At 60.1% G+C, this 226070-nt stretch carries 221 protein-coding genes and 6 pseudogenes (2 of these 227 running past the window's edge); 137 read left to right on the top strand and 90 right to left on the bottom strand.

The genetic code is table 11. From position 1 onward, the window contains the following. The 14 genes from rplL to tuf all read left to right on the top strand — a co-directional run. On the top strand, nt 1-275 hold the 3' portion of the coding sequence (gene rplL / locus I6I12_RS11065; protein WP_150851002.1) for a 50S ribosomal protein L7/L12. The gene continues 115 nt to the left of window position 1, outside the view; only the last 275 of its 390 coding nucleotides appear in the window; its start codon lies beyond the left edge, outside the window; its stop codon occupies nt 273-275. Between the two features lie 143 nt (nt 276-418). After that, nucleotides 419-700, top strand: a complete 282-nt coding sequence (locus I6I12_RS11060; RefSeq protein ID WP_200288284.1) for a type II toxin-antitoxin system RelE/ParE family toxin — start codon at nt 419-421, stop codon at nt 698-700. Next, entirely contained in the window at nt 675-1007 is a 333-nt protein-coding gene (locus I6I12_RS11055) for a HigA family addiction module antitoxin (RefSeq protein WP_200288283.1), read from the top strand. Before I6I12_RS11060 ends, I6I12_RS11055 begins: the two co-directional genes overlap by 26 nt. 72 nt (nt 1008-1079) lie before the next feature. Continuing rightward, complete coding sequence (gene pgfA, locus I6I12_RS11050; protein WP_200288282.1) at nt 1080-2096, top strand: cell envelope lipid trafficking protein PgfA; 1017 nt, start codon at nt 1080-1082, stop codon at nt 2094-2096. 384 nt (nt 2097-2480) lie between these two features. After that, nucleotides 2481-5975: a DNA-directed RNA polymerase subunit beta gene (gene rpoB / locus I6I12_RS11045; protein ID WP_200288281.1), complete on the top strand. Its 3495-nt coding sequence runs from the start codon at nt 2481-2483 to the stop codon at nt 5973-5975. A 107-nt stretch (nt 5976-6082) separates the two neighbouring features. Beyond that, complete coding sequence (locus I6I12_RS11040) at nt 6083-10078, top strand: DNA-directed RNA polymerase subunit beta' (protein ID WP_200288280.1); 3996 nt, start codon at nt 6083-6085, stop codon at nt 10076-10078. Between the two features lie 291 nt (nt 10079-10369). Continuing rightward, nucleotides 10370-10981, top strand: coding sequence for an ECF transporter S component (locus I6I12_RS11035; RefSeq protein WP_200288279.1), 612 nt, complete (start codon nt 10370-10372; stop codon nt 10979-10981). 14 nt (nt 10982-10995) lie between these two features. After that, a complete protein-coding gene (locus I6I12_RS11030) occupies nt 10996-12423 on the top strand; it encodes an ABC transporter ATP-binding protein (protein WP_234288130.1) in 1428 nt (475 codons plus the stop codon). Then, complete coding sequence (locus tag I6I12_RS11025) at nt 12416-13186, top strand: energy-coupling factor transporter transmembrane component T family protein (RefSeq protein ID WP_200288277.1); 771 nt, start codon at nt 12416-12418, stop codon at nt 13184-13186. Before I6I12_RS11030 ends, I6I12_RS11025 begins: the two co-directional genes overlap by 8 nt. Before the next feature lie 26 nt (nt 13187-13212). After that, nucleotides 13213-13764 carry a nucleoside/nucleotide kinase family protein gene (locus I6I12_RS11020; RefSeq protein WP_023027806.1) on the top strand — a complete coding sequence of 184 codons (552 nt, stop codon included), beginning with the start codon at nt 13213-13215 and terminating at the stop codon, nt 13762-13764. 232 nt (nt 13765-13996) lie between these two features. After that, the gene (rpsL, locus tag I6I12_RS11015) at nt 13997-14368 is read left to right on the top strand and encodes a 30S ribosomal protein S12 (protein WP_005322866.1); all 372 of its coding nucleotides are present in this window, start codon (nt 13997-13999) and stop codon (nt 14366-14368) included. A 6-nt stretch (nt 14369-14374) separates the two neighbouring features. After that, nucleotides 14375-14842 carry a 30S ribosomal protein S7 gene (gene rpsG, locus I6I12_RS11010; protein ID WP_005322865.1) on the top strand — a complete coding sequence of 156 codons (468 nt, stop codon included), beginning with the start codon at nt 14375-14377 and terminating at the stop codon, nt 14840-14842. Nucleotides 14843-15165: 323 nt separating this feature from the next. After that, entirely contained in the window at nt 15166-17295 is a 2130-nt protein-coding gene (fusA, locus tag I6I12_RS11005) for an elongation factor G (protein ID WP_023020537.1), read from the top strand. A 392-nt stretch (nt 17296-17687) separates the two neighbouring features. Then, complete coding sequence (gene tuf, locus I6I12_RS11000) at nt 17688-18878, top strand: elongation factor Tu (protein ID WP_023020538.1); 1191 nt, start codon at nt 17688-17690, stop codon at nt 18876-18878. Nucleotides 18879-19108: 230 nt separating this feature from the next. Here the strand turns inward: tuf and I6I12_RS10995 are convergent, their stop codons facing one another. The 4 genes from I6I12_RS10995 to I6I12_RS10980 all read right to left on the bottom strand — a co-directional run bounded on the left by I6I12_RS10995 (nt 19109) and on the right by I6I12_RS10980 (nt 24790). Continuing rightward, the gene (locus I6I12_RS10995; protein WP_200288276.1) at nt 19109-20803 is read right to left on the bottom strand and encodes an ABC transporter family substrate-binding protein; all 1695 of its coding nucleotides are present in this window, start codon (nt 20801-20803) and stop codon (nt 19109-19111) included. A gap of 109 nt (nt 20804-20912) precedes the next feature. Beyond that, the gene (locus tag I6I12_RS10990; RefSeq protein WP_200288275.1) at nt 20913-22817 is read right to left on the bottom strand and encodes a dipeptide ABC transporter ATP-binding protein; all 1905 of its coding nucleotides are present in this window, start codon (nt 22815-22817) and stop codon (nt 20913-20915) included. Further along, nucleotides 22814-23806, bottom strand: a complete 993-nt coding sequence (locus I6I12_RS10985; RefSeq protein WP_200288274.1) for an ABC transporter permease — start codon at nt 23804-23806, stop codon at nt 22814-22816. The genes I6I12_RS10990 and I6I12_RS10985 overlap by 4 nt, the downstream gene beginning before the upstream one ends. Beyond that, nucleotides 23807-24790, bottom strand: a complete 984-nt coding sequence (locus tag I6I12_RS10980) for an ABC transporter permease (protein ID WP_200288273.1) — start codon at nt 24788-24790, stop codon at nt 23807-23809. It abuts the gene before it with no gap. Nucleotides 24791-25122: 332 nt separating this feature from the next. On the opposite strand from I6I12_RS10980, the gene I6I12_RS10975 reads away from it, so the two are divergent. Beyond that, a complete protein-coding gene (locus tag I6I12_RS10975; RefSeq protein ID WP_023020542.1) occupies nt 25123-25821 on the top strand; it encodes a hypothetical protein in 699 nt (232 codons plus the stop codon). On the opposite strand, the gene amaP is transcribed toward I6I12_RS10975, so the two are convergent. The 6 genes from amaP to I6I12_RS10945 are packed head-to-tail and all read right to left on the bottom strand — an operon-like array spanning nt 25810 to nt 28931. After that, on the bottom strand, nt 25810-26385 hold the full coding sequence (gene amaP, locus I6I12_RS10970; RefSeq protein WP_023020543.1) for an alkaline shock response membrane anchor protein AmaP: 576 nt from the start codon (nt 26383-26385) through the stop codon (nt 25810-25812). The genes I6I12_RS10975 and amaP overlap by 12 nt on opposite strands. Then, a complete protein-coding gene (locus I6I12_RS10965; RefSeq protein ID WP_023020544.1) occupies nt 26378-26944 on the bottom strand; it encodes a DUF6286 domain-containing protein in 567 nt (188 codons plus the stop codon). The genes amaP and I6I12_RS10965 overlap by 8 nt, the downstream gene beginning before the upstream one ends. Beyond that, a complete protein-coding gene (locus I6I12_RS10960) occupies nt 26937-27902 on the bottom strand; it encodes an Asp23/Gls24 family envelope stress response protein (protein ID WP_023020545.1) in 966 nt (321 codons plus the stop codon). Before I6I12_RS10960 ends, I6I12_RS10965 begins: the two co-directional genes overlap by 8 nt. Next, a complete protein-coding gene (locus I6I12_RS10955; protein WP_023020546.1) occupies nt 27902-28096 on the bottom strand; it encodes a DUF2273 domain-containing protein in 195 nt (64 codons plus the stop codon). The genes I6I12_RS10960 and I6I12_RS10955 overlap by 1 nt, the downstream gene beginning before the upstream one ends. 2 nt (nt 28097-28098) lie before the next feature. Further along, nucleotides 28099-28446, bottom strand: a complete 348-nt coding sequence (locus I6I12_RS10950; RefSeq protein ID WP_023020547.1) for a hypothetical protein — start codon at nt 28444-28446, stop codon at nt 28099-28101. Between the two features lie 5 nt (nt 28447-28451). Next, entirely contained in the window at nt 28452-28931 is a 480-nt protein-coding gene (locus tag I6I12_RS10945; protein WP_023020548.1) for an Asp23/Gls24 family envelope stress response protein, read from the bottom strand. Nucleotides 28932-29650: 719 nt separating this feature from the next. Here I6I12_RS10945 and rpsJ point away from each other — a divergent pair. The 11 genes from rpsJ to rpsQ are packed head-to-tail and all read left to right on the top strand — an operon-like array spanning nt 29651 to nt 34822. Beyond that, nucleotides 29651-29956, top strand: a complete 306-nt coding sequence (gene rpsJ / locus I6I12_RS10940) for a 30S ribosomal protein S10 (protein ID WP_003848085.1) — start codon at nt 29651-29653, stop codon at nt 29954-29956. Between the two features lie 23 nt (nt 29957-29979). After that, complete coding sequence (rplC, locus tag I6I12_RS10935; protein ID WP_023020549.1) at nt 29980-30636, top strand: 50S ribosomal protein L3; 657 nt, start codon at nt 29980-29982, stop codon at nt 30634-30636. After that, entirely contained in the window at nt 30633-31286 is a 654-nt protein-coding gene (rplD, locus tag I6I12_RS10930) for a 50S ribosomal protein L4 (RefSeq protein WP_005322847.1), read from the top strand. The genes rplC and rplD overlap by 4 nt, the downstream gene beginning before the upstream one ends. Continuing rightward, a complete protein-coding gene (gene rplW, locus I6I12_RS10925) occupies nt 31286-31588 on the top strand; it encodes a 50S ribosomal protein L23 (protein WP_023020550.1) in 303 nt (100 codons plus the stop codon). Before rplD ends, rplW begins: the two co-directional genes overlap by 1 nt. A gap of 35 nt (nt 31589-31623) precedes the next feature. After that, on the top strand, nt 31624-32460 hold the full coding sequence (gene rplB, locus I6I12_RS10920) for a 50S ribosomal protein L2 (protein ID WP_023020551.1): 837 nt from the start codon (nt 31624-31626) through the stop codon (nt 32458-32460). A gap of 13 nt (nt 32461-32473) precedes the next feature. After that, nucleotides 32474-32752 (top strand): 30S ribosomal protein S19, encoded by a 279-nt coding sequence (gene rpsS, locus I6I12_RS10915; RefSeq protein ID WP_005276936.1) that lies wholly within the window; start codon nt 32474-32476, stop codon nt 32750-32752. 3 nt (nt 32753-32755) lie between these two features. Next, nucleotides 32756-33118, top strand: coding sequence for a 50S ribosomal protein L22 (rplV, locus tag I6I12_RS10910; RefSeq protein ID WP_005276938.1), 363 nt, complete (start codon nt 32756-32758; stop codon nt 33116-33118). Continuing rightward, a complete protein-coding gene (gene rpsC / locus I6I12_RS10905) occupies nt 33118-33861 on the top strand; it encodes a 30S ribosomal protein S3 (RefSeq protein WP_023027807.1) in 744 nt (247 codons plus the stop codon). Before rplV ends, rpsC begins: the two co-directional genes overlap by 1 nt. Before the next feature lie 3 nt (nt 33862-33864). Continuing rightward, nucleotides 33865-34281, top strand: a complete 417-nt coding sequence (rplP, locus tag I6I12_RS10900; RefSeq protein WP_023020553.1) for a 50S ribosomal protein L16 — start codon at nt 33865-33867, stop codon at nt 34279-34281. Further along, on the top strand, nt 34281-34511 hold the full coding sequence (gene rpmC / locus I6I12_RS10895) for a 50S ribosomal protein L29 (protein WP_005322842.1): 231 nt from the start codon (nt 34281-34283) through the stop codon (nt 34509-34511). The genes rplP and rpmC overlap by 1 nt, the downstream gene beginning before the upstream one ends. A gap of 2 nt (nt 34512-34513) precedes the next feature. Further along, nucleotides 34514-34822 (top strand): 30S ribosomal protein S17, encoded by a 309-nt coding sequence (rpsQ, locus tag I6I12_RS10890; RefSeq protein ID WP_023020554.1) that lies wholly within the window; start codon nt 34514-34516, stop codon nt 34820-34822. Nucleotides 34823-34894: 72 nt separating this feature from the next. Here the strand turns inward: rpsQ and I6I12_RS10885 are convergent, their stop codons facing one another. After that, on the bottom strand, nt 34895-35716 hold the full coding sequence (locus I6I12_RS10885; RefSeq protein ID WP_023020555.1) for a siderophore-interacting protein: 822 nt from the start codon (nt 35714-35716) through the stop codon (nt 34895-34897). 100 nt (nt 35717-35816) lie between these two features. Here I6I12_RS10885 and I6I12_RS10880 point away from each other — a divergent pair, with 100 nt between their 5' ends. The 4 genes from I6I12_RS10880 to I6I12_RS10865 all read left to right on the top strand — a co-directional run bounded on the left by I6I12_RS10880 (nt 35817) and on the right by I6I12_RS10865 (nt 39806). After that, complete coding sequence (locus I6I12_RS10880; protein WP_023020556.1) at nt 35817-36764, top strand: ABC transporter substrate-binding protein; 948 nt, start codon at nt 35817-35819, stop codon at nt 36762-36764. Beyond that, nucleotides 36765-37847: a FecCD family ABC transporter permease gene (locus I6I12_RS10875; protein WP_023020557.1), complete on the top strand. Its 1083-nt coding sequence runs from the start codon at nt 36765-36767 to the stop codon at nt 37845-37847. Between the two features lie 5 nt (nt 37848-37852). Continuing rightward, a complete protein-coding gene (locus I6I12_RS10870; RefSeq protein WP_023020558.1) occupies nt 37853-38887 on the top strand; it encodes a FecCD family ABC transporter permease in 1035 nt (344 codons plus the stop codon). 85 nt (nt 38888-38972) lie between these two features. Further along, the gene (locus I6I12_RS10865) at nt 38973-39806 is read left to right on the top strand and encodes an ABC transporter ATP-binding protein (protein ID WP_023020559.1); all 834 of its coding nucleotides are present in this window, start codon (nt 38973-38975) and stop codon (nt 39804-39806) included. A gap of 36 nt (nt 39807-39842) precedes the next feature. Here I6I12_RS10865 and I6I12_RS10860 read toward each other — a convergent pair whose 3' ends face one another. Beyond that, nucleotides 39843-40235, bottom strand: coding sequence for a hypothetical protein (locus I6I12_RS10860; protein ID WP_023020560.1), 393 nt, complete (start codon nt 40233-40235; stop codon nt 39843-39845). Then, nucleotides 40232-41116 carry a carbohydrate kinase family protein gene (locus I6I12_RS10855; protein ID WP_023020561.1) on the bottom strand — a complete coding sequence of 295 codons (885 nt, stop codon included), beginning with the start codon at nt 41114-41116 and terminating at the stop codon, nt 40232-40234. Before I6I12_RS10855 ends, I6I12_RS10860 begins: the two co-directional genes overlap by 4 nt. 20 nt (nt 41117-41136) lie before the next feature. Between I6I12_RS10855 and I6I12_RS10850 the strand changes: the two genes are divergently transcribed. Beyond that, a complete protein-coding gene (locus tag I6I12_RS10850; protein WP_023020562.1) occupies nt 41137-42345 on the top strand; it encodes a glycoside hydrolase family 32 protein in 1209 nt (402 codons plus the stop codon). A 133-nt stretch (nt 42346-42478) separates the two neighbouring features. Beyond that, on the top strand, nt 42479-44527 hold the full coding sequence (locus tag I6I12_RS10845) for a sucrose-specific PTS transporter subunit IIBC (RefSeq protein WP_023020563.1): 2049 nt from the start codon (nt 42479-42481) through the stop codon (nt 44525-44527). A 218-nt stretch (nt 44528-44745) separates the two neighbouring features. On the opposite strand, the gene I6I12_RS10840 is transcribed toward I6I12_RS10845, so the two are convergent. Next, nucleotides 44746-45663, bottom strand: a complete 918-nt coding sequence (locus tag I6I12_RS10840; protein ID WP_023020564.1) for a hypothetical protein — start codon at nt 45661-45663, stop codon at nt 44746-44748. Between the two features lie 529 nt (nt 45664-46192). Here I6I12_RS10840 and rplN point away from each other — a divergent pair. From rplN to rplE, 3 genes are read left to right on the top strand one after another with little or no spacing between them, the layout of a single operon-like run. Beyond that, nucleotides 46193-46561 (top strand): 50S ribosomal protein L14, encoded by a 369-nt coding sequence (gene rplN, locus I6I12_RS10835; RefSeq protein WP_005322812.1) that lies wholly within the window; start codon nt 46193-46195, stop codon nt 46559-46561. A 4-nt stretch (nt 46562-46565) separates the two neighbouring features. After that, nucleotides 46566-46880, top strand: a complete 315-nt coding sequence (gene rplX / locus I6I12_RS10830; RefSeq protein ID WP_023027809.1) for a 50S ribosomal protein L24 — start codon at nt 46566-46568, stop codon at nt 46878-46880. A gap of 2 nt (nt 46881-46882) precedes the next feature. Next, the gene (gene rplE / locus I6I12_RS10825) at nt 46883-47434 is read left to right on the top strand and encodes a 50S ribosomal protein L5 (protein ID WP_023020566.1); all 552 of its coding nucleotides are present in this window, start codon (nt 46883-46885) and stop codon (nt 47432-47434) included. Nucleotides 47435-47492: 58 nt separating this feature from the next. Here rplE and I6I12_RS10820 read toward each other — a convergent pair whose 3' ends face one another. The 4 genes and pseudogenes from I6I12_RS10820 to I6I12_RS12175 all read right to left on the bottom strand — a co-directional run. After that, the gene (locus tag I6I12_RS10820; protein ID WP_023020567.1) at nt 47493-48071 is read right to left on the bottom strand and encodes a hypothetical protein; all 579 of its coding nucleotides are present in this window, start codon (nt 48069-48071) and stop codon (nt 47493-47495) included. Between the two features lie 108 nt (nt 48072-48179). After that, nucleotides 48180-49322, bottom strand: a complete 1143-nt coding sequence (locus tag I6I12_RS10815) for a hypothetical protein (protein WP_200288272.1) — start codon at nt 49320-49322, stop codon at nt 48180-48182. Further along, on the bottom strand, nt 49319-49657 hold the full coding sequence (locus I6I12_RS12180) for an AAA family ATPase (RefSeq protein ID WP_034655739.1): 339 nt from the start codon (nt 49655-49657) through the stop codon (nt 49319-49321). The genes I6I12_RS10815 and I6I12_RS12180 overlap by 4 nt, the downstream gene beginning before the upstream one ends. Nucleotides 49658-49731: 74 nt before the next feature. Then, nucleotides 49732-50064 (bottom strand): annotated as a pseudogene (locus I6I12_RS12175) (ATP-binding cassette domain-containing protein); the annotation flags it as partial. Between the two features lie 126 nt (nt 50065-50190). Here I6I12_RS12175 and I6I12_RS10805 point away from each other — a divergent pair. Beyond that, nucleotides 50191-50976 (top strand): formate/nitrite transporter family protein, encoded by a 786-nt coding sequence (locus I6I12_RS10805; protein WP_023020572.1) that lies wholly within the window; start codon nt 50191-50193, stop codon nt 50974-50976. A 55-nt stretch (nt 50977-51031) separates the two neighbouring features. Here I6I12_RS10805 and I6I12_RS10800 read toward each other — a convergent pair whose 3' ends face one another. From I6I12_RS10800 to I6I12_RS10795, 3 genes are all read right to left on the bottom strand, one after another. Continuing rightward, nucleotides 51032-53374, bottom strand: coding sequence for a GNAT family N-acetyltransferase (locus I6I12_RS10800; protein WP_234288200.1), 2343 nt, complete (start codon nt 53372-53374; stop codon nt 51032-51034). A gap of 125 nt (nt 53375-53499) precedes the next feature. After that, entirely contained in the window at nt 53500-54849 is a 1350-nt protein-coding gene (locus I6I12_RS12040; protein WP_234288129.1) for a lysine N(6)-hydroxylase/L-ornithine N(5)-oxygenase family protein, read from the bottom strand. A gap of 36 nt (nt 54850-54885) precedes the next feature. After that, entirely contained in the window at nt 54886-56379 is a 1494-nt protein-coding gene (locus I6I12_RS10795) for a pyridoxal phosphate-dependent decarboxylase family protein (RefSeq protein WP_200288269.1), read from the bottom strand. 405 nt (nt 56380-56784) lie between these two features. Here I6I12_RS10795 and I6I12_RS12105 point away from each other — a divergent pair. Beyond that, nucleotides 56785-57197: pseudogene (locus I6I12_RS12105) on the top strand (3-hydroxyacyl-CoA dehydrogenase NAD-binding domain-containing protein); the annotation flags it as partial. A 57-nt stretch (nt 57198-57254) separates the two neighbouring features. Then, nucleotides 57255-57767, top strand: a complete 513-nt coding sequence (locus tag I6I12_RS12025; protein ID WP_366918728.1) for a 3-hydroxyacyl-CoA dehydrogenase family protein — start codon at nt 57255-57257, stop codon at nt 57765-57767. Here I6I12_RS12025 and I6I12_RS10785 read toward each other — a convergent pair. The 4 genes and pseudogenes from I6I12_RS10785 to I6I12_RS10770 form a co-directional block, all read right to left on the bottom strand. Beyond that, nucleotides 57664-58206, bottom strand: coding sequence for a hypothetical protein (locus tag I6I12_RS10785; RefSeq protein WP_023020577.1), 543 nt, complete (start codon nt 58204-58206; stop codon nt 57664-57666). The two genes, I6I12_RS12025 and I6I12_RS10785, sit on opposite strands and share 104 nt — an antisense overlap. Next, nucleotides 58203-59033 (bottom strand): formate dehydrogenase accessory sulfurtransferase FdhD, encoded by an 831-nt coding sequence (gene fdhD / locus I6I12_RS10780; RefSeq protein WP_023020578.1) that lies wholly within the window; start codon nt 59031-59033, stop codon nt 58203-58205. Before fdhD ends, I6I12_RS10785 begins: the two co-directional genes overlap by 4 nt. Then, nucleotides 59033-59278, bottom strand: coding sequence for a DUF6457 domain-containing protein (locus I6I12_RS10775; RefSeq protein WP_200288268.1), 246 nt, complete (start codon nt 59276-59278; stop codon nt 59033-59035). The genes fdhD and I6I12_RS10775 overlap by 1 nt, the downstream gene beginning before the upstream one ends. Nucleotides 59279-59355: 77 nt before the next feature. Further along, nucleotides 59356-61647, bottom strand: a pseudogene (locus I6I12_RS10770) (FdhF/YdeP family oxidoreductase). A gap of 306 nt (nt 61648-61953) precedes the next feature. Here I6I12_RS10770 and rpsH point away from each other — a divergent pair. From rpsH to I6I12_RS10735, 7 genes are all read left to right on the top strand, one after another. After that, nucleotides 61954-62337, top strand: coding sequence for a 30S ribosomal protein S8 (rpsH, locus tag I6I12_RS10765; RefSeq protein ID WP_005322799.1), 384 nt, complete (start codon nt 61954-61956; stop codon nt 62335-62337). Between the two features lie 15 nt (nt 62338-62352). Further along, entirely contained in the window at nt 62353-62889 is a 537-nt protein-coding gene (gene rplF / locus I6I12_RS10760) for a 50S ribosomal protein L6 (RefSeq protein ID WP_023020585.1), read from the top strand. Between the two features lie 3 nt (nt 62890-62892). Further along, nucleotides 62893-63294 (top strand): 50S ribosomal protein L18, encoded by a 402-nt coding sequence (gene rplR, locus I6I12_RS10755; RefSeq protein ID WP_005322788.1) that lies wholly within the window; start codon nt 62893-62895, stop codon nt 63292-63294. Between the two features lie 40 nt (nt 63295-63334). Next, nucleotides 63335-63958, top strand: a complete 624-nt coding sequence (rpsE, locus tag I6I12_RS10750; protein WP_023020586.1) for a 30S ribosomal protein S5 — start codon at nt 63335-63337, stop codon at nt 63956-63958. Nucleotides 63959-63961: 3 nt separating this feature from the next. Next, a complete protein-coding gene (gene rpmD / locus I6I12_RS10745) occupies nt 63962-64147 on the top strand; it encodes a 50S ribosomal protein L30 (protein ID WP_023020587.1) in 186 nt (61 codons plus the stop codon). A gap of 3 nt (nt 64148-64150) precedes the next feature. After that, on the top strand, nt 64151-64597 hold the full coding sequence (gene rplO / locus I6I12_RS10740; RefSeq protein ID WP_005322777.1) for a 50S ribosomal protein L15: 447 nt from the start codon (nt 64151-64153) through the stop codon (nt 64595-64597). A 239-nt stretch (nt 64598-64836) separates the two neighbouring features. After that, entirely contained in the window at nt 64837-65325 is a 489-nt protein-coding gene (locus I6I12_RS10735) for a hypothetical protein (RefSeq protein ID WP_023020588.1), read from the top strand. Between the two features lie 109 nt (nt 65326-65434). Here I6I12_RS10735 and I6I12_RS10730 read toward each other — a convergent pair whose 3' ends face one another. Together I6I12_RS10730 and I6I12_RS10725 are read right to left on the bottom strand one after the other, a co-directional pair. Next, nucleotides 65435-66937 (bottom strand): FAD-binding oxidoreductase, encoded by a 1503-nt coding sequence (locus tag I6I12_RS10730; protein ID WP_200288267.1) that lies wholly within the window; start codon nt 66935-66937, stop codon nt 65435-65437. Between the two features lie 11 nt (nt 66938-66948). Then, entirely contained in the window at nt 66949-68256 is a 1308-nt protein-coding gene (locus I6I12_RS10725; protein ID WP_200288266.1) for a class I SAM-dependent methyltransferase, read from the bottom strand. A gap of 376 nt (nt 68257-68632) precedes the next feature. Between I6I12_RS10725 and secY the strand changes: the two genes are divergently transcribed. The 12 genes from secY to eccB all read left to right on the top strand — a co-directional run bounded on the left by secY (nt 68633) and on the right by eccB (nt 78409). Beyond that, nucleotides 68633-69958, top strand: a complete 1326-nt coding sequence (gene secY, locus I6I12_RS10720) for a preprotein translocase subunit SecY (protein ID WP_023020591.1) — start codon at nt 68633-68635, stop codon at nt 69956-69958. Then, nucleotides 69958-70503: an adenylate kinase gene (locus I6I12_RS10715; RefSeq protein WP_023020592.1), complete on the top strand. Its 546-nt coding sequence runs from the start codon at nt 69958-69960 to the stop codon at nt 70501-70503. The genes secY and I6I12_RS10715 overlap by 1 nt, the downstream gene beginning before the upstream one ends. A gap of 2 nt (nt 70504-70505) precedes the next feature. Next, nucleotides 70506-71300, top strand: a complete 795-nt coding sequence (gene map / locus I6I12_RS10710; RefSeq protein ID WP_200288265.1) for a type I methionyl aminopeptidase — start codon at nt 70506-70508, stop codon at nt 71298-71300. Between the two features lie 65 nt (nt 71301-71365). After that, nucleotides 71366-72217: a L,D-transpeptidase gene (locus tag I6I12_RS10705; RefSeq protein ID WP_200288264.1), complete on the top strand. Its 852-nt coding sequence runs from the start codon at nt 71366-71368 to the stop codon at nt 72215-72217. A 300-nt stretch (nt 72218-72517) separates the two neighbouring features. Beyond that, nucleotides 72518-72736 carry a translation initiation factor IF-1 gene (gene infA / locus I6I12_RS10700; protein WP_004566852.1) on the top strand — a complete coding sequence of 73 codons (219 nt, stop codon included), beginning with the start codon at nt 72518-72520 and terminating at the stop codon, nt 72734-72736. A 183-nt stretch (nt 72737-72919) separates the two neighbouring features. After that, nucleotides 72920-73288, top strand: a complete 369-nt coding sequence (rpsM, locus tag I6I12_RS10695) for a 30S ribosomal protein S13 (protein WP_005322765.1) — start codon at nt 72920-72922, stop codon at nt 73286-73288. Nucleotides 73289-73291: 3 nt separating this feature from the next. Beyond that, a complete protein-coding gene (rpsK, locus tag I6I12_RS10690) occupies nt 73292-73696 on the top strand; it encodes a 30S ribosomal protein S11 (protein ID WP_005322764.1) in 405 nt (134 codons plus the stop codon). Between the two features lie 21 nt (nt 73697-73717). Beyond that, the gene (gene rpsD, locus I6I12_RS10685) at nt 73718-74323 is read left to right on the top strand and encodes a 30S ribosomal protein S4 (RefSeq protein ID WP_005322762.1); all 606 of its coding nucleotides are present in this window, start codon (nt 73718-73720) and stop codon (nt 74321-74323) included. Nucleotides 74324-74437: 114 nt separating this feature from the next. Next, nucleotides 74438-75448: a DNA-directed RNA polymerase subunit alpha gene (locus I6I12_RS10680; RefSeq protein ID WP_005322760.1), complete on the top strand. Its 1011-nt coding sequence runs from the start codon at nt 74438-74440 to the stop codon at nt 75446-75448. Between the two features lie 72 nt (nt 75449-75520). After that, nucleotides 75521-76018, top strand: coding sequence for a 50S ribosomal protein L17 (gene rplQ, locus I6I12_RS10675; protein ID WP_023020595.1), 498 nt, complete (start codon nt 75521-75523; stop codon nt 76016-76018). Nucleotides 76019-76153: 135 nt separating this feature from the next. Beyond that, nucleotides 76154-77047 (top strand): tRNA pseudouridine(38-40) synthase TruA, encoded by an 894-nt coding sequence (truA, locus tag I6I12_RS10670; protein WP_200289069.1) that lies wholly within the window; start codon nt 76154-76156, stop codon nt 77045-77047. Nucleotides 77048-77122: 75 nt separating this feature from the next. Further along, nucleotides 77123-78409, top strand: coding sequence for a type VII secretion protein EccB (gene eccB, locus I6I12_RS10665; protein WP_200288263.1), 1287 nt, complete (start codon nt 77123-77125; stop codon nt 78407-78409). Here the strand turns inward: eccB and I6I12_RS10660 are convergent. Next, nucleotides 78399-79538, bottom strand: a complete 1140-nt coding sequence (locus I6I12_RS10660) for a S8 family serine peptidase (RefSeq protein ID WP_234288126.1) — start codon at nt 79536-79538, stop codon at nt 78399-78401. The two genes, eccB and I6I12_RS10660, sit on opposite strands and share 11 nt — an antisense overlap. Before the next feature lie 56 nt (nt 79539-79594). Then, the gene (eccD, locus tag I6I12_RS10655; protein WP_200288262.1) at nt 79595-81022 is read right to left on the bottom strand and encodes a type VII secretion integral membrane protein EccD; all 1428 of its coding nucleotides are present in this window, start codon (nt 81020-81022) and stop codon (nt 79595-79597) included. 151 nt (nt 81023-81173) lie between these two features. Between eccD and eccCa the strand changes: the two genes are divergently transcribed. The 10 genes from eccCa to I6I12_RS10605 all read left to right on the top strand — a co-directional run bounded on the left by eccCa (nt 81174) and on the right by I6I12_RS10605 (nt 92192). Further along, nucleotides 81174-84893, top strand: a complete 3720-nt coding sequence (gene eccCa, locus I6I12_RS10650; RefSeq protein ID WP_200288261.1) for a type VII secretion protein EccCa — start codon at nt 81174-81176, stop codon at nt 84891-84893. Continuing rightward, entirely contained in the window at nt 84894-86018 is a 1125-nt protein-coding gene (locus I6I12_RS10645) for a type VII secretion-associated protein (RefSeq protein ID WP_200288260.1), read from the top strand. It begins immediately after the preceding gene. A 128-nt stretch (nt 86019-86146) separates the two neighbouring features. Further along, nucleotides 86147-86461: a WXG100 family type VII secretion target gene (locus tag I6I12_RS10640; protein ID WP_023020602.1), complete on the top strand. Its 315-nt coding sequence runs from the start codon at nt 86147-86149 to the stop codon at nt 86459-86461. A gap of 69 nt (nt 86462-86530) precedes the next feature. Continuing rightward, on the top strand, nt 86531-86818 hold the full coding sequence (locus tag I6I12_RS10635; protein ID WP_005322746.1) for a WXG100 family type VII secretion target: 288 nt from the start codon (nt 86531-86533) through the stop codon (nt 86816-86818). A gap of 402 nt (nt 86819-87220) precedes the next feature. Then, nucleotides 87221-87664 (top strand): 50S ribosomal protein L13, encoded by a 444-nt coding sequence (gene rplM / locus I6I12_RS10630; RefSeq protein ID WP_023020603.1) that lies wholly within the window; start codon nt 87221-87223, stop codon nt 87662-87664. Beyond that, nucleotides 87664-88197, top strand: a complete 534-nt coding sequence (gene rpsI, locus I6I12_RS10625) for a 30S ribosomal protein S9 (protein ID WP_023020604.1) — start codon at nt 87664-87666, stop codon at nt 88195-88197. Before rplM ends, rpsI begins: the two co-directional genes overlap by 1 nt. A gap of 189 nt (nt 88198-88386) precedes the next feature. Then, nucleotides 88387-89730, top strand: coding sequence for a phosphoglucosamine mutase (gene glmM, locus I6I12_RS10620; protein ID WP_023020606.1), 1344 nt, complete (start codon nt 88387-88389; stop codon nt 89728-89730). Nucleotides 89731-89842: 112 nt separating this feature from the next. After that, nucleotides 89843-90157: a hypothetical protein gene (locus tag I6I12_RS10615; protein ID WP_023020607.1), complete on the top strand. Its 315-nt coding sequence runs from the start codon at nt 89843-89845 to the stop codon at nt 90155-90157. After that, the gene (locus I6I12_RS10610) at nt 90154-91935 is read left to right on the top strand and encodes a hypothetical protein (protein ID WP_200288259.1); all 1782 of its coding nucleotides are present in this window, start codon (nt 90154-90156) and stop codon (nt 91933-91935) included. The genes I6I12_RS10615 and I6I12_RS10610 overlap by 4 nt, the downstream gene beginning before the upstream one ends. Beyond that, nucleotides 91935-92192 (top strand): hypothetical protein, encoded by a 258-nt coding sequence (locus I6I12_RS10605; protein WP_034655755.1) that lies wholly within the window; start codon nt 91935-91937, stop codon nt 92190-92192. Before I6I12_RS10610 ends, I6I12_RS10605 begins: the two co-directional genes overlap by 1 nt. A gap of 4 nt (nt 92193-92196) precedes the next feature. Here I6I12_RS10605 and I6I12_RS10600 read toward each other — a convergent pair whose 3' ends face one another. After that, the gene (locus I6I12_RS10600) at nt 92197-93030 is read right to left on the bottom strand and encodes a dienelactone hydrolase family protein (protein WP_200288258.1); all 834 of its coding nucleotides are present in this window, start codon (nt 93028-93030) and stop codon (nt 92197-92199) included. Between the two features lie 201 nt (nt 93031-93231). Here I6I12_RS10600 and I6I12_RS10595 point away from each other — a divergent pair, with 201 nt between their 5' ends. The 12 genes from I6I12_RS10595 to I6I12_RS10540 all read left to right on the top strand — a co-directional run bounded on the left by I6I12_RS10595 (nt 93232) and on the right by I6I12_RS10540 (nt 108073). Next, complete coding sequence (locus I6I12_RS10595; protein WP_200289067.1) at nt 93232-96036, top strand: FAD-binding and (Fe-S)-binding domain-containing protein; 2805 nt, start codon at nt 93232-93234, stop codon at nt 96034-96036. Between the two features lie 95 nt (nt 96037-96131). Then, complete coding sequence (gene glmS / locus I6I12_RS10590; protein WP_023020611.1) at nt 96132-98003, top strand: glutamine--fructose-6-phosphate transaminase (isomerizing); 1872 nt, start codon at nt 96132-96134, stop codon at nt 98001-98003. Between the two features lie 192 nt (nt 98004-98195). After that, the gene (locus I6I12_RS10585; RefSeq protein ID WP_200288257.1) at nt 98196-99719 is read left to right on the top strand and encodes an ABC-F family ATP-binding cassette domain-containing protein; all 1524 of its coding nucleotides are present in this window, start codon (nt 98196-98198) and stop codon (nt 99717-99719) included. An 82-nt stretch (nt 99720-99801) separates the two neighbouring features. Continuing rightward, nucleotides 99802-100905, top strand: coding sequence for an alanine racemase (gene alr, locus I6I12_RS10580; protein WP_200289066.1), 1104 nt, complete (start codon nt 99802-99804; stop codon nt 100903-100905). Next, the gene (tsaE, locus tag I6I12_RS10575; RefSeq protein WP_200288256.1) at nt 100895-101395 is read left to right on the top strand and encodes a tRNA (adenosine(37)-N6)-threonylcarbamoyltransferase complex ATPase subunit type 1 TsaE; all 501 of its coding nucleotides are present in this window, start codon (nt 100895-100897) and stop codon (nt 101393-101395) included. Before alr ends, tsaE begins: the two co-directional genes overlap by 11 nt. An 89-nt stretch (nt 101396-101484) precedes the next feature. Next, entirely contained in the window at nt 101485-103074 is a 1590-nt protein-coding gene (locus I6I12_RS10570) for an aspartate:alanine exchanger family transporter (protein ID WP_200289065.1), read from the top strand. 162 nt (nt 103075-103236) lie between these two features. After that, nucleotides 103237-103746 (top strand): hypothetical protein, encoded by a 510-nt coding sequence (locus I6I12_RS10565; RefSeq protein WP_200288255.1) that lies wholly within the window; start codon nt 103237-103239, stop codon nt 103744-103746. Next, nucleotides 103746-104453 (top strand): tRNA (adenosine(37)-N6)-threonylcarbamoyltransferase complex dimerization subunit type 1 TsaB, encoded by a 708-nt coding sequence (tsaB, locus tag I6I12_RS10560; protein WP_200288254.1) that lies wholly within the window; start codon nt 103746-103748, stop codon nt 104451-104453. The genes I6I12_RS10565 and tsaB overlap by 1 nt, the downstream gene beginning before the upstream one ends. After that, nucleotides 104450-104941 (top strand): GNAT family N-acetyltransferase, encoded by a 492-nt coding sequence (locus tag I6I12_RS10555; RefSeq protein ID WP_200288253.1) that lies wholly within the window; start codon nt 104450-104452, stop codon nt 104939-104941. The genes tsaB and I6I12_RS10555 overlap by 4 nt, the downstream gene beginning before the upstream one ends. A 9-nt stretch (nt 104942-104950) precedes the next feature. Beyond that, nucleotides 104951-105994, top strand: a complete 1044-nt coding sequence (tsaD, locus tag I6I12_RS10550) for a tRNA (adenosine(37)-N6)-threonylcarbamoyltransferase complex transferase subunit TsaD (protein WP_200288252.1) — start codon at nt 104951-104953, stop codon at nt 105992-105994. 91 nt (nt 105995-106085) lie between these two features. Then, complete coding sequence (locus tag I6I12_RS10545) at nt 106086-106514, top strand: hypothetical protein (RefSeq protein WP_200288251.1); 429 nt, start codon at nt 106086-106088, stop codon at nt 106512-106514. Nucleotides 106515-106636: 122 nt separating this feature from the next. After that, complete coding sequence (locus tag I6I12_RS10540; RefSeq protein WP_200288250.1) at nt 106637-108073, top strand: purple acid phosphatase family protein; 1437 nt, start codon at nt 106637-106639, stop codon at nt 108071-108073. 18 nt (nt 108074-108091) lie between these two features. Here the strand turns inward: I6I12_RS10540 and I6I12_RS10535 are convergent, their stop codons facing one another. Together I6I12_RS10535 and I6I12_RS10530 are read right to left on the bottom strand one after the other, a co-directional pair. Then, nucleotides 108092-108727, bottom strand: coding sequence for a response regulator transcription factor (locus I6I12_RS10535; protein ID WP_200288249.1), 636 nt, complete (start codon nt 108725-108727; stop codon nt 108092-108094). After that, complete coding sequence (locus I6I12_RS10530) at nt 108724-109875, bottom strand: sensor histidine kinase (RefSeq protein WP_200288248.1); 1152 nt, start codon at nt 109873-109875, stop codon at nt 108724-108726. The genes I6I12_RS10535 and I6I12_RS10530 overlap by 4 nt, the downstream gene beginning before the upstream one ends. A gap of 112 nt (nt 109876-109987) precedes the next feature. On the opposite strand from I6I12_RS10530, the gene I6I12_RS10525 reads away from it, so the two are divergent. The 5 genes and pseudogenes from I6I12_RS10525 to I6I12_RS12170 form a co-directional block, all read left to right on the top strand. Continuing rightward, a complete protein-coding gene (locus I6I12_RS10525; RefSeq protein ID WP_023020623.1) occupies nt 109988-110593 on the top strand; it encodes an ABC transporter ATP-binding protein in 606 nt (201 codons plus the stop codon). After that, a complete protein-coding gene (locus I6I12_RS10520) occupies nt 110577-111818 on the top strand; it encodes an FtsX-like permease family protein (RefSeq protein ID WP_200288247.1) in 1242 nt (413 codons plus the stop codon). The genes I6I12_RS10525 and I6I12_RS10520 overlap by 17 nt, the downstream gene beginning before the upstream one ends. A 186-nt stretch (nt 111819-112004) precedes the next feature. After that, a complete protein-coding gene (gene groES / locus I6I12_RS10515) occupies nt 112005-112298 on the top strand; it encodes a co-chaperone GroES (RefSeq protein WP_005322702.1) in 294 nt (97 codons plus the stop codon). A gap of 8 nt (nt 112299-112306) precedes the next feature. Continuing rightward, nucleotides 112307-113923, top strand: coding sequence for a chaperonin GroEL (gene groL / locus I6I12_RS10510; protein ID WP_200288246.1), 1617 nt, complete (start codon nt 112307-112309; stop codon nt 113921-113923). A gap of 85 nt (nt 113924-114008) precedes the next feature. Continuing rightward, a pseudogene (locus tag I6I12_RS12170) lies at nt 114009-114362 on the top strand (hypothetical protein); the annotation flags it as partial. Here I6I12_RS12170 and I6I12_RS10500 read toward each other — a convergent pair. Then, entirely contained in the window at nt 114359-114661 is a 303-nt protein-coding gene (locus I6I12_RS10500; RefSeq protein ID WP_023020627.1) for a WhiB family transcriptional regulator, read from the bottom strand. The pseudogene I6I12_RS12170 and the gene I6I12_RS10500 sit on opposite strands and share 4 nt — an antisense overlap. A 306-nt stretch (nt 114662-114967) precedes the next feature. Between I6I12_RS10500 and I6I12_RS10495 the strand changes: the two genes are divergently transcribed. Beyond that, nucleotides 114968-115540, top strand: a complete 573-nt coding sequence (locus I6I12_RS10495; protein WP_049359746.1) for a sigma-70 family RNA polymerase sigma factor — start codon at nt 114968-114970, stop codon at nt 115538-115540. 65 nt (nt 115541-115605) lie between these two features. After that, the gene (locus I6I12_RS10490) at nt 115606-116361 is read left to right on the top strand and encodes a hypothetical protein (protein ID WP_200288245.1); all 756 of its coding nucleotides are present in this window, start codon (nt 115606-115608) and stop codon (nt 116359-116361) included. Nucleotides 116362-116364: 3 nt separating this feature from the next. On the opposite strand, the gene I6I12_RS10485 is transcribed toward I6I12_RS10490, so the two are convergent. Next, nucleotides 116365-116736, bottom strand: coding sequence for a DUF5319 domain-containing protein (locus I6I12_RS10485; protein WP_005326826.1), 372 nt, complete (start codon nt 116734-116736; stop codon nt 116365-116367). A gap of 118 nt (nt 116737-116854) precedes the next feature. Between I6I12_RS10485 and guaB the strand changes: the two genes are divergently transcribed. Further along, complete coding sequence (gene guaB / locus I6I12_RS10480) at nt 116855-118375, top strand: IMP dehydrogenase (protein WP_200288244.1); 1521 nt, start codon at nt 116855-116857, stop codon at nt 118373-118375. A gap of 7 nt (nt 118376-118382) precedes the next feature. Further along, the gene (locus I6I12_RS10475) at nt 118383-119546 is read left to right on the top strand and encodes a GuaB3 family IMP dehydrogenase-related protein (protein ID WP_200288243.1); all 1164 of its coding nucleotides are present in this window, start codon (nt 118383-118385) and stop codon (nt 119544-119546) included. A gap of 102 nt (nt 119547-119648) precedes the next feature. Here the strand turns inward: I6I12_RS10475 and I6I12_RS10470 are convergent, their stop codons facing one another. Next, nucleotides 119649-120020, bottom strand: a complete 372-nt coding sequence (locus tag I6I12_RS10470) for a hypothetical protein (RefSeq protein ID WP_200288242.1) — start codon at nt 120018-120020, stop codon at nt 119649-119651. Nucleotides 120021-120053: 33 nt separating this feature from the next. On the opposite strand from I6I12_RS10470, the gene guaA reads away from it, so the two are divergent. Further along, entirely contained in the window at nt 120054-121628 is a 1575-nt protein-coding gene (gene guaA / locus I6I12_RS10465; protein ID WP_200288241.1) for a glutamine-hydrolyzing GMP synthase, read from the top strand. A 65-nt stretch (nt 121629-121693) separates the two neighbouring features. On the opposite strand, the gene I6I12_RS10460 is transcribed toward guaA, so the two are convergent. Together I6I12_RS10460 and I6I12_RS10455 are read right to left on the bottom strand one after the other, a co-directional pair. Next, complete coding sequence (locus I6I12_RS10460) at nt 121694-122731, bottom strand: HNH endonuclease signature motif containing protein (protein WP_200288240.1); 1038 nt, start codon at nt 122729-122731, stop codon at nt 121694-121696. A 137-nt stretch (nt 122732-122868) separates the two neighbouring features. After that, complete coding sequence (locus I6I12_RS10455; RefSeq protein WP_200288239.1) at nt 122869-123288, bottom strand: hypothetical protein; 420 nt, start codon at nt 123286-123288, stop codon at nt 122869-122871. A gap of 130 nt (nt 123289-123418) precedes the next feature. Here I6I12_RS10455 and I6I12_RS10450 point away from each other — a divergent pair, with 130 nt between their 5' ends. Next, the gene (locus I6I12_RS10450) at nt 123419-124015 is read left to right on the top strand and encodes a hypothetical protein (protein ID WP_200289064.1); all 597 of its coding nucleotides are present in this window, start codon (nt 123419-123421) and stop codon (nt 124013-124015) included. Beyond that, on the top strand, nt 124012-125535 hold the full coding sequence (locus I6I12_RS10445; RefSeq protein ID WP_200288238.1) for a Y-family DNA polymerase: 1524 nt from the start codon (nt 124012-124014) through the stop codon (nt 125533-125535). Before I6I12_RS10450 ends, I6I12_RS10445 begins: the two co-directional genes overlap by 4 nt. On the opposite strand, the gene I6I12_RS10440 is transcribed toward I6I12_RS10445, so the two are convergent. Further along, nucleotides 125532-126089, bottom strand: a complete 558-nt coding sequence (locus I6I12_RS10440; RefSeq protein WP_200288237.1) for an AMIN-like domain-containing (lipo)protein — start codon at nt 126087-126089, stop codon at nt 125532-125534. The genes I6I12_RS10445 and I6I12_RS10440 overlap by 4 nt on opposite strands. Nucleotides 126090-126199: 110 nt before the next feature. Here I6I12_RS10440 and I6I12_RS10435 point away from each other — a divergent pair, with 110 nt between their 5' ends. Further along, the gene (locus I6I12_RS10435) at nt 126200-127060 is read left to right on the top strand and encodes a ferredoxin family protein (RefSeq protein WP_200288236.1); all 861 of its coding nucleotides are present in this window, start codon (nt 126200-126202) and stop codon (nt 127058-127060) included. A 21-nt stretch (nt 127061-127081) separates the two neighbouring features. Here I6I12_RS10435 and I6I12_RS10430 read toward each other — a convergent pair whose 3' ends face one another. The 3 genes from I6I12_RS10430 to I6I12_RS10420 all read right to left on the bottom strand — a co-directional run bounded on the left by I6I12_RS10430 (nt 127082) and on the right by I6I12_RS10420 (nt 129725). After that, complete coding sequence (locus I6I12_RS10430; protein ID WP_023020640.1) at nt 127082-127762, bottom strand: methionine ABC transporter permease; 681 nt, start codon at nt 127760-127762, stop codon at nt 127082-127084. Beyond that, the gene (locus tag I6I12_RS10425) at nt 127759-128796 is read right to left on the bottom strand and encodes a methionine ABC transporter ATP-binding protein (RefSeq protein WP_023020641.1); all 1038 of its coding nucleotides are present in this window, start codon (nt 128794-128796) and stop codon (nt 127759-127761) included. The genes I6I12_RS10430 and I6I12_RS10425 overlap by 4 nt, the downstream gene beginning before the upstream one ends. A 71-nt stretch (nt 128797-128867) precedes the next feature. Further along, entirely contained in the window at nt 128868-129725 is an 858-nt protein-coding gene (locus tag I6I12_RS10420; RefSeq protein ID WP_200288235.1) for a MetQ/NlpA family ABC transporter substrate-binding protein, read from the bottom strand. A gap of 137 nt (nt 129726-129862) precedes the next feature. On the opposite strand from I6I12_RS10420, the gene I6I12_RS10415 reads away from it, so the two are divergent. Then, complete coding sequence (locus tag I6I12_RS10415; protein ID WP_200288234.1) at nt 129863-132982, top strand: error-prone DNA polymerase; 3120 nt, start codon at nt 129863-129865, stop codon at nt 132980-132982. On the opposite strand, the gene I6I12_RS10410 is transcribed toward I6I12_RS10415, so the two are convergent. Genes I6I12_RS10410 through I6I12_RS10400 form a run of 3 tightly spaced genes read right to left on the bottom strand, consistent with a single transcriptional unit; the run spans nt 132979 to nt 133931 of the window. Next, nucleotides 132979-133476: a hypothetical protein gene (locus I6I12_RS10410; RefSeq protein WP_200288233.1), complete on the bottom strand. Its 498-nt coding sequence runs from the start codon at nt 133474-133476 to the stop codon at nt 132979-132981. The genes I6I12_RS10415 and I6I12_RS10410 overlap by 4 nt on opposite strands. Continuing rightward, nucleotides 133476-133739 carry a helix-turn-helix transcriptional regulator gene (locus tag I6I12_RS10405; RefSeq protein ID WP_023020645.1) on the bottom strand — a complete coding sequence of 88 codons (264 nt, stop codon included), beginning with the start codon at nt 133737-133739 and terminating at the stop codon, nt 133476-133478. Before I6I12_RS10405 ends, I6I12_RS10410 begins: the two co-directional genes overlap by 1 nt. Nucleotides 133740-133781: 42 nt before the next feature. Beyond that, nucleotides 133782-133931, bottom strand: a complete 150-nt coding sequence (locus I6I12_RS10400) for a helix-turn-helix domain-containing protein (protein WP_080972300.1) — start codon at nt 133929-133931, stop codon at nt 133782-133784. Nucleotides 133932-134018: 87 nt separating this feature from the next. Between I6I12_RS10400 and I6I12_RS10395 the strand changes: the two genes are divergently transcribed. Then, nucleotides 134019-134480: a PH domain-containing protein gene (locus I6I12_RS10395; RefSeq protein WP_084278972.1), complete on the top strand. Its 462-nt coding sequence runs from the start codon at nt 134019-134021 to the stop codon at nt 134478-134480. Next, complete coding sequence (locus I6I12_RS10390) at nt 134477-135778, top strand: PH domain-containing protein (protein WP_200288232.1); 1302 nt, start codon at nt 134477-134479, stop codon at nt 135776-135778. Before I6I12_RS10395 ends, I6I12_RS10390 begins: the two co-directional genes overlap by 4 nt. Here the strand turns inward: I6I12_RS10390 and I6I12_RS10385 are convergent. Beyond that, the gene (locus I6I12_RS10385; protein ID WP_005322648.1) at nt 135762-136232 is read right to left on the bottom strand and encodes a tRNA (cytidine(34)-2'-O)-methyltransferase; all 471 of its coding nucleotides are present in this window, start codon (nt 136230-136232) and stop codon (nt 135762-135764) included. The two genes, I6I12_RS10390 and I6I12_RS10385, sit on opposite strands and share 17 nt — an antisense overlap. Before the next feature lie 23 nt (nt 136233-136255). On the opposite strand from I6I12_RS10385, the gene I6I12_RS10380 reads away from it, so the two are divergent. The 3 genes from I6I12_RS10380 to I6I12_RS10370 all read left to right on the top strand — a co-directional run bounded on the left by I6I12_RS10380 (nt 136256) and on the right by I6I12_RS10370 (nt 138522). Then, the gene (locus I6I12_RS10380) at nt 136256-137104 is read left to right on the top strand and encodes a bifunctional methylenetetrahydrofolate dehydrogenase/methenyltetrahydrofolate cyclohydrolase (RefSeq protein ID WP_200288231.1); all 849 of its coding nucleotides are present in this window, start codon (nt 136256-136258) and stop codon (nt 137102-137104) included. Continuing rightward, on the top strand, nt 137101-137415 hold the full coding sequence (locus I6I12_RS10375; protein WP_200288230.1) for a DUF3017 domain-containing protein: 315 nt from the start codon (nt 137101-137103) through the stop codon (nt 137413-137415). The genes I6I12_RS10380 and I6I12_RS10375 overlap by 4 nt, the downstream gene beginning before the upstream one ends. 126 nt (nt 137416-137541) lie before the next feature. Beyond that, the gene (locus I6I12_RS10370) at nt 137542-138522 is read left to right on the top strand and encodes an HNH endonuclease signature motif containing protein (protein WP_200288228.1); all 981 of its coding nucleotides are present in this window, start codon (nt 137542-137544) and stop codon (nt 138520-138522) included. Nucleotides 138523-138603: 81 nt separating this feature from the next. On the opposite strand, the gene metX is transcribed toward I6I12_RS10370, so the two are convergent. The 4 genes from metX to pdxR form a co-directional block, all read right to left on the bottom strand. Further along, nucleotides 138604-139722: a homoserine O-acetyltransferase MetX gene (gene metX / locus I6I12_RS10365; protein ID WP_200288226.1), complete on the bottom strand. Its 1119-nt coding sequence runs from the start codon at nt 139720-139722 to the stop codon at nt 138604-138606. After that, nucleotides 139719-141035, bottom strand: coding sequence for an O-acetylhomoserine/O-acetylserine sulfhydrylase (locus tag I6I12_RS10360; RefSeq protein WP_200288224.1), 1317 nt, complete (start codon nt 141033-141035; stop codon nt 139719-139721). Before I6I12_RS10360 ends, metX begins: the two co-directional genes overlap by 4 nt. A 123-nt stretch (nt 141036-141158) precedes the next feature. Further along, the gene (locus I6I12_RS10355; protein ID WP_200288222.1) at nt 141159-141320 is read right to left on the bottom strand and encodes a hypothetical protein; all 162 of its coding nucleotides are present in this window, start codon (nt 141318-141320) and stop codon (nt 141159-141161) included. 37 nt (nt 141321-141357) lie between these two features. After that, a complete protein-coding gene (gene pdxR / locus I6I12_RS10350; RefSeq protein WP_200288220.1) occupies nt 141358-142662 on the bottom strand; it encodes a MocR-like pyridoxine biosynthesis transcription factor PdxR in 1305 nt (434 codons plus the stop codon). A gap of 81 nt (nt 142663-142743) precedes the next feature. On the opposite strand from pdxR, the gene pdxS reads away from it, so the two are divergent. Further along, nucleotides 142744-143646, top strand: a complete 903-nt coding sequence (pdxS, locus tag I6I12_RS10345; protein WP_023020656.1) for a pyridoxal 5'-phosphate synthase lyase subunit PdxS — start codon at nt 142744-142746, stop codon at nt 143644-143646. Next, nucleotides 143640-144233: a pyridoxal 5'-phosphate synthase glutaminase subunit PdxT gene (gene pdxT / locus I6I12_RS10340; RefSeq protein WP_023020657.1), complete on the top strand. Its 594-nt coding sequence runs from the start codon at nt 143640-143642 to the stop codon at nt 144231-144233. Before pdxS ends, pdxT begins: the two co-directional genes overlap by 7 nt. A 72-nt stretch (nt 144234-144305) precedes the next feature. Here pdxT and I6I12_RS10335 read toward each other — a convergent pair whose 3' ends face one another. Next, complete coding sequence (locus tag I6I12_RS10335) at nt 144306-146519, bottom strand: NADP-dependent isocitrate dehydrogenase (RefSeq protein WP_200288218.1); 2214 nt, start codon at nt 146517-146519, stop codon at nt 144306-144308. Nucleotides 146520-146734: 215 nt separating this feature from the next. Here I6I12_RS10335 and I6I12_RS10330 point away from each other — a divergent pair, with 215 nt between their 5' ends. The 7 genes from I6I12_RS10330 (at nt 146735) to I6I12_RS10300 (ending at nt 153466) form a co-directional block, all read left to right on the top strand. Continuing rightward, nucleotides 146735-147988: an MFS transporter gene (locus I6I12_RS10330; RefSeq protein ID WP_200288216.1), complete on the top strand. Its 1254-nt coding sequence runs from the start codon at nt 146735-146737 to the stop codon at nt 147986-147988. A gap of 21 nt (nt 147989-148009) precedes the next feature. Continuing rightward, nucleotides 148010-148927, top strand: a complete 918-nt coding sequence (locus tag I6I12_RS10325) for an exodeoxyribonuclease III (RefSeq protein WP_200288214.1) — start codon at nt 148010-148012, stop codon at nt 148925-148927. Continuing rightward, entirely contained in the window at nt 148927-149898 is a 972-nt protein-coding gene (locus I6I12_RS10320) for a trimeric intracellular cation channel family protein (protein WP_049378072.1), read from the top strand. Before I6I12_RS10325 ends, I6I12_RS10320 begins: the two co-directional genes overlap by 1 nt. Before the next feature lie 50 nt (nt 149899-149948). After that, the gene (locus I6I12_RS10315; protein ID WP_049383615.1) at nt 149949-150140 is read left to right on the top strand and encodes a hypothetical protein; all 192 of its coding nucleotides are present in this window, start codon (nt 149949-149951) and stop codon (nt 150138-150140) included. A gap of 118 nt (nt 150141-150258) precedes the next feature. Further along, nucleotides 150259-151284: a tryptophan--tRNA ligase gene (trpS, locus tag I6I12_RS10310; RefSeq protein ID WP_200288212.1), complete on the top strand. Its 1026-nt coding sequence runs from the start codon at nt 150259-150261 to the stop codon at nt 151282-151284. Between the two features lie 102 nt (nt 151285-151386). Next, the gene (locus tag I6I12_RS10305) at nt 151387-152466 is read left to right on the top strand and encodes a YhjD/YihY/BrkB family envelope integrity protein (RefSeq protein WP_200288210.1); all 1080 of its coding nucleotides are present in this window, start codon (nt 151387-151389) and stop codon (nt 152464-152466) included. 55 nt (nt 152467-152521) lie between these two features. After that, nucleotides 152522-153466 (top strand): RDD family protein, encoded by a 945-nt coding sequence (locus I6I12_RS10300; protein ID WP_200288208.1) that lies wholly within the window; start codon nt 152522-152524, stop codon nt 153464-153466. Here the strand turns inward: I6I12_RS10300 and I6I12_RS10295 are convergent. After that, nucleotides 153429-154622: a D-alanyl-D-alanine carboxypeptidase family protein gene (locus I6I12_RS10295; protein ID WP_200288206.1), complete on the bottom strand. Its 1194-nt coding sequence runs from the start codon at nt 154620-154622 to the stop codon at nt 153429-153431. The genes I6I12_RS10300 and I6I12_RS10295 overlap by 38 nt on opposite strands. A 30-nt stretch (nt 154623-154652) precedes the next feature. On the opposite strand from I6I12_RS10295, the gene I6I12_RS10290 reads away from it, so the two are divergent. From I6I12_RS10290 to I6I12_RS10280, 3 genes are read left to right on the top strand one after another with little or no spacing between them, the layout of a single operon-like run. Continuing rightward, on the top strand, nt 154653-155552 hold the full coding sequence (locus I6I12_RS10290) for an amidohydrolase family protein (protein ID WP_200288204.1): 900 nt from the start codon (nt 154653-154655) through the stop codon (nt 155550-155552). A 21-nt stretch (nt 155553-155573) separates the two neighbouring features. After that, nucleotides 155574-156251 carry a type 1 glutamine amidotransferase domain-containing protein gene (locus tag I6I12_RS10285; RefSeq protein WP_049383641.1) on the top strand — a complete coding sequence of 226 codons (678 nt, stop codon included), beginning with the start codon at nt 155574-155576 and terminating at the stop codon, nt 156249-156251. After that, nucleotides 156252-157283 (top strand): alpha/beta hydrolase, encoded by a 1032-nt coding sequence (locus I6I12_RS10280; protein ID WP_200288202.1) that lies wholly within the window; start codon nt 156252-156254, stop codon nt 157281-157283. Between the two features lie 190 nt (nt 157284-157473). Here I6I12_RS10280 and I6I12_RS10275 read toward each other — a convergent pair whose 3' ends face one another. The 3 genes from I6I12_RS10275 to I6I12_RS10265 are packed head-to-tail and all read right to left on the bottom strand — an operon-like array spanning nt 157474 to nt 159981. Next, on the bottom strand, nt 157474-158712 hold the full coding sequence (locus I6I12_RS10275) for a hypothetical protein (RefSeq protein WP_200288200.1): 1239 nt from the start codon (nt 158710-158712) through the stop codon (nt 157474-157476). Nucleotides 158713-158763: 51 nt separating this feature from the next. Continuing rightward, on the bottom strand, nt 158764-159702 hold the full coding sequence (locus I6I12_RS10270; protein ID WP_200288198.1) for a C40 family peptidase: 939 nt from the start codon (nt 159700-159702) through the stop codon (nt 158764-158766). Beyond that, nucleotides 159703-159981, bottom strand: coding sequence for a hypothetical protein (locus tag I6I12_RS10265; RefSeq protein WP_049383645.1), 279 nt, complete (start codon nt 159979-159981; stop codon nt 159703-159705). 57 nt (nt 159982-160038) lie between these two features. On the opposite strand from I6I12_RS10265, the gene upp reads away from it, so the two are divergent. The 4 genes from upp to I6I12_RS10245 all read left to right on the top strand — a co-directional run bounded on the left by upp (nt 160039) and on the right by I6I12_RS10245 (nt 163878). Beyond that, entirely contained in the window at nt 160039-160674 is a 636-nt protein-coding gene (upp, locus tag I6I12_RS10260) for a uracil phosphoribosyltransferase (RefSeq protein WP_034656252.1), read from the top strand. Nucleotides 160675-160721: 47 nt separating this feature from the next. Continuing rightward, entirely contained in the window at nt 160722-161096 is a 375-nt protein-coding gene (locus I6I12_RS10255; protein ID WP_200288196.1) for a helix-turn-helix domain-containing protein, read from the top strand. 93 nt (nt 161097-161189) lie between these two features. Continuing rightward, nucleotides 161190-162380: a M20 family metallopeptidase gene (locus I6I12_RS10250; protein WP_200288194.1), complete on the top strand. Its 1191-nt coding sequence runs from the start codon at nt 161190-161192 to the stop codon at nt 162378-162380. 70 nt (nt 162381-162450) lie between these two features. Beyond that, nucleotides 162451-163878: an NAD(P)H-quinone dehydrogenase gene (locus I6I12_RS10245; RefSeq protein ID WP_023020677.1), complete on the top strand. Its 1428-nt coding sequence runs from the start codon at nt 162451-162453 to the stop codon at nt 163876-163878. A 72-nt stretch (nt 163879-163950) separates the two neighbouring features. On the opposite strand, the gene I6I12_RS10240 is transcribed toward I6I12_RS10245, so the two are convergent. Continuing rightward, nucleotides 163951-165264 carry a short-chain fatty acyl-CoA regulator family protein gene (locus tag I6I12_RS10240; protein ID WP_200288192.1) on the bottom strand — a complete coding sequence of 438 codons (1314 nt, stop codon included), beginning with the start codon at nt 165262-165264 and terminating at the stop codon, nt 163951-163953. Nucleotides 165265-165431: 167 nt separating this feature from the next. Here I6I12_RS10240 and prpD point away from each other — a divergent pair, with 167 nt between their 5' ends. The 3 genes from prpD to I6I12_RS10225 are packed head-to-tail and all read left to right on the top strand — an operon-like array spanning nt 165432 to nt 169047. Further along, nucleotides 165432-166943, top strand: a complete 1512-nt coding sequence (gene prpD, locus I6I12_RS10235; protein ID WP_200288190.1) for a 2-methylcitrate dehydratase PrpD — start codon at nt 165432-165434, stop codon at nt 166941-166943. Continuing rightward, nucleotides 166943-167875 carry a methylisocitrate lyase gene (gene prpB / locus I6I12_RS10230; protein ID WP_200288188.1) on the top strand — a complete coding sequence of 311 codons (933 nt, stop codon included), beginning with the start codon at nt 166943-166945 and terminating at the stop codon, nt 167873-167875. Before prpD ends, prpB begins: the two co-directional genes overlap by 1 nt. Before the next feature lie 14 nt (nt 167876-167889). Then, nucleotides 167890-169047 (top strand): bifunctional 2-methylcitrate synthase/citrate synthase, encoded by a 1158-nt coding sequence (locus tag I6I12_RS10225; RefSeq protein ID WP_200288186.1) that lies wholly within the window; start codon nt 167890-167892, stop codon nt 169045-169047. Nucleotides 169048-169135: 88 nt separating this feature from the next. Here the strand turns inward: I6I12_RS10225 and I6I12_RS10220 are convergent, their stop codons facing one another. The 3 genes from I6I12_RS10220 to I6I12_RS10210 are packed head-to-tail and all read right to left on the bottom strand — an operon-like array spanning nt 169136 to nt 171031. Further along, complete coding sequence (locus I6I12_RS10220; RefSeq protein WP_200288184.1) at nt 169136-169819, bottom strand: transglycosylase; 684 nt, start codon at nt 169817-169819, stop codon at nt 169136-169138. Between the two features lie 2 nt (nt 169820-169821). After that, entirely contained in the window at nt 169822-170676 is an 855-nt protein-coding gene (locus tag I6I12_RS10215; protein ID WP_200288182.1) for an ATP-binding cassette domain-containing protein, read from the bottom strand. Beyond that, nucleotides 170663-171031, bottom strand: coding sequence for a GntR family transcriptional regulator (locus tag I6I12_RS10210; RefSeq protein ID WP_200288180.1), 369 nt, complete (start codon nt 171029-171031; stop codon nt 170663-170665). Before I6I12_RS10210 ends, I6I12_RS10215 begins: the two co-directional genes overlap by 14 nt. Nucleotides 171032-171408: 377 nt before the next feature. Here I6I12_RS10210 and I6I12_RS10205 point away from each other — a divergent pair, with 377 nt between their 5' ends. Continuing rightward, nucleotides 171409-174840 (top strand): pyruvate carboxylase, encoded by a 3432-nt coding sequence (locus tag I6I12_RS10205; RefSeq protein WP_200288178.1) that lies wholly within the window; start codon nt 171409-171411, stop codon nt 174838-174840. A 277-nt stretch (nt 174841-175117) separates the two neighbouring features. Here I6I12_RS10205 and I6I12_RS12165 read toward each other — a convergent pair. The 7 genes and pseudogenes from I6I12_RS12165 to I6I12_RS10170 all read right to left on the bottom strand — a co-directional run. After that, a pseudogene (locus I6I12_RS12165) lies at nt 175118-175714 on the bottom strand (DUF1648 domain-containing protein); the annotation flags it as partial. Nucleotides 175715-176136: 422 nt separating this feature from the next. Beyond that, nucleotides 176137-176514: a GntR family transcriptional regulator gene (locus I6I12_RS10195; protein ID WP_200288174.1), complete on the bottom strand. Its 378-nt coding sequence runs from the start codon at nt 176512-176514 to the stop codon at nt 176137-176139. A gap of 142 nt (nt 176515-176656) precedes the next feature. Beyond that, the gene (locus I6I12_RS10190; protein WP_200288172.1) at nt 176657-177679 is read right to left on the bottom strand and encodes an ABC transporter permease; all 1023 of its coding nucleotides are present in this window, start codon (nt 177677-177679) and stop codon (nt 176657-176659) included. Continuing rightward, nucleotides 177676-178257, bottom strand: coding sequence for an ABC transporter ATP-binding protein (locus I6I12_RS10185; RefSeq protein WP_200288170.1), 582 nt, complete (start codon nt 178255-178257; stop codon nt 177676-177678). Before I6I12_RS10185 ends, I6I12_RS10190 begins: the two co-directional genes overlap by 4 nt. A gap of 40 nt (nt 178258-178297) precedes the next feature. Next, on the bottom strand, nt 178298-178741 hold the full coding sequence (locus tag I6I12_RS10180; protein WP_023020690.1) for a hypothetical protein: 444 nt from the start codon (nt 178739-178741) through the stop codon (nt 178298-178300). A 23-nt stretch (nt 178742-178764) separates the two neighbouring features. Next, on the bottom strand, nt 178765-180528 hold the full coding sequence (locus I6I12_RS10175) for an acetyl/propionyl/methylcrotonyl-CoA carboxylase subunit alpha (protein ID WP_049383646.1): 1764 nt from the start codon (nt 180526-180528) through the stop codon (nt 178765-178767). A gap of 154 nt (nt 180529-180682) precedes the next feature. Next, nucleotides 180683-181546: a sulfurtransferase gene (locus tag I6I12_RS10170; RefSeq protein WP_023020692.1), complete on the bottom strand. Its 864-nt coding sequence runs from the start codon at nt 181544-181546 to the stop codon at nt 180683-180685. 247 nt (nt 181547-181793) lie between these two features. Here I6I12_RS10170 and I6I12_RS10165 point away from each other — a divergent pair, with 247 nt between their 5' ends. Both I6I12_RS10165 and I6I12_RS10160 read left to right on the top strand, forming a co-directional pair. After that, complete coding sequence (locus tag I6I12_RS10165; RefSeq protein WP_200288168.1) at nt 181794-182855, top strand: Cj0069 family protein; 1062 nt, start codon at nt 181794-181796, stop codon at nt 182853-182855. An 84-nt stretch (nt 182856-182939) separates the two neighbouring features. Then, the gene (locus tag I6I12_RS10160) at nt 182940-183863 is read left to right on the top strand and encodes a DUF4282 domain-containing protein (protein WP_200288166.1); all 924 of its coding nucleotides are present in this window, start codon (nt 182940-182942) and stop codon (nt 183861-183863) included. Nucleotides 183864-183986: 123 nt separating this feature from the next. On the opposite strand, the gene I6I12_RS10155 is transcribed toward I6I12_RS10160, so the two are convergent. From I6I12_RS10155 to I6I12_RS10135, 5 genes are read right to left on the bottom strand one after another with little or no spacing between them, the layout of a single operon-like run. Next, nucleotides 183987-184727, bottom strand: coding sequence for a hypothetical protein (locus tag I6I12_RS10155; protein WP_200288164.1), 741 nt, complete (start codon nt 184725-184727; stop codon nt 183987-183989). Nucleotides 184728-184742: 15 nt separating this feature from the next. Further along, nucleotides 184743-185159: a DUF3151 domain-containing protein gene (locus I6I12_RS10150; protein ID WP_034655777.1), complete on the bottom strand. Its 417-nt coding sequence runs from the start codon at nt 185157-185159 to the stop codon at nt 184743-184745. Nucleotides 185160-185190: 31 nt separating this feature from the next. Beyond that, a complete protein-coding gene (locus I6I12_RS10145; protein WP_023020697.1) occupies nt 185191-185778 on the bottom strand; it encodes a Maf family protein in 588 nt (195 codons plus the stop codon). Next, a complete protein-coding gene (locus I6I12_RS10140; RefSeq protein ID WP_200288162.1) occupies nt 185778-185987 on the bottom strand; it encodes an acyl-CoA carboxylase subunit epsilon in 210 nt (69 codons plus the stop codon). The genes I6I12_RS10145 and I6I12_RS10140 overlap by 1 nt, the downstream gene beginning before the upstream one ends. Before the next feature lie 8 nt (nt 185988-185995). Further along, nucleotides 185996-187456, bottom strand: coding sequence for an acyl-CoA carboxylase subunit beta (locus I6I12_RS10135; protein ID WP_023020699.1), 1461 nt, complete (start codon nt 187454-187456; stop codon nt 185996-185998). 350 nt (nt 187457-187806) lie between these two features. Here I6I12_RS10135 and I6I12_RS10130 point away from each other — a divergent pair, with 350 nt between their 5' ends. From I6I12_RS10130 to I6I12_RS10120, 3 genes are read left to right on the top strand one after another with little or no spacing between them, the layout of a single operon-like run. Next, nucleotides 187807-189075, top strand: a complete 1269-nt coding sequence (locus I6I12_RS10130; protein ID WP_023020700.1) for a hypothetical protein — start codon at nt 187807-187809, stop codon at nt 189073-189075. A gap of 32 nt (nt 189076-189107) precedes the next feature. Then, complete coding sequence (locus I6I12_RS10125) at nt 189108-189680, top strand: hypothetical protein (RefSeq protein ID WP_049383651.1); 573 nt, start codon at nt 189108-189110, stop codon at nt 189678-189680. Nucleotides 189681-189682: 2 nt separating this feature from the next. After that, on the top strand, nt 189683-190261 hold the full coding sequence (locus I6I12_RS10120) for a hypothetical protein (protein ID WP_023020702.1): 579 nt from the start codon (nt 189683-189685) through the stop codon (nt 190259-190261). A gap of 100 nt (nt 190262-190361) precedes the next feature. Here I6I12_RS10120 and I6I12_RS10115 read toward each other — a convergent pair whose 3' ends face one another. From I6I12_RS10115 to I6I12_RS10095, 5 genes are all read right to left on the bottom strand, one after another. Next, on the bottom strand, nt 190362-191852 hold the full coding sequence (locus tag I6I12_RS10115) for an alpha-amylase family protein (RefSeq protein ID WP_200288160.1): 1491 nt from the start codon (nt 191850-191852) through the stop codon (nt 190362-190364). Nucleotides 191853-192033: 181 nt separating this feature from the next. Beyond that, entirely contained in the window at nt 192034-192855 is an 822-nt protein-coding gene (locus tag I6I12_RS10110) for a carbohydrate ABC transporter permease (protein ID WP_023020705.1), read from the bottom strand. Further along, entirely contained in the window at nt 192855-193859 is a 1005-nt protein-coding gene (locus I6I12_RS10105; RefSeq protein ID WP_375545479.1) for a carbohydrate ABC transporter permease, read from the bottom strand. Before I6I12_RS10105 ends, I6I12_RS10110 begins: the two co-directional genes overlap by 1 nt. Before the next feature lie 122 nt (nt 193860-193981). Then, entirely contained in the window at nt 193982-195232 is a 1251-nt protein-coding gene (locus I6I12_RS10100; RefSeq protein ID WP_200288158.1) for an ABC transporter substrate-binding protein, read from the bottom strand. A gap of 161 nt (nt 195233-195393) precedes the next feature. Then, nucleotides 195394-196386: an ABC transporter ATP-binding protein gene (locus I6I12_RS10095; RefSeq protein WP_200288156.1), complete on the bottom strand. Its 993-nt coding sequence runs from the start codon at nt 196384-196386 to the stop codon at nt 195394-195396. 44 nt (nt 196387-196430) lie between these two features. Here I6I12_RS10095 and I6I12_RS10090 point away from each other — a divergent pair, with 44 nt between their 5' ends. Then, the gene (locus I6I12_RS10090; protein ID WP_023020709.1) at nt 196431-197315 is read left to right on the top strand and encodes a biotin--[acetyl-CoA-carboxylase] ligase; all 885 of its coding nucleotides are present in this window, start codon (nt 196431-196433) and stop codon (nt 197313-197315) included. 36 nt (nt 197316-197351) lie between these two features. Then, nucleotides 197352-197792: a hypothetical protein gene (locus I6I12_RS10085; RefSeq protein WP_023020710.1), complete on the top strand. Its 441-nt coding sequence runs from the start codon at nt 197352-197354 to the stop codon at nt 197790-197792. Here the strand turns inward: I6I12_RS10085 and budA are convergent. Beyond that, nucleotides 197770-198501, bottom strand: coding sequence for an acetolactate decarboxylase (budA, locus tag I6I12_RS10080; protein WP_023020711.1), 732 nt, complete (start codon nt 198499-198501; stop codon nt 197770-197772). The genes I6I12_RS10085 and budA overlap by 23 nt on opposite strands. Nucleotides 198502-198580: 79 nt before the next feature. Between budA and I6I12_RS10075 the strand changes: the two genes are divergently transcribed. Further along, the gene (locus I6I12_RS10075; protein ID WP_234288198.1) at nt 198581-199696 is read left to right on the top strand and encodes a 5-(carboxyamino)imidazole ribonucleotide synthase; all 1116 of its coding nucleotides are present in this window, start codon (nt 198581-198583) and stop codon (nt 199694-199696) included. A 24-nt stretch (nt 199697-199720) separates the two neighbouring features. Next, entirely contained in the window at nt 199721-200221 is a 501-nt protein-coding gene (purE, locus tag I6I12_RS10070; RefSeq protein ID WP_200288152.1) for a 5-(carboxyamino)imidazole ribonucleotide mutase, read from the top strand. 99 nt (nt 200222-200320) lie between these two features. On the opposite strand, the gene rbsD is transcribed toward purE, so the two are convergent. The 6 genes and pseudogenes from rbsD to I6I12_RS10040 form a co-directional block, all read right to left on the bottom strand. Continuing rightward, entirely contained in the window at nt 200321-200695 is a 375-nt protein-coding gene (gene rbsD, locus I6I12_RS10065) for a D-ribose pyranase (protein WP_086587921.1), read from the bottom strand. Then, complete coding sequence (locus I6I12_RS10060; protein WP_200288150.1) at nt 200688-201596, bottom strand: ribokinase; 909 nt, start codon at nt 201594-201596, stop codon at nt 200688-200690. The genes rbsD and I6I12_RS10060 overlap by 8 nt, the downstream gene beginning before the upstream one ends. Beyond that, entirely contained in the window at nt 201593-202507 is a 915-nt protein-coding gene (locus tag I6I12_RS10055; protein ID WP_200288148.1) for a substrate-binding domain-containing protein, read from the bottom strand. The genes I6I12_RS10060 and I6I12_RS10055 overlap by 4 nt, the downstream gene beginning before the upstream one ends. A gap of 12 nt (nt 202508-202519) precedes the next feature. Next, a complete protein-coding gene (locus I6I12_RS10050) occupies nt 202520-203461 on the bottom strand; it encodes an ABC transporter permease (RefSeq protein ID WP_049359515.1) in 942 nt (313 codons plus the stop codon). Beyond that, nucleotides 203458-204980, bottom strand: a pseudogene (locus I6I12_RS10045) (sugar ABC transporter ATP-binding protein). Before I6I12_RS10045 ends, I6I12_RS10050 begins: the two are co-directional and overlap by 4 nt. Further along, nucleotides 204977-205966, bottom strand: coding sequence for a LacI family DNA-binding transcriptional regulator (locus I6I12_RS10040; RefSeq protein WP_200288146.1), 990 nt, complete (start codon nt 205964-205966; stop codon nt 204977-204979). The pseudogene I6I12_RS10045 and the gene I6I12_RS10040 overlap by 4 nt, the downstream one beginning before the upstream one ends. Nucleotides 205967-206099: 133 nt before the next feature. Between I6I12_RS10040 and I6I12_RS10035 the strand changes: the two genes are divergently transcribed. The 6 genes from I6I12_RS10035 (at nt 206100) to galK (ending at nt 211845) form a co-directional block, all read left to right on the top strand. Next, complete coding sequence (locus I6I12_RS10035; protein ID WP_198010445.1) at nt 206100-206543, top strand: YdcF family protein; 444 nt, start codon at nt 206100-206102, stop codon at nt 206541-206543. A 202-nt stretch (nt 206544-206745) separates the two neighbouring features. Further along, nucleotides 206746-207645 carry an aldose 1-epimerase family protein gene (locus I6I12_RS10030; protein ID WP_200288144.1) on the top strand — a complete coding sequence of 300 codons (900 nt, stop codon included), beginning with the start codon at nt 206746-206748 and terminating at the stop codon, nt 207643-207645. Between the two features lie 11 nt (nt 207646-207656). Further along, a complete protein-coding gene (locus I6I12_RS10025) occupies nt 207657-209306 on the top strand; it encodes a sodium:solute symporter family protein (RefSeq protein WP_200288142.1) in 1650 nt (549 codons plus the stop codon). A 10-nt stretch (nt 209307-209316) separates the two neighbouring features. Then, on the top strand, nt 209317-209559 hold the full coding sequence (locus tag I6I12_RS10020; RefSeq protein WP_023020723.1) for a hypothetical protein: 243 nt from the start codon (nt 209317-209319) through the stop codon (nt 209557-209559). After that, the gene (galT, locus tag I6I12_RS10015; RefSeq protein ID WP_200288140.1) at nt 209559-210653 is read left to right on the top strand and encodes a galactose-1-phosphate uridylyltransferase; all 1095 of its coding nucleotides are present in this window, start codon (nt 209559-209561) and stop codon (nt 210651-210653) included. The genes I6I12_RS10020 and galT overlap by 1 nt, the downstream gene beginning before the upstream one ends. Next, nucleotides 210646-211845, top strand: coding sequence for a galactokinase (galK, locus tag I6I12_RS10010; RefSeq protein ID WP_023020725.1), 1200 nt, complete (start codon nt 210646-210648; stop codon nt 211843-211845). The genes galT and galK overlap by 8 nt, the downstream gene beginning before the upstream one ends. Before the next feature lie 160 nt (nt 211846-212005). Here galK and I6I12_RS10005 read toward each other — a convergent pair whose 3' ends face one another. Further along, nucleotides 212006-213049: an RNase H family protein gene (locus I6I12_RS10005; protein WP_200288139.1), complete on the bottom strand. Its 1044-nt coding sequence runs from the start codon at nt 213047-213049 to the stop codon at nt 212006-212008. Nucleotides 213050-213301: 252 nt separating this feature from the next. Here I6I12_RS10005 and I6I12_RS10000 point away from each other — a divergent pair, with 252 nt between their 5' ends. The 3 genes from I6I12_RS10000 to I6I12_RS09990 all read left to right on the top strand — a co-directional run bounded on the left by I6I12_RS10000 (nt 213302) and on the right by I6I12_RS09990 (nt 216326). Continuing rightward, nucleotides 213302-214204: an endonuclease domain-containing protein gene (locus I6I12_RS10000; RefSeq protein ID WP_200288137.1), complete on the top strand. Its 903-nt coding sequence runs from the start codon at nt 213302-213304 to the stop codon at nt 214202-214204. A 188-nt stretch (nt 214205-214392) separates the two neighbouring features. Next, nucleotides 214393-215556 carry an NRAMP family divalent metal transporter gene (locus I6I12_RS09995; protein ID WP_034656254.1) on the top strand — a complete coding sequence of 388 codons (1164 nt, stop codon included), beginning with the start codon at nt 214393-214395 and terminating at the stop codon, nt 215554-215556. A 44-nt stretch (nt 215557-215600) separates the two neighbouring features. Further along, nucleotides 215601-216326: a putative hydro-lyase gene (locus tag I6I12_RS09990; protein WP_432417962.1), complete on the top strand. Its 726-nt coding sequence runs from the start codon at nt 215601-215603 to the stop codon at nt 216324-216326. Here the strand turns inward: I6I12_RS09990 and I6I12_RS09985 are convergent. The 6 genes from I6I12_RS09985 to I6I12_RS09960 form a co-directional block, all read right to left on the bottom strand. After that, the gene (locus I6I12_RS09985; protein WP_200288135.1) at nt 216323-216943 is read right to left on the bottom strand and encodes a GntR family transcriptional regulator; all 621 of its coding nucleotides are present in this window, start codon (nt 216941-216943) and stop codon (nt 216323-216325) included. The genes I6I12_RS09990 and I6I12_RS09985 overlap by 4 nt on opposite strands. Nucleotides 216944-217011: 68 nt before the next feature. Then, entirely contained in the window at nt 217012-218793 is a 1782-nt protein-coding gene (locus tag I6I12_RS09980) for an acetyl/propionyl/methylcrotonyl-CoA carboxylase subunit alpha (RefSeq protein ID WP_023020731.1), read from the bottom strand. Continuing rightward, nucleotides 218783-220357 carry a 5-oxoprolinase subunit B/C family protein gene (locus I6I12_RS09975; RefSeq protein ID WP_200288133.1) on the bottom strand — a complete coding sequence of 525 codons (1575 nt, stop codon included), beginning with the start codon at nt 220355-220357 and terminating at the stop codon, nt 218783-218785. Before I6I12_RS09975 ends, I6I12_RS09980 begins: the two co-directional genes overlap by 11 nt. Beyond that, entirely contained in the window at nt 220357-221118 is a 762-nt protein-coding gene (locus tag I6I12_RS09970) for a LamB/YcsF family protein (RefSeq protein ID WP_200288132.1), read from the bottom strand. The genes I6I12_RS09975 and I6I12_RS09970 overlap by 1 nt, the downstream gene beginning before the upstream one ends. Before the next feature lie 211 nt (nt 221119-221329). Further along, on the bottom strand, nt 221330-221893 hold the full coding sequence (locus I6I12_RS09965) for a CAP domain-containing protein (RefSeq protein WP_200288131.1): 564 nt from the start codon (nt 221891-221893) through the stop codon (nt 221330-221332). 558 nt (nt 221894-222451) lie between these two features. Continuing rightward, nucleotides 222452-224350 carry a fructose-specific PTS transporter subunit EIIC gene (locus tag I6I12_RS09960; RefSeq protein WP_200288130.1) on the bottom strand — a complete coding sequence of 633 codons (1899 nt, stop codon included), beginning with the start codon at nt 224348-224350 and terminating at the stop codon, nt 222452-222454. A 103-nt stretch (nt 224351-224453) separates the two neighbouring features. Between I6I12_RS09960 and I6I12_RS09955 the strand changes: the two genes are divergently transcribed. Further along, nucleotides 224454-224963, top strand: coding sequence for a 2'-5' RNA ligase family protein (locus tag I6I12_RS09955; RefSeq protein WP_200288129.1), 510 nt, complete (start codon nt 224454-224456; stop codon nt 224961-224963). Here the strand turns inward: I6I12_RS09955 and I6I12_RS09950 are convergent. Continuing rightward, nucleotides 224960-226070, bottom strand: partial view of an amidase gene (locus tag I6I12_RS09950; protein WP_200288128.1) — the 3' portion only. The gene runs 83 nt beyond the window's last position; the window shows 1111 of its 1194 coding nt (coding positions 84-1194); its start codon lies off the right edge, out of view — the gene reads right to left on this strand; its stop codon occupies nt 224960-224962. The two genes, I6I12_RS09955 and I6I12_RS09950, sit on opposite strands and share 4 nt — an antisense overlap.

Here is a 226070-nt window from a genome sequence, read left to right as displayed (position 1 = left end):
CGGTTGCTGCTGTTGCAGCTGGCGCTCCGGCTGAGGGCGGCGCTGGTGCCGCTGAGGAGAAGACCGAGTTCGACGTCGTTCTGACCGACGCTGGCGCTAAGAAGATTGGCGTTATTAAGGCTGTCCGCGAGATCGTCTCCGGCCTGGGCCTGAAGGAAGCTAAGGAAATGGTCGAGGGTGCTCCTAAGGCTATCCTCGAGGGCGCTTCCAAGGACGACGCTGAGGCTGCTAAGGCTAAGCTGGAAGAGGCTGGCGCTTCCGTCGAGCTCAAGTAATTTCACTGAGCTTTCCGCTTTTAAATCCCCACTTCTACCGCTGCACGCGGTGGGAGCTGGGGATTTCCTCGTTTTGTGTTTGCGAGCGTAGTGCGTGGAGTGCAGCAATGGCCAATAGTGTCAAAGTATGACACCATGGCGTTGTGGAGTTTAGGAGGGATAGCTTAGAGCGCTTTCACACAGATGGTAAGGCGCCAAAGTATGTACCTCCTGAACTGCGGAAGATCCTGCGCCGCAAACTCATCATGATTGACCGGTCCGTTTCCCTAGCTGATTTAAGGATTCCACCAGCAAATCGTTTGGAGAGGCTGAAAGGGCAGTGGGACGGATTTTATTCCATCCGCGTTAACGCGCAGTGGAGAGTAGTTTTTCGATGGACAGGGAAAGGAGCTGTGGACGTTGACTTCATCGATTATCACAAATGAGGGAGAGGAAGCTTCGGATATCATATCCGTTCCACACCCTGGGGAGGTTCTGCGCGAGGAGTTTCTGGAGCCGCTCGGACTTACTCAATACCGCTTAGCCAGGGATATTTTTAGCTCCAAATCCCAAATTTCAAAGCTGGTCCGTGGACGCATTGGGATTAGTGCGGAAATGGCGCTTCGTCTCTCTGCCTATTTTGGCAATTCGGCGGAGTTTTGGCTGGGACTGCAGGAAGAGTTTGATCTTTGGCGCGCGCGCCAAACCACGGATACTAGCAGTATCGTTGCTTGGAATAAGCACACTGCTTAGAAATCAATCCGGCACGGCGGGGTGGCCTGTAGAAACCAGGAATTTCCGCCAAGGGCTGTAGAATTAGCCCCCATGCTGCCCAAGTCCCGCATTTTTTCCGTCCTGCTCCTAGGCTTCGGTGTCGCGTTGATCGCCGCTAGTGTTGTGGCGCCGGCATTTTTGGATTTTTCCCCGCGGCTGCCGCTGAACCTGAAAAACAGCACCTGGACATTGCACGATGATTCCGCGGATTCCCAGCAATTGTCCAAGGATGGTTCCACGCCGTATTCAGGCCCCATGACTTACCAGATCAACATGGATATCCAAGAGCCCTCGGACGAAGAGAAGGCTACCGTGCGCATCGGTGAGACGCGTATGCGCGGCGAGGGCGAAGGCTTAAACGACTTGAGCCAGGCCCAGGTGTGGACCTACCCGGTGGACCGCCTGAGTGGTGAAGCTATGGGGGAGGCCTCGTTGAGCCATACGCTCGCGACTCCATCAGACACGGTGACCATAGACGGCTACTGGCTCAAGTTCCCCGCGGATACCGAAAAGACCAATTATCCAGTCTTTGACCCGACGCTGCGCAAGGCCGTCGATGCAGTCTTTGAAGAAGAAACCACGATGGATGGCCGTACGGTCTACCGTTATCACCAAGAAATTGAGCCGACGAACGTAGCGCAGCTTTATGCAGCCGATGGGAATACCACCAGCCTGCCCAAGGAGGGCGGCGGCGAGGAACAGGGGTATTTGACCCACTCCGGGAACCGTGACTTCTATGTAGACCAACAAACCGGACTCGTGGTGGGTATGGATGTAGACATCGATGACTACTACGCAGACCGCGAAGGTGTGGGCCGCGTGCGTGCCTTCGTCTTTGATGGTTCTACCTCCGAAGAGGACCAAAAAGAGCTGCTGAAGGAAGCCGCAGAATTCCCGCGCGATCGCGTGGCGGAGATTGTCCGCTGGATAGTCATTGGAGTAGGCGCGCTGCTTGCATTACTAGGAATCATCGGTGCGCTGGGATTATTTGGCGGAAAGAATAAGCATGCCCGCCGGCGTGGCCACCACGCGCACAATGGTGGAAGCGCGGTGCCGGTGAGCCGCTAAAAGAGCAGCTAGGAGCCTCAATCGCCGGCAGGGTTGCGGTATAGAGAGATTTTAGTGGTAGGGTGCTCACTGGTTGTCGCGCACATAGTCGTGGCATGGACGCGTTAGCGCCGCGGCGAGCACGAGCTTGCCCCCTAGCGTGGTAGCGACACGCCCCAATTGTGGTGTGTCTTTACATGACAGGTCTTTTCCTATAAGCTATTTCGTTGCGCTGGAATCTGGATCTTCGGTGCACATTTAGCCTTTCAGGCCGGTGATGGCAAAACCGACTTGACAAGGTGATTTTGTGCATTCTGAACCCAGACACTCCACAGCAGACCGAATGCTAGAATTACCAGCGGTTTTGCGGCTCGTCGGCCAGGGCGAGCAGGCAATCCGCGTGAGGTGCTGGAAGGACCCATCTTGGCAGTCTCCCGCCAGACCAAGTCAGTGGCCAATATCCCCGGAGCCCCGAAGCGATACTCGTTTGCAAAAATTAGCGAGCCCATCGCCCTGCCGGGTCTCCTTGACGTACAACTTGATTCTTTTGCTTGGCTCGTCGGCTCGCCGGAATGGCGCGAGCGCGAGCAGGCTGCGCGTGGCGATGATGCCCGCGTAACGAGCGGCCTCGAGGACATCCTCGAAGAGCTCTCGCCGATTGAGGACTACTCGGGCAATATGTCCCTGTCCTTGTCGGAGCCGCGCTTTGAACCGGTGAAAAACACCGTGGATGAGTGCAAGGAAAAGGACATCAACTACTCCGCGCCGCTGTACGTGACCGCAGAGTTTATCAATAACGACACCCAAGAGATTAAGTCGCAGACCGTTTTTATCGGCGATTTCCCGATGATGACGGATATGGGCACGTTCATCGTGAACGGTACCGAGCGCGTCGTCGTCTCTCAGCTGGTGCGCTCCCCGGGCGTGTACTTCGATCGCTCGATCGATAAGTCCACCGAGCGTCCGCTGCACTCCGTGAAGGTTATTCCTTCCCGCGGTGCATGGTTGGAGTTCGACGTCGACAAGCGCGATACCGTCGGCGTGCGCATTGACCGCAAGCGCCGCCAGCCGGTTACCGTGCTGCTTAAGGCACTGGGCTGGAGCGAGGAACAGATCAAGGATCGCTTCGGCTTTTCCGAGCTTATGATGTCCACCCTGGAATCTGATGGTGTGGCAAATACCGATGAGGCATTGCTGGAGATTTACCGTAAGCAGCGCCCAGGCGAGCAGCCAACCCGTGAATTGGCACAGTCCTTGCTGGATAACTCCTTCTTCCGTGCGAAGCGTTACGACCTGGCAAAGGTCGGCCGCTACAAGGTCAACCGCAAGCTGGGTCTGGGCGGCGACCACGATGGTCTGATGACCCTGACCGAGGAAGACATTGCCGTCACCCTCGAGTACCTGGTCCGCCTGCACGTAGGCGAGCGCGAGATGAAGGCGCCAAACGGCGAGATGATCTCCTTGCACACGGATGACATCGACCACTTTGGTAACCGCCGCCTGCGCACCGTAGGCGAGCTCATCCAGAATCAGGTCCGCGTGGGCCTGTCCCGTATGGAGCGCGTTGTGCGCGAGCGCATGACCACCCAGGACGCGGAGTCCATCACTCCGACCTCCCTGATTAACGTGCGCCCGGTCTCTGCTGCTATCCGCGAGTTCTTCGGCACCTCGCAGCTGTCCCAGTTCATGGACCACAACAACTCGCTGTCCGGCCTGACTCACAAGCGCCGTTTGTCCGCGCTGGGCCCGGGCGGTCTGTCCCGTGAGCGCGCCGGCATTGAGGTGCGAGACGTTCACGCTTCTCACTACGGCCGCATGTGCCCGATTGAGACTCCTGAGGGGCCGAACATTGGCCTGATTGGCGCGCTGGCTTCCTATGCCCGCGTGAATGCCTTTGGCTTCATCGAGACCCCGTACCGCAAGGTTGTGGACGGCAAGATTACCGATCAGGTGGAGTACCTCACCGCTGATGAAGAGGATCGCTTCGCTATTGCTCAGGCTGAGGTCGAGCAGGATGCAGAGGGCAACCTCACCGGCGAGCGTATTGAGGTCCGCCTAAAGGACGGCGATATTGGACTTACCGATGCCTCTGGTGTGGACTACGTTGACGTCTCCCCACGCCAGATGGTGTCCGTGGGTACCGCCATGATTCCGTTCTTGGAGCACGACGATGCTAACCGTGCCCTGATGGGTGCGAACATGCAGAAGCAGGCCGTGCCGCTGGTTCGCTCCGAGGCTCCGCTGGTAGGTACCGGCATGGAGCAGCGCGCTGCTTATGACGCTGGCGACGTTGTTATCACTCCGAAGGCCGGTGTGGTAGAAAACGTCACCGCTGATGTCATCACCATCATGGATGATGAGGGCCAGCGCGACACCTACATCCTGCGTAAGTTCGAGCGCACCAACCAGGGCACCAACTACAACCAGACCCCGCTGGTTTCTATGGGCGAGCGCGTAGAGGCCGGCCAGGTTCTGGCCGATGGCCCTGGTACCCACAATGGTGAGATGTCCCTCGGCCGCAACCTGCTGGTTGCCTTCATGCCGTGGGAAGGCCACAACTACGAGGACGCCATCATCCTCAACCAGCGCATCGTGGAAGAGGACATCTTGACCTCCGTCCACATCGAGGAGCACGAGATCGATGCTCGCGATACCAAGCTGGGCGCTGAGGAAATCACCCGCGAGATCCCGAACGTCTCTGAAGACGTCTTGAGCGATCTGGACGAGCGCGGCATCATCCGCATCGGTGCCGACGTCCGCGCCGGTGACATCCTGGTGGGCAAGGTCACCCCGAAGGGCGAGACCGAGCTGACTCCGGAGGAGCGCCTGCTGCGCGCCATCTTCGGTGAGAAGGCCCGCGAGGTTCGCGATACCTCCATGAAGGTCCCGCACGGTGAGGTAGGCAAGGTCATTGGCGTTGCCCGCTTCTCCCGCGATGATGATGACGATCTGGCCCCTGGCGTCAACGAGATGATTCGCGTCTACGTGGCCCAGAAGCGCAAGATCCAGGACGGCGATAAGATGGCCGGCCGCCACGGCAACAAGGGTGTTGTGGGCAAGATTCTGCCGCCAGAGGATATGCCGTTCATGGAAGACGGCACCCCGGTAGACATCCTGCTGAACACCCACGGTGTGCCACGTCGTATGAACATCGGCCAGGTCCTCGAGGTTCACCTGGGCTGGTTGGCACACGCCGGTTGGAAGGTTGACACCGAGGATCCGAAGAACGCCGAGCTGCTCAAGACCCTGCCGGAAGAGCTCTATGACGTTCCTGCGGATTCCTTGACCGCGACCCCGGTCTTCGACGGTGCTACCAACCATGAGATCGAGCGCCTGCTGGCTTCCTCCCGTCCTAACCGCGACGGCGATGTGCTGGTGGATGAGCACGGCAAGGCCACGCTTTTCGACGGCCGCTCGGGCGAACCGTACAAGTACCCAATTTCGGTTGGCTACATGTACATGCTCAAGCTGCACCACTTGGTCGATGAGAAGATTCACGCCCGTTCCACCGGTCCTTACTCCATGATTACCCAGCAGCCGCTGGGTGGTAAGGCCCAGTTCGGTGGCCAGCGCTTCGGCGAAATGGAGGTGTGGGCAATGCAGGCATACGGCGCTGCCTACACCCTGCAGGAGCTGCTGACCATCAAGTCCGATGACGTCGTCGGCCGCGTGAAGGTCTACGAAGCCATTGTTAAGGGCGACAATATTCCAGATCCGGGCATCCCTGAGTCCTTCAAGGTGTTGCTCAAGGAGCTGCAGTCCCTGTGCTTGAACGTGGAAGTTCTTTCCACCGACGGCACGCCGATGGAGCTGTCTGGCTCTGATGACGATGACATGGATAGCCCATCGCTTGGCATTAACCTGTCCCGCGATGAGGGTTCTTCCGCTGACATCGCCTAATTAGTTTCTTGGTCCACCACGGGGTAAGTCCCCGTGGTAGGGCGTAAACGTTTCATTCATACAAAGCCATCAATTCCTCGACAACGAGGATGAAAGGGAGACATTACGTGTTTGACGTAAATCTCTTCGACGAGCTCCGCATCGGTCTGGCCACCGCAGACGATATTCGTCGCTGGTCCAAGGGCGAGGTCAAAAAGCCTGAGACCATTAACTACCGCACTCTGAAGCCGGAGAAGGACGGCCTCTTCTGTGAGCGCATCTTCGGCCCCACCCGTGACTGGGAGTGCGCTTGTGGTAAGTACAAGCGCGTCCGCTACAAGGGCATCATCTGTGAGCGCTGTGGCGTTGAGGTCACCAAGTCCAAGGTTCGCCGTGAGCGCATGGGCCACATTGAGCTGGCCGCTCCGGTAACCCACATCTGGTACTTCAAGGGCGTTCCGTCCCGCTTGGGCTACCTGCTGGACCTGGCTCCGAAGGATCTCGAGCGCATCATTTACTTCGCCGCCAATATCATCACCTCCGTGGATGAAGAGGCTCGCCACAACGACCAGTCCACCCTGGAAGCAGAAATGCTCCTGGAGAAGAAGGACGTTGAGGACGATACCGAGTCCGAGATCGCAGAGCGCGCCTCCAAGCTGGAGTCTGACCTGGCTGAGCTGGAAGCAGCCGGTGCCAAGGCCGATGCCCGTAAGAAGGTAAAGAACGCTGCCGATAAGGAAATGCAGCACATCCGCGAGCGTGGCGAGCGCGAAATCGCCCGCCTGGATGAAATCTGGAATACCTTCATCAAGCTGGCTCCAAAGCAGATGATCATCGATGAGACCATCTACGAAGAGCTGGTTGACCGCTACGAGGATTACTTCACCGGCGGCATGGGCGCAGAAGCCATCCAGACCCTGGTCCGCAACTTCGACCTCGAGGCTGAGGCCGAGGAGCTGCGCGAGATCATCAACAACGGCAAGGGCCAGAAGAAGATGCGTGCTCTCAAGCGCCTGAAGGTCGTTGCTGCCTTCCTGCGCTCCGGCAACGATCCGGCCGGTATGGTGTTGGATGCCATCCCGGTTATCCCGCCAGAGCTGCGCCCAATGGTGCAGCTGGACGGTGGCCGCTTTGCTACCTCCGACCTGAACGACCTCTACCGCCGCGTAATCAACCGCAATAACCGTTTGAAGCGCATGATCGACCTGGGTGCACCAGAGATCATCGTGAACAACGAGAAGCGCATGCTGCAGGAGTCTGTGGACGCGCTCTTCGATAACGGCCGCCGCGGCCGTCCGGTTACCGGCCCGGGCAACCGTCCGCTGAAGTCCCTGTCTGACTTGCTCAAGGGCAAGCAGGGCCGCTTCCGCCAGAACCTGCTGGGTAAGCGCGTGGACTACTCCGGCCGTTCCGTTATTATCGTTGGACCGCAGCTGAAGCTGCACGAGTGTGGTCTGCCGAAGCTCATGGCGCTCGAGCTATTCAAGCCGTTCGTCATGAAGCGCTTGGTAGAAAACGACTATGCCCAGAACATCAAGTCCGCCAAGCGCATGGTTGAGCGCCAGCGCCCAGAGGTGTGGGACGTTCTGGAGCAGGCCATTTCTGAGCACCCTGTGATGCTCAACCGTGCACCTACGCTGCACCGCCTGGGCATTCAGGCCTTCGAGCCGAAGCTGGTTGAGGGTAAGGCTATTCAGCTGCACCCGCTGGCTTGTGAGGCGTTCAACGCCGACTTCGACGGTGACCAGATGGCAGTCCACCTGCCGCTGTCCGCTGAGGCACAGGCTGAGGCCCGCGTCTTGATGCTGGCGTCCAATAACATTCTGTCCCCGGCATCCGGTAAGCCACTGGCTATGCCGCGTCTGGATATGGTTACCGGCCTGTACTACCTGACGATGGACAAGTCCGAGGACGAGATCGGTGGCAACGGCCGCTTCCGCGAGGCAGAAGAGGACAAGCCAGCAACCGGCGTTTACTCCTCCTACGCCGAGGCCCTCATGGCCTATGACCGCGGCACCGTTGGCCTGCAGGCCCCGATCAAGGTCCGCATCGATCACCTTCGCCCGCCGAAGGAGATCGAGGAGGAGCAGTTCCCAGATGGCTGGACCAAGGGCCAGGCATGGATGGGCTACACCACCATTGGCCGCGTCATGTTCAACGAGTTGTTGCCATGGAACTACCCGTACCTCGAGGGCATCATGGTCCGTAAGGGCGGCGGCTCTGGCAACAAGGTCCTCATCGGTGACGTGGTCAATGACTTGGCCAATAAGTACCCGATGATCACCGTGGCTCAGGTGCTGGACAACATGAAGGATGCCGGCTTCTACTGGGCAACCCGTTCTGGCGTGACCATCACTATGTCTGACGTTCTGGTTCTGCCGAATAAGACCGAGATCCTCGAGTCTTATGAGAAGGAAGCAGAGCGCATCGAGCGTAAGTACTGGGAGCAGGGTGCTCTGACCGAGCGCGAGCGCTACGATCGCCTGGTTGAGCTGTGGAAGGACGCTACCGATACCGTCGGTGAGGCCGTCGAGAACATGTACCCTGACCACAACCCGATTCCGATGATTGTGAAGTCTGGTGCGGCCGGTAACATGCGTCAGATCTGGACGCTGGCCGGTATGAAGGGCATGGTTGTGAACTCGCACGGTGATTACATCACCCGTCCGATTAAGACCTCCTTCCGTGAAGGCCTGTCCGTGCTGGAGTACTTCAACAACTCCCACGGTTCCCGTAAGGGTCTGGCCGATACCGCGCTGCGTACCGCTGACTCCGGCTACCTCACCCGTCGTCTGGTGGACGTGGCCCAGGACGTCATCGTCCGCGAAGAGGACTGTGGCACCCGCCAGGGCGTTCGCGTCCCCATCGGCGAGGTTTCCGGCGACAAGGTGGTTCTCTCCGAGCTGTGGGAGACCTCCGCATCCGGCCGCGTTCTCGCGACCGATGTCAAGGACGCCAACGGGGAGGTCGTGGCCGAGGCCGGCTCCGACCTCACCGAGGAACTCACCCAGAAGCTGTTGGACTCCAAGGTTACTGAGGTCAAGGTTCGCTCCGTGCTGACCTGCCAGACCCCGGCTGGCGTGTGTGCCAAGTGCTACGGCAAGTCCATGGCTTCCGGCCAGCTGGTCGATATCGGCGAGGCCGTCGGCATCGTGGCGGCACAGTCCATTGGTGAGCCGGGTACCCAGCTGACCATGCGTACGTTCCACCAGGGTGGTGTCGGTGGCGATATTACCGGCGGTCTGCCGCGTGTTCAGGAGCTCTTCGAGGCCCGTAACCCGAAGAACCGCGCTCCTATCGCTTCCGTTGACGGCACCGTATCCCTGTCCGATGAGGGCAACTTCTGGACCCTGACCATCACCCCGGATGACGGTTCGGATGATGTGGTCTATGAGAAGCTCTCCAAGCGTCAGGGCCTGGCTCAGGTCCGTCGCCCGATGGAGTCCAACCCGGATGCGATGATCGAGCGTTCCCTCAAGGACGGCGACCACGTCGAGACCGGTGACCGCCTGATGCGCGGTGCGGCTGACCCGCACGACGTGCTCGAGGTCCTCGGCCGCCGTGGCGTGGAGCAGCACCTCATCAACGAGGTGCAGGCTGTGTACCGTACCCAGGGTGTGGCTATCCACGATAAGCACATCGAGATCATCATCCGCCAGATGCTGCGCCGCGGTACCGTCATTGATGCGGGTACTACGGACTTGTTGCCGGGTAACCTCATCGACCTTTCTGAAGCTAAGCAGCTCAATGCTGCTCAGGTTGCAGAAGGTGGCGAGCCGGCTCAGCTGCGCTCGGAGATCATGGGTATTACCAAGGCTTCCTTGGCTACCGAGTCCTGGCTGTCCGCTGCATCCTTCCAGGAGACCACTCGCGTGCTTACGGACGCCGCTATTAACAAGCGCTCCGATAAGCTCATCGGTCTCAAGGAGAACGTGATTATCGGTAAGCTCATCCCGGCCGGTACCGGTATTTCCCGCTACCGCAATATTTCCGTCAAGCCGACCGAGGCTGCGCGCAACGCTGCATACTCGATTCCGACTTACGGCGATTCCATCTATGGCGATGACGGCTTCGGTGAGTTCACCGGTGCCTCCGTGCCGCTGGATGAGGACTTCACTTTCTAGGGTGCAGCTGAATCTGCGTTAACGCGGGATATTGATGGCCCCGCCTTCCTGAATGACAGGAAGGCGGGGCTGTTTCCATGTTTAGGGTGTACCGCTAAACTGCTCTGCTAGTATGAATGCAGCTTTTGGCAAGGCGCCTTTAGGGGAGCGCTGCCTAAGTAGTTGAAAAATGCACACATCACGGGTGCTTGTCAGCTGCCATTGTGTAGCCGAGACTGGCTGAGATGCCGCCACATGCGCGGTGAACCGTAGAACCTGATCCGGATAATGCCGGCGAGAGGGAGGAAAATTATGTCTACTACACGTGCGTCCGCTGCCCCGAAGCGCAGTTTGAATTGGCGCGTGGTCGATATCGTGGTTGCATCTGTTCTGGGTGTAGCTTGCGGCTTCGTATTCTTGGGTTGGAACGCAGTGGGCTATGCCTGGTTCCAAGCTATGGATGCTATTACCCCGGGCTTGGGCGGTATAGCCACCGGTATTTGGCTCATTGGTGGCGTGCTGGGTGGCCTTATCATCCGCAAGCCAGGTGCAGCTGTATACGTTGAGGTCCTAGCGGCCACTGTGTCCGCAGTGCTGGGTTCCCAGTGGGGCATTGAAACCCTGTATTCCGGCTTGGCACAAGGGCTAGGCGTGGAAATCATCCTGGCTATCTTCCTGTACCGCAGGTTTGGCTTTGGAGTTTCGGTATTAGCCGGCATGGCGGCTGGCTGGGGTGCTTTTATTCTCGAGCTATTCCTTTCCGGTAACTTGGCTCGCTCCTTCGAGTTCCAAATGATTTATTTGGTTACGCTGACTATCTCCGGTGCTATCCTCGCCGGTGCTTTGGGCTTTTTCGTGGTGAAGGCGCTAGCGAAGACAGGTGCTTTGGATCGTTTCGCCGCAGGCCGTGAACAGCGCGCTTAGGGCGTATGGGCACTGTGACTGACTTTTTCACTCTGGCGGGAAGGCCCACAAAAATTACCGCCCGCGGTTTTGGCTGGACGCATGCCGGGCGCACCCAGCCAGCGTTAGCTGATATTGACTTGGTTATTGAGCCAGGCGAGCGGGTATTGCTTTGCGGCGACTCTGGATCCGGCAAGTCCACATTCTTGGCTGCTATAGCCGGGGTGCTGGGCTCCGATGAAGAGGGAACCCGCGCCGGAGAGATCCTTTTGGAAGATTCCACCGGCGCGGTGGAGGAACCGGGACATTCCATTCCCGTAGGGCTGGTGTTGCAAGACCCAGATTCGCAGGTTATCTCAGCTCGGGTGGGAGACGATATTGCCTTCGGCTGCGAGAACCTAGCGTATCCGAGGGAAGAGATTTGGCGCCGCGTAGCCGCGGCCAAGGATCTGGTCGGCCCGTTCGTGGATATGGATTTTCCCACCGAGCGCCTGTCTGGTGGGCAAAAGCAACGCCTTGCTTTAGCGGGGGTAATCGCTATGGGTGCCGGTGTGGTGCTGCTCGATGAACCCACTGCCAATCTTGACCCTGCCGGCGCACGCGATGTGGTTCGCGCCGTTTCTGCACTGGTAGAAGAGACTGGGGCTACCCTCGTGGTGATAGAGCACCAACATACGGCCTGGGAAGGAGTGCTGGACCGTGCCGTGGAGCTTGCGCATGGGCGCATCGTGGCCGATGGTCCCTTTGAGCAGATAGCACGACGCCGCCGTGTCGAAGAGCTCCCGCAGGCGCGCGAGTTGGGTGATGGCGCAGCTAGGGAAGGAGACGCTGCGCTCTGGACTAAGGATTTGGTTACTCGCTTCGGCCCACCGCGCACGATTTCTCTGCCGGCGGGCGCTTCGACTGTGATTACAGGTCCTAATGGTGCAGGAAAATCGACATGGTTGATGACCATGGCGGGCTTGCTGCCGGCCATCTCCGGCGAGATCGGAGTGGCAGACTATGTGCGCCGTGGCGTGAAGGGGCCACCGATTCGGTGGAAGTCTCGAGAGCTGGCAGACCGCATTGGATTCGTATTCCAAAACCCGGAGCACCAGTTCGTTTCGCGCACCGTAGCGGAAGAGCTGCGCGTCGCGCCAAAGGTCATGCGAGTAAAACCGCCAGAAGAGCGCATAGCCCAATTGGTGGATTCCCTGCGCCTGGAGCACCTTTTGGAGGCTAATCCCTTCACGCTTTCTGGAGGCGAGAAGCGCCGCCTTTCGGTAGCTACTGCGTTGGTAACGTCACCTGAGGTAGTACTTCTTGACGAGCCTACTTTTGGACAGGACCCGCAGACCTTTGTGGAGCTGGTGCGTTTGCTACGCGAGCTAGCCGATGGTGGCACCACCGTTGCCTCCATCACCCACGATCCTTTGTTTATCCAGGCTTTAGGGGATCATCATGTGGAGGTGGATAGTGCCTAACCTTTTGCGCGAAGCCAATCCGCTGACACGAGTGTTTATGATGTTTATCTGGGTCACTCCCATTTTGGCATCTATTGACTGGGTTTCGGCAGCGGTATCATTGGCGCTCACCCTGATTTTCGCCCCGTTATGTGGGGTATCGTGGGCGAGGGTCTTTAAAGCCGGGTGGTTCCTTTTCTTGGTTGCCCCGATTTCCGGCGTTTCCATGCTGCTTTATGGTGAGCCCAGCGGCACCGAATACTTCCACTGGTGGCTTATTCATGTCACCGAAAATTCCCTCACCCTGGCAATCGCTATTACGCTGCGCGTCTTCGCCGTGGCTTTGCCCATGGTGGTGCTCGCCCGTGATATCGACCCTACGGAGCTGGGTGATGCCCTCTCGCAGATCCTGAAGCTACCATCGCGCTTTGTCATTGGTGCAGTGGCCGGTGTGCGCATGATGACGCTCTTTCAATCCGATTGGCAGTCGCTGGGGATGGCGCGCAGGGCGAGGGGGCTGACCGACGTCGGCAAGCTGAAGCACCTGCTTACGATGTCCTTCGGGCTATTGGTCATCGCGCTGCGCCGCGGTGGCAAGCTGGCGACGGCCATGGAGGCGCGCGGATTTGGGCGCACCCCACCCGGAGGAGGGGCACGCACATGGGCGCGTTCCTCCCGGCTGCACGCCCGCGATGGGTGGATTATGGCCATAGGTACTGTCCTCGCTTTTGTACCGGTGGTAGTTTCGGTACTCACTGGGGCCTGGAGATTCTTCGGCCTATAAACCGCGAAAGCAGTGATTGAGCGACCATGGACTTTGATAGCCAACAAGAGCGCCTTTTAGAGGACGTCGTCAAGCTGGCGGCAGCCAGAAAGCGTGCCTTCAAGCCAGTGACCGTGCTTATCGACGGCCCTTCGGGTGCCGGAAAAACCTGGACTTCCGCCGCGCTGGCCGAGCGCACCAACTGGCGCGTGGTACACCTCGATGAGTTCTACCCCGGCTGGCACGGCCTGGACAAGGGCTCTGACATGGTGGCAGAACAGGTATTGCGCACCATGAATCCCGGCTATTGGCGCTGGGATTGGGAGGCGGACAGCCCTGGAGACTGGGCTAGCCTCGACGTGCGCGATGATCTCATCGTGGAAGGGGTGGGCTCCGTAACCCCGGCCAATATCGCAGCCGCAAAGGAGAGGGGAACGGTAGTTAGCGTGCTTATCGACGGCCCCCGGGACCAACGCCGCGAACGCGCCATCGCCCGCGAGCCCGACTACGAGCAGTGGTTTGAAACCTGGGAAGCACAGGAAAAGGACTACTTTGCCACCAAGGCTGCTGAGGCTGATTTAGTTTGGGAATGGTCCTAGCAGGAAGAAGGTGCCGATCGCGTTTTGTATAAAGCGTGATCGGTTTGCTAGTCTAAACGGCAGTTCACTATGCGTGCCTTGCTGGCGCGCGGTGAAGAGTCTGATCCTTAACAAGGCACCGACCTTGGGAAGAGTTCTGGACATGCGGCAGCGCCCCGGGAAAGAGCGCCCATTTTTGCATGTTTGGTTCTTTTCCTTCGGTATTGGTGCAATTCGACAGAAAGACTGTTAAATGCCAACTATTCAGCAGCTGGTCCGCAAGGGCCGCCACGATAAGCGTAAAGAGGTTTCCACCGCTGCGCTGAAGGGTTCCCCGCAGCGTCGCGGTGTATGCACCCGCGTGTACACCACCACTCCTAAGAAGCCGAACTCCGCACTGCGTAAGGTTGCTCGTGTTCGCCTGACCACCGGTATTGAGGTTTCCGCCTACATTCCGGGCGAGGGCCACAACCTGCAGGAGCACTCCATGGTCCTCGTTCGCGGCGGCCGTGTGAAGGACCTTCCTGGTGTTCGTTACAAGATCATCCGCGGCGCTCTGGATACCCAGGGTGTCAAGGACCGTAAGCAGGCACGTTCCCGTTACGGCGCAAAGAAGGGACAGTAATAAACAATGCGTAAGAATGCTGCTCCGAAGCGTCCTGTAGTCAAGGACCCGGTATACAACTCCGAGCAGGTAACCATGCTCGTCAACAAGATCCTCCAGGACGGCAAGAAGTCCACCGCAGAGCGTATCGTCTATGGCGCTCTCGAGGCTTGCCGCGAGAAGACCGGTACCGATCCGGTTGGCACCCTGGAGAAGGCACTGGGCAATATCCGCCCAGACCTTGAGGTTCGCTCCCGCCGTGTCGGTGGCGCTACCTACCAGGTGCCGGTTGAGGTTCGCCCTGACCGTGCAAACACCCTGGCACTGCGCTGGATGGTGACCTTCACCCGCCAGCGTCGCGAGAACTCCATGATTGAGCGTCTCGCAAACGAGATTCTGGATGCCTCCAACGGCCTCGGCGCTTCCGTTAAGCGTCGTGAGGATACTCACAAGATGGCTGAGGCTAACCGAGCCTTCGCTCACTACCGCTGGTAATTTCAGCACTCATTTCAATGGCCCAAGCAACGAGAAGAAAGTTTCGCGCTGGCTGCCGGCAGGTTTTCTCCGGCGGCGACACAAAACTACATATCTCTTGCTTGGGTCATTTTTTGCCCTAATGGGTGTGATTTCTGGGCGGTATGCCCGCCCGGTCCAGCGGCATCGTGGAGTGTCCAGTACACTGAAGCGATGGAAGTCTAGGGGCAGGATGCCCCGAGGACGGCCAAATAGTGGCAAAAATATACATGACCTTATCCATGCAGGCGTCATAGCCAGAAACCTGGTCACGGCGTCGACGACTATTAAGTTGGGGTATAAACGTGGCACAAGAAGTGCTTAAGGATCTGAACAAGGTCCGCAACATCGGCATCATGGCCCACATCGATGCTGGTAAGACGACCACCACCGAGCGTATTCTCTTCTACACCGGTATCAACCGTAAGGTGGGCGAGACCCACGACGGTGCGTCCACTACTGACTGGATGGAGCAGGAGAAGGAACGCGGCATCACCATTACCTCCGCTGCCGTGACCTGCTTCTGGAATAACAACCAGATCAACATCATCGACACCCCGGGTCACGTTGACTTCACCGTTGAGGTTGAGCGTTCCCTGCGTGTTCTTGACGGCGCCGTCGCAGTCTTCGACGGTAAGGAAGGCGTTGAGCCGCAGTCCGAGCAGGTGTGGCGTCAGGCTGCTAAGTACGATGTTCCGCGTATCTGCTTCGTTAACAAGATGGACAAGCTGGGCGCTGACTTCTACTTCACCGTTCAGACCATCATTGACCGCTTGGGCGCTAAGCCGCTGGTTATGCAGCTGCCTATCGGCGCTGAGGATGACTTCGACGGCGTTGTCGACCTGCTGAATATGCAGGCAATCACCTGGCGTGGCAAGGTCGAGACCGGCGCTGAGCCTACCTACGAGGAAATCCCAGAGGACCTCAAGGACAAGGCGGAAGAATACCGCGAGAAGCTGGTTGAGACCGTTGCTGAGTCCGACGAAGAGCTCATGGAGAAGTACTTCGGCGGCGAGGAGCTGACCATTGACGAGCTCAAGGCCGGCATCCGTAAGCTCACCATCAACTCCGAGGTCTACCCGGTTTATTGCGGTACCGCCTACCGCAACAAGGGCGTGCAGCCACTGCTCGACGCTGTGGTTGACTTCCTGCCAAGCCCGCTGGACGTCGGCGAGGTTATCGGCCACGAGGTAGGAAACGAGGACAAGGAGCTTACCCGTAAGCCTTCCGTTGAGTCCCCGTTCTCCGCACTGGCATTCAAGATTGCTGCTCACCCATTCTTTGGCCAGCTCACCTTCACCCGCGTCTACTCCGGCCAGGTCACCCCGGGTACCGAGGTTATGAACTCCACCAAGGGCAAGAAGGAGCGCATCGGTAAGCTCTTCCAGATGCACGCCAACAAGGAAAACCCTGTTGAGCAGGCAGACGCCGGTAACATTTATGCTGTTATCGGTCTGAAAGAGACCACCACCGGTGACACCCTGTGTGACAAGGATAACCAGATCATCCTCGAGTCCATGGACTTCCCGGATCCGGTTATCAAAGTTTCCATCGAGCCGAAGACCAAGGCTGACCAGGAGAAGCTGGGTACCGCTATCCAGAAGCTCGCAGCTGAGGACCCAACCTTCACCGTCGAGCTGGATGAGGAGACCGGCCAGACCGTTATCGGCGGCATGGGCGAGCTCCACCTCGACGTTCTTGTTGACCGCATGAAGCGCGAGTTCAAGGTTGAGGCGAACATCGGTAACCCGCAGGTTGCTTACCGTGAGACCATCCGTAAGAAGGTTGAGTCCATGGAGTATACCCACAAGAAGCAGACCGGTGGTTCCGGTCAGTTCGCAAAGGTTATCTGCACCATCGAGCCGTACAACCCGGACCCAGAGACCTTGGAAGAGGGCGAGTCCGCAACTTACGCATTCGAGAATGCCGTCACCGGTGGCCGCGTTCCGAAGGAATACATTCCTTCCGTTGACGCTGGTATCCAGGACGCAATGCAGTACGGCTACCTGGCAGGCTTCCCGATGGTTAACATCAAGGCCACCCTGGAAGACGGCGCTTACCACGACGTCGACTCCTCCGAGATGGCCTTCAAGCTGGCCGGCTCCCAGGTCTTCAAGGAAGCAATGGCCAAGGCAAAGCCAGTTCTGCTGGAGCCGATGATGGCCGTTGAGGTTGTCACCCCTGAGGAGTACATGGGCACCGTTAACGGTGACATCTCCTCCCGTCGTGGCCAGGTCTTCGCTATGGAGGACCGTTCCGGCGCGAAGGTCGTTAAGGCTAAGGTGCCGCTGTCCGAGATGTTCGGTTACATCGGTGACCTGCGTTCTTCCACCGCTGGCCGCGCAAACTTCACCATGGTCTTCGATTCCTATGCAGAGGTTCCATCCTCCGTTGCACAGGAGATCATCGAGGAGCGCACCGGCAGCGCTAACTAAGCAGTAGCCCCGCTCCACCCGCGGTTTGTCCGGGCTGGTAATCTTCGCCAGTAGATGCCAGACCCGCCGCGGAGCGGGACAACTGGGCCAGGGTAGCGGCGGGCTGAGTTTGCAGCTTAACCATCTAGGTTGTGAATTGAGCCGGCCGTTACCCTCCCAGGATCCTTTTTAGAAGATTCTTGTCGAGGGAAATGGCCGCGATATTTCGCGGGGTTACCTCCTATAACGGCGGTTTGAAAAAACCGTGGCATAAATCTAGGATCGTGTAACTGGCACGTAAAGAAAGCGTCATTAGCGCTTTGCCCCACATACTGTGGGTCGGGTGCCAATGACAACTGTCAACCACGTGGCTGCGAAGGTCGTAGCCACCATATAGTCCAGGAGGACATACAGTGGCAAAGGAGAAGTTCGAGCGTACGAAGCCGCATGTGAACATCGGCACCATCGGACACGTCGACCACGGCAAGACCACCACCACCGCAGCGATCACCAAGGTTCTGGCTGACCAGTACCCTGAGGAGAACCAGGCATTCGCGTTCGACATGATCGACAAGGCTCCTGAGGAGAAGGAGCGCGGTATTACCATCAACATCTCCCACGTTGAGTACTCCACCCCGAAGCGCCACTACGCACACGTTGACGCTCCGGGCCACGCCGACTACATCAAGAACATGATTACCGGCGCTGCTCAGATGGACGGCGCTATCCTGGTTGTTGCTGCAACCGATGGCCCGATGCCGCAGACCCGCGAGCACGTTCTGCTTGCTCGCCAGGTTGGCGTTCCTTACATCCTCGTTGCACTGAACAAGTGCGACATGGTTGATGATGAGGAAATCATCGAGCTCGTTGAGATGGAGATCCGTGAGCTGCTCGCAGAGCAGGACTACGATGAGGAAGCTCCTATCGTTCACATCTCCGCTCTGAAGGCTCTCGAGGGCGATGACAAGTGGGTACAGTCCGTCGTTGAACTGATGGAAGCCTGCGACAACGCTATCCCGGATCCGGAGCGCGCTACCGACCAGCCGTTCCTGATGCCTATCGAGGACATCTTCACCATTACCGGCCGCGGCACCGTTGTTACCGGCCGTGTTGAGCGTGGCCGTCTGAACGTCAACGAGGACGTTGAGATCATCGGTATCCAGGAGAAGTCCCAGACCACCACCGTTACCGGTATCGAGATGTTCCGCAAGATGATGGACTACACCGAGGCTGGCGACAACTGTGGTCTGCTTCTGCGTGGTACCAAGCGTGAGGACGTTGAGCGTGGCCAGGTTGTTATCAAGCCGGGCGCTTACACCCCGCACACCAAGTTCGAGGGTTCCGTCTACGTCCTGAAGAAGGAAGAGGGCGGCCGCCACACCCCGTTCATGAACAACTACCGTCCGCAGTTCTACTTCCGTACCACGGACGTTACCGGTGTTGTTCACCTGCCAGAGGGCACCGAGATGGTTATGCCTGGCGACAACGTTGAGATGTCCGTTGAGCTCATTCAGCCGGTCGCTATGGACGAGGGCCTGCGCTTCGCTATCCGCGAGGGCTCCCGCACCGTCGGCGCTGGCCGCGTTACCAAGGTTATCGACTAGTCGATACCCAGTAACCGCTCAGTAGAGCTATAAAAAATCCGCTTCACTTTCGGTGGGGCGGATTTTTTGATCCTTAACCCACTTTCTCCGCGATGCACGAGCGTCGGCAATAGCCGTTGCTGCCTTGGCCGGGCGGTGCTGGCCTATAAAAGAGGCCTCCCGCTGCATCCTGTTTGATTGATGCTGCGGGAGGCTTCAGCGCATTGCGCTTTTAGGTGTGCAGGGAGTTGCTACTTTTCCCAGCCGATGTCTTCCTTGGGGAGGATGGCGAAGCCGTTGGCACCGTAGTTGGCCAGACCCTTCTTTACGCCGACCATTTGCGGACCGTTGGCGAAGGGGAGGATACCGTAGTGGCCGAAGGCCTCCGATTCGAGCTCATTGACGCGGTCGATTTGTTCGTCCTGGGAAGGAAGCTTCTGCAGCTCTTCAATCTTCTTATCAAATTCCTTGGTGCCAGTGCTGGACATATTTAGTGTGGAATCGCTGGCGTAGTACTGGCCAAAGTAGGCGACTCCAAATGGATCGGAGGAAGCAATGGCGGACAGGAAGAGGTCGAAGTCTCGCTCAGAGGTTACCTTCGAGAACTCAGCAGAAGGGCGCTCTTCAATCTTGAGGTCAACGCCGACGTCCTTGAGCATCTTTTGAAGTGCGGCGGCAAGGGACTTGGATACCTCATCGTCGCCGATGAGGATATAGCGCAGGGATAGTTTTTCGCCGTCTTTAGCAAAGATTCCGTCATCACCTTGTTGATATCCGGCATCCTCGAGCAGCTTCTTGGATTGCTCGGGGTCGAACTTGATGACGTCCTTGATATTGTCCTTGTAGCCCTCCTGGGTGGAGTAGAGGGTAAGCGAGCCCGGCATCTCTTCTTCATAGCCCAGGCCGTTATAGCGGATCTCGGCCAGCTGATCGCGGTCGATGGCGGAGAAGACGGCGTGGCGCACATCCTCATCCTTGAGCTGTGGCGCCTTGGAATTGAGGGTGAGGATGACATTGGCAGGGCGCAATGCTGCGCGGATATCGATGTCCTCGCCCATTTCACCGGCAATGGTGAGGCTGTTCTTATCGGCCACGCCAGCCGCGTCGATTTCCCCGGCCTGGAAGGCGTTGATGGTGGCCTGGGATTCCATGACGCGGAAGCTTACCTTCTTCATCTTTGGCTTATCGCCCCACCACTTTTCGTTCGGCACGAGGCTAAGGGTGCCACCCTTAAAGTCCACATTGTCCACCTTGAATGGGCCAGCGCCGTACTGCGGGTTCAGTTTGCCCAGGTAGGCCTTGTCAAACTTCTCTGGGCTATCAATAGCGGGGTGGAGCAGTTGATTGAAAAGACCCTGCCACCACGGGTAGGGGCCATCGAAGGTGATGACCACGTCCTTGTCGGTAGCTCCCTTTTCCACGGAGGTGATGCGCTCGTAGCCGTCGGTGGAGTTTACCTGGACGTCCTCGTCCTTGCCGTTGTTAAAACGCCAGGTATTCTCAAAGGCCTTCCAATCGATGGGCGTGCCGTCGTTGAAGGTGGCGTCTTTGTTGATCTTGTAGGTGACGACGGTGTTCTTGCCCTTCTTGTCTTCCTTGGCCTCGTCGATGTAGTCGGGGTTTGGGGTGTAGTTTCCCTCGCCGTCGTAAAGTGCCAGCTGTGGGTTGTACCAACCCCATACCGTGCGGGTATCGGTGACCATATTGGCATGGAAGGTGTTTTGCTGCTCGGTCAGTTCGCCGATGGGGAGGGTGAGTTCACCGTCGTCCTTGAGCTCGTCGCGGGATTTTTCGTTATAGTCGCCGGCTGGATTGACCTCGATGTCGAGGCCGCCTACGGCCTTATTAGAGCCTCCGCCCGAGTTGGCGGCACAGCCGGTGAGCGCGAGGGCTGCGGCGGAAAGGGTGGCTACGGTAGCGATCCGGAAGCGAGTGAACTTGTGCATAATCGGGTTCTCCTTGAGTGAGAGGAAAGTGAAAGATGTGGAAGCGGGGCAGCCGCCACATCCTTCTAGGTGTGAGGTCAACTATATAGAACGGTTGCTGTGCGGCGGGTCACTTTCGTGAAATTGGGGATGTATCGGCCGGATCGGGGTTGCGTCGCCTGCGGGCGGCCTCCGGATCTGGAATCGGAATAGCTTCCAGTAGCTTCTTGGTGTAATCCGCTTGGGGGTTTTCGAAGACCTCGTCGGTCGGCCCGGATTCCACAAATTGGCCCTTATACATGACGGCCAACCTATCGGAGAGGTGGCGCACCACCGAAAGATCATGGGCCACGAAGAGGTAGGACAGCCCCAGCCTTCTCTTCAGATCTTCAAGCAAGTTGATGACACCAGCCTGGATGGAGACATCGAGCGCGGAGACGGGTTCGTCCAACACCAAAACCGAGGGGTTGGTAGCCAGCGCGCGGGCAAGGCCGATGCGCTGGCGCTGCCCGCCGGAGAAGTGGCTAGGAAAGCGGTCAAGCTGGGAGGAATCAAGGCCGACCAGGCCCATGAGCTCATTGATGCGGGCGTCCACGTCGCCATCAAAGCCGAGGGAATTGAGAGGTTCGGCAATGACCTCGCGAACCGTAAGACGCGGGTTAAGCGAGCTCATCGGGTCCTGGAAGACAATTTGGATGTCCTTGCGGGCCGCGCGGCGCTCGGAGTTGCTCATCCCGGCCGCGTCTTTCCCGTTGAGCACTACAGCGCCATGTTCGGGTTTGAGATCCATGATTTCCAGCAGGGTGGTGGTCTTGCCGCAGCCGGATTCGCCCACGATGGCCATGCATTCACCCTTGCGGATATCAAAGGTGAGACCGTCTACTGCCTTGACCGTTCCGACGCGGCGCTTGACCAGTGCGCCCTTGGTGAGCGGGAATTCTTTGCGCAGATCCGTGACTTCTAGGGTGGTGGGGCGCTCATCGCGGGGTATACCAGCCATGACATCATCGGCCAGCTGTGGCGGTTTGAACATGAGATCGCCGCCGATTTTGCGGTCGCGGATTTCGGGTGCGCGCAGGCAGGCGCTCTCGTGGCCCGGGGCATCGTCCAGCAGGCTCAGCGGTGGCTCGCCTTCGGAGCAGGCGGGTTGCGCCACGGGGCAGCGCGGGGCAAATTGGCAGCGCTGCTTGAGATCGACCAGCACTGGTGGGCTGCCCACGATGGGAGTGAGCGGTTCTTCGGCCGATACGTCAGGGCGCGGCGTGGAGCCGAGCAGGCCCACGGTATAGGGCATGCGGGGCTGGGAGAAGATGGTATCCACATCGCCGCGCTCCACGGGGCGGCCGGCGTACATGACCATGACATCATCGGCCGTTTCTGCCACCACGCCCATGTCGTGGGTGATCATGATGGTTGCGGCGCCGGTTTCGCGCTGCGCGAGCTTGATGACGTCCAGGATCTGCGCCTGAATGGTCACATCCAATGCGGTCGTGGGCTCATCCGCGATGAGCACGCGCGGATTATTCGCAATCGCAATGGCAATAACCACGCGCTGGCGCATGCCGCCCGAGAACTCGTGTGGGAAGGACTTCAACCGCAGGTGCGGATCGGGGATGCCCACGAGATCGAGCAACTCCGTAGCCTCTTTGAGCGCCTGCTTTTTGCCGACGTCCCTATGGGCCTGGATTGCTTCCACTAACTGCGATCCAATATCGAAAACCGGGGTGAGCGCGGAGAGCGGGTCTTGGAAGATCATTCCAATGCCGTTGCCGCGGATCTCAGACATCTGCTTATCGCTCAGGCCGAGCAGCTCGCGGCCTTCGAATTTCACGGATCCGGTGATCTTTGCATAGTCCGGCAGCAGGCCCATGATGGACATGGAGGTTACTGATTTACCGGATCCGGATTCACCCACGATGCCGAGTGTGCGGCCAGGGTAGAGATCAAAATCTACGCCGCGGACCGCGGAGACGGATCCGGCCTCGGACGGGAAGTTAACGTGCAGGTCTTTAACGGACAAGACAGGCGAGGTCATGCTTTGCCTCCGGAATTCGAGTTGGGGTCGAGCGCATCGCGCAGGCCATCACCGATGAAGGCCATAGACACGGTGAGCAAGGTCAGGGTTGCGGCAGGGAAGTAGAACAGCCACGGGGAGGACTGCACAGCGGCGGTGCCGCCCTGCAGGAGGGTGCCAAGGGAGACGTCGGGAAGCTTGACGCCCAAGCCCAGGAAGGACAGGGCCGTCTCGGAGCCCACGGTGCCCACCACGCCGAAGACGAATTGGATGATAAGAAGCGAGCCAATATTTGGGATGACGTGGCGCACGATGGTCCGCAACTTGGAAACACCCATGTAGTTAGCTGCGCGGACATAGTCTTGCTCGCGCACCGTAAGTGCCAAAGACCAAATCACGCGGGCCTGGTACATCCAGCCAAAGACAATGAGGACTACGATGAGTAGCTTCCAGTCGCCACCAGAATCCGCTACCACCAGCGCAATGAGCAAGAAGGTAGGGATGGACAGCAAAAAGTGGATGACCGCCAGCACCGCCTTTTCGGCTACTCCGCCCCACAGGGCCGCGGCCGATCCGACAAAAGCGGAGATGACCAAGGTGGCCAGTGATACCACGATGGCGATGGTTAGCGACCTCCCTAAGCCGTGAATGGTCTGGGCGTAGAGGTCATTGCCGGTATCATTCGTGCCGAACCAGTGCTCGGGGCTCGGCGGCTCCGACAGGGCGAGGAAGTCCGGTTCGGTGTAGTCCCACTTGGCAAAGAAGCCGCCGAAGAGGGCTGCCAGCATCAAAAAGACCAGGATGATAAGGCCTAGGGTAGCGAGCTTATTGCGGAAGAAGCGGCGCAGGTAGAGCTTGTAACGCGAAGTGCCACGCGGCATCTGCTCTAAGGTGGCTACTTGCTCGGCCTCGGCCGGGGAGAAGGGGTCCCCCGTTGCGACCTCGCTGTGCGCGGTGATTTCCCCGCGCGGTTCCTGCTTGAAATAGTTGCGGTCTTTAGATGGGGTCATTTAACTCACCCTCACTCGTGGATCAAGCGCAACGACGACCACGTCCGCCAATACCGCGGAAATGGCTGTCATGGCGGCGCCAAAGGCGGCGACGGCTGCTGCACCGTTGACGTCGTTCTTGCTAATGGTTTCGATGAAGTACTGGCCCATGCCGTTCCAGCCAAAGATGCGTTCAGTCATCACCGCACCGGTGAAAATACCCGGAATGGAAAAGGCTACCGAGGTAGCTACTGGAATGATGGAGGTGCGCAGCGCGTGCTTGCGAATGGCTTGCTGGCGGGTCAATCCCTTTGCGCGAGCGGTGCGTACATAGTCTGCATCCAAGTTATCCAGCAGCAAGGTGCGCTGGGTCATGTGATAGCTGGCGTAGCTAATGAAAACCAGCGAAATAGTGGGAAGAACCAAGTGCTGCGCGGAGTCCATTAGCTGGGGGAAGAAGCCTTCCACATCCAGCGAGTGGGAGCCGACGACATAGAAAATTTTCTTTCCGGTGAGCTCGTTGATTTTGAGCGCGCCCCACACCACAGCGATAGAAGCGACCACCACGTGGGTATTCATTGCGATGATGGAAATGCCCTGCCAGATGCGGTCGCCGGTCTTGTACTGGCGCGAAGCAGTATAAACACCCACGGCCACGCCGATGAGGATGGACAAAATAGTAGAAAGCAAGAGGAGCTGCGCGGAGACCCAGATGCGGTAGCTAATTTCTGAGTTCACCACCTCGCCCACTGGAGATTGGCCCCAGTCCCATTTGGTGAGGATATTGGTCAGCCACGTCCACCAGCGTTGCACTAGCGGGGTATCGGGGCTGAGGTTATAGGGCTCAAGAAGGTTATTGATTTCCTCCGCCGAAAGCGGCGGGCGGCGGCCGATGTAATTGGACCGTGGGTCCAGGAAGTTGGCCGCCAAGAGATAGGCGAGGTTGGTAGCCAAAAAGATCATGAGTAACCAGCCCAAGGTCTTTTTGATCAGATATTTAGTCATAGAGATTCTCCGTGCGTGGTTAAGCAGGAAACGGGATGTAAATGTGGTTCCAACGAGCGAATCGTTGTATGTGACCAATTTAATAAGCTGTTGCGCGGGGCACAATCGAATTAGCCCCGTGATATAAATCCCCTTTAACGTGATAGGTATTGGCGGAGGTGGCGAGGTGGGAAAATAGTGCAATAAAGCGCCGATGAACAGGGGATATGGCGTTCTCGATTGTTGAACACTTATAGTATTTATTTAATTGAATGAAATTAACTCGGGGGTGAATATCTTCGCCCGCGCCCCGACCGCTTGCCTGTCGCCGGCGCTGGGTAGTCTTGGCGGATATGGATGACCCCACCCGCATCGATCCCACTCTTGAGTCCCTCCGTCGCGCCTGGGAAGGCCAACCCGACCTCAGCCTCGCCACCTTCTTTGCCATGCTGGCTAATCGGGGCATCGGTTGGGGTGCGAGCGATGCGGAGCTGGTAGCGGAGTTGCAGCGACAAGCGGCCGTGCATCCACCGCTTCTGCCCTTGGATAACGGACGCATTGCGGAAGGGGAGTGGCTGGTGCTTGCCGACGCCCCCACTAACCGCATTACCGCCACCCCCACCCACGTCATCGTGCGCCGTCCACAAGCTCAACCCGTGGTATGGGCATATGATTCCATTCGCCCAACCGGGCCCGGCCGGCCTTTTACCATTCGTGATACAGAAGGCTTCGAGCACCGCTTTGGCGTGGTTACCAGCCTCATGCGGTTGAGCACTACGTGCCCAGACCTCAAGGGCCTGAAGCGACAGGAGTTAGGCGATTTCGTCTTTGTTCTTCGCTTCTCCGGGGCCATTGGCGTTCTTGACCATGGGTTACACCTATTTGCCAAGGAAAATCGCCGCGTTACTCGCCAGGATTATTCTTGGCAGCGAATAGAAAAATGCCGCCCCGGAGAGGAACTGGAAGTGATCCTCGGGGGCGGCGAATCGGCCCGTTTGGGGGCCATTGAAGAGGTCCTAGTGGCAGAGACCCCGAACCCGCTATTCGGATAGGTCCTTCAGAGGCCCAACCTTGCTGAATTGCAGTTTATAAATGGTGTCCAAATCCGCGTCCGGGAAAGCCGCGCGGAAATCGCGTTCATTGGTCTCCACGGCGCCAGTAAGGCGCTCCACCGGGGTATCCGGATTGGCCGTGACCGTGTACTGCAGGGTAGGGCGGGCACGGTCATAAGCCACGAGCCGCTCCACGTGCTCGACGCCCTTAATTCCATCCAGATCCTGGGCCACAGCACCGGCAATAGCGTTCATCGACGTCGTGATAGATCCCTTGTCATTAGACGATGCAGACTCCACGTTATTAAAGCGACGGTGGCGCAGGTTAGCTACCACGAGCCACAGGCCTACGATAAGCAGTAGTGCGGAACCACCGGCCAGCGCCCAGACCCACCAGTCATTGTCCGCCAACGTCTTCCACGCATCGTGGTCCACCCACAGGGCTAAGTACTTGGCAAACTCCACATTGAAGTGGATAAGGATGGGCCACACGCCCAAAGCGATGAGGATTATTCCCAGCAGGCCGAGCAGGATACGGTCAAAAGTAGCAAGTTTTCTAGACATTGTTATCCAACTCCGGAATCTTTTCTACAGCTACGGTGACCTGTGGCGGATTCTTTAAGTGCGCCAGGCACTGCGTAACCGCGGTCTCTACTCGGCCCTGCAGCTCGGCATCGTCGGTATCACCATTGACGGTGACCTTAGCGGTCTTTTTATCCGCTGAGGTCTGTGCGGAGGCAACGCCCGGCACGCGGCGAGCAGTCGCCGAAGATAGGCGAGCGATATCTACCGGCCGCATCCACATGGACGCGGTATCGGAAGCCAGCTGCAGGTGCGTTGTGCGGCGCGTCTTTAGCGTTGCAAATAGGAAGATAAGGCCGACGATGATGGATGCGACACCGGCCCAAATCATCCAGGTCTGCAGCTGTTCAGTGGCGATGAGGTTAAGTACTGGCTGTACCCACGATTGGGCATCGGAACCAGAACCTACAAGCCACGTCTCGCGCACGCCGACGATGCCCGCGGCGATCAGAAGCAGCCCTAGAATCACAGCCCACGATCGCGCCGCTGGAGACGCCTTCGGCTGCTGCCCAAAGTGTTCAGGCATGTGCTGTTCAGCCATGGTTGCCTCCTTGTGGGCGGTAGGGGTTTATGGAAATGGCGCGCAACGGCTCCGGCCGTGGCACATCCACGTGCAGTGGGCGAGGGTTGGCCGGGGTGACCTCAATACGTTTGAGTGCTTGTGGTCGAGGGGCTTGTACCTTTCGCGCAGGAACGGACTTAGGGGTCTGCACGCGGCGCGGTGTCCACTCGTGGCGGATCTCGATATCACGCAGCGGCTGCGGCCGAGGAGCTGATACCTGTACTTTTCGCGACAGCGGGCGAACCTGTCCGCTGGGGACCAGCTTGGCTGGGCGCGGTGCCGCCACGCTGTGAACGTGTACCGGCTTAGGCTCTTTGAGAGGCCGCAGCGCATGTTCACCTGGGGAAGAGATTTCGCGCAGGTGGTGGTCAGGGAGATCAGCAGAGACACTGCGTACCTCAGCCTCGCGCGGAGTGTTTACGGACCGCACCGCGATGTCGGAGTCCGGGGCAGTGACGCTGCGCACCGGTGTTTTCTGCGGTGTGGCAATGCTGCGTACGTTGACCGACTCGGCAGTGACCGGCTGCCAGACCGGCGAGGGCGTGATGTGCGGCGCGACGGCAGCAGCAACCTGGCGCTGCTCCACTTCTGCCGCTGTTACCCGATTGCCCGGAACGGAACCGCCAACGGTGACATTAACGCGTGTAGTGGAATAACCGGTATGTGCCGCGATGGCTTCTGAAATGGCGGCGCGGGTATGCTCCGCCACCGTAGTAACCGGCGAGGGCCACACTACGCCGATAGTGGCGTTGACGGCCGCTACCTCGCGCTCCGAGTCCATTTGGACCGAGACCCGTGGAAAACCGCGGCCGCCGATGCCCGCTAGCTTGGCCTCTATGGCCTTGGTGCCGGGGACGCTAGCGATCGCGGCGGTAACGATGCGTTCCATGGTCCGCAGCGAGATACGCGTGTGGCCCTGAGTGGAACTATCTGTCATTAACCTTGGCCTTTCTCCTTACCGATGAGGCCATTCCACACCGAGGTGAGATCGATACGGCCATCAAAGTGTGCTCCCACGATTCCGCCAATGGCAGCAAGGAGTACGGCGAGCAGGGTCGGACCCCAACCTAGGTGCAAAAAGAAGGCAAGAATAAGGCCGGAAATGATGCCCAAAGTGGTGTAATTTTTCATATCTATTCCTTCGATGGAGCAGCGGATAAGCCATCCACGGCGTCAGAAAACTCAACGTCAATGCGCTGCAGTTCGGGACATGCCCCTCGTGCGGCGGACCGGATGTCTTCTGCCAAGGCATAAAGGTCCGGCGCCGCGCTGATATCGACGCGGATGTTGATCTGCAGGTGGCGATCGTCGCGCGGATTGGGTCGCCGCATACCGACGATGCGCTCGCCTGGGAGGTACAAACTCACCGAACTGAACGAACCGCCGTCGAGTGCAGCGACGCCGCGGACCTTCGTGACGGCCTGTGCAATAGCGTGGGCGTGGCTTACCTCGAGCTCGAAATGTGCTCGGGGCTCAGGCATTGGGCTTAGGCCTGACCCTGGTTCAAAGCAGCCTGGTCTTCAGACTCGGACTCATCTTTCGGCAGCTTGACATCGTGAACAACAACGTTGACGCGCTCGACACTCAGGCCAGTCATGCGCTCTACAGCATTCATGATGTTGCGGCGGATAGCCTCAGCGAGCTCGTGGATGGCCACGCCGTACTCAGCCGTAATTGCAATCTCGATGCGGGCGGAGCCTTCTGCTACCTCTACGTCTACGCCCTGGCGGACGTCCTCGGAAGCACCGAAAGACTCGCGAATATTGCCGATCATGCGGGCGCCGCCGCCACCCAGGGAATCCACGCCGGAAACCTCGCGGGCTGCGATGCCGGCAATCTTGGAGACCACGACATCATCGATGGTGGTGGTGCCGTACTGGGTTTCCAGGTTGTTATTGACCTCGCGCTCCTCGGAAGCGGGAACCTGGTTGTCAGAGTTTTGTGCAGGGGTCTTGTTTTCAGACATGGGCGAGTGAGCCTTTCTTTATTGGGTAATGCATGAACGCGATATTCAACTATCTAGGCAGGACAAAGAGTCCACAGCCATTGCCTCCGAGTTTAGATACTTCTCAGCCGAGTGTGGGGTGCGAGGCAACAAAATTTTCCAAAACGTGATTTTTGGCACGGTTTAATACGCGGCTTGAAAAACCGCAGCCCAACATGCTTAAATACAAAGGTTGCTTTAACAGGGCAGCGAGAACCGAGATGTGGTGCGAGCGACGGACGTCGTCAAGCGCAGTCTCGGGGAGACGCTGAGCTGGTAAAGCGAACATGACACCTTCGTTGTCGCCATGTTTCAGGGGAACTTGAAACATTGACTGGAAGGTCATCCGATCGGGCTAGGTCCGCGTTAGAGCAGTGACACCCCGAGAAGATGGACCGGAGAAGGGGCATGGCAAATAAACAGCGGCAGTAGACGAATTGGACACTCTCCACGTGTAATGCGTGAAAACCGTCCTCTTCACAATACTTTGACCACGGGTCTTGTACCCCGTCGAGAGCACTGCGTTCTGGCGCTTGCCATGTACCGCAACTCTTGGTCGTCATGACAGTCAGACCACTGGCGTTGTGTCAGGCCCCCAAGCCCGGACAACGTTATAGAGAAATCGAGAAGCAATTTCCCACCGCTTCACGCCCCGGAAACGCCGGGAATGTGAAAGTGGGGAAGCGAGGAAGAGGATAAGCGTGGCGGGACAAAAAATCCGCATTCGGCTGAAGGCCTATGACCACGAGGCTATCGACGCTTCTGCAAAGAAGATCGTCGAGACCGTTACCCGTACCGGTGCTCGTGTAGTCGGCCCAGTGCCGCTCCCAACCGAGAAGAACGTATACGCAGTTATTCGTTCTCCGCACAAGTACAAGGACTCTCGCGAGCACTTCGAGATGCGCACTCACAAGCGCCTGATCGACATTCTCGACCCAACCCCGAAGACCGTTGATGCTCTTATGCGCATCGATCTTCCGGCAAGCGTCGACGTGAACATCCAGTAAGCGACTTTGGTGGAGAACAAATAATGAGTGAAAACGAGATCAAGGGCATTCTGGGCAAGAAGCTCGGCATGACCCAGGTCTTCGACGAGGACAACCGCGTTGTACCGGTTACCGTCGTCGAGGCAGGGCCATGCGTTGTCACCCAGATTCGCACCCCCGAAACCGATGGCTACAGCGCCATCCAGATCGCCTTTGGCGAAATCGACCCACGCAAGGCAAATAAGCCGGTTGGTGGTCACTTCAAGAAGGCTGGCGTAACCCCACGCCGTCACGTTGCGGAAATCCGCATGGACGACACCTCTGCTTATGAGGTTGGCCAAGAGGTCAAGGTTGACATCTTCGAGGGCATCACCTTCGTTGACGTCACCGGCAAGACCAAGGGCCACGGCTACGCTGGTGCCATGAAGCGCCACGGCTTCGCAGGCCAGGGCGCAGCTCACGGTAACCAGGCCGCTCACCGCCGCGTTGGTGGCATCGGCGGCGCTGCTACCCCGGGCCGCGTCTTCAAGGGCAAGCGCATGGCTGGCCGTATGGGCCAGGACCGCGTGACCACCCAGAACCTGAAGATTCAGAAAATCGATGCCGAGTCCAACCTGCTGCTCATCAAGGGTGCTATCCCTGGTGCGCGCGGCGGCCTCGTCACCGTTAAGACCGCAGTGAAGGGCGGTGCACACGCATGAGCAACCTCAAGCTAGACGTCCACACTTCCGAGGGTAAGACCAACGGCTCTGTAGACCTGCCTGCTGAAATCTTTGACACCGAGGCATCCATTGCTCTGATGCACCAGGTTGTTAACGCTCAGCTTGCTGCTGCACGCCAGGGCACCCACGCAACCAAGACCCGCGGCGATGTCCGCGGTGGTGGTCGCAAGCCTTTCCGTCAGAAGGGCACCGGCCGTGCACGCCAGGGCTCAATCCGCGCACCGCATTACACCGGTGGCGGCACCGTCCATGGCCCACAGCCGCGCGACTACGCACAGCGCACCCCTAAGAAGATGATCAAGGCTGCTCTCTTCGGTGCACTGTCTGACCGTGCTCGCAACGAGCGCATCCACGTCATCGAAGAGCTCGTACCGGGCCAGAAGCCGTCCACCAAGTCGGCTAAGGCCTTCCTCGAGTCCCTGACCGAGCGCAAGAACGTGCTCCTGGTCATCGGCCGCGAGGACATCAACGCTCGTCGTAGCGCTAATAACCTGCCTAACGTTCAGATCCTGGACGCTGGCCAGCTCAACACCTACGACGTTCTCTACTCCGATGACGTTGTGTTCTCCGTTGAGGCGCTACACACCTTCATCAACCGCGCAACCGGCGCGGATAAGGAGGAGAACTAATGGCTAAGATTTCTAACCCACGCGATATCATCATCGCCCCGGTTGTATCCGAGAAGTCCTACGGTCTGATGGAGCAGAACGTGTACACGTTCTACGTCTCCACGGACTCCAATAAGTCCCAGATTAAAGATGCCGTAGAGCAGATCTTTGACGTCAAGGTCGACTCCGTGAACACCGTGAACCGTGCAGGCAAGCGTAAGCGCACCCGCACCGGTTACGGCCAGCGTAAGTCCACCAAGCGTGCATATGTGACGCTCCGTGAAGGCAGCGACTCCATCGACGTCTTCGGCGGCGGCGCTTAAGCGTCACCGGAGAGCCGAAAGGAAAAGGAAGAATTATGGCTATTCGTAAGTACAAGCCGACAACTCCGGGTCGCCGCGCATCCTCCGTTTCTGAGTTTGACGAGATCACTCGTTCTACTCCGGAGAAGTCCCTGCTGCGCCCGCTGAGCAAGACTGGTGGCCGTAACAACTACGGCCGCATCACCACCCGCCATATCGGCGGTGGCCACAAGCGCCGTTACCGTCTGATCGACTTCCGTCGTAACGACAAGGACGGCATCCCGGCAAAGGTCGCTCACATCGAGTACGACCCGAACCGCACCGCAAACATTGCACTGCTTCACTACGTTGATGGCGAAAAGCGCTACATCATCGCCCCTAAGGGTCTGAAGCAGGGCACCATCGTAGAGTCCGGCCCGAATGCAGATATCAAGGTTGGCAACAACCTGCCTCTGCGTAATATCCCGACCGGTTCTACCATCCACGCTGTTGAGCTCAAGCCGGGTGCTGGCGCTAAGCTGGCTCGCTCCGCTGGTGCTTCCATTCAGCTGCTGGGTAAGGAAGGCAAGTACGCAGTTCTGCGTATGCCGTCTTCCGAAATCCGCCGTGTGGATATCCGCTGCCGCGCCACCGTTGGTGAGGTTGGCAATGCCGAGCAGATGAACATCCGCTGGGGCAAGGCCGGCCGTATGCGTTGGAAGGGCGTTCGCCCGACCGTCCGCGGTGTCGTAATGAACCCGGTTGACCACCCACACGGTGGTGGTGAGGGTAAGACCTCGGGTGGTCGCCACCCTGTGTCCCCATGGGGCCACAAGGAGGGTCGCACCCGCAACCCGAACCGTTACTCCAACAACATGATCGTGCGCCGTCGTCGCCCGAACAAGAAGCGCTAAGAGGAGGTAAACAATGCCACGCAGCCTTAAGAAGGGCCCGTTCGTCGATGAGCACCTCCTCAACAAGGTGGATGCTCAGAACGATGCAGGCACCAAGCAGGTCATCAAGACCTGGTCTCGCCGCTCGACCATTCTCCCCGATTTCATCGGTCACACCTTCGCCGTCCACGACGGCCGCAAGCACGTGCCGGTTTTCATCGAGGACTCCATGGTCGGCCACAAGCTGGGCGAGTTTGCACCAACCAAGACCTTTAAGGGTCACGTCAAGGATGACAAGAAGGGACGTCGATAAGCGATGAGTGAGACCATCACCTCCGCATCCGCCACGGCCCGCTACGTCCGCGTCACCCCGATGAAGGCACGTCGCGTGCTCGATCTGGTCCGCGGCAAGTCCGTAAGCGAAGCCCTGGCTATCCTGAAGTACGCACCGCAGGGTGCTTCCAAGCCAGTTGCTAAGGTCGTTGCTTCTGCAGCCGCTAACGCTGAGAACAACTTCGGCCTCGACCCACGTACCCTGGTCATCTCCGAGGCTTATGCCAACGAGGGTCCGACCATGCGTCGTTTCCAGCCGCGTGCACAGGGTCGTGCATTCATGATTCGTAAGCGCACCAGCCACATCACCGTGGTGGTCGAAAGCCAGCAGGAAGGGGCCAAGTAATGGGCCAGAAGATCCATCCTCACGGCCTACGTTTGGGCATCACTTCCGACTGGAAGACCCACTGGTTCGCCGATAAGGACTACGCGAACTACGTAGCCGAAGACATCAAGATTCGTAACTACCTCAACAAGGGCCTCGAGCGCGCCGGCATTGCCGACGTCGTTATCGAGCGCACCCGCGACCGCGTCCGCGTCGACATTCACACCGCCCGCCCAGGCATCGTGATTGGCCGCCGCGGTGCTGAGGCTGACCGTATCCGCCGCGAGCTGGAAAAGCTCACCGGCAAGATGGTTGCCCTCAACATCCTCGAGGTCAAGCAGGTAGACGCAAACGCAACCCTGGTTGCTCACTCCATCGCGGAGCAGCTGGTTAACCGCGTCGCATTCCGTCGTGCAATGCGCAAGGCTATCCAGTCCGCTATGCGCCAGCCACAGGTCAAGGGCATCAAGATTCTGCTGTCCGGCCGCCTGGGTGGTGCTGAAATGTCCCGCGTTGAGCGCTACCACGAGGGTCGCGTTCCGCTGCACACTCTTCGCGCCGAAATCGATTACGGCACCGCAGAGGCCCACACCACCTTCGGCCGCATTGGCATCAAGGTGTGGATCTATAAGGGTGACGTCGTCGGTGGCGTACGCGAGTCCGAACTGAACGCTCCGGCACAGGGCCGTGGCCGTGACCGCAATGGTCGCTCCCGCCGCGGTGGCCAGCGCCGCCAGCGTGCACAGCAGAAGCAGGAGGGCTAATCCATGCTGATTCCTAAGCGTGTTAAGTACCGCCGTCAGCACCGCCCGAACCGTCGCGGCGTGTCCAAGGGCGGTAACCGCATCAACTTCGGCGATTACGCTATCCAGGCTCTCGAGCCGGCGTACATCACCAACCGTCAGATTGAGGCCGCACGTATTGCCATCAACCGCCACGTCAAGCGTGGTGGCAAGGTGTGGATCAACATCTTCCCGGACCGTCCGTTGACCCAGAAGCCGCTCGGCGTTCGTATGGGTTCCGGTAAGGGCCCGGTTGAGAAGTGGGTGGCTAACGTTAAGCCGGGCCGCGTACTTTTCGAGATGAGCTATCCGAACGATGCCGTTGCAATTGAGGCTCTGCGCCGCGCTGGCCAGAAGCTTCCTTGCAAGGTCCGTATCATCAAGAAGGAGGACCAGTTCTAATGGCAACCGGTACCCCCGCCCACGAGTTCCGTGAGCTCGACAATGCTGAGCTGCAGTCCCGCCTGAAGGATGCGAAGGAAGAACTGTTCAACCTTCGCTTCCAGAAGGCCACCGGCCAGCTGACCAACAACCGCCGCATCGGCACGGTTAAGCGCGACATTGCCCGCATCTACACCGTTCTGCGCGAGCGCGAGCTGGGCCTGTCCGTTGCTCCGGGAGCTGAGGCTTAATCATGAGTGAGGCTAACGTGACTGATTCCAAGAAGGCACCTACTCCGAAGAAGGAGAAGGTCAAGGGCGCTCCTAAGGTTCGCACCGGCTATGTAGTATCCGACAAGATGAACAAGACCATCGTTGTCGAGCTGGAAGACCGCAAGCAGCACGCCCTGTACGGCAAGATCATGCGTTCTAACAAGAAGGTTAAGGCGCACGACGAGGAAGAAACCGCAGGCATCGGCGATCTCGTACGCATCGCTGAGACCCGCCCGCTGTCCAAGGACAAGCACTTCCGTCTCGTTGAGATCATCGAGAAGGCTAAGTAAAAACTAGCCAGCGCAGCCCCTGCTCCGAATCTAATGGTTCGGGGTAGGGGCCTTCGCCGTTTTCGGGCTTAGCTACGGTCGGGCCCTTCCATAAAACCAGTAGGGAACCCACGTGACGTCGGTGGTATCCAGGCCCCACTCATTCACCGCGAGGCCTCGTACGCTCTTTGCTAGCTCCCCCTCGCCGGAAGCCCACACGTACCCTGGCCCCGGCGCACGGGCATAGTCCGCTCTTAGAGCGGCTACGACAGCATCCGCCTCCTGACGCGGTTGGGTATGAATGATGCGCAGGCTGCGGACGCTCGTCTCCCACCGAGTTGCAAGGCCCGGCTCTACCTCGTCCTCGCTGGTTACCACGGCCATAACGTCGGTGGCTCGAAGCATCGCCGGGTTATGGTTTTCTTGGTAGGCCAAGATGTGCCGCAGGGCGGGCAGGGCGGATGCATCGGCGACTAGAAGTTGTGCCGACTCGGTTGGTCGCCACAAGTCGTTGCACGTAAAGAATCCCGCCGTATCGCCGGCTCGTGCGCGGCGAATCCACCGCGAGCCAGGTCCGGAATCGCCGTGGGTGACCACGTCGACATCGACTGTGGCCTCTTCTGAATGGAGCGCGCGGATGGTATACCAGCGCAGGTCCGGCCGCCTCTCCTCGCAAATCGCGCTTACCGCCGAGCGAAGGTTTATGCCGTCGACGGGGAAGGGCCTAAATTCCTGTCCGGCTTGTGGCATGACGAGTCCAAAGAATTCATCGGGTCCGGAGAGGGTGTATGTCCGGAATGCCTCGGCATAAAACGTCAGGCGGTGCAGGCGCGGCCGGATCCGTTTATTAGCGGTCAGAATAACGGGGATGAGTTCGTGTTGACGCATCGTGGCGGATTGTGGGGAAGAGTTCATGCGTCTAATATACTCATAATAAACTAAGGCTTGCCTAAATTACTCTTTGCGGTATAGGCTAAGCAAAGTTATTTTCCTCCTTCTTGAAAGGGCTAGCCTGGTGAAGATTTTCGGCCGTCGTAGTTTGGGTGCAGTAGCAGTGCTTTCTGCCGGAGCCGTAGCCTTAGGAGGCTGCTCCCGCGGTGAAGGCGATGAAACGGCTAAGGCTACTGACGCTTCCAGCGAGCAGCGGGTGGCTAGCCTGGGCCTGGGTGACGCCGATACGCTACTTGCCCTGGGGATCACTCCCGTGGCGGTGGCACCGTGGGGTGCTGAGGGCGATGGCGATCCCTCCGGCGTCGGCCCCTGGGCAGATAAGCTTTTGGGCGATGCAAAGCCTGAGGTGATTTATAATACCGCAACCGGATTCACCGCGGATACCTTTGAGCAGATCACCGCGGCAGATCCCACCCAGATCATTGCGGTGAACCAGGCCGTGGATGCGCATACGAAGGAATCCCTGGAAGACATCGCGCCTACCACCGTCAAGCCAGATGGCTATGAAGACTGGCAGGTGCCCTGGGAAAAGCAGGTAGAAACTATTGCAGACGCGGTGGGTAAGGAAGACGAAGGCGATAAGCTTATCGATGACACCGAAAAGGCCTTCGAGGAATTCCGCCGCGAGCACACGGAATTGCAGGATAAATCTGCGGCCATCGTCATGCCTTATGACGGCAAAATCGGCCTCTACACCGAGGAGGACGGGCGCGGACAATTCATCGAGGATCTTGGCATGGAGATCCCCGATGCCTTGCAGGGCGATGGCAGCAGCTTCTTCGTTGACATTGCCCCAGAAAATTACGCAAAACTTAACCAGGTTGATTACCTCTTTGTCCTGGACTACAACGGTTCCTCCGAAGCCTTGAAGAAGGATAAGACCTTCCAAGGCCTCGACGTTGTCAAGGATGGTCGCGTGCGCTACCTGGATACGGATACCGGTAATGCCATGAGTATGCCGAACCCGGTGACCATCCCCTGGGCAGTAGATAAGTTTGAAGAGAAGCTGTAATTGTCAGCAACCACGAAAGTCGGCCAAAAAATCCAGACGGATAACACCGCAGATAGTCCTACCGCCACCGGCGCCGCCGCACCGGTAATGACGCGGGCACAGAGTCACAAGCTGCTCCTTGTTGCCCTCATCCTCGCCAGTCTGGTGTTGGCGGTGGCGTCCTTGACGCTAGGATCCCGCTCGATTCCGCCCGGGGAGGTCATCGCCGCCCTGCACGGAGCAGGGGAGCAGGATATCCACGATATCGTGTGGAACCTGCGCATGCCGCGCACCTTCCTGGCTTATTTCGCCGGCGCGGCCCTTGCTGTGGCCGGTGTACTGGCGCAATCGTGGACCAGAAACCCGCTGGCGGATCCAGGGTTTATTGGCGTTACCGCGGGTGCGTCATTCTTTGTTGCCATAGGCACGGCCATCGGCATTGCTACCTCCACCGGTATGCGGACTACCCTCGCGCTCGCTGGCGCGGGTATTACCACGCTGCTGGTCTTAGCCGTATCGCGGCGGTTTCAGGATCCTCTGACGCTCGTTCTGGTAGGTGCCGGCGTCTCCGCCGCCTTGGGATCGGGCGCGATGATCATCGGCCTTTATTCCACGGACGTCCTCGATAGCATGCGGCGGTGGACCATCGGATCCACCTTTGGCCGCGGCCCAGAAGACGTCGCGATCGCGGGCATAGGGCTTGTTATCGGCCTAGCGTGCGCGGCGATGGCAGCCAGACCCCTCGACCTTTTGGCTATGGGGGAGGAGTCCTCCCTCGCCTTGGGCGGGTCCCCCACCACCGCGCGGGTGGGCGCGGCGCTCAGCGTCGTGGTGCTGGCCGGCAGTGCAACGGCGGCAACGGGGCCCATTGCCTTCGTCGGCTTTGCCATTCCTCACATCGTGCGGCGGGTGGTGGGCCCTAGCGTTGCTACCATGCTTTTGCCCTCCGCGCTCTTAGGTGGTTGTGCCGTGCTTGCCGCCGATATCATCGGCCGCCTCATTGTGGGTAACTCGGAGCTGGAGATGTCCATCGTCCTCGCAGTAGTGGGCGCACCCTTCCTCATTTGGGGTGCCCACCGAGGAATGGGCAGAACGTGGGGGTAAAACGCATGACCACGATCAGCACAATTTTAACAGCGCAGCAACGCCGTCGGCACGCGCGCGTGCTCGCTTCCACGTTGGCATTTATCCTTATCGCCCTTATCGCGTACTTAGTATTGTTGGGGCAAGGTTCCGTGGAACTGAGCCCACGGCAAGTCATCGATGTCCTCACCGGCGGCGGCAGCGAGAGCCACATCAGGGTGGTGTGGGACTTGCGCCTGCCGGTTGCTATCGCCACCGTCATCGTGGGCACCGCCCTCGGTCTGGCCGGTTCTTGGACGCAAACCATGGCCCGCAACCCGCTCGCCTCGCCGGATATTTTAGGCGTTACCGGCGGGGCATCGGTGCTGGTGGTCCTGGGCACCGTGCATTCGCGCCCCAGTTTCGCTGAGGGCATCCCGGAGTTTTGGTGGCGGGCATGCTTGGCGACGATCGGCGCCCTCCTCGTTGTCCTCCTCCTCGCCACCCTTGGTGGCATCGGTACGAGCAACCGCATCGTCATCGTCGGTATTGCCTTATCGCTGCTGTTTCAGGCCATCGTGGCGTATTTGATGCGCAGCGCCCAGGTCCTGCGCGCTGCGGAGGCGCAAACGTGGCTTGCGGGATCGACTGGATTTGTGCGCATGGAGGTCATCCTCCCCCTGCTGGCGGCATTAGCGCCGTTTCTCGCTATAGGCATCTGGTGCGCGCGGGAATTGCCGTTGCTTGCCCATGATGATTCCTCCGCAACCACCCTGGGCGTGAATATCTCCCGCCAGCGCTCTCTTCTGCTTATCGCGGCAACCGGTATCAGCGCCGTGGTGGTCTCGGTGGTGGGACCCATTGGGTTTATCGCGCTGCTAGCGCCGCACCTGGCGCGGATGGTGGCGCGCACCCCCACGCCATCGCCGCTGGCGTCGGCAGCCGCGGGCGCGGCGTTGCTTACCGTGTGCGCCGTCATCGCTGGCGCTATCCCGGTAGACGCGCCGGTGGGTGCGGTTTCCTCGGTCATCGGCGGCTGCGCCTTGGTGATAGTGGTGTGGAATGCGGCCGGGCGCAGCTAAACGTTGCGCCGCGGCACAGCGGGGGAAACGGACAAACACAGCGCCGGATGGTGCTAGATAGTCGTACGTGGATGAAGGAAAAGATATGACGAATAATCAGCCTAAACAGCCCACGAGCGCGAAGCCTCGGTGCAGTCTCCACGCCACCGGCATTCATGCGGGATATAAGGATGGCGAGGACATCCTTGCCGGCGTCGATCTGCACGCCCGTGCCGGCGAAGTCACCACGCTCATTGGGCCCAATGGCTGTGGCAAGTCCACGCTGCTGAAAACTCTCTCGAAAATCCTGGCCCCGCGGCAGGGCAGCGTCATGGTCGGGGACGCTGACCTACATGCGTTGTCCGCGAAGGATGCCGCGCAGCAGGTGGCGCTGCTGCCGCAGCACCCCGTGGCCCCCGATGGGCTACGGGTAGGCGAGTTGGTCGCGCGCGGGCGTCATCCCTATCAGGGGAGGATGCGCGGCCTTTCCGCTACGGATCGGGAGACTATCGCGCAGGCCTGCGAGGCTACCGACATTGTGGACTTCCTCGATCGTGATATCGCTTCGCTATCGGGTGGGCAGCGCCAACGCGTCTGGCTGGCGTTGGCACTGGCACAAGATACGCCTGTGCTGCTTCTCGACGAACCCACGACCTTTCTCGACCCCGCCCATGCCATGCGCATGCTGGAGTTGGCTCGCGCACAGGCGCAGGTGGGAAAAACAGTGGTTGTAGTCCTGCACGATCTCATGCTGGCGGGCCACTATTCTGATTCCATGGTGGTGATGAAAGCCGGCAAAATTATCGCTCGCGGGGCGCCGAAACAAGCGCTATCCCCGAAGGTATTGGAGCAGGCCTATGGCATCGAGGCTGAAGCCTGGGACGATCCGGATAGTGATGCCCCCATCATTGTTCCCCGCCGCGTCGTAGCGGCGCATTAGTGGAAACCTGCCAATTGTGGCTGTTGCCCAGTCGCTCTAGTTGACCTTTCTTTGTATATCTAGAAAGGAAATTGCCACTACAAAAAGATTGAGCACGCTTCCCGCGCCGAGCAAAAAGGTACCGATTCGATAGGATCCTGTGCCGACGGCCGCCATATTGCCGTAGATATAGACCCAGATGCCCCAGCCGATGAGCAGAACGAGGCCGGCAAGACCAGAGAGCAGGCGGAGGCTACGAGGGGAGGCGGGGGCGAAGAATTTATAGGCGGCGTCGACAAGCGTGCAAGCCGCAAGCCCCAAACTCAGCCCGCCGGTCAACCAAACAGGAAGTAGAGCGGAGGTGCCAAAAACTACGGGCAGGATAAACGCGAGAAACGCGAGGATAAAGAGCGCGGAGTGCAGCCACAGGGTGCGCTTGGTGTAGGTCATAGCGCTGACTCTACTTCCTCACGCCGTGGTGGGTTAGCACCTTTGCGTGAAACGGTGATCCCTGCGGCGGCCGCGGCGAAGGACAGGATTTCCTTCCACTCCGCAGCTCCTAGTTCAGACAAGGCGGTGGCGTCGAGCCCGCGCTCATCAATCTGGGTCAACAATGCGGCCATGATGGTATCGCCGGCGCCAATGGTGTCGGCGACGGTGACCTTTGCGGCCGGCACCTGTAGTGCGGTGTCACCGGCCTGAACGCTAAGGCCCTCCCCGCCGCGGGTAATTACGACGACGGGGACCTGGGAAATGAGGTCGGTGCCGAGGAATTCCACCTCCTCGTCGGAAAGCTTGAGCACAGTGACGTGGGGGAGCAGGTCCGCTAGGAATTCTCGGTGCTCCTGGGTGGCGTAGAACGGGCGGATATTCGGATCGAGGGCGACCAAGGTACCTTGTGCGGCAAAATCCTTCAATAGTTGCGCATAGCGGGAGGCGCCAGGTTCAAGGGCAAGGGAGACCGTGCCAAAGCACGCGATATCGGCCGGAACCAAGTGTGGCTCAACCAAGCGGTCGGCGGTGCCCTCGATATAGAAGTTATAGGAAGCGGAGCCGTCCTCATGGATGGTCGTGACGGCTAGCGTGGTGGGCTCATCGCCACGCTGCAGGTGGGTGGTGGTCACGCCTTCTGACTTAAGGCGGCCAACGAGTTCCTGGCCAAAACCATCGGTAGAAAGGCGGGACTGGAACTCTACGTCCGCCCCCAGTCTCGCGGCTGCGATGGCCACGTTAAATGGCCCGCCGCCCAGCGCCGGGGTGTGGTCGTTCAAGCTGCCAGGGGCTACTGGAACGAGGTCCACGAGCCCTTCACCGCACACATGAATAGTCATATTTTCATAGTATCGGTGATATGAACTACCGGCCCAATTTTCACCTTGCCCCACCACAAGGCCGCCTCAATGATCCCAATGGTGTCTTTGTAGACGGTGATACCTTGCATGTTTACTACCAGCATGACCCTGCCTTCCCGCGCCAGCCCAAGCGCACCGGCTGGGGCCATGCGACCACACGTGTTTCCGCGCCCACGCCATGGCAACACCACCCGGATGCCTTATACCCGGATCTGCCCTATGACAAGGATGGATGCTATTCGGGCGGCGCGGTGGTCGATGGCACCGATGTCTGGCTGTTTTATACAGGCAACCTGAAACAAGACGGCCGCCGCATTCCCTCGCAGAACCGCGTGCGCGCCCTCGACCCTTCGGGCCCTGAAGGCGGCATCTATCTCCGCGATGAGAATAACCCCCTCATCCCGGACTCCCCGGAGGGTTATACGGGCCACTTCCGTGACCCACAGATCACCCGCGACGGTGACGGTTGGCGGATGGTCATCGGCGCCCAAACCGAAGATGAACGCGGCACCATTGTTCTCTACCGCTCCCAGGACTTAGCGCAGTGGGACTTTCAGGGCGAGATTGTTTTGGATGATCCTTCCCAGCTGCCGGGCGGATATATGTGGGAGTGTCCTAATCTCCTCACGCTAGGGGACAAGCAGGTACTCATCTTTTGCCCGCAAGCAGAAACGGACCGCTGCGGCTATGTCGTGGGCACGCTCGAAGGGTTGGATTTTCACATTGAGCGCGGCTTTACACTCTTGGATCACGGCACCCAGTTTTATGCGCCGCAGGCTACCGAGGACGGCATCCTGCTGGGGTGGATGGGCATGCCCGCCCAGGATGACACTCCGACGCAAGGCTGGGTGCACACCTTGACCCTGCCACGCCGCATCTGGCTTGAGGGTGACTACTTGCACCAAGAGCCGCTGTGGTCTGCCTTGCCGGAGACCCACGGGCGCGAAGGCTTTGGCTCCACCATCGATATCAAGGGCGAAGGTTCCTTTGCTCTTATCGACGCCGCCGGGGATGAAGCTTTCCGTGTCACCCAACGCGACGGGACCATTTCCTTTAATGGCGGAGAACCCATCGACTGCCCGGATGGTGAGATGCGCTTGATTGCGGATGGCTGCGCCGTTGAGGTCTATGCCGGGGGTGGTCGGATTGCTGCTTCGTTCGCGGTGTTTGGCGAGTCACCGTGGCAGGGGTGGGAACCGCGCGGGTAGGTGTACCTATCACCGGTGAAGTTGCCAACACTCCGCCCGAATGTGTGGACTTAGGCCCGAATTCCAGCTGTAATGGACATAAGTAGTCACGTCCGGTATCAGGATGTGATCCATTACACTGAAGGGCTCTTCTATGGACCACAAGGAAGTAGCCGCCCGCACGCTTAAGGCGCTCGGCGGCGAAAACAACATCAACGCACTCGCGCACTGCGCCACGCGCCTGCGCATGGTGCTGCAAGATTCGGACAAGGTGGATACCGCCGCGCTGGATAATGACCCCGATCTCAAGGGCACCTTTGAGGCTGGCGGTATGTTCCAGGTCATCGTCGGCCCTGGTGACGTCAATATCGTCTTCCAGGAAATGACCAACCTGATTTCCAAGGACGTGGCCGTATCCACCGACCGTCTAAAAGACATCGCTGCTGAATCCGGCAACTGGTTTAGCCGGGCCGTCAAAGTCTTGGCGGATATCTTCGTGCCGCTCATCCCCATCCTATTGGGCGGCGGTTTGCTCATGGCTCTCAATAACGTCTTGACGGCCGAAGGCCTGTTTGGCGATAAATCCGTCATCGAGATGTTCCCGGCGTGGGAAGGCTTTGCTGGGCTAGTTAATTTGCTCGCCGCCGCGCCATTCGCCTTCCTGCCCATCCTCGTCGGCTTTACCGCGACGAAGCGCTTTGGTGGCAACGAGTTCCTTGGCGCCGGTATGGCTATGGCGATGGTCATGCCGGATTTGGTCAGCGGTTACAACGTGGCTGAAGCGATTGAAAGCGGCGAGATGTCCTATTGGAATATCTTTGGCTTCGACGTCGCCCAGGCCGGCTACCAAGGTTCCATCCTTCCTATCTTGGTGATTTCGTGGATCCTCGCCACCTTGGAGAAATTCCTGCACAAGCACCTCAAGGGCACGGTGGACTTCATGCTTACCCCGCTGCTCACGCTGCTCATTACCGGTTTCTTAACCTTTATGGGCTTGGGGCCCATCCTGCGCACGGCCGGCGACTGGCTTGGCATGGGACTAGCTAACCTCTATGACTTTGCCGGTCCAGTGGCCGGTTTCCTCTTCGGCCTTGTCTATTCGCCGATTGTGATTACCGGCTTGCATCAATCTTTCCCGCCGATTGAGACGATGTTGTGGAACGAGGGCGGTTCCTTTATCTTCCCGATTGCCTCCATGGCCAATATCGCCCAAGGTGGTGTCGCGCTCGCCGTATACTTCCTGGCCCGCTCCGAAAAGCTCAAGGGGCTGGCCGGTGCCTCCGGCATTTCCGCCCTGTTCGGTATTACTGAGCCCGCTATCTTCGGCGTAAACCTTCGCTTGCGCTGGCCGTTCTATATCGGCATGGCGGCGTCCGCCGTTTCCTCTGCCTTCATCGCCATCTTTGGCGTGCTTGCCGATGCCCTCGGCGCCGCCGGCTTCATCGGTTTCGTCTCCGTCCCCCGCTTCGTGCCGACCTTCCTCCTGTGTGGTGTCATCTCCTTCGTGATTGCCTTTGTGGGCGCGTACCTCTACGGCCGCGTGCTCATTCGGAAGAATGGCTCCATCGACCCGGACGAGGTCAATCCTCCCGCAGCCGAGGCACAGGCTGCCGCTGCCACCCCAGCTGCGGTAGCTGCCGACGATGCCTGCACCATCTTCTCCCCACTGGAGGGCACCGCCGTGCCACTGTCTCAGGTCAGCGATCCTATGTTTGCCGGTGGCAAGCTGGGCCAAGGTGTGGCAATCGAGCCCACCGTGGGCAAGCTGGTTGCGCCTGCCGACGGCAAAATCACCGTTACTTTCCCCTCCCACCATGCCTATGCCATTCGTGCCAAGGACTCAGTGGTGGGCAATATCGATATCCTCATGCATATCGGATTCGATACGGTAAACCTCAAGGGTGAGCACTTCACCTCCCACGTCACCAAGGGCGATGAGGTCAAGCGGGGCGATATCCTCGCCGAATTCGATATCGACGCTATCAAGGCCGCCGGCCTTCCCGTGACCACTCCGGTGGTTGTCTCGAATTCGAAGAAGACCGGCCCGGTCATCCCTACCGAGGCCTTCCGCCCCGGCGAACTTATTGGCTCCGGTACCGATATCTTCACCGTGGATCCCAAGCTCGAGCCAGCATCCACACCAACCACTGGCCATGCAGCTACACCTGCATCCACTGAGGAGCCTTCCAGTACAACCAGCTAGCTCTAAAGAACAAAGGCCGAACTGAGAGATACTTCTTCCCAGTTCGGCCTTTAGTGTATTAGAAACAACTGTGCTCCCATGGCCAAAAGCTCATTTGGAGCCCAAGCGAATTGCGATGCACCAGGGAGTCCACAGCAAAAAGCTGCGCCGGCCGGACCGAAGCCCGACCGACGCAGCAAGTCTCAATTCAGTTTCCTATCTAGTAGGGAGGCTCTTGCTTAAGCGAAGAACTTGCGGCGTGCGGTGAAAGCGCCAGCAGCAACCATTGCAGCTACGGCCAGAGCAGCCAGAGCCTGTGCAACGGAGTTGGAGCCGGTCTCAGCGGACATGTCACGTGCGGAGTCTGCAGATTCGCCAGTTGCCGGGGCAGATAGTGCGGAAGGAACCTCAGCCAGGGCAGCGTCGCCCTTAGCGAGCTGACCGACCTGGGCGATAACTTCGTCCTTGTTAGCGTTCAGCATCTGCTCGGAAGCAGCCTTTTCCTCAGCGGTCGGTTCCTGGTTCTTGCGTGCCTCGTCCTTGACGTAGGTCTTGCCGTCCTGGGAAAGGTACCAGGTGATGCCACCGATGATCAGTGCAGCTGGCAGTGCCAACCAAGCCAGCTTATTCTTGTCGAATTCAGGCTTCGAATCCTCAGACAGGAACGCCTCAGCGTAAGAATTGCGCATCTCGTCGGTGATCTCTTCATTCACCAGAGCTGGGTCGTTGACGTAAACCTTCGGATCCTTCAGGCTCTGGTACCACTCGTTGCCCTCGGCGTCCTTCTTCGTAGCTGGAGCAGGGATACCTTCTTTGTTGGAGCTCTCGGAGTCAGTACCCTCGGCGTCGGCTGCGCCTTCAGTGTCAGTCTCGTTTCCAGGGGTCTCAGGATCAGCGCTTTCACCATCCTTTGACTGCTGACGCTCCCAGATGGCGCGAGCTTGATCCTCAGTGAGGGTAGGTACGGTGTCCTCGCCGGCTGGGTTCTCAAAGCGGTTGCGTGGTGCGTAGCTGCCGTCGGGCTGCTTGTCGTAGGTAATGCCATTGGTCTCGATGGAAGCCGGTAGTGGCATCTGAGCCTGGGCAATAGCTGCGCCGCCAAAGGCGAGTGCGCCGGTCAGTACAGCAGCAGTCAGGGTCTGTGGCAAACGCTTCATGTGCTTCTCCTTCGGGAAATATGGGAAAGAGCAAAGAAACGTCTTTCGCGGGCAAATACCAGTAGTCACAGAATTTGCAGTTGTTGCATGAAAATCAGAAGTTAACTGTAATTCTCATGCGTTACAGCAGTGAAAGATCAAACCATTAGAATGGCTGCGCGATGGACTTTGCACTGAGCGTTGTTAAAGTGTGGTTCATATGTGCAGATTGTGGCGATGATTTTGGAGCCTATGCGTGTCGTAGTATTCGAAATAAGAGGCCGAGGGGTAAGCGGGTGTACTGACGGAAATATATGTGGAGGTAGGGGGCGTCGGTAATCACTAAGCGGCGTTTTGGTATGGGCGCTGGCGTGTGGTTGAATGTATAGGTTGCAAAAGCTGGTCGGCCCGTAGTGGTGCGTTTCCGAACCGCCGGTCCGAGACCCTTCGGCACAGTCCGTTGTCAAGGCTTGAGCATCGCAAGTTTGTAGACCGCGTGCGGCAAGGACGGAAATCTTACCGCACATCAATCCAGGTCAGGAGACCCATAGTGATTCAGCAAGAATCGCGTCTGCGCGTCGCCGACAACTCTGGTGCACGTGAACTGCTGTGCATCCGCGTTCTCGGCGGCTCTGTCCGACGCTCCGCTGGCATCGGCGACGTCATCGTCGCGACTGTCAAGGACGCTGTCCCAGGTGGCAACGTCAAGGAAGGCGACGTAGTTAAGGCAGTTATCGTCCGTGCGAAGAAGGAAACCCGTCGTCCAGACGGCTCCTACATTCGCTTTGACGAGAACGCTGCAGTTGTTCTCAAGGGCGATAGCGAGCCTCGTGGTACCCGTATCTTCGGACCGGTTGCTCGCGAACTTCGTGACAAGCGTTTCATGAAGATCGTTTCTCTCGCACCGGAGGTGATCTAGTCTTATGAAGATCCATAAGGGAGATATGGTGATCGTCATTTCGGGCCCAGATAAGGGCGCGAAGGGCAAGGTCATCGAGGCATACCCAAAGCGTGACAAGGTCCTCGTAGAGGGCGTTAACCGCATCAAGAAGCACGTCGCAAACTCTGCTGCCGAGCGTGGCGCCGAGTCCGGCGGAATCGTTACCCAGGAAGCACCGATCCACGTGTCCAACGTTGCGATCGTTGACTCCGAAGGCAACCCGACCCGCGTGGGCTACCGTTTCGACGAGAACGGCAAGAAGGTCCGTATCGCGCGTAGCAACGGGAAGGACATCTAAAAATGAGCGAGAACTACACCCCGCGTCTGAAGACTCGCTACCGCGAGGAAATCCGCAAGACCCTGAATGACGAGTTCAAGTACGACAACGTCATGCAGATCCCTGGTGTCACCAAGGTTGTCGTCAACATGGGTGTTGGCGAAGCCGCACGTGACTCCAAGGTCATCAACGGCGCACTCGAGGATCTGACCGCTATTACCGGTCAGAAGCCGCAGCTGCGTCGCGCTAAGAAGTCCATCGCGAACTTCAAGCTTCGTGAGGGCATGCCCATTGGCGCACGCGTTACCCTGCGCGGCGACCGCATGTGGGAGTTCCTAGACCGCCTGCTGACCATCGCGCTGCCACGTATTCGTGACTTCCGCGGTCTGTCTGATCAGCAGTTCGACGGCCACGGCAACTACACCTTCGGCCTGTCCGAGCAGTCCATGTTCTACGAGATCGACATCGACAAGATCGACCGCCCTCGTGGTATGGACATCACCGTCGTTACCACCGCTACTAACGACGACGAGGGCCGCAAGCTCCTGCGCGAGCTCGGCTTCCCGTTCAAGTAAATAGCGCTTGAGGCATTCCCCCGGCACTCCGAAAGGAGGCCGGGGGAATTTTTTGGTTTTAGTGCCGTCGGTGAAGCCACGCAGCCGCGCCTACAAGGAAGATAGTGGCGCACACGATGGCAATGATGGGAGACATACTTTGGCCGAGGGAATTGCCCAACGGCGTGGTTTCGCCCAAGCACCAGGGAAAAAGGAGCGCCAGCAACGACAGGGGGAGCGCAATTCCCGCAGATGCCTTCGAGTCCAGTGCGCTACGCAGCGTTAACGCGACGCCAACCGCAGCGAGACAGAAAAGGATCGTGGATGCTGAATGAATAGGTACTACCCCAATGAATAATCCGAATCCGAACACAGCGGTCCACGCTGCGGTAGCTGCACCCAACAAGGCAGTTTTCTCCTTGCGTAGCGAACGGGCCGTGCTCGTGGCCTCGTATTTCTCATCCCATGAACTATTCAGCAACGCCAGTATGGAGCCTGCGACGAGCAGTGGCAGCAGATTGAAAACGAATACGGGACGGTTCAGTGGCGCTCCGAAGAGCTGTGGAACGGCCAAGTTATCCAGGAACTGCGCTACCACGCCAAGGCTGAGGATTAAAAAGAACTCCGGCCAACGGCGAAGTCTCAGGTAGGGACTCATTGTGCAACCCCCAGCGGTGGTAGCTCGGAGCTGCACGTCTGCATGGTGTGAATAAAGGGAGCCAGAGCCACGGCTTGCTCTGCGGGCGAACGGTGAGAAAGCTCGTTTTCAATCCAGGCGCGCGCAGGAGTAGTTGAACTTTGTGCGCTGAGGGTAGTAAACCTGTCGTCCTCCGCTCTGAACGCATACGTGGCCCAGTCCGAAAGTACCTGGTGTGCGTTGCGAGAGGCAGAAGTTTCTTCGCAGGGGGCGCTGAGCGCGCAGCGCCGCAGCTTGAGCCTCATAAACCCGCGTGTACAGGGCCGCTGGGCTGGCCACTGTGTGGGACAACTCCGTGGCGTGATCGGAGCCGGGTTGACCGTATGTGCCGGTGAGGGGAGGAAGGCCGGCGTCGACAAGCATCTGCGTGAATTCCTGCCAGTGCGCGTCTGCGGCTACGACGAGTTCGTGATCTTCTGGCCAACTGCAGTATCGCTGTTTGTTCGCATCCCGGGTGCAGCTTGCCGACGCCTCCGTGGTGTCCCGTGCCCGCGTACCTTGGGGCCCCACTGCGGCGGAGCCAACAGCGGCGATGGTGATGATGGCGAGGAGAGTCAGCGCGGTGTAACGCGGGGCAGGGTGGTGGCGTGTCAGTGCGGCAAGGACACAGGCGCTTAAGGCCGCTACCATGACGGCAGAAATTGCGACCGAAGCCACCCGTCGCTGCCGTGCTATCAGCTCGTACCCATTGCCGGGGAAGAAAAGAAAGCGTAGGGAAGCCGGCGTGGAATCCGCACACGCCGATACCACGCACAAAGCTAGCGTGAGCAGTGCTGCGAGTAACGCGGCGAGAAGCCGGCGCCGGACAAAGACACCCAAACCCGCACCGAGAACCGCACACAACACAACCCACACAAGGCTGCTAATGATGACGAGGAACCATGGCGAGCTGCCCACGGGTGCGGTATAGACAAACCCTGCCAGGATCATGAAGTCGATAAGAATGCTGGCCAGTCCCCATGCCAGCGCCAGGCCGACGAGAAGTACTGCTGTGCGGGCGCGCGAGGTGGATGTGGAGCGTAGAAACGTGGCGTCCTGGCTTCCTGCGTCCCATGCAGCAATACTTTCGAGAAGTACGCCCGTAGCCGCGGCGACAACCGCGCAGATTGCGGTGGCCTCTGGCCAGGAACCGGCGACGTTACTGCCCCGCGCAGAGGCAAAACTCAGCAGTGCGGTGAAGAGTACAACAGGAATGAAGCGAACGTGTCTCACAAAGCAGCCCCTCCCCGTGCCCCGTCGGTAGCTTGTTCGGTGACGGCGCAGAATCCTTGTTCTACGGAGCCGTACCTTTCGATGAAATCTGCAACAGAAGAATCGACTGCGATGCACCTACGATGAAGAATGAGCGTGCGATCGGCGGAGTCCATATCAGCCGCGACGTGCGTAGACATGAGGACAGTGGTGCCGTTCGAAGCCATGTCACGCAGTGCGCGGATGAGTGAGGATCGTTGGTGTGGGTCGAGACCTGCGGTGGGTTCGTCGAGAAGCAGTACATCTGGCTCGTGGACAATGGCCCGCCGCGACCATGGCGCGGCGCTGCATTCCACCGGACATCGCGCAGGCGGGTAGTGCTGTGGTCCTCCAAGCCAATTATCCGCAAGGCATTTACCGCGTGCTGGCGTGCTGTCGCGCGGTCTAGTCCGCGCAGCCAGCCAACGTCTGCTACGAAATCCACTGCGCGTTGCGCCGGATCAAACACACTGCGTTGCGGAACCCAGCCGACACGTTGCCGCCACGAGTCGGAACGGCGGACGTCTTCACCGCCCACGAAGATGGTTCCTGTTGGCGGGCGTAGCTCACCGGCGATGAGCTGCATGAGCGTGCTTTTCCCCGCGCCATTTGCGCCGAGAAGGACGGTGAGCCCTGGGGCGAGGTCGAAGGATATATCGCGAACAACCTTAGTGCGGGCGGAGTAGCCGTAGCTGAGGTGCTGGACAGACAGGAAGGGTGTCATTCCCGCCAGTTTTTCTTAAGTGAAAAGTGATTGCAATTGGTTGCTGAAGATCAGGGATTCACCTGCGGTGCGTGCGGCGGAGTACGATACAAAGGTCTCTGAAATCTGAACCGTACGAGGTACTTGATGTCCTTGAATGATGCTGCCGCAGCAGCCGTGACGAAGAAGGTCACGCTCCTAGAGCAATCTTTCTCCCGCTTTGCTGTCCGTTCTACTTTGGCCGGCGTGTACCTGGCGATCGGTACGGCATTTGCTGCGGTGATGGGTATGGGCGTCGAGAAGCATGTGGAAGGCCTCGGTTCTCTGGTCTTTGCCTGCCTGTTCGGTTTGGGCCTTTTTGCCATCGTCATTCTGGGCGCGGACCTAGCCACCGGCAACATGATGTACATGGTCTACGGCGCCGTGAAGAAGCAGGTGGGCTGGGGAAAGGCGCTGTGGCTCCTCGCAGTCACCACGCTATTCAACCTAGTTGGCGCCGTGCTTTTCGCCGCAGCCATGGGTATGTCCGCCAAGCTCGGCGGCATCGACCCAAATCACCTTATCGTCGACCTCGCGATGGGCAAGCTCCTCAAAGGACCAGGCGGCATGTTCGTGGAGGCCATACTGGCCAACTTCGTGGTCAACATGGCGATTATCGGCGCTATCTTTGCCAAAGACATTGCCTCCAAGTTCTTCGTCATCGTGCCGATCATCGCCTGCTTCGTGGGCTTGGGCCTCGAGCACGTCATCGCGAATTTCTGCCTGATGACCCTGACCTTCTTCTGCGCCAGCCCGCTACCGGAAGGTTTTACCCTTTGGGTGGTGTTGGCCAATTGGTCCATCGTGTGGGTAGGAAACCTCATCGGTGGTGGCTTCCTAATTGGTGGCGTGTACGCCTGGCTTAACTCTGGCCCGGAAGCGTATCGCGACTAAGCTGCGGCGTAGTACGCGAGAAGGCCAACCCCGCACGAGCGGGGTTGGCCTTTACTTATCGCGCCGTCGATTCTGGAGAATGCAACGGGTTGTCCATGTCCCCGGCGTAGATGAGCGAGGACTCCTGGTCGCCCAAGTTCACCATCGATAACGGGTTGCGTAACTGCAAGCGGTTGAGGCACGAGTGCTTGAACTGCGGCGCGAGCACCGGAAGTTTCTCCAGCGTGCCGGGGAAGCGGCGTTCGTAATCCAGTACGACTTCACGGCAGGTGAGCCAAAATTCGGTCTCAGTGAGCAATCCCTCCCGGTCGAAGAGCGCGGCGAGGTGGCGCAGCACGCCGTCGAGGACGTCGGTGTGGATAGATAGCGCGCGCTGGGCACCGGTGAAGTCGCCGTGATCGACCTGCAGGCGCTCTAGTCCCGCAGGCATGTCCACGCGGGCGTCAACGACCGCGGCCTCTTCCCCCAGGTCCTTGAAAAACGCGCCGACGGGCGCGCCGTTGTCGAGCTCGAGGATGACATTCTCGCTGTGCGGCATGAACACGATTCCGTACTGGGCGAGCGCGTGGAGGACTGGGACAAGGTACACGTCGAGCAGCTGACGCAGCCATTCTTGCGGCGGTAGACTCGATTGCGCGATCCACTCGGCGGCGAGTGACTCTCCTGCCGGGTCGACGTAGAGGCAGCCCGCCAGGGTCACGGCCACGCTCGTGGCGGATAGCTGCGGCACGGGCGAGTCGCGCCACAGCGCGGAGAGCATTTTCTCTCGCCCGCTTGTTGAGTCCGCGGGCAGCGGGTGGCGGTGGTAGGTGTCGCCGCGGTAGCCTACGGCGACGATTTCTTTGAGCAGACGCACGTTGCAGGCCCGGAATTCCGGATCGACATTGAGCTGTTGGGCTAACCAATCGTTGATGGCGGGCGTGGTTTCCATGTACGCCGGCGAGAGCCCGCGGACGAACCCCATGTTGCGAATGCCCACGGCAGTCTTGACATAGGGCAGCGCCGGGCGCGAGTGGTTGAAGAACGTCCGCAGCGACTGCTGGGGGCGAAATAGGTCGCTGCTGGTGCCGATGTACACCAGATCCCGGGAAATGAGCTGGGCGAAAAAGATCGTGGAGATGCAGTTGTCCCACTGCCACGGGTGCAGCGGCAGCGGCACATAGTCATCCGGGTCGCAGCCCAATTCTGCGAGCGCCTGCTCATAGCGCGGCTCGAGGTCTCCGAGCTGTTCGGCGAAGAACCCGGCTAGGTCCGCGACGTCTTCTGATGCCGCCACCACGCAGTGCTCCCGCTTGGCGGCGAGCCACACGATGTGTACGTCGGCTCCCGCCTCCGGCGCGTAGGCGCGTAGCTCGGTAAGGCTCATCCCGCCGCGCCCCGAATTCGCGAGGAACCCGGGGTGCCCCTCATACATTGCTGACTCAGCGGAGACGAGATAGTCCGCCTGGGCATTCGCGCGCTCCTGGGCGCTGGCGGCGAGCTGCGGTGCGCGCAAGCTTTGCGCGGCGGGGCGAGTCGCGAGGGCGCGGGCACGGCCGGCGAGGGTCGCCTGAATTTCTTCGATGTAGGTGTGCAGGAACCCCGGTTCTATGCCCAGCTGTTCTGCGGCCCCGGCGATGAGCTCAGCCAGGTGCAGCGGGGCGGCATCGGCAGCTTCGATGCTTTCGGGGACGACTTCGAGATGCTCCAGCCCGTACTGGTGGGCCGAAAAGCTCAGCTCCCGCGGCCCCAAGTGGACCGACCATCGTTCTGAGTCCGGGTGAAAGCTCGGCGTCAGCAGTCTTTCATGGCTAAATTCGCGGATGGCCTTGGCGATGAGCTGGCGCTCAGCGGTCTCGGCCGCGCACAGCGCATTCGCCACCGGCGACAGCGAGCCGCGCGCGGCAGCCGCTGAGGAATAGAAGTCTGAGGCAGTACAACGCTGCACCCGTGCCGTCTTCGTGTGCCCGCCTTGAAGCAGGCGGACCTCGTTAAGTCCCGGCACATCAAGGAAGCCGGCCTCGGCGTTCTTGCGGTGAATTGCGCCATTGGCTACGTCGGGCTCCACGAGGAGTTCGCGGAAACCTCGGCAGTCGATGAGCCAGCGGATGACCGCGGCGAAAAGGCTGCTGGTTAGCCCAGAAACGTGGGCACCGGCCGGCGGGGCGACGAGGAAGTGCAGTCCGCGTAGTGGCTCTTCCAGCGTCAACTCCCTGACACCAGCAGCCTCCGAGCTAGCAGCCCCGGCCAACACCGAGTCCAGCACCACGCGGCGCGGGTCGTAGTCCTCGACGATGCCCATCGGTCTGCGCGGGGCGGCAGGGTACGGGCGCAGCTCGAGGATCCAGGCTTCTTCGTGCGGGGAGGCGCGGAGCCGGTCGTATTCGACGGCGACGTCGTTGACGCTGGCCTGTTGCATGCCCCAGAACGCGCAGTGAGGATCGGTGAGCCACCCGTGAACGAGCTCGGTGTCGCCGGGGGTGAGCGGGCGAAGGCGCACCGTGCCGTGGGGAGTGAAGATTTCGTCACGTTCGGTATTGAGCATTACTGACCCCCGAAGGTCTGGAAGGCGACGGAACGCTCGATGGGATAGTACTCGCGGCCGGTGATGGCCTTGAGAATAATGGAGTTCCTCCACGGTCCCATCCCGAGATCCGGCGCGATGAGCGAATGAAGGTGTTCCTCGGCGTTTTGGACGAAGAGCGACTGGGCGGCGTCGATGGCGAACTCGGGATCGATGGCCAGGCGCCCGGCCGTGTCGAACTGGACTTCTTCGCGTGCGGTCTCCAGGAAGCTGGGGAAGAGCGGGGCCTTGTAGCCGGTGGCGAGCACCAGCGCGTTTGTCGCGTGCGTGCGGGTTTCGCCGGTCTCGCCGTGGGTCAACGTCAGCTGGAACGGGGCGGACGCGTCTGCGTCGCATAGCGCCGCGCTCCAGCCGGCTAGGAGCGTCGAGGCGAATGGGCGCGGCAGGCCCTTCGTGATGGACAACCGGTAGTAGGTGTCGTAGATGTGATTGACGAGCTGGCCGGAGATTCCCTTGTAAAGATTGCGCTGCTCGCGGTTGAGCCGGTCGCGCGTCGCGGCGTCCAGGCCGCGGAAGAACTGCGCGTACTCGGGGCTAGTCATCTCGAGGGTGAGCTTGGTGTATTCCATGGGGAAGAAGCGCCCCGAGCGGGTGACCCAGTCCAGCCGCGTGCCCTGGTACGCGGCAGGTTCCATGAGATTGGCGTAAATCTCGGCCGCGGACTGCCCCGACCCGATGATGGTGACGGACTCCTGGGCGAGCAACTCCTCCTTGTGCTCAAGATAGTCCGCCGAGTGTACGGCGAGCCCGGCTTCCGGCGCAGCCCGCAGCTCGGCGGGAATAAACGGTATGGTGCCCACTCCGACCACGACGTTGCGGCTGAGCACCGTGCAGGTGTCCCGTGGCCCGTTGACGGTGACCTCCCACAGATCGTCGACGCGGCGCACCGACGTCACCGTGGAGTTCCACTCGAGCGTGCTCAGCTGCTGGGAGACCCAGGTGCAGTAATCGGAGTATTCCTCGCGCAGCGGGTTGAAATCCTCCTTGATGTAGAATTGGTGGATGCGCCCTTGCTGCTTGCAGTAGTTGAGGAAACTGTACGGGCTCGTGGGGTCGGCGAGGGTGACCAGATCGGCCATGAACGGAACCTGGATCGTCGTCCCAGGAATCATCATCCCGGGGTGCCAGCAAAATTCCGCGCGCGAATCGAAGAACGCCGCGCGCAGCGCGCCGCCGTCAACCAGCGGCTGGCTCAGCGCCGCCAGGCCCAGGTTGAACGGCCCGATCCCGATGCCCACCAGGTCATAGGGCTTAATGCTAGATTCGGCATCAGCGGCGGCGGCAGTGCGGGCGGTGGTGGAAGAAGACATTACAAACTCCTGTTTTAAGTTTCTGTGGGTCGTGGTCTAGCGCGCGGGTTGTACCGCGAGAGCGCTGGGGCTCGGTTGAGCGTTGGCTTGGTCGACGGCGTCCATCTCGCGTTCGATGAGCCCGAGGATCGCGTCGATATCTGTGCCACGCAGCTGCGGATCGAGAATGGTGAACTTCCAGCACGGCGCGCCCTCGAAGGTGGTGGTCGCGACAATCACGTCGCCCCGCTCGAGCAAGCGCTGGCGGACGATGTGGACGAGGCTGGCGGGGGCATCGGCAGGCGTAAACAGCACTGTGGAAAGCTCCGGTGTGGCGCGCAGTGCAAAGCGTGGATGGGCGTCGACACGCCGGGCGGCATCGCGGGCCGCGGCGCAGCAGGCGTCGAAGGCCTCCCCGAGGGCGTCGGCGCCGTGGGTGCGCAGCGTCATCCAGAGCTTGAGCGCGTCGAAGCGACGCGTGGTTTGGAGCGAGAAGTCTGCGAGATTGTGGTCGGTGGCGTCTTCGGGGTTGAGGTAGTCCGCGTGCCACGACACGAGGGCGCAGTCGGCGGGATCGCGCAAGAGAATCGCGCTGCAGGCCACCGGCTGGAAGTAGCCCTTGTGGAAGTCGACGGTGACGCTATCGGCCGCGTCCATGCCGCGCAAACGGTGCCGTTGCGTGGGTGAGAGCAGCAGGATGCCTCCGTACGCGGCGTCGACATGCAAGTGCACCCCTGCGTGGCGGCAGACCTTGGCGATGCTCTCTAGCGGATCGATGGTGCCGCGGTCGGTTGCCCCAGCGGTGGCCACGACGGCCATCGGCGTGTAGCCGTCCGCCACGTCGGCCGCGATGCGCCGGGCGAGATCAGCTGCGTCGAGTCGGTGTTCGGCATCCGATTCGATAGTGATGACGGCGGTGTCCGCGAGCCCAAGGAGGTGGGCGGCGCGCAACACGGAGTAGTGGGCGTGGCTGCTGGTGTAGAGGCGCAACTGGGAAAGTCCCTGCACGCCTTGAGCGCCCAGCGCCTTTTCGCGCGCAATGTAGAGCGCCTGCAGATTGGATTGCGTACCACCGGACGTAAAGACCCCGCGGGTGCGGGAATGCGGGTCTTCCGGCCAGCGCAGCTTGCGCGCGAAGAACTCGAGGAGGTGGCCTTCGATTGCGGCGGCGCTCGAGGCCTGATCCCAGCTTTCGACCGCGGTGTTAACTGTGGTGGCGAGCAGATCCGCGCCCACGGCGGTGGCGGTGATCGGACAGTTGAGGTGGGCGATGTAGCGCGGGTGGTGGTACCACACGGCGTGGTCGAGCCAGAGTTCGCAAAGCTCAGCCAACGCGGCGTCGAATGTACCAATTGGGTGCTCGAGGTCAACGCGTGTGACGGCCGCTGCTGTCTCATGGGCGTTGCGACCGGAGCGTGGCGCGTCGCCCTCGGCGAGATACTGCGTGAGGGTGTGCTGGCTGTGGTGGATGATTGTGTTTAATGCAGTCGGATCGGCTCTTACGAAGGAATCGACGAAAGGGGCCGGTCTCTCGTGACGAATTTTGTGCATGTTAGGATACCCTAACATAGAGTAGGCTACGGTAAAATTATTTAATGGAAAGTGGTGCCGCGCGCGGGCACGCTGCGGTGATCCGTGGTCACGGCGGGATGTATTTGCTGCACCGGCTCGGGGAAGGGTGCGAAAGCACTGGTCTGATGCGCAGTGCGCGGGGTCGACGGCTGAGGTCTCGGGCATAGCAGGAGCGGCACAGGGGCGAGTAGAAGGAATGGGCGTGCGGTGCATTTCTACGGGTTGGTTGCGGGCGCAGGACGTGGCGAGGGTGGGATGTGGAAAAGCGTCTTTCACTTCGGACAAGGCCGAGGCGGGATAAATCAATTCTTGTAGACCTTTTGTGTGGCGGTGGCCATACAACAAACCGTGTGGCCGCGAGCCAGAAGGCCCAGGCTAAAAAACATGAAGACAGCATTGCTTGTAGGTGGCGGCCTGATCGGTTTCTCGTTTGCCCAGCGCTTCGTCGACGCGGGGTGGCAGGTGCGCATGACAGACGTGCGCGCAGAACTCGCGGACGCGGTGGCGCAGGAGTTCGGGGACAAGGTTCGGTTCTAGACAAACCTGGAGGATCTCACGGACAGCGTCGATTTCGTCCAGGAAGCAGGGCTGGAGTCGCTGGAGTTCAAGCACAAGATCTTCGCACGGCTGGCGGGACTTACCGATGCCGCCATCCTCGCCAGCTCGACCTCAGCCATCCTTCCTTCCAAGAGCGCGGCAGACAATCCCGCAGCCGAGCGGATCGTCATCGGTCACCCGTTCACCCGCCGGCACTCATGCCGGTTCTCGAAGTCGTGCCGGGACCGGAGACCGCGCCGGAGACGGTCGAACGCGCGCTGGAGGTCTACCGAGAGCTCGGCTTCGAGCCCAGCGCGATGAAGAAGGAAATCCCCGGATTCGTGGGCAACCGCATTCAAAAGGTCGACATGTGGGAGGCGATTTCACTCGTGCAACAGGGGGTCATTGACGCGAAGGACCTCGACACGATTTTGCGCAACTCGCTGGGGCTGCGCTACGCGGCCACAGGCCCGTTCGAGTCCAACCGTTTGGGCGGCGGCCCCGAGGGCATCAAGTCGACTATCGAACATATCGCGGGAGCCTGGGAGACCGAGCCTGTCGCCGGAGTGCCCGACATGTCGCATCTCGACGAGGTGTACGCGCAAGTCGATGTCCCTACGACAACTACGCCGAGACCTTCGAGTCCGGCACCCGCCGCCGCAATGCGCTGCTGCGCGGCTTCCTCGACGTGCGCGCTGCACACTAGCGCTTACTCGGCGCGCGGAGTTATTCGGGGCGCAGGATGCGCTGGGCGACCTCGACATCAGGGTTCGCCGCGCGCAGGGCGTCGAGGATGTCATCTGCCGCCAGGCGCAGATCGTCGTCCGTGAGCGGATCCAAGGCCTCGAGGATATAGAGCACGCTGGTGGTCTCCGGCGTGGGCTGGACTCGGTGCTCGGGCCGGAAGCGCCGCGCGGCACTACCCGCGGCATCGCGCACCGTAGCGGTGCCTACCTCGATGCGCACTAGGCCCGCGAAGCCATCGAGGGCGAACGCCGTGACAGGCAGCTCGAAACGGCGGGCGACGGCGTTGCCGAGGGCAACTACGGGGGCATCGGAAGGCTGGGCGCCCAGATCAAAAAGCGCGGGATCGAGCCCGGCGTTCTGCCACGCCGTGCGCCACGCGGCGACATGGGGCTGGAATGCTGACGGGGCGGCGGGGGTTTCGGCAACCGGGGAAGTGACGTTGCGTGCGGCGATGAGCAGCGCGCGGTAGTCGGGGCGCGGGGTGTCCAGCTCGACGTTGACAAGGAAATCGATAAGGCTCATTTCAGGTCTCCCGAGTAAAGGTTGAAGCGGTCGCCGCGTGCGAAACCGACGAGTGCCATGCCGGTTTTGCGGGCAGTGTCGACGGCGAGCGAGGAGGCTGCCGATACCGCCACGAGCTGGCAGAAGCCCGCCATCGCAGCCTTCTGCACGAGCTCGAAGCTGGCGCGCGAGCTCATCACGAGGATGAGATCGCTGGCCGGAAGCAAGCCCTCCATGAGCAGGTGGCCGATGACCTTGTCCGCGGCGTTGTGGCGGCCGACGTCTTCTCGGATGACGATGGGCTCGCCACCCAGCGTGAAGGCGCCAGCGGCGTGGATGCCGCCGGTCTTGCGGAACTGCTTCTGGCCCTCGCGCAGCCTATCCGGCAGCTGGGCGATAACGAGCGGGTCGACCGGCACGTGGGGGATGGGGTAACGGGTCTTCTTGGCTAGCTCCTCGATGGACGAGGTACCGCACACGCCGCACGCGGAGTTGGTGAGTGTTAGGCGCAGCTCTTTGAGCGAGATGACGTTGTCGTCGCGCATCTCAATGTCGAGGAGGTTGTAGGTGTTGACACCGTCGCGGGTGGTGCCCTCGCAGTACTTGGCGGACTCGATGTCGCGGGCGGCCTGGATGTGGCCCTCGGAATGGAGGAATCCATGGGCGAGCTCAACGTCGTGGCCCGGGGTGCGCATGGTCGTGGTGAGAGTCTGGCCATCGACGCGGATTTCGAGCGGCTCCTCGCCAGCGACGGTATCGGCGCGGGTATCGACCTGGGTGACCTGCGTGCGCTCCTCGTTGAGGCGGACCTTGGTGACCGCGAACTTGGAGGTGGTGCGGCCCGCCACTACTGCACGGCTTCCTTGAGCTTGGCGATGTTGGCGCGGGCTTCCTCGACGTCTTTGCTGGCCAGACCGACCACGAAGGCGGTGAGCGGGGCGGCCGGGCGGGAGCGATAGTGCGCGACGTCCTTGGTGAGATCGAGCAGCTCGCGCACCAGCGCCGTGGCGTCGTGCGGATCGAGATCCAGCGTCGTTGCGACCTCTTCAAGCCACTCGTGCGCGGTCTGGATGGGGTCTTTGTCTTCAGTCATGAACTCAACTGTAGTCGCGGCCCTGCCTACAACCGCGAAAGTCCCGCTCGCGACGGGACTAACGGGGGTGCGGCGACTTAGAAGTCGTTCGCGTTCTTGCCGGTCGGTTCCAGACGGACAATGAGGGACTTGGAAACGGGAGTCTCGGAGTCCTTAGTCATCTCTTCCACAGGCACGAGGATGTTGAGCTCAGGGAAGTAGCCGCCCACGTAATCCTTGGCGATGTCGTACTCGACCAGGCGGAAGTTCGGCGCGACGCGGCGGCCCGAGGCGTACTCGGAGACAACGTCGACGATGTCGCCGTCCTTGAGCCCGCGCTCGGCCAGGTCCTTCTTGCGGATGAAGATGACACGGCGTCCACCGCGCACACCGCGGTAGCGGTCAACCAGGCCATAGGAGATGGTGTTGTACTGGTCGTGGCTGCGCACCGTGGTCAGCAGCAGCTGGTCGCCCTCAAGCTCGATGGTGTCGGTGGCATTGATGGTCAGCTGGGCCTTGCCGTCCGAGGTGTTGAAGATGCGTTCGCGGGCCGCGTGCGGGAGCATGAAGCCGCTGGGGCGTTTGAGGTGCTCGTTGTAGTTCTCAAAACCAGGGATGACGTTCGCGATGTGATCACGGATGACATCGTAGTTGTCCATCATCGGGCGCTAGAAGGCGTCGCCGAATGCACGCTCGCCGATGCCGCAGATGATCTGCATTTGGGAGTGGAGATTCAGGTCGCGGTTTCCGCGGCGCTTCGGGAAGGACGCGGAAACCTTGGAGTCCGATGCCTCGACAGAGACCTTCTGCGGGCCCGAGGCCTGAATGTCGACATCGGTGCGGGAGCGCACCGGCAAGATAAGCGACTTCTCACCCAGCCACGCACACGTGCGGTTGAGCTTGGTGAGCATGTGGGCCGACTGCTAGGTGGCAGAAATGCCGTCTTCAAGCGCCGTCGTGTCCGACATCGCGCGGATGTAGTTTCCGCCCAGTGACAGGAAGAAATCGACGTTCTTTTCGCGCAGCTGGATACCCGCGCCAGTGGAAGAAACGCCGTGCTCGCGCGGAACGTCGAAGCCAAATTTTTCTTCCATGTTGGCCAGGAACCACTCCGGCATCTTCTACGAGATGCCCATCGTGCGGTCACCCTGGACATTGGAGTGGCCACTGAACGGGCCGGAGCCCGCGCCGGGCTTGCCGTAGTTGCCGGTGAGCAGTAGGAAGTTCATCATTTCCTGGATGGTGGCCACCGCGTTGCGGTGCTGGGACACGCCCAGCGTCCACGCGAGAACAACCGTCTCGGACTTCTCCACGTAGTCGACGATGTTCTTGACCTCGGCCTGGGAGACTCCGGATCCGCGGGAAAGGGCGGCATCGTCAAGCGAATTAAGGTGCGCGATGGTCTCGTCGACGTTGGAACAGAACTCCTCCAAGAACTTGCGGTCGAGCAAGTCGCGGCGAATGACCTCGCGGTTGATCTGCTGGAACAGCGCGCGGTCGCCGTCGAGGCGAACCTGGACGTACTCGTCGCTAATCTTGTCGGCCACGCCGAGGGCGCCCTTGACGGACTGCGGCTCCTTGAACTTCATTAAACCAGTCTCCGGCATGGGATTGATAATGATGAACCTGCCGCCGTTTTCCTTCTGCTTCTTAAAGGCGGTCAGCGAGCGCGGGTGGTTGATACCCGGGTTCTGGCCCACGGAGATGATGTGTTCCGTGTTGTATATGTCTTGCATGACGATGGAGCCCTTGCCCACGCCCACGGTCTTGGCGAGCGCGACACCCGTGGAGTCGTGACAGAGGTTCGCGCAGTCCGGCAGGTTATTGGAGCCGTGGCGGCGGCCCAGCACACCGAAGATGAAGGCGGACTCGTTGACGGCCGTGCCGGAGGTATAGAAGATGGCGCGGTTCGGGTCCGTGGCCTTGAGCTGCTCCGCGATGAGGTCGTAGGCCTCGTCCCAGGAGACGGGGTGGTACTTCTCGTCGCCGAGCGAGCGGTCGCAGAGCATGGGCTCGGTGAGACGGCCGAGCTGGTTGAGCTCCTAGTCCGGCATCTCGCGCACCTGCCGGACGGTGGTGTTGGCGAAGAACTCGCGGGACACGCGCTTGGACGTGGTCTCCTGGGCGATGGCCTTGGCGCCGTTCTCACAGAACTCGACGAAGTTGATGTCGCCCTGCCCCGGCTCCGGCCAGGCGCAGCCGGGGCAGTCAACGCCTCCATGCTGGTTCATTTTCAGCAGCGGCACGAGGCCGTGGTTCGGGATTGCCTTCTCCATCGCGTGGTATACGCCGCCCACGCCTGCAGGCGCGGTGACGCGGTGGCCGATGCGTGGGTTGTCGAAGCGGTTAGCGACGGGATTGGCACGAGAAACTGTAACGTTTGGGGTCATGCCGGCAAGCTTGCCGATAAGCAGGGAGAATTTTGGAAAAGGCCAGGTCGACGTGTAATGTAAATGCTCGGACTCGTGCCCGCACGCTGTTTATGCAGCTCACATGGGGATGAGTACCCGCAATTCAAGAAGTTCATTTCAACTTTGTTGTAGGCCCCTCGCCGTAGATAGCGGACCGTTGTCTGAATCAAAGGGTGGCGAGCGCCTCACGGTACTGACCGTGGGGAGCGTGAGTAGCCCGAAATCACACGGAGAACGCTTTGGTGAGCACGGGAACCGCAACGAGAAAGGTACACGGTCACTCATATGACTATGACTGATCCTATTGCCGACATGCTGTCGCGTGTGCGCAACGCAAGTAATGCGCACCATGACACCGTGTCGATGCCTACCTCCAAGCTGAAGGCAAATATTGCCGACATCTTGAAGCAGGAAGGCTACATCGCTGACTACACCGTCGAGGGCCACACCCTGTCCCTCGAGCTGAAGTACAACAACCGCGAGCGCTCCCTGTCTGGCCTGCGTCGCGTGTCTAAGCCGGGTCTGCGTGTGTACGCAAAGTCCACCGAACTGCCACAGGTCTTGGGCGGCCTGGGCGTGGCTATTATTTCCACGTCCCACGGCGTGCTGACTGACCGTCAGGCTGAGGAGAAGGGCGTAGGCGGAGAAGTTCTCGCCTACGTCTGGTAAAGGGAGGTTTGACACATGTCTCGAGTCGGTCTAGCACCAATCGCCGTGCCAAACGGCGTCGAAATCAAGATCAACGGCCAAGACGTTGAGGTGAAGGGCCCAAAGGGTACCCAGAGCGTTAACGTTCCAGAGCCAATCGCCATCAACCTGGAAGACGGCGTACTGTCCGTCTCCCGCCCTGATGACCACCGCAAGCACCGTGCTCTGCACGGTCTGTCCCGCTCCCTGCTGAACAACGCCGTTATCGGCGTGACCGAGGGCTACACCATCAAGATGGAAATCTTCGGTGTCGGCTACCGTGTCCAGCAGAAGGGCAAGGACCTGGAATTCAGCCTGGGCTACTCCCACCCGATCCTCATCGAGGCTCCGGAGGGAATTACCTTCGCAGTGGACGGCGCAACCAAGCTGTCCATTACCGGTATTGACAAGCAACTAGTCGGACAGATCGCCGCTAATATCCGTCGTCTGCGTAAGGACGATCCTTATAAGGGCAAGGGTATTCGCTACGAAGGCGAGCAGATCCGTCGCAAGGTCGGAAAGACGGGTAAGTAAGCAATGGCAAACACTGAAAACACCAAGCGCACTCCAGTCGGCAAGGACATCTCCTCCCGTCGTCGCGAAGCACGCGCACGCCGTCACTTCCGTATCCGTAAGACCCTGCGCGGCACCCCTGAGGCACCGCGCCTGGTTCTTCACCGCTCCTCACGTCACATGCACGTCCAGGTCATCGATGACCTGGCAGGCCACACCCTGGTCTCCGCATCCTCCATGGAGGCGGACGTTCGTGCACTCGAGGGCGATAAGAAGGCCAAGGCTGCCAAGGTAGGCGAGCTGGTTGCCGAGCGCGCAAAGGCCGCTGGCATCGAGCACGTCGTATTTGACCGCGCAGGCTACAAGTACCACGGCCGCGTCGCTGCGCTGGCTGACGCCGCACGTGAAGGTGGTCTGAAGTTCTAATGATCATCGTCAACGGAAACATCAACGGAAGGAACGCCTAATGTCGGACCGTGAACAGCGTGACGGCGGACGCTCCGCCGAGAACAACAAGAACAACCGCGGTGGCAACGGCCGCCGCAACGATCGTCGTAACCACCAGGACAACGAGCGCGATAAGTACATCGAGCGCGTTGTGACCATCAACCGCGTCTCCAAGACCGTTAAGGGTGGCCGCAACATGTCCTTCACCGCTCTCGTCGTCGTTGGTGACGGCCAGGGTCAGGTTGGCGTTGGCTACGGCAAGGCCAAGGAAGTCCCGGCCGCAATCCAGAAGGGTGCTGAAGAGGCTCGCAAGAACTTCTTCCGCGTTCCGATGATTGCCGGCACCATCACCCACCCGGTTGAGGGTCGCGACGCAGCTGGCATCGTTATGATGAAGCCTGCCGCACCTGGTACCGGTGTTATCGCCGGTGGTGCTGCTCGTCCAGTGCTTGAATGCGCTGGCGTGCAGGACATCCTGTCGAAGTCCCTGGGCTCCGACAATGCACTCAACGTCGTCCGCGCTACCGTGGACGGCCTCAAGCAGCTGGTCCGCCCTGAAGAGGTTGCCGCACGTCGTGGCAAGTCCATCGAAGAGGTCACCCCGGCCCGTATGCTGCGCAAGCGCGCAGGTCAGGAGGCATAAGCAATGGCTCTGAAGATTACACAGGTAAAGGGCCTGGTGGGCACCAAGCCGAACCACCGCAAGAACATTGAGGCCCTCGGCCTCAAGCGCATCGGTCAGTCCGTAGTTAAGCAGGACACCCCGATCGTTCGCGGTATGGTTCACAAGGTTCGCCACCTGGTCACCGTCGAAGAAGTGGCAGGGGAGTAAACCATGGCTGATATCATCAAGCTGCACGACCTGCGCCCAACCGCAGGAGCAAATAAGCCTAAGACCCGCGTTGGCCGCGGTGAGGCATCCAAGGGTAAGACCGCTGGTCGCGGTACCAAGGGCACCGGTGCTCGTAAGCAGGTTTCCGCTGCTTTCGAGGGTGGCCAGATGCCGATCCACATGCGTCTGCCTAAGTTGAAGGGCTTCAAGAACCCGAACCATGTTGAGTACCAGGTAGTTAACGTTGCTGACTTGGCTGAGAAGTTCGCAGATGGCGGCGACATCACTGTTGCTGACATCGCAGCTGCTGGCCTGGTCCGCGCTAATAAGCCGGTCAAGGTTCTGGGCAACGGCGACATCAACGTTAAGTTGAACGTCACCGCTGACAAGTTCTCCAAGTCTGCTGTTGAGAAGATCGAGGCTGCTGGCGGATCTGCCAACACCAAGTAATCTCTTTCAAGTAGATTTTCGTCCCCCTCTCCGCACCAGCGGAGCAGGGGGACGATTTCGTTTGGTAAGCGCCCTGGTGCCGGTATAGAGCGCAGTACCTTGGTTATGGACACAATTGGTGCTGGAAATAGCTGACAGGAAACCTTTATTAATAAATAAGGTTGCCGGTATGGCGATATATATTCATGAGTGTTAAAGTCAATCTTAGTTGAAAATCATCTACCGTTAAGGAGACTCTTATGTCGTCTATTTCTTCGCTGCTCGCAACCGCAGTCGCTGCCATCATGCCATTTGCCGGCTCTACCGGCCCAGTCGACGCCCAGGAACAGCTCTCCCAGCCGGATCCTGCTGAGACCACTCAGACCGCGCCTGCCGAAGTTGGCGAGCAGAACGCTCAGGACCAGCAGCCCGGCGCTCACGCTGAGAAGGGCCGTATCACCGGTGACAAGGAAGACGTCATCAACGGTGACGCAGAGGGTGCCGAAGAGGTCGATCCAGGGTTCAACGGTGGCAACCTGCAGAGCGGTAAGCTGGCCGTGCAGCGTGAGCTGGCCCTAGCTACCCAGGAGGCCGGCCACGAGTTCATGAACATCGAGTTTAAGGATGACCACTCTGCTCACCTGACCTTCCCGGAGACCTATAACCCGGAGAAGGATGAGGCAGCTGTGCAGCGCGTCATGGACGCCCTGAAGATCAACGGCTACGACAACATCACCGCGGCCTACTAAAGCGCGAGTGTCCCAAGACTTCGGGACGAAAAAAGAGGGTGGAACGCTCGGGGAGGGCGTTCCACCCTTTATGCTTTTCCAACCAGGGTAGGCGCGGGGGAGGGAAGGCCTAGGCCTCGTCTACGGTTTTTTCGTACAGGCCAGGGAAGCGGTCATCCGGATCGGTAACCGCTTTGATGGTGGCGGGAAGGTTGCCACCGTAGAGTTCTTCGAATTTTTCCCGGGAATAGAAGGCTTCAGAGTAAAGGGACTTGTGTCCGCCAAGCTCGTTGACCTTGGATTCAATGACGCGGTTGAAAGCGCCATTATTCGGGGCGGAAGGGTCGACGTGGTCGCCTTCTACGCCGGACCAAAAGCCAACATTGACCCAGGTCTGCCCGGGGCGAAGCGGGTAGAGCGGCCAGGGGTCGCTCGAGTTAGAGGCGAGGTCGCCGGTGCCTACTAGCTCTTCCACGCCATCGCGAAGTCGGATTGGACAGAGCCACACCGGCTGGATATCGGAAGCATTAAAGAACCAATGGAGGAATTCCGGCAGGTTTTCTGGAGTGACCTCGATATCTTGGACCACGCGTTCAGCACGTGGCTTGCCGTGGGGCTTTTTGATGAAGTTATATTCCAGCTCGTATTTGCGGTCGAGCCGGACCAATTTCCAATAAAAAGAACTGCGGCGCAATTCGCGCGGCCACACCTTGCGCACCTTCGGGTTCTGCGCGCCAAAGGCGCGCGAGCACCAGAACCAGTCGGTATCCCAGCGCCAGATATAGTCGCGGATGGTCAGGCGGTCGCGCCGAATGTCAGAGGCGTGCTGGAGGCTGCGGTAGTAAATCTTGTCCCGCGTGTAATCGGAGGTTGGGCCCTCCTCGTCGGTAAAGCGGGCGAAGACGAGGTAGGCCTCGTCCTCGGAGAAGACCACGCCGTCGAGGCCATGGACGGGCTCGCCGCGGTGCGTGTGGGAAGAGGCGACGTCGGCAAGCACGCGGCTCGCCTCCTCCACGGTGTGGAAACGCTCCTCGCGCAATTCCACATAGGCGGGCACGGGCTCTAACTCGATCTTCAGGCGCACCGCATAGCCCAGCGAGCCATAGGAGTTGGGGAAGAGACGGAAGAGATCCACATTCTGCTCGCGGGAGCAGGTAAGGATCTCACCCGTGCCGGTAAGCACGTCCATCTCGAGGACGGACTCGTGCGGCAAGCCATTGCGAAAGCTCGTGGATTCCACGCCCATGCCAGTAACCGCACCGCCCAAAGTAATGGTCTTAAGCTGCGGTACGACGAAGGGCATGAGGCCATGGGGAAGGGTGGCATCGACGAGGTCCTCATAGGTGCACATACCTTGCACATCGGCCGTGCGAGCAACCGGATCGACCTCGATGACGCTGCCCAGGCCGGATACGTCTAGGCCCTCTTGCTCCTCGCTACGGCTGCGGAAAAGATTAGAAGTTTTCTTGGCTAGGCGCACGCGCTTTCCGGCCGGGACAGCACGGAAACTCGCCAGCAGCTTGTCGACGCCCTCTTGGTGCGCCGTCCATCCCACCGGCTCAATGGGCATGGCATCCACCGGTCGCGGTTGGGCAGCGGCGAGGCGTTCGCGCAGATTATCAATGAGAGTCATGGCACCCCTCCTTAAAAGCGGCTATCTTCCCACCAGCGGCGCTCAGGCACACCGGCGCGGGAGCCGGCCTCGCCCAGCTTGACGCCGAGGAAGTGATAAAGGTTGATGATATTGCGCTCAAAGCCCCATTCGGATCCGGCCATATAAATGCCGTAGAGGCGAGCGGTGGGTAGGCCCACGGTTGCGCAGGCCTCGTCCCAATTGTCCTTCAGGTTCTCGCACCAGTCATGCAGCGTGCGCATGTAATCAAACCGGAGGGACTCGGTGTGGATGACTTCGAAGCCATTATCTTGCATCGCCTTGGTGACATTGCCGGAGCCGGTGAGCTCGCCGTCCGGGAAGATATAGCGGTCAATGAAGCCGCCCTTGGGCGTCTTGTGGTTATCCGGGTAGGTGATGTTGTGGTTGAGCATCAGGCCGCCCACCTTCAACTTGCCATGGAGGAACTTGAAGAAGTCATCGTAATTCTTTACACCGATGTGCTCGATAATTCCGATGGCGGAGATAGCATCGAATCCCTCTTCGGTGATATCGCGGTAATCCATGAAGCGTACTTCCGCCAAGTCTTGGAGGCCTTCCTCCTCAATCTTGCGCTGGCCCCACTCGGCCTGTTCCTTGGATAGAGTGACGCCAATGGACTTCACGCCGCGGCGCGCTGCGTAGCGCACCATGCCGCCCCAGCCACAGCCCACGTCCAAGTGGCGGTCACCTTCCTTGAGACGCAGCTTGTCGAAGATGAGACGGTATTTATTCTCTTGCGCTTCCTCCAAGGTGGCGTCAGGGGAGGGATAGTAGGCGCAGGTATAGGTCATCGAATTGCCCAAAAACAGCTCATAAAAGTCATTGCCCACGTCATAGTGATCAGAAATGACATCCGCATCGCGTTGCTTGGAGTGCTTAGACAGGCCATCATGCACCTTGCGGCGCAACCACGAGGCTCGCTCTACCTCTGGTACCGGCTGGATTTGGAAGGCACCCATGGACGCTAGGGAACGGACAACACGTGCCAGCGTTTTTGCATCCGGCTTGTGGAATTTGTCGTACATGGCATGCAGGGCGTCAAAAATTCCATAGGGATGGGCGGGGTGATCGCCATACACCGTGATGCCGTCGGTGACATAGGCGCGGGCGAATCCCACATCGCCGGGATGGGTGGCTATAAAAGACAAGCCTTCAAGGCTGTTAATAGTCACCTTGTACTGGGCATCCTCCGGTCCGGTCGCGGATCCGTCGAAGGCTTCCCAGCGGAAGGGATTGGGGCTAGGGACAAATACGTCGATGATCTCAGCTACGGTCATCGGCGTGAATTTCTTTTTCATAAGTACTTCTTTCGAAAATAGTTGGTTCACACCAATAACGGCCTCGTGGCGCATGGGGCTGTGAGGTCGGAGACTTTACTAGGGGATTGCATGTTTGCAATACCCCCTCATGGTAAACCCCGAAGGCAAAACGTGCGAAAGAACAAGCAATGATGGTCACACTATTGGGTATTGATGTGGCTATGGGGGACAAGGCTGGTAGGGTTGTGGGGTCATAAGTGTTCAACCGTCCCTGAAAGAAGCCTAAAATTCCCCTTAGCTGTCCAGCTTGAGGGGTGCGGTTTCCTAGGGGCAGATGAGTTTCCACCTCCGTGTATGAGCGCGAAACCCTCCCTAGATTTCGCGTTCGGCAGCGGTAGGCCAGGAGGATTTTGTAGTGTCCGCCATTATCCAGGCTTTTAAGGATGCCGACCTACGTAAGAAGATCATCTTCACCATCGTGATGGTCATTGCGTACCGCGTCGGCGCACAGATTCCGTCCCCGGGTGTTGACTATGCGTCAATTGCTGGCCGCTTGCGCCAGCTGACCGAGCAGTCCGGAGACCTTTACTCCGTCATTAACCTCTTCTCGGGTGGCGCGTTGCTGCAGCTGTCGATCTTCGCCATCGGCATCATGCCGTACATTACGGCCTCGATTATCGTGCAGCTGTTGACCGTGGTCATTCCCCGCTTCGAGGAATTGAAGAAGGAAGGCCAGTCCGGTCAGGCCAAGATGACCCAGTACACTCGCTACCTGACCTTGGCGTTGGCGTTGCTACAATCCTCCGGCATCGTCGCACTGGCAGACCGCGAGCAGCTGCTGGGCCAGGGCGTGCAGGTCTTGGCAGAAGACCGTAACTTCTTTACCCTCATCGTCCTGGTAATCACCATGACGTCGGGCGCCGTGCTGGTGATGTGGATGGGCGAGCTCATCACCGAAAAGGGCATCGGTAACGGTATGTCCCTGCTCATCTTCGCTGGTATCGCAACCCGCCTTCCAACCGATGGTGTAAGCATCCTGCAGAACAATGGTGGACTCGTCTTCGCCATGGTGGTAGCCGGCTTGGTCATCCTGGTTGTTGGCATTACCTTCATCGAACAGGGCCAGCGCCGCATTCCGGTCCAGTACGCCAAGCGCATGGTTGGCCGCCGTCAGTACGGTGGTTCCTCTACCTACCTGCCGCTGAAGGTCAACCAGGCCGGCGTTATTCCGGTCATCTTTGCCTCCTCCCTTATCTACATGCCGGTGCTCATTACCCAGATCGTGAACTCTGGCTCCGCCGGTACCCCCGATAACTGGTGGCAGCGCAATGTCATCGCACACCTGCAGGCGCCATCGTCCTGGCAGTACATCGTGCTGTACTTCGTGCTGACTATCTTCTTCGCTTATTTCTACGTTTCGGTTCAGTACGATCCGGCGGAGCAGGCGGATAATATGAAGAAGTACGGCGGCTTCATCCCGGGTATTCGCCCGGGCCGTCCGACCGCGGAGTACCTTGGTTATGTGATGAACCGTCTGCTGTGCGTGGGCGCCCTGTACTTGGCAGTTATCGCCATTTTGCCGAATATCCTCTTGGATCTCGGTGTGGGCCGCGCTTCTGCCAGCGGTACCTCCGCCTTTGGCGGTACGGCCATCCTGATTATGGTCTCTGTCGCTTTGACTACGGTCAAGCAGATCGAGTCCCAGCTACTGCAATCCAACTACGAAGGACTACTTAAGTAATGCGTCTTGTACTTCTAGGACCTCCCGGTGCCGGCAAGGGCACCCAGGCAGCTATCCTCAGCGAGAAGCTAAACGTTCCGCATATCTCCACCGGCGACCTCTTCCGCGCCAATATTGGCGAGGGCACTCCGCTGGGTGTGGAAGCAAAGTCTTATATCGATGCAGGCAAGCTGGTACCTACCGACGTCACCGCTCGTATGGTCGAGGATCGCCTCAACCAGGACGATGCCAAGAATGGCTTCCTGCTGGACGGCTTCCCTCGTACTACCGAGCAAGCAGACATCCTGGAAGAGCTGCTGTCCAAGAAGGGTGAGAAGCTCGACGGCGTGCTCAACTTCGAGGTATCTGAGGACGTAGTTGTCGAGCGCATGATGGCTCGCGGCCGCGCCGACGATAACGAGGAGACCATTCGCACCCGTCTCGGTGTATACCGTGAGGAGACCTTCCCGCTCATTGAGCACTACGGCGATGCCATTATCCCCATCAAGGCCGAAGGCACCGTGGAGGAGATCAACGCCCGTGCGATGGAAGCACTGGGTAAGTAAGCATGGCTTTTCGACGCCGCAGTAAGCGCATCCCCGCCCGTACCCCGGGTGAGCTAGACGCCATGCAGGCCGCCGGCGAGATCGTCGGTAAGGCACTGCAGGAAGTCCGCGCTGCTGCGGCGTCTGGCGTATCTACCATCGAGTTAGATGCAGTGGCCGAACAGACCATTCGCGATGCCGGGGCTTATCCCACTTTCAAGGGCTACGAAGGCTTCCCGGGCTCCATTTGCGCTTCCGTTAATGATGTCATCGTCCACGGAATCCCAGACCAGGAAACCGTCCTCGCCGAAGGCGACCTAGTCTCCATTGATTGTGGTGCTACGCTCGACGGCTGGGTCGGCGATAGCGCCTGGTCCTTCGCCGTGGGCGAGCTCGCCCCAGATGTCGAAGCCCTCAATAAGGCCACCGAGTATGTCCTTATGGAGGGCATGCAGGCTATGGTTCCAGGCAATCTGCTTACCGATGTCTCCTATGCCCTCGAACAAGCCACTCGCCGTGCTGAGGAGAAGTTCGGTGTGGAGCTTTTTATCGTCGATGGCTACGGCGGACACGGAATTGGCCGCACCATGCATGAGGAACCGTACCTAGCCAACGAAGGCCGGCCCGGACGCGGCCCGCTGATTCAGGAAGGTTCCGTACTGGCCATCGAACCCATGCTAACTTTGGGCACAGAGGATTCCGCCGTCTTGGAGGATGACTGGACGGTCGTTACCCTCGATGGTTCCTTTGCCGCCCACTGGGAGCATACGGTGACCGCCACCGCCGATGGTCCCCGTATTCTCACCCGTCGCTACTGACACATATTCCCCAATATTGCCTGTTGTACTAGGCAGATACCCCCCGAAAGGTTATACTCACAGCTATGTCTAAATTTAGCTTCCGCAAGTTCCGTGCCACGGTCGCAGCGCCCGCAGTCGCTAGCGTGATGGCCTTGAGTGCCACCGTTGCGGCTCCTGCCGCTACTGCCCAGGAGGTTCCTAACCTGGATCAGCTCCGCTCCAAGGCAAACTCTGACCTCGCACAGCTCTCTTCTCAGTCCGGCCTAGATAGGCTCACCGCTGATGCAAAGGCACAGCTGGATAATTTTTACGGCCAGACCCGCGAGCAGGCGTGGAACACCCGCAACCAGATTTTGGACCAGGCGGAGAAGTTCTCTCCTGAGCTGGCTCCTAGCGTTCAGACTGCGGTGGATGGCGCCGTTGAATTCCTCTTCCCGGGTCTGATTGCTCAGAAGAATGAGGAAGCACGCAAGGCTCGTGAGGCTGCGGCCCGCGCTAATGCCGAGCGCGTTGCCGCTGAGAAGGCTCGCTCCGAGGCTGCCGCACGTAAGGCGGAAGCGCAGCGCCGCGCCAAGGAGTTTGACCGTGGTCCGTGCCCTGCGGACGCCAAGGTTTGTGTTGACTTGAACGGTCGCCGCACCTGGCTGCAGGACGGTGGCAAGGTCTCCTATGTCTCCCCGGCAATGTCGGCTGGCATGCAAGGTCAGGAAACCCCACGCGGCACCTTCCACGTCACCCGCAAGGTAGAGCACGAAATCTCCCGCGAGTTCAATAACGCGCCGATGCCGTACTCCATCTACTTCACCAACAATGGCCACGCTTTCCACTTGGATGACCCGGCCGTTGACTCCAATGGTTGCGTACACCTGCCGCCGGACGCTGCAAAGCGTTACTGGGATAACGTGCAGGTCGGCGATAAAGTATTCATTTACTAAAGTCTCCCGCCACTGCGCTAATTGATTCCCCCGCGTTGGTTCTCCGTGAAGGAGGGCCGGTGTGGGGGATTTCTTCTCTCTGGCGGTCTTAAAATGCTGACTGTGGGCACAAGGCTAGGGGAGAGAGGGAATCGCATAACTCGACGTCGAAAAGCGCACTGGTTTGGAAAACGTGTCGCTGCAGCGTATGCTGTTAAGTCGGTGTATTACGCCAGTGAGACTGGCGCAGATACGCCACCGCAGTAGACAACAAACATGCAGGTGACGGCACACTTGTCCGTCGCCAGAAAAGTAGAGGTTATGGCTAAGGAAGGCGCAATCGAGGTAGAAGGCCGCATTATCGAGCCTTTGCCCAACGCAATGTTCCGTGTCGAGCTCGACAATGGACACAAGGTTCTTGCACATATTTCTGGCAAGATGCGTCAGCACTACATTCGCATCCTCCCAGAGGACCGCGTGGTTGTAGAGCTGTCTCCTTATGACCTGACCCGTGGACGCATCGTCTACCGCTACAAGTAAAAACTGTAAGCCTCCTCACCCAAGGGTGAACCTGTAGGTTCACCCTGTCCACCTCAGGCTACGGTGGCCTGAGCCCACACTGGTAAGTAACCCAAGGATTCCCGGCACGGTCCGGGCGAAGCGTTGCATGGAGTGGGACGGATGGGGAGAAAACCGCCGTAACAACCCGAAAGGACACGCCATATGGCACGTCTAGCTGGTGTTGACCTCCCACGCAATAAGCGTATGGAGGTCGCTCTCACCTACATCTACGGCATCGGTCCAACCCGTGCCAAGGAACTGCTAGAAAAGACTGGCATTTCTCCTGACCTGCGCACTGACAACCTGGATGATGACCAGCTGTCGGCGCTCCGTGACGCAATTGAGGCTACCTGGAAGGTTGAGGGTGACCTCCGCCGTCAGGTTCAGGCTGATATCCGCCGCAAGATTGAAATCGGTAGCTACAAGGGTCTGCGCCACCGTCGTGGCCTGCCTGTACGTGGCCAGCGCACCAAGACCAATGCGCGCACTCGTAAGGGTCCGAAGAAGACGATCGCAGGAAAGAAGAAGTAATTCATGCCTCCAAAGACTCGTTCCGGCGCGCGCCGTTCCGGCCGTCGCGTCGTAAAGAAGAATGTGGCTCTCGGCCACGCATATATCAAGTCCACCTTCAATAACACCATCGTCTCGATCACCGATCAGACCGGTGCTGTTATTTCCTGGGCATCCTCCGGCCACGTTGGCTTCAAGGGTTCCCGTAAGTCCACTCCGTTCGCCGCTCAGATGGCAGCTGAGAACGCTGCACGCAAGGCAATGGATCACGGCATGAAGAAGGTTGACGTATTCGTCAAGGGTCCGGGCTCCGGCCGTGAGACCGCCATCCGTTCCCTGCAGGCCGCAGGCCTCGAGGTTTCCTCGATCACGGATGCCACCCCACAGCCGCACAACGGCTGCCGTCCGACCAAGCGCCGCAAGGTTTAAGGGAAAGGAAGAGGTAAGAAAATGGCTCGTTACACTGGCCCCGCTACCCGCGTATCCCGCCGTCTTCGCGTCGACTTGGTCGGCGGAGATATGGCATTCGAGCGCCGCCCGTACCCACCGGGACAGGCTGGCCGCAACCGCATCAAGGAATCTGAGTACCTGCTGCAGCTCCAGGAGAAGCAGAAGGCAAAGTACACCTACGGTGTGCTGGAGCGTCAGTTCCGTCGCTACTACGCAGAGGCTAACCGCCTCCCGGGCAAGACCGGCGATAACCTGGTTATCCTGCTCGAGTCCCGCCTGGACAACGTAGTTTACCGTGCAGGTCTGGCACGCACCCGCCGCCAGGCTCGCCAGCTTGTCTCCCACGGTCACTTCACCGTGAACGGCAAGAACATCAACGTTCCTTCCTACAAGGTCACCCAGTACGACATCATCGATGTCCGTGACCGCTCCAAGAAGATGGAATGGTTCGAAGATGCTCAGGACGCCCTCATCGATGCCAACGTACCGGCATGGCTGCAGGTTGTTCCTGATACCCTGCGCATCCTCGTGCACCAGCTGCCCGAGCGCGCTCAGATCGACATTCCGCTGCAGGAGCAGCTCATCGTCGAGCTTTACTCGAAGTAAACTGTTATTCCGCGAGGCCTTTAATGGCCTGGCGGAGAACCAGGAATCTTCGAACCCGAAGATTTTTACCCCTCTACCGGCGTCAAATAGCGGTCGCCGAAAAGGAGAATTTCAATGCTCATTTCCCAGCGTCCTCAGCTCACCGAGGAATTCATCGACTCGTCTCGTTCCAAGTTCGTCATCGAACCGCTCGAGCCGGGCTTTGGCTACACCCTCGGTAACTCGCTGCGTCGTACCCTGCTGTCTTCCATTCCGGGTGCAGCAGTAACCTCCATCAAGATCGATGGTGTTCTCCACGAGTTCACCACCATCAACGGTGTGAAGGAAGACGTTTCTGAGATCATCTTGAACATCAAGAGCATGGTGCTTTCTTCCGACTCTGATGAGCCGGTAGTTATGTACCTGAGCAAGGAGGGCCCGGGCGATGTCACCGCGGGCGATATCCAGCCGCCGGCTGGCGTGGAGATCCACAACCCGGATCTGCACATCGCTTCCCTGAATGACACCGCCAAGCTGGACATTGAGCTCGTCGTCGAGCGCGGCCGTGGCTACGTCCCAGCCGCTCCTACCTCCGGTGAGATCGGCCGTATCCCGGTCGACCAGATTTACTCCCCGGTTCTGAAGGTCTCTTATAAGGTCGAAGCTACTCGTGTTGAGCAGCGCACCGACTTTGACAAGCTGACCATCGACGTCGAAACCAAGAACTCGATCTCCGCACGCGATGCACTGGCTTCCGCCGGTGGCACCCTGGTCGAGCTTTTCGGCCTGGCTCGCGAGCTGAACAACGCTGCCGAAGGCATCGAGATCGGACCCTCCCCGCAGGAGACCGAGTACATCGCTGCTTATGGCATGCCGATCGAAGACCTGAACTTCTCCGTCCGCTCTTATAACTGCCTGAAGCGTCAGGAGATCCACACCGTGGGCGAGCTCGCTGAATGCACCGAGTCCGACCTGCTGGATATCCGCAACTTCGGCCAGAAGTCGATCAATGAGGTAAAGATCAAGCTGGCTAACCTGGGCCTGGCTCTCAAGGACACCCCTGAGGACTTTGACCCGACCCAGCTCGAGGGCTACGACGCAGAAACCGGTGACTTCAAGGACCCGGCTGCTGAGGATTCCGAGTAAAGAACCCCGCTGACTTGCGGCAATTACCTAATTGCCGCGCGCTCAACTTTTACCGCATACGAGGAGTACACAATGCCAACCCCTAAGAAGGGTGCCCGTCTCGGCGGCTCCGCCAAGCAGCAGGCTCACATGCTGAGCAACCTGGCAGCCAGCCTGATCGAGCACGGCGCTATCAAGACCACCGATGCTAAGGCGAAGGTTCTTCGCCCGTACATCGAAAAGATCATCACCAAGGCTAAGTCCGGCACCGTTGCTGACCGCCGCGCAGTGCTGAAGCTCATCCCGCGCAAGGATGTCGTTTCCTACCTGTTCGACGAGGTCGCACCGAAGTTTGAGAACCGTGAGGGTGGCTACACCCGCACCATCAAGCTGGACAACCGCACCGGTGACAATGCCCCGATGTCCCAGATCTCCCTCGTTCTTGAGGAGACCGTGACCTCCGAGGCTAACCGCGCTACCCGCGCTGCCGCTTCTAAGGCCGCCGAGGCTGAGGAAGCTAAGGCAGACGAGGCTGCAGAGACCGAGGCACCTGCTGAGGAGACTGCAGCTGAGGAGTCCGAGGAGAAGTAATTCCCCTTCGGCCTTAGCGCTTTGCCGCCGCCTTTCCCACTTGTGGGAGGGCGGCGGCTTTTTATGTCTGCACTCTTCGGAACGGTGCACGGGGAGCTGGGCCCGGCTCTGGTCAAGGGAAGCGCCTCCGGTAGCATGAATCCCACCATGACTGTTGCAGCATCTACCACCGCAGAAGGGCCGGCAGACGGGTTCGTGCGCCTGCGCTTGGACTTGGCCTATGACGGAACGGATTTCCACGGCTGGGCGAAGCAAAAAGGCGGTCTGCGCACCGTGCAAGGCGTGCTGGAAGAAACACTCGCGATGATTGCCCGCGCCGAGGTACCGCTAACGGTCGCCGGCCGGACGGACGCCGGCGTCCATGCGCGTGGCCAGGTCGCCCACGTGGACGTTCCCAAAGAGATGCTGGAGCAGCGCTCAGTGGCGGGGGAACCGGGGAAGCTGGTGCGTCGGTTAGCAAAGCTTTTGCCTGAAGACGTGCGGGTACATAGCTGCGAGTTTGCGCCCGCGGGCTTTGATGCGCGTTTCTCGGCGTTGCGCAGGCATTATGTATACCGGATTACTACCAGCCCGCGGGGCGCTTTGCCGACGCGTGCGCGGGATACCGCCGAGTGGATAAAGCCAGTGGATATCGATGCGATGCAGGAGGCCGCCACCGCGTTGGTAGGCCTGCATGACTTCGCGGCCTTCTGCAAAGCTAAGCCGAATGCCACGACCATTCGTGAGCTGCAAGAGTTCTCCTGGCGGGATATTTCAACGCCCGAAGAACCGGAGCTTTTTGAAGCCCGCGTGAGCGCCGATGCGTTTTGCTGGTCCATGGTGCGATCCCTGGTGGGGTGCTGCCTGCGCGTAGGGGAGGGGCGCCGCGATGCCGACTTCGCCGCAGCGCTGCTCCACGAGACCAAACGTTCCTCCAGCATCCCCGTGGCTCCGGCGAAAGGGCTTTCTCTGGTGGCCGTGGATTACCCGGCGGCGGATCAGCTGGCCGCCCGCGCCGAGGCTACTCGGGAACGGCGCAGCGCCGACTAGCTTTCCAGGTGGCGGTAGGAGCCTACCTGGGATAGCCTGTGTGCTGGGTGTACACAGACTTTTCGGGGGAAAATCATGGCACGTCCGCTGCCTACTACTAAGGCCCAAGTTTCGGGGCATAAATTTCTGCGCCGCCGCGTCGAGCACGGGCTCGTATTGGGCGATATCAGGATGATTCATGATCCTTTGGCAAGGCGGCGCAAGGCCCTGCTTTTCGGCGGAGTGGGCGTAGCCTTCCTTGCGGTGGGCTCCGGCATGCTCGCATGGCTGCAACCGAGCCCACAGCCGGGTGATGCGCCCATCGTGCGCTCGAAGCAAGGCCAGCTATTTGTGGATGTCAATGATACCTACCACCCAGTCTTCAACTTGGCTTCTGCGCGCATCATCGCCGGTCAGGCTGCCGAGGCTCAGGCGATAGGGGATGAACACCTGCACGACGCGCTTCTGGGGTCCCCGGTAGGGATCGCGGATGCCCCGGGGTACCTTGCGGCTGCCAGCGAGACTCCGCAGCAGCGCTGGGCGGCCTGTTTGGCAGGTAAAGAGGAGTCCTCAGGGGCGGAAAACCCGACTAGCATCGGCGGCCACCAGGTTGCTGCACAAGAGGTCATCGTGCTTGCCGAGCCCGACCAGGAAGGCCTAGGGCCGGAGCGCGCCGCATTGGTGGAGACCGAAGGCACGCAGTGGCTTATTACTCAGGACGGCCGGGTGGCGTTGCCTGATCCCTCTAGCACCCAGGGGCGTGTGGTGCGTCGCGCGATTGGTGTGGACGACGGCACCCACGCCTGGCCCATGCCGCCTGAGCTGCTCAATGCTTTTGCGGAGTTGCCTCCGCTGAATTTTCCGGCGCAGCCGCCGGAGGTCGTAGACACAGGCCAGGGCCTATGGGCGCGCACACCCGATGGCGTCGCCGAGCTTACGCCCACGCAGGCGCAGATGCTTATTGGATTAGGCGCCAAGACGGCGACATCCACGGCCCAGGAGATTGCTGCGCTTGCCGACGTCCCCTTAAACCTCAACCTTCCCTCCACCACTTTCCGCTTTGTGAGCCCAGACGATGGTTGGATGTGTGCGAGTAATGAGGGCGGCGGGGAAGTGGTACCTGCCCAAGCAGGTACCGTAGCCTTGGCTGGTGAGGCGGTGGCGCAGCGCTTTGGTGGTCTCAACGGCGGAGGCGTAGGAGTAGATAGCGGTCATGGCTACCACGTGGTTGCACCGACGGGTCAGCGGCACGAGGTCAAGGATAAAGAGACCTTAGAGGCGCTGGGCACTGGTGTAGGCGCGCGGGTGCCCTGGGAGATTCTGCGTTTGCTGCCGGAAGGCTCGGCGCTTAGCCGGGAGCAGGCGCTGCAGGTCAGCTCTTAGACCACAGCCCGCGCCACGTTGCCCACGCGGCTAGCGCCAACGCCAACCCGCCGAGTACCCATGCACTGTGCATAGGTGCGCGTGATGTGCTCTTTTCGGCGGGGCGGATAGCCATTGCTCGGGTATCTCCGAGCGTGGATGATTCCACGTGGGTGAGCACCGTGAGCGGGTCGACGAATCCGTGTCCCGGCTCCGCGGCGTCTTCTAAGCGTTTACGCAGGGCGGCCGGGCTGTCATCGGGGAAACGCTGCGCCAGTAGGGCCGCCGTGCCGCTGACTACCGGCGCGGCAAAGGAGGTGCCGTGAAATTGGGACGTGCCGTCCGTGCCCTCTTTGCCGTCGGCCCATCCGCCGGCGGGATTGAGCGCGAGTGGTACAAATCCTTGCGCAGCCAGTTGTGGGCCATCCGCCGAACTCAGAGAGTAGTCAGCGAGCTCGTGCGAATCCGCTTGGGCGCTTACTGAGAGCACTGTGGGCGAATCCGCTGGAAATACTCGGTCACCCATCTCGCAGCTACCGGAAGAAGCGTTGCCGGATGCGGCAATTACCACGGATCCAGATTCTTCCGCATGTGCTAAAGCACCGTCCAACCGGGAAGTATCCACCTGGGCGGCCACATCCGGCGGGACGCAAGAAACAACGGAGATATTGATGATGCGGGCGCCGCCATCGGCGGCGTCATCAATCGCTTGGGCCAAGGTATCTAGCGAGCCGGTGGTATTGTCTTCTCGCTCTTGGCGATAATGCGCGCTGGTTTGGCGCACAGCGTAGATTTCCGCCCGTGGCGCGATACCAATATCGTGGCCGGCGATGATACCGGCTACGACGGTGCCGTGCAGGTCGCAGTCGCGGTGCGGCTCCGGTTCCTCCGGCGCGATAAGGTCCGCGCCGCCGCTGAGGTGCCGCAGCTGATCGTGGGTAGCCACGCCGGTATCGATAACGGCAACCTTTACGCCCTCCCCGGTGGCAAAGGAGTGCAGACGGGCGCGGTAGTTGAGCTGATCCTCGCTAGGTTGGGGCGAAAGCGGTGAGGAATGCGCGATTGCGCATTCGCGGTCCGGTTCACGTGCGGTCGCATCGGGAGCGGTTACTAATGCCGCAGCACCTAAGGTAACGGGAAGTATTGCCACAGCTATGCAAGCAAGAAGCGCCGGGCTTATCCACAATGTAGTAGGTAGACTGCGCATCATCCGATACCCCTGATGAGCATGAAAACGCCGGTTAGGTGGGCGGCGAGTGGCAAGCTGGCGGCAATAGCTAGGGATTCGATGCGCTCAAACCAAGCGATGGTGGTGGGTTCTAGCCCCGCCACCTTGGACGCCCACAGCGGGGCACTAATCATAGCGATGAGAACGAGACCGGAAATCAAGGCTGGTGCCCAAGCATGTGCGAGCCCGGAATCTACTATCGCGTGGGTGGCACAGAGACAAGTAGCCAGGCACGCGGCAATTGCCAAAACCATGAGTGCCCAACTGGCTAGCGCACGACCGTGCCGGGAGGCGTGCATAATTACGGCACCCGCGGAAGTAACACAGAGTGCTTGGACGAAGCCCGCGCCGGAGCCCTCAGTTCCAAAAAGCACCGAAATGTACTCGGTGAAAGAATCAGGCGCGCCATGGGTCGGCGATAGGGCCGGACCACTGCCTGTAAACGAGAGAGCGATGAGCGCCGGAATAAGACAGAGTGACAGGCCGCAGCACATTCCCTCGTAGGCGCTGCTGGCGCGGCACGCGCGGCTATCGACATCCGGCTGGCTAGCATCGGATACCGCAAGATCTTGGCCGGCCGTGGGCAGCTGCGGAACCTTGAGGCCAGCAGTAGCAATGCTCAATGCAGGGGCAGTGGCCAGCATAATAATGCCGGCGATGATGACACAGGCAGCGGCCGCCGTACCGTGGCTGGCGTGTAGTCCTGCCTTTGGTCCAGGCAGCAGATACCCCAATGCCGCGATGAAGATGAGAGCCGAGACAGTGAGTGCCGCAGAGCTGGTGCGAACCGTGCTTAACCCGGTGACGTGGCAGGCAAGTAGCACGATGAGCAGGGTGAAACAGGCGGTAAATGCGGCAAAAGGCGCCTCATCCAGCGAGGGCGAAATTATCACCCAGCCGCACGCCATGCTGGCCACCAAGCTAAGGTGCACCAGCGACAGGACACGGATCCACAGGGCGAGCAAAAGCGCTCCTGCGGCCAGCGCCGCCCACGCCGCAAGGGGAAGGGTGCTAACCCAGAGCAAAGCGAAGGCGGCAAGTAGCCCTCCCCACGCCCAAACAACAGGAAGGGCAGCGGTAGTATCCTCCTCGGCCGCGGCGGCAAGCGATTCTGCTGCATCTCGAATCACCGGCGCAGGGCGGCGCTCGCGCGGACTAATAACCAGGATGGCGCCTTCGGTAAGTGGAGTGGCGGCCAGCGGGGCGGTGAGATCGATAGCGCGGCCAGAAACAGTACTGGCGCGCCAGGGCTCGGAAATCGTGGGCGCATCCACTAAGTCCGTGATTTCAGCCAAAAGCTCGCCCACGCTGGAACTCAACGGTAGTGCCACGTCCGCCTCTTTGTGGAATGTACCGGCGTGAATGCGGATGGTAAGGCGCAGGTGGTGCGCTGTAGCAGTAGTCATTATTCCCCCGAAAGTCAATGGATTGTGGGCGTCCCCCTTGCCCAATGCCACATATTGTGGCTTACTAGTGGCGACGTGTCCACCGCAGCGCGAGGAATCTTGGCAGGGGGCTAAGGGCGCTGGCGCGTGGCTCGGGGGAGGTTACCTAAGCATGCTTGGGATCGGGGATACCCGTGTAATTGAGCCGTTGACCATGCCATTGCGGGATGCTGCACCGCCGCTGCCCACCGGGAGCATTGAGGCCGAGGAGGTCCCAGAGGCAGTACGCCCACAACCGGTACCGCTGGTGCGGCTGCTCCTTCCGGTGGTGATGATTGCGGCGATGCTTGGCATGGTCGCCCTTATGGTGCTTGGTGCGGGAGATTCCCGGCAGATAAGCCCGATGGCCTTGATGTTTCCGCTGATGATGCTGGCGAGCATGGCGATGATGTTTGGGCCCAATAACAGCGGGCAGGATCCTGATGAAACCCGACGCACCTACCTGCGCCACATCAAAGCCTTACGGGAAAAGGCCCTATGCAACGCTTCTGCGCAGCGCGCACATGAGAACTATCGCCACCCCGCACCGGAAGAGCTTAGCGCGCTGATAGGCTCGCGTCGCATGTGGGAGCGCGGCCCCGATGACTCGGATGCCCTCGAGGTACGCGTAGGAACTGGGCCTACCACGCTGTGCACTCCCATCAACGTGCCGGATTCTGGAGCCACCGAGGACTTAGACCCAGTGTGTGCAGTGAGCATGCGCCAGACCATCAAAGCGGTGGGTACCGTGCCCGATATGCCGGTGGTTATTCAATTGCAGGCTTTTCGCTTTCTTTCTGTTTCCGGTACGGCGTCGACGCGAGGTGAAGAGCCTGCGGATCCCGCCCGCGATATGGTGCGCGCTATGGTCCTCCAGATGGCATTGGCGCATGGCCCAGAAGCTTGCGGCATCGAGGCTCGTGGTGGGCCGTGGGAATGGCTAAAGTGGCTGCCCCACGCTCGCACGCCGGAGAAGGCACGCTTTCGCATCCTCATTGTCGATGGCGTGCTGACTACGGGCACCGAGGATTTTTTCCACGATGATTCTTACACCACCATCATCGAGGTCGCAGGGGCGCCGTCCTCGGCGCTGGGGGTACGTGCCGAGCACGAAGGCCTAAGCCTGGTGGCAGGGGAGCACTTGCAGGTAGTCACCGCAGCCGGGGTGGAAGAACTAGGGGCTCCCGATGGAATGGGCGTGGCCGCTGCGACATTGCTTGCGCGCAGCATGGCTTCCTTTCGCCGGCCCGATAGCACCTCTGGCCGCCATGGAAGTGACCTCATGGGCCTTTTAGGCTATCGCGACGTGGAAGAACTAGCGGCCAGCGGCATGTGGCATGGCCGAGAAGGCTCGGCGCGCCTCATGGTGCCCGTCGGCATCGATACGGTCGGCCAACCCGTCACGGTGGATCTTAAGGAATCTGCCCACGGTGGCATGGGCCCGCATGGCCTGTGCATCGGCGCGACCGGCAGCGGCAAGTCGGAGCTCCTACGCACCCTCGTCACCGCGCTTGCAGCTACCCATAGTCCGGACGAGCTGAACCTCGTACTGGTGGATTTCAAAGGCGGCGCTACTTTCTTAGGATGTGACCACCTGCCGCATACCTCTGCAGTGATTACTAACTTGGAAGAGGAATCTACGCTGGTAGAGCGCATGTACGATGCCATCTCCGGTGAGATGAACCGCCGCCAAGAGTTGTTGCGCACCGCCGGAAACTTCGCCAACGTCAGCGAGTACAACGCTTCCGCCGCTGCAGTACGCGAGCACGGGCCACTGCCCGCCTTGGTCATTGTTGTTGACGAGTTCTCGGAGCTTTTGGGCCAGCACCCTGATTTTGCGGAACTTTTCGTTGCCGTTGGCCGCTTGGGGCGCAGTCTCCACGTGCACCTGCTTTTAGCCTCTCAAAGACTTGAAGAAGGCCGGTTGCGGGGGCTGGATTCCCACCTGTCCTACCGAATCGGGCTAAAAACCTTCTCTTCGGCGGAATCCCGTCAAGTATTGGGCGTGACCGATGCCTACCATTTGCCCGGCCAACCCGGCGCGGGCTACCTCAAGTCTGATGCCGAGGCGTTGATTCGTTTCCAAGCCTCCTATGTTTCTGGGCCCGTGCCGCGCCGGGCGATAGCTGAAGCTCATGGGGACGGACCCGCCGTAGCCCGCGGCCGCGTGCAGTTCTTTCGAGGTTGGGCAGAGGAGGAAGAAAGCACTAGCCCTGTGGTTGTTCTCGATGACACCACCACTGTGCTTAGCGAGGTCGTGCGTGCCGCGGCAGAAGAAGCCCGATTGCGTGATCAATCGGCGCACCGTATCTGGCTGCCGCCGCTACCACCGGTCATTGAGCTATCTGCATTACCCGGACTGTCTAGCGGAGCGGACGTGGGCGCCTCGTCGTCTGTTGCAGGTAACGGGACGCTGCTGGCTCCCGTCGGCATTATTGATAGACCGTATTACCAACGCCAAGATGAGCTGATAATTGATTTCCACCAGCACGGCGGGCACATGGCCTTATGCGGCGGCCCGCAGTCAGGAAAATCAAGTGCGCTGCGCACCATCGTCTCGGCTCTGGCGCTACGGCATAGCCCCAAGGCGGCACGCTTCTACGTCATCGATTTGGGTGGCGGTCAGCTAGCGTCTCTGGAGAGACTGCCCCACGTTGCCGGAGTTGCCGGGCGTGAGGAGGGGGAAAAGGTGCGGCGCATTGTGGACGAAGTAGCCGGTCTTGTTCGCCGCCCGGAACAGTGCGCAACTTTCCTCGTCATCGATGGCTGGCACCACATTGGCACCTCCAGCGCGGAGTTTGAAGACATAGCGGAGAAAGTCACAGAGATAGTCGCCGATGGCGCCTCTGCCCACGTGCATGTCGTCATTGCCACCTCGCGGTGGACCACGATGCGCCCCGCTATCCGCGATCTCATAGCGAACCGACTTGAGCTGCGCCTTGGTGAGTCCTTGGATTCGCTTATTGACCGCAAGTTGCAGCAGAAGCTACCCAGCGCGCCGGGCCGCGGGCTCACCTTGGCCGGAGAGAATATGCTCCTAGCTCGCACATCAAACCAGGACATCGCCCACATTTGCCGCGTTCATACCGCAGCCGATCCAGTTCCGCAACTCAAGATGCTGCCCGCGGTACTCACCCCGTCTGCCCTTGCTACTCAAGGGGAAATTCCCGACGGCGAGATCGCCTGGGGCATCGGCGGACGGGATCTCGATCCGCTGACGTGGAATCCATCGCGCGAGCCGCACCTAGTGGCAATAGGAGCGCAGGGTTGCGGCAAGTCCACCTTCTTGGCACAAATAATGCGCGGTATCTGCGCCTTCGCGCGGGAAGACGCTCGCCTTGTGGTCATCGACCAGCGGCGGGCCCACTTGGGAACTTTGAACCAAGACATGGTTGCCGCTTATGCCGCAACGCAGACAAGTGCACAAGAGACCATTCTCGATACTGTCCGGACACTGGAATCCCGCCTGCCGGGCCCGGATATTACCCCAGCGCAGCTCGCCGCACGAGACTGGTGGAAGGGCCCAGATATCTACTTAGTCATCGACGATGCGGACCTGCTGAGCGATATTGCCCTTTCACCGCTCCTGGAGCTACTCCCGCACGCCCGCGACATTGGCCTGCATCTCATCGTCGCTCGCAAGTCCGGTGGCATTGGCCGCGCCCTTTTCGGCCAATTCTTCTCTGCAGTGCGCGATCTTCAACCAGCGTTGCTGCTTTTCGACGCCGACCGGGACGAAGGCACCATCTTTGGCCTTAAACCCAGCCAACAACCACCCGGCCGCGGTCAGTGGAGCATCCGGGGTGAAAACCTCGGCGTCGCCCAAGTGGTGTACCCAGAAGGAGAGAAGTAAATGACCACCAACCTCAGCGCGAATTCGCATACCGGCGCCCCAATCACTGACGGTGGGGAGACTAACGCTGTACCAATTACCGTCACGATCCTAGACGCGGCCACCATTTTTGAAGGGCCTGATTCGGTATACCGCTACGACCTGCCGGGTACCGGCATCGTGGAAGGTTGGGCTTTGGGGCAGGTCATGGATCAGATTTCAAAGTTGGCCGGGCCGTCCTGGCCCGACGTGGAAGCTTGCGTGGTGGCAGACTCGTCCGGCACGGACATTGCGCAGGAGGCCACCACCATTGTCAGCCGGCAATTGGAAGTCACCGGGGTGCGGCTCATTGACCCAGAACCAGCTATCTCCTCGTTAGCTACGTCAACCTCATTTGGAACCCCTACTCATCCGGCTACGGAGATTGCGGAACCAGCTTCTCCCACCAGAGTGATGGAAGCGCCAGCCTATGATGAGCCAGTAACACCAAGCTGGTCCGACCGGCTGCGCGGTTGGCTCGGGGCTATTGATATCTTCCACCTCGCAATTGCAGTGGTCATTATTGCCGTTGCCGGAGCTTCCTGGTGGGCTATCGGCGCACGAGATTCAGCAGACAGTGATGCCGCCTCAGGTGATTCCCGCCCACAACCACGCGCCGCACAGCCGGGCCGCGACAGCGCAATGGAATCCGTGCCCAACTCGCCAGAGTCCAGTGCCGTGGATACTGCAGAACCAGGTGGTAACGAATTAAATCCAGGGGAGAAGCATCTAGATATTGAGGGGATGTTTGTGGTCGTTCCCACCGGGTTTCATACCAAGGTAGAAGATGGGTTGGTTACCGCCACCGGGGAGGATCCGAACCTGCGTATCCTATTGGCGGCGGATGAAATGTTTAACGTTCCGGCGGATGCACTTTTTAAAGAAATCCGCGCGCAGGTCGACGAAGACCCGGCGCTACGCGATGCCACCGATAAGGCCGGGCGCCTGAGCTATACCGAAGACCCAGGGGACGGCTCTTTGGTGGAGTGGACTACCTGGGAAGACCGTGGGCATCAGATGTCTGTGGGGTGCCATACCCGCCACAATTCCAATGCTGTGCAAAAGGCAGCCTGCCGCATGGCTACGGAAAGCCTGGTCAAAAAATAGTCTTAAAAACTTTGCCCCAGGCGGGAACCGTTTGGTGGAAAGTTCAGTCCAATAAAGATGAGAAAGCACAGATGCTTTTTCGGGGGAATATACACAATCTCATCCGCCCTAAGGAGGGGCGCACTCTTATGTCTCAGACTTTCAAGACACAAGCCGATGTCATGGTTGCCACCGCCGGCAAAGTCGATAACACCAATGATGAAGTCCAAGGCGAGCTCACCCGCCTGCAGGGAGTCGTCGACTCTGTGCGCGGAAGCTGGGTAGGCCAAGCCCAGGTCTCTTTCGATGACCTGATGCAGCGCTACAACACCTCTGCACAACAGCTGCGCGAGGCATTGGCCTCTATCTCTGACAATATCCGCAGCAACGCCCACAACTTCGACAACGTGGAAGCAGAAAACGCCCAGGCATTCTCCAATGTTGGTGGCGGCCTCGCCCTCTAAACCGCACTGCACAGTTCTCTAGTCCACTGACCAAAACCTATAGATTCACAGAAGGGAATCCACCACCACATGTCCGAGATCAAGTACGAATTCGGTGCCATTTCTTCCGCCGCAGCTGATATCAACGCTACCTCAGGTCGCATCAACAGCACCTTGGCAGACCTGAAGGCGCGGCTGCAGCCGATGGTGAGCACTTGGGAGGGCGAGTCCGCAGTGGCTTATAACCAGGCACAGGCCAAGTGGGACAAGGCATCTCAGGAACTCAATACCGTGCTCGCGACCATCTCCAAGACCGTCTCTCAGGGCAATGATGCAATGAGTGACGTCAATCGTCGCGCCGCCGCAAGCTGGGGTTAGATCCGCGCCCCGCCTGCACTGTTTCAGGCTGTCTTGGCCGAGCTTGCGGTGCCACTGACCACACTTGAGTGGCAGGAGGCGGACGCAGCCGCAGTCTTGGCAAAAGATTGCAGCGTGAGCACTTTTTGACCAACACCTCTTTTCCTCTCTTCCACCTTTTCAAGTCGTACCTTTCTAGCCCACACCCACGAGCCGGTACCTTCCGTTTGAGCCGCGGAAGGTACCGGTTTCGGCGTTTTGGTTTTCGAGCGGGTCAGCAAGTAGGGTAGGAGACCTATGTGTTCGCTCGTCGGTTAGCAGCTGACGAAGCGCTCCCTGCAGGTCTCCACCGGCCGCTGTACGGGAGTGGATGGATGCTTAGCGCTGGCCGGCAGTTCCGAGACAGACTTTCAAGGAGTCAAATTGTCTACTTTCCACCCAAAGAGCGGTGACATCACCCGCAAGTGGTACGTCATCGACGCTACTGATGTGGTGCTGGGCAAGCTCGCTTCCACCGTTGCAGACCTGCTGCGCGGCAAGCACAAGCCACAGTTCGCACCGAACGTTGACGCTGGTGACCACGTCATCATCCTCAACGCTGACAAGATCCACGTTTCTTCCGTTAAGCGCGGCCGCGAGATGCGCTACCGTCACTCCGGCTACCCGGGCGGCCTGAAGTCCATGACCCTGGGTCAGTCTTTGGACGCCAACCCGGTTCGCGTTATCGAAGAAGCCGTTGCCGGCATGATGCCGCACAACAAGCTCTCCCGCGCTTCCATCAAGAAGCTGCACGTCTTCGCAGGCGAAGAGCACCCGTACGCCGGCCAGAAGCCGGAAACCTTCGAGTTTAAGCAGGTGGCACAGTAATGTCTGAGCAGAACATCGACAACAACGTAGCCGACGCTGCTGACATCGCTGCAGCAAGCGCCGCTACCGAAGAGTTCACCAACACCATCGGTGATTCCATCGCACCGGCCGAGACCGAAGAGGTTGAGGCTGCCGCTCCGGTACACGAGGGCCCGATCCAGACCGTCGGACGCCGTAAGCGCGCCGTCGCTCGTGTTCGCCTCGTTGCTGGCTCCGGCCAGATCGTGGTTAACGGCCGCGAGTTCGGCGAGTACTTCCCGAACAAGCTGCACCAGCAGGACATCCTGTTGCCGCTTACCCTGCTGGAGCGTGAGAACCAGTTCGACCTCAAGGTCACCGTCAACGGCGGCGGCCCAACCGGTCAGGCTGGCGCCCTGCGTCTGGCTATCGCTCGTGCACTGAACATCTACAACCCAGGTGACCGCACCGCCCTCAAGAAGGCTGGTCTGCTCACCCGTGATGCTCGTGCAGTTGAGCGTAAGAAGGCTGGTCTGCACAAGGCACGTCGCGCACCGCAGTACTCCAAGCGTTAATCTCGCTTCTACTGCGCGCGCAAACGCCGAGAATGCCGCTGCTTCCCTTTTGGAGGAGGCGGCTTTCGTCGTTTTATGGAAGCGCGGGTGGAAGGAATATTGCTCAACCTGTCGATAAACCAAAAGCTTGATTTCGCCTAAACTGCCCCAACATGCAATCGCTGGGCACAGGCATGCATAATTGACTGCATGACTCGACTTTTTGGAACCGATGGCGTTCGCGGCCTCGCGAACAAGAAGCTGACTCCGATTCTGGCCTTGCAACTAGGCCAGGCCGCTGCGGAGGTATTCACCGCCCAGCGGGAATCCTATGAGCGTCGGCCGTTGGCCATTATTGGTCGCGACCCGCGCGTTTCCGGCGAGATGCTGGATGCGGCGATTGCCTCCGGTTTGGCCTCCCGCGGCGTTGACGTGGTGCGCGTGGGCGTGTTGCCGACCCCGGCGATTGCCTACCTGACGGATGATTATGGCGCGGATCTCGGCGTAATGATTTCTGCCTCCCACAACCCTATGCCGGATAACGGCATTAAGTTCTTCTCCGCCGGCGGCAAGAAGCTACCGGACGAAATAGAAGACAAGATTCAGGCCACTATGGAAAACCTCACTGAGGACGGCCCGACTGGCACCAAGTTGGGGCGCATCATTTCGGAGGCGCCAGACGGACGCGAGCGCTACCTCAACCATTTAAAGGAAGTGGTCTCCACGGATTTGAGCGGCATCAAGGTGGTCGTAGATACCGCCAATGGTGCGGCCTCCAAGGTTGCTCCCATCGCCTATGAGGCGGCCGGGGCTGAGGTTATTGCTATCCACAATGAGCCGAACGCCTTTAATATCAATGAGGACTGCGGTTCGACGCATATTGAAAAGGCACAGGCGGCCGTCGTCGAGCATGGCGCCGATTTGGGCCTGGCCCACGATGGTGACGCCGACCGTTGCTTGGCTGTGGACGCCGAGGGCAATGTGATTGACGGCGACCAGATTATGGCGCTGTTGGCCGTGGGCATGAAGGATGATAATGACCTGCGCTATAACACCTTGGTAGCAACCGTGATGTCCAACCTAGGCCTGAAGCTGGCGATGCAGGAACAAGGCATCGAGGTGCGTCACACCGCAGTAGGCGACCGCTATGTTCTAGAAGAGCTCAACCGCGGCGATTTCTCCTTGGGCGGCGAGCAGTCCGGCCACGTGGTGTTGACGGATGATTGCACGACCGGCGACGGCACCCTTACCGGCCTGTCTATCATGGCGCGCATGGCCAAGTCCGGGAAGTCCCTAAAGGAATTAGCATCGGTAATGACCGTGCTACCGCAGGTGCTCATCAACGTGCCGGTTTCTGATAAGGGCGTCATCATGGATGCCCCCGAAGTACAAGAAGCCATCGCTCAGGCCGAGGAAGAACTCGGCGAGACCGGCCGCGTCCTGCTGCGACCTTCCGGCACCGAGGAAGTTTTCCGCGTCATGGTAGAGGCTGCGGACAAGGAGCAGGCCCGCAAGGTTGCAGGGAGGCTTTCCGCCATCGTTTCTTCGGTCTAGAGTCACCGCTTAGTGTGGAAGATTTTTATAATCCGAGGGAACCATTTGGCGCAATCCCCAGTCCAATGAAGGTGAGAACTTTTACCGCATATGGATTTGGGGGAATACACAAGTGTCTGAGGTTTTTCTTCGCCCCTTGGAGGCGATGTCCGCACTACGGCAGGTCGTAGCCGATAACGACGAGCAACGCGATGCCCACCGGGCCGAGGTACCGGATTTTCCGGTGGCCGCGGCTGGACGCAATTTTGGCGGCCACGGTGAGCGCATTCGTGATGTCTTGGCGCGCATCCATGAGCGCGGCGGGCAGAGGTTGGATAATTTATCCGCCACCGCCCACGCCGCTCATGAACAGGTGCGCGCCTTCGCCGATTTTGATGAGTCCTTTGGCAGCTCCTTTGCACGCGGTAGGGAGGCTGGCAGCAAGTGAGTACGCTGACAAAATCCCTGTTGGGGGACTACTCTAACGCTATTTCTCAATTCCAATTCGCCTGCCTGGGCAGCTACTCGGGCCCCAGCATGCCGATGAATCTACTAGGAGAGTTAGTCGGTGCGGTTGATGGCATTGCGCCCGAAAATTTGGTGAAAAATACCGTTGCGGCCGTGGGCGGCAATCGCCCGAAGGGAGGCGGTGCTGAACTAGCGGGCTATTTGCAGCAGGATGATTCCGAGGTTGCTCAGGGCGCCATGCGTGAGCACCTGTGCGGCGTGCAGGAAGACTTCGACATTGACCGCCAAGATGCCGCACATCTGACTAGCTCGGCGGAGCAGTGCTCAGGCGCTATTGCTGACGTCGTTGATGTCTCTGACACGGCCCTTACCGAGCTCGTCTCTGCGGTCATCCCACTGTTAAATATTTTGTCCATGGTCGCCACCAAACACCCTTTAGCCAGGTTCATCATCCCGATTCTTTCCACGATCGGGGGGCAAATTATTGAGGAGACAAATCACAATATCGCCAGCACCTGCCGCGACCGCGATGATGCGATCGAATCCTGTTATAGCGAGTTCGAATCGCGCTGTGAGTGCGTCTGTGAGCGCCCGATGCCGGAAGAATGCCCGACGCCGGCTAAACCTGCAGATGAAGCCTGCCCGGCACCCGTAGAGAAGTGCCCAGACGCTCCACCTCCCACGAATCCGATGCCAAAGGATGAGTGCCCGCCATCGCGGCCCACCGAGCCTGCGCAAGTGGAGTGCCCACCTGTGCCCAAACCGATGCCGGAGCCTGATTCCAAGCCGGAATCACACCACGCCACCTCCGTTCCACCACAACCGACGCCTCTTTCACCAACGCCTACTCCACCTGAGGCATGCCCTGCACCGGAGCCTGCAGCCGAGACGGAAATGCACACGGAGACCTCATCAGAGCATGGTGCTGGGTGCCACTGCTGTGAGTGCACCGAGCAATCAAACACCGAGCGGCCAGTACAGTCGGAGCGCGAAGTAGAGACCACTAGGCCGGCGCAGGCGGAGATCATTCCGCCGCAGGAAGCACCGGAACAGCCGCAGCAGGTAGAAGAGCCGTGCCCGGAACCAGAATCTCATCCAGAGCCGAAGCCCAAGCCAGAAATGGAAACCGAACCCGCTTCTGAAACGGACACAAGCGAAGAACCACTGTGCCCAGAGAATACCGGGGAGAGTACTGAAGAATGTGTCACTACTACCCAGACCAGCTCAGAAGTCTGTGAGATCGAATCCTCCTGTAGCGGTAGCCTCGGCTTGGTCGGAGCTGGAATCGCATTGGTGGGCGTGGGCCTCATTGTGGAAGGCGCTGCACAGTGCTTGGAGAACATGTCCGAACTGGATTGGCCGGTGCAAGAACCCGAACCCGATCCCGTACCTGAGCCAGAACCTGATCCCTGCCCTGAGCCTAAGCCAGAGCCCGAACCGGAGCCTTGCCCTGAACCTGAACCGACTGGTGATGACGGAGTCATAACACCGCCCCCAGAGCTGTCTCAGGTAGAGGAGCCAACGCCGCCACCGGAAAAGGTGGCGCACCTCCAAGCCGCTGGTGCAGCGGAGACACCAGCCCCAGCACCGGCGCCTGAACAGGCACCTGCGCCAGCGCCTCAGCCGGGCCCAGAACCGGCTCCTGAGCCAGCACCAGCTCCCGACCCAGCACCTGCGCCGGCGCCAGCGCCCCAGCCAGAGGCAGGACCCGCGCCAGAAGAACCATCCATTAAGGCACGAAAGGCAGGGCAGTGGTAATGAATAATGATTTCGCAGAGTTTGCGCAGGGCTTTCGAGAAAGGACGGCTAAACGCTTGCTGGAATTTGAAAAAACGCTGGCGAAAGCGCAAGACGAGCTTGAAAAATCCGCGGATAAGGCCATGCAGGAGGCACGGAGGGAGAAGGGGCAAGTGGGGCGTCGACAAGCAGCGGCGCCCAGGCCCCGATATGGCGCTGCCCCGGCGCGTTCACGAAACGCGTCGGGGCAGGTGCAATCTGTGCTGCGGCGAGGCTAAAGCCTTAAGCGTCCCGGGTAACTCCGGCGCGCTCAGCCAGGTCCTCGCCTACCAAGCTTTCGACCTTCTTTGCGCTTGCTTCTGGATCTGCAAAGGCGGCGTAAGTGGAATCGTCATTTAGGGTGGCCAGCAGGAAGCCGGTGACCAAGCCGCGGGCGATTTCGGTGGGTCCAGACTGGAAAGCGGAGGTGCCGATGGCCAGCTTGCGCAGACGATCTTCGGTGAAGCCGGCGTGTGTGCCCTTGTCGATGGCGCGGAAGCACACCGGGCCATTCCAATTATGGGCGAGCTTGGCAGGGTTGCCAGCATTGAAGATGTCTTCCTGGCCGGAACCGATGACTAGGCCCGGGGTGTCAATGCGGCGGGCAGCCTGCACCGCAGAGGGGGAGGTGACTGAGGGATAAATAGCGGCGACGGCGCTAACCTTCTTGTTATCCAAGGCTCCTAACACGGCGGTGCCACCGCCCATGCCGTGGCCAATCATGCCGAGCTTGCCCGGGGAGACCGTAATGTTTCCGGAGCCTAGCTTTACCCCGGCGGCAATCTGCAACGCGGATTCCATATCCGCAGCTAGGTTGCGGTGGTCGGGGAAGGGGCCGGTCTCAGAATCGGGGGCTACCACGACGATGCCCCAGCTAGCCAGGTGGCGCAGGGTGGCGTGGTAATCCTTAATTTTGTGCATCCAGTCATGGCCAAAAGCCACCGCGGGCAGGCTCTGGCCCTCCGCGGGGGTATAAACCTTGCCGGTGATTCCGGCATAGTCAAGGTCGCCAACCAAAACTCGGTTGCGGCCACGCTTCGACAACGTTGCTAGATGTTTTTTCAAATTCGCAGACACGCATTCCAGGATAGATGAAGATCACCCGCCAGGCGGGAAAGGGTGCGGGTTTATCTGAGAAAAATCTACGCAGTATCCGGCCGAGGAGCGGGTGTGGCGGCGAGCTTTCCTAAGCCCCTCCTAACTTGCGACGCTAAGCGCAGGGGAGTGCAATGTGTGAACAACTACGTACTCTTTTTCTGGGAAGGCAGGCTGCGGTACATGACTACCGGCGTCGTTGATGTGCAAGAACTTTCTACTCGCTATGGGATGGAGGTAAAGACCGAGGTCATTGACCGCGTGGCACATGCCTCCGATGCCTCGCACTACCTGTACACCCCCAAGGCAGTCATCGAGGCTCGCTCCGCCGAGCATGTGGCGGCCATCTTCCGTGCGGGCCGGCAGCAGAATGTTCCGGTAACTCTGCGCTCCGGTGGCACCTCTCTGGCAGGTCAGGCTTCCGGCGATGGATACCTGGTGGATGTGCGCAAGCACTTCCGCGGTATAGAAGTTCTTGATGAGGGCAAGCGCGTGTGCGTCCAGCCCGGCGCGACGGTGCGTCAGGTCAACGCCCGCCTAGGCCTGCGCAACCGCAAACTGGGGCCGGATCCGGCCAGCGAGTCTGCCTGCACCATCGGCGGCGTGGTGGCTAATAACTCCTCCGGCATGGCCTGCGGCACTGAGCTCAATACGTATAACACTCTGGAATCGCTGACCTTTGTGCTGCCTACCGGCACCGTAATTAACACCGCCGATCCGGATGCAGACCGGCAGTTCCAGGAGCAGGAACCGGAGCTGGTGGACACGCTTATCCGCCTGCAGCGCCGTGTGCGCGATAACCAGGAATCCGTGGATATTATCCGCCGTCACTTCCAGCTGAAAAACACGATGGGCTATGGTCTCAATTCCTTCCTCGACTTTGATAGCCCGGTCAAGCTTTTTGAGCACCTGCTTATCGGTTCGGAAGGAACCCTGGCCTTCATTGCGGAAGCGGTTTTCCGCACGGTGCCGATTTCTAAGCTGACCACCACCACGGTGGCCGTATTTGATGATCTCAGCGCTGCCACCAAGTCCCTGCCGGCACTTTTGGAGACCGGAGCGGCCACCCTGGAGCTGATGGACTCTGCCTCTATTCGCGTCGGTCAAGGCTTTGATAAGGTGCCGCAGGCCATTACCGGTTTCGATGTGGATAAGCAGGCCGCGTTGCTCATTGAGTATCACGCTGATGCCCAAGAGGAATTGCAGGAGAAAGAAAGCAAGGGATCGCAGCTCTTGCGCGAATTGCCGCTGCAGTCCCCGGCAGCCTTCTCGGCTGATGCCACAACGCGCACTTCCGCTTGGAATTTCCGCAAGGGTCTGTACGCCCAGGTAGCAGAGGCGCGCCCGTCTGGCACGACGGCCCTTTTGGAAGACATCGTCGTGCCCGTCGGCGATCTGGCAGATACTTGTTCTTCGCTGCAGGAACTCTTTGCCCGCTATGGATATGATGATGCCGTCATTTTCGGCCACGCCAAGGACGGCAATATCCACTTCCTGCTTACGGACCGCTTTGAAGGCGATGATGCCATCGGTCGCTATAACGGTTTCAACGAGGGCATGGTGGACTTGGTCCTCTCGGCCGAGGGCAATCTCAAGGCGGAACACGGCACCGGCCGCGCCATGGCGCCGTATGTGCGCCGCCAGTACGGCGATGAGCTCTATGAGGTAATGCAGGAACTCAAGCGGGCCTGCGATCCCACCAACACGATGAACCCCGGCGTCATCTTGGACGATGACCCCGATGCACACATCAAAAACATCAAGCTCAATCCCACCGTGGAAGAGGAAGTAGACCGCTGCGTGGAGTGCGGCTACTGCGAGCCGGTCTGCCCGTCGCGCGACCTCACGCTTACCCCACGCCAACGCATTGTGGTGCGCCGCGCCCGCAAGCGCGCGGAAGAAGCTGGCGATAGCCAACTCGTCGCTGAGCTAGATCGGGCCTACGAGTACATGGGCGTCGAGACCTGCGCCGTGGATTCGATGTGCCGCACTGCCTGCCCAGTAGGCATCGATACCGGCAAGTTCATCAAGCGCTTGCGCCGCGAGGAAGCCCAGCCAGCGCAGCAAAAGCTGTGGGGTGCTGCCGCCAAGAACTGGCAGGTAGTCAGCCAAGGCGCCGGGGTAGCGCTTACCGGCGCGCACCTATTGCCCACCGAGCTAGTCAAAAAGGTTACCGATGTGGGCCGCAGTCTCATCGGTGCCGATAATCTCCCGCAGTACCAGCCAGAGTTGGGCAAGGGCGGCAAGTCCCGCGGCCGCTTGGCCGGCCGCGTAGGTGATCGCTATGCCCAGACCACCGGAATCTATCTGCCCGCCTGCGTGAACACCATGTTCGGCCCGCAAGGCGGCGGCAAGGGTGCTACCGATTCCTTTGTGGCGCTCTTGGAGCGCGCCGGGGTCGCGCTGGAGGTTCCGCAGGGCATCGACAAGCTTTGCTGTGGTACACCATGGTCTTCCAAGGGCATGCAGGCCGGCCACGATGTAATGGAGCAGCGCGTGCGCGATATCGTCATGGACGCTACTGATGGTGCGCGCCTTCCGGTTATCGTGGACGCCAGCAGCTGCACCGCTGGCTTTAAAGATATGTTGGAGTCGGTGGGTATCACAGTTATTGACGCCATTAGCTTTACGGCCGATACCTTGCTGCCGCAGCTGGAAGTAAAGAATCCAGTGGCTTCCATGACTGTGCACCCCACCTGCTCTGCCTTCCAGCTGGGCATGATGGACGATGTAGAAAAGGTGGCCCGCGCCGCCGCGACCGAGGTACACATTCCCACCGAGTGGAATTGCTGTGGCTATGCCGGTGACCGCGGCATGCTGCACTCGGAGCTTACCGCTGCCGCCACCCGCGCCGAGGCAGCGCAAGTCAAGGAAATCGGAGCGCAGTATCACGCCTCGACCAACCGCACTTGCGAGCTTGGCCTTACCCGTGCCACCGGCGAGGATTACCACCACATTTTGGAGCTTTTGGAACAGGCATCGCGCTAGTTTTCCCAGCACAGTAGCGGGTGGGGTGCCGTGCCTTGCTTGCCGACGCCCCGCCCGCCTAGAGCTTTGCCCCTTGTGCTGTAAAATCAGCAACCATGTGTGGAATTGTTGGATATATTGGTCACGCTGGTGGTGGCCGTGATTACTTCGCCCTCGACGTAGTTCTGGAAGGGCTGCGCCGTTTGGAATACCGCGGCTATGACTCCGCTGGCGTAGCAATGTACGCCGATGGAGATATCAGCTGGCGCAAGAAGGCCGGTAAGGTCGCTGCGCTGGATGCTGAGATTGCAGCCCGCCCGTTGCCTGACTCCGTGCTGGGCATCGGCCATACCCGCTGGGCTACCCATGGTGGCCCCACCGACCTGAATGCGCACCCGCACGTGGTCGATGGCGGCAAGCTGGCAGTGGTACACAACGGCATCATCGAGAACTTTGCGGAGCTCAAGTCCGAGCTTTTGCACAAGGGCTATAACTTCGTTTCCGAGACCGATACCGAGGTCGCTGCCACCTTGCTGGGAGATGTCTTCCACAATGAGGCAGCCGGCGACCTGACCAAGGCTATGCAGCTAACCTGCGCTCGCCTGGAGGGCGCGTTTACCCTGCTGGCCATCCACGCCGAACAGGCCGATCGCATCGTTGCCGCTCGCCGCGACTCCCCGCTGGTTATCGGCTTGGGCGAGGGCGAGAACTTCCTCGGCTCCGATGTATCCGGCTTTATTGATTACACCAAGTCTGCCGTGGAGATGGACAACGACCAGGTTGTGACCATCACCGCGGACGAGGTGGAAATTACCGATTATGAGGGCAACCCTGCACAGGGCAAGCCTTTTGAAATCAAGTGGGATGCCGCCGCTGCGGAAAAGGGCGGCTTTGATTCCTTTATGGAAAAGGAAATCCACGACCAGCCTTCCGCCGTGCGCGATACCCTGCTGGGTCGCTTCGATGAGCAAGGCCAACTGACCCTCGATGATCTGCGCATCGATGAGACCGTGCTGAAGTCCATCGACAAGATCATCGTCATTGCCTGCGGTACCGCCGCCTACGCTGGCCATGTGGCACGCTACGCCATCGAACACTGGTGCCGCATTCCTACCGAGGTCGAGCTCGCTCACGAGTTCCGCTACCGCGATCCGATCGTGAACGAGAAGACTCTCGTTGTTGCGCTGTCCCAGTCCGGCGAGACCATGGATACCTTGATGGCCGTGCGCCACGCCCGCCAGCAGGGCGCCAAGGTCATTGCCATCTGCAATACCCAGGGCTCGTCCATCCCGCGCGAATCCGATGCCGCGCTCTACACCCACGCCGGCCCGGAAATCGCCGTGGCCTCTACCAAGGCCTTCCTCGCGCAGATTACCGCCACCTACCTGCTTGGCCTTTACCTGGCTCAGCTGCGTGGCAATATGTTCGCCGATGAGATCCAGGGCGTTCTCGCTGAGCTGCGCCACATGCCGGATAAGGTCCAAAGCGTCATCGACGAGGAAGACCAGGTGGCCAACCTGGCCAATTCCATGAAGGACGCGGAATCCGTGCTCTTCTTGGGCCGCCACGTGGGCTTCCCGGTGGCTCTCGAGGGTGCGCTGAAGCTCAAGGAGATCGCTTATCTGCACGCCGAGGGCTTTGCCGCAGGCGAGCTCAAGCACGGCCCAATTGCGCTTATTGAAGAAGGCCAGCCGGTCTTCGTTATCGTGCCATCTCCACGTGGCCGCGACTCCCTGCACTCCAAAGTCGTCTCCAATATTCAGGAGATCCGTGCCCGCGGTGCTATCACCATCGTGATCGCGGAAGAAGGCGATACCGCCGTGGAGGATTACGCTAACCACGTCATCCGCATCCCGAAGGCGCCGACCCTCATGCAGCCGCTGCTGGCTACCGTGCCGCTGCAGATCTTCGCTGCCCACGTAGCCAAGTCCAAGGGCTACGACGTGGACCAGCCTCGCAACCTGGCCAAGTCCGTGACCGTGGAGTAATCCACTCCAAGCGTCCGCCGTTAGGCCCCCTTACCTGCCGCGTTTCTTGCGTGGTAGGAAAGGGGGCTTTGGCATTTCTTTGCAGCTTGAAACTGTTATGCTTTAGGGAGCAATCGTTGTCGGTGAAAGGAGTAGGCAGTGCTCATCCGTCGTGTTTTCGCCTAAAACACTAAAGGAAGAACGGATTTAAGCATGCCTATTTTATTAAATGATCTTTCCCTTATATGGCCCGATGGAACGACCTGCTTCAGTGGCCTAAACGGTGCCTTTTCTGGCCCTTTAACTGCACTAATTGGGGATAATGGTGCAGGGAAGACAACTCTATTAAACGTCATCCTTGGAAATATCTTGCCTACGGCCGGAACGGTGGAAAAGCCGGAATCGGTAGCTTACCTGCCACAAGACCTTGCTTGGAATAGAGATGACATAGTAGCAGACATCTTCGGCGTCACCCAAGTGCTCGCGGCGATTTCCGTAGTCGAATCTGGTGAGTATGACCCAGAACTCTATGAGTTAATTGAGGAGCAATGGGACGTTGGTGAGCGCATTAGCGCTGCCCTTTCCGCCGCTGGATTGGATATCCCGTTGGACCGCCCTATCGAAAGCCTCTCTGGAGGGGAAGCGGTCCGCGTCGCTTTGGTGGCGGTGTTCTTGTCCGAGCCAGATTTCATTATCCTCGATGAACCGACCAATAACCTCGACGGAGCTGCAAAGAAACATCTGAAAGATATGTTGGTAAATGCCGCGGCGCCGGTGTTAGTGGTAAGCCATGACAAAGACCTGTTAGATGTAGTTTCCGAGGTAGCGGAGCTAAGGGATGGGAACCTACGCTTCTTCCAGGGCAATTATTCCGATTACCTTGCCACAATTGATGCAGAACAGGAAGCTGCGCAAAAGGCAGTGTCCACCGCCAAAGCGACTTATAAGCAACAACTCCGCGAACAACAAGCAATGCAAACACGGATTGCGCGTGATGCGCGCCGAGGAAAGAAGTTCGCAGAGGCGAAGCGCAAACCTGGTATGACGATGAAGCTTGATAAACAGCGAGCCGAAAAGACGGCATCGCGCAGAGCACAGCTGCATTCAGACGCAGTTGAAACAGCTCAACGCTCTATAGCTCGAGCAGAGCGAAATATACGTGATAATGACTCGGTGTATATCGAGCTGCCACAAACTGAACTGCCTGAAGGAAAGCGAGTTATTTCGGTGCCCGGGCTATCGATTGTTGGCCCCGAACGCGTGCGCCTGTCAGGACCAAATGGAAGTGGCAAGACCACGCTCTTAGACCGAATTAACTCCGGTGAAGAGGGCTACGTTATCGACAACTTAGGGTACTTACGTCAGCGAATTGTGTTAGATCCTTCTCTCAGCGTGTGGGAGGTGGTTACTAACGCGAATCCACAAGAGGAACCGCAGTTTATCCGCGATCAGCTTGCTCAGTTGTTGTTTCAATCTGACTCGGTTCATGCGTTGACAGGGACCCTTTCGGGAGGCGAAAGATTTAGGGCGGAATTCGCCAGAGTGCTCTTGGCGGATCCGGCGCCGCAATTGCTAATGCTCGATGAGCCGACCAACAACATTGATATTTCAACTGTTGATTGGCTGGTCTCGGTATTGAAAAACTATCGAGGCGCATTACTAGTGGTGAGCCATGATGAAGATTTCTGCTCGCGGATAGAACTTACGAGGCAAGTTTCCATAGAGGACATTGGATGAGCCGACTCCAAGGTGGAGCTATCGCGAGTGAATGCGCCACCACCCGCCCGAATTCAGCAAAAGGGTGAGCAGTGGCACAATGGTGGACATGCTGAAAACCACCATTGATCTCTCCGCCATCGCGCACAACGTCCGCCTCATCAAAGAAAAGGTAGGGCCTGAGGTCAAGCTCATGTGCGTGGTCAAGGCCGATGCCTATGGCCACGGCGCGGCCAAAGTCGTGCCGGTAATGGCGCGCGCAGGTGCGGATAGCTTTGGAGTGGCCACTCTGCGGGAGGCGGTGGACTTGCGCCGCGCGGGTGTGGAGACACCCATCGTGGCGTGGATTTGGCAGACGGACGAAATCCTCGAAGAGGCACTTGCCTGCGGCATTGAAGTAGCAGTTAACTCTCTTGAACAGGCACATAAGCTGGTTAAAGCCGATTTTCCTGCTGAGGTATATGTCAAGGTAGAAACCGGCATGCACCGTTCCGGCGTGGATGAAGAGGATTGGGCGGACACTTTCAAGGTGCTGCGCGACGCCCCACATATCAAGGTTCTCGGCCTTATGTCGCACTTTGCCTGTGCTGATGAGCCGGATAATCCACACAACGACGCCCAAGAGGAGGCGTTCCGCAAGGCCCTGCGGCTCGCGCGCGAGATTGGGCTGGAGTGTCCAGTCAATCACCTGGCCAATTCACCAGCTGTGCTGACGCGTCCTTCCTCCTATTTTGAGCAGGTACGTGTAGGCGCCGCCTGCTATGGTTTGGAGCCTATTGACGGCCGCGAGCATGGTCTGCGCCCAGCCATGACCTGGTCCGGGCAGATTTTTAACGTAAAGCCGATTCAGCCAGGGGAAGGCACCTGCTATGGACTGACCTGGAAGGCGGATGAGCCGGGATTTTTGGCCACCGTGGATTGCGGATACGCCGATGGTCTACCGCGTGGTTATCAAGGCGATTTGCATGTAGGCATCGGCGGGCACCTGTATCCACAGGTAGGCCGAATCTGTATGGATCAGATTGTGGTGGACCTGGGCGACAACCCCCATGGTGTGGACACGGGTCAAGATGCCGTGATTTTCGGCAACGGGGGAGTATCGGCTACGGATCTCGCCGCGGCGGCAGGAACCATCAACTACGAGGTGGTCTGCTTGCCCGATGGCCGCACCGAACGCGAATACATAGGAGAAGAAGATGCGCAGTAGCTTTCCGGAATCCGGCAGCCGTGACCTATCCACGGTGGAAGAAACCTATGCCTTCGGCGCAGAGCTGGGTGCGGCGCTCGAGGCTGGCGATGTGGTGATCCTGGATGGGCCATTGGGGGCTGGAAAGACGACGCTAACGCAGGGCGTCGCCAAGGGCATGCAGGTCAAGGGGCGGGTAACCTCGCCGACCTTCGTGATTGCCCGGGTGCACCGCTCAACCGTAGGTGGGCCGGACCTCGTTCACGTTGATGCCTACCGTTTGCTCGATGAAGGCGGCGCTAATTCCGGGGATCCGCTAGGGGAGCTCGATGCTTTGGACTTGGACACGGAGCTAGAAGACGCCGTGGTCATCGCCGAATGGGGCGGGGGACTGGTAGAGCAGATTGCGGAGCACTACCTGTTTATTAGCATCGACCGCGAGCCGGCGGAATACGCGGGCGCAGACGAGGATGTTCGCCGCTTTACGTGGTCGTTGCGGGGCGGTCATTAGCACAAATGTCCGCCTAAAGTGCGGATAAGTGATGAATCTCCTACGCGGAGAATTTGCCCCGGGTATAACCAGTGCGTAATTCTATTGAGGTGTTGAATTTTCTCGCCTCTAGTCCTTTGCTATCTCTCTTCGTCATCATGGCGGTGGGTCTAGCGATTGGCAAGATTAAGATCTTCGGCATCTCCCTCGGTGCCGCGGCTGCGATGTTTGTGGCGCTGGGTCTTTCTACTGCCAATCCTGATATCCAAATTCCGCCTTTGGTCTATCAATTTGGCTTGGCGATTTTCGTTTATGCCATTGGCCTCAGCTTCGGGCCCTCCTTCGTCCGCGAGTTTAAGACCCGTGGCTGGAAGCTCACGGTATTCATGCTGGGAATGTTGGTAATCCTGGTTGCCGTAGGCTTTGGCCTCATCCGCGCCTTTGGCCTGAGCACGCCAGAAGCTACCGGTATGTTTGCCGGTTCGCTTTCTTCCACACCGGGTATGGCCGCCGTGGTGGAAATGGTGGGCGATTCCACCCCGGTTGTCGGTTACTCCCTGGCCTACCCGGGTGCGGTTATCGGCGCTATTCTCGTTGCCGCCATCGGCGCTAAGGTGGTCAAGGTCAACCATGAAGAAGATGCCCGCGCAGAGGGCATGATTCCCGCCGAGCTTGTGGCCAAGGGTGTGCGCTTGACCAAGAATTTTAATGACACCGCTGGTCATATCTATCGCGTAACCGGTCAGACCGTCGTTGCTACTCGTATCATTTCTGACGAAGAGCGCCACCGCCTGGCTGTTCCAGAAATGCCGCTGTGTGAGGGTGAGGCTTATCTGCTTAACGGCTCTGAAGAAGCCGTCGATAAGGCCATCGAGGTCTTGGGTGAGGAACACCCGGTGGAGCTGACCGAGGATGCAGGTTTAAAGTACACCCGCGTTACCGTGTCCAACCCGGATATTGCCGGTAAGTCGATCCGCGAGATCAAAGCTCTTGACCACGGCTTTATCATCGCTCGTGTCCGCAAGGGCGATAAAGACCTCGTCCCGCACCCGGATACGGTGCTTAACTATTCTGACCGCGTTCGCGTAGTAACCAGCCCGAGCCGCCTGCCGTACGTGCGCAAGTACCTCGGTGACTCTGAAGCTGCTTTGGGTAACGCGGACCTGCTATCCATGGCTATCGGCCTGACGCTGGGTATGTTGCTCGGCCTCATTCCGATTCCGATGCCGGGCGGCTCCACCTTGCAGCTAGGCTTCGGCGGCGGCCCCGTGGTCGTCGGCCTGCTGCTGGGCTACCTCAACCGGACGGGTCCGCTTAACTGGCAGATGCCGTTTCACACGCGCGAAACCATTTCTAATATGGGACTGACCCTCTTCCTCGCTGGCGTGGGCACCTCGGCCGGCGCCTCCTTCCGCGATGCCCTAACTGATCCGTCCTCCCTGACCATCATGGGCGTGGGCCTTATCATCACCTTGATCTCCGCCATTCTTATCGGTGTCATCGGCATGCTAGTGCTGAAGCTGAAGTGGGACGAGGCCATGGGCTGTGCGGCTGGTATGACCACCAACCCTGCGGTCTTTGCCTATATTCGTGACCAAACCGGCACCGAGCTGGCAGCTCGTGGATGGGCCACGGTTTATCCCACCACGATGATCGGCAAGATTATCGCGTCGCAGGTGCTGCTTTTGCTATTGCTATAGCGTCAATACATCGCGTTAATTACTCACCCACAGGGGTGCCCGCCTACACTGGCAGGCACTACCCTGTGGGTTTTGTGTTGCGGCTAACCAGGTAGCATCGGTTGCCAGATAAACCGCCCACCGCCTGAAATCTAAAACTTTTCAAGGAGCTTTACTCACCCCATGACTAAATTCGCTCGCAACCTTACCGCCGCCATTATCGCCATCTTTATTGTTGTCATGATGGTTCTCCTCGCCTCGTCTACCTTGCGCGAGGACAATCCATTGGAGGGAAACCTCAGCTCCACGCTGTCTAAGACGCCGAAAAACCTGGAGGCGATGAGCCTTATTCCGTCCGATGTCTACGGCAAGGACTATGCCGCTATTGGCTTCATCTGCCCGGGCATGCAGGAAGAGAGGGTCAAAGAGGCACAGATCGATACCAAGGACATCACTTTTGAAGATGGCAAGGTCCCAGAGGGCAAGAGCTACGCGGTTGCCATCTCCCAGAGCACTGAGCCCTTCATCGAAGAGCTGGACCCGGAAAAGGTCGAAGTCTGTGAAATGATCAATACCCAAATCAAGGCCATGGAGCAGCAGGGCCAGAGCCTGGATGGCGGAGTACCGATGGTCCAGGGCGCTCAGCCTTTGGCGTTCCAGCGTCAGGATGGAACCTGGAAGCTGGTTGGCTAATGCGCGTCCTCGCGATCGACACGACAACTACCGCCTTGGTCACCGGGGTAGTAGATACCGCCACTGGGCAGACCACCGAGCGCGTATTGGAAGATACTCGCGCTCATAATGAGCTGCTCATACCTACGATCACTGACGCCCTCGCAGAGGCAGGTATGGAGTATTCCGACCTAGATGCGGTGGTCACCGGCGTGGGCCCAGGCCCGTTTACCGGGTTGCGCGTGGGTATGGCGACTGCCTCCGCGCTTGCCGACGCCCTGTCCATCCCCCTCCACGGCGTATGCACCCACGATGCAATCGCCTATGCTGCCGGCCTCCACGCGAGCCCCGCAGACGCGGGTGGCGAGGCCACCGCCTTGGTGGCTACCGACGCACGCCGCAAAGAGATCTATTGGGCCACCTACCGCGCCACCGATTCTGGTGTGCAGCGCATCTCTGGTCCTGAGGTAACTAAGCCGGCAGAAGTTGAGGTGGGACTTAACGCTACGGCCGAGGTCATCATCCCCGAGCGCCTCGCCGCACAGCTACCGGAGGAGCTGACCGAGTTGCCACACCGCGCGGCCCATCCCACCGCAGCAGCCCTAGTTGCTGTAGCTGACCTTAATGCGCAACCGGCCCCCGTCGTGCCGCTCTACCTACGCCGCCCGGATGCAGTCCCGCCCAAACAGCAACAATTAGCGGCCGCCATCCCTAGGGTTGAACTGTGAAGCTGCGCGAGTTGACCCCGGCCGACGCGCCTCGGTGCGCCGAGCTGGAAAAGGTCCTTTTCCCCGGAGAGACCCCATGGTCCAGCGGAGTTTTCCACCAGGAAATGGCCCAGCCCTTCAATTTCTATTTCGGGGTAGAAGGCGCGCTCGATCCCGCGCACGAATCTACAGTGCTGCTAGGTTATGCGGGAATCGGCATGATGGGGCCAGCGGCTGATCCAGAATTCGAAATCCACACCATCGGCGTCGACCCCGCCGCACAGCGCCGCGGCATCGCTCGCATGATGATGGACAATATTTGCCATATCGCGGATCTTAAAGACGCCCCGGTCTTCCTCGAGGTACGGGTAGGCAACGAACCTGCTATCGGTCTCTATGAGCGTTATGCCTTTACCAAGCAGGGGATTCGCAAGAATTATTACCAACCTTCCGGAGCAGATGCGCACGTGATGGTGCGCCCGCGCCAGTCCGAGCGTCAAGAAAAATAAGGAGCAGTCATGAAGATCATGGGCATCGAGTCCTCCTGCGATGAAACCGGCGTGGGCATCGTCGAGCTGCGCGAGGACGGTCACATGGAGATCCTCGCTAATGCCGTCGCCTCCTCCATGGAGCAGCACGCCCGTTTCGGCGGCGTCGTCCCGGAAATCGCCTCCCGCGCTCACCTTGAAGCCATGCCGCAGGTCATGCAGGCGGCGCTCAAAGAGGCCGACATCGCCAAGCCAGATGCCATCGCCGCCACCGTGGGGCCCGGCCTGGCCGGCGCGCTGCTGGTGGGGGCCTCGGCCGCCAAGGCCTATGCCGCGGCCTGGGGCGTGCCTTTCTACGGCGTAAACCACCTTGGCGGTCACGTTGCCGTGGCTAACCTAGAAGGCGAAGAGCTGCCGCACTCGGTGGCCCTTTTGGTCTCGGGTGGGCATACGCAGCTGTTGGAGGTAGAGGCCGTCGGCAAGCCTATGCGCGAGTTGGGCTCCACGCTTGATGACGCCGCCGGTGAAGCCTACGACAAAGTCTCCCGCCTCCTCGGCCTGGGTTACCCGGGCGGCCCAGTGATTGATAAGCTCGCCGCCCGCGGTAAAGCCACCATCGATTTTCCGCGCGGCATGTCCCGCGCCGAGGACCTGCGCGGCCCGCACCGTCACGATTTCTCCTTCTCCGGGCTAAAGACCTCCGTGGCTCGCTACGTCGAGCGTGCTGAAAAGGCAGGGGAGACCATCAGCGTGGAAGACGTCTGCGCCAGCTTTCAGGAAGCCGTGGCCGATGTCCTGACCGCCAAGGCCGTGCGTGCCTGCGAGGACACGGGCGCCCGGGTGCTGCTACTGGGAGGCGGCGTGGCCGCTAATTCCCGCCTGCGCGAGCTGGCTAGCGAGCGCTGTGCCGCCGCTGGGGTCGAGCTGCGCGTGCCGCGCTTTTCGCTGTGTACCGACAATGGCGTGATGATCGCGGCCATTGGTGCGCAGCTTATTCATGAAGGTGCCCAGCCCTCTGGCCTCGGAGTTGGCACCGATACCCAGCTGGATGTGGAAGAGCCGCAGTTAACCTAAAGTTCTTCTTTCTCGCTCTGCAGGCGGGGTGCGGGGCCGGTACCCTAAAAGGCGTTCATGCCCTCTTGGCTTTGTGAAGGAGCTTTCTCTCATGACCGTCGGTTTCCTTGTCAACCCTGATCTCACTCGCCGCAAGCTGGAATTCGAGCTGGAGCACGCCAACCAGTTCTTGGGCGGCACCACTGAGGGCCGCGTCTCCGTAGTATTCCAAGAAGACGGCACCACCTATGCGGCGCTCTACAACCCCGAAGCCAAGGCCGAAGGCGCCGAACCCAACCCAGTAGCCTCCTTGGCGCGCAACGCCGCCGCCACCGGCAATGCCGCTTTCTTGCAAGACCCCATCCGCTCCATTTGTGGTCCGGTCATCTTCGTTGATGCCGAGGGCGAAGATAAAACCATTGACGCCGTCATCGAGTCCGTGGAGCAGGGCATTCGCGCCGTCAAGAACTACCGCGAAGATAACCCAGAGGAGTACACGCTCTGGCGCGCGGCCGTTATCAATTCCACCAAGAGCCTTTAAACCTAGCCCCTCACAGGTAGGGTTCAAGCGCTTTTCGCGCGCTCGTAATACGGTGTTCACATTCTTATGGTGCCCTAGGGAGTCGTACTGCTTTTTCTAAGACTCCAAAAGGTGAAAACTGTATGCTTCGATCATCGCGCTTCGTCGCCTCCTTCGTTACCGCCCTTGCCGTGGGCGGTGCCGCCACCATCGTGCCCGCCACCCCGGCGCTGGCCGCTGATTCGCCCATCTACCGCACCATCCTGCAGCCGGGCGAGGATGAATCCCAGGTAATGGTTACGTGGCGCACCAAGTCCAAAGCCGACGAAGTCCTCGAGGTTACCGGCCCGGAAGGCACCAAGACTTTCCGCGCCGAGGAACGCGATTACGGCGCCCTGCTTTATAAATCCCAGTTCGCCACCGCCACCGATCTGCAGCCGGATACCGAGTACTCCTACCGCGTTGGCTCTGAGGAAGGCGGCTGGTCCGAACCAGAGACCTTTAACACCGGCTCCAATGGCGATGAGTGGTCTTTCCTCACCGTTGCAGACCCGCAAATCGGCGTGGACCTCAAGGTAGATGACCAAGCGGAGCAGTGGCGCAAGACCATCGCTCACGCGGCTTCCCATGTGCCCAATGCCAACATGATCTGGTCCCTAGGGGATCAAGTAGAAGGCTGGGGCGCCCAAGTGCCGCAGTACGATGCCTACTTCTCCGCCCCGGAAATTCGTCACATCCCGACCAATACCGTTCCGGGCAACCACGAGACTTATAACCTCACCATGAAACATCATGATGAGCATTTCTCCAACCCGCACCAGGCGGACGATATCCGCGACCACTACTTCGAGCGCAATAACGTGCTCTTCATCGGCCTAGACTCCAATGCTTCCTCCGACGCCGATATCGCCCGTCACGAGCAGTTCCTACGCGAGGCTATCGAATCCCGCGGCGCGGATAATGACTGGATCGTCGTCGGTATGCACCACGGCCCGTACTCCCAGGGCTCGCATCACTTTGATAAGGACGTCACCAACCTGCGCGAGAAGCTCACCCCGGTGCTTTCTGAGCTCAACGTCGATGCCGTGCTCTCCGGCCACGACCACATCTACACCCGCAGCCACCTGATGAAAAACAACAAGCCAGTTCTGCCAGAAAAGAAGCCGCAGCGCGGCGATGTCCTCGAACCCAAGGATGGTGAGGCCTTGTATCTGACCACCACCACCGCGGGTGGCGGCAAGTACTACGACTTCACTGACGTTAATAATCAGAAGCACAAGGGCGCACGCATGGAGACCATCGATCCGAAGCTCGCCCATGAGTCCACCGCCATGTGGCGCCAGGACTACACCGAGGACTACATGCGCGTGGATGTCTCCGATGACAAGCTCACCTTCGCTACCTTCAACGAAGCCGATAACACCCTGGTAGACAAGGTTTCGCTGAAGAAGAAGGACCGTGGCGCTGCGCCTGCCGACGCCTCTACCGACCCCGACACCCCAGAGGTGCCACAGGATCCGGAAGGCGGCAGCTCCCTGAGCTCCAGCGATGCTTTGAGTGGACTCAGCTCCAAGAAGTAGCTCGCGTCGCCGGCGTTATTAGCGCTCGGTGTGGCGCAGCCACGCCAGCACGGCCTTGACCCGTCGGTTAGAATCCTCGGGCAGGAACCCGAGCTTCGTAAAAACATTGGAGACATGCTTGCTTACCGCGCCAGCGCTAAGAACGAGCGTGTCTTCAATTTCTTTATTGCTCAACCCCTGCGCCATCAGTCCCAGCACCTCCCGTTCGCGGGCGGTGAGTTGGGCGAGGCCAGTGCGCTTTGCAGACAGCAGTGCCGTAACCACCTCTGGGTCCACCACGGTGCCGCCGCGGGCGACCTCGTCGAGCGTGCGCACGAATTCCTCTACATCAGAGACGCGCTCTTTGAGCAGATAGCCAAATCCCCCGTGCTCCAAGAGGCGGTCGAGGTAGCTTGCCGCTACGTATTGGCTTAGCACCACCACTGGTTGGGTAGGGTTTAGCGCTCGCAGGTCATGGACGGCTCGCAGGCCGTCGTCAGTCATGGTGGGCGGCATGCGCACATCGCTGATAATGAGGTCGAAGGCTTCTCGCCCAGCGATTGCGCGCAGTTCTTCGGCATCCGTGGCGGCTGTAACTCTATGGCCCAAAGAGCTGAGTAGCTGCTCGAGCCCGGCGCGCAGCAGCGCGGAATCTTCCGCGAGTAATAGTTTCATTCCGCCTCCTTCAGCGGCAGCTCGACTAGTAGTCGGCCGCCGCGTTCGCCCGCGGCAGTCTCGTGTGCCGCGGCAAGTTTTAGCGTGCCGCCCAGTGCGGCGGCGCGCTCGCGTAGCCCGGCTATGCCGGTACCGGCTCCCGACGTGGCGACTGTCGCCGCGTCCGTGGTGGACGCCTTGGCCGTGGGGCTGAGGTCGGGGCCGGTGCCATTATCAACGATGTCCAGGCGCAGCATGTCCCCGAAAGTAACCGTTACCTTCGCCTCGGTGGCCGTGCCGTGCTTGGAGGCATTGGTAAGCGCCTCGGCCACCGCATGATAGGCCAGCAGGGCAGTGGTCTCGTCCACGGAGCGTTCCGGCCCGTCCACGTGCAGTTCAGTCTCCAGCCCGGAGTGGGCGAGTAGCTCGTCGAGGGCGGGGATAAGCCCGGCGTCGAAAAGCACCTGCGGGGCAATGCCGCGCACCGTTGCGCGCAGGGAAGCCAGGGCCAAAGAAGCATTATGTTCCGCATCGGCCAAAGCAGGCAGCGCCTCGGACGGGGCCTGCAACTTCGCCGCCGCCAAGTTGAGCTTGAGCGCGGTCAGGTACTGCTGCGGTCCATCGTGCAGTTCGCGCTCGATGCGGCGGCGCTCGCCGGAGAAGGCATCGATAAGCGTGGCGCGCGAGGCCGCCAACTCCTCGGCCGAGGGGCTCAACGCCAGCCGAGTCAACGAGGTCGACGCCAAGACCAATAGGCGGTTGAGCCCCACCAATAAAGCCACCAGCAACGGCGCGGTGAGCCAGCAGGTAAAGAAAATGAGCGGCCGGTTGGTGGTAGACCACTCGCCAAAGGAGAATTCGGTCTTTGGCACGAATGGCGCAATGACCAGCACACCCGCCGTAAAACCCAAGGCAGTCCACGCGGCAAAGCAGGCAGCTGAAAGCAATAGCTGCAAAATAAGGTGATAAAACTGCTGCCAATCAAACCACCGGCCCGCACGCCGGGAAGGGATCTCCACGCCCATCCACCGTGCACCCAACCGGCCGACAAACTCCGCCGCCCGACCCACCAGCGGAACCCACGGCAGCATCAGCACCGAAACCACCAACGCCGGGATAAATAGCGCGCCAAGGACAAGGCTCCACGCGCAGGCTTTGAGGGTTCGCATAACCCAAGAGCCTAGCCGCCTTACCCGGCGTGGGGCAGTAGAGCTAGCTCTACCATTTTCTGGGCAGCCCGCCCCATGTCTTTCTTCTGCGCGGCCGAGTGGAATCAAAGGCATGTTAAAAGCAGAAAATCTCACCAAGCGCTACGGCCGCCGCACTGTGCTCAAGCGGGTCACTGTTTCCATCGCCCCGGGCGAATTCGTCGCCATCATGGGGCCTTCCGGTAGCGGTAAAACCACGCTCCTAAACCTGCTATCCGGGCTGGATAAACCCACTTCCGGACAAGTCAACGCGCCGGGGCGCAGGCAGCGTGCCTTTGTATTCCAGGACTATAACCTCTTAGAATCCCTCAATGCGCAGCGCAATGCCACCTTGACCGCGCGATTTTCCGGCCGGCGCCCGTCACGCAGCCGGGTGGCGGAGGTCTTTGATTCGCTCGGCCTTGCTGGTCTGGAGCGCCGCCTGCCCGCACAGCTTTCCGGTGGTCAGCAACAACGCGTGGCTGTAGCCCGGGCCCTGCTGGCTCAAGCGCCCTATATCTTCGCCGACGAACCCACAGGCGCGCTTGACGACGCCACCGCATCCACCGTCCTTTCCCACCTGCGCACCGCCGCCCGCGATGGCGCCAGCGTGATTATGGTGACCCACTCGCACCTCGCCGCTGAAGCGGCCGACCGCGTTATTTCCCTTGAGGAGGTAGCCCATGCTGGTGTGGCTTAAGGACTTACAGTCCAATTGGTTATCGTGGCTGGCCGTGGCGCTGACGTTGGTGGTCTCTTCCACCTCGTGCACCCTGGCGCTAGCCATGCTGGTCGCCTCCTCCGGGGCCGAAGAAAACCCCGCCGGCCCGGTGGGCGGCACGGTACTCGGCATGGCCCTGTGCGTGGTGGTGTTGGTGACGCTATCGCAGATGCGCCTTATCATCGCCGAGCGCGAGCCGGTCTACCGTTCCTGGCGCATGGTGGGGATGCCCGGGTGGATGATTATTGCCTTCATTCTGGGCCAGGTCGCCGTAATCAGCGCGGCCGCAGGGCTCCTTGGCGTACTGCCGGCCCGCCCGCTGCTTGCACCGTGCGTGCGCGCGCTGCGCAGCGATGGCATCCCCATGCCCGACATTGTCATTACCGGCCAGGTCACGGTCATTGCGGTCATAGTCTGCATGTCCGCGGCCCTGGTTGGCGCGCTGCCTCCACTGCGCCGAGTCTTCCGGCCGCGCACCACCGCACACCCGGCCTGGACCGTGGTGAAATTTGTACTTGCGGCCGCGGCCCTCGGCGGCACGGTCTACGGGTGCCTGCACATTGCCGATCCCGGCGATCTTCTCTCGGCCGAGATGGGCTTGGTCATCCTCGTCGCCCTCTTTTGGCCCTGGCTTATGCCCGCTATCGACCAATGGAGCCGCGCGGCCGGCATCGCTGGGGCCAATGTGCGCGTGCGCCGGCGTTTTTCCACCCCGCACATCGTGCCGTGGGTGCTGGTCGGTGGGTTTATCGTCGCCGTAGGCTCTGGCCTGCGCTTTGAAAGCTCCGCAGGCGCCGGCGGCACCCTATCGTCCTGGCAGGTCTTCGTCGCCCTTTTAGGGCCTGTCTTTGCCCCCAGCCTCGTGAGTGCCGTGCTCACCTCGCTGCTCATGCATGGGCGCATCGCCTCCGATATCCGCGGCCTCACCCTCGCCGGCGCCGCTCCTCTAGCCTGGATCCGCGTGCAGGTGGGGGAGGCGGCCTGCCTCACCCTGACCGCGGCCGGCGTGGTCTGTGCACTGTGCTTGGCGACGCTCCTCCCACTCCATCACCTGCTCACCCCGCAGGTTCCTTTCGGCCGGACGGTGGTGGAGCAGCTGTGGTGGCCGGCCTTCGCCGTGATTTTTGGTGCGATGTTTATCGCACTGGGCGTCGTCAAGCTGGCGCTTGCCGGCTTTGTACGCGCGGGGAATCGGGAGCGCTGAAAGGATCGCTGAGGGCTTAAGAATGTGGGCCGGGTCATTGTTGAGGGTTAGCAGTCGCGAGGGTAGAGTGCTAATCAGGTTGTTTGACCCACAGTTGTTCACCCGCGACGACGGCTGTGCTGGACATCCACAACCGGCACGCGCGTGCCATACCGGCGCGCATACGAACACTACGGAGGAAACATCATGGCAAACATTAAGCCTCTCGAGGACCGCGTCCTCGTACAGATCGTAGAAGCTGAAACCACCACCGCTTCCGGCCTGGTTATCCCGGATTCCGCTAAGGAAAAGCCGCAGGAAGCTACCGTCGTTGCAGTAGGCCCAGGCCGCACCAACGACAAGGGTGAGGTCACCCCGGTAGGCGTCAACGAGGGCGATACCGTGGTCTTTTCCAAGTACGGCGGCACCGAGCTGAAGTACAACGGTGAGGAGTACCTGCTGCTGTCCTCCCGTGACCTGCTCGCCGTCATCGAGAAGTAGGCCTCACTATGGCAAAGCTTATTGCATTCGACCAAGAAGCCCGCGAGGGAATTCAGCGCGGCGTCGATACGCTGGCTGATGCCGTCAAGGTCACTCTCGGCCCGCGCGGCCGCAACGTCGTGCTGTCCAAGGCTTTTGGCGGCCCCACCGTCACCAATGATGGCGTGACCATCGCCCGCGATATCGACATCGAGGAACCATTCGAGAACCTCGGCGCCCAGCTGGTTAAGTCCGTTGCAGTCAAGACCAACGACATCGCAGGTGACGGCACCACTACCGCCACCTTGCTGGCCCAGGCACTCATCTTCGAAGGCCTGCGCAACGTCGCAGCTGGCGCTAACCCAATCGAGCTTAACCGCGGCATCGCGGCGGCGGCCGAAAAGGCCGTGGAGGAGCTCAAGGCCCGCGCCACCGCAGTCAATTCCTCGTCCGAGATTGCCCAGGTAGCCACCGTCTCTTCCCGCGACCCGGAGGTCGGCGAGATGGTTGCCGGTGCTATGGACAAGGTGGGCAAGGACGGCGTTGTCACCGTCGAAGAATCCCAGACCATCGACTCCGCCGTCGATGTCACCGAGGGAATTTCCTTTGACAAGGGCTACCTTTCCCCGTACTTCGCTACGGAGGAAGAGACCTACCACGCCGTGCTGGACGACGCCGCTGTGCTCCTCGTCCGCAATAAAATCTCCTCCCTGCCGGACTTCCTGCCGCTGCTGGAGAAGATCGCCGAGACCAACCGCCCAACCCTCATCATCGCAGAGGACGTTGAGGGTGAGCCGCTGCAGGCGCTCGTCGTCAACTCCATCCGCAAGGTGCTCAAGGTCGCAGCCGTGAAGGCTCCGTACTTTGGCGAGCGCCGCAAGGGCTTCATGGATGACTTGGCCGTCGTTACCGGCGCCACCGTCATCGACCCAGAGGTGGGCGTTAACCTCAACGAGGCTGACCTCGACGTTTTGGGCTCCGCTCGCCGCGTGACCATCACCAAGGAAGACACTGTCATCGTCGATGGTGGCGGCACCGCTGAAGCGGTAGAGGAGCGCCGCGAGCAGATCCGCCGCGAAATCGAGCGCACCGACTCCACCTGGGATAAGGAAAAGCTGGAGGAGCGCCTGGCTAAGCTCTCCGGTGGCGTGGCCGTCATCCGCGTCGGCGCCGCCACCGAGACCGAGGTCAACGAGCGCAAGCTGCGCGTCGAAGACGCCATCAACGCGGCCCGCGCGGCCGTGGAAGAAGGAGTCATCGCCGGCGGTGGCTCTGTGCTGGTCCAGATCTCTAAGGAGCTGGAGTCCTTCGCTGAGGGCTTTGAGGGCGAAGCAAAGGTCGGCGTCCTCGCCGTCGCCCGCGCCCTGACCCGCCCGGCATACTGGATTGCTGAAAACGCTGGTCTCGACGGTGCTGTTGTCGTTTCCCGCGTTGCTGAGATGACCAACGGTGAAGGCTTTAACGCCAATACCCTTGAGTACGGCAACCTCATCGATAACGGCATCATCGACCCCGTCAAGGTCACCCACTCGGCCGTGGTCAACGCCACCTCCGTGGCCCGCATGGTTCTTACCACCGAGGCCTCCGTGGTGGAAAAGCCACAGGAAGAGCAGCCAGCTGACACCGGTCACGGCCACCAGCACTAAACTGGGCTACCAACATCGCCCGCCCCGCTTTGCGCGCGGCGGGTTTTGTTGTGCCTAGACTAGGGCCGTGGAATACATCAAGGTCACCGGTGATACCGACCCCGTTCGCAAGGCCTTCGCCAAGGCCAATGGCATCAAACCCGCACTCTTATTCCGCGAGTTTCGAGGGTGCCTGCCTCAAGCGCAACGGCGCGGGTGTGGTCTACGTGGAGCCGGGCGTGATGAGCAGGTAGACTCCGGCCATACCGTCATCCGTATCGACCACAACCTGGCTGTGCTCGCGCACGCGGACTACGCCATCGATTTGGGCCTCGGAGCCGGTTTGGCCGGCGGCCAGGCGGTCTTTAGCGGCACGCCAGCAGACTTAGCCGAACAGCGTGACTCGGTGACGGAGCGTTTTTGCCGACGCCCTCGTCTCCCCCTAACTTTCCTGCCTTAAGCGTTGACCGGCGCGGCGGCGCGGCGACGCTGGCGAAGCTCTACCACGCGTTCGGATTCGCTCATTCCGCCCCAGACACCGTAGGGTTCGGCGGATTGCAAGGCATGCTCGCGGCACAAATCAATGACCGGGCAAGAATTGCAGATGGCTTTGGCGCGATTCTCGCGCTGGGCGCGGGCGCGGCCGCGCTCGCCATCCGGGTGATAAAATACGTCCGAGTTTTCTCCGCGGCAGGCGCCTTGTAGCTGCCAATCCCACAGGTCAGCGGTGGGACCGGGAAGCAAATGAGGCTGAGACACGTTACTAAGCTCCTTTGTAAGGGCGAGAATTCTTGTGTGGCTTCCGCAGTGTCGCGAAAAGCAACCTCACGTAGTGTTTCGCGCGTGGGTAAACGGTGGGTTACCGATTTTTGACTTTTAAGTATTGTCCTCGCGATTCCTCCACCGACACCACGGTTTACCAGCGCAAACGCCGAAGGTTAACGGTTTGTGAATTTTCTGCCGCTCAGCTTGCATAGCTAATGGGGCTGCGCGTTGCCTTTGCATAAACTTCCCGTGTGCCAATATGGTTAGTTACCGGTCGAAAACATCTCAGAGGGTGCATACGTGAGTGATAGGGAACAGGAGCTAGCGGATCTCGTTCCGCATGCCGTCGACGGCAGCCGTCGAGCGCTGCAAAAAGTCCTGCAGATCATTCACCCGCAGGTGCTGCGCTACTGCCGCGCCCGTATTGGCGGCGGCCGCCAACCCACCGCGGAAGATGTAGCCCAAGAGATTTGCCTAGCAGTGGCTACCTCGATTGGTTCCTATGAGGACAAGGGCCGCCCTTTTATGGCCTATGTTTACGGCATCGCATTTAATAAGGTCACCGATGCTCACCGCGCGATGGGCCGCGATAAGTCCACGCCTACCGAAGAAATTCCGGAAGACTCCGCGCGTGAAGCCACTCCTGAAGAGTGGGCGCTAGAGGCCGACGGTAGTAACAGAATGCGCGCCTTGCTCGATACATTAAGTGATAAGGCGAAAAACATCGTTATTCTGCGCGTGTTCAACGGTTTGTCAGCAGAAGAGACTGCGGAAATTGTGGGTTCCACTCCAGGCGCGGTCCGTGTGGCACAACACCGAGCACTAGCTCAATTGCGAAAGACCCTCCAAGTCGCGCAGGAAACTGCACACTAAGGGGCTTGTGGCCCAATCTCACAGCAGGTATTTCATAACAGAAAGGAAGGGGGAGAGACACCATCATGGCTTCTAAGCACCACGGCGATAACGACGACCTAGCGGACCAGCTCCAGCCCTTGGTCGATGATGATGCATTCCTCACTGAGCTTTCGAAAGGCAACGACCCTTCCGACCGTCAGGATGACCTGGCGGGGTTGCTGCTGGAGTTAAAGGGGGACGTCGACAAGCACATGCCTCCGGCCCCGCTGGTAGAAGGCGCTGAGGCGGAGCCTCAGGTTATTGATCTTGGTAAGGTGCGCAAGCGTCGCCGCGGCGGGCCTTTCGTGCATGGTCTCATTGGCGCGGCCGCTGCAACCCTAGTCATTGCTGGAGCCGGTGGCGCAATGCTGCATGCCGGAACTTTTGATAAAGGGGATAAGACCCGCAATGTAGAGCTGGCCGGAACGCTGGAAGAGATGGAATCTCGCGCGGCCGAAGGCGATATTGAAGGTGCTCGGGAACTGATGAGGGATGCCCGAGCCAAGCTGGACGCGGCCGAAGGCAAGGAAGAAAAGGCCATCGCCGCCAACAGTGAGGCGGAACACAAGCGCTCTGCGCACCCGAAGCCCGCCCCGCACACCGTGACGGAGACCGCCACCGAAACCGTGGCGGAAGAAGCTTCCCAACCGGAACAGCAGCCGGAACAGGTTACCGTGACCGAAACTCAGTACGCCACCGAAACCGTGGTAGTCACGGAGCCGGCGCAGCAGAACCCACAGCCCAACCCGAACGTTGAGGATGAGCCGACAACCACCATCGATATGGGCCAGCAGCTGTAGAAGCTAGCGGCCCTCTAGGCCATCCAAGTATCCCAAGGCATAGTCCCAGGGAACATAGCGGGAGGGATCCGGCTCGGCGCCCGGCTCATGTACTGGCGCTAGCTCCCCTTCGAGCGTGGCGCGCATATTTGCGGCCATGATATCCCACTCGTAGAAGTGGTTTTCCTGGCAATCCTCGCACAGGAAGAAGATGCCATCGATGCCGCGCGGGCCGAGGATGGACGCGAATTTCTGCACCAGCGCGAGGTCGTGGATGATGGCGATTCGGTCGTCGTCGGTAAGCGGCATGACCTGCTCGTCCTCCTCCAGGAAGGAGGCGGGGTCATTCGGGTCATCGGCGAAAGGATCGCGGGGCATATTGGCGAAGAAGTTCACGCCTGCGAGCCTATTGAACTTACCCTCCCGAGGCAATTTACCCCTGCCCAAATGGTGTCGTCGGCCGGCAAAGCACTACAGTTGTGGTAGCCGCTAAACCTGTTAAGGAGAGACCTCGATGAGCGAGAACCGTATTCATACTGGTGGAGATGACCCGAACAAGGTAGCCCTGCGCGGCCTGACCTTTGACGATGTGCTTCTGTTGCCCGCCGAATCCAATATCGTGCCCTCCGAGGTCGATACCGGCGCGCAGTTTACCCGCAATATTCGCCTCGGCGTCCCGCTTGCCTCGGCCGCCATGGATACCGTGACTGAGGCCCGCATGGCCATTGCCATGGCGCGCCAGGGCGGCATCGGCGTGCTGCACCGCAACCTGTCTACCGAGGACCAGGCCGAGCAGGTAGAAATAGTCAAGCGCTCCGAGTCCGGCATGGTCACCGACCCCATCACTGCCCGCCCGGATATGACCATTGGGGAGGTAGACGCGCTGTGCGCCCGCTTCCGTATCTCCGGCCTGCCGGTGGTAGATGAGGACGGCACTTTAGTCGGTATTTGCACCAACCGCGATATGCGCTTCGAGCCTGACTTTGATCGCAAGGTCAGCGAGGTTATGACGGCCATGCCGCTCGTCGTAGCGCGCGAGGGCGTATCCAAGGAGGAAGCCCTCGAACTGCTCTCGGCCAATAAGGTGGAAAAGCTGCCCATCGTCGATGCGGATAATAAGCTCACCGGCCTGATTACCGTCAAGGACTTTGTAAAGTCCGAGCAGTACCCTAACGCGTCGAAGGACTCGGCCGGCCGCCTGTTGGTTGCGGCCGGCATCGGTACCGGCGAGGAGTCCTACCAGCGCGCCGCCGCGCTTGTCGACGCCGGCGTGGACGCCCTCGTCGTCGATTCCGCCCATGCCCACAACAACCGCGTGTTGGAAATGGTTTCCCGCGTCCAAAAGGACTTTGGCTCCAAGGTCGATGTCATCGGCGGTAACCTTGCCACCCGTGAGGCCGCCCAGGCAATGATTGATGCCGGCGCGGATGCCATCAAGGTCGGCATTGGCCCGGGCTCCATTTGCACCACCCGCGTCGTCGCTGGCGTGGGAGCGCCGCAGATTACGGCCCTGATGGAAGCCGCCGCGGTAGCTGGCCCGGCCGGTGTACCGGTGATCGGCGATGGCGGCATGCAGTACTCCGGCGACGTCGCCAAGGCCCTAGCGGCCGGCGCCGATACCGTCATGCTGGGTTCCATGTTTGCCGGCACCACCGAGGCACCCGGTGACATCGTGGTCTACCAGGGCAAGCAGTACAAGCGCTACCGCGGCATGGGCTCCATGGGCGCCATGCAGGGCCGTGGACTTTCCGGCGAAAAGCGCTCCTATTCCAAGGATCGCTACTTCCAGGCCGATGTCCGCAGCGAAGACAAGCTGGTTCCGGAAGGCGTCGAGGGTCGAGTGCCTTTCCGCGGCGATATCGATGCCATTGTGCACCAGATCGTCGGCGGTTTGCGCGCATCAATGGGCTATACCGGCTCCGCCACCCTGGCTGAGCTAAAGACCAAGCGCTTCGTTCAAATCACCGCCGCGGGCCTGAAGGAATCTCACCCGCACCACCTGCAGCAAATCGCAGAAGCACCAAACTACCGCTAGGAATATCATGCGTGAATACGCCGAAATTGGCATCGGCCGCGAGGCCCGCCGCACCTTTGATCTAGAGCAACTATCCATCGTGCCGCAACGCCGTACCCGCTCCTCCAAGGACGTGGATACCACCTGGCACATCGATGCCTATACCTTCGACATCCCTTTCGTGTCCCACCCCACCGATGCGCTCGCCACGCCCGAGTTCATCATCGAGATGGGCAAGCAAGGTGGCCTGGGCGTCATTAATGCTGAGGGGTTGTGGGGCCGCCACGAGGACCTCGAAGGCGCTCTAGCTCGCATTTACTCGCAGCCGGGCGATAACTCCATCATTCAGGAGCTGCACGCCGCACCGCTTGACGACGCCCTCCTCACCCAGCGCATCTCCCAAGTCCGCGACTCCGGAGTCACCGTCGCTGTGCGTGTTTCTCCGCAAAATGCTCGTGAGATGGCTCCGAAGGTCATCGCGGCCGGCGCTGAGTTGCTGTTTATTCAGGGCACCCTGGTCTCGGCCGAACACGTGGCTACCGGGGGCGAGCCGCTGAACCTCAAGGAGTTCATCGGATCGCTGGATGTGCCGGTCATCGCGGGCGGAGTTACCGACTACACCACCGCGCTGCACCTGATGCGCACTGGCGCGGCCGGCGTTATCGTAGGCGCTGGTGTGACGACCAACGCCGAGACCGTTGGTATCGACTCGGCCATGGCCACTGCGATTGCCGACGCCGCCGCAGCCCGCCGCGATTACCTCGACGAGACTGGCGGCCGCTACGTGCACATCATCGCCGATACCGAGTTTGAAAACTCCGGCAATATTGCCAAGGCTTTTGCTTGTGGCGCCGACAGTGTCGCTCTCGGCCCACTGCTTGCTCAGGCCCGCGAGGCCGGCGGTAAAGGCTGGTACTGGCCCGCCACGGCCGGTCACCCGCGTTTCCCCCGCGGCTTCGTCCAGTTCTCCGGAGCTGATGCCGACTTGGATGTTGATTTCCTCACCGCCGGTACCCCGGCCGAAGCTGCAGAAGAGTCTGCCGCTCCTTCGCTTGAAACGGTGTTGCACGGTCCCTCCAGCGAGCCCTTCGGCCGCACCAACTTGGTCGGCGCGCTACGCCGCTCCATGGCAAAGTGCGGCTACACCGACCTGAAGTCCTTCCAGAAGGTCGAGCTCGCCGTCCGCCACTAGTCGGCAATCTCGAACGCGGCTGTGCTTTCTTGGCGCAGCCGCGTTTTGTCTCAAAGCTTTTCCGCCTCTGGATAAGTAGAGCGTGGCGGAGAAGGAGGGTGGTCAGGAAACCAACTGCCAACCGCCTTCCCTCCTCCATGTGGTCTCGCGCGACATCGGCCGCCATTGTCCTGCATCGTGGACAGGGCACACGCGTGCTCCCGCAGGATTGAGTTCTACAACCTTCTTTTCCTCTTTCGCGCGCAGCACTACCGAATTATGCGCTACTTCTGGGTATCCCATGCGCTCTGCCTGCTGAGTGCCGCATAAGGGAGCCCACTCGTCCCACTTGCTTCCAAAGACTTCTGCGGCTGGGAGTGTTACCCGTTGTGGACCTTGTTCATCCAGCGCAGACGTCACCTCGGCCGTAGTTGGGGTAGCGTCACAACCGCATAACACTAGCCCGGTGGTGAGCACAATAGCCAAGCGCTTCATAAGCTATCAGTTTAGTGGGTTAGACTATGGGGCGTGACTAAGCCAAACACTACCCCGCGCCCCGTCCTCGTTGTGGACTTTGGCGCTCAGTACGCGCAGCTTATTGCCCGTCGCGTGCGCGAGGCCAAGATTTACTCCGAGGTTGTCCCTCACTCCGCGTCTGTGGAGGAAATCAAAGCTAAAGATCCCGCCGCGCTTATCCTGTCGGGTGGCCCGTCCTCCGTCTATGCTGACGGTGCCCCGGCCCTGAAGCCGGAGCTGCTTGAGCTCGGCATTCCTGTCTTCGGCATCTGCTATGGCTTCCAGGCCATGAACCACGTTCTTGGTGGCACTGTGTCGTCGACTGGCGAGCGTGAGTACGGCCGCACCGATATGAACGTTAAGGGCGGCGTACTGCACGCTGGCCTGGAGACTACCCATAAGGTATGGATGTCCCACGGTGATGCCGTATCTGCCGCTCCCGAGGGCTTTGAAGTTACGGCCACTTCGGCCGGTGCCCCGGTTGCAGCGATGGAGTGCCTGGAAAAGAAGATGGCCGGTGTGCAGTACCACCCTGAGGTGCAGCACTCGCCGCACGGCCAAGAGGTACTTACCCGCTTCCTGACCGAGATTGCCGGCCTAGAGCAGAACTGGACGGCCGATAATATCGCCGAGCAGCTCATCGCGGACGTTCGCGCTCAGGTGGGCGAGGACGGCCGCGCCATCTGTGGCCTATCCGGCGGTGTGGATTCCGCTGTAGCGGCGGCACTGGTGCAACGTGCCATCGGTGATCGCCTCACCTGTGTCTTCGTCGACCACGGCTTGCTGCGTGCTGGCGAGCGGGAGCAGGTGGAAAAGGACTTTGTCGCCTCCACCGGCGCGAAGCTGGTGACTGCGGATGAGCGCAGTGCCTTCTTGGAGAAGTTGGCCGGCGTTGACGACCCAGAAGCAAAGCGCAAGGCCATCGGCGCGGAGTTTATCCGTGCCTTTGAGCGTGCGGTTGCGGGCGTGCTTGACGACGCCCCTGCAGGCTCCACCGTCGACTACCTCGTCCAAGGCACGCTGTACCCGGACGTGGTCGAGTCTGGCGGCGGCGACGGCACGGCGAATATTAAGTCTCACCACAATGTTGGCGGTTTGCCAGATGACGTGGAGTTCGAGCTGGTTGAGCCGCTGCGTCTGCTGTTTAAAGACGAGGTACGCGCCGTCGGCCGCGAGCTGGGATTGCCGGAAGAAATCGTTAACCGCCAGCCATTCCCAGGCCCAGGTTTGGGTATCCGCATTATCGGTGAGGTAACCGAGGAACGCTTGGAGACGCTGCGTGAGGCGGACCTCATTGCCCGCACCGAGCTGACCAATGCCGGCTTGGATGACCAGATTTGGCAGTGCCCGGTCGTGCTGCTGGCCGACGTCCGTTCCGTTGGTGTGCAAGGTGATGGCCGCACCTATGGCCACCCGATCGTGCTACGCCCAGTGTCCTCGGAGGACGCCATGACTGCGGACTGGACCCGCTTGCCATACGAGGTACTGGAGAAAATTTCTACCCGCATCACCAATGAGGTGAAGGACGTCAACCGCGTGGTCTTGGACTGCACTTCCAAGCCACCGGGAACCATCGAGTGGGAGTAAAACGGCATGCGTAGAAGGCGCTCAGGCTATCTCTGAGCGCCTTTTCGCGCGTTTGAGGAGCGTGTTTACTCGCGCGGGGTAAACGGTGGACGCCACACAATGCGCCCGCCCACCCGCTCGAGGCGGCCGCGCCGGGGCGGAGCGTTGGGGTCATCATCGTTGACGCCGTTATGGTAGGCGCAGCACATGACCAGGTTTTTCATATTCGTCTCCCCACCGTTACTCCACGCCTTGAGGTGGTGGACCTGGGAGAGATCGGCCGGTTGGTTGCAGCCCGGCCAGACGCAGCGTGGGTTTTCTGCAGCGGCCATGATGCGCTGTTTGTCATTGGCCACGCGCGCCGTGCGGTAGAGGTTGACCGGCCCTTCTTCGGGGTGCACGAGCGTGACGTAGCCGGTTTCTCTATCGCCAGAAAAGCCGACGTCGTTGAGTACGCGCCGCAGATATTCGGTGCCGGTAATGGTGGCGCCATTGGTCAGGTCGAGCTCGATATCGTCGCCGTGGCCGTCGCGGATGCGAATGAATTTGTCTAATGGCACGATGGCATTGGTTATCACCTCTGCCCGCGCGGCCGCTGCCTGGTCAAAGAAAATTTTTTCTACCGCCTCGAGCGATTGCTTCCCGGTCGCGGCCAGCGCGGCGTTGAGATCCGCGATGAAACTAGAGGTTCCGGTGATGGCAAGCGTCCAGTAGTTATTGGGGCGTCGGTAAGTGCGCACACCTGGAGTAACGGTGTTGTCTTTCATCTCGCGCAGGCGCCGGCGGGCGTGCTTGAGAATATGGCTCATCGCGCCGGTCATTGCGCAGCACTCCGCGCGTAGCTCCCAGGCCTGTTTCTTGCTCGGGGCGCGGTTAACAATGCGCTCTAGGGCGGTGAGTGTGGCGATAGAATGGGTGTTGCGACGGGCGTCGGCAATAGCACGGCGCTGTAGCCGGGTAAATTTGGTGCGGCCAAAGTAGCTCTCACACAAAAGAAGCAGATCGGCCGCGATGGCATCGGGCGCGCCGTAGTCCATAAGCTCGGACCCAGACATGCCCTGGCACCCGGCGATGATGTCCATGCCGGGGCCTAAGGCAATGAGGTAGGTCTCGAGTGCGTTCATGCCTGCAACGCTACGACGCGCACCTACACCGGCGCACGGCCGGCGCAACCGCTGCGGCCAGTTGTGTGGATAACCCGGCCTACATACCCGAGGCGGGGCGGAAAAGCTGTGGATAACCCCGAAAAGTGTCGTATAGATTAGGCAAACGCGAGCCGTCGCGTGCCATCCACGTGGGGGAAGACGAGAAAGCTCAGGCTAAAAACCACCAGCCATACCAGGCCGGCGCCCCACGCGGGTAGGGCCACGATGGGGGCGAGCATCACCATAAGCCACAGAATCATCAGCGGCACGAGCTGTGCGATGCTAGGAACCAGAGTGACATTGCGCTTGGTGGCATAATCGCGCATCGCGTGGCGGTAGGGGTGGGCAAAGACGAGAACGAAAGCTGCCACGAGGCACACGAGCGCCCCGATTAGTGCAGCAAAAATATGTGCGCGGCTGGCCAAAAGCGCCACGGCCGCACCGATGAGGATGGACGAACCCAAACGCACCCATGGCGGAGTGGGAATGGGGGTGGTGTGCTCGCGCATGGCACCGTAGGCAGCGTTGAAGTTCATGCCGCTAAGGCTACCATTCGAACATACACTTGCATGTGTCCGGGTGAGGGTTCATACTATTCGGGTGAATCAAACGAGCGTTCGCCTAGAAAAAGCGGTGGCCGGACTAAGTAGGTCGGACCGTGTGGCGATGCTGCGTACTCGCATGCGCGCTATGGAGCGTGGCCCGGAAGAGGAGCTGGTAGATACGCTTCCTGGCCTGGCACGTCTGCTTCCTGCGGGCGGCTTGGCGCGCCGGCACGTGGTGCACTGTACTAACTGTCCAGCGCTTGTGGTGGATCTTATCTGTCATCTCACCGCCCGCGGCGGGTATGTAGGTGTGGTGGGGTGGCCAGATTTACTACTCGCACAAGTGGCCGAGGAAGGTGTTATCGAACGTGTGGTAACCGTCCCAGATCCGGGCGTGGATTCCTGGATGGTGACAGGGGTATTGGCGGAAGGACTGGACCTAGTCATCCATCATGGGCCGCCCGGTGAGGTGAGCCCAACCAAGGCCCGGCCGGTGCTGGCGAAGGTGCGCGGCGGGCGCGCGGCGGTGCTGACGGTGGGCACGCGCTTGCCCGGCACGGCGGTGGAGATAGGGGCGCAGGTGAGTGCCTATCGGGGCGTCGGCAAGGGCAGTGGGCGCATTCGCGGCGTGGACATGGACGTTGAGGTGACCTCGAAGCAGGCTAGCGTGCATGGGGTGCTCACGGTGGGCCAACACCGCAGACTGGAGGCCGTATGAGGGTAGCGGCCGTGTGGTTTCCGGATTGGCCCATCCAGGCCGTCGGCGGGCAGGGCCCTATGGTCATTGCGCGCAATCACGCGGTTGCGGTATGCGATAGGACGGCGCGCCGGGCGGGGGTGCGGCGTGGGATGCGCCTGCGTCAAGCCCAAGCGCTGTGCCCCGAGGCGACGGTGGTGGAGGCCAATCCGGATCGGGATGGTGCGGCGTTTGCGGAGGTGGCGGCTGGTTTGGATGCGGTGGCGTCCTCGGTGGAGGTGCTGCGCCCCGGCCTGGCCATTGTGGACGCGGGCGCAGCGCTGCGCTACCACGGGGAGAAAGCATTAGAGATGCTTGTCGACGCCTCTTCGTACGCCGGCTTCGATTCCACCCTCGGCGTCGCCGATGAGATTGCTACGGCCGTTATCGCGGCCCGGCACCGTGGCATGGGCGCGGTGGTGCCAGAGGGCGGCTCGCGAGAGTTTTTGGCCACCCAGCCCATAGGAGTGCTCGCCGCCGATGAGGCCTTGGGCTTTGATGCTGGGTTTGTTGCGCAGCTCGATAAGTTGGGTGTGCGGCGCCTGGGTGACTTAGCGGCGCTGCCGTTTAAGCAGGTAGCCACCCGTTTCGGTGAGACCGGGCGTCGCGCGCACGAGTTGGCCCAAGCCCGTGCGGATAGGCGCGTAGCTCCAGAAATGGCGCGCCCAGACCTGGCCGTGGAAATGGAAGAGCGCATCGAGCGCGTGGACGCGGCGGCCTTCGCGGCCCGTCAGCTAGCGTCCCGGCTGCATGCCCGCTTGGAAGAGGCCGGCAAGGTCTGCCTGCGGCTGCGCGTGGTAGCGGAGTTTGGCACCGGCGAGGAGCTGGCGCGGGTATGGCGCACGCAGGAAGCGCTGACGGAGCAGGCCACCGCGGACCGCGTGCGCTGGCAGCTCGATGGCTGGCTCTCGCGTGCCACTGGTGGGGGCGCGGCCATCCGCCGCCTCGCACTGGAGCCGGTAGAGGTTGCCACCCCGTCCGCCACCGGGCTCTGGGGCGGAGAGGGATCTCAGGAGCAGGTCAAACGTGTGATCGCTCGCGTGCAATCGCAGCTGGGGGTTGACCGCGTGCTGCAGCCGCGGGCGGTGGGCGGCCGTGGGGTGGCCGAGCGCATCGAGTACGTGCCCTATGGCGAGCAGCGCGACGCACCGCCACAAGGCGAGTGGCCCGGCCGTATTCCGGCACCCCTGCCTGCGCGGCTGGGCGGTGGGCCTAATCATCCGGCCGCGCGCATCCGGCTTATCGACGCCGCTCGTCGCGAAGTATTCGTCACCGCCGAGGCTCTCCTTTCGGGGGCGCCGGTGGCATTGAGCTGGGGAGCTCATCGCTTCCGCGTACTGGGCTGGGCCGGTCCCTGGCCGGTGGATACGCAGTGGTGGACTAGTAACCCGCAGCACGTAGCGCGCCTGCAGGTGGTGGGCCAAGCCGACCACGAAGAGCACCAGCGGGCCTGGCTTGTGGTATGGTCCGGCGGGCGCTGGCGGGTGGAGGCGACCTATTAATCGCGAATATCGACTACGAGGCGGGTGGGGTTATCGAGCACCTGCACGGAATAGGGCTTGCGCGAGGTCATGCCGATGACGAATTGGCAGCGGCCCTCGTAGGTACCGCCATTGACCACCTGGGTGACGACTCCCTCTACGGGGGCATCCACCACGCCGATGTGGGGATCGTCCTTCCCCGCCTCGAAGGGGTAGACCACGCCGTCGATATTGACATTGAGTGCGGTCCCGCCGGAGTGGTCAATAGTCTTGCCAGAACCCTGCTGCGTGGGCGTGTCGGCATAGTCTACGAACCAGCCGGGAGAGCCGCTGCCGTCGAGTTCAAAGACAACGCGTTCAAAACCCTCGTGCTGGCCGATGCGCACGTTGGTCACCGTGAGCTCGGAGGGGGCCTGCGGCCGGAGGGTTTTCATTTCCATATTGGCCTGGCCTAGTGGATTGAGCCGGGAGTTATCCGCAGATGCAGCCATGGTGGTGCGGTCCGTCTCTTGGGCGGCGCAGCCGCTGAGGGAAGCAGCGACGAGGAGTGTTGCGGCGAGACGGACTTTTAGCATGCCCCCTAGGTTATAGTTTCGGCCGTGAACTGTATAGCCGAGGGGGTATTTCGTGGCCGAATTGTGGCCAAGGGTGTGAGCTGAAATGCAGAAAGGTTAGGCTTAGGTATATGACCGAGTTCTGTTCAGATATCCAGGTAGAGCCGCTGCCAGGCACGGCGAAGAAGGAATCCGTCTATGTGCTTTTTGAGTGGCCGGGCGGATGGTCGCGAGACGTGCTCGATGGCGATACCTTTGGGCCGGATCTCACGGCGCAGCTTAAGGCCAAACTGAAGGGGGTGGCGGGGCTGCAGCTTATCCGTCGGCCGGGCCGCGACGGCCGCCAGGTAGGCAAGATGCACCGCTGTTACCTGGTGTGGGCCGAGCAGGGAGTGATGGAACTCGTGCTGCTGACAGGGCCAGAGAAAATCCTTGATCTGGATCTGACAGGGCCTGGACGCAATGGAGGCGGCGCAGTGGAAACACCGCTGGTTTTGGTGTGTACGCACGCGAAGCGCGATACCTGCTGTGCGGTCAAGGGGCGGCCGTTGGCCGCGGAGCTGGTGGAGGATTACCCGGATATGGTCTGGGAGACCTCGCACACGAAGGGACACCGGTTCGCGCCATCGGTCATGCTCATGCCGTGGGGCTATTCCTTTGGACGAATGAATAAAGAAGCCGCCGCGCAGATGATTGCGGCGGCGGCGCGGGGAAAGTATTTTTACCCGGTAAATCGCGGGCGCGGTATTTTCGGCCCGCGCGGCCAGGTGGCGGAGTTGGCGGTGGCCCGAGCGCTTATCGACGCCGGCGAGGAGCTCTCCTACGGCCAGCTCACCGCCACTGATAGCGGCGAGGTCAGCCACATTGACGGCCGGCGCTGGCGCGTGACGCTCGAGGAGCGCGAGGTAGAAGGTGTGGTTTCTTCGTGTGGTGACGCCCCGAAGACGGGCCAAGCCATCGTAGCGACCGGCGTGGAGCCGGTCGCGGGGTAGGGCGCCGTCGGCAAGCGGGGGCTAGCGGCGCATGACCTTGGAGGAGAGCCAGTTGCCGAAGAACTGGGCGGCCTGCACCAGCACGATGATGATGAGCGTGGCCACGACGGTGACTTCCCATTCGAAGGCGCGGTAGCCGTAGACGATGGCAAAGTCACCCAAACCGCCGCCGCCGACGTAGCCGGCCATAGCGGACATGTCCACGATGGCGATAAACAGGAAGGTGTAGCCCAAAATCAGTGGGCCGAGGGCCTCCGGGACGATAACGGAGGTAATGATCTTCCACGGCGAGGCACCCATGGAGCGGGCGGCCTCGATAACGCCGGGGTCGATGGACACGAGGTTTTGTTCCACCACGCGGGCCACGGAGAAGGTCGCGGCGATCACCATGACGAAGGTGGCCGGTCCGCGGCCGATGGACCCGCCCATCACTATGACGGTCAGTGGCTGGGCAAAAGCCAGCAAGATGATGAACGGGATGGGGCGGACGAAGTTAACCAGCAGGTTGACAATGAAATAGACGAACCGGTTTTGCAGGATGCCGCCCGTGCGGGTGGTATAGAGCAGCATGCCTAGGCCAAGGCCGAGGATGCCGGAAACGATGAGGGTAGTCGAGACCATGATGAGGGTATCGACGATGGCATCGGCCAGTGAAGGGCCGAGGCGGTCCCAGTTGGCTTGGGCGAGGGTGGTGACGGTCATCGTGCAATCTCCTCAATCTGGGTGGTGGTAGAAAGCGTGCGGTAGAACTCTTCGATGGCGTTATTATCGCCGCTGAGCCGTACGGTCAGCTTGCCAAAGGAATGCTGCTGCAGCGTGGTGATGCCGCCGTGGACGACGGCGATGGATACGCCGGCTTCCTTAAGGCGGGCGGCGGCGGTGAAAAAGCCGGATTCCTCGGTGAGGTTGATGGTAAATAGGCGGCCTTCGTGCGCGAGCAGGTCGTCGGTTTCAACGACGTCGGGCTCGTTGCGCAGCGAGGTGGCTACGAACTTGGCGGCCACGGAGGTCTGTGGGTTGGAAAAGACCTCGTAGACGCTGCCTTGTTCCACGACGCGGCCGTTTTCCATCACGGCGACCTTATCGGCGATGGAGCGTACGACTTCCATCTCGTGGGTAATAACCACGATGGTGATGCCAAATTCCTTGTTTACCTGACGCAGTAGGTCGAGGACTTCCTGCGTGGTGGTGGGGTCGAGGGCGGAAGTTGCTTCGTCGGCAAGCAGCAGCGAAGGGTTGGTGGCCAGCGCACGGGCAATGCCGACGCGCTGCTTCTGGCCGCCGGAAAGCTGCTCTGGGTAGCTCTTGCCCTTGTCTCCTAGGCCGACGAAATCCAGCAGCTCTTGCACGCGCTTGGCGCGCTCCTGCTTGCCGACGCCCTGCAGCTGCAGCGGGTATTCAATATTGCCGGCCGCGGTGCGCGAGTTCATCAGGTTGAACTGTTGGAAAATCATGCCGATATTGCGGCGAATGCCGCGCAGCTTCTTCTCGGACATGCCAACGATATTGGTGTCATCAAGCAGCAGCTCTCCCGCGGACGGGGTGTCCAAGCCGTTGATCATGCGTACAAGGGTGGACTTGCCGGCGCCGGAGTAGCCAATGATGCCGACAATTTCGCCGGGCTCAATGGTCATGGAGACATGGTCGAGTGCCTTAACTCGCGCCTTTTTCTGCTTAAAGATCTTGGTGATCTCGCGGAACTCGATGCGGGTGCCGCGTTGAGTGGAATCTGCCACGTGTTTGCGTCCTTAGTTAGGAAAGTGCCAAACCCCGCCGGGGGGTTCCGGCGGGGTAAAAGCAAGGGTGATTAGTCCAGATCTGCTTCGAGCTTATCTAGGATCTTCTGCAGATCCTCCTGGCTGCGCTCCACCTCGACGGAGGTGCCGGCGGAGTCTTCATCGACGCCCTCCTGGACGGCGTCGGAGTGCCATAGCTCGGCAAGCTTCTTGATGTCTTCGTTATCGGCGTCCTCCTCGCGAACGGCGAAGACATTGATGTACGGTTCTGCTTCTTCAGAATTCGGATCGTCTTGGAAGATGGCAGTCTTCGGATCGATGCCGGCGCGCTCCAGGAAGGAGTTATTGATGATGGCTGGCGTGCCCTCGCCGTGCGCGGACGTGGTCTGCGCGGCGTCTACCGGGGTGACCTTGACCTTGGACTTCTTTTCATCAATATCCAGCGGGGTGGGCTCCAAGTTGTCCTTATCCTTCAAAGTAATAAGGCCGGCCTGGACCAGTACGTTGATGGCGCGGGCCTGGTTGGTGGAGTCATTCGGGATGGCGACCTCTTCGCCCTCGATGCCGTCGAGGGAGTCGTGGTCCTTCCAAAACAGTGCTAGCGGCACGATTTCGGTGGCCACGATAGGCACCAGGTTGGTGTCATTGCCGTGGTTGTACTCCGCTAGGAACTTCAGGTGCTGGAAGTTATTGGTATCCAGCTCGCCCTGGTCCAGAGCCTGGTTCGGGGTGTTGTAGTCCGCGAATGGCTGGATTTCAATGTCATAGCCAGCGTTCTTCGCTTCCTGCTCGAATGCTACCCACGCCTTCTTGGCGTCGTCGGTGGTGCCCACCTTGATGGACTTGGAATCATCGGAGGAGCAGGCCACCAAGCTGGTGGCAGCGATGGTTACAGCGGCAGTAGCAGCCACTACGCGACGGATCTGCATGGGGATTCCCCTTCTTGTAGGAGTTGAAATAATTTGTCTGTTTAGCAACTTAGCAATCGGCGAACCGCTTTGTCTATTGTCGGCATCACGTCTTACGGGCTTGTATAGAACAATAATTCGATATTACGCTGTGTGGAGTGGAATTTAATGGCGGAAAAGCACTGTCGTGGTCGCGGGTGGAGCGCATCCTCTCCGGTCGCGAATCTGCCGCACCCGTGCCGGTTAATCACCTTCATGGGCCAGCCGATTCTGCTCAGCGCGGCCATTCCGCCGTCCCTTTCGCGGAGTTGCACGCGGTAAGTTCGTATAGTTTTCTTGACGGTGCTGCTGAGCCGGAAGAGCTGGTTGGCCGGGCTATGGAGCTGGGGCTCGAGGGGCTGGCCATTGTGGACCGCGATGGCTTTTATGGGCTGATGAAATTCGCTGAAGCTGCTGCTAAAGCGAATCTCCCGGCCGTATATGGCGCGGAACTATCGCTCGCGGAAGCGCCGGTGACCGTGCTGGCGCGCACCCCGGAAGGCTATCGCCGGTTGTCGCGCCTTATTGCGCGCGCCCGGATGGAGGCTGGGGAGAAGGATCGGGTGGATTATCCGCCACTAGATGAGGTGGCGCGCGAGCTGGAAGGGGAGTGCTTCTTCCTGGTGGGGTCGGAAGCGTTAGCAGAAATCGATAACCTGCTCGAAAGAATAAAAATAGACAGCATAGTTCTCGAATATTCGTGCAGCATGTCCCCTGAAGACGCGGATCGGCACCGTTTCCTCGATAAATACAATAACTTGCGGGCCATCGCAACCGCACGGCCTGCGGCGGCGACCCGTGACCAAGCTCGGCTCGCCGCCGCCAAGCGCGCCTTGGCTCGCCGGGAGTCTCTTGCGGCCGCTGCGCCGCACACCCACCCCATGGGCGCCGGCTGGCTGCGATCCGGCGAGCAGATGGCCCAGCTTTTGCCTGACCGGCCGGAGCTTATTGCGGAAACTGTGCGTCTGGCTCGCGAGTGTTCCTTTACCTGGGATGCGCTTGCCCCGAACCTGCCGCACTTTCCCGTTCCGGAGGGGCATACCGAGATGAGCTGGCTGGAGCATGAGGCCTGGCGCCGTGCCAAGGAGCGTTATGCCTCGCGCCCGGCCGAGATTAGGCAGGCGGCCAGGAAGCAGATTAGGCATGAGTTGGGCGTCATCAAGCAGCTGGGCTTTCCCGGCTACTTCCTGATTGTGTGCGACCTGGTGGATTTTTGCCGGCGCGAGAATATTTTGTGCCAGGGCCGCGGCTCGGCCGCTAACTCTGCGGTGTGCTTCGCGCTGGGCATTACCAACGCCGAGCCTATCTCCGCGCAGCTGCTTTTTGAGCGCTTCCTTTCCCCGGACCGCGATGGCCCGCCCGATATTGATATTGATATTGAGTCCGGCCGCCGCGAGGAGGTAATCCAGTATGTCTATCGCACCCACGGCCGGGAACGCGCAGCACAGGTGGCCAATGTCATTACCTATCGCCGCAAGGGCGCGACCCGCGAAGCCGCCCGCGCGCTGGGGTATCCGCAGGGCTCGGCCGATGCGTGGTCGAAGGGTACCTCCGAGCCGCCTGCCGATGTTTCCTCACTGGCTGAGCAATTCCTCGGCCAGCCCCGCCACCTAGGAATCCACTCCGGCGGCATGGTGCTGTGTGACCGCCCCATCGCGGACGTCGTGCCGATGGAATGGGCCCGCATGGAAAACCGCTCCGTGCTGCAATGGGATAAGGACGATTGTGCGGCCGCCGGCCTAGTGAAATTCGACCTGCTCGGCCTTGGCATGTTGGAGGCGCTGCACCACATGATTGACGCCGTGCGCGCCACCACCGGCCGCGAGGTGCATCTGTGGGAACTCGACCTCGCCGAGCCGGAAGTCTATGACATGCTCTGCCGCGCCGATGCGGTGGGCGTCTTCCAGGTGGAATCCCGCGCGCAGCTAGCCACGCTGCCGCGCTTGAAGCCGCGCCGTTTCTTTGACCTAGTGGTCGAAGTCGCGCTTATTCGGCCCGGCCCCATCCAAGGCGGATCCGTGCACCCTTACTTGCGCCGCCGCGATGGCCTAGAAGAGGTGACCTATGACCACCCCGTCTTGGAAAAATCCCTAGGCAAGACGCTGGGCATCCCCCTTTTCCAAGAACAGCTGATGCAGATTGCCGTAGACGCGGCAGGTTTTTCCGGCGCCGAGGCCGATGACCTGCGCCGCGCCATGGGGTCGAAGCGCTCGCCGGCGAAGATGGCCGCGCTGCGCAGCCGCTTTTTTAACGGCCTGCGCGAGACTAACGGCATCGAGGGCGAGGTGGCGGATAAGCTCTGGGCCAAAATCGTGGCCTTTGCTGCCTATGGTTTCCCCGAATCGCACTCGCAGTCCTTTGCCTCACTGGTGTATTTCTCCGCGTGGTTTAAGTACCACTACCCGGCGGAATTCTGCGTGGGCCTGCTGCGCGCGCAGCCGATGGGCTTTTATTCCCCGCAGTCGCTCATCCAAGATGCCCGGCGCCACGGCGTGCGGGTGCTGCCGGTGAGTATCAATGATTCTGGTGCGCAGGCCCGCGCAACGGGGTCGGGCGAGATTCGGCTGGGCCTGAACCTCATCAAGGGGCTGGGGGAGTCTGCCGCCGAGCGCGTGGAGGCGGCCGCGCCTTTTGCTAGCGTGTCCGATCTTTCGCGCCGGGCGGATCTCAGCGTGGAGCAGGTGGAAGCGCTGGCCACGGCTGGAGCATTGGAGTGCTTGGGGCTGGATCGTCGTCAAGCGTTGTGGCAGGCCGGAGTTGCCGCCACCGAGCGCGAGGGAATGCTGCCTGGCACTTCCGCGCTGGCTGCACCGCACCTGCCTGGCATGTCCGCCTTCGAGCTTATGGCTACCGACGTCGCCTCCACCGGCGTGACCCATAACCAGCAGCCCATGGAGCTGGTGCGTGCCTCGCTTGCCGACGTCCTACCTGCTTCCCAACTTCCCCATGTTCCCGATGGCACCCGCGTGTGCATTGCCGGCATTATTACCCACCGCCAGCGCCCGCGTACCGCATCTGGCCTGACCTTTTTGGGTGTGGAGGATGAAACCGGCCTGATGAATGTGATGGTTTCACCTGGATTGTGGTCGCGGCACAAGGTGTTGGCCCGCACCGCCCGCGCAATGATTATTCGAGGCATCGTGCAAAATGCCACCGGGGCGGTCAGCGTGGTCGCGGACAAGCTCGAGCCGCTGGACTTTGGCGAATTCCTCTCCCGCGGCTCCCGCGATTTCCGCTAGTTTCCTCCGCTGCGCAGCTCGTCCGCGTTGAGCTTATTGGCCAATTCCTTGGCTACCGCAAAAGGGATCCACAGCAGTTGGGTATAGATGAGCTTGGCAAAGAAGATGGCGATACTAGCCCCCGAGGTCGCCTCCTCCACTGCAACCTGCTCCGCCCCGAGAAAGCGCAGGCCGAATGCGGTGGTGACGGCGACGAGGAAGAGCACTATAGAAATAACCACTGCGGTCTTAAGCCCTGTGTCGCGGGCGTCGGTATGCAGGCGCAGTTCGTACTCATCCATCTCCGTGGTGGGTTCATCGAGGCGACGGATGGACTGCCGGAGCGACGTGGTGTAGATGGTGGCCGCGATACCGGCAATCGGCCATAGCAAGTTAGACAAGCTGAGCGTGAAGAAGTGCAGGGCCGCAGCCACGATAGCCAGGCCGAGGAAAATATCGCCGGCCAGGACAAGGCGCTTGCGGCGAGAAACGGAGGCGGAAATCGTGTTAGCCATTAGGAATTCTTCCTGTAGATTTCAGTGGACATGGGGGAAAATTCCTGGCGGGAAAAAATAGCCTCCACGGGGAGGTCAAAGACCTCACAGACGCGGAAGGCTAAGTCCAGGCTGGGCGAGTGGTCGCCGCGCTCAAGCGCGCCGACGGTCTGAGGGTTGACGTCGATGGCCTCGGCCAGCTGCGCGCGCGACATGTCCCGCTCGGCGCGCAGTACGCGTACCCGGTTATAAATGGGTGCGGAGGGCTTCTTCTTTGGGGACATAAGTCAAAGTATTGCATAAACCCAACGACCTGGCAAGGGTTACTACTCGACGCCGAAGATATCCCCTGGCTGGCAGTCCAGTGCCGCGCATAATGCTGCCAGAGTGCTAAAGCGTACGGCCTTGGCCCGATTATTCTTCAGAACGGAGAGATTAACTGGAGTGATGCCGCGCTGGATGGCCCACCAATCGATGCCGAGCTGACGAGGGTACCAATGGTTTTCCGTTAAGGAAACGGTAAGTTGCCCAAGGGGTTCTCCTGATTGTTACTGTCAATAACTATGAGCGAAGAAATGAATCCCGTCTCGCCGCGGCTGGTGACCTCGCGCTATATCCACCATTTGAGCTGGATGTTTCTGCTCGCCGCGGCCGCCGCTGCAGCGGGGTTTTGGTGGACCCCGTGGTTCTACTGGGCGGCCGGCATCTTCGTCGGTCTTTTCTTCTGGCTGCTCTGGCTCATTCCCGCTCAAGTGCGCAATATGGGTTGGCTCGAAACCGACGACGAGCTGCTTATCACCCGCGGCAAGCTCTGGTACACCTTCACCGTCGTGCCCTACGGCCGCATCCAATTCGTCGACGTCACCTCCGGGCCCATCGATCGCGCCCTCGGGCTGAAAAAGCTGCAGCTCCACACGGCTTCGGCCAGCACGGATGCCACCATCAAAGGCCTAGAAGCCCCGCTTGCCGACGCCCTCCGCACCCGCCTTGCCCACCAAGCCCGCGAACGGATGAGCGGCCTATGAGCCCCCAGCCGAGCTTCCGTCGCGTCCACCGCCTTACCCCACTGTTGCGTCTGTGGTCGGTCATCCTGGCCCTCATCGCGGGCTTCGCCCTCAACGCCAACATGGAGGCCCTGCGCGATATCTTTGCCTTTATTACCGGCGAACACCGCGGCGAGGCCTTGCGTGATACCGCCCTTGCCCTCGCCGGTTTCATCACGGTCTGCGCGGTGGTGTGGCTCGCCTCCGGCCTATGGTGGCGCCGCATGGGTTATCAGCTCGGCGCGGAAGAGCTTTCCCTGCGCCGCGGCCTCTTATCTGTCCAACTGCGCACCGCGCGCTATGACCGCACCCAGGCCGTTGACGTCGTGGAACCCGTCATCGCCCGTCTCTTTCGTCTCGCGGCCGTGCGGGTGGAAACTGCTGGCGGCCAATCTTCTGTCATCGAAATCGCCTACCTCAAAAAGTCCGACGCCGAGGCCCTACGCGATGACATCCTCGCCCGCGTTCACGGCGCTCCCACCTCCCAAACCGAGGCGCCGGCCGAGGAACCAGCTCTCGTGCCCGAGATTCCCATCGCCCGCTCCCTGATTGCGGCCGCGTTGCGCACGTCCACGCTTTTCCTCGTCGGCTTCCTCATCCTGGTTGTGGTTACGCGGCTGCCGCTCTCGGCCGCGCTGCCCATCCTCGTCGGCGCCCTGCCCAACGCCTGGAACGTGCTCGATTCTTCCTGGCGTTATACCGCCCGCACCGACGGCGAGGTACTCAATATCACCTACGGCCTGGCCGATCGCCGCCGCCAAAGCATTCGCCTTGACCGCATCCACGCCGTGCAGATAACTCAGCCCTTCCTCTGGCGGCCACTAGGCTGGTACGAGGTACGGGTCTCGGTGGCGGGGTATGGGGCGTCGGCAAGCGGAAAGGCTTCTGGTTCCACCCGCATCCTGCCGGTGGGCACCCTCGCCCAAGCCCGGCAATTCCTGCCGGCCGACGCCGCGCCCACCTACGCCTCGCCAGCCCGCGCCAAGTGGGTCTCCCCGCTGGACTACCGCCAACAAACCGTGGCACTTACCGGCGGCTACGTCATAGTGCGCAACGGCCGGCTCAATCGCCGCGTCAAAGCCATCCACACCTCCCATATCCAGGAGCTGACCTACCGCCGCGGGCCGATTTCCCAGGCGCTCGGCCTAGCCACCGTCGGCCTCGACCTAGTCCAGGGCCCGGTACGTATGGACGCGCGCAACCTCACGCTTGCCGACGCCACCGCACTCCTTACCCAGCTACGCTCTCGCCAACTGCCGGAGCTTAAACCGCCCCGTTAAATCCCAATTGGCGCCACGCCTCAAATACGGCCGTCGAGGCCGAATTCGACAAGTTCATTGAGCGCCTGGCCGGCACCATCGGAATGCGCACGCGGTCCGTTACGCGCGGATGATTGATGTGCTCCTCTGGCAGGCCGGTCGGCTCCGTGCCAAAGAGTAGGACATCGCCTTCTTGGTATTCGATATCCGTAAACCACTTATCCGTATGCGTGGTAAAAGCGAAGACGCGCGCGCCCGGCAGCGCATCCATGCAGGCCTGGAAGTCCTTGTGAATCTGCACATCGGCCAAATCGTGATAATCCAGACCGGCGCGCTTTAAGTGCTTATCGTCGAAATTGAAACCCAGTGGCTCAATCAGGTGCAGGCTCGCACCCGTCACCGCGGCCGTGCGAATCGCGTTGCCCGTATTAGTAGGGATGACTGGGTTATCAAAGACAATGTGCAGCTGGCTCATGCCTTCAGTCTAGGATGGTGGCTATGAGCGCTACCAAACTAGATGGCACACTGTACCGCGACGAGATTTTTTCCGACCTTGCCCAGCGCGTGTCCGCGCTGAAGGAGAAGGGGATTACCCCTGGCCTGGCGACCGTCCTCGTAGGTGAGGATCCGGGCTCCCAATCCTATGTGAAGATGAAGCATCGCGACTGCGAAAAGCTTGGCATCAACTCCATCCGCAAGGACCTGCCGGCCGATATCACCCAGGAAGAACTAGAAGCCGTCATCGATGAGCTCAACGCCGATGATGCCTGCACCGGCTACATCGTCCAGTTGCCGCTGCCTAAGCACCTGGATGAAAACGCCATCCTCGAGCGCATTGACCCCGCCAAGGATGCCGATGGCCTGCACCCGGTTAACCTAGGCAAGCTCGTGCTCAACGAGGAGGCGCCCCTGCCGTGCACCCCGAACGGCTGCCTGCATCTGCTGCGCCGCTTCGGCGTCGAGCTCAACGGCGCCAAGACCGTGGTCATCGGCCGTGGTGTTACCGTAGGCCGCCCCATCGGCCTGATGCTTACCCGCCGCAGCGAGAATTCCACCGTCACCCTGTGTCACACCGGCACCAAGGACTTGGCCGCTGAGACCCGCGAGGCCGATATCGTCATTGCCGCCGCCGGCCAGCCCCACATGCTCACGGCAGACATGATTAAGGAAGGCGCCGCGCTTCTCGACGTCGGAGTTTCCCGCGTCGACGGTAAGCTCACCGGCGACATCCACCCAGACTGCTGGGACAAGGCCGGATACGTTTCCCCGAACCCCGGCGGCGTCGGCCCGCTGACCCGTGCCTTCCTGGTACGCAATATCGTCGAGCGCGCGGAAAAGTTGGCGTGAATCTAGACAATCCGCACGACGCCGAGCTCGCGCCCTCCCCACTGCCGCCTGCCGCGCAGTGGGCAGCAATTGGCATCTTCGTGGCCGGCGTGGTTATCTCCGCCGGCTATGCTGTCTTCGAATACTGGCGCCGGGCCACGTTCCTCCTCGGCCTGGCCTTGCTGTGGCTCACCGTGGTCCGACTGACGTGTGATTCCAGCCGCGTCGGCGTGCTGGCCGTACGCTCGCGCCGCTTTGACGCCTGCTTTACCGGCTTAGTCGGCGCCGTGATGGCCTTTCTGGCCTTTTCTGTGGACTCGCTCGGTAGCTAGTTATCCACAGGTTTTTCGTAGAGCCTTCACCTATTTCGGCCTGAAAGGGTGTGGTTCGGCCGGTTATCCACAGGTAACCGCCCGCCTCCGCGCGCTGGGTTGCGCGGCCGGTTTAGGCTCGGGGCCATGATTTCGAACTACCTGGCTGCCGTGAACTCCCCGATGGTGCTCATCGGGGAGTGCGTTGGGCTGTCGGTAGAAGAGCTCGTCGATAAGGGCTTTAGTGATCGCGAGGCCGCCGAGTTTGCCCGCCTGGCCGATACTTACTTCGGCCGCACCTCCTTTGGCGCTAAACAGCGCGCCGCCCGCCGCACTTCGCTGCCGCTCGACGCGCTGAAAATTATCGAGCACTTCGCGCAGAAGATGAAAACCCAGCGGGCGGCTTGGGCACTGCGCGAGGCACTTTGCGCCCTGCGCCTTTCCACCAGCGAGATTGAAAAGTGCGCCCGCCGCATGGTGCGCGAGGAGCGCACCACCAAGCGCTCCGAAGGCGTGCGCTTGACCCGCCGCCGCGATGACCTGTGGACCCTGACAATTACCGCCGAGTCCGAGTTGGTTGCAGAAATTAATAACCACGTCTCCACCGTCGCCGATGCTCGTCGCGTCTTTGCCGAGGGCGCCTCTACCTCCACAATCACCACCAATGTGGTGCTCAACCTGAATGAGATGGTGAAGGTCACCCACGGCGAGGACGTCACCTTGCAGCTGACCATTGGCGCGCAGATATCTGGTGCGGATCTTGTCCGCCGCGCGCTTGCCGACGTCGGCCTTATCACCCTCATCCACCCCGTCACCGGTCCCGTAAACCTCTATCAATCGCGACGCTTGGCTACTTGGAAGCAACGCCAAATGGCGATGGCAGAAAACCCGGTGTGCCCGTGGCCCGACTGCCACACGCCGGCGGATGAATGCCAAGTCCACCATCTCACCCCGTGGCTGCTCGGCGGCGATACGAATCCCGAAAACCTCACCATCGCGTGCAAGTATCACAATGCTGTGAACGACGATGACCCGAATGCGCCGCCGCGTCGCGGCCGGCTCGAGCGCCGTCCTGGAGAAGGCATCGTGTGGCGCCCGCCTTGGGCGAAGCCACCCGACGATCGCTGAGCCGCTTCGTCCCTTCGCCGCCCCAGCGCAGCGCATAGTGCGCGCTGCGCGGCTTTGGCGATCCTTGCTGCTGCGATCTTTTTAAATCGAATACTCGGTGGGATCGCCTGCCGCTGCATCAATGCGCGGGTCCGGCTGGGAAAGAGTGAGGAAGTTGCGCAGGATGCGATCCATTTGGCGTGACTCGGTGAGGAAGGCGTCGTGGCCTACCGGGGAGACCACCTTGGCCATAGCCAATAGATTTCCCAGATTGCGCGAGATATGTTCTTGCTGGTGATACGGGTACAAGATGTCCGTGTCTACTCCTACGACCATTGTAGGTACCTTGGATGATCCCAGCGCGCGGTTGAGCCCACCGCGGTCACGGCCGATATCGTGGCGGTTGAGCGCCTCGGTGAGAGTGACATAGGAGCCGGCATCGAAGCGGTCGGCCAGCTTGATTCCTTGGTAATCCAGGTAGGAGTTAACGGCAAAGCGATTATCGCGGCGACGGTAAGGCCCGAGCGGGTTCTCGCCGGTCTGTGCATGAACGCCGAAGCGCTCGTCAATTTCTTGTTCGCCGCGGTAGGTCAGGTGCGCAATGCGGCGCGCGGCCGCCAGCCCCTCGCGCGGGCGCTGGGCGGAAGCGTAATAATCGCCGCCGTGCCAGAACGAATCTTGCTCGATGGCCGCGATTTGCGCCGACTGGATGCCAATCTGCCAAGCAGAGGCGCGGGCCGAAACGGCAATGACGCAGGCCGCGTCGAGGAAATCGGGGTGCATCAGTGTCCACTCCAGCGTGCGCGCGCCACCCATTGAGCCGCCGATGACGGCATGCACGTGGGTGATGCCAAGTTCGTGCAATGCGGCACGCTCGGCCGCAACGAGGTCGCGCACGGAAAGCGCGGGAAAACGCGAACCCCAAGCACGGCCATCGTCTGGGTGCGGAGAAGCCGGGCCGGTAGAGCCTGCGCAGCCGCCCAGTGCATTGGTAGCGATAATGCACCACTTCGTCGTATCCAGCGCCTTGCCGGGGCCTACCAAGTCGGCCCACCACTCGGCCACATTCGAGTCACCGGTAAGTGCGTGTTCGACCAGGATGACGTTATTGGCCCCATGCGGATCGCCGAGAAGGTGGCCGAAGCGGTGGTAGGCAATGTGGGCGTCGGCAAGCGTGGCGCCGGCTTCGGTGTGGAAATCGCCGATGCTAACTAGCTTCATACCAGCGCGTTAAAGCCCAGCTCGAGGTCCGCGATGATGTCATCGATGTACTCGATGCCCACGGACAGGCGGATAGTGGATTGAGTAATGCCGGCCGCTGCCAGCGCAGGTTCATTGGATTGCGAGTGCGTGGTGGTTGCCGGATGCACGGCCAGGGAGCGGGTATCGCCGATATTGGCGAGGTTGGAGTGGAGCTTGAGGGCGTCGATAAACGCCCAGGCTTCTTCGCGGCCGCCGTCGATGTCGAAGGAGAGCACGGAGCCGGTATAGGCATAGCCGAGCTTTTCCTTGGTGGCCTTATACGGCGAGGAGTCGAGGCCGGCGTAGTTGACCTTGGTGACCTTGGCGTGGCCTTCCAGGTACTCGGCGACGGCTTGGGCGTTGGCATTGTGCTTTTCGACGCGCAGTCCCACCGTCTCAATTCCATTCAGCGTCAGCCAGGCGTTGAAGGGGGAGATGGCGGCGCCGGTATCGCGCAGCAGGCCAGCGCGGGCCTTGAGCGCGAAGGCCGAAGCGCCGAGGTCGGCGTATTTGAGTCCGTGGTAGGCCTCATCCGGGGTGACGAAATAGGGGAATATGGGCTCGCCGTTGCGGGTGACGGTCCAGTCGAAGGAGCCGCCGTCGATAATCGCGCCGCCGACGGCCGAGCCATTGCCGGTATAGAACTTGGTAGTGGAGACCACGACGATATCTGCGCCGAGGTCCAGCGGCCGGGCGAGGGCGGCGGTGGCGATGGTGTTATCCACGATGAGCGGGACCTGGTTATTGTGGGCGATCTCGGCGATGGCCGGGATATCAAGGACATCGGCCACGGGGTTGCCGAAGGTCTCGCCATAGAATGCCTTGGTATTTGGCTGCACGGCGTCTTGCCAGGAGGCCGGGTCGTCCGGGTCCTCGACGAGGGTGACGTCGATGCCTAGGCGCTTGAGCGTGACGGTAAAGAGGGTGGAGGTGCCGCCGTAGAGACGCGGGGAAGTCACGATGTGGTCGCCGGCCGAGGCGAGGTTCAAAATGGCCGCGGTTTCGGCGGCCTGGCCGGAAGCGAAGGCAACGGCCGCGACGCCGCCCTCGAGGGAAGCGAGGCGTTCTTCCAGCGCGTCCTGGGTGGGGTTGGTCAGGCGGGTGTAGATGGGGCCTGCGTCGGAAAGATTAAAGCGGTTGGCCGCGTGCTCGGCGTCGTTAAAAACGTAAGAGGTGGTCTGGTAAATCGGCACATTGCGGGCGTTGTGGTGCCCGTCGAGGTTTTGGCCTGCGTGTACAGAGCGGGTAGCGAAGGACCAGTTGGAATTGGAGTTATCGTATTTCGTCGTCATGCTTGGCAAGACTAGACCAAGCGGTATATATAGCGAACGATTTTGTAGAAACGCGCTGGCAGCCGTGAGAATAAAAATAGACCAAGCGGTCGGTGTGGCGCTTGGTCTGGTGGGGTGTCTTTCTTAGTGGCGGCGGTCGTGCTCCTCGAGCTGATTAGCAATGCGGCTAGTATTCGCGCGGGTGTCATTGCTATTGCGCACGAGCGTGACCACGAGGGCGATAATTCCAGCGAGGATAAGGACGAAAACGAGGATGAGAAGGAGCTCAATCGGACCTAAAGACATCTAGTACCTTTCGTTTATGATCGTTGGAATTAAGGTATCACTGCCGTAAAGCGGCCGCGACTGCAGAAAGGCTTTCGCGTAGCTCGGCATCGCTGAGGTGGCCGAAGCCGAGTACGACGCCGTCTTCAGCATCGGCGCCGCCCCAATAATCGCGCAGCGGGGTGAGTTTGATGCCGCGGGCGGCAGCGCGGGGGACAACGGCCGGATCGCACAGTAGGACTGCGTGGAGACCACCGTGGATGGGAAGGAGCTGGGTGCCATCGATGGAGCCAAGCGCTTCGGCCACTAGGTTGCGGCGGTGTTTATAGGTGCGGCGCATGCGGCCGGTGTGGCGTCGTAAAGCGCCGCTGGCAAGGTAGTGGGCGAGCGCGGCCTGGGGGATGGAGCCGACGGGTTGGCCGAAGATATCGCGCACGCGGTCCACGGCCGGGCGCAAGCGTGGCGGGAGGACGAGGTAACCGCAGGCAATCGAGGGGGAAATGACGGAAGAAAAGGTCCCGAGTAGCACGGTGTGTTCTGGGGCGAGTGCGGCCAGGGCAGGCAGCGGCTGGCCGACGTAGCGCAGCTCGGAGTCGAAGTCGTCCTCGATGAGGAGGGCGTCATGTGCGCGGGCCCATTCGACGAGCTCTGCGCGCCGGGCTGCAGGCAGGGAGCCGCCGTAGGGATATTGATGGCTGGGGGTGACGATGAGGGCGTCGAGGTCGGCGGTGGGAACAGTGACGCCGTCGCGGCCGGTGGGGAGTTCCAGCAGCGTGTGGCCGAGGGCCTGGGGGACTCGGCGCAGGCTGGGGTAGCCGGGTGATTCCACGCCCACGCGCAGCTGTCGGCCGAGGGCGCGCAGGAGTACCGAAAGGCCATCGCGGGCACCGGCCGTGATGAGGATGCGGGTTGGGTCGACGTTAAGCCCGCGCATGTGGCGCAGGTGCGCGGCGACCTCGCGGGGAAGGTCGCCGGAGGGGTCGACGGCCGCAGCGCGCCACGCGGCCCTCCATTCAGGGGTGAGGATGCCGGCGGTGTCGGGCAGGCCGGGGGTCAGTGACACCAGCTCGGGTTCGGCGGCCGGTGTGGGGGCCGGCTCCGGCCGTGGGGCACGCGCGTGGGGGAGCAGCGGGTTGATGACGGTGCCGGAGCCAACCTCGGCCGTGAGGTAGCCCTCGGCTGTGAGTTGGTCGTAGGCGGTGACCACGCTGCCTCGGGAAACGCTGAGCTGCGAAGCCAAGTTGCGGGTCGAGGGAACGCGCTCGCCGGGCCGGAGGACGCCGGCGGCAACCTGGGTGCGCAGGGCCGCGGCGATTTGCACGGGCAGCGGCCGCGTATCAGAGGGATCGAGGCGGAGAGGCACTCCTTCATCATAAGTGGTCTAATCCAACACGCTGAAAATGGCTCTTGTCTTGTACCAATTGTGTGGGCCACTATGTGACCTATGACTGAACAGGTAAATGAACAAGGACGCGCCACTACGCGCGTGAAGCGAGGACTAGCCGATATGTTGAAAGGCGGCGTCATTATGGACGTCGTCACGCCGGAGCAGGCGCGCATTGCGGAGGACGCGGGTGCGTCGGCAGTTATGGCGTTGGAGCGTGTGCCGGCCGATATTCGTGCGCAGGGCGGGGTGGCCCGCATGTCGGATCCAGAGCTAATTGAGGGCATCGTCGAAGCGGTGGACATCCCGGTCATGGCCAAGGCCCGCATTGGCCACTTTGTGGAGGCTCAGATCCTCGGCGAGCTGGGCGTGGACTTCATCGATGAGTCCGAGGTGCTCAGCCCGGCCGATTATGTCAACCACATCAATAAGTGGGACTTCGACGTGCCATTCGTGTGTGGCGCGACCAACCTGGGTGAGGCGCTGCGCCGCATCACCGAGGGTGCGGCCATGATTCGTTCCAAGGGCGAGGCCGGCACGGGCGATGTCTCGGAGGCCGTGAAGCACCTGCGCACGATTAAGGCCGAGATTGCCCGCCTGCGCCACCTGGATCGCGATGAGCTCTACGTCGCGGCCAAGGAGCTGCAGGCACCGTACGACCTGGTCGCAGAGGTTGCGGAGACCGGCAAGCTCCCGGTTGTGCTTTTTGTCGCCGGTGGCGTGGCCACGCCTGCCGACGCCGCCCTTGTCCGCCAGATGGGCGCCGAAGGCGTCTTCGTCGGCTCCGGCATCTTCAAGTCCGGCGAGCCCGCCAAGCGTGCGGAGGCCATCGTCAAGGCGGCGACCCTCTACGACCAGCCGGCCGAACTAGCCAAGCTTTCCCGCGGCCTGGGCGAGGCCATGGTGGGCATCAATGTCAACGACGTGCCCGCGCCGCACCGCCTGGCTGAGCGCGGATGGTAGCCACCGTTGGGGTGCTGGCGCTGCAGGGCGGCGTCGAGGAGCACCTGCGCATTCTTGATGAGCTCGGTGTTGCTACTCGCCGGGTGCGGGTGCCGCGGGACCTGGACGGGCTCGACGGGCTGGTGATTCCGGGCGGCGAGTCGAGTGTCATCGACAAGCTGGCGCGCAGCTTCGATCTGGCCGAGCCGCTGCGCGACGCCGCAGCTGCAGGCCTGCCCGTGCTCGCGACCTGCGCTGGGCTCATCTACTGTGCCCGCGAGCTCGATAACCCCGCGCCGGGCCAGCAGACCTTGGGCCTGCTGGATGTGACGGTGCGGCGCAATGCCTTTGGCAACCAGCGTTTTTCCGCCGAGCGGACAGTGGACGTGGTCGTTGCTAAAGACCAGTCGCTGCCGATTGAGGCGAGCTTTATCCGCGCACCGCTGGTCACCCGCGTAGGCGAGGGCGTCGAGGTCATCGCGACGGCGCCGGGCGAGGACGGCGACGCGGTGGTCGGTGTGCGCCAAGGCCGCGTGACGGCGCTGAGCTTTCACCCAGAAGAAAATGGCGACGCTCGCGTGCACGCCGCCTGGCTCGATAGCTTCTAAATCTGCGCGCATACCAAAGCCGCCCCGCAGCGAATTGATGAACGCTGCGGGGCGGCTTTTGCCTGGGAAGAATTACTTCTTCAGGCCGTCAATGATCTCGTTGAACCTAGCAACTGGGCGCATGACGGCAGAGGTCTTCTCGTCATTTGGCCAGTAGTAGCCGCCGAGGTCGGCGGGGTTGCCCTGGGCGTCGACAAGCGCCTGGGCGATCTCGTCTGCCTGGGAGGACAGCTGGGAAGCCACGTCCTTGAAGGCTGCGGCGAGATCGGCATCATCGGTCTGGTTAGCCAGCTCTTCGGCCCAGAAGGTGGCCAGGAAGAAGTGGGAACCGCGGTTGTCGATTTCGCCTACCTTGCGGGACGGGGACTTGCCCTCATTGAGTAGGCGCTCGGTGGCCTTGTCCAAGGTAGCGGCTAGGACGCCGGCTTTCTCGTTGCCGTTGGTCTGCTTTTCGTGGCGGAAGGACTCGGCCAGGGCCAGGAACTCGCCGAGGGAATCCCAGCGCAGGTGGTTTTCTTCTTCTACCTGCTGGACGTGCTTCGGGGCGGAGCCGCCGGCACCGGTCTCGAAGAGGCCGCCACCTGCCATGAGTGGAACCACAGATAGCATCTTGGCGGAGGTGCCCAGCTCGAGGATGGGGAAGAGGTCCGTGTTGTAGTCACGCAGCACGTTGCCGGTAACGGAGATGGTGTCCTCGCCGCGGCGGATGCGCTCGATGGAGGTCTTGGTAGCGGTTACCGGGTCCTCGATGGAGATGTCTAGGCCCTCGGTGTCGTGGTCCTTAAGGTACTTCTCCACTAGGGACTTGATGTTGCGGTCGTGGCCGCGCTCTGGGTCGAGCCAGAAGATGGTCTTCATGCCGGACAGGCGAGCGCGGTTGACGGCGAGCTTGACCCAGTCCTGGATCGGGGCATCCTTGGTCTGGCAGGCGCGCCAGATATCGCCTTCCTCCACGTCGTGGGAGATGAGGACCTCGCCCTGGGAGTTGCGAACCTCAACAGTGCCCGCGGCCGGGATCTTGAAGGTCTTATTGTGGGAGCCGTACTCCTCGGCCTTCTGCGCCATCAGGCCAACGTTCGGCACGGTACCCATGGTGGTCGGGTCGAAGGCACCATTTTCCTTGCAGTCCTCGATAACAGCCTGGTACACGCCAGCGTAGGAGGAATCCGGAATGACGGCGAGGGCGTCCTGCTCCTCGTCGTTCTTATTCCACATGTGGCCGGAGGTACGGATCATGGCGGGCATGGAGGCGTCAATAATGACGTCGGAAGGCACGTGCAGGTTGGTGATGCCCTTGTGGGAGTTGACCATGGCAAGGTCGGGGCCGTCGGAAAGCGCGGCATCGAAAGCGGCCTTGATTTCTTCGCCATTGTCCAGGTTCTTCAGGCCCTCGTAGATAGCGCCCAAGCCGTTCTCGCCGTTGAGGCCGGCAGCCAGCAGCTCCTCGCCATACTTGTCATATACATCAGCAAAGAAAGCGCGGACGACGTGGCCGAAGAGGATGGGGTCAGAGACCTTCATCATGGTGGCCTTCAGATGGGTGGAAAAGAGCACGCCCTCTTCCTTGGCGCGCTTGACCTGTGCGATGAGGAACTCATCCAGAGCCTTGGCGGACATGAAGGTGCCGTCGATGACCTCGCCCTTGAGAACCGGCAACTCCGGCAGCAGGGTCTGCTCGCCGTCGGCGGTCTTAAGGACGATGGACAAGGTGTCCTCGTTTTCCAGGATGACGGACTTTTCATTGTGGCGGAAGTCGTTGTCCGCCATGGTGGCAACGTTGGTCTTGGAGTCCTTGGACCACTCACCCATGCGGTGCGGGTGCTTCTTGACAAAGTTCTTCACGGCCTCCGGTGCGCGGCGGTCGGAGTTGCCCTCACGCAGCACCGGGTTAACAGCGGAGCCCTTGACGGAATCGTAGCGGGTAGCGATGTCCTTTTCTTCCTCGGTGGAAGGGTTATCCGGGTAATCAGGCAGGTCGTAGCCGGCAGCCTGCAGCTCCGCGATGGCCTTCTTCAGCTGCACCAGGGAAGCGGAAATATTCGGCAGCTTGATGATATTTGCTTCCGGAGTCTTGGCCATCTTGCCCAGCTCTGCCAAGGCGTCTTCGACCTTCTGCTCTTCGGTCAGGCGCTCTGGGAACTGCGCGGCGATGCGGGCGGCCAGCGAAATATCTCGGGTTTCTACGTCAATGCCCGCAGTAGAAGCGAAGGCCTCCACGATGGGCTTGAGGGAGTAGGTCGCCAGCAGCGGCGCCTCATCGGTACGGGTCCACGTAATCTTTGCCATGATTCTCCTAATTAACGTTGGAAAATTGCTCAAGTGCCCAGAGTACCGATTTTGTGGGCGGCATGTGGGCCAGTTTGCTGATAGTGATCCCCCATTTGCGCCCCTTGAAAAGGGTTGCGTGGCTAGCATCACCCACTGGCTGGCGGGGTGGAGATATTCACGGCCGCCCGCTGCGGGCATGCTGCAGATAAACGCGGGGTGTACCCTCACTCTCCATGAAAATCATCGACGAGCTAAGCCCGCGCAGCGCCCATGAACCCCGCATTCGGCGTCGTCCGTTGCCTTTACAAACGGAGATTACCGCTGGTCGCCGCGCTATTGTCATGGTGGCGATGGCGCTTGGTGCCTTTGCCATTGGCACTACGGAGTTCGTGTCGATGGGCCTGCTGCCGCTTATCGCGGATGATTTTGGCATTTCGGAAGAAAACGCCTCGACTCTCATCACCATTTACGCGATGGGCGTGGTGGTCGGTGCCCCGCTGATTGCGGCCTTTACCGGCAAGCTCCCACGCCGTCGCTTGATCCTGCTGCTCATTGGATTCCTCGTGGTGGGAAACCTGCTATCGGTGGTGGCACCGAATTACGCCATCCTCATGGTGGCGCGCTTCATTGCGGGTATGCCGCACGGTGCTTATTTCTCCGTGGCGAACCTTTCGGCCGCATCCATGGCGCCTCCAGGCGGCCGCGGCAAGGCCATGGCCTACGTAGGCATGGGTCTGGCCATCGCCACGGTCATTGGGGTGCCGGCCGCGCAGGCGCTTGGCTCCGCGTTAGGCTGGCAGGCGGCCTACCTTGTGGTTGTGGCGCTGGGCATTATCACCGCCATTGCGTTGTTTTTCCTGATGCCGCACATGACGGAGATGAAACAGACCGATATCCGCACGGAGTTTGGGGCGTTTAAAAATAGCCAGGTGTGGTTCACCGTCATCATGGGCGTGGTGGGCTTTGGCGGCATGTTCTCCGTCTATACCTATATTTCTTGGACCATGACCGAGGTTGCCGGCATGGATCAGAGCCTCATCTGGGTCGTGCTCATGGCCTATGGCATCGGCATGACCATCGGTAATGCCTTCGGCGGCTGGCTGGCGGACCGCAACCTGGAGTTTGGCATCATTTTTGCCTTGGCCTGCCTGATCGTTATTTTGACGGCCTTTTATTTCCTCTCCGGACACGCCATCCCGGCCACGATTTGCTTTGGCTGCGTAGCGTTTATGGGCTCCACCTTGGTGCCTTCGCTGCAGCTGCGCTTGGTGCATGTGGCTGGCGACGCCCAGACTTTGGCCGCCGCACTCAACCAGTCCGCGTTGAACATTGCGAATGCAGCGGGTGCGACCATTGGTGGCGCCGTGGTGGGTGCCGGCTGGGGCTACTCCGCTCCGGCACTGGCGGGTGCCGGCCTGGCGGCTGCGGGTTGCCTGGTGTGGGCTGCGACGATGTGGGATAAAAAGCGCCTTGCTCGCCATTCATAAACGGACCGATATGCTGGTTGCATGACCCTTACCATCGCGAGCGTTAACGTCAACGGAATCCGCGCTGCGTGTAAGCAGCGCAATGAAAATAATCCCGGCATGAATGCCTGGTTAGAGGCGACTTCGGCCGATATCGTGCTCATGCAAGAGGTGCGCGCTACCCCGCAGCAGGCCGAAAAAGCCTTGGCCCCGGCCCTGGAGGCGGGCTGGCATTTGGCTCTTGCCGACGCCGCCGCAAAGGGCCGCGCCGGCGTGGGCATCTTGTCTCGCACCCCGCTTGCCGACGTCGAAGTGGGCTTCGGCTCCTTTAGCGACGCCGGCCGCTGGATTGCCGCTACCACCCGCGATATTCGCGTCGCTTCTCTGTACCTGCCTTCCGGTGATACGGGTTCGCCGAAATTGGATGAAAAGTACCGCTTCTTGGACGAGTTCCAAGACATTCTGGCGGATAACTCAGCGCGCACGAACCCCGATGGCAGCCCGGCCGAGATGGTGATAGGCGGCGATTGGAATATCTGCCACCGCGCCCAGGACCTGAAGAATAATAGGGCCAATGAAAAGAAGGCCGGCCACCTGCCCGAAGAGCGCGCCTTCATGGACCACGTCTTTGGTGCGTTCCCGGATGATGAGCCGCAGGAAAAGAAGAACCTGGGGCAGTGGCAGGGCGTTGTCGACTACGCCGGCGGCGAGCCGTGGGCCCCAACCACAGAGCCACAGTGGTTCGACGTAGCCCGTCGCCTCCATCCGGACGAAGACGGCCCCTATACCTGGTGGACCTACCGCGGCCAGGCCTTTAATAACAACGCTGGGTGGCGCATCGATTATCAGGCGGCTACCCGTCCGATGCTGGAGCGCGCGCAGCGCACCTGGGTGGAAAAGGCCCCCACCGTGGAGCAGCGCTGGTCCGACCATTCCCCACTAGTGGTGGAGTACAGCTGATGACGCCATTATTTAGCGTCCTTTACGTAGTCGGCATTACCGCCGAGTCTATGACCGCCGCATTATCCGCTGGACGCCAAAAACTCGACCTATTTGGTGTCACCATGATCGCCTCCATGACGGCGCTCGGCGGCGGCACGGTGCGCGATATGATCCTCGATGATCCTCCATTTACCTGGGTAGAGCACCCCATTTATTTGGTGATTGTCATCGTGGCGGCCGTGGTGACGGTGGGCATGTCCTTCCTTATGCACTACTTCCGCCATCTCTTCCTCATCTTGGATGCCCTAGGGCTCGCGGTCTTTTCGGTGCTGGGCACCCAAATCGCAGTCCACCTGGGCCACGGGTTCATTATTGCCTCGGTGTCTGCGGTGATTTCCGGCGTTTTTGGTGGCGTGCTGCGTGACCTGCTTTCAGATCGCATTCCGCTGGTCTTTTCCGGCGAATATTATGCCGCCATTTCCCTGCTGGCCGCGGCGCTTTTTATGGCGCTCTACCATGGCGGCTTGGCCGAAGAACCGGCCGCGATCATCACCGCCTCCGTGTGCTTTATTGCCCGCTTGGCCGCGATCTACTTCAAGAAGGGCTTGCCCGTCTTTGAATATCGTGATGCCGAACAGCAGATGGACCCGCGTTTGCGGTTGTCCGCGCGCATCGTGCGCGATGGCGCCCGCAAGGCCAAGCGCAAGGCAGGCGCGGCCACGCGATACGCCAGCCCCATCACGCGTCCGTTGACTAGGCCTTTAAGCCGCCCGTTTAAGAACAAGACACGAGCTTTTTCTACTGCGGCAGAGGGGGCGGACTACGACGATATTTCCAGCAACCGCATCGCGCGCCGCCCGAAGCAACAATCGATTACCCGGCCGAGTGGCCGGCACTCGCCAGGGGCGCGGGGAGTAAACGTGGAGCAGCAGTGGAGCTTTAATAAGGGGGACGTCGGCAAGCGCAAGGCGCCTAAACACAAGCAGTAGTGCTACTATGGTTAGGTAAAAAATTCAGTAATCTGCAACGGAGAAAGTTCATGGCTCGCGCAATTATTTCTTTCGTCCTCGGCGCTGTAATCCTCGGCCTGAGCATCTGGTGGTGGACCGTTGTTGGTCCGTCCTTCGCTTTCCTCGGCCCCATCGTGCTCATGGGCGTGGGCGGCGCGCTGATGGTTTCCGGTTGGGCCATCCTGATGGACGTGGTCAGCCCCACCTCCCGCAAGATTTAAAATCTTTGCGTCGCATTCCCTCTGCCCTCCGGGCGGGGGGAATTTTTCGATCCGGGAGGGACACTGCTGGGGAAGGGTGTGGACCGCGCGCCGGAGCTAGGGGGTAGGATAAAGCACCATGACTGCAGACAATTCCACCGTTTCCCGCGTCCTGTCCGGTATCCAACCCACCGCTGATTCCTATCACCTGGGTAATTACCTGGGAGCGCTCAAGCAGTGGATTGACCTGCAGGACGGCTATGATGCCTTCTACTTCATCCCTGACCTGCACGCGATAACCGTAGAGCAAAGTCCCGAGGAGCTGCGCAACCGCACCATCGCGGGTGCCGCCCAGCTTATTGCCCTAGGCATTGACCCGGACAAGTCCACGCTCTTCGTCCAGTCGCATGTGCCTGCGCACACGGAGTTGACCTGGGTCTTTCAGTGCCTGACCGGTTTTGGTGAGGCCTCCCGTATGACCCAGTTCAAAGATAAGTCCGCCAAGCAGGGATCGGACCGCACCTCGGTGGGCCTATTTACCTACCCGATCCTCATGGCCGCAGATATTTTGCTCTACTCGCCGGATTATGTGCCCGTGGGCGAAGACCAGCGCCAGCACCTGGAGTTGACCCGCAACCTGGCCGAGCGCTTCAACAATAAGTACGGCGATACCTTCAAGGTGCCCGAGCCGTTTATCCCAGAGGGCGCGGCCAAGATTTATGACCTGCAGGAGCCGACCTCCAAGATGTCTAAGTCCGGAGCCAACCCCAAGGGTTTGGTCAACCTCTTGGATGCGCCGAAGACCTCGGCTAAGCGCATTAAGTCCGCCGTGACGGATGACTTGGGTTCGGTAGCCTTTGACCGCGAAAATCAGCCGGGTGTGTCTAACCTATTGGTCATCCAGTCCGCGCTGACCGGTGAATCCATCGATTCCTTGGTGGAGAAGTACGCCGACCAGGGCTATGGCCACCTCAAGGTCGATACCGCAGATGCGCTGCAGGAATTTACCACTCCGCTCAAGGCACGCTTTGATGAGCTGATGGCGGATCGCGGCGAGCTCGAGCGCATTCTGGCCAAGGGCGCAGAGACGGCGCAAGAGATTGCCCAGCCGCTTGTCGACGACGTCTATGAAAAGGTCGGCTTCCTTCCTCGCCTGCGCAAGTAGTCGGCGGCTGCTTCCCCCATGCACCACCCCACAAAGGGACAAGTGGGCATTTGCCAGTTACTCTAGGTGGGATAAAAACTGTGCGAGCAAGAAGGGAAGCACGTGCCTACCACCACGCAATCCTCCTCGAAGAAGACGGACCACTACGGCATCGAACGCGCTAATGCCGACGAACCTGGTGCGGTAGATAAGATCCGCGCCAAGTCCAGATTCGTTGATCACCTGATGCGCATGAACGAGCGCTATGGTGCAGAAGGCGGCAATCAATTTGCCGCCGGCATCACCTATTACTCGGTGCTGTCTATCTTCCCGCTCGCGATGCTGATCGTGGCTACCGTCGCCGCCGTCTTGGCTAATCGCGAGGACTTGCTCAATGATCTGCAGTCCCAGATCACCAGCTCGCTAGATGGCGATATGGGCGATACGGTCAACGAGATTCTCGATACGGCCATTGAGCAGCGCGGGGCCATGTTTGGTATCGGTGGTTTGACCACCCTGTGGTCCGGACTGGGCTGGATGAATAACCTGCGCATCGGCATCTCGGCTATGTGGGGCATCGACGCCAACGAAGGCGGTTCCTTCCTGAAGAAGAAGCTTTCTGACTTGGTAGGTCTCATCGGCCTGATCCTGGCGTTCCTCATCGCCTTTGGCGTGACTGCCGCCGGTTCCTCTGGTCTTACCCAGAAGATTTTTGAGAAGGTCGGCATCGAGTCCTTCCCGGGCATGGATTTTGTGATTTTCTTTGTCGGCTTGGCAGTGGGCCTCTTGGCTAACTTCATCGTCATGTGGTGGATGATTATGATCCTGCCGCGCACCAAGGTGCCGAAAAAATCTGGCCTCATCGGTGCGGCCATCGGTGCGGTGGCTTTCGAGCTGCTCAAGCAGCTGTCTACGGTCATCATGTCTTCTGCTACCGGCAGCCCGGCCGGCGCGGTCTTCGGTCCGGTCATCGTGCTCATGGTGGTCATGTACCTGATTTGGCGCGTGGTGCTGTATATCTCTGCGTGGACCGCCACCACCGCCGAGTCCCTGAAGTTTGCGCACCCGCCCGTCCCAGAGCCAGCCGTTATTCGCGTGTGCAATGAGGTCAAGGAGGGCGCACCGGCAGGCGCGACCTTTGGCATTGGTGCTGCTTTGGGTGCTGCGGCCGTGGGTGCGTTTAGCTTGCTGCGCCGCAAGTAAATCTCCTCCTAAGGGGTGAGGACGCCGCTGCTATTCGGCTTTAAGATAGAACATTATGAACGCCAATGACATCGCACCGAATCTTTATGAAGAGTGGGGACTAGACCGCCGCGATGGCGAGCGGGAACTCTTAGTTTTACTGGAGTCCAAGGATTTGTCGCTAGAGCAGCAAGGTCAAGACATCGAGGACCCGCGGCGTGCGCAGCTCCGCATCGCCGCCAGCGTCTTGGGGTCTGCTGCGAAGCGCGCGGAATACGATAAGGCGTGTGAGGCGGGTCTGCGCCCCACGTGGGGTGACTTGGGACAGCTGGGCGCGATAGGCCAGTGGAGCCCGCGGCCGCAGCAACAGCAGCAGCCGCAGCAGTCGCAGCAGGCTCAGTTTTTTCAGTCTGGTCAGGCGGCAGGACCGGGGTACCAAGCGCACCAAGAACCACGATTTGCGCAGACTGCTAGCCCTTATGGGTCGCCGTATGCACGCAACCCCTTTGCCCCGCAGCAAAATCCTTTCCCTCCGGCGGCGACCGCGTCCGTGCCTGCACCGCTGATTCAATCCCCAGCGCCTGAAATCAGTCAGCGCGCCGGTCAAGATGCGCGCATCGGAATGGCCATTTTGGATCTATTCTTTTTCTCACTTATCAGTGGTAGCTTCGGCGGCGCGCTGCTTTCTGGTGGTGTGGATGAACTCTCGACGTTTATCGGTGGTGTCATCATCTTGCTGCTCTACGTTTTGGGCACCGAGTGTTGGCTCGGCGCCAGCCCGGCCAAGCTGCTGATGGGCTACACAGTGCGCGATGTCGATACCAAAGAGCGGCTTAGCCTCACCCAGTCCGCAAAGCGTCAGTGGTGGCGCCTAGTCAATATTGTGCCGGGACCTGGTACCTTCGCCAGCTGGGTGGGTGCCGGCGTGCACACCTTCACCATTACGGAGAAAAATAACCGCCGCGGCTCCCACGATGAGTGGGCTAACGCCGAAGTAGTGAAAAAGCACCCACGCAAATAGCCAGCAAAGCTACAGCGCCAGCGATGACCCAGCCAAGCCACCCCTGCACCCCAGCTAAAGAGGAGCTCGCAGATTGCGTCTGGGTATCGGGCGCAGGTGTGGGTGCGGGGGAGGCAGGAGAGTCGGCGTCGGCAAGCAGCTGGCCTACGCCATCCCCAGGGGAAACCTTATAGGCCTCGTACAAAAGCTTTTGAGCCTGTTCCCAGGCACGCGGGCCGTGCTCCACGGTGGTATCGAGCAGGACCGCCTGCAAGCGCCGACCATGGCGATCGAGCGCACCGACGAAGGTATGGTGCGCATCATCGGTAAAACCCGTCTTGCCACCAATGCCGTCCGGATCGTTGAGGAAAAGCCCGTTATCGTTGCCTAATTGGTAGCCATCAAAGTCGCCCCAGCCGGGAAAATCCACGGACTCCGTATCGACAATGCGCGCAAAGGTCGGGTTATGGAAGGCCGCGCGGTAAATGCGGGAAATATCCTCGGCCGAGGTAGACATCCCCGGGGCGTCGAGCCCGGAGTAGCTGGCCGCAAAGGTGGAATTCGTGCCAATCTCGGCCGCCTTGTCATTGACCTTGCGCAAAGTGACCTCGTCGCCGCCCAATTCCTGTGCCAGCGCGTGCGCGGCATCGTTGCCGGAAGCCATGAGCAAGCCCTCAAGGAGCTGCTCCACCGTGTACTTGCCACCGGGACCGATGCCCACCGCAGAGCCGTCAATCTGTGCAGATTCTTCGCCTACCTCGACTTTCTTGTGCAGATCCAGTTCGTCGATGACCACGAGCGCCAGCAGCGCCTTAATGATAGAGGCCGGCCGGTAACGGCCGTTAGGGTCCTTCATCGCGATAATCTCGCCGGTATCGATATCGGAGACCATCCATGCTGCGGCCACTACATCCTTGTCCACATGGAACCCCGCAGGCAGGGTAGTGCCACAGGCCTCATCGCTATCCACCGGTGGCAGCGGGGTGGGTGAGGCTTGCCCGGGGGCGAGCCGCTCCGAGGTGGTAGTGGCCTTTTCCGGCCGCTCGGCGTGGGGGCACCTATCGGTATCCGGGGCAGTGGTTCGCGTGGTGGTAGGAGTAGTCGGCGCTTCCGCCAGCGCGAGCGGTGGGCCGCTCAGCAAGACGGCGGTGAGAGAACTAGCGAGAATTCTTTTCATGACATGACACATCTTAGGCCCGTGCCTACGATGGGACGCATGCATGACGCGCCTTTAATTAGCCCAGAAAATAAGGACTCCGCCGCCGACGTGGTGGCCAAGCTTCCTAAGGTCTCCCTCTTTGAGACCATTACCTCCACGGCCGCTACGCCGGAGGAGCTTACCGCGACCATCCGTGAGCGCTACGAGGCCTTGGCCGCAGACGGCGTGGTCTACGCAGAGGTGCACCTAGACCCCGCAGAGCTTGGTCTCGACGCTGCCGCTGTGGTGGAGGCCGCCGCAGCCGCCCGCATCGCTGGTCTTGACTCCCGCCTTGTCCTCGCTGGCTCGGCCCCAGAGGAAGCAGTGCCTGATGATGCCCCCGTGGTGGGTTATAGCCTGCCGCAGGGCCAAGCGAGCGGGGCCGCAGATTTTCGTGCGGCTTACCTGCCCACCCAGATCCAGGTGGGAGAAGACTTCGCAGAAGTAGAACGTGCCGCCCAGGCAGGCGTGAATCGCCTGATCCATCCGGTCAATATGATCGATGACTTCAGCGCGAATATTGAGGGCATTGTGCCCGGCCAGGCCTCTGGATACATCCGCGACCGTCACATCCCGCTCGTCTTTACTCCACTTGAGGAAGCCGAAGACCTCAATGACCACCCGCTGCCGCTGCTGCAGCAGCTGGGCTTTACCTGCGCCATTTCTTCGGGCGAGACCACGCTGACCAAGCAGTTCCTCGCGCTAAGCGAGGCCTTCGGGTATGGGCTGGAGGAATTTTTCGATCTCACCGTCAAAGCGGTAGAGAATTCCTTCGCTGACCAGGAATTACGGCAGCATCTGCTAGAAACGGTTATCCTGCCAGCATACGAGGAATTATCTGATCCGGAGCTTGCCGGCCCGGACACGGAGGAGTCCCTCGCTGATGCGGCAGAAGCCGCTGAAGAATAAAAACGATTAGAGGAGATTTAGATGCCTTCTGTACTTTTTGTTGTTACCGCCGCTGAAGAGTGGACGCTGGCTGATGGCACTAAGCGCCCCACCGGCTACTGGGCCGAGGAGCTTATTGCCCCTCACCGCGTCTTCCAGGGCGCGGGCTGGGATATCCACTTCGCTACTCCGGGCGCAAAGGCTCCCGTAGTAGACGAGTACAGCCTGGAGGTTCTGCCAGATAATGTGCGCGAAGCACAGGAAAATTACCTCGCAGAGCTGGGTGTAGCGCTGGAAAACCCGATGAACCTGGCTGAGGTCAAGGAGGAAGATTATGACCTTATCTTCTACCCAGGTGGCCACGGACCAATGGAGGATCTGGCCTATGACCAGGATTCCGCTAAGCTCTTGCAGGCGCGCATGGATTCTGGCCGCGCCCTCGGCTTGGTCTGCCATGCCCCGGCCGCGCTCTTGGCAGTGGATAACGAGAATTGGCCGTTCAAGGGCTACAAGATGACCGCCTTTAGCAATGCAGAGGAAGGCGAGGAGATGGTTGCCGCCGCTAAGTGGGCGCTGGAGACCCGCCTGCGTGAGCTCGGCGCGGATTACCAGGAAACCGATCCCATGTCCCCGAACGTCATCGTGGACCGCAACCTCTATACCGGTCAGAACCCGGCATCTTCCGAGCCGTTGGCACAGCGCATCCTGCGCGACTTCTAAATGCACATACCGCGAGTTCTCAAGGCCGGGGCAGCCCTAACCGGGGTTGCCGCGGCCGCGGGGGCGGTGGCGTATGGGCTAAGCCGCCGGCCGTACCTGCGCGAGGTGGCACCGGGGTTGCGCAGCCCGGTTTTATATCTGCCGATGCATGTGCTTCCCGACGCCACCTTTGCCCACGCCAGCCGCTTCTTCGCCACCATCGACTTTTCTCGACCAATCCGGCATGCGGTGGACATTACGGAGTTTTCCGCCTCCTTCGATGGCCACGCTTTTAGCGCCCGCGTACTTACCCCACGCGGCGCTACCGCAGGGGCAGCCGCATCAGGACCGCGCCCCGTGGTGGTGTGGACGCACGGCGGCGGCCATCTCATCGGTGGGCCTGCTATGTATGACCCGCAAAATGCTCGCATGGCGGCCGAGTTGGGCGCCATCGTGGTAGCCCCGCGCTACCACAAGTCCACCCAGGAGCCGTTTCCAGCAGACCATAATGAATGCTATGCCGCGCTGCGTTGGGTACAAGAACACGGCGATACCTTGGGCGGGGATACCTCGCGCATCGCCGTCGCCGGTGATAGCGCAGGCGGCGGACTCGCCGCAGGCCTAGTTGAACGTGCCTTCGACGAGGGGCACCCGGTCCGCGCGCTCGGATTGGTCTATCCCATGCTCGATCACCGCACCACGGATAAGTCCGGCGCGGTGGGCCAATTCATCTGGACGGCCGGCTCGAACCGCGGCGCGTGGTCCATGTACCTGGGAAACGATCACCTGGATGTTGACCTGCCGCGCTATGCTTCGCCGGCCACGCGAGCCGATCTCTCCGGCCTGCCGCCGACCTGGATCGGAGTCGGTGGCATTGATCTTTTCTGCGATGAATCCGTCGCTTTTGCTCGAGCCCTCGACGCAGCCGGCGTGGAAACCACCCTCGATGTATGGGCCGGTGCCTACCACGGGTTTGACCAGATTAAACCCAAGGCCCCGCAATCGCGTGAGCTTATCGACGCCCTCATTGACCACCTCCGCCGCCACCTTTAAAGTCACACTCAGGGAGGTCAAGCGGTGAACTACAACACGCACGTGTCGTGGGCGTTGTTTTCGCCAGCCTTGCCGGCGCCGATGATGCCAAGAAAAAGAAGAACGAGGCCACTAAACGCAGAAAGCCGCCCCTTCTCCTCCCATCTGCTGTGCGGTGGGGAAGAAGCAAGGCGGCACAGAACGTGCGGGTTTAGAACTTGGAGAAGCGCTTGATGAGCATGTCTTCCAAGCCCTTCCACGACTCGGCGTGCTCGGTATAAGGCTTGGAGGGGACATAGCCGGCGTGTTCGGTAGAGCCGAGCATGTAGCCCAAGTAGTCCTGCAGGCGGGGGTTGGCCAGCATATAGGAGTTAATGGAATCGTCGCCCGCCCAGTCGGCGGCATCGGCGCATACTTCGTAGCAACGCGCCATCTGATCAGAATCGACGGCCTCTGGGCCCTTTTCGATATCGCGCACAATGCCATTGAAAGAGTACTGGTTATCCGGGTGGACCTGTACCTCCAATTCGCCGGCGTTGGCAGCGGAGACAACCTCTTCCCAGGTGGATACGCGGGCTAGGTCGTGGTCATCGTTGTCCATGATCCAGCGCACCAAGGTCTTCGGGGAATCGAAGGTGAAGATCTCTCCCCACTTGCCCAAGAAAATGGGCTTGCCGTCCAGGTAGGTGCGCAAGGTGTAGACGGACTTGGATTGCGCGGTGATCTTGATGGGATCGATGCCGGCGGCGGCCCACGGGGAATTATCGTACGGGTCGGCTGCCTCGGCGGCGGCCTTGCGCTTTTCCTCGGCTTCCTTGGCCGCAGCGGCGGAGGCGGCGGCAGCAGAAGAGATGCGCTCCTTGGCATCGGAAACCTTGGCCGCGTCAAAGTCATCGGTGGAGACCACGCGAACGTGCTGATCCAGATCCTCGATGACTCCCTTCCAATTGCCGGCGATGACGTGGCCCACGCCGGACCACTCGCTCATGCCCTGCTCGCCGGAGTAGTGGTCGGCGCCGCGGGAGACATTGCGCAGAATGGAGTGGGAAGCGAAGAAGATGGTGGTGTGTTCTGCACCGGCGACGTCAGCAAGCGCGGAGGCAATCTCCAGGTTGCGGGCCACGGTGGACACGTTCTGGTGGCTCGGGCGACCAGCTAGCGCCACCGGCATGCCGATGAGGTCATACTCATCGCGCTCGGCTGGGGTAACGCGGTCCGCATCACGGCCGGCAAACTGGTCCCACTTCGGGTGGTCCAGCAAATCGTGTTTGGTGCCAGACTCTACGAAGCACAGCAGCTCGGCCGGCGAGTTAAAGGCTAAGACAGCCTCATCATCGCCTAGAAAGGCCTGCCACTCGGAGCCATTTTGGCGCCACTTGGGTGCCCAGAGGGTATAAAAATCGCCCTCGGTCAGCGAGAGCTTTACAGGTACAATTGCGCGGGTGCTCATGGCGTTTTAGTCTACCCAACGCCTCAAATACCGCGCGAGAGCGCATCGGCCTTAGGCCGTGGGGCGCCAAAATCCTTTGAATTGCATGCCCATATTTGTAGTGCGCAGCGGGTTGGTTTGCACCGGATCTCCAGCCTCTACTATTTCGCCATTGCCGGAATACATGGCTACGTGCCCATCCCAGACCACTAGGTCACCGGGCTGCAATTGATCCGCGCTGACCTGCTGACCGATGGCTTGCTGGTCCGCAGTGCGCGGTAACTCCACCCCGGCCTGGGAGTAGGCCCATTGGGTAAGCCCCGAACAATCAAAGCCGCCGTTTCCGGTACCTCCCCATACATAGGGCTGGCCCACTTGGCTCTTCGCGGCGGCGACGGCAGCTTGTCCCGCGGCAGAACCACCTTCGGCCGCGGGCTCTGGTGCGGGCGAAGGAGAGGGAACCTCGTGTGCCGTGGCGTCGGAGCCAGCGCCTGGGGCAGGTTGTTCCGGAAGGGTAGTGGGATGTGGGGAGCTGGTGGGGTGCGCGGGGGCGTCGGCAAGCGCGGAGTGCACCGGCCGCTGCGCCACCGGTTGTAAAGATTGAGCGGCAGCGCTGAGATCACCCATCAGGCGTTGCACGCGAGCAGTAGCCATGCCCAGGTGCTGGGAGACAAGCGCGCGCAGCTTGGCCATGGCGGCGGCACGCGTGGACGGATCCAGCGAAAGAAGACCCAGCGCGGTGGGAAGTCCCTGGCGCAGCAATTGTGTCGCGATGCCCACCAGATCCCGGATGGTGCCTGTCACTAAGGCGCGGGCCTGGCCGAGCGCAGCCGAGATGGTTTCCTTATCGAGGTCGATGTTTTTGGCTGACTCGAGTAAAGGAGCGGGATTGCCGTGGGCGATGGCTGCCAAAGGCGCGGCGGCGGAAAGGTCCGGCACGCGGGGAAGCTCTACCTCCGGAAGCTGCGCCGGTTGCATAGTGGCGATCTGCTTGAGCGCGGAATCGAGCATCTACATCGCCGCCCCAAGATGCTGGCCTAGCGCGGCATCGGTATCTTCTGCCTCGCGCGACATCTGGAAACCGGAGTGGGCTACCTGCCCCATATCGTTGCGTAGCACGCTCATGCGCGCGCCCACATTATCGAGCGCGGCATGCACGGCCTCATTAAAAGCAGTGAAAGCGGAATCTTCAGGCAAAACGGGATGGGGCGGATTCTCCCCTTGGGACTGGGCATGCAGGTCGCGGGCAAGGTGGCGGGCATAGTCGGTATCGATCGTGAAAGGTCTCATGCCCTATTGGACTGCCCAATGGCCCATTTGGTTCCCAAAAAGTTTAAAGTGGTGGTCATGGACATCCACGTAGTAGACCACCCGCTAGCCGCCGCCCGCCTGACACTCATGCGCGATGCGCGCAGCGATAACTCCGCTTTCCGCGCCGCCCTGAAAGACTTGGGCGCCATGCTCGTGTACGAGGCATCCCGCGATCTTGCCGTGGAGAACTTCGACTGCGCCACCCCGGTTTCTACCGCACAAGGCACCCGCCTGCAGGACCCGCCCATTATCGTGCCGATCATCCGCGCCGGGCTGGGCATGGTGGATCCGGCCCTGTCCATGATTCCGGATGCACAGGTCGGCTTTATCGGCATGGCCCGCAATGAAGAGACACACGAACCGGTGCCGTACTTGGAAGCACTGCCGGAAGATCTCACCGGCCGCACTGTGTTTGTGGTGGATCCGATGCTGGCTACCGGTGGTTCTCTGCTGCACGCATTGCGCCTACTTGCTGACCGCGGCGCCACCGATATCACCGCCATTTGCATGGTCTCGGCACAGCCAGGCGTGGATGCACTGGCCGAATCCGGCCTGCCGGTACGTTTGGTTACCGCCGCCATCGATCCTTCCCTGAATGAAGATGCTTATATCGTGCCGGGATTGGGCGATGCTGGCGACCGCCTCTACGGCCCGCGCAATATCGACCTTTAAGGTAGTGTTCTCCCTGGAAAGGCGACCGCACTTTCCAGGGGGAGTATATGAGTTTCATTCATTTAATGTGGTCGAGTTATGGCCACGGATTTTCACAGCAATTGCGGCGCGTGCGGAAACGTAGGGGGATTTCGCAACAGGCGCTCGCGGAGATTTCTGGGGTCTCCCGCAGCCAAATTTCCAATTTGGAGCGCAATGAAAATGGCGTGCATGCCATGGCCGACCCGCAGCTTTCTACGGTATATAAGCTGGCCCTAGCCCTAGAGATCCCGCCGGCGGTATTGCTGCCAGCCGGCGGAGACGTGGTGGAAGGGCACTTAGCTGATTCCGCGGTGGCGGCCGCCGAGGATGTCGCGCCCTTCCCACAAGGCTATGTGGATCAGCGTCGGTTTGCCGCTACGTGGAATGGAGCTCTGACCTAGCGCACCCCGTATCACCACCTGAGTTACTGAACCGCATGGTCTAGTTGTAGACTTTGCACCCAGACGTATTTCAACGACAGGGAAGGCACGCGGATGATCTCGGAATTCATCAACGAGTGGTTCAATGCCCACCGTGCGGAGGTCATCGCGTGGCGGCGCCATATCCACCGCCACCCGGAAACCGCGAACCAAGAGGTAGAAACCACCAACTTTCTCGCCTCAATCCTGCAGGACTACGGTCTGGTGCCCCAGCGTTTCCCACAGACCGGCCTCATGGTAGACATTGGCCCCGATACGGAATTAGGCCGATTAGCTTTCCGCGCGGATATTGATGCCCTGCCAGTCACCGAGGTCACCGGCCTGGAATATACCTCTGAGGTGCCCGGCAAGATGCATGCTTGCGGCCACGATGTACACACCACCGTGGCGCTCGGCTTGGCCTGCGCGTTGGCGGATTTTCAGCGTGTCCACGACCTGCCGCTGGGTATTCGAGTCATCTTCCAACCCGCCGAAGAAGTATGGGTCGGCGGTGCGACCGACGTTATTGAATGGGGCGCGTTGGAAGGCGTGCATTCCATTTTTGCCATCCACGCCGAGCCCAAGCTGCGCGTGGGCCGAATTGGCATTCGCGCCGGGGCGATAACCTCCGCTACTGACGTAGTGGAGCTCAATATCAAGGGTCCGGGCGGGCATACCTCCCGTCCGCACCTGTCCGCCGACGTCGTCTATGCCCTGGGCAAGGTCATCACCGAACTGCCCGCGCTGCTCTCGCGCCGCGTTGACCCGCGCACCGGCACCGTTTTGGTCTTTGGCCAGGTCAACTCGGGGTATGCACCCAATGCCATTCCAGAGACCGGCAGCCTGACTGGCACCATGCGCACGGCCGATATTGGCACCTGGCGCGATATGCAAAGCCTCTTTACCGAACTGGTGGATCAAATCCTCGCGCCGGTAGGCGTAGAACATGAGCTGACCTATAACCGCGGCGTACCACCGGTGCTTAACGACGACGTCGCAACCGCCCTGCTTGCCTCCGCCGCCCAATCCATCGATCCGCAGGCCGTGGTCCAGGCCCCGCAGTCCTCCGGTGGCGAAGACTTTTCTTGGTACTTGGAAAAGGTCCCCGGTTCCATGGCGCGGCTGGGCTGCTGGTCCGGCGAAGGCGAACAGCATGACCTGCACATGGGCGATCTCATCGTGGACGAGCGGGCCATCGGCGTGGGCATCAAGCTCTTCGGCGCCGTGGTTGAGCAGTTCATAGGGGAGAATGCGGAGACAGACTAACGCGCTTTACGGCCCTACACGTTAGACTCGTAAGCGACTTTTAAAGTGGAGCCGATAAAGGAGCAAGTGCGTGTTGAACCAGACCAAGCGAATCGTCATCATCGGCGGCGGCCCAGCCGGCTATGAGGCCGCGTTGGCAGGTGCTAAATATGGTGCAGAAATCACCATTATTGAAGACCAGGGCATGGGCGGCAACAGCGTTATCTTGGACTGTGTTCCTTCCAAGTCCTTCATCGCTGGTGCCAATATCAAGACCGACCTGCGCCGTGCCGAGGATATGGAACTTAACCAGGGCATTGGTCAGGCCCATCTTTCCTTGACCGCACTGAATAAGCGCGTGCAGGATCTGGCAAGCAAGCAGTCCTCCGATATCCGCGCCACTGTGGAGTCCCTGGGCGCACGCGTTATCGATGGCCGCGGCTATTTCCCAGAGGATCAGGAAGCCGATGCCTTCGGCGGCCATAAGGTCACTGCCGTATTCAATGAGGATGGCCACGAGGAAACCATTAACGCAGATCTCGTCTTGGTAGCTACCGGCGCCACCCCGCGCGTGCTACCTGGTGCGCAGCCGGATGGCGAACGCATCCTTACCTGGCAGCAGGTTTATAACCTCACCGAGCTGCCGGAGCACCTCATCGTCGTCGGTTCCGGCGTCACCGGTGCCGAGTTCGTCTCCGCCTTTGCGGAGCTGGGCGTTAAGGTCACCATGGTTGCCTCCCGCGACCGCATTTTGCCGCATGACGACGCCGACGCGGCCGACGTCCTCGAGACCGTGCTTAGCGAGCGCGGCGTTGAGCTGGAAAAGAATTGCCGCGTGGAAACCGTCAATCGCACCGAGGACGGCAATGTGCTGGTGACCACTCAAGACGGCCGCGAAATTACCGGTTCCCATGTCATCATGTCTATTGGCTCCATCCCGAATACCAAAGACTTGAAGCTGGAGAACGTTGGCGTGGAAACCGCCAAGTCTGGCCACATTCAGGTTGACCGCGTCTCCCGCACTAATATCGCGGGCATCTACGCCGCTGGCGATTGCTCTGACCTCTTCCCGTTGGCTTCCGTTGCTGCAATGCAGGGCCGCGTAGCCATGTATCACGCCCTCGGTGAGGGCGTTTCTCCGCTGCGTCTAAAGACCGTGGCTAACGCCGTCTTTACCCGCCCAGAGATTGCCGCTGTAGGCTTCACCCAGGCAGAAATCGAGGCCGGTGAGGTAGCCGCCCGCACCATCACCATGCCGCTGAATACCAACCCGCGCGCCAAGATGCGCTCGCTCCAGCACGGCTTTGTCAAGCTCTTCTGCCGCGCGACCTCCGGCCGCGTTATCGGTGGCGTCATCGTTGCACCGACCGCCTCCGAGCTCATTCTGCCCATCGCCATGGCCGTGACCAACCAGCTCACCGTAAATCAGCTGGCCGATTCCTTCGCCGTTTACCCGTCTCTGTCCGGCACCATTACCGAGGCCGCGCGACGCCTCGTGGCTCACGACGATCTGGAGTAAAGTTTCTTTCGGTTCCTTTCTTTTGCGCCCGCCTTGGTAACCAGCCTAGGGCGGGCGCTTTTGCATGCGTTGCTAGAAGGTGGAGTAGGAATGCTCGGCGGTGCGATTGAGCGAAACCTGGATGGGGCGATCTGCTTGTGGAAGGGCACGCTGGGGACAATGTTCACGCGGGCACGCGGTGCAACCAGGGCCGATAGGGGTGGCGGCGGATACATCTAGATTAAGAGCATCGGCGTAGACGATGCGGTCGGCCTCAGAGATATCGCAGCCTAAGCCCACGGCGAATTCCTTGCGTGGGGTGCCCCAGGATTTTGCGGTTCCTTGCACAAAGCGGCCTATCCACAGGTAGGCATGGCCATCCGGCATGGCGGCTACCTGGCGAGTGATGCGGTTGGGCGTTTCAAAGGCGCGGTGGACTACCCACAGCGGGCAAGAGCCTCCTGAGCGGGCGAAGTGGAAGGCGGTGGAGGATTGGCGCTTGGAGATATTCCCAGCGCGGTCAGTGCGGATGAAGGAAAAGGGAACGCCGTTAAGGCCTGGGCGCTGGAGAGTAGCCAAGCGTTGCGCGGTGGTTTCGAAACCGGTGCCAAAGTAGTTGCACAAAAGGTCGATATCGTAGCGGGTTTCCTCAGCCATCGAGAGGAACGGTTGATAGGGCATGGTGACCGCAGCAGCGAAGTATTGCGCGAGACCTAAAGTAGCTAATTCTTGGGCTTCGCCTGCCGGAAGTTCGGAGACGAGGTTATCGCAGACATCGCGGTAGGCAATCAGGCAATATTGGAGCGCCATTTCAAAGACTAGCTGGGCTTCGGAGAGGCCGTCGCGAAGCGCAAGCTCTCGGGTGTCAGGGTTGAAGCTGCGGCGTGGGCCCGGCCGGGAAAAGCGGACGGTAACGCCAAGGTCCTCCTGCATGCGGGAAGCTAGGCGGCCACGGCGTAGCACCCGGTCACCGAGCTGGCCGGCGAGCTCTTCTGCCAGCACATCGAGCTCGTGAATGTAGTTATGGGCGTCGTAGAAAAAATCTCGCACGAGCTCAAAGGGGGAGCGCTCGCGCGCCGGAGCGCGGGTGGCGATATCGACGAAGCGTGGCATGAGCTCCGGAAAGCGCGAGGCGAGGTCGGCCAAGGAGTCTTCGGTGGCCTCGGGGAAGATCCGGCGCAGGTCGGTAATGGTGCGTGCATCGCGGTCGTTCGCAAAATAGCCGGGGTCCAGGTTAAAACGCTGGGCTAATTGCATAAGCACGGTGACGGTAAGCGGGCGCTGGTCGTTTTCGAGCTGGTTGAGGTAGCTGGTGGACAGCCCCAATTGTTTGGCCATCGCTACCTGTGTGAGTCCCCGTTGCTTGCGCAGTGCATGGATTCGTGCCCCCGCATAATGCTTGGTCATCGGTTGCTATGCCGCCTTTCACCGCCATGAGCAGTTGAAACCACAAACTTTGCAGATTTCACTGACTCATTCCGCTAGATTACACACACCATACTTATAGCGCGCAGCACATTCAAGCATTTAGTGTGATCCACAACGCATTTACAGAGTGGAGGAGGATCCATCTAGTGAAGAACCACGAGGTAAGAACCCATAAATCCGCTGAGGATTTCCCCTATGAGGAGCACCTGGCGTACAAGGTGGCAGAAGTAGCCGCGGATCCGGTAGAGGTTCCCGCCGAGACCACCGATATGATCATCAACCGCATTATTGATAATGCGGCCGTGGGCATGGCGTCCGTAGCGCGTGGCCCGGTAACCTCTGCCCGCGTCATGGCTCAGGCACACCCAGTAACTAAGGGAGGCTCCACGGTATTTGGTGTGGATGGTACTTACTCGGCCGAATGGGCCGCGCTTGCCAATGGCACTGCAGTCCGCGAGCTGGATTACCACGACACTTTCCTGGCTGCTGAATACTCGCACCCCGGGGATAATATCCCACCGCTGCTTGCTACCGCCCAGCATAAGGGGCTGAGCGGCCGAGACCTTATCCGGGGCATCGCTACCGGCTATGAAATCCAGGTCAACCTCGTGAAAGGTATGTGCCTGCACGAGCACAAGATTGACCACGTGGCACATCTTGGCCCTTCTGTAGCCGCCGGTATCGGCACCATGCTTGGACTAGATAAGGACACCATCTACCAGGCGGTGGGCCAGGCACTGCACACCACTACCGCCACTCGGCAATCCCGTAAGGGCTTGATTTCCTCTTGGAAAGCCTACGCCCCAGCCTTCGCGGGAAAGATGGCTATTGAAGCCGTTGACCGGGCGATGCGCGGAGAAGGTGCGCCGGCGCCCATCTGGGAAGGCGAGGATGGATTCATCGCGTGGATGCTGCATTCGCCGGAGCGCACCTACACGGTCCCCCTGCCAGAACCTGGCGAGGAAAAGCGCGCCATCTTGGATACCTATACCAAGGAACACTCGGCTGAATACCAGGCCCAAGCGCCCATCGATATGGCCTTTGCGCTAAAGAAAACCTTGGCAGAAAAGGGCCTGCAGACTGCGGACATCGAGTCCATTGTTCTGCACACCTCGCACCATACGCACTATGTCATCGGTACCGGTGCCAACGATCCACAAAAGATGGATCCCTCTGCTTCTCGCGAGACGCTGGATCACTCCATCATGTACATCTTTGCCGTAGCCCTCGAGGATGGCGAGTGGGACCACGAGGCTTCCTACGCGCCCGAGCGCGCCAACCGCCCGGAGACTATCGAGCTGTGGCACAAGATTTCCACTGTCGAAGACCCCGAGTGGACCCGCCGCTATCACTCCAACGACCTGTCTGAAAAGGCCTTCGGCGGCAAGGCGGTTATCACCTTCAAAGACGGCACCGTGGTAGAAGATGAACGCGCAGTTGCTGATGCCCATCCGCTGGGCGCGCGCCCATTTGCCCGCGAGCAGTACATAGAGAAATTCACCAAGCTTGCGGCCGGCATCGTGGAGGAGGCCGAACAAGAACGTTTCCTCAATGCGGTCCAGAACTTGGAAAACCTCACCGACCTGACCGAGCTCAACGTTCGGGTGACTGATGCTCACGTGGCCAGCGCGCCTGAGAAACCGAAAGGAATCTTCTAATGGCAGGACTATTTGGCTCTATAAAAACTGCCGCGGAAAAGCGCCAGCACTTCCGCGCTGACCTTGAATCCGGCACCATCACCCGCTTGCCGGGCGCGTTTAATCCCCTAACCGCGCGCCTAATCCAAGATATTGGTGGTTTCGGTGGCGTTTATGTCTCCGGCGCGGTACTGGCTAATGATTTGGGCCTTCCCGATATTGGCCTGACCACCTTGACCGAGGTGGCACAGCGCACTGGGCAGATTGCTCGTGCGACGGATTTGCCTGTGCTTGTCGACGCCGACACTGGCTTCGGCGAACCCATGTCCGCCGCCCGCACCATCGCCGCACTTGAGGACGCTGGTCTTGCCGGCTGCCACCTTGAGGACCAAGTTAACCCGAAGCGCTGCGGGCATCTTGATGGCAAAGAAGTGGTAGACAAAGACATCATGGTCCGCCGCATTAGCGCCGCGGTTAACGAGCGGCGCGACCCGAATTTCATTATCTGCGCCCGCACCGATGCCGCAGGAGTAAACGGCATCAATGATGCCATCGACCGGGCCAAGGCCTACGCCGATGCTGGAGCAGACCTCATTTTCACCGAGGCTTTGTACCGTCCGGAAGACTTTGAGAAATTCCGCGCCGCGGTGGATACCCCACTGCTGGCAAATATGACCGAGTTCGGCAAAACCGAGCTGCTCTCGGCGCAACAGCTAGAAGACCTCGGCTACAACGCGGTTATTTGGCCCGTCTCCTCCTTCCGCGTGGCTATGGGGGCGACCGAAGACTTCCTGCGCGATATGCAAGAAACCGGGATTCAAACCGATTGGCTTGAGCGCATGCAACACCGTTCCCGCCTGTATGAACTGGTGCGCTACGAGGAATACAACGACTTCGATAAATCCGTATTCACCTACTCCAAAGACACCTACCAGCCCACTTTTGAAAGCTAAGGAGATTTCCCACCATGTCTGATAAGAACCACACCCCCGAAATCCGCAAGGGCCTATACGGCGTCGTCGTCGATGAAACTGCCGTTTCCAAGGTCGTTCCTGAAACCAACTCGTTGACCTACCGCGGCTACCCCGTCCAGGAGCTGGCTCGTTACTGCTCCTTTGAGGAAGTGGCTTACCTGCTGTGGAACGGCAAATTGCCAGGCCAAGAATCGCTTATTCGATTCTCCGCCCGCGAGAAGGCCTTGCGCCACCTAGAGCGCCACGTCATCGACCTCATCATGTCCATGCCGCTCTCGTGTCACCCGATGGATGTACTGCGTACCGCCATTTCCTATATCGGTTCCCAGGACCCAGAGGAATACACCAAGGATTCCGAGCATATCCGCCGCACCGCGCTGGAGCTTATGGCCAAGATTCCCACCATCATTGCGCTTGATATCCGGCGCCGCCGCGGCGAAGGCTACATCCAGCCCTCTCGCAAGAAGGGCTTTGCGGAGAACTTTCTCTGGATGGTCTTCGGTGATGAGGAAGGCTCCCCAGCTACCAACCGCGCCGATATCGAGGCCTTTGATAAGTCCCTCATCCTCTATGCCGAGCACTCCTTTAACGCCTCCACCTTCGCAGCCCGCGTGGTGACCTCGACCATGTCCGATACTTATTCCGCCATCGTCGCGGCCATCGGCGCGCTCAAGGGGCCCCTGCATGGCGGCGCCAACGAGGCTGTGATGAAAAACTTCCTGGGGATTGCCGATCCTGCCAAGGCAGAAGAGTGGACCAAAAAGAAGCTGGCGAACAAGGAATTGGTCATGGGATTTGGTCACCGCGTCTACAAAAATGGCGACTCCCGCGTGCCAACAATGGAGGCAGCGTTTAAGGAGCTGGCCGAACAACACGACCAAACTCAGTGGGTTGAGATGTATGACGTCATGGCCAAGACGATGGAGGAAAATACCTCCATCAAGATCAAGCCCAACCTCGACTTCCCGGCTGGACCTGCCTATCACATCCTGGGCTTTGACATTGAATTCTTCACACCAATCTTTGTCATGGCTCGCATCACCGGTTGGACTGCACACATCGTAGAGCAGAACGAGAATAACTCGCTTATCCGCCCGCTATCCGCTTATAACGGCGAGGAGCAGCGTTCGGTCCCGCCGAAGTCCTTCTAAAACGTGTCAGCTCCCCCAGACTCCGGCACCGTCAAGTTGGCCGGAGCGGGGGAGCCGATATTTCTGTCGTGGTTTTTCTGCAGTCGGGCTATGGCTGGATACGCCGCGCCAGGATGTGAATTGCTGCGGTGCAGATAAGGACAGCTAAACCAGCGAAGAAAAACATGCCGGGCCATGGGGCGCCGATTTCTACAGCTCCAAATGATTCAGCGAGAGTAATCACGATGCCATCCGCTAGGAATAAGCCGATGATGATGCCGGCGATTAGCAGGAGCCGAACGAATAGGGAGCTTTGGTTTGCGCTACTTACTACCACACCGATGAGTGCGCCAATGTATCCGGTTATGAGGTGACCACAGGCGAAGCTACCGAAGGTTGCCACGTAGCAAAACGGAAGGCTGGCTTCTACTGCGCCGGGGGTGATTGCCCACGAAGAATTCGCGTACGCACCCGATTGCAGCGCGATGTAGTAAGCGGTCCAGGCGACGGCTCCAAAAATGAGCGCGGCTAGCCACAGTGTCGCGTGCATGCTGCTAAGCCATTGCCGGGGTCGCATCCCTAGGCTGCGCAAGGAACGGTATTCGGTTGCGGCGAAGGCACAGTAGAGTCCCCACATAAAGACTGCGAAGATTCCCCAGCCGGTTGGATTGGCGCCGATGGCAGTGGGATCGCTGGGGACGGCATACGGGAGGACCCACAGCAAAATGACGATGATGCTAATAACGATGAGCGCTTTGGTGGCGCTGAGGTTGAAGGTCTTAAGTAGCTTCATGACTAGGACTCCTCTTGTCGGGGGCGGGCGGATTCAAGGGCGTGGGAAACAAGGGAATCAATGAGCTGGCCGTCGTCGAGGTAGGAAACGGTGACGTGGGCGGCAGCTGCGGTATCCGCTGGAAATGGTACTGGGGACCAGGCATGAACCTTGGTGGTCGACCCTAGGGAGGATTGGTGGAGGGGGAGGGCGTCGGCAAGTGCGAGGGCTTGCTCAACGTTCTTTGCGCTGCCGGTGAGCACGGGGTAATGCGGCCGCTGAGATTCAAGATCTGTGGGCTTATTGACTGTGCCTTCCTGCACGGTAATGACCTGGTCAACCAAACCTACGAGGTCTTCCGCTCGGTGGGAAGAAAGTACGAGCAGCCAATCCGGGGTGGCCGCGGCATGGGCGATGATGAGCTCTCGCAGGCGCGTCCGCGTCGGTGCGTCTAGGCCATTGAAAGGCTCATCGAGGAGGGCAACCGGAGTGCGCGCTGCCAGGGCAGTGGCACAGGCAACTAGCTGGCGCTGACCGGTGCTTAAAGAACGGTTCTTGTAGCGCTTATCGACGCCCAGACTATCCAAAAGCTCCTCCGCATACCCCACGTCGAATCCCTCTCGTACGTGCGCTGCGGCCCGCAGGTGCTGGACCACAGTAGAACCGGAAAGCAAGATATCGGCGCCGGTGCGCGCGATCGCCACCGACGAGGCGTCGATGTTGCCTTTGACGGGCAGGAACCCCGCTACCGCACGCAAGAGAGTGGTCTTGCCTGCGCCATTGGGGCCGATCAATCCGTACATACCGGAGTTGAGATCGAGGTGCGGCACGTGCAGGCGGTGTTTGCAGGTGACGTTCTGCAACTTAAGGTGCGTCATGATGGTCTCCTTCGGCTTCGATGAGGTCAGCGATGTCGCTGGCGCTTAATCCCAATGCGGCCCCTTCTTTCAGAAGGGGAACGATGAAGTCTTCCCTGAGTGATTCTTGGCGTTGACGGCGAACCTTCTCGCGCGCGCCTTCGCGTACAAACATGCCCAAGCCGCGGCGTTTTTCCAGCAGCCCTTCCTCGAAGAGGACGGTGAGAGCCTTGGCAGAGGTGGTTGGGTTGACGGAATGGAACGCGGAAAGCTCGTTGGTGCTGGGGGCGCGTTCGCCCTCTGGCAGTTCGCCACTGATGATCATGTCCCTAATCCCTCCTGCCAGTTGCTGGTAAATAGGCCGGGTGTCACTCATGCTGCGGCCCCTCTGATTCGTGGCATATGATTCCCTTTCCGGTGTATGGGTTAACCACCTATGTGGGTAACCATATAACGAAAGGTGCCCGCGGTCAACGGTCAGCGTGGTGTGAGGCGGAGCTGCGGTGTAATTGTGGGTGTCCCCGTTGTATAAGTTGTTGAAACAAAAATTTGCAACATTTACAGAATCGCTAACCTTGTTATTACTGGTCGACCTGTAGAAATATCCGCAAGGCGGCTCCGTGGCTGGTAAGTGTGGCGAATTCGGCGTTAAAAAGGGCAGACATTTGAGGGTTAGCCCTCTAAACTGAGATGCGGATCACCCAACAGGAGGCGTTGCATCGCGGCGTCTTCCGAGCTGAAAGGAACACAGAAGTGGCTAATCCCGCGCTTCCATCGTTCAAAAAGATTCTGGTAGCCAACCGCGGCGAAATCGCCGTGCGTGCATTCCGCGCTGCCTTTGAAACTGGGGCAAAGACCGTCGCGGTCTACCCTCGTGAAGACCGTAACTCCTTCCATCGTGCCTTTGCAGATGAAGCCGTCCGTATTGGTACCGAGGGGCAACCGGTAAAGGCTTATCTCGATATCGATGAAGTTATTCGCGCCGCGAAGAAGGCGGAAGCGGATGCTATTTACCCCGGCTACGGTTTTCTTTCGGAGCGTGCGGATCTCGCTCGTGCCTGTGAGGACAATGGAATTAAGTTCATTGGCCCGACCCCATCCACGCTGGATTTGACTGGTGATAAGGCTGCAGCGGTAAGCGCGGCGAAGGAAGCTGGACTGCCGACGTTGCAGGATTCGGAACCATCGACGGACGTCGATAAGCTGGTGGAATACTCCAAGGATTTCAATTTCCCCGTATTCGTTAAGGCCGTCGCCGGTGGCGGCGGGCGCGGCATGCGCTTCGTTGAAACTGAAGACCAACTGCGCGAGAAGGCAGCCGAGGCCTCCCGTGAGGCGGAGGCCGCGTTCGGCGATGGCAGCGTCTACCTCGAGACCGCGGTAATCAAGCCACAGCACATCGAGGTGCAGATTCTGGCTGATAGCCAAGGCAACGTTATTCACCTCTTTGAGCGTGACTGCTCCGTCCAGCGCCGCCACCAGAAGGTAGTGGAAATCGCCCCGGCGCCGACGCTGGACCCAGAGCTGCGTGACCGCATCTGCCAGGATGCGGTGAAGTTCTGCGAGCACATCAACTATGAGGGCGCGGGTACCGTGGAATTCCTTGTGGATGAGCGCGGCAACCACGTCTTTATCGAGATGAACCCGCGTGTGCAGGTGGAGCACACCGTGACCGAGGAAATCACCGGCGTCGACATCGTGAAGGCACAGATGAATATCGCGGCCGGTGCCTCGCTGGAGGATATTCACCTCGCCCAAGACAAGATTTCCATCACCGGGTCTGCCCTGCAGTGCCGCATTACCACCGAGGATCCCAATAACGGCTTCCGCCCGGATACCGGTACGCTGACCGCGTATCGTTCGCCGGGCGGCGCTGGCGTGCGTTTGGACGGTGCAACTTCTGTGGGTGCAGAAGTATCGCCGAACTTTGACTCTTTGCTGGTAAAGATGACCTGCCGCGGCGTCAATTTCGAGCAGGCCGTGCAGCGCGCCCAGCGCGCCCTCAACGAGTTCCACGTCTCCGGTGTGGCCACCAATATCGGCTTTTTGCGCGCCCTGCTGCGCGAGCCGGACTTCACTCAGACCCGTGTGGACACCGGCTTTATCAACGCGCACCCGCACCTGCTCAAGGCGCCGCCCGCCGTCGATGAGTCTGGTCGAATCCTCGAGTACATTGCGGAGACCACCGTTAATAAACCCAACGGCAAGCGCCCGACGGCGCTGCGTCCCTTTGACAAGCTCCCCGAGCTGGACTCTTCTGAGCCGCTACCGCGCGGTTCCCGCGATGATCTGCTGGAGTTTGGTCCGCAGAAGTGGACAGAAAAGATCCGTAAGCAGCACGCACTCATGGTTACGGACACCACCTTCCGTGACGCCCACCAGTCCCTGCTGGCCACCCGCGTGCGTAGTACCGCCTTGGTTTCTGCGGCCGAGGCCGTTGCGCGCATGACTCCGAATCTCTTCTCCGTGGAGGCATGGGGTGGTGCTACCTATGACGTCGCCATGCGCTTCCTCCACGAGGACCCCTGGGTGCGCCTAGACATGCTGCGCGAGGCTATGCCGAACCAAAATATCCAGATGCTCCTGCGCGGCCGCAATACCGTGGGTTACACCCCATACCCGGATTCGGTCTGCCGCGGCTTCGTTCAAGAAGCAGCCAAGTCCGGCGTAGACGTCTTCCGTATCTTTGATGCTCTTAACGACGTCTCCCAGATGCGCCCCGCCATCGATGCCGTCCTCGAGACCAATACCACCGTTGCTGAGGTGGCCATGGCGTACTCCGGCGACCTTTCCTCACCGAAGGAGAACCTGTACACGCTGGATTACTACCTCAAGCTGGCCGAGCAGATTGTGGAGTCCGGCGCCCATATCCTCGCCATCAAGGATATGGCGGGTCTGCTTCGCCCTGAGGCGGCTTCCAAGCTAGTCATGGCGTTGCGCAAGGAATTCGATCTGCCAGTGCACGTGCACACGCACGATACCGCCGGTGGACAGATGGCCACTTACTATGCGGCTGCGCTCTCCGGTGCCGACATCGTCGATGGCGCCTCCGCGCCGCTGGCAGGAACCACCTCGCAGCCATCGCTGTCGGCGCTTATTGCGGCCTTCTCCCAATCCAAGCGCGACACCGGCATCGACCTGCAGGCAGTTTCCGATCTCGAGCCGTACTGGGAGGCCGTGCGCCAGCTCTACGCCCCGTTCGAGAACGGCATCCCTGGCCCGACCGGTCGCGTGTACAAACACGAGATTCCAGGCGGTCAGCTCTCCAACCTGCGTGCCCAAGCCGTTGCTCTTGGCTTGGCGGATCGCTTCGAGGTCATCGAGGACACCTATGCAGCAGTTAACGAGATGCTGGGCCGTCCGACCAAGGTCACCCCGTCCTCCAAGGTTGTAGGCGATCTTGCCCTGCACCTTGTTGGCGCGGGCGTAGATCCTGCAGACTTCGCCGCTAATCCGACGAAGTTTGATATTCCGGACTCGGTTAACCAGTTCCTGCGCGGCCAGCTCGGCACCCCTCCGGGCGGCTGGCCGGAACTGCGCGATAAGGTGCTCGCCGGTCGCGAGGCGACCGGCGCCCAAATCAGCGAAGTTCCTGCTGAGGAGCAGCCACACCTCGAGTCCGATAATTCGGATGAACGCCGCGCTAGCCTGAACCGCCTGCTTTTCCCGAAGCAGTTCGAGGAGTTCAACGAGTTCCGCCGCAAGTACGGCAATACCGAGGCGCTGACGGATACCACCTTCTTCTACGGTCTGACTGAAGGCGAAGAAAAGGTAGTCCACTACTTCCCAGAAGGCTCCACCGATCGCGCCGATCTCAAGCAGGTCGTGGTGCGTCTCGACGCCGTGGGTGAGCCGGATGAAAAGGGCATGCGTAACGTCGTGCTCAATGTCAACGGTCAGATTCGCCCGATGAAGGTTCGCGACGAAAACGCCGAGTCCACCGTCGCCACCGTAGAAAAGGCTGACCCTTCCAACGAGGGCCACGTCGCTGCACCATTCGCTGGCGTGGTTAATCCGACCGCCAAGCCTGGCGACGAGGTAAAGGCCGGCGACCAAATCGCCGTCATTGAGGCAATGAAGATGGAAGCTTCCATCTCCGCCACCAAGGATGGCGTGGTCGAACGCGTGGCCATCGGCCAGGCCACCAAGGTTGAAGGCGGCGACCTCATTGCTGTAATCAACTAATCAGCACACTCAAGCGCCCCGCTTCCTTTGAGTAATCTCTAGGGAGCGGGGCGCTGTGGTGTCTAGTTGTGGTAAAGATCAACGATTTCGTCCATCCAAATGACCGCAACCGTCGACGAAATCCTTGCTCTAGATGGACGAAATCGTTGATTCGCGAGGATGGCGGAGGCTCGCCTTAACCAAGGATGACGGGCAATGCTAACGAGCCGACCAAGATGACAAACGTAACGACGAGGAAAGCTTTGGCCTGCCACCGAGCGTAATTAAAGGACATTCCCGTACCGAAGCGTTTATCTACTAGGACCGCTGGGTCATCAGGGTTGTAGTACATTACACCCCATTTATAGAGGTGGTCATTGTCCGGTGATTCTTTGTCGTCATCGGGAAAGTGGATGCCGCGCAATTGCTCGGATAACCGGGATTGCTTATAGAGAAGAAATACAACTAAACCGATGCTGCCGCCAATGGTGAGAATCAGCATTGTGGTGATCGCGGCGCCGTTGAAGCGTTGATAATGCGGGATAGGGCCGGTTACCTGCATCAGTGCGATCCCGGCGCTGATGAGCAGGGTGAGGACTCCCATTCCGGTATTCGTCACAGCGAGGTTTGCTTCGTTGCGCACCCGAGCTTTAACGTTGCGCTCAGAGCGTGGGGATACCTCACTATGCGCGATAAAAGAGCAGATGATGGTGAATAGGCAGAGCATGCCTAGAGCGGCGAAAGAGGAGAAAAACACGCTCCCAATTGATTTGTCGCTCCAATTGTCGGCCTCCATGGATTCATTCCAGTGCACGGGAACGGGGTCCGGAATGGCGGACCAGTGGGAAGCGACGATGATGGCACCGACCGCGATGCACAGCAGGGAAGAGAACATGGTTACCCACGGAAAGGTCGGGGTAGGGATGCCGCGGAATTCGGGTGAATCACATGCTTTGGTGAAAACACGGGCAGCGATGCTGGTTTCCACCTCGTTGAACCAGCCGCCCGCCTTTTTAGCGGCGATGATACGGCGGCGTTGGGACGCATAAGCCCACATGCCACCGAGCGCCACCACGAGGGAAGGTAGTGCGGCTAATAACGGCAGTTTCCAGGCAAAGAGGGACATGGCCGTTGCCACGATGCCGCAGCTCCACGTGCGTATCTTGAATCCGGCGAGGGCAGAGGTAACTGCAGAATCGGAAAGGTAAGCCTTCGGTACGCGCACTCCGAGCGGTGTGCCAGGCGAGGCCAGGGAGGGGGCTGTGGCCATGATCCAGGTGATAACGAGGGTGGTGGCGGCCATTAAAAGTGTGAAAATCATGGTGATACTTCCAGGTCATTAAGGGTGGAGCTGAGTCGAGCGTGGAGCTCATCTGGGCTAAAGCCTTGGGCGCGGGCGAGTGCGACTACGCGGCTTAATTGCTCTTCTAGTTGTTTTTCTTGCGCGGCAGTGCGAGCACCAGGCCTGACGATGGATCCGGACCGGCCGGCGGTTTCTACAAGGCCCTCGGAAACCAAGAGGTCGTAAGCCTTCTTTACGGTGGCGGGGTTAATGCCTATATCTTTGGCAACGCGGCGGACGGGATCTAGCTTGTCGCCATCGGAAAGCTGTTCGCGAGCGATAGCCAAAACGATTTCATCGTGAATTTGTTGAAATACGGGGACGTCAGATTCGGGGTTAAGGGTAATGAACATCTGTCACCTCCAATCTCTTTTCTGTATTACTTATAGTAACACAATCTGTATTGCTAGTTGTAATACAAAATGAGATCCCAAAGAAACCCCAGGTATGTGTGACTTAAAGCAGTGACATACCTGGGGTGTTGGGGCAGGGAGACTAGAGGAAAAGGGCTACTGCGATGGCAGCAATACCGTAGCTCCCGCGCATGAAGTAACCGAAGACCTCGGGAGAGAAGGAGGCGCCGAAGCCGCCGGTATCGATGATATTCATGGTGGTCACGCGTGCGGGACGGGAGCGCTTAAAGGCGGCGTAGCTAAGCCCCAAACAACATGCTGCGAGCGTGAACAGGGACAGCTTCCACACGGTGGCGATGAAGGCGGTGCCAAGAACGGCAGCACCTGCGGTGGCAGCCAGCGGCAGTCCCCAGTCGGGCCACGCACCATCGACGATGCGGCCGAAGGAGGCGGCGCGGCTGGTAGCGGCGCTGACAATGGTCCAAGCGGCAGCGAATCCAATAAGAGCAAGGCTGCCGAGCTGTGGGGCAAGCGCTAGGGTCAGCCCCATGACGGCGACCGCACCGAGAGGGATATACCACCGGCGATATAGGCGCCGGGCAAAGAGGAGACTGAGCGAAGTCGTGGCACGCGAGCGCGGGCGCAGGCGCGCGGATTGGGAGGCGATGGCATCGGCAGAAACCTCAGAATCCAGTAGCCCAAAGGAGGACGAGCCGACGGCACGGGTACGGCCCGCGCGGAGGAGCGAGGCGAGATCGAAGGATCGCCAGCCAATGACAGACCGCAGCAGAGGGAGGGCTATCGCCGCATAGAGTGAAAGGTGCAGTGATGCACACAGAGCAAGGCCGAGGAGGCTGACGCCGGCGAGTTGGGCAATGGACAGCTTATCGACGCCCCGCATGCGCCCCCGCGGTCTATCCGTATAGACCCAACGTCCGAGCGAAAGGCTGCGCAGCGGGTAGAGCGCCTCGAGGAGAACGATGAGGGCGATCGAGCCGAGCCCGGCGCCAATGGTCGCGGTTGCGGGCAGAGCAGCGGCCGTGCGCTGTGTTAGCGAGGGCAGAAGCGCTGCAGCATTGTGCCAGGCGTAGACGCTGACGCTCGCGATAAGTGCCGCGATGAAAGTGTAATAGATGGCTGAGGAGGCTGTGGAGAGAAGTTTCATGAAATCTCCACCACCTCGTCGCAGGCATCGAAGATGGCTGGAGAATGGGAAGCAAGTACAACACAGCGGCCATCGGCTGCGAGGTGGCGTAGCTCCTCGGCCAAAAAGTCGATCCAGGTGTGGTCGAGGTGGCGTTCGGGCTCGTCGATAAGCAGGGCTTTGGCCGGCTGATAGAGCTGGGCTGCGAGGTAGACGCGCTGGCGCTGGCCCGAGGAAAGATCGCTGACCGCAGAATTCAGGATGGCTTGGTCGAGGGCCCAGAGCTCATGGATCTCGGTAAAGTCCACGCCGGTCCGGCGGGATAGCACACTAAAGTGCTCACCCACGGTGAGGTCGGGGAGAAAGACTGGGTCCCCGACGGAGATGACGGAACCGGCCGCCTCCGCGCTACCGGGCGCGGCACCGTCGATGAAAACGGTGCCATTTAGTGGGGCAATCTCGCCGCTCAACGTCTGCAGCAGCGTAGATTTACCCGCACCATTCGGGCCTTTCAGGCCGTATACGCGACCGACATCAAAGCTGCGATTTAGGTGCCCCAAGGCGGCGGAATGTCCGTAGTCTGCATCTATTGTCAACATTGTTGCCAGGCTAGCAGACAGGCGGCTGGACCCTGGGGGGCTAAAAGCGGCGGAAGAATTTACCTGGGGCAAGCTCCTCGAAACCAGGTAGGGGCGTGGCCGACGAGATACCAGGAGCGGTCTGCTCGGCCGCGAGGTCGATGGCGTTGCTAATGAGCAGGGTGCGGGCGGCTGGATCGTCGGTGGCGACGACGAGCTCGGGGATTTCCTCGGGATCGAAGGGGGTGAGCCAGGCGGCGTCGTCAAGCGGGTGGGCTAAGGGATCGCCCAAGAAAGCTGGGCCTTTGTCAGCGGCGGGGTAGTAGCGCAAAAGCGCGGCGCCGCGGGGAGCAGTGGTGGGATCCTCGTTCGCGGACATGGGCAAGGCGAGGACACCGCCGTCCACGATGGGGGACCACTCAGAGATATAAGAAGGGAAGAGGACCGCGAGATAATCACGATCCTCTTCCTTGGCCAAGCGTACGCCGAGGGAAGAAGCAGTCATTCTTCCAAGGCTAGCGGGGTAGGCTACTTGATTTCCAGCAGCACGCTGCCCTTGGTGGTAGAAGCGCCTGCTTCTACTGCCAGACCGGTAACGGTGCCGGCCTTATGCGCCTTGACGGGATTTTCCATCTTCATGGCCTCGAGAACGAGGAGGACCTCACCTTCGGCGACCTCCTGGCCCTCTTCCACATTGACCTTGATGACCGTGCCCTGCATTGGGGAGGTAACCGCATCGCCGGAAACGGCGGCCTTGGCGCCGGAACCCTTGCGCTTTTTCTTTTTACGTGGGGTGCCGTTGGCACTGAAGGACGCGGGGAGGGCTACCTCGATACGTCGGCCGTCGATCTCCACGGTGTGTACCTGGGAAGGTTCTGCCTCGGCGGCTTCGGCATCAGTGGAATCATCGTGGGCGGGAAGCTGGTTATCCCATTCCTCTTCGATCCACTTGGTGTAGACGCCGAAGTTGCCATCTACTGCAGTGAAAGCTGGGTCAGCAACGATAGCCTGGTCAAACGGGATAACGGTGGGCAGGCCCTCAACCGTGTACTCGGATAGGGCGCGGGCGGAGCGACGCAGTGCGGTCTCGCGGTCTGGCCCCCAGACGATGAGCTTGGCCAGCATGGAATCGAACTGTCCACCAATGACGGACCCCTGGACGACGCCGGAATCTACGCGCACGCCCGGACCAGCTGGTTCGGAGTACTTCACGATGGTGCCGGGGGCTGGCATGAAGTTTGCGGCGGCATCCTCACCGTTGATGCGGAACTCGAAGGCATGGCCGCGCGGGGTGGGGTCTTCCTGCAGGGAGAGCTCGTGGCCCTCAGCGATACGGAACTGCTCGCGCACGAGATCGAGGCCGGTAGTTTCCTCGGATACGGGGTGCTCCACCTGCAGGCGAGTATTGACCTCCAGGAAGGAAATGAGGCCATCGGCGCCCACCAGGTACTCAACGGTGCCGGCGCCGTAGTAGCCGGCCTCGCGGCAGATGCGCTTGGCAGACTCGTGGATGGAGGTGCGTTGCTCATCGGTAAGGAAAGGCGCGGGGGCTTCCTCGACTAGCTTTTGGAAGCGGCGCTGCAGGGAGCAATCGCGCGTGCCGACGACCACTACGTTTCCGTGCTTATCTGCCAGCACCTGGGCCTCGACGTGGCGGGCCCGATCCAGGTAGCGCTCTACGAAGCACTCGCCGCGGCCGAAGGCGGAGGTTGCCTCACGGGTAGCGGATTCAAAGAGCTCGGGGATTTCCTCTGCGGAGTAGGCCACCTTCATGCCGCGGCCGCCGCCGCCAAAGGCAGCCTTGATGGCAACGGGAAGGCCGTATTCCATGGCGAAGGACTGCACCTCATCGGCGCCAGCCACCGGATCCTTAGTACCCGGGGCCATAGGGGCTTCGGCGCGCTCGGCGATGTGCCGCGCGGTTACCTTATCGCCCAAGTTGCGGATGGACTCAGGAGAGGGGCCAATCCAGGTCAATCCGGCATCAATGACGGCCTGAGCAAAGTCGGCGTTTTCGGATAGGAAACCGTAGCCCGGGTGGATGGCATCCGCGCCGGATTTTTCTGCGGCCTCCAGAATCTTGTCAAAGACGAGGTAGGACTCGGCAGAAGTGGTGCCCCCGAGTGCAAAGGCTTCGTCGGCAAGCGAGGCAAAGGGTGCCTGGGCGTCTGGCTCGGCGTAGACGGCGACGGAAGCAATGCCAGCGTCGCGGGCCGCGCGGATCACGCGAACGGCGATCTCACCGCGGTTCGCTACGAGAACCTTTGAGATCTTTTTGGTTTCTACTGCCACGGCAGCAACCTCCTGAACACATTAGGTTGAATACGCAATCTATTCTTGCACACAAAAGCATGAGTTAATTTTCACGCACGCAAGGGGGACATTTTTGAACAAAAATAAACCCACATCCAGTGTGGACATGGGCTTATACGGCTAAACCGAAAAACTAACGCTCAATCGGCATTTTCACCATATTGCCCCACTCAGACCACGAACCATCGTAGACCTGCGCCTTTGTGAATCCCAAAAGATGCGTGAGCACAAACCACGTATGCGCGGCTTGGGCGCCCACGTGGGAATAGAGGATTGTGGCAGATTCAGGCTCCAACATTCCGTAATTGACCTGAAGCTCTTCGGCCGAGCGGAAGCAGGAGTTGGGGTAGGTGGAACGATCCCACTCGAGGTTGATCGCGCTAGGGATATGGCCGTGGCGCATGGTGGTGCCGTAGGCGGAATCGCCATTGGGATCGTGTTCGGTGGCCTCGCCCGCAAACTCTTCTGGGCTGCGGGTGTCTACGAGCGTGCCTTCGGTCTCGCGCACCTGATCTACGAAGGCGCGCAGCATAGAGTCATCGCGGCTTACTTCGGGATATTCGGATGCTGGGAAGTCTGGAACCATGAAAGAGGTATCGCGTTCCTCGGCCATCCACGCATTGCGGCCGCCATCGAGCAGGCGAACGTCCTTGTGCCCGAAGAGGGTAAATACCCACAGGGCGTAGGCAGCCCACCAATTGGACTTGTCGCCGTAAAGAACAATCGTATCGTCGGCGTTAATGCCCTTCTCTCGCATTAGGGAAGTGAATTCTTCTCCGTCGATGAAATCACGGGTAAGTGGGCTAAGTAGTTCCGTGCGGAAGTTAATGCGGGTGGCAGTGGGGATATGGCCAATGTCATAGAGGAGCGAGTCTTCATCCACCTCAATAACGCGCAGGCCTTTGATGCCTAGGCGTGCGGACAGCCACGGTGCAGACACGAGGCGCTCGGGGTGTGCGTATTCCTGAAATGGGGGATAGGGATCAACGTCAGCCACTGTCCGCCTGCCTTTCATATAAGGGTTAATAATTCGTTCCTACCACTTTAACCCGATTTTTCCCGTGATGATCACTCGGGCATTATTCCTGTGGCCTGAGATACAGGTTTTAACCGGTGATTGGGGCCGCCGGCCGGCGGGGTTAAAGGGAGGGGGCAGTTGGGCGCGCGGAGGAAGAAAAGCTGGGATAAACTCGGAATATGGTGCGACAACGTGCTATGAACACCACCTATGAAGGGAACTGCAAGTGCACAAGGCAATTGTTGTATTTGAGGTAGAAGGCGGCTCGGATAAAGGCGCAGATGGCCACCGCAAGGACACCATGCCAATCGTCAATGCGATCAAGGAACAAGGCTGGGAGGCAGAGGTAATCTACTTCCATCCGGACAAGTCTGAAGAGATCTACACTCAGGTTTCTGAAAACTTTGATGCCTATATTTCCCGCGTCAACCCCGGCAATATCCCCGGCGGTGAGAAGGGCTACTTCGAATTGCTGAGCAAGCTGGCAGATGCCGGCCTGGTAGGTATGTCCACTCCGGCGGATATGATGGCCTATGGCGCCAAGGACGCACTGGTCAAGCTCAATGACACCCCGCTAGTGCCGGACGATACTGCGGCGTACTACGAGGTAGAAGAGCTGCATAATACCTTCCCCACCTCCTTGTCCTATGGCGAGCGCGTGCTCAAGCAAAACCGCGGTTCCACGGGTGAAGGCATCTGGCGCGTGCGCCTCGCGGACCAGGATCTTGCCCAGTCCGTTGAACCGGGGACCGCACTTCCGCTCGATACCGCTTTGAAGTGCACTGAGGCAGTGGATAACCAGACCCATGACTACAAGCTGGGCGCTTTCATGGACTTCTGTGACCAGTACATTGTGGGCGATAACGGCATGCTGGTGGATATGCGCTTTATGCCGCGCATTGTAGAGGGCGAAATCCGCATCCTGCTCGTGGGCAATGAGCCAGTATTTATCGTGCACAAGAAGCCGGCGGAGGGCGGCGATAACTTCTCCGCTACGCTCTTCTCCGGTGCCAAGTACACCTACGATAAGCCGGAATCGTGGCCGGAGCTGCTGGAGATGTTCGATAAGGCGCGTCCCGTTATCGCAGAGAAGCTCGGCGATACCAAGGATGTTCCGCTGATTTGGACAGCGGACTTCATGCTTGACGACGCCCCCGATGGCACCGACAACTACGTCCTCGGCGAGATCAACTGCTCCTGCGTTGGCTTCACTTCCGAGCTGGACATGGGAATCCAAGAAAAGGTTGCCGCCGAGGCGATTCGTCGCGTGCAGGACGCGAACGCCTAGCGCACGCTGTATCCTGCCAAGTAGCCCCACGGGAGACCGTGGGGCATTTTCCTACCATCCCTAAAACATTTTGAGGACCGCATAATGGCTGATAATGATTTCAATTCCGCCGGTTTCCCGAAGGATTTTTCCCCGCGCGATTTTTCCGAAACTCCGCACCACCGCGCTGGGGATGCTGCGGAAAACGCTGAGGGAGCCAGCGCTGCCGAGGTGAATGAGACCAAGGAGTTTGGCTCTTTCGATGTAGATGAAACGAAGTCATTCGGTCACACTGATCCGTCTGGTGATTTTGGAAACCCGCGGGATCTGTCCTCTCAGAAGCCAGCCGAGGAGGATGCTTCGGCTGCTTCTGCGGCATCTCCAAGTACCGGCAACTCCGATTTCTGGGCCATGCAGTCCTCCGCCGCAGGTCAGGGCGCTGCCTCCCGTGCACATAACCCATTCACGGATTCGGCATCAACGGACGCTGCTGCGAACGGCAACCAATTCGGTTCCGTCCAGTCCACGAACGAGCAACCGGCTTTTGGCGGTTACGCTCAACAGCAGAGCACGGGCCAAGGATTCGGAGAGTTCCCTTCGGTTAGCGCTGCTCCTGCCGATTCTGGCCAAGATCTGGGTAATAAGAACAGTCGCATGAGCGGTGCTCTCAAGAGCTTGGGCAAAAAGGATGGGCTCTTGGGTGGACTTTTTGAATTCGAGTTCAAGCACTTCTTGACCATCACCCACGTGAAGGAAATCTATAAGGTCGCCTTGATTCTTGGCGGGATCATGTGGATTCTGCACCTTCTCGGGGCCTTCTTATTCGCTACCGGCATGGGCATTTATGGCATCCAGGAGGATTCCGCCTCCGCCATCTTCGGAAGCATCTTCGCGTTCATCTTCTTAGCAGTCCTGTGCACCATTATCTACTACGCCTTTATGGTGGCTATCAGGCTGTTTCTAGAAGCCATGGTGGCAAACGTGAGGATCGCCCAAAACACCGGCGATATCCTCGACAAAATGGACTAATCTTTTGCGATGAGTGGCTCGCTGAACAAGGCGAGTAGCAATGCGAGAAATGAGGAGCGCCCCAGCAGATTGTGCTGGGGCGTTTGTCGTAGAGTCCGAGGCCTTTTGCGGGCTGGCTAAAGGCTAATCGTATGTACCCAGCTGATAGCTGTGATGATTGACCCACATCTTGTTGAATTCCTCGACTTCACCAGAAATTGGTTCAATGGTGTCGCCTTGTGCCTGTAGGCGCACGGTGTGGTGCGCGGTAATGCCCTCCGCGGTGGAGCGGCTGCGCTCTCCCCAGGTGAAATCGACTTGGTTGTCGGAGACTGGGGTGACGCTCTCTACCCTGTCGAAGGCGGACATGTCCTTGGCCGGGGCGCCATTGACATAGAGAGCTAGCCCATCAGCAATCGAGGCGCCGGTGCCTGCCGGGCCTTCCACGTCGCCCATTGAACCGCGGAAAATAATCCAGCTAATCGTCGCGCAGGGGTCGTAGGAGTTCTCGATATCGCCGATCCAAAAGTTGAAATCGCTGCCATCGTCAGCGGGCATGCGCCCAGGTGCGGTGCCAGAGGCATAGACCGTGCGCGGGTCGTTGGGCAGTTCTGTGCATGTGCGGTCTTTGCCTTTTTCCTGTTGCTGCGTGGTGGCCTTTTCACCTTTGTCGGTTGAGTCTGACGGGGATGACGCCTTAGTAGCAGCGGCCTCGTCTCCTGCGGATGCTTCAGTCTCGGCCGGTGCTTGGCTGGAAAAGACTGGCTGTTCGGAGGAAGAAGAATCTTCTTGGGAACTGCAGGCGCTAAGCGCTAGTGGCAGGGAGGTGGCAAGTAGTAGGGCGGCAGAGAATCGCCGTAAGCGGCGAGGAGGCACGGCAGGCATGGCGGCTCTCCAACTCTAGTCGAGGAGGGTGGCGACGCTGTCCGGGTCGGCGTCGGAAAGCATTTGGCGAATGCGGTCGTACTCATCGTCCTCGCCGATGGCCTTAGCGGCATGGCCGAGGGCGGCGATGGCGCGCAGCACGCCCTGGTTCGGTTCGTGGGAGAAGGGGACCGGGCCCCAGCCCTTCCACCCATTCCCGCGCAGGCGGTCCAGGCTACGGTGGTAGCCCGTGCGCGCGTAGGCGTAGGCGGTGATGAAAGCGGCTGGCTCAGCGCCCTCCTGCTGCTTAAGCTCTTGCTCAGCAAGCAAGGCCCACAGCAGCGGAGAATCCGGATGGGCAACGATGCCGGCGGCGAGATCCGAGGTGGAGTCCGCACCGGGATCGGCAGGCAGCTCAATGGGTTTCGGGGCAAGCATGTCTTTCATTTCCATGCCACCCCACTGTAGCGACGCCGGCGCGCAGCTACCAGAAATCGGAGACGTTAAGGTCAAATGAATACAGCGCGCGGCGCACCACCGGCAGGGAAAGCCCAATAACGGAGGAAGGATCGCCTTCGATGCGGTCAATGAACCAGCCGCCCATTGCCTCCAAAGTAAAAGCACCGGCGCACTGGAGTGGCTCACCGGATCGGGCATACGCTGCGATATCGGCTTCGCTGGCGTGGGCAAAGTGAACCGTGGTGGTAGATGTTTCCACATGGCGCCTATCGCCAAAGAGGAGGCAGTGGCCGGTAAGCAGCTCGGCCGTGCGGCCGGCTTGCTGGTGCCAGCGTTCGATGGTGGCTTCCTCGGTGTGCGGTTTGCCTTGTAACTCGCCGCCGAGCAACAGCATAGAATCGCCGCCGATGACGGGCTCGGTGGGGTAGCGCTCGGCCACCTTTTCGGCCTTGGCTGTCGCTAGGGCCGCCACGATATCGGCCGGTGGGCGGCCGGCGAGCGAGGCTTCAAGGGAGCGTTCATCAATGTCGGCCGGTTCCAAGACAGGTTCTACGCCCGCGCCGCGCAAGATGGACGCACGCGAGGGCGATTGGGAGGCGAGGATAAGCCGCATTAGAAGTACCGCACTGTATGGAAAGCGGAGGGATTATAAATGCGCTGCGTCCCAAAGCGCTCGAAGCGCTCAGCCGGGTTGCCCCATTCATTGCGCTCGCCGGTAGCACCCGAGTGCTTTGCACTCATCTGCGCCAACACCGTGCGCAGGGCCGCGAGCTCGTCTTCAGTGGGATTGCCCTTTACTACCTTGATTTCAGGCGTAGACATCTCGCCTCCTAAACAGTTCCGTGCTTCTTGGGTACCTGCGCCACGGCCTTGCGCTCTAGCAGACGCAGGCCTTCCACCAGGTAGTGGCGGGTGGCGGAAGGCTCGATGACATTATCGGCCAGCCCGCGCTCCGCAGCGGCATACGGGTGCAAGAAGAGCTCGTCCATCTCTTCTTCCTTTTCCTCAGAGCCATAGATGGCCAGGGAAGCCTGGGAGGCTTGGGTGACGGCAATTTCTGCGGTGGGCCACGCGTAGACCAGGTCCGCCCCCAGGTCTTTTGCACCCATAAATACGTAGGCCGGGCCAATAGCCTTGCGGGTAATTACAGTGAGCTTGCCGACGCTCGCTTCGGCCTGCGCATAGGCAAACTTCGACGCCCTGCGAAGCAGGCCTGCCTTTTCCTCTTCCGGGGTAGGCACAAAGCCTGGGGAGTCCACGAATTCCACGATGGGAGTATTGAAGGCATCGCACGTGCGCACGAAGCGCGCGGCTTTTTCTGCGGCGGCGGAATCCAGTGCACCGGCCAATGCTAGCGGCTGGTTGGCAACGATGCCGACGGTGCGGCCATCGATGTAGGCAAAGCCAGTGACGATATTTTGGGCCGCTTCTGCAGAGAGTTCGAAGAATGACCCCTCATCGACTACAGCCTTAATGACATCGTTTATGTCATAGGCCTGCGCGGCGGTATCCGGAATGACGCTATTGAGATCAAAGTCCGCGACGCTACCGGCATCCACACGCGGCGCCTCCGCGCGGTTATTGGCGGGGAAGTAAGCCAAAACGTCGCGCACGAGGGACAAAGCCTGCTTGTCGTCGCTGGCCACCAGGTGAGCGGTGCCGGACTCTGCGTGGGCTGCGGCGCCGCCAAAGGTCTCTGGCTCCGCGCCGGCCACGTGGCTGGCAGCCTGGTGGAGGGCGGTGCCTTGGGTCACTATGAGGACATCAGCAAACGTCGGCGCGAACGCCGCAATGCCGCTGGTATTGCCCGCGATAACGGAGATCTGCGGAATGAGGCCCGAGGCTTGGGAGACACGCGCCATGAGGCGGGCGTATCCAGCCATGGTGACGATGCCTTCTTGTACACGCGGGCCGGTGGATTCATAAATGCCGATAACGGGAACACCGGTCTTGATGGCGAGGTCATAAATCTTGGTGAGCTTTTCGGCATAAACCTCACCCATCGTTCCATCGAAGATTTCTCCGTCCTGGCTAAAGACGCATACGCGGCGGCCATCGATGGTGCCGTAGCCGGTAACCACGCCATCTGTATAGGGGCGGTCATGCTCGCGGCCGAAGTCGGTGGAACGGTGGCGGGCCAGTGCGTCCGTTTCCACAAAGGAGCCCTCATCGAGCAGCTGCGTCACGCGGGTGCGGGCGGCCGGCTCGCCTTCTCCCAGCGGTGCGCGGGACTCGGCAAGCTTGGCGTCCAGGTCCTCGATCTTGCCGGCGGTGGTTTTCAGGTCAGTCATAGGCCCCCACACTACTAGCGCACCCCGGTCAATGCGGAATGAAAGGCAGCAAGAGCGAGGAGTGAAAATCGTTTATGTGGTACTTGCCACCGCACCGTGGACTAAGCATTAAACCTGGGAATTCCTTGAATGGCACCCCGCTCGCTTACCCTATTGTGGGGGTGGTGACCAGTGTAAACATTTTAGGGCGCTGGGCAGGTGAGCGCTAATTGTTGCACCTCAAGGGAGGTAAAAAGATTAGAAAAGTTTTCATTCAACTATTGATGTGAGTCTTGTAATCCCTTATTATTATCTGAGTCTTCATGAATGTTTCCCCTGTTTTTTAACGATCTATTAAGGACGGTCTTCTGGTGATTAAAAAGGGACTGCGCTTGCTCGCACCGCTCGCCGTAGCGACTCTCTTCACGCCAGTGGCGCACGCGGGAGATATTCCCCCGATGCCGCAGGCATATCCCATTTCCAACCTCTATAAGAGCTGCAGTGCCGCTGGCGACAATGTCGAGCGCGAATGGCGCTTTGCAGAAACCGGCCGCCGCTACATGAGCGATGGCACCCTGCAGTTCAAAAACACCACCAATCAAGAAGTGCCCTACACCGCCGAGGTAGAAACCGGTACCAATCACGAGATTGATGCCAATTCTAAGGCCAAGCTGCCTTCTGGTTGGGACACCACCGCCAAGTCCGATATTGGTCTGAAGATGACCAATGGTTGGCGCGATAAAGAAACTTTCGGCCCAGTGAAGCTGAAGCCGGGTGAGTCCTTCCGCGTCGAGTACGGGGTCATCGAAAAGGACTTCATCTCCATGTTCGTGGGCTGCAATGATGACCGCCTGGAAAACATCCCGGGTGCCAACGTCATCCGCGGTAAGGGCCCGGCCGAGCGTTACGCCTTTGCCTACATCATTAAGGCAGATGGCTCCGTGTCCGATCTGGCCATGGAAATTCCTTCCCGCTCTCCGGGGGCAAACTCCAAGCCGATCGAGGGTAACTACACCTCCGTATCCGGCCCGAGCCTAGAAAAGATTGCCGATCCTAAAAAGGATGAGATCATGCAGCCGGCCGCGGAACTGCAGCGCGATCCATCCTGGCCAAAGGAAGGCGATAAGTGTGAAGCTGGCGATACCTCCTGGTACCCGCTGGACATCACCGCTGTAAAGCCGACCTACCGCAAGGCCGGCTACTCCACCGACTTCCTCAACTGGTCTAAGGGCGATTATGAATTCGCCCCGGTGACTGACTTCGTTGTTGGCGCCGAGCACGCCCCGTACACCAACTGGCAGGGCAACCGCGGCGATATTCCGAAGGGCTGGCTTGAGTCCGTCGGTGCCGTAAAGCGCGCCTACATGCCGGTCGGCACCGAGCTCAAGCACGTTGACCTCAAGCCAGGCGAGCGCGTGCGTGTGGAGTATGGCACCACCATGACCCGCATCAACTACCGCGAGATTCACTGCGGCAAGAGCGGAAACTACGACCTCACCTCTAACTACAAGCAGACCTCCGCCCCGAGTGGGTTCTGGGCAGAGGCCAAGATCACCGATAAGGCCGGCAATACCCGTACTGAGGACGTCACTCCGGACGAATTCCGCGACCTGCCGGTTCCGACCCAGACCATCTACTAAACCCCACCACACCTACACAAGGAGAAAGTTCCATGTTCAAATCCAAGATTGCTTCTACCACCGCGGCTCTCGCCGTTGCCTCCGGCCTGATCTTCGCTCCGGCCGCTAACGCCCTACCACAGCGCGACCTAGGCCCAGCTAACCCGACCACCATCGGCGAGCGCTGCTCCAACCCAGGTGACACCGGCCAGACCGTAAAGATCAAGCGCACCTATTTTGATGGCTCCGCCGGTTCCTGGACTGTGTCCAACTACAACGATGAGCCATTGCCTGTCACCCGTTCTATCAAGGAGACCAAGACAAAGACTTGGAACGTGTCTGCTGGCGTCGATTTCAAGCTGTTGGATCTCATTAATTTCACCTTCTCTTCCAGCTACACCGATAGCCAGTCCTACGAGGTAGGCGAGCAGGTTGGTCCGTACAACATTGCTCCGGGCAAGACTGCCGTGCTGCGCGCCGGTTGGGTTGTTTCTGATTTCGAAGGTCAGAAGACCGTGTGTGGCTCCGACCACAAGTGGCAGGCTAATGGCGGCACCTTCACGGCTTCTCTGCCGAAGGAACGCCACGTCGAGGTTTCCACTCGCGATAACAACGATTGGGGCTAAACATGAGCAAGACGTCCATCGCCAGCGCCCTTGCGGCGCTGAGCCTGGTGGCCGCTCCTGTTGCCCACGCCGCTGATTTCGGTGGGGACTTCGAGCTGCCCCAGCGCTGGAACGACGATTATAAGCCGGGCACGCATTGCTCGACACCGGGTGAAAACGGCACCTACGTCACCGCAAAGCGCCGCTGGTTCAAACAGACTGATGCCACCAGCGTGGCCAACCGCAACGACGAAGAAGTGCCGGTCAAGCACACCGTCACCAAGGCCCGCACCCAGACCATCGAGGTCTCCGGCTCCGTTGAGGGTACCGGTGATCTGGCCAAGGTGTTGACCAAGACCTATGGCTTCAACTACGTCAGTGAGCAGCACTGGAAGCTAAACCAGGTGGTTGGTCCGTACACCCTGCCAGCGAATTCGCAGGGCAAGCTGGTGTGGGGCTTTACCATGCTCGATACTGACGGTCAGGACGTTCGTTGCAACTCTGACCAGCAGTGGGAAGCCCAGGGCAAGCCGTACTCGGCCTCCGTGCCAGAAGCGCGCTACTCTGAGCTGCGCTTGGAAGACGCCCCTGAGTGGAACTAATCCACCCCATTAAGGAAGCGCCTCGCCAATCTGAAAGGACTGGCGAGGCGCTTTTCTTTCGGCTAGGCGCTTTCGGAAGCTTGAGTCGAGAGGACAGGGGTTAGGCAGGTAGCCAAGCGTAGCCATAAGGGCCAAGCTCCACCGGTCCGAGATCGATGGAGCGATCGCTGAAATTGTGCAGGCACAGCAGATCGCCGCGTTGGTAACCAAGGACGGCCTCTTCGCCGGTCTCAACCGGCTCACACGGCGCGGTACCGAGATCAGAGTGGGCATGGCGCTCGGCGATCATGGAGCGCACAGTATTGAGCAACGAGGCGGCGTCTTCAATCTGGGCGGCCACAGACGTTCCGCCTACAACCGGCAGCCGGGATGGTGCGTTGATGCTGAAACCGGAGTGTTCGGAATCGTCCCACTGCATTGGGGTGCGCACCGCATAGCGGTCCGGCAGCGAGGTGTCATCGAGCATGCCAATCTCATCGCCGTAGTAGATAAACGGTGCGCCCGGCAGGGTCATCAATAGGGAGAACATCAGCTCCACCTTGCGGCGGTCGCCGTTCATCAGCGGCATAAGCCTGCGGGCAATACCCACGTGCGCGCGCATACTGTCTTCTGGCAGGTACGCCTGGTACATCAGATCTCGCACGGTATCGTCCACCATTTCCAAGGTGAGCTCATCGTGGTTGCGCAAGAAGGTGCCCCACTGGCAGCCTTCCGGTAGGGAAGGCAGTTCGTCGAGGATGGAGTAGACCGGGGTGGCGTCGCCAAGCGCCAAAGCCTGATACAACCGCGGCATGACCGGGAAGTTGAAGACCATGTGGAAGCGCTCGCCCTGGCCGTAGAATTGCATGGTTTCGGCCGGCGGCTGGTTGGCCTCCGCTATGAGCACGGCTTCCGGGTAGTGCGCGTCCATGAAGGAGCGAATCTTTTCCACAAACTCGATGGTCTCCGGCAGGGATTCTCCGCCTACACCATCGCGCTCAAAGAGATAAGCAATAGCATCGAGGCGCAGGCCGTCTAGGCCCTTATCCATCCAGAAGGACAAGATTTTGAATACTTCCTCCTGCACGGCCGGGTTATCGTAGTTCAAATCCGGCTGGTGGGAGTAAAAGCGGTGGAAGTAGTACTGGCCGCGCTTTTCATCCCAGGTCCAATTGGAGGTTTCCACGTCAGTGAAAATGACGCGGATTTCGGGGTAGCGCTCGGGGTCATCGCCCCAGACGTAGAAATCGCCATAGGGGCCTGTGGGATCCGTGCGGGAGGCCTGGAACCATGGGTGATCGGAGCTGGTGTGGTTGAGCGCCAAGTCCGTCATGATGCGCATGTCACGGCGGTGCAGCTCCGCAATGAGCTCTTCAAAATCCTCCATCGTGCCATAATCTGGGTGGATGGAGTAGTAGTCCGCAATATCGTAGCCATCATCGCGCAAGGGGCTGGCATAAAACGGCGACAGCCACAGGCAGTCCACGCCGAGCCATTGAAGGTAGTCCAGCTTATCGATGACCCCGCGCAGCGTTCCTACCTCCTTATCACCATCGGCCTTAAACGAGCCGACGAGGGCCTGGTAGAAGACTGCATTGTGGTACCAGCTCATGAAAGGTCCTTTCTTTTGGCCCGCCAGGTTAGGTAGGTAAGAAGGCACAGTACTCCGGCCACGAGACCGGGCCAGATGGCGGGGGAGTCGTGAAAGATGTTGATGATGGCCTGAATAACCGCGAGGATGCTGAAGAAACCAAGGAAGCCCAGCGCGGTATCCCACAGCATGGCCCTGCGCATTAGGCCTTGACACCACCTGCGGTCAGGCCAGCGACGATGCGGTGCTGGAAGATGAGCACCATGATGACCAGTGGGATGGTAACCAGCGCGCCAGCGGCCATGGTCGCGGCATAGGGGTACTCAAAGGCCGAGGGGCCGGAGAAGCGTGCAATGGCCACGGTCACCGGCTCAGTATCGGTGGTGGAGAGCTGCTTGGCCAGCATGAACTCATTCCACGTGGTGATAAAGGCGATGATCGCGGTGGTAAACAGCGCTGGCGCCGCCAGTGGCAATAGCACCAAACGGAAAGCTTGAGAACGCGAGGCTCCATCTACCCGGGCTGCTTCTTCCAGTTCCCAGGGAAGTTGGCGGAAGAAGCTCAGCAGCGTATAGACCGTGAGAGGAAGCGCAAAGGAAATATTGGGGATGATCATTGCGCGGTAGGTACCAATCCACTCCAGGTTGCCAAAGAGCTGGAAGAGCGGGGTGACCAAGGCAATCGCCGGGAACATGGAGGCGGCCAGAATAATGCCGGTCACGATTCCCTTGCCAGGAAAGTCATAACGGGAGAGCGCATAGGCGGTAAAGACACCGATGAGCACGGCCACCGCGGTGGTAATCAGTGAGATGAGAAGCGAGTTACCGAGCGCGGCAAGGAAGTCATTTCCCTTATCGGTAGCCAAGGCATCGCGGAAATTATCCAGCGTGACATGGGTAGGCCATGGCGTGGTATCAAAGGTGAATCGCTGATCCCGCAGCGCGGTTACCAGCATCCAGTAGAAGGGAGCGAGGCCCCAGAACATGATGAAAATGATGCCGGCGAAGTGTCCGAATTTACGCATTATTTAGCTGCCTTCCTGCCGGAGACATCCGCACCAAGGAAGCGAATGAGGATAAAGGCGACGACGAAGATAAGAAGGAAAATGAGGGTGGAGAGCGCGGAGGCGGAATTGAAGTTGCCTTGGCGCATATCCTCCACCACCAGCTGCGAGATGGTCGCGGTAGGGGAGTTGGAGGAGCTAGAAATCATGATGACCGGCAGGTCATACATGCGCAGTGCGTCCAGGGTGCGGAAGAGTACGGCCACCATGAGCGCCGGGCGCACCAGCGGGAGGGTGATCCGGAAGAACGTCTGGATACGATTGGCGCCGTCCACGCGGGCGGCGTCGTAGACGTCCTTAGGAATCATCTGCAGGCCCGCCAGGATAAGCAGTGCCATAAACGGGGCGGTCTTCCACACATCCGCGATGATGACGGCCAGGCGGGCGTAGAACGGGTCCGTGGTCCAGGCGATCTGTGCACCAAGCAGCGAGTTGACGACGCCATCCGGGGCAAACATGAACTGCCATAGCTTGGCCGTGACGGCCGTTGGAATGGCCCAGGGGATAAGTACCGCCGCACGAACTAGGCCACGGCCGCGGTAATCACCGTTCATGATGAGCGCCATCAGCATACCCAGGATGGTCTCCAGCAGCACGGTAACGACGGTGAAAAAGAGCGTAATCTTGACTGCGGGCCAAAAATCCGTGGCAATAACGCCCGGTGGGCAGGTGGAAATCTGGCCGGTACCGGAAACGCATCGGTTATTGATCCAGTACAGGTAATTTTCCAGTCCGGCAAAACCGCCTTCCTCAAAAAGTCCCGTCTGCGGGTTGAGGTGCCTATTGCCTTGGAAGGACAGGAAGATGGCGCGGATGATGGGGTAGCCGATGATGACGGCGAGTACGATGAGCGCCGGAGCAATCAGCCCGGCCACGCGCCCGTAATTTTTGCGCTGGGGTTTCGGCGCTCTTGCCGACGCCCCTTTCGGCGTCCCCTTGGACGCAGTCGGCGAAGCTATAGCCACGCTGGTCCGCCTTTCTGTTAAAGAAATGCTGTCTATTGGCTAGATTCTATCCCCAATAGGGGAGTGAAAACCACAAAGGGTGAGGCGGCGGTATGCCCGCCTACCTCACCCGGATTGGGAATTTAACCCTGGGAAGCCGATTCGATGGCCGCCTTCATATCGGCGGTGGCATCATCGACCGACTTGTCATCCGTCAATGCAGCGTAGGCATTGTCCTGGATGGCCTTAGAAATCGCCGAGTAGAACGGGGAAACCGGGCGCGGTGCCGCGTTCTCCAAGGACTCCTTGAGCGCCGGCAGGTATGGGAACTCCTGCTGTAGCTGCGGGTCATCGTAGATGGAGGCCAAGACCGGTGGGAAGGACTGCTCCGCGAAGGACTTCTGGTTGTCCTCGTTGATGATGAACTTCATAAAGTCGAGCGCAGTGCCCTTATTCTTGGAGTTGATATTGATACCGTTGTTGTAGCCACCCAGCGTGGAAACGCCTACGCCGTCCTTGCCCAGTGGGGCCTGGACCTCGACGTCGACGCCGGCATCAACCGCATTGGAGTACATATATGGCCAGTTCACGGCGAAGGCGGTCTTGCCTTCGGTGAAGGCCATATTGGTTTCTTCCTCGGTGGCGGCGGTGGAGTCCTTGGAGATGGTTTCCTCCTTGTACGCATCCACCATGGCCTGAAGGCCGTCTTTGGCTTCCTTGGAATCCACGGTGACATTGCCGTCCTTATCCAAGACAGAGCCGCCCCAGCCTTCCATGAAGTCAGCGGTATTGAGCGCAAGGCCTTCATACTGCTTGAGCTGGGTGGTCAGACAGTTCTTGCCGTCTTCCAGCGCCTTACATGCAGATTTGAGATCTGCGAACTTCTCGGGAGCCTTATCCGCGAGCTTGGTATTGCGGAAAAGCAGCTGACCATTGGTGTTCTGCGGCAGCGCGTAGAGGACGTCGTTATAGGTGGCGGACTCTACGGTGGCCGGCAGTAGCTCATCCGTATTGGTTTCAAAATCACCATTGAGCGGCTGGAGCCACTGGTTGGCAGCGAACTCCGCGGTCCACACGACGTCCAGCGCCATGACATCGTAGTCATCGCTGCCCGCCTGCAGGGACTGCACGAGGGTCTCGCGCTGGGCGTCAGCCTCGCCGGCCAGCTCCTTGAGCGTGACCTTCTCGTCTGGGTGCTGCTCGTTCCACTTTTCGATGATGGGGGTCACCTTGTCCGTGTCATTTTTGCCCATGGCAAAAGTGATGGGGCCGTGCGCATCCGCCCCGCCTTCGGAGGAATCGCCCGCAGCGGAATCGGAGGAGGACGAAGAGCAGCCGGCCAGAGCCAGAACTGCAGTAGTCGCAACGGTGGTGCGAAGCAGGAATCTCTTCATGGAATTCACCTTTCGGAAAACTTTCGGTTCTTTAAACCTAAAATACGGAAATCGAAAGGTGGATAATTTTGACCTATTTAACTCTAAATGGGGGTAGTAAAGGGGCGGCGGGAGGTTGGACTACGTACCTGCGGCACTGTGGCCCAGTGTCCGCCGTGGGGCTAATCCTGTGAGATACGGCGCCCCGTTTCTGGGTCAAAGCGGAGTGCTTCGCGCGGGTTGAATGTCAGTACGACATCTTCGCCGCGCTGTGGTGGGGTACCTTCGGCGCGAGCAACAAAGCGGTTTTCGCCCTCGGTGACGTAGACATAGGACTCGGCGCCCAGCTCTTCCACAATGTCCACCACGCCTTGGAAACCCACTGGACCCTTGTTGATAAACATCTTTTCTGGGCGTACACCTACGCGGCCGCCGTTGTAGTCAAAGATATTCATGGCTGGCGATCCGATGAAACCGGCGACGAATTCGTTTGCGGGGGCGTCATAAAGCTCGCGCGGCGGGGCAACTTGCTGCAGCTCGCCGTCCTTGAGCACCGCCACACGGTCACCCATGGTCATCGCCTCTACCTGGTCGTGGGTGACGTATATCGTCGTCGTACCCAGTCGCTGCTGCAGGCTGGCCAACTCGGCGCGGGTCTGGACGCGCAGCTTGGCATCCAGGTTGGATAGTGGCTCATCCATGAGGAAGGCCTTCGGCTCGCGCACAATGGCGCGGCCCATGGCCACGCGCTGGCGCTGGCCACCGGAAAGGTCCTTGGGCTTGCGCTTGAGGTAATCGGTCAGACCGAGTGTCTCCGCAGCTGCGTGTACCTTGGACTTGATGTCGGCCTTGGGCAACTTTGCCAGCTTCAAAGCAAAGCCCATGTTTTGTTCTACTGTCAGGTGTGGGTAAAGCGCATAATTCTGGAAGACCATGGCGATATCGCGATCGCCTGGCTCTAAGTTGGTCACGTCCTTGCCATCAATGGTGATGCGGCCGCTCGATGTCGGCTCTAATCCCGCCAGTGCGCGCAGCGTCGTGGATTTACCGCAGCCCGAAGGACCAACGAGCACCAGAAACTCGCCGTCCGCGATTTCGAGGTCCAAGTCCTTTACCGTGGGCGCGCTCGCGCCAGGGTAGGTGATATTGACCTTTTCAAAAGTGACCTTTGCCATGCGCAACACACTAGCACCATTGGTGGCCGGTATCCTTAAGGCTTATGACTGCACTTGATTTGGAACGCATTCGCACCGCATTGGCCGATGATTTCACCACCATCGATTTCGTGGAAAAGACCGGCTCCACCAATACCGACTTGATGCAGGCCACCAACGTTGCGGATGGCACCGTGCTGCTTGCCGACGAACAACTTTCCGGCAAGGGACGTCTTGGCCGCTCTTGGACCGCGCCGGCCGGTTCGCAAGTCATTTTCTCTGTGCTTTTGCTGCCGGAATCTCTCGATCACTTGGGCACCCTACCTCTGGCCGCGGGCTTGGCGGTCACCGATTCCATCGAGGGCACCGTGCTCAAGTGGCCGAATGATGTGCATATCGATGGCAATAAGCTGTGCGGCATCCTCGCTGAGGCTGGACCCGTGGGCCAGGCTTTCAAAGCCGCGCCAAAGACCGAGCTCACCAAGGTGGAAGTGGGCAAGGCTGAACTTAATAAGGCTGAGGTCAACAAGGCGGAAGTAAATAAAACCGAAGTCAATAAGGCGGAGCTCAATAAAGCCGTAGGCGGTGCCGCGCCCTCTGCGCGCGTCGTCGTAGGAATGGGCATCAATGTCACCTTGACCCGCGAGGACCTGCCGATTGAAAAGGCCACCTCGCTCGCGCTCGAAGGCCGCGATACCGACCGCACCGAGCTCGCCATTAACGTGCTGAAGAACCTGCGCCGTCGTATTGTGCAGTGGGAGAACCACGATCCGCAGCTCCTGCGCGATTACCGTGCGGTGTGTTCCTCACTGGGACAACAGGTGCGCCTAGAAACTCCATCCGGCGATGTTATTGGGCACGTGGATGAAATCGGCGAGGACGGCCGCATCATGGTCGCTGGTGAGTACTATTCCGCGGGCGATGTCACGCATCTGCGCCCACAGCAGTAGACCGCACAAGAGACACGGGAGGTAGCATCCATAGCTATGGGATTAATGAAGATGGGCCAAGGCGAGATCAAGCGCGCAGATGTCTCCGCGCCTTTTCGCGCATTGATTTTCCCTTTTCTCGAGCTCATCCTCATTACCGGTCTACTGTGGATTGCCATCGGTTGGTGCGATGTCCAAGCAGTAGACCCGATGCTGCGCAATGGACTGGTCGCGGTGTGGGCGCTGTTGGGAATCTGGCGCTTTGTCATCCCGCTTTATAAGGCCCGTCGCAAGCGCTTCATAGTGACCAATAGGCGCGTCATCGCGCGCGAGGGGCGCACTATCGATTCGATTCCGCTGCAGGATATTCGCGGTGCTCGAAAACGACGCGGCGGAGTGTCTCTAGCCATCCATGGTTGGGACCGCGCCATGTATTTCCCTAATGTTGCTAAGCCCAAGCGCGTGGCTGAGATTATTAATGATCGCCCTTGGTTTTAACCTCAGTGGTGTGCAGCTGGCTATCCAGGTCTTCCGGCGAGAGGTTGGCGCGGCTAAATTCCTGCGTCAGCGGCAGGCGCAGCTCTAAATCAGAGGCGGGGCAAAGCTCAACCGTTGCCTTATCTACTACGTAGTCCAAAACGTGCCCACCGGAGGTGCGGGCGGCGTCGATAAAGTGCACGTGACAGCCTGGCACCGAAATTCCTTTTTCATAAACGGGGGTGCGGAAGCCGCCGATGACTCCTTCGACGTTCTGAAAGTGCAGCTCTTTATCTCCGCCGACGGCCTCTGACATCGGTGGGTAGGGTTTTTCCTGCTTGACCACCGTGCGGGTGGTGACCTCCTTAAAAGTGCCCACGATGCGCACCGCATACATGTAGTTGGCGGAAGGCTCGAGCCTATCGATAAAGGCGGAGAGCTGATCGCGGCGCAGGCCCGCGGGGGCGTCGGCAGTAATGCGAGGAACAAAATTGGTGGCTACCGCATAGGGGGTGCGCTGATCCAAATCTGCAATCTGTGCGGAACCATCGCCCCGCAGTTGGTAGCAGGTGCCGTCCAAAATGATCATCTCACCGTCGAGGCCATCGAAGGTGCCCAAGCCGAAGTTTCCCTTACCTAGCAGCTCTGAAATGGTCATTTCGCCGTCATAAATGCCATCAAGCAAAGCGGTCATGAGTGAATTTTGGAAGATGGTATGACGAGTGAACATAGTATCCAGGCTAGTATTGGGGGACGTGAGTGACTTAAAGCCTATTGTAACTGTTTGTGGCGACGGCCAGCTGGCCCGCATGATGCAGCCGGCCGCCGCGGAGCTCGATATTCACCTGCGGATTCTAGCCAGCAAGCCGGATTCTTCCGCGGCGCAGGTCACCCCGGACGTGGTGCTGGGGGACTATACCTCCCTGGAGGAGCTGCGCGGCGTGGCCGAGGGCGCGGATGCCATTACCTTCGAGCACGAGCATGTGCCCAATGAACACTCCGCCGCGCTTATCGACGCCGGTTTTAACGTCCAACCTCAGCCCACCGCCCTCATTTACGCGCAGGACAAGTTAAAGATGCGCGAAAAGCTTGCCGCATTTGGTGCCCCCGTGCCACGCTTTGCTGCGATCGACTCGGTGGCCGATGCCCGCGCCTTCTTCGACGCCGTCGATGGCCGCGTGTGCCTCAAGGCCCGCCGCGGTGGTTACGACGGCAAGGGCGTGTGGTTCCCCACCGCTGATAATTGCTTTGAGCTGGTTTCCGAGCTGCTCGAAGCCGGAACCCCTCTCATGGCTGAGGAAAAGGTGGACCTGACCCGTGAGCTGTCCATCCTCGTTGCCCGCCGCCCCTCCGGTGAGGCCAAGGTGTGGCCGATTACCCAGTCCCGCCAGGAAAACGGCATTTGTGCCGAGGCAATTGCACCAGCCCCTGGCCTCGCACCGGAACTCGCCCAGCGCGCTTCCGAATTGGGTCTCACCATCGCCGAGTCCCTCGGCGTGACCGGCGTGCTGGCCGTCGAACTCTTTGCTTTCGACGGCCCCGAAGGCGAGGATATCTCCGTCAACGAACTGGCCATGCGCCCGCATAACACCGGCCACTGGACCCAGGATGGCAGCGTTACCTCCCAGTTTGAGCAGCACTTGCGCGCGGTGCTCGACCTCCCGTTGGGTGCAGTCGACACGCTTGCCCCCGTTACCGTGATGGCCAATGTCTTGGGAGCCGACGAAGATCCTGCCATGCCCATGCCGGAGCGCGTTCGTGAAGTAATGAAGCGTTACCCGCAGGCCAAGATTCACCTCTACGGCAAGGATCACCGTCCCGGCCGCAAGATTGGCCACGTCAACGTTACCGGTGAGGACACCGACGAGACCCTGACCATCGCCCGTCAGGCAGCGCACTTTCTCGTGCACGCCGAATGGGCATAAAACTCTGCTTGTAGAAAGGACAGCATGCAACCACACGTAGGCATCATCATGGGTTCTGATTCTGATTGGCCCACCGTTGAACCCGCCGCCCAGGTCCTCGCAGACTTTGGCATCCCCTTCGAAGTTGGCGTGGTCAGCGCTCACCGCACCCCAGAAAAGATGCTCGCATACGCAAAAGAAGCCCATACCCGCGGCCTGAAAGCGATTATCGCCTGCGCCGGTGGCGCCGCGCACTTGCCCGGCATGGTTGCAGCGGCCACGCCGCTGCCAGTCATCGGCATCCCGCGCGCTTTGAAGGATCTCGATGGTCTCGATTCCCTTCTTTCCATCGTGCAGATGCCTAGTGGCGTGCCGGTCGCCACCGTTTCCATCGGCGGTGCAAAAAACGCCGGCCTGCTTGCTGCGCGCATCCTCGGGGCAGGTGACCCCGCCATCCAGGACAAGATGATGGATTACCAAAAGCGCATGGCAGAAGAGGTCGAGCAGAAGGATAAGAACCTGCGCGACAAGCTGCTGGGAGAGTAGCTCTTAGGAAAAGAAGTAAATAAAGCAAGCACGTTTAGCCACAACCGCGGAGGTTTCGGCAAAGCGTGCTTGTCTTCTGCGCGGTGACGTCGACGAACGCTAGAAGGGCACGCCGGAGCGCAAGATGACATTGGCAAACGGCGTGGTGGAACCGGTGCGCACGACAAAGGAGGCGCGGGCAACTTCGCGTTTGAGGTCGTCATGGGAGACCTCGGTGAGGGGTACTGCGGGAAGCAAGGAACGCACCTCGGGCGGGGTGGAATCGGCGATGGTGGCGGCTTCGACTACGACTTCGTCGAGGAGGGCGGCCAGCGTATCGGCAAAGGTGGGGATGCCGAAGGTAAGCGTGAGGTCGATGACTGGAACATCGTGAGGAATGGGCAGGCCGCAATCGGCGATGACAAAGGTATCAGTGTGGCCAAGGCGCGCAACGGCACCGGCGAGCGCGGGATTAAGAAGACCGGACTTACGCATTGGTGACCTCCGGCAAAGCGGATGCGGTCGTGGGGTAGGAGGGCTGCGCGCCGTTACCGGTGGCGGCGAAGGCGCCGACGCGGGCGGCGAATGTAGCGGCATCGACAAGCGAGGCTCCAGCGAGGAGCTGGGCGCAGAAGGCACCTGCGAAGGCATCGCCGGCGCCGGTGGTATCCACGGCGGTCACGCGTGGGGTGGGGATATCCGCGCCGCCATCCGGGGTAGCAACGTAGGCGCCGTGAGCGCCAAGGGTCAGCACGACGGAACGGAAACCAGCTTCTACCAAGCGGTGGGCGAGCTCGCGCGGGGCGCCGTCTGCAGGTAGGCCGAGTTGGTCCAAGATGAGCCCTGCTTCGTGTTCGTTGGCCAGCAGGGGATCGGCCTGCAGAAGCGAGTCACGGTCGACCTCGACTACCGGAGCGAGGTTAACCACCACGCGACCTTGCGCAGCGTCGACTGCCGCCTGAAAACCAGAGGCAGGGATCTCGCCTTGGAGGAGCACCACGTCGGCATCGGCGATGGTGGAGGCGCGGGCGGTGACAAAGGGGGCGTCGACAAGCGCATTGGCGCCGGGGGAGATGACGATGGTGTTCTCGCCATCGGCCGAGACGGTAATGACGGCGAGGCCCGTATTGGTATCGGCCTGCTCTACAGCGCTCAGATCGATGCCGGAGGTGTGCATATAGTGCATGGCAGGCTCGGCATAAGGATCGGAGCCCACCGCGCCCACAAAGGCCACGTTGGCGCCCAGCTGCGCCGCCGCAACGGCCTGATTGGCGCCCTTGCCTCCAGCTAAAATCTCGCCGCCGGAGCCCAGCAGGGTCTCGCCGGGCTGCGGGTGGCGCTCGGCGTGGACGATGAGATCGGCATTGATGGATCCGACGACGGTTAGCTTGCTCATTGGAAATCCTCTACATTGTCGCGGGTGACGGTGATGACCTCGACGGGGACTTTCTTCTCCGCCGTGCCACCGTGCAGGAGCGCTGCGGCTTGTTCGATGGCGCGGGCACCAAGCTCTGCGGGCTGCTGGGCGATGGTAGCTTCCAGCTTGCCATCTTTGACTGCCTTGAGGCCATCAAAGGTGCCATCAAACGCCACCACCTTGACCTCAGTACCGGCGCGCGAGCCCAGGGCTTCGACCGCGCCGAGTGCCATTTCATCGTTCTCGGCAAAGATAGCCTTAATATTCGGATTGGCCTGCAATAGGTTGGTGGCAACGTTGAGGCCCTCTGTGCGGTCGAAATTCGCCGATTGCTTGCCGACGACCCGAATATCCCCGTACTTCGCAATCTGCTCTGCAAAGCCTTTGCCGCGCTCGCGCGAGGCGGAGGTACCGGCGGTGCCCTGCAAAATGAGGATGTCTCCCTTTTCCCCGATGGAGTGGGCGAGGGTATCTGCCGCCTGTGCGCCGCCGGCAACATTATCGGAGGCCACCATGGAATCCAGTTCTACGCCGTTGACGTCGCGGTCCACGCCGATAACCGGCACGCCGTCATCCTTGATGCCGCGCACGGCCGGGGCGACGGCATCGGAATCGGTGGGGTTGACCACGACGACCTTGGCTCCCATCGAGGTGGCGTTTCCTAATTGATTGACCTGCTGGGCGGGGTCATCGGAGGCGTCCTGGATATCCAGCGGAACGCCGAGCTCCTTGGCCTTATCTTGTGCGCCGTGGCGCAGTTCGACGAAGAAGGGGTTAGTCTGTGTGGACAGCGCAAGCGTGATGCGGTTGCGGTCTTCTTCCGAGCGATTGCACGAGGCAAGGCCAAGCGCAAGGGCGGGCACGAGAAGGGCGGCGATGAGCTTTTTCATGGCGGGTGCTCCTTAGTTGGCCGTCTTATTGCGGATGACGTCGAAGCCGACGGCCAGCGCGATGACTAGGCCGATGACGATCTGCTGCCAGAAAGAGGAGACATTGAGCAGGTTCAGACCGTTGCGGATAACTGCCAAAAGAATCGCGCCGACCAGCGTGCCGGTGGCCTTGCCCTGGCCGCCAGAGAGCGAGGCCCCGCCGATGACGACGGCCGCGATGGCATCCAGCTCGTAGCCGGTGCCGGCCTGAGGTTGCGCAGATTCGAGGCGGCCTGCCATGACCATGCCGGCCCAGGCGGCAAAGAAACCGGAGAGTGCGAAGACGGCGATCTGGATGCGCTTGACCGGCAGGCCCGAGAGACGGGCGGCCTCGAGGTTGCCGCCGATGGCGTACATGGAACGGCCGAGTACCGTGCGCTCTAGGATGAACCAGCACATGAGCCCGGCGATGACCATCATGATGATTGGAACTGGAAAGCCCGCGATATCGCCGCCAAAGGCGTTGACGGCTGGGGCGGTTTCAATGGGCGAGCCTTGGGAGATGACCAGGGTAAGTCCGCGGGCGATGGACATCATGGCCAGCGTTGCGATGAAGGACGGAATCTTGCCCCACGCGGTGGCCATGCCGCAGATGGCGCCGGCCAGCGCTCCTACGATAAGGCCGATGAGCAACGTGAGCCAGCCAGGTAGACCAGCGGTGGAGAACATATAGGCCGAGACCATGGCACCGAGCGCGGCGACCGAACCCACCGAAAGGTCGATGCCAGCGGTGACGATGACAAAGGTCATTCCGAAGGCCAAGATCGCCACCGTGGCGGCCTGGATGCCGATATTGAGCAGGTTCGCCACGGTAAGGAAGTACGGGGTAGCGATAAAAAGCGCGATGCACAGGGCAATGAGGCCAACGAGAGCGCCATTATTCATGGCCCAGTTAACTACTCTATTTTTGGTCATGCTTCATCCTTGGGGTCAGTTCCGGCAGGTGCGGCAGCAGCGGCGGAAGTAGCGGAGGTCACATTGGATACGGCGAAGGCCATGACCTCGTCTTGGGTGGAGTCCTTGGGGAGTTGGCCGGCGAGTTGACCACCGGACATGACGAGGATGCGATCGGACATGCCGAGCACCTCGGGTAAATCGGAGGAGGCCATGAGCACGGCGCCACCGGCTGCGGTGACCTCATTAATAATGTTGTAAATCTCCACCTTGGCGCCGACGTCGACGCCGCGGGTGGGCTCATCGAGCAGGAGGACCTTGGAACCGGCGAGCACCCAGCGGCCGAAGACGGCCTTTTGTTGGTTGCCACCGGATAAGTTCCGGATGGGCTGCGAGAGATCAGCCATGCGGATGCGCAGCTTTTCCGCTACCGCACCGGCGCGGCGGTGCTGGCCGCTGCGGTCTGCAAGCCCTGCCTTGGCGGTGGGATAGAGGGTCGCGAATCCGAGGTTATCGCCCACAGAGGCGTCTAGGACTAGAGCTTGGGACTTGCGGTCTTCAGGGATATGTCCCACACCGGCGCAGATGGCGGCGCGTATATCGCCGCTGCGCAGCTGCGTGCCGCCAACGCGGATGGAGCCGGAATCGTAAGGATCGGCGCCTGCGATGGCGCGAATGACCTCGGTACGGCCAGCACCCACGAGTCCGGCTAGGCCGACGACTTCACCGGCATGGACGGAGAAGGTGACGTCGTGAAAGGCTCCGTCGGAAGTCAGCTCGGAGACTTCTAGTAGGGCCTCGCCGTGTTCAGGGGGAACCTTGCGCGGGTATTGATTTTCAATCTCGCGGCCGACCATGAGCCGGACCAGCTCGTCTTCGTCCGTATCGGCAGGGACTTCGGCAATGAAAGAACCATCGCGCAGCACGCTAGTTCCTCCAAGTGATGGCTGATAAAAATCATGGCCACGCCCTTGGCCTTGAGCTCCTCAAGCACGGCAAAGAGGGCATCGACCTCCTTACCGGTGAGCGCGGCCGTGGGCTCATCCAGGATAAGAATTCGTGCGTTCATGGACAGCGCCTTGGCGATTTCTACGAGCTGCTGCTTGGCGACGCCGAGCTCACCCACCGGCATATCCAGGTCCACGTCCAAGCCGATGAGATGCAGCGCGGCTTGGGCCTGTGCCTTGAGGTGTTTGTGCTTGACCAACCCGAAGCGGCGCGGGGTGCGCCCGAGCATGATGTTCTCGGCCACCGACATGGTGGGAACGAGGTTGAGCTCTTGGTGGATGGTGGCGATGCCCAGCGCCTCGGAGGCCTTGGTGTCGGGGATTTTAACCTCTGCGCCATCCACCACAATGCGGCCGGAATCTGGTTGGTGGACACCGGCAATCATCTTGATGAGCGTGGATTTTCCGGCGCCGTTTTCACCCAGCAAGGCTTGGACCTGACCCCGGCGGACGGTGAGATCCACGCCTTTAATGACTTCTACCTGGCCAAAGGATTTGGTTACGCTTTCTAAGCGCAATACGTGGTCACTCATGGCGTGGCCTCATCGAGGTGGTGGGCGGTGGACATGCGTGGGATGTAGCGGGTGTCTAGCACTTCGCCTTCTGGCTGGCGCTTTTCGTTAATAGCCGCGATGAGCTTAGCCGTGGCGGTCTCGCCCATCCGTGCAACATCCTGGTCCACTACCGAGATGGGAGAGGGCTGAAAGCGCAGGTAGATAAAATCATCGAAGCCGACAAGTGCGATTTCTTCTCCGATGCGCTTGCCCGCATTATGGCAGGCCTCGAGTGCGCCGGCAGTCATCATGGAATCGCCGGCAATAAGCGCGGTGACGCCCTCCTGCAGGAGCGCGATGGCTCCCTTATAACCTTCGCGGTGGCGGTAGCTGCCGTGGTGGATGTGGGTAGGCATCCCGCGCGTGGCGGCCTTAAATGCTTCGAGTCGCTGCCGGCCGGTGGAGGTTTCCTGCGGGCCGGACAGGTAGCCGATATGCGTGTGCCCCTTCTCCTTGAGCTGTTCCACGGCCTGTTCGATTCCCTTGTGTGGATCTGATAGCACTGCGGGAATCTGGCCCAGGGTCCGGTCAATGAGCACCAGTGGCCGGTAGGTGCGCGCCTGCTCGAGTGCTTCTTCGGCGCCTTCGAGCGGCACGGCGATAATGCCGTCTACCTGGCGTTCCATGAGGGCATCGAGCGCCTTGACTAGCCGCTGTGGTTCCTCGCCGCAACTGGTAATCATTGTGGCTAGACCCTGTTTATCGGCGGCCTCTTCAACGGCTGCCGCCATTGCGGCGAAATAGGCATTATCCAGGCTGGGGATGACTAGACCGATGGCATTCGACCGGGAGCTACGCAAGGCGCGGGCCTGGGCGTTGGGCCTATAGTTCAGCTTGATGGCCGTGTCCTTGACACGTTGGCGCGTGGATTCAGAGATAGCAGGGTTGCCCGAGAGTGAGCGGGACGCGGTAGAAATGGATACTCCAGCAGCAGCGGCCACGTCTTTAAGGGTGGTTCCGGCCATGCTGACCTCCTTGGGTTTTAAGGCGTATGAGCCATCGTCTGGCCCTACGGGGTGCAATCGATTGCATGCTCGAGTTAAACCTAAGGCCTTTTCTATCTTTCTGTCAAGGTGTGGCGAGTCTATGCTGGTATCCATGTCTGACCCGCTCCTCGTGTTGGGTTCCCGCGTAACCCACGGCTATCCCGGCGCTATGTTGCGTTCGCGTCTGGATAAAGCGCTGGCCCTTTATCATGGCCAGCAGATTATTGTCTCTGGTCGCGGCGAGGCAGGTCCGATGGCCACTTATCTTATTGAGCGCGGCGTACCTGCTGAGCGAGTAGTGGTGGAGCCAGACGCCACGAGTACCAATGAGAACCTGGAAAATGCACACCGCTTGGCCCCGCACGCCGTTTTGCAGGTGGTGACCAATGATTTTCATGTCCTGCGCACAACGCTGTGGGCCCGGCACCTAGGTATTGCTGTGCGCGTGCATCCCGCGCGCACCCCGTGGCGGTTAATGCCGCGTAACTATCTGCGTGAAGTTCTAGCTACCCCGCACTCCGCAGCGCGAATAGCGTGGCGGCGGGTGTGTAGATAGCACTGCTGCTTAGTTGGGGGGGGCTGTTGAGTCCCTTCCAGGTGTCCTCAACCCCCGAAAGAGGTTAACTGCAGGTTAACTCCATGGCGGTGAGCTGGTGAAACGGTAGATATACGCTCCTTATTATGCAAACGATTGACCGGCGCTTTGCCGTGCTCCTAGGCTAAATCCAACGAAAGTTATAGCCAGAAAGGTCTTTGTTATGACCAGTGGAGGAGCGGCTGGCTCTGACGCTGAATACCCCAGCGTCGCCATTTCTCATGGCGATTACGCGGCCGAGATTGCTCTGTTCGGCGGTGCAATCAAGGCGCTGACCTATCGCGGTGCGCCTTTGGTGGAAAGCTACGACGGTAAACCACCGCTCATGGCCGGGGTGGTGCTGGCGCCGTGGCCCAATCGCACCGAAGATGGCTGGTTTGAATGGCAGGGGAGCGCCCACCAGCTAGAAATTACGGAGCCGGAGCGCAATAACGCCATCCACGGCTTCGCGGTGGACTGGTGGCGGGTAAAAGAACGCACAGAAAGCCGAGTGATCCTCGCTTTTGACATTGAGCCGCGGCACGGTTGGCCATGGGCCATTCAGCTGGAGGCTACCTATGCTCTCGATGAGCAAGGATTGCACCACCAGCTCACCGCCCGCACCGCGGACCCCGGCGAGGTTCCTTTCGCCTATGGGCTCCACCTCTACCTCTCCCCTCAGGGAGCTGGGGCGGAGGAAGCGGTGCTGAGCGTGGACGTCGGCAAGCGCCACGTGCTAGACGCGCGCAACCTGCCCACGGGTAAGACGGAGCAGGTGCGCATTGTCAACCAAACCATCGCCGAGGTGGATTGGGACGATTGCTTCCACGGTGAAGGGCCGCTGACGGCCATATATACAGCCGGTGGAAAAGGCGTGCGGCTGGAGATGGGCGAGGGCCTGAATTGGGTGCAGATGTTTACCCCGGCCGACTTCCCGCGGGAACAAGGCCCAGGCAAGGCGCTTGCGGTAGAGCCCATGAGCGCGCCGCCGAATGCGCTGCGTAGCGGGGAAGACCTCGCGCGCTTGAGTGCTCAAAATTCGCAGACTTATACGCTGCTGCTGGCAGCAGAAAATAATAACTAGAAAGGTCAGCCATGGAGACTGCTGAATCCGTATTGAGGCTCGATGCCTCTTGGGTGGATTACTTATTGGTAGCCATCTACTTCCTCTTCGTTCTAGGTATCGGCTGGGCCGCCAAGGCCAGGGTGTCTAGTTCCATCGACTTCTTCCTCTCCGGTCGAGGATTGCCCGCCTGGGTGACCGGACTGGCCTTCGTCTCGGCCAACCTAGGCGCGGTAGAAATCATCGGTATGTCCGCCAATGGTGTGGAGTATGGCTTCCAAACCATGCACTACTTCTGGATCGGTGCCATCCCCGCCATGGTCTTTTTGGGCATTGTGATGATGCCGTTCTACTACGGCTCCAAGGTCCGCTCGGTGCCGGAATTTATGCGCAAACGTTTTGGCAATGCCGCGCACTTGGTCAACGCGATTTCCTTTGCCGTAGCCCAGCTGCTCATTGCAGGTGTGAACCTGTACCTGCTGGCCACCATCGTAGAGGCCCTATTGGGCTGGCAGATGTGGGTATCGCTCTTGGTCGCCGGGTTTATTGTGCTGTCCTATATCACCTTGGGGGGCCTTTCGGCCGCCATCTATAACGAGGTGCTGCAGTTCTTCGTTATCATCGCCGCGCTTGCCCCACTAACCATTATTGGGTTGAACCGCGTGGGCGGCTGGAGCGGGTTAAAAGACGCCGTGGCCAATGACTCTCACTTCCACACCTGGCCGGGCACGGACATCTCCGGCTTCGAAAACCCGGTGTGGTCTGTCATCGGCATCGTCCTAGGCCTAGGCTTCGTGCTCTCCTTCGGCTACTGGACCACCAACTTCGTAGAAGTCCAGCGCGCCATGGCCTCGGATTCTATTTCCGCGGCCCGCAAGACCCCGATTATCGGTGCCTTCCCCAAGATGTTCGTACCTTTCCTGGTGGTTATTCCGGGCATGGTTGCTTCCGTGTCCGTGGCTGACTTGATGGAGGAGCGCGCCGAGCCGAACGACGCCATCCTGCTGCTCATGCGCGACCTGCTACCCAATGGCCTATTGGGTGTGGCAATTGCCGGTCTCTTGGCGTCGTTCATGGCCGGCATGGCGGCAAATATCTCGGCTTTTAATACCGTCATTTCCTATGACATCTGGCAGACCTACGTGGTCAAGGACCGCGAGGATGACTACTACTTGAAGTTCGGCCGCATCGCTACGGTTATCGCCACCGCTATTGCCATCTTCACCGCGCTTTTGGCACAGAACTTTGGCAATATCATGGACTACCTGCAGACCCTGTTTGGCTTCTTTAATGCGCCGCTCTTTGCCACCTTCATCTTGGGTATGTTCTGGAAGCGCATGACCCCGCACGCTGGTTGGTCCGGACTGGTGGCCGGTACTGGTTCCGCCATCGTTTTCTGGTACGTCGCTTCTTTCACGGACATGATTAATCTTCCAGGCCAGGGCACCGCCTTCGTCGCGGCCGGCGTGGCCTTCGCCGTGGATATCGTGGTCTCCATCGTGGTTACCTTGTTTACCCAGCCCAAGCCGGATGCCGAGCTGGTCGGCTTCGTTTCCTCCGTAACCCCCAAGGACCACTTTGAGGACTACACCGAAAAGTCCTTGCCGTGGTACCAACAGACCGTCCCGCTGGGCATTATCTGCCTAGTTATGGCCGTAGCACTCAACGTCATCTTTGCCTAAGGAGCCCAACATGTCTGAGAAAAAGCGCGCGGGCGCATTCGACCTGCGCAACGTCATCGCCGCACTCCTCGGCCTCTACGGCCTCATCTTGCTCGGCTGCTATTTCTTCCTTGACCCAGGCATTAACCCAGATACCGGGCAGGCCAAAAACGTCAGCGATAACCTATGGGCAAGCCTTGCTTTGCTGGCCGTGGCCGCCGCCTTTGTGCTGTGGGCACGCCTGAAGCCCATCACCATCCCAGGAGAAGACTAATGGTTGAGATTACCTCCGCCACGCTTGCCGACGGCCGCGAAATCCTCTACTTCGACGACCAACCCCACCCTGATCGCGTGCTCGTTGATTCCCGCGATATCCCTACCGTCGCCCCTGCTTCTGAGATGCGCCGGGATCCCCTGACAGGAGACTGGGTGGCCTTTGCCGCCCACCGTATGAACCGAACCTTCCTGCCACCGGCCAATGAGAACCCGCTAGCGCCCACGCGCGAAGGCCAGCTGCCCACGGAGATCCCCAGCCCTAGCTATGACGTGGTGGTCTTTGAAAACCGCTTCCCGTCTTTTGCTACCGCGGCCGACATCGAGCACCCCGAGGAGGATAACCTGCTTGGCATGGTGCCGCGCCTTCCTGCGCGCGCCCGCTGTGAGGTGGTCTGTTTTACCGAGGATCCCGCCCTTTCTTTTAAGGATTTGCCCGAATCCCGCATTCGCACCGTTATTGAGGCTTGGGCTCACCGCACCGCCGCGTTGTCCCAGATTGACGGTGTGCAGCAGGTTTTCCCCTTCGAAAACCGTGGTGAAGAAATCGGCGTGACCCTCCAGCACCCGCACGGCCAGATTTATTCCTATCCATTCCTCTCGCCGCGCCTGCGCTCCATCGTGGATTCCGCCCGAGCCTACGACGGTGACCTTTTTCAGGATCTCCTCGATCGTGAGCGCGCCGCCGGCACCCGCATCATTGCTGAGACCGAGCACTTCACCGTCTTCGTCCCCGCCGCCGCCAAATGGCCGTTGGAAGCTATGGTCTTGCCCAATGAACACATCCCTGACTTCGCCGCGCTTAGCGACGCCCAACGTGCCGACCTCGCGCCCTTGCTTAAGAAGCTGTACTCCGCGGTGGATCGCTTCTTTGATGGCGTGGACAAGACCCCCTATATCGCCGGCTGGACCCAGGCACCGGTGGACAAGGCACTGCGCCCAGGCATCCGCATGCACCTGCAGCTCTTTTCGCTTATGCGATCGCCCGGCCGCATGAAGTACCTCGCCGGCTCCGAGTCTTCGCAGGCGGTGTGGATTAATGACACCACCCCGGAGCGCATTGCCGCCCGGTTCAAGGAGATCTGGGATGCTTAACTGGATTGAGACCCGTACCGATGAGGAGCTCGCTGCCGCTGCGCGCGCCCTCTTCGCCTCTGCCTTCCCGGATTCGCCCGAGCCCGCCGGCGTGTGGGCCGCTCCCGGCCGCGTGAACCTCATCGGCGAGCATATCGATTACGCTGGCGGCGCCTCCATTCCTTTTGCGCTGGAGCAAAATACCGCCGTTGCTGTCGCGCCTCGCAGCGATGGGCTTATCCGCATAGCTTCCGAGTTCGACGGCTCCATCGCCCATGCAGAGCTTCCGCTTGCCGATGTTCGTCCGGGCCACCCCGCCGATTGGTCCGGCTACGTTGCTGGCACCGTGTGGGCCGCTACCGCGGCGGGCACGCTGTCATGCACGGGCCTTGATATCACTATTGTCTCCGACGTCCCCGTCGGCTCTGGCCTGTCTAGCTCTGCCGCCCTCGAGTGCTCCACGGCCGTGGCCGCGTATGAGCTCGCGCACGGGCATTCTCCCGATGACGCTGCCCGCAGCCAGCTGGCGCAAGCCTGCATTCGCGCCGAAAACGAGGTGGTCGGCGCCTCTACCGGTGGATTGGACCAAAACGCCAGTCTCTTTGGCCAGCGCGGCAAGGCCCTCTTTTTGGACTTTTCCACTGGCGCCGTCGAGCGCGTGCCTTTCAATATCGAGGCCCAAGACATGGTGCTGCTCATCGCGGACACCAATGCCCCGCACACGCTTTCCGACGGCCAATACGCCTCCCGCCGCGGCATCATCGACGCCGTCCAATCTGCCGCCGGTTGCTCCATCCGCGAGATCTCGAATGCCGTGGACTTTGCCGCCACCGTCAATCCCGCCGAGGCGGAACTCTATCGCCGCCGCGTGCACCACGTGGTGGAAGAAACCAACCGGACCCTAGATGCCGCTACCGCGCTGGCATCTTCCGATCTAGATACATTCCGGCGTCTTATGCGCGAGAGCCACATCTCTCTGCGCGACCTTTATGAGGTCACCACTCCGGAGCTCGACTCCGCTTTTACCGCGGCCGGCGAGCTGGGCGCTCGCATGACCGGTGGTGGTTTCGGCGGCGCGGTTATCGCGCTCATCCCGCACTCCTCCGTCGAGTCCACCGCCCAAGCCATTTATGATGCTGCGGTTTCGCGCGGCTTTCCGGAACCTACCTTCTTGGTTGCGCGTCCGGGTGAAGGCGCCAGGCGCTTGGTCTGACTCCGCGGCCCGGCTCGGCTTAGCCGCGACCCTCCCAGCGCGCCTCTTGTCGTTGGGTCCATACTGATCAGGCTGATCTGAAGGCCGGGCCGCCTCAGATCGGCCTTAATTCCCTCAATTCGGCTTGATCAGATCAGCCCCAAAGCCCTAAGCGTTCGGGTCACAACGCCAAGAGAGCTTTCTGGATCCCCTCGCGCAGAGTCTCGCGAGACTGCTTCATCGGATGCGCAATCGCGCGCAACCCCATGTACGCAATCTGGTCGGCCGCCCGATTCAGCGGATCACCCGCATGCCCAAGTACACGGCGAATGTCGACCTCGCATTGGCCTTGGATATCGCCCCAAGCTTGCTGGAATCGGGACCGCGCACCCGAAGACACCCCTCGCCACGTGCGCCCCGGCCGCGATGCTTTAGAGCCGCGCTTATGCACAATCTGCTCGACCGCCTCCAAAGCGGCTACGGAATCGGACTCAATAACCGCCTTGCGCGCACCCACCTTGAGCAGGTATTTCAGCGCGAGCGTCAGTGCTTCGAGCTCGAGCTCATCCGTGCTCGCCTTGGTTTCTCGAGTTCGTAACCGGTAGTCGCCGTTGCCCGCAACGAAGCACATCGACCCCTTGAATACGGTATCCGAGGAAGCGTCGGTGGCTATGCGAACCACGTCGCCCTTGGACCATGAGGAGGCGCGCGAGAAGTTCGGCCACCAGTGTGCTTTCGGCGTCTCTACCTGTGTCGCTTGCTTCTTTTTCGGTGCCTCACCCATCTTGCGCGCCTTCCGTGCAGTAAGGCCGGCTTGTTTTCGGCGCACGGAGCTCGCGCTCTTCGAAGCCCTATTTTCTTCCGCAAAGCTTCCCGTCACCGTGAAACCGTCTGCCGTGAGTGCCGCTCGCAACGCATTCTGCCTGCGACCAGTGACAATCCACACCCGTCCGTCGAGTCCCTTGAGTGCGCGTTTGACCTCCCGTACGGCGATATCGACGATATCGCCCTTCTTAGTCTGGCCGCGGCGCACAAAACGCGTCTGCTTAGTATTGACCGCGATGACCCAGCCTTCGATGGTGCCGTTGGGGGCGGAATCCCAACGCTCGTCCCAGAGCGCGACCGCAACATGGATTGGTGCCGAGACCATGTCCGAGGTGATCTTGCGGGTACCGTAGGTGCGCGATTGCGTACCGGTAAGTTCTGAGAGCTCGATGGGTTCCATTATCTCTAGTAAAGCACGGTTAACCGCGCTGCTGAATTATCCCCGCACACCACCGCATTGAACTACTTCCCCTTAGGTCGAATGTGATCGAGCCGATCTGAGCACAACCCGCCCTCAACTCAGCCTCAACGCTCTCAATTCGGCCCGATTACCTTGGACCTAAAGTTCCGCCTCTCACTGAAGGTTCTCGGAAGTTCACCTTCCTGAGCCCCATAACGCGTGCTCCGCCCCTCCAGCAGTGAAGATGAAACCATGATTACAGATCACTTCATCAACCTTCGTTACGCCGGAGCCGAAAGTCCGCACCACTTAGCCCTCCAGTGCGGTGAGCTCACCCAGATAGCGCCCTGGGTCGCCGTTCCCACGGCCACCTGGAGGCAATGGGTGCGCCATAAACAACAATTCGCCAAAGTAGTCGCTGCCGGGTGGAGCACCCACCGCGCCGTCCTCATCAGTAAATCGGCCGCGCGGCTGTGGGGAATGTGGGTAATTTCCAGGAAAGGGGAGGAGGTGGAGTTAGCGGTGCCTTCGGGAAGCGTTCCCCCACGCAGGCTCACCGCGAAGGGCTATCGGTACCGCCGGGTAAAGTCCCTCCAGGAATCCACGGTGACGGTAGCAGGTGTGCGCACCACGCATCCCGCCCGCACCTGCCTCGAAATCGCCCGGCTACACGGCTTCCCAGATGGCCTGGTAGCTACCGATTCTGCTCTCAGGCAACACGGCGTCACCACCTATGACTTGCGCGAAGAACTGGCAAGAATGCAGCGCACTAGGGGACAAGCAGCCATGCGTAAGGTTATCGAGCACGCGTATGGCGGATCGGAATCGCCCTATGAGTCCTATCTGCGAGCCCTCATTATCGAGCGTTTCCCGCAGGTGAAAATTGAGCCGCAGAAACCGCTGCTCGGGAAGTATCGGGCGGATCTCTGTCTCGATGGCTGGCTGGTGGTCGAGGTCGATGGCGATGCCAAATATGACGGTACCTACGGCAAGGAGCCCGTCCACGTGGTCAAGCAGCAGATAAAAAGGCAGCGAGCGCTAGAAAACCGCGGATACGTGGTGCTGCGCTTTGGTTCCAGCGAGGTGAAAGCGCCGGACGAGGCATTGCGGATAATTGCTAGCCACTTGGGAAAACGCGGCAGGAAAGTAGCCTAGATCACCCCCGCGCCACCCCACAAAGCATAAAAGTTGTTGAACAAAAGGCATAGCAACCCTTAAGATGATGCGCATCACAAATTTAATGCGACCTGCATCACGAAAGGTAAAATCTAGTGAGTGCTGAGACATCACACGCCACTCCGGCGCGGGCGGAGGACAAGACCCCGCCAAAGGGCCTCGGCGCCATGGCCGGTGCCATGTTCCTCATGGCCACCTCCGCCATCGGTCCGGGATTTTTGACCCAGACCTCGGTCTTTACCGTGCAGATGGGGGCTTCTTTCGCGTTTGCGATTATGCTGTCCATCCTCGTTGACATTGCCATCCAGCTCAATGTGTGGCGAGTGCTGTGTGTAAGCGGCATGCGCGCAAATACCTTGGGTAATACCGTTCTCCCCGGCCTGGGCTGGGTCCTCGCCGTATTCGTTTTTATCGGCGGCGCGGTCTTCAATATTGGCAATATCGCCGGTTCGGGCCTCGGTATCAACGCGATGCTGGGCATCGATGCGCGCATCGGCGGCGTCATCGCCGCAGCTATCGCCGTCTTTATCTTCCTCTCCCGCAAAGCCGGCATGGCACTTGACCGCCTTGTTGCCGTCCTCGGTGCGGTCATGATCCTGCTCATGCTCTACGTCGCGGTGGTCAGCCAACCACCGGTGGGCGAGGCACTAAAGAATACCGTCGCGCCAGGCGAGATTGACTTCTTCGTCATTACCACCATCATCGGTGGCACCGTGGGCGGCTATATCACTTTTGCCGGCGCGCACCGACTCATTGATTCTGGCCACACCGGCGTGGAAAACGTCAAGAACATTACCTATACCTCGGTCAGCGGCATCGTGGTAACCGGCATCATGCGCATGCTCCTCTTCTTGGCGGTGCTCGGCGTGGTAGCCACTGGGGTGGCGCTTTCCGATGACAACACCGCGGCCGATGCGTTCTACCATGCCGCTGGCGAGTTCGGCCTGCGTGCCTTCGGCGTAGTCCTCTTCGCTGCCGGTTTGTCCTCCGTTATCGGTGCGGCCTATACCTCGGTGTCCTTTGTGACCTCCCAGGAGACCTCGACGCGCACCCGTAATATCCTCACCATAGTCTTCATTGTGGTGTGCACGGTGGTCTTCGTGGCCATTAACTCCGCTCCGCAGAAGCTGCTCATCTTCGCTGGTGCCATCAACGGCCTTATCCTGCCCATTGGCTTTGCCCTCGTGATGTGGGTGGCCTGGCGCCGCCGCGACCTTTTGCATGGTTATAAGTACCCCAAGTGGCTTCTGGTCATTGGCGCCTTGGCGTGGGTACTGACCATCTTTATTGGTTTCAAGGCCTTTTCCGGCATCACCGAACTATGGGCTTAATGCGGACCCCGGAGCAGGTGCGCGAGTATGCGCGCACCCATGAAATGGCCACCACCGCTGGCCATGCCCGTGGCTTTATGCAGGCTAATCTGCTGGCGGTGCCGCAGGAATACGCCTTCGATTTCTTGCTTTTTGCCCAGCGCAACCCCAAGCCGTGCCCAATTGTGGGCGTGCTAGAGGCGGGGCAGTACACCTCCGAGCTACTTCCAGGTGGAGATATCCGCACCGATATCCCCGCCTACCGCGTCTTTGAAAACGGTGAGCACAGTGCCACGCTTGGCGACGCCACCTCGTACTACACCCCAGACATGGTCAGCTTCCTTATCGGCTGCTCCTTTACCTTTGAAACTGCCCTGCAGGATAACGGCATAGAGGTCGCGCACATTGCCCAGCAGCGCAATGTGCCGATGTTCAAGACCTCGATTCCTACCACCCCGGCCGGGGTCTTTTCCGGTCCCATGGTGGTGTCCATGCGGCCTATCCCGGCCGCACAAGTCTCCGATGCCGTGCGCATTACCTCCCGCTACCCCTCGGTTCATGGCGCCCCAGTGCACGTAGGTGACCCAGCGGCCATCGGCATTGCGGATCTCTCGTGTCCAGACTTTGGCGAGCCGGTAGAAGTACCAGACGGCTGCCTACCGGTCTTTTGGGCCTGTGGTGTCACCCCACAAGCCATCGTGATGGAATCCAAGCCGCGCCTGGCTATCACGCACGCGCCGGGGCAAATGTTAGTGACAAATGCCCGCGATCAAGATTTTCTCATTCCTTAATCCTCGAGCACGGCGAGGATCTTGCCGCACGTATTCATGAGGCTGTCATGCGTAAGCGTGGCAGCCTCATCCCGTTTTCCATCTGCGATGAGCGTGGCCAAGGTGATATTTCCTTGAATATGGTCCGCATGTAGTTGCGGGTAGCGCGGGATGGCCAAGAGGAAGGTAAGCCGCATGCGGGCGAGTAGATTATCCATCTGCTCATTCAGGGTGGGGGAGCCTAGCGCGGCCACCAGCGTGCGGTGGAAGCGCTGATTGATGGCGGAGACTTCCTGGTGCTCGCCGCGCGCCGCGTAGTCGAAGGCAGAGGAAGTGAGGGTGACGAGTGAGGGGGCGTCGGCAAAAGCGCCCCAACGCACCGCCGCCGGTTCGATGGCTGCGCGGGCGGCGAAGAGATCACGGATATAGTCTGCATCTGGCATTGCGAGGAAGACACCCCGGTTGGGGATGCGCTCGACAATGCGCTCCGCGGCGAGCCTCGTGAAGGACTCACGCAGGGTATTGCGCGAGCAGTTGAAGCGTTCGGCTGCCTTGACCTCGCTGAGGCGCTCGCCGGGCTGGAATTCGCCTGCGGAAATGGCTTCGCGCAACGCGGAGGCGACAGACTGGGAAAGCATGCTCACAACTGTACTAAAAAGTTGTGCACCTCACATTGAATATGAGGTGTACAACCCCTACACGAGCATTAATCGATGGTCGCAATAACCTTCGAGGAATCCAGACGGTCTCCCTCAGCAGCCAAGAGCTTGATGGTGCCGCCGCGCGGCGCCTTAATAGCAGATTCCATCTTCATGGCCTCTACGGTGGCGATGGCATCGCCTTCGGCTACGGTATCGCCGTCCGCGACGTTCCACGCCACAAGGTTGGCCTCGAATGGGGAGGTGACTGCGTTGTCATCGGTGGACTGCGCACCAGCCGAAGATGGTGCCGTGGATGCAGAGCCGCCGGCCGAGGCGGCGCCCGGTGCGGCAAGGAAATCTACTGGAACGCCAACGTTGACCAGCTTGCCATCGATCTCCACGGCAACATTGCGACGCTGGGTGTAGATGGCTTCGACCTTTTCCACCTGGTTGGCGGCAGATGGGCGGTAGTTGTGGTCAACCCAGTCAGTAAAGACACCAATCTCGGAAGCCCCCGCGGCAGCGGCATCCTCTGCCGGAGCAGCGGTACCGATGAGCGCGGGCTCATCCATCATGTCGCGGTGGAACGGCAGCACGGTGCGCACGCCGGTGACGGTGAATTCGCGCAGGGCAAAGCGGGCGCGGGCCAAGGCGATCTCGCGGGTCGGGCCCCATACCACCAGCTTGGCAATCAGCGAATCATAGTAGGGCGGGATGATGGAGCCAGAGCGTACCGCGGAATCAACGCGGATGCCCGGGCCGGTCGGCGGCTCGAAGGAGACAATGGTGCCAGGGCACGGAGCGAAGCCATTGAGGATGTCTTCGGCGTTGATGCGGAACTCAAAAGCATGGCCGTGGGATTGTGGATCCTCATCGAAGGACAGCGGCTCGCCGGCCGCGATGCGGAATTGCTCAGCGATGATATCGGTACCGGTGACCGCCTCGGTAACGGGGTGCTCGACCTGCACACGGGTATTGACCTCGAGGAAGGATATGGTGCCGTCTTCGGAGACGATGTACTCGACAGTGCCGGCACCGACATAGCCCACCTTGGCGCAAATGGAGCGGGCGCCTTCGATGATGCCGTTGCGTTGGGCGTCGGAAAGCGCGGGTGCTGGGGCTTCCTCAATGAGTTTTTGGAAGCGGCGCTGGGTGGAGCAATCGCGGGTGCCGAGCACGCGCACATTGCCGTGCGTATCGGCCAGCACCTGGGCCTCGACGTGGCGCGGGTGGGTGAGGAACTTCTCTACGTAGCACTCCGCGCGGCCGAAAGCCTCCATGGCCTCGCGGCCAGCGGAGTTGAACGCGCCCTCGATTTCTTCCATATTGTCTACGACCTTCAAGCCGCGTCCGCCGCCGCCATAAGCGGCCTTGATGGCAATGGGCAGACCGTGCTCTTCGGCAAAGGTGCGGGCTTCTTGCCAATCATCGATGGGATCAGAAGTACCAGGTGCCAGTGGTGCGCCAACCTCTTCGGCCACGCGGCGGGCAGCAATCTTGTCACCGAGTAACTCAATATGCTCGGGCGAAGGGCCAATCCAAATCATTCCGGCTTCAGTCACCGTGCGGGCAAAGTCGGCGTTTTCGGACAAAAAGCCATAGCCTGGGTGAATAGCATCTGCACCGGCACGCACCGCGATATCAAGCAGCGCGGGTACGTTCATGTAGGTATCGGCAGCCGTATTGCCCGGCAGCGCATAAGCTTCATCTGCTACCTGGGTATGCAAAGCACCCGCATCTGCTTCGGAGTAAATGGCGATGGACTTAATGCCTAGGTCGCGGGCGACGCGGGCGATACGCACGGCAATTTCGCCGCGGTTAGCAATGAGGACGGTTTTAATCTGCATTTTTATCTCCAGTGTTCAAGGCTTGAGGTGCTACGAGTTCAAAATTCACGCGTGCGCCGGGCGGCAGCTGCGCGGCAATATCAATATCTTCTTCCAAAACGGTGGCGATGACGGGGTAGCCACCGGTCACAGCGTGATCGCGCAGGAAGACTACGGGTTTGCCATTGGGCGGGATTTGGATGGATCCGGCGACCATGCCCTCGGACGGAAGTTCGCCGTCTTTAACGCGCTCAATCGGCTCATCGCCATCGAGGCGCAGGCCCACGCGGTTGGAATCTGAGGTGACGGTCCATTCAGCATCCAGGAAGGCGGAGACATTATCGCCAAACCAGTCATCGCGGGGACCGAGCACGCAGCGCAAGGTAGCGCGGGTCTTGCCATCGGAGCTTTCGCGTACTCGTAGTGGGTTGGAAAGCTGGGCATCGGTCATGCCGGTAGAACGCGGCAGCACACCGATGACATCGCCGGTGGTGACGGGGTCTGGGCCGAGGCCCGACAGGACGTCGGTGGCTGCGGAGCCAAGCTCGGATTCGGCGATGATGCCGCCGCGAATAGCGACGTAGTTGCGCATGCCTACCGTTGCGGGATCCACCGTGACGGTTTGCCCGGCCGTGACCAGGACAGGACGGGCGAGGTGAACCGGCATCTCACCAAGGCGGACACGGGCGGTCGCACCGGTGACGCAAATGACGGTATCGGTGAGCGCGTGGAGCTTAATGCCGCCAATATTTTCCAGCACGGTTGCTCCGCGCGGGTTGCCCACGGCCACATTGGCGGTCGCGGCGGCGGCGCGGTCCGCAGCACCCGATGGGGTCACGCCGAGGTCGCCCACGCCTGGGCGCCCCAAGTCTTGGTAGAGAGTGAGTAGGCCGGCATCGATTACCTCCATGCGCGGCAGGCGGGCAGGAGCGCGTTTAGAGCGCGCAGAGTGATCGACGAGCTCCGGTAGCTTATCCACGCTGCGGTAGCGCACGCGGTCGCCCGGCTGCACCAAGGCTGGCGGGTTGGCATTGGAATCCCACATCGGCGTATTGGTGGTGCCCAGCAGCTGCCAGCCACCTGGGGAGACGCGTGGGTAAACCGCGGAAAACTCGCCTGCAATGCCTACGGCACCGGCCGGTACTGCGGTACGGGGGCTGGAGCGGCGCGGCACGGCGCGGGCCAAGGACGGATCCGAAGGCGCGCAGTACGTAAACCCTGGGGCAAAGCCACCGAAGGCGGCAGTCCACTCGGTGGAGGTATGCCAGTTGATGAGTGCCTCGCGCGAGAGGCCAAGTAGGTCTGCAGCCTCATCGACATCTTTTCCGTCATAGAGCACATCGATTTCTACCGTGCGCGCCTCTGTGGTCGCGGCTGTGGCAGGGGAAAAGTGTTGCAAAAATTCCGCCGCATCGCGCGCCGAATCGGGTGCCTCAAAGGTCAGCAGCAGGGTAGTGGCGGCCGCAATGCAGTCCACCTGATTCTTCAAAGGCTTGGCAGACAGCGCAGCGTGCCAGTCCATGACTTGGTTTAATCCCTCCAAGTCAATGAGCAATGCGCGAGTGCCCACAAAATTAATGTGCATTAGATGAAGCTCCGAATCTCGATACCCTCAGCCCGCAAGCGCTCCACTACGCCGCGTAGCAGCTTCACCGCGCCGGGGGAATCACCGTGGGTACATACGGATTGCGCATCTACCTCGAGCTTCGTGCCATCCACGGCGGTAATCGAACCGGTTTGTGCTACCTCGAGCACTCGCTGTACCACCTCATCGGCGCTATCCAGCACCGCATTGGATTCCTTGCGTGAGACGAGCGTGCCATCGGGGTTGTAATTGCGGTCCGCAAAAGCCTCTCGGATGACGGTGAGCCCGCTCTGCTTGGCGACGTCCACTGCTACGCCCCCAGGCAGCAACATTACCGGCAAGTCATCAAAGGCCTTGATGCCCTTGATGACGCCCTCTGCCTGTGCCTTATCCTTCACGATCGCGTTATACATCGCACCGTGTGGCTTTACGTAGGAGACCTTGGTGCCATTGGCGCGAGCCAAAGCATCAAGTGCACCGATTTGATAAGTCACCTCATCGGCGAGTTCGTTCGGGTTGTAATCAATAAAGCGGCGACCGAAGCCTGCGGCGTCGTTATAACCCACGTGCGCGCCTACGGTCACGCCGGCCTCTGCGGCTGCCTTCAGTGTGCCAGCAATAGAGTGTGGGTCACCCGCATGGAACCCGGTGGCCACGTTTGCTGAGGAGACCATCTCCAGCATCGCCGCGTCATCTGCGACCGGGTTGCCTGCAGTGGTCTCTCCCAAATCCGCATTGAGATCGATATGGAGCGCGGACATTCAACACCGTCCTTAAGATTGTTGAACAATTCGAATGGGTTTAAGTGTAACCCTCGACACTGACATTTGTGAAGCTGATTACGTTTGCACTACCCGCGTGTACACCCCCACCCGTATACGGGAAACCGCCCCGTCTCGGAGAAGGGATCCGAGACGGGGCGGCATAGCTCGCTAGAGTCCAAGAGTTCCTAGGCCCTAGCTTTATAAATCTTTAGCGTCCGTAGTTCTGGACGGCGTAGAGCTTGCCTTCAGAGTTGATGGCAACGCCAACGCCGATGGTCTTGGCGCGTGGGTCCAGCATGATCTTGCGGTGGCCTGGGGACTCGTACCAGAGCTTTACTAGCAGCGCATCGGAGTAGTCGCTCCATGCCTGCAGCACGTTCTCACCGCCGGCCGGGATATTGGCTGGGTAGTAGTTCCAGTGCTGCGGGCGGTGGCTGAGCTTATCGGCGCGAACCAGCTGATTGGCCCAATCCTGGGCTAGGCCATTGAGCGCACCGTTGGCGCGAACCGGGCGCAAGCCGTGTGCCTTGCGGTGGTCGTTGGTGTAGTTGATGATGTTCTGGACGCGGCTGGAAGCTGGAGCGACCGGTTTTGCAGCGGCACCCGGAGCAACGGGAAGATTGGCGGAAGGTACCGGAAGGTTCACGCCACCGAAGCTACTCAAGGAGCTCGATGCCTCTGCAGGAGCTACGCCAACGCCGAGGGCGACGGCTGCTGCAAGTGCAGGAGCGACGAACTTCTTGGCGCAGAAGTGAACTTTGGGGGTAAACATAAGCGGTGCCTTTCTGCTGGAACCTAGCGGGTATCACAAGGGTGGAAATCGCGGGGTGTTCACGGCGAATTTCCGTTCCTCTTCACTTAAAATTTAATCAATTACCACGGGGTAAAAGCCAACTGACCAGCAATTATTAGGATTCCTAAAGATGATTTCCCGGAAAACTAATTACTTCTTAGTTATTTCTCGATTTGAGCTAGGAAACCCCTAAATTCCCTCAGTGACGGCGTTGAACGCCTCGCCCCACGGGGGTAATTTCCAATCCATATCTCAGGTTCCCGGAGAAATGAGGTTGATTTAAGGTATATGGGTCTAGTTTTAAGCCAGCCACCGGCGAAACTGGCCAGTTTCTTGCTAGAGCCTATGAAGAACCTTGTGGTTTCTGGTTGTCATAAGATTTATGAGATTCCACCATGTCGGCACATAGTCTCGCCGGAGCCTTTTAGGCGCATTGCCCCGTCCGTGGGGGCAGCAGAATCGCGGTATCTTCGCGCTGTTTAGGCATAAAAGAGCGCTCAGCGGAGAAATGCTGAGCGCTCGCAAAAGTAAGGCTTTTTAAGCCTGGCTGGTCGCGGCCGCCTTGTTAGTAGAGGGGGCGGGCGAAAGGGCCGAGGAAATGATGTCGGCGGCTTCCTTCCGGTTCCGTGCTCCGTGGAGTTGGGCGCGGAAGTCTTCCTTCATGATGTTGCGTGCGAGCTTGGATAATAGCTTGAGATGCTGCTTTCCGGCATCGTCGGGAACGGCGATAAGGAAGGCGAGGGTGGTTGGGTCCTCGCCCTCGGCCCACGTGACACCTTGGGGTAGGCGGGCGAAGGCAAGGGTGGGTACCTTTACCCCGGCAGACCGCGCGTGAGGAATGGCTACGCCGTGTCCCACACCGGTGGAACGGGTAGATTCGCGCTGCAATGCGGCGCTAGCGACCGCTTCCGCATCGGACATTCGCGGAGAGGTGAGCTTCACTAGGGAACGAATGACCTCTTCGCTGGAAGAGCCCAAGTCCTTATCCAGACTGATCGTGTCCACGGCTACCAGCGGTTTATCCTTGCGCTGCGTCAACCCCACTAGCAGAAGGATAAGGCCCGCGCAGACCGCGATGCCGGCGAGCATGGCGATAAAGAAACCTACGACATTGTCTACGGCGCCGAGCACCGCGACGATTGGCCCGCCGTGCATTACGTGGTCTTGCGCGCCAAATGCTCCGGCAAGTGCACCGGCTACGGCACCACCAGCAACATTGGCGGGAATAACCTGCAATGGGCGTGCGGCAGCGAGCGGAATAGCGCCCTCAGTAATGCCGAAGAATCCCATGAACAATGCCGCGATGCCGGCATCATTTTCCGCTTTGTTAAACCAGCGGCGACGCAGAAGCGTCGCTACGCCCACGGCAAGAGGTGGCACAGCAATGGCGCAGGCCGCCATGCCCATCGGCGCCGCGTTGCCAGCCGCGATCATGCCGCCGCCAAAGAGGAAGGCTGTCTTATTGAAGGGACCACCCATGTCGAAGGCAATCATGGCGCCAAGGATGAGGCCCAACACGATGACGGAGGATCCCTGCATGCCGGCGAGGTACTCAGTCATTGTTTCGAACGCAGCCGAGACCGGTGCGCCAATGAGCAAGATAAAGATAAGCCCCACGATGAGGGTGGTGAAAATCGGGATGACAATGATGGGCCAGATCGGTGCAATGAATTTGTGCACTGGAATCTTCTTAATGGCCAGGGCCACATAACCCGACAAGATACCGGTGACAATGCCGCCCAAGAAGCCGGCACCCGTTTCAGACCCATATAGTGATCCGGTGGTGGCGATGAGGCCAGTGATTAGGCCAGGCGCAAGGCCCGGTCGGTCCGCGATGCCCACAGCGATGTAACCGGAGAGAACTGGAACCATCAGTGAAAACGCCAGAGAGCCGAGTTCATTGACCGTGTTCCAGAAGCTATCTTCTGGAATCGCCATGCCCTCAGGCGTTGGGGTGCCACCGATAGAGAGGGCTACCGCAATGAGCAAACCGCCGGTAACCACGAACGGGATCATGTGCGAGACGCCGTTCATCAGCGCTTTGTACAAGGTCTGGCCAATACTCTTTTTGCGGGGCGCTTCTTCTTCCTTGTTGTCTGCGGAGCCTTCCCAGCGCGCAGCACTTAAGGACCTGCTTAATAGTTCCTTTGGGTGTTTGATGGCCTCGTCCACGCCGGTGGCCTCGAGGCGTTTGCCATGGAAGCGGTCTTTGGAAATTACAGTATCGGCACCAATGACAATGGCATCGGCGTCTTCGATATCTTGCTTGCTAAAGGTTCCTTCGACGCCGATAGAACCGTGAGTTTCAATCTTGATGCGGTAGCCCAGTTCTTGGGCTGCGGCCTCAAGGTTCTCGGCCGCCATATAGGTATGCGCGATGCCCGTCGGACACGCCGTGATGGCGAGGATGAGGGGCGATGATTCTGAAGTGCTCATGAGTCTTATTAAACGGCAAACGTTTGCGTTGGCACAATGGGGGATTGTCATCTAATGCGCCGGTACGCTGGAAGCACCCGACCGCAGAAAAGGACGCCACGCCGTGAGTAAAGCATCGCCGGATAATATCTTGCTCTACCTGCCGCAAAAGCAGGAAGACCAAGTACGCGAAATCTTTGCCGGCCTTGCCCAGCGCGGCTTTCCCGTCCAACATCAACGCCCGCACATTACTGTGACCTTTTCACCGCACATGCAGCCAGAGGTCGTGGATTTAGCGGCGCAGCTGCTGCCGCCTGTCATACCGGCAGATTTCCGGCGGGTAGGAAACGTCATTTTCGGCACCAAGCGCAAGCAGACGGTGGCTTGGCTACTAGAAACGACCGACGAGCTAGAAATTGCCGCGCGAAAAATCAGTGCCGCCAATCCGGACGGCCGCGGGCCGCGGTGGACCCCGCATCTGACCATGGGATTGCGCCTGCCGCGCGAGGAGGTTCCTGGCTATATCCACGCAATGGATGAGCTCACCTCAGCGCATTTCAAGGAGCTTAGCGCTGTAGAAGCCGCCTATTGGCGGCCGCGCACGCAGGAAAAGACAGTACTGGCCGAGGCCTAGAGCAGGGCTTGTAGAGCACGGGCAACGCGCAGCACGGTCAGGTCCTCGCCCGGCTTGCCGACGACCTGCACCGCATCACCCACGCCTTTTTCCTCTTCGCCGCGCAGCGGCACCGTAATCGCCGGCCATCCAAGCACATTGAAAGGCTCGGTCCAGCGTCGCAGGCTCGCGGCCGATTCCGCGGTATTCTCCGGGGTGATATCGGACCACTTGAGGGGGCCGGAATCGAGGGTAGGGGTAAGAATAATGGGGGCATCGCCAAGCAGGGCAAGAGCCTTTTCGCGCAGCTCTTTCACGCCCTGTGCGGCCGCGTCATAATCTTCTTGGCTGATATTTTCTCCGCCCAGCACTCGCTGCAAAATGACATCCTGGTACCTTTCGCGCTGGTCCAGCAACGGCCGGTGGACATCATAGACCTCTTTCAAGCGCATCGGCTCGTAGAGCTCGGCCGTGGCGGCGATGGTGTCTTCCAAGTCCACTCCCTCGGCGAGCTTAAAGTCCGAGTGCTCTAGCGCCGCCAAAAGATCTGCGAAGCGCTCTCCCTTGGCCTTGAGTGCCGTGACATCAAGAGCAGAAACATCCTGCGCCGCGGCCGGTTTCTCATCTGCGGTAGCAATAAAGGCCTGCTCAATGAGGTCAATTGAGCTGGCAAAGAATCCAATGCAATCAAAGCTCGGGGCGAAGGGGAAGACACCTTCTACTGGAATGAGCCCGAAGGTGGGTTTGAACCCCAGCACGCCCTGGCAAGCAGCAGGCACTCGCACCGAGCCGGCGCTATCAGAGCCCACCGTAAGCTGCAGCGCGCCGCAAGCCACCAAAGCGGCAGAACCAGAGCTCGAACCACCGCCGCAGATTTCGGGATCGCGTGGGTTGATAACGCGACCGTAGGCCGAGGCATCGCCCAAAATGCCATAGGAAAACTCCTGCAGGTTCGCCTTCGCTACCGGCAGCGCACCCTTCGCCGTCAAACGCTGCACCACTGGTGCATCCTTAACCGGTGCGCGCCCAACTTTGACCTTGGTGCCGCAGGTAGTAGCTACGCATGCCACATCCACGATGTCCTTGAACGCCACCGGTTGCCCCATGAGCGTGGGTGATTCATCCACC

It is taken from the genome of Corynebacterium kefirresidentii (genome assembly GCF_016599755.1).
Taxonomy (GTDB): Bacteria; Actinomycetota; Actinomycetes; order Mycobacteriales; family Mycobacteriaceae; genus Corynebacterium; species Corynebacterium kefirresidentii.
The sequence above is the reverse complement of the archived record's forward strand: the minus strand, read 5'-3'. Positions and strand labels throughout refer to the sequence as shown.

What these genes read in the sequence shown, in the direction of transcription:
- eccB (WP_200288263.1), top strand. Translation starts at nt 77,123, where the DNA reads ATGGCACGTCCGCTGCCTACTACTAAGGCCCAAGTTTCGGGGCATAAA.
- I6I12_RS09965 (WP_200288131.1), bottom strand. Translation starts at nt 221,893, where the DNA reads ATGTTTACCCCCAAAGTTCACTTCTGCGCCAAGAAGTTCGTCGCTCCT.
- rpsL (WP_005322866.1), top strand. Translation starts at nt 13,997, where the DNA reads ATGCCAACTATTCAGCAGCTGGTCCGCAAGGGCCGCCACGATAAGCGT.
- I6I12_RS10735 (WP_023020588.1), top strand. Translation starts at nt 64,837, where the DNA reads ATGTCGTCTATTTCTTCGCTGCTCGCAACCGCAGTCGCTGCCATCATG.
- I6I12_RS10315 (WP_049383615.1), top strand. Translation starts at nt 149,949, where the DNA reads ATGGCTCGCGCAATTATTTCTTTCGTCCTCGGCGCTGTAATCCTCGGC.
- I6I12_RS10050 (WP_049359515.1), bottom strand. Translation starts at nt 203,461, where the DNA reads ATGACCAAAAATAGAGTAGTTAACTGGGCCATGAATAATGGCGCTCTC.
- I6I12_RS09960 (WP_200288130.1), bottom strand. Translation starts at nt 224,350, where the DNA reads ATGAGCACTTCAGAATCATCGCCCCTCATCCTCGCCATCACGGCGTGT.
- I6I12_RS10330 (WP_200288216.1), top strand. Translation starts at nt 146,735, where the DNA reads ATGAAAATCATCGACGAGCTAAGCCCGCGCAGCGCCCATGAACCCCGC.
- I6I12_RS10370 (WP_200288228.1), top strand. Translation starts at nt 137,542, where the DNA reads ATGATTTCGAACTACCTGGCTGCCGTGAACTCCCCGATGGTGCTCATC.
- trpS (WP_200288212.1), top strand. Translation starts at nt 150,259, where the DNA reads ATGACTGCAGACAATTCCACCGTTTCCCGCGTCCTGTCCGGTATCCAA.
- rpsM (WP_005322765.1), top strand. Translation starts at nt 72,920, where the DNA reads ATGGCACGTCTAGCTGGTGTTGACCTCCCACGCAATAAGCGTATGGAG.
- I6I12_RS10885 (WP_023020555.1), bottom strand. Translation starts at nt 35,716, where the DNA reads ATGAACTCTTCCCCACAATCCGCCACGATGCGTCAACACGAACTCATC.
- I6I12_RS10185 (WP_200288170.1), bottom strand. Translation starts at nt 178,257, where the DNA reads ATGTTGACAATAGATGCAGACTACGGACATTCCGCCGCCTTGGGGCAC.
- I6I12_RS10150 (WP_034655777.1), bottom strand. Translation starts at nt 185,159, where the DNA reads ATGGAAATGAAAGACATGCTTGCCCCGAAACCCATTGAGCTGCCTGCC.
- I6I12_RS12040 (WP_234288129.1), bottom strand. Translation starts at nt 54,849, where the DNA reads ATGTCTTCTTCCACCACCGCCCGCACTGCCGCCGCCGCTGATGCCGAA.
- I6I12_RS10520 (WP_200288247.1), top strand. Translation starts at nt 110,577, where the DNA reads ATGCTGGTGTGGCTTAAGGACTTACAGTCCAATTGGTTATCGTGGCTG.
- I6I12_RS10195 (WP_200288174.1), bottom strand. Translation starts at nt 176,514, where the DNA reads ATGTTCATTACCCTTAACCCCGAATCTGACGTCCCCGTATTTCAACAA.
- I6I12_RS11020 (WP_023027806.1), top strand. Translation starts at nt 13,213, where the DNA reads ATGGACTTTGATAGCCAACAAGAGCGCCTTTTAGAGGACGTCGTCAAG.
- I6I12_RS10160 (WP_200288166.1), top strand. Translation starts at nt 182,940, where the DNA reads ATGGCTGATAATGATTTCAATTCCGCCGGTTTCCCGAAGGATTTTTCC.
- groL (WP_200288246.1), top strand. Translation starts at nt 112,307, where the DNA reads ATGGCAAAGCTTATTGCATTCGACCAAGAAGCCCGCGAGGGAATTCAG.
- I6I12_RS10855 (WP_023020561.1), bottom strand. Translation starts at nt 41,116, where the DNA reads ATGACTATTCATGTGTGCGGTGAAGGGCTCGTGGACCTCGTTCCAGTA.
- I6I12_RS10220 (WP_200288184.1), bottom strand. Translation starts at nt 169,819, where the DNA reads ATGAAGCTACTTAAGACCTTCAACCTCAGCGCCACCAAAGCGCTCATC.
- I6I12_RS10525 (WP_023020623.1), top strand. Translation starts at nt 109,988, where the DNA reads ATGTTAAAAGCAGAAAATCTCACCAAGCGCTACGGCCGCCGCACTGTG.
- I6I12_RS10035 (WP_198010445.1), top strand. Translation starts at nt 206,100, where the DNA reads ATGTCTGACCCGCTCCTCGTGTTGGGTTCCCGCGTAACCCACGGCTAT.
- I6I12_RS10535 (WP_200288249.1), bottom strand. Translation starts at nt 108,727, where the DNA reads ATGAAACTATTACTCGCGGAAGATTCCGCGCTGCTGCGCGCCGGGCTC.
- rplQ (WP_023020595.1), top strand. Translation starts at nt 75,521, where the DNA reads ATGCCAACCCCTAAGAAGGGTGCCCGTCTCGGCGGCTCCGCCAAGCAG.
- galK (WP_023020725.1), top strand. Translation starts at nt 210,646, where the DNA reads ATGCTTAACTGGATTGAGACCCGTACCGATGAGGAGCTCGCTGCCGCT.
- I6I12_RS09975 (WP_200288133.1), bottom strand. Translation starts at nt 220,357, where the DNA reads ATGCACATTAATTTTGTGGGCACTCGCGCATTGCTCATTGACTTGGAG.
- I6I12_RS09995 (WP_034656254.1), top strand. Translation starts at nt 214,393, where the DNA reads ATGGCCGGTGCCATGTTCCTCATGGCCACCTCCGCCATCGGTCCGGGA.
- I6I12_RS10295 (WP_200288206.1), bottom strand. Translation starts at nt 154,622, where the DNA reads ATGAAAAGAATTCTCGCTAGTTCTCTCACCGCCGTCTTGCTGAGCGGC.
- I6I12_RS10730 (WP_200288267.1), bottom strand. Translation starts at nt 66,937, where the DNA reads ATGACTCTCATTGATAATCTGCGCGAACGCCTCGCCGCTGCCCAACCG.
- I6I12_RS10715 (WP_023020592.1), top strand. Translation starts at nt 69,958, where the DNA reads ATGCGTCTTGTACTTCTAGGACCTCCCGGTGCCGGCAAGGGCACCCAG.
- I6I12_RS10395 (WP_084278972.1), top strand. Translation starts at nt 134,019, where the DNA reads ATGAGCGAAGAAATGAATCCCGTCTCGCCGCGGCTGGTGACCTCGCGC.
- rplC (WP_023020549.1), top strand. Translation starts at nt 29,980, where the DNA reads ATGAGTGAAAACGAGATCAAGGGCATTCTGGGCAAGAAGCTCGGCATG.
- I6I12_RS10945 (WP_023020548.1), bottom strand. Translation starts at nt 28,931, where the DNA reads ATGTCTGAAAACAAGACCCCTGCACAAAACTCTGACAACCAGGTTCCC.
- I6I12_RS10595 (WP_200289067.1), top strand. Translation starts at nt 93,232, where the DNA reads ATGACTACCGGCGTCGTTGATGTGCAAGAACTTTCTACTCGCTATGGG.
- I6I12_RS10075 (WP_234288198.1), top strand. Translation starts at nt 198,581, where the DNA reads ATGATGCAGCCGGCCGCCGCGGAGCTCGATATTCACCTGCGGATTCTA.
- I6I12_RS09970 (WP_200288132.1), bottom strand. Translation starts at nt 221,118, where the DNA reads ATGTCCGCGCTCCATATCGATCTCAATGCGGATTTGGGAGAGACCACT.
- rpsE (WP_023020586.1), top strand. Translation starts at nt 63,335, where the DNA reads ATGTCGGACCGTGAACAGCGTGACGGCGGACGCTCCGCCGAGAACAAC.
- pdxT (WP_023020657.1), top strand. Translation starts at nt 143,640, where the DNA reads ATGGTAGCCACCGTTGGGGTGCTGGCGCTGCAGGGCGGCGTCGAGGAG.
- I6I12_RS10955 (WP_023020546.1), bottom strand. Translation starts at nt 28,096, where the DNA reads ATGAAAAATTACACCACTTTGGGCATCATTTCCGGCCTTATTCTTGCC.
- rpmC (WP_005322842.1), top strand. Translation starts at nt 34,281, where the DNA reads ATGGCAACCGGTACCCCCGCCCACGAGTTCCGTGAGCTCGACAATGCT.
- I6I12_RS10280 (WP_200288202.1), top strand. Translation starts at nt 156,252, where the DNA reads ATGCACATACCGCGAGTTCTCAAGGCCGGGGCAGCCCTAACCGGGGTT.
- I6I12_RS10060 (WP_200288150.1), bottom strand. Translation starts at nt 201,596, where the DNA reads ATGAGCAAGCTAACCGTCGTCGGATCCATCAATGCCGATCTCATCGTC.
- rbsD (WP_086587921.1), bottom strand. Translation starts at nt 200,695, where the DNA reads ATGCGTAAGTCCGGTCTTCTTAATCCCGCGCTCGCCGGTGCCGTTGCG.
- rplE (WP_023020566.1), top strand. Translation starts at nt 46,883, where the DNA reads ATGAGCGAGAACTACACCCCGCGTCTGAAGACTCGCTACCGCGAGGAA.
- I6I12_RS10865 (WP_023020559.1), top strand. Translation starts at nt 38,973, where the DNA reads ATGACGAATAATCAGCCTAAACAGCCCACGAGCGCGAAGCCTCGGTGC.
- rpmD (WP_023020587.1), top strand. Translation starts at nt 63,962, where the DNA reads ATGGCTCTGAAGATTACACAGGTAAAGGGCCTGGTGGGCACCAAGCCG.
- I6I12_RS10805 (WP_023020572.1), top strand. Translation starts at nt 50,191, where the DNA reads ATGTCCTTGAATGATGCTGCCGCAGCAGCCGTGACGAAGAAGGTCACG.
- rplV (WP_005276938.1), top strand. Translation starts at nt 32,756, where the DNA reads ATGAGTGAGACCATCACCTCCGCATCCGCCACGGCCCGCTACGTCCGC.
- I6I12_RS10705 (WP_200288264.1), top strand. Translation starts at nt 71,366, where the DNA reads ATGTCTAAATTTAGCTTCCGCAAGTTCCGTGCCACGGTCGCAGCGCCC.
- truA (WP_200289069.1), top strand. Translation starts at nt 76,154, where the DNA reads ATGAATCCCACCATGACTGTTGCAGCATCTACCACCGCAGAAGGGCCG.
- I6I12_RS10950 (WP_023020547.1), bottom strand. Translation starts at nt 28,446, where the DNA reads ATGCCTGAGCCCCGAGCACATTTCGAGCTCGAGGTAAGCCACGCCCAC.
- I6I12_RS10215 (WP_200288182.1), bottom strand. Translation starts at nt 170,676, where the DNA reads ATGACGCACCTTAAGTTGCAGAACGTCACCTGCAAACACCGCCTGCAC.
- rplB (WP_023020551.1), top strand. Translation starts at nt 31,624, where the DNA reads ATGGCTATTCGTAAGTACAAGCCGACAACTCCGGGTCGCCGCGCATCC.
- I6I12_RS10255 (WP_200288196.1), top strand. Translation starts at nt 160,722, where the DNA reads ATGAGTTTCATTCATTTAATGTGGTCGAGTTATGGCCACGGATTTTCA.
- I6I12_RS10725 (WP_200288266.1), bottom strand. Translation starts at nt 68,256, where the DNA reads ATGAAAAAGAAATTCACGCCGATGACCGTAGCTGAGATCATCGACGTA.
- I6I12_RS10290 (WP_200288204.1), top strand. Translation starts at nt 154,653, where the DNA reads ATGGGACGCATGCATGACGCGCCTTTAATTAGCCCAGAAAATAAGGAC.
- rplF (WP_023020585.1), top strand. Translation starts at nt 62,353, where the DNA reads ATGTCTCGAGTCGGTCTAGCACCAATCGCCGTGCCAAACGGCGTCGAA.
- I6I12_RS10490 (WP_200288245.1), top strand. Translation starts at nt 115,606, where the DNA reads ATGGCTTCTAAGCACCACGGCGATAACGACGACCTAGCGGACCAGCTC.
- I6I12_RS10785 (WP_023020577.1), bottom strand. Translation starts at nt 58,206, where the DNA reads ATGAGCCTTATCGATTTCCTTGTCAACGTCGAGCTGGACACCCCGCGC.
- I6I12_RS12025 (WP_366918728.1), top strand. Translation starts at nt 57,255, where the DNA reads ATGAAGAAGGAAATCCCCGGATTCGTGGGCAACCGCATTCAAAAGGTC.
- I6I12_RS09985 (WP_200288135.1), bottom strand. Translation starts at nt 216,943, where the DNA reads ATGCTTTCCCAGTCTGTCGCCTCCGCGTTGCGCGAAGCCATTTCCGCA.
- rpsG (WP_005322865.1), top strand. Translation starts at nt 14,375, where the DNA reads ATGCGTAAGAATGCTGCTCCGAAGCGTCCTGTAGTCAAGGACCCGGTA.
- groES (WP_005322702.1), top strand. Translation starts at nt 112,005, where the DNA reads ATGGCAAACATTAAGCCTCTCGAGGACCGCGTCCTCGTACAGATCGTA.
- I6I12_RS10540 (WP_200288250.1), top strand. Translation starts at nt 106,637, where the DNA reads ATGCTTCGATCATCGCGCTTCGTCGCCTCCTTCGTTACCGCCCTTGCC.
- I6I12_RS10820 (WP_023020567.1), bottom strand. Translation starts at nt 48,071, where the DNA reads ATGAGTCCCTACCTGAGACTTCGCCGTTGGCCGGAGTTCTTTTTAATC.
- I6I12_RS10440 (WP_200288237.1), bottom strand. Translation starts at nt 126,089, where the DNA reads ATGCTAAAAGTCCGTCTCGCCGCAACACTCCTCGTCGCTGCTTCCCTC.
- I6I12_RS10115 (WP_200288160.1), bottom strand. Translation starts at nt 191,852, where the DNA reads ATGAGCTGGTACCACAATGCAGTCTTCTACCAGGCCCTCGTCGGCTCG.
- upp (WP_034656252.1), top strand. Translation starts at nt 160,039, where the DNA reads ATGGACATCCACGTAGTAGACCACCCGCTAGCCGCCGCCCGCCTGACA.
- rplP (WP_023020553.1), top strand. Translation starts at nt 33,865, where the DNA reads ATGCTGATTCCTAAGCGTGTTAAGTACCGCCGTCAGCACCGCCCGAAC.
- I6I12_RS10145 (WP_023020697.1), bottom strand. Translation starts at nt 185,778, where the DNA reads ATGCGGCTTATCCTCGCCTCCCAATCGCCCTCGCGTGCGTCCATCTTG.
- I6I12_RS10995 (WP_200288276.1), bottom strand. Translation starts at nt 20,803, where the DNA reads ATGCACAAGTTCACTCGCTTCCGGATCGCTACCGTAGCCACCCTTTCC.
- I6I12_RS10640 (WP_023020602.1), top strand. Translation starts at nt 86,147, where the DNA reads ATGTCTCAGACTTTCAAGACACAAGCCGATGTCATGGTTGCCACCGCC.
- purE (WP_200288152.1), top strand. Translation starts at nt 199,721, where the DNA reads ATGCAACCACACGTAGGCATCATCATGGGTTCTGATTCTGATTGGCCC.
- I6I12_RS11035 (WP_200288279.1), top strand. Translation starts at nt 10,370, where the DNA reads ATGTCTACTACACGTGCGTCCGCTGCCCCGAAGCGCAGTTTGAATTGG.
- I6I12_RS10210 (WP_200288180.1), bottom strand. Translation starts at nt 171,031, where the DNA reads ATGAGTGACACCCGGCCTATTTACCAGCAACTGGCAGGAGGGATTAGG.
- I6I12_RS10980 (WP_200288273.1), bottom strand. Translation starts at nt 24,790, where the DNA reads ATGACTAAATATCTGATCAAAAAGACCTTGGGCTGGTTACTCATGATC.
- I6I12_RS10385 (WP_005322648.1), bottom strand. Translation starts at nt 136,232, where the DNA reads ATGAGCCAGCTGCACATTGTCTTTGATAACCCAGTCATCCCTACTAAT.
- I6I12_RS10635 (WP_005322746.1), top strand. Translation starts at nt 86,531, where the DNA reads ATGTCCGAGATCAAGTACGAATTCGGTGCCATTTCTTCCGCCGCAGCT.
- I6I12_RS10020 (WP_023020723.1), top strand. Translation starts at nt 209,317, where the DNA reads ATGTCTGAGAAAAAGCGCGCGGGCGCATTCGACCTGCGCAACGTCATC.
- prpB (WP_200288188.1), top strand. Translation starts at nt 166,943, where the DNA reads ATGGCAGGACTATTTGGCTCTATAAAAACTGCCGCGGAAAAGCGCCAG.
- I6I12_RS10545 (WP_200288251.1), top strand. Translation starts at nt 106,086, where the DNA reads ATGACCGTCGGTTTCCTTGTCAACCCTGATCTCACTCGCCGCAAGCTG.
- I6I12_RS10530 (WP_200288248.1), bottom strand. Translation starts at nt 109,875, where the DNA reads ATGCGAACCCTCAAAGCCTGCGCGTGGAGCCTTGTCCTTGGCGCGCTA.
- I6I12_RS10450 (WP_200289064.1), top strand. Translation starts at nt 123,419, where the DNA reads ATGCTGCGTACTCGCATGCGCGCTATGGAGCGTGGCCCGGAAGAGGAG.
- I6I12_RS10355 (WP_200288222.1), bottom strand. Translation starts at nt 141,320, where the DNA reads ATGTCTTTAGGTCCGATTGAGCTCCTTCTCATCCTCGTTTTCGTCCTT.
- I6I12_RS10135 (WP_023020699.1), bottom strand. Translation starts at nt 187,456, where the DNA reads ATGACTGACCTGAAAACCACCGCCGGCAAGATCGAGGACCTGGACGCC.
- rplW (WP_023020550.1), top strand. Translation starts at nt 31,286, where the DNA reads ATGGCTAAGATTTCTAACCCACGCGATATCATCATCGCCCCGGTTGTA.
- I6I12_RS10845 (WP_023020563.1), top strand. Translation starts at nt 42,479, where the DNA reads ATGGACCACAAGGAAGTAGCCGCCCGCACGCTTAAGGCGCTCGGCGGC.
- I6I12_RS10285 (WP_049383641.1), top strand. Translation starts at nt 155,574, where the DNA reads ATGCCTTCTGTACTTTTTGTTGTTACCGCCGCTGAAGAGTGGACGCTG.
- I6I12_RS10225 (WP_200288186.1), top strand. Translation starts at nt 167,890, where the DNA reads ATGTCTGATAAGAACCACACCCCCGAAATCCGCAAGGGCCTATACGGC.
- I6I12_RS10360 (WP_200288224.1), bottom strand. Translation starts at nt 141,035, where the DNA reads ATGACGACGAAATACGATAACTCCAATTCCAACTGGTCCTTCGCTACC.
- I6I12_RS10140 (WP_200288162.1), bottom strand. Translation starts at nt 185,987, where the DNA reads ATGTCTACGCCTGAAATCAAGGTAGTAAAGGGCAATCCCACTGAAGAC.
- I6I12_RS10005 (WP_200288139.1), bottom strand. Translation starts at nt 213,049, where the DNA reads ATGGAACCCATCGAGCTCTCAGAACTTACCGGTACGCAATCGCGCACC.
- rpsK (WP_005322764.1), top strand. Translation starts at nt 73,292, where the DNA reads ATGCCTCCAAAGACTCGTTCCGGCGCGCGCCGTTCCGGCCGTCGCGTC.
- glmS (WP_023020611.1), top strand. Translation starts at nt 96,132, where the DNA reads ATGTGTGGAATTGTTGGATATATTGGTCACGCTGGTGGTGGCCGTGAT.
- I6I12_RS10240 (WP_200288192.1), bottom strand. Translation starts at nt 165,264, where the DNA reads ATGACCAAGCATTATGCGGGGGCACGAATCCATGCACTGCGCAAGCAA.
- rpsH (WP_005322799.1), top strand. Translation starts at nt 61,954, where the DNA reads ATGACTATGACTGATCCTATTGCCGACATGCTGTCGCGTGTGCGCAAC.
- I6I12_RS10055 (WP_200288148.1), bottom strand. Translation starts at nt 202,507, where the DNA reads ATGAAAAAGCTCATCGCCGCCCTTCTCGTGCCCGCCCTTGCGCTTGGC.
- I6I12_RS10110 (WP_023020705.1), bottom strand. Translation starts at nt 192,855, where the DNA reads ATGCGTAAATTCGGACACTTCGCCGGCATCATTTTCATCATGTTCTGG.
- I6I12_RS10085 (WP_023020710.1), top strand. Translation starts at nt 197,352, where the DNA reads ATGGGATTAATGAAGATGGGCCAAGGCGAGATCAAGCGCGCAGATGTC.
- amaP (WP_023020543.1), bottom strand. Translation starts at nt 26,385, where the DNA reads ATGTCTAGAAAACTTGCTACTTTTGACCGTATCCTGCTCGGCCTGCTG.
- rpsC (WP_023027807.1), top strand. Translation starts at nt 33,118, where the DNA reads ATGGGCCAGAAGATCCATCCTCACGGCCTACGTTTGGGCATCACTTCC.
- map (WP_200288265.1), top strand. Translation starts at nt 70,506, where the DNA reads ATGGCTTTTCGACGCCGCAGTAAGCGCATCCCCGCCCGTACCCCGGGT.
- I6I12_RS10335 (WP_200288218.1), bottom strand. Translation starts at nt 146,519, where the DNA reads ATGGCAAAGATTACGTGGACCCGTACCGATGAGGCGCCGCTGCTGGCG.
- rpsS (WP_005276936.1), top strand. Translation starts at nt 32,474, where the DNA reads ATGCCACGCAGCCTTAAGAAGGGCCCGTTCGTCGATGAGCACCTCCTC.
- I6I12_RS10410 (WP_200288233.1), bottom strand. Translation starts at nt 133,476, where the DNA reads ATGGCTAACACGATTTCCGCCTCCGTTTCTCGCCGCAAGCGCCTTGTC.
- I6I12_RS10180 (WP_023020690.1), bottom strand. Translation starts at nt 178,741, where the DNA reads ATGACTGCTTCTTCCCTCGGCGTACGCTTGGCCAAGGAAGAGGATCGT.
- I6I12_RS10275 (WP_200288200.1), bottom strand. Translation starts at nt 158,712, where the DNA reads ATGAGCACCCGCGCAATTGTACCTGTAAAGCTCTCGCTGACCGAGGGC.
- infA (WP_004566852.1), top strand. Translation starts at nt 72,518, where the DNA reads ATGGCTAAGGAAGGCGCAATCGAGGTAGAAGGCCGCATTATCGAGCCT.
- tsaE (WP_200288256.1), top strand. Translation starts at nt 100,895, where the DNA reads ATGCGCAGTAGCTTTCCGGAATCCGGCAGCCGTGACCTATCCACGGTG.
- guaB (WP_200288244.1), top strand. Translation starts at nt 116,855, where the DNA reads ATGAGCGAGAACCGTATTCATACTGGTGGAGATGACCCGAACAAGGTA.
- pgfA (WP_200288282.1), top strand. Translation starts at nt 1,080, where the DNA reads ATGCTGCCCAAGTCCCGCATTTTTTCCGTCCTGCTCCTAGGCTTCGGT.
- I6I12_RS10190 (WP_200288172.1), bottom strand. Translation starts at nt 177,679, where the DNA reads ATGAAACTTCTCTCCACAGCCTCCTCAGCCATCTATTACACTTTCATC.
- rplR (WP_005322788.1), top strand. Translation starts at nt 62,893, where the DNA reads ATGGCAAACACTGAAAACACCAAGCGCACTCCAGTCGGCAAGGACATC.
- metX (WP_200288226.1), bottom strand. Translation starts at nt 139,722, where the DNA reads ATGAAGCTAGTTAGCATCGGCGATTTCCACACCGAAGCCGGCGCCACG.
- I6I12_RS10000 (WP_200288137.1), top strand. Translation starts at nt 213,302, where the DNA reads ATGATTACAGATCACTTCATCAACCTTCGTTACGCCGGAGCCGAAAGT.
- I6I12_RS10040 (WP_200288146.1), bottom strand. Translation starts at nt 205,966, where the DNA reads ATGGCCGGAACCACCCTTAAAGACGTGGCCGCTGCTGCTGGAGTATCC.
- rpsI (WP_023020604.1), top strand. Translation starts at nt 87,664, where the DNA reads ATGTCTGAGCAGAACATCGACAACAACGTAGCCGACGCTGCTGACATC.
- I6I12_RS10860 (WP_023020560.1), bottom strand. Translation starts at nt 40,235, where the DNA reads ATGACCTACACCAAGCGCACCCTGTGGCTGCACTCCGCGCTCTTTATC.
- I6I12_RS10100 (WP_200288158.1), bottom strand. Translation starts at nt 195,232, where the DNA reads ATGAAGAGATTCCTGCTTCGCACCACCGTTGCGACTACTGCAGTTCTG.
- I6I12_RS10985 (WP_200288274.1), bottom strand. Translation starts at nt 23,806, where the DNA reads ATGACCCCATCTAAAGACCGCAACTATTTCAAGCAGGAACCGCGCGGG.
- I6I12_RS10435 (WP_200288236.1), top strand. Translation starts at nt 126,200, where the DNA reads ATGACCGAGTTCTGTTCAGATATCCAGGTAGAGCCGCTGCCAGGCACG.
- I6I12_RS10965 (WP_023020544.1), bottom strand. Translation starts at nt 26,944, where the DNA reads ATGGCTGAACAGCACATGCCTGAACACTTTGGGCAGCAGCCGAAGGCG.
- I6I12_RS10645 (WP_200288260.1), top strand. Translation starts at nt 84,894, where the DNA reads ATGACCACCAACCTCAGCGCGAATTCGCATACCGGCGCCCCAATCACT.
- I6I12_RS10990 (WP_200288275.1), bottom strand. Translation starts at nt 22,817, where the DNA reads ATGACCTCGCCTGTCTTGTCCGTTAAAGACCTGCACGTTAACTTCCCG.
- I6I12_RS10300 (WP_200288208.1), top strand. Translation starts at nt 152,522, where the DNA reads ATGAACGCCAATGACATCGCACCGAATCTTTATGAAGAGTGGGGACTA.
- I6I12_RS10840 (WP_023020564.1), bottom strand. Translation starts at nt 45,663, where the DNA reads ATGAAGCGTTTGCCACAGACCCTGACTGCTGCTGTACTGACCGGCGCA.
- I6I12_RS10270 (WP_200288198.1), bottom strand. Translation starts at nt 159,702, where the DNA reads ATGCTCGATTCCGCGCTCAAGCAGATCGCCACTATGCAACCGGCGCAG.
- I6I12_RS10090 (WP_023020709.1), top strand. Translation starts at nt 196,431, where the DNA reads ATGACTGCACTTGATTTGGAACGCATTCGCACCGCATTGGCCGATGAT.
- I6I12_RS10585 (WP_200288257.1), top strand. Translation starts at nt 98,196, where the DNA reads ATGCCTATTTTATTAAATGATCTTTCCCTTATATGGCCCGATGGAACG.
- I6I12_RS10025 (WP_200288142.1), top strand. Translation starts at nt 207,657, where the DNA reads ATGGAGACTGCTGAATCCGTATTGAGGCTCGATGCCTCTTGGGTGGAT.
- glmM (WP_023020606.1), top strand. Translation starts at nt 88,387, where the DNA reads ATGACTCGACTTTTTGGAACCGATGGCGTTCGCGGCCTCGCGAACAAG.
- I6I12_RS09990 (WP_432417962.1), top strand. Translation starts at nt 215,601, where the DNA reads ATGGCCACCACCGCTGGCCATGCCCGTGGCTTTATGCAGGCTAATCTG.
- I6I12_RS09980 (WP_023020731.1), bottom strand. Translation starts at nt 218,793, where the DNA reads ATGCAGATTAAAACCGTCCTCATTGCTAACCGCGGCGAAATTGCCGTG.
- rplO (WP_005322777.1), top strand. Translation starts at nt 64,151, where the DNA reads ATGGCTGATATCATCAAGCTGCACGACCTGCGCCCAACCGCAGGAGCA.
- rpsD (WP_005322762.1), top strand. Translation starts at nt 73,718, where the DNA reads ATGGCTCGTTACACTGGCCCCGCTACCCGCGTATCCCGCCGTCTTCGC.
- I6I12_RS10460 (WP_200288240.1), bottom strand. Translation starts at nt 122,731, where the DNA reads ATGAACGCACTCGAGACCTACCTCATTGCCTTAGGCCCCGGCATGGAC.
- I6I12_RS10470 (WP_200288242.1), bottom strand. Translation starts at nt 120,020, where the DNA reads ATGAAGCGCTTGGCTATTGTGCTCACCACCGGGCTAGTGTTATGCGGT.
- I6I12_RS10125 (WP_049383651.1), top strand. Translation starts at nt 189,108, where the DNA reads ATGTTCAAATCCAAGATTGCTTCTACCACCGCGGCTCTCGCCGTTGCC.
- I6I12_RS10445 (WP_200288238.1), top strand. Translation starts at nt 124,012, where the DNA reads ATGAGGGTAGCGGCCGTGTGGTTTCCGGATTGGCCCATCCAGGCCGTC.
- eccD (WP_200288262.1), bottom strand. Translation starts at nt 81,022, where the DNA reads ATGACTACTGCTACAGCGCACCACCTGCGCCTTACCATCCGCATTCAC.
- pdxS (WP_023020656.1), top strand. Translation starts at nt 142,744, where the DNA reads ATGACTGAACAGGTAAATGAACAAGGACGCGCCACTACGCGCGTGAAG.
- I6I12_RS10475 (WP_200288243.1), top strand. Translation starts at nt 118,383, where the DNA reads ATGCGTGAATACGCCGAAATTGGCATCGGCCGCGAGGCCCGCCGCACC.
- rplD (WP_005322847.1), top strand. Translation starts at nt 30,633, where the DNA reads ATGAGCAACCTCAAGCTAGACGTCCACACTTCCGAGGGTAAGACCAAC.
- I6I12_RS10565 (WP_200288255.1), top strand. Translation starts at nt 103,237, where the DNA reads ATGACTAAATTCGCTCGCAACCTTACCGCCGCCATTATCGCCATCTTT.
- I6I12_RS10390 (WP_200288232.1), top strand. Translation starts at nt 134,477, where the DNA reads ATGAGCCCCCAGCCGAGCTTCCGTCGCGTCCACCGCCTTACCCCACTG.
- I6I12_RS10775 (WP_200288268.1), bottom strand. Translation starts at nt 59,278, where the DNA reads ATGACTGAAGACAAAGACCCCATCCAGACCGCGCACGAGTGGCTTGAA.
- tsaD (WP_200288252.1), top strand. Translation starts at nt 104,951, where the DNA reads ATGAAGATCATGGGCATCGAGTCCTCCTGCGATGAAACCGGCGTGGGC.
- I6I12_RS10325 (WP_200288214.1), top strand. Translation starts at nt 148,010, where the DNA reads ATGACCCTTACCATCGCGAGCGTTAACGTCAACGGAATCCGCGCTGCG.
- budA (WP_023020711.1), bottom strand. Translation starts at nt 198,501, where the DNA reads ATGTTCACTCGTCATACCATCTTCCAAAATTCACTCATGACCGCTTTG.
- I6I12_RS10380 (WP_200288231.1), top strand. Translation starts at nt 136,256, where the DNA reads ATGAGCGCTACCAAACTAGATGGCACACTGTACCGCGACGAGATTTTT.
- I6I12_RS10960 (WP_023020545.1), bottom strand. Translation starts at nt 27,902, where the DNA reads ATGACAGATAGTTCCACTCAGGGCCACACGCGTATCTCGCTGCGGACC.
- galT (WP_200288140.1), top strand. Translation starts at nt 209,559, where the DNA reads ATGGTTGAGATTACCTCCGCCACGCTTGCCGACGGCCGCGAAATCCTC.
- I6I12_RS10870 (WP_023020558.1), top strand. Translation starts at nt 37,853, where the DNA reads ATGACCACGATCAGCACAATTTTAACAGCGCAGCAACGCCGTCGGCAC.
- I6I12_RS10850 (WP_023020562.1), top strand. Translation starts at nt 41,137, where the DNA reads ATGAACTACCGGCCCAATTTTCACCTTGCCCCACCACAAGGCCGCCTC.
- I6I12_RS10320 (WP_049378072.1), top strand. Translation starts at nt 148,927, where the DNA reads ATGACGCCATTATTTAGCGTCCTTTACGTAGTCGGCATTACCGCCGAG.
- I6I12_RS10800 (WP_234288200.1), bottom strand. Translation starts at nt 53,374, where the DNA reads ATGCAACAGGCCAGCGTCAACGACGTCGCCGTCGAATACGACCGGCTC.
- I6I12_RS10405 (WP_023020645.1), bottom strand. Translation starts at nt 133,739, where the DNA reads ATGTCCCCAAAGAAGAAGCCCTCCGCACCCATTTATAACCGGGTACGC.
- I6I12_RS10420 (WP_200288235.1), bottom strand. Translation starts at nt 129,725, where the DNA reads ATGCAGATCCGTCGCGTAGTGGCTGCTACTGCCGCTGTAACCATCGCT.
- I6I12_RS10250 (WP_200288194.1), top strand. Translation starts at nt 161,190, where the DNA reads ATGATCTCGGAATTCATCAACGAGTGGTTCAATGCCCACCGTGCGGAG.
- I6I12_RS10795 (WP_200288269.1), bottom strand. Translation starts at nt 56,379, where the DNA reads ATGCACAAAATTCGTCACGAGAGACCGGCCCCTTTCGTCGATTCCTTC.
- I6I12_RS10095 (WP_200288156.1), bottom strand. Translation starts at nt 196,386, where the DNA reads ATGGCAAAGGTCACTTTTGAAAAGGTCAATATCACCTACCCTGGCGCG.
- I6I12_RS10455 (WP_200288239.1), bottom strand. Translation starts at nt 123,288, where the DNA reads ATGAACTTCAACGCTGCCTACGGTGCCATGCGCGAGCACACCACCCCC.
- I6I12_RS10430 (WP_023020640.1), bottom strand. Translation starts at nt 127,762, where the DNA reads ATGACCGTCACCACCCTCGCCCAAGCCAACTGGGACCGCCTCGGCCCT.
- I6I12_RS10030 (WP_200288144.1), top strand. Translation starts at nt 206,746, where the DNA reads ATGACCAGTGGAGGAGCGGCTGGCTCTGACGCTGAATACCCCAGCGTC.
- I6I12_RS10265 (WP_049383645.1), bottom strand. Translation starts at nt 159,981, where the DNA reads ATGAGACCTTTCACGATCGATACCGACTATGCCCGCCACCTTGCCCGC.
- I6I12_RS10120 (WP_023020702.1), top strand. Translation starts at nt 189,683, where the DNA reads ATGAGCAAGACGTCCATCGCCAGCGCCCTTGCGGCGCTGAGCCTGGTG.
- I6I12_RS10680 (WP_005322760.1), top strand. Translation starts at nt 74,438, where the DNA reads ATGCTCATTTCCCAGCGTCCTCAGCTCACCGAGGAATTCATCGACTCG.
- eccCa (WP_200288261.1), top strand. Translation starts at nt 81,174, where the DNA reads ATGCTTGGGATCGGGGATACCCGTGTAATTGAGCCGTTGACCATGCCA.
- I6I12_RS10605 (WP_034655755.1), top strand. Translation starts at nt 91,935, where the DNA reads ATGAATAATGATTTCGCAGAGTTTGCGCAGGGCTTTCGAGAAAGGACG.
- I6I12_RS10975 (WP_023020542.1), top strand. Translation starts at nt 25,123, where the DNA reads ATGGATGACCCCACCCGCATCGATCCCACTCTTGAGTCCCTCCGTCGC.
- I6I12_RS10155 (WP_200288164.1), bottom strand. Translation starts at nt 184,727, where the DNA reads ATGCCTGCCGTGCCTCCTCGCCGCTTACGGCGATTCTCTGCCGCCCTA.
- tsaB (WP_200288254.1), top strand. Translation starts at nt 103,746, where the DNA reads ATGCGCGTCCTCGCGATCGACACGACAACTACCGCCTTGGTCACCGGG.
- rpsQ (WP_023020554.1), top strand. Translation starts at nt 34,514, where the DNA reads ATGAGTGAGGCTAACGTGACTGATTCCAAGAAGGCACCTACTCCGAAG.
- rplX (WP_023027809.1), top strand. Translation starts at nt 46,566, where the DNA reads ATGAAGATCCATAAGGGAGATATGGTGATCGTCATTTCGGGCCCAGAT.